The organism is uncultured Cohaesibacter sp., assembly GCF_963556055.3.
Lineage (GTDB): Bacteria > Pseudomonadota > Alphaproteobacteria > Rhizobiales > Cohaesibacteraceae > Cohaesibacter.
Genome location: NZ_CAUVYE020000030.1, coordinates 1 through 230,686 on the forward strand (window position 1 = coordinate 1; position 230,686 = coordinate 230,686).

Genomic DNA, 230,686 nt, shown 5'->3' on the forward strand with positions numbered 1-230,686 from the left:
GGGAGGGGATACCAATCTCATCGTAACCATCAAGGATCATGACGCTACGGTTCGCCTGTTCGGACAACATGACATTGTCTCGGGGCAAACGGTCCAATTGGGATTTGACTCTCAGAAACTACACTATTTCGACTGAGTGTCTTCACAGTCGAGACGCATTCAGGGAACCACCATGCACTATGTCATGTGGTTCCTTTTTTGTGTGATCTGCCGCGTTCTCGAAAATGCGCCAATCGGCGCATGCGGCATAAACGGAGGGGCTATTGATCTGCCACGGGATCAACAAGGGTGATGATGTCAACCCTTGGATTGTTCGGATCAGAACATGCACCAGCCTTGCTTCCCGACCAGACCTGAATTTTCATGGGACCGAAAAAGTCGAACTCCGAACAGCCCTGATTGGACAGCAACTGATAGTCGACATTGCTGCTCGAAACCACCTTTTGAACGGACTCGCTTGCCTCGATAAGGGAAAGCTTGTCCGATATCACCGTACAGGTTGCAGGCATGTCCGCACCTTCAGGCGGGGGAACAACCAGGACCGACTTTTCCGGCGAAGACATGATATCCGTTCCATATGCATCGCTGTGGCTGCTCACCCAGCCCAAGACTTCCAGACGGTCCGTCACGAAAAATCCGTCATTGCCAAAGTCAACACAAATCTGCACCGCCTGGGTGAAATATTCTTGAGATTGTTCTGCAAAAGCGGGAAGGCTGGCAGTGTTTGACAAGACACAGAATGCAGCCAATTGCAACAAACGCATAAATCACCTCACTTCGTATATTCAAAATCCAACGCCATCAGGCCAGAAAATGTCGGCTTTTTTCCTTTTCGCGATTTGGCGCAAAGACCTTCATTGTCAAAATTACCATAATCGAGAAAACCGGCTGAATGTCAGACTTTTCACGTTGCCTTGTTGGGTCGCCATTTCAACCTGTTTTTCACGACGACAGTTTGCATGTCGAAGCCAAGAATGTGAATTGAAAAGAACACTTAGTACACCTGTCTCTCTATGATTGGCAGGACGGGTTTGTTTTGGTCACACTGTTAGTGGCGATAGATGAGGTGGGATGATGATGACTCCGAAAAAGTCCTTCATTTTGGGCACGATGCTTTTTCTTGCTGGCCTTGCGCAGTCGGAGGCAAGCGGCCTTATTGCATGCTCTGACATCAAGGAGCAATGGCAAGGCGTGAAACAGGTCCCCGACATGGATGTCTGGTCTGAATTCTATGACAAGGCCTTCAACGACAGCGACTGCGAAGGTCCCGAAATCGACAAGCTGGGGTTACAGATCATTGACGCCTTCCTGCCAAAACTGGAAAGCCGCGTCGCAGAGGCGCATTCCGGAGACGAACTTGAGGGCCTGCGCGAGCAACTGGACGACCTCATAACCTTCGGCACCCATTGGCGCGTGCTATTCCTGATCGGCGAACTCTACCGTCAGGACCATCAGGTGGGCAAGGCATACCAGTCCTATCGCGAAGCCCTGAGCATCATTGATGACGAAGAGATCACCCCCGACCTTCCGAGCGAAGGGGAGGTGGGCTTGCTACGCTCCCGCCTTGATGAAACCGGTCTGATTTACCTGCAAGCCGCAAAAGATCCTGCCGAGGTCAAGCCCTCGGTCACCCGGTCCGGCAAGCCCGGCTCAGCCATGTCGTTCTCTACACGCGGTTACAAGCGCAAGAAAACACTGGTTCCGCTTCAATTTGTTTTTGGCAAGGCGGAGTTGACCAATGTTGGCCAAGAGAGTTTCAAAACCGTTCTTGATGCCCTGAAACGACAGGGATCTCCCAATATCGAAGTGATCGGCCATACGGATCCGGTTGGCAGCGACGCGAACAACATGGCTCTTTCGCTTCTCCGCGCTGAAGTCGTGCGCCAACAGCTCAAGGCTCAAGGCTATGAGGGACAGGTAGATATTGCTGGCAAGGGAGAAAGCGAACCTTTCCGATTTGACGATCCGGGCCTTTACACCAAAGAGCAACGCAATCAGGCGCACCGGAGGGTGGAATTCGTCTTGCGCTAAATCGTTCGCCTTCTTTTGGCTGAACGACAAGACGGAACGATTGCTTTGTGACGAGCGACCTTTCTGAGGAGGATCCAAATGAAATTGATAACTGGCTCTGCGCTGGTCGCCATGGCATCGTTGCTTTTCCTTGTTGCAACCCCGGTCGCACATGCTCGGGTCTATGCGTTGGTCATCGGCATAGATCACTATCACCACATCAATCCACTTCAGGGGGCGGTCAATGATGCCCGGGATGTCGCCGAAGCACTGGATGAGCTTGACGCCAGTGATGTATCTCTGCTCCTCGATGATGAGGCAACGCGCGATAGCATTCTTTCACATTGGCACGTTCTGACCGAAAAGGCCGGCAAGGGGGATGTTCTTATCTTTCACTTCGCAGGTCACGGAGCCCGCGCAGACGCTGTCCTCAAAGGGCATGAAGACAAGGACAACATGTTCCTTCTTGTCGGTTTCGATGAGAGTGGCCCGGCGCTTTCAGAACGTCTCATAGACAACGAAGTCGGCCACATGCTGGCGCGAGAGAAAGAAGCCACGGTCATCCTTGTGGCGGACAGTTGCTACGCCGGAGGCATGGCCCGGCAAGCAGACAAACGCGCAGCAACAGACCTGAGGGCTCCCGGGGTGGATCTGCCCCGAAGCAACGATGCACTGACCGATTACCTCCGCTCATTGGGAGAGGTAGACCCTTCGGCTCTCGATCATGTCGTCTGGCTCTATGCTCAGGATCAGAACAAGCTGACACAGGAAATCTCGATCAAGGGGCAGCGGCGCGGAGCCCTGTCCTTTGCCTTTGCCAATATTCTGCGCGGGCAGGCAGACAAAGACCATAACGGACGTCTCGATATCAGCGAGATCAAGCGTTATGTGAACAAGGTTGTCGTCAAGCTGACCGAACGTCGCCAGCGGCCCTCAGTCAATGCCGGCGACGCCTTCAAGGAGCTATCCCTTGCCTCGACTCCAATATTGCCCGCACTCGAAGCGTTCGATGAACAGCGGCTTCGTGTCTATTTCGATAGCCCCGATGCGAGGGATCATCCTCAACTGGACAAGGTGATCTGGGTGGATACGCGTGAGCAGGCCGACATCGTTTATGACGCCACGCAATCGGAGCTGATCTACAAAACCGGAGACCCAGTCGGACAATTCAAAGAATTCAGGGATGCTCGCAACCAGCGCGCGGCCCTTCAGGGTGCAATCAACAAATGGCGTCTCCTTCAATATTTGTCCGATCTTCCAGAAGGACAGGCCCCGAAGCTTGAGCTTTCCGACGGACCAAAGACCTATATCGAAGGCGAAAATGTGGGATTCTCGATCACATCGGACACGTTTGAGCATCTTGTGTTGTTGAACCTGACCTTCGATGGCCAGATCCAGCTTGTCGCGCCTACGCTCGCGTCGGGCAATGACCTTGCCTCGGGCCATCTTGCTCCAACCGTACCGACTGGTTTTACAGCACCGATCATTCCGCCTTTCGGTGCGGATCACCTGCTCGCCGTCACAAGCGCCAAGCGCGCTGACCAGATCATGGCGGCGTTGCCGGAATTGAACCAAACAAGAGATATCAGCAAATTGGCTCAGTTGCTCAAGACACAGATAGAAACACATCAAACCGGAATCGACTGGGTGGGGCTCTATACCAAACCGGAGGGAGACAAGTGATGGCACGGAAATCATTCGCCAAGGGTGCGATTTTACTCGGCATGGGTCTGTTGCTGCCAAGCCTCGGCTTCCTGGGCCCTTCCAACGCTCAGGCCGGACAAAAAGCACTCCTAGTCGGGGTCGGAACCTATCCCCACAGCCCGTCATCGAACCTCAGGGGACCTGCGATCGATCTTGCCAACATGAAGACTTTTCTCAAACAGAGTTGGGGCTTTTCCGACAGGGACATAGGCATCCTGAAAGACTCTCAGGCGACGAAGAAAGCCATCATGCATGGCTTGAAAGACTGGCTGCCGAACAACACCAAGCCCGGTGATCGTGTCGTCATTTACTATTCGGGACATGGCGGACAGGTCACAGACAGGAATGGCGACGAGCAGGACGGCAAGGACGAATTCATCAGCACCGCCGATGTCGGCAAGGGAGGCAAGCGCACTGTCGATCAGTTGGTCATCGATGATGAGTTGGGCGCAGCGCTCGGCAAGTTGGCAAATAGGGAAGTGATTTTCATCTCCGATTCCTGCCACTCTGGCACTGTCACGCGAGGTTTGACGCTGTCGGAGGGTGACGAAGCGGACATCACACCGAGATTCATGTCTTTTGAAGACGATGACGTCAAAGACGCGGCAAGCAGGCAAACGCTTCAGGCACCGGGCAGGGACGAGGAACCACTGTCGCGAGACATAAAGGCTCATCTGACAATCTCGGCAGCCATGCCCCACCAATATTCCTGGGACAGCTCCGAGGGCGGGATCTTCACCCGGTATCTTGTGGAAGCCCTTCAAAATGATCGCGCCGACACCAACCACAATGGGCGCATAACCTCTGCGGAACTCATCAACTATATCAAGCCGAGAACGGAAAGCTGGTGCGAGAAGAGAGAGAAATGCCGACAAGTGCATTTCACACCCAATATCGACCCAAAAAACGAAACCTTTGTTATGACACCATACAAGCAAGGCCCGTTGCAGACGGCTACGGTGGAAACAAACGACGAGGTTTCCGACATTCTGCCACCCTTGCAACAGGATGCGCTTGAAATCGTCATCAAGCCTCAAGCCGACCAAACGTTGGGTGACGAAGTGTCATTCGAAATCAAATCCTCTTTTGGTGGCTATCTCACCTTGCTTGACCTCAATGCAGCCAACGAAATGATTTTGCTGTTCCCTACCGCGGAAGATTTGGCACATGGCAAAACTGGCAAGATCAGAGCCAAGGCACCCTTGCGTGTTCCTGATGCAAGCTATGGCTTTGCCTTCGAGGCCGGACTGCCAACCGGAAAAGGCCAGCTTCTGGCAATTGTGACGCAAGACAAGATCGATTTCGAAGCCTTATTGAAAGCCAACCGCGATTTCGAGCCGGTGAAGGACAGAGCGGCTTTGGCCAAGAAAATTTCAGAGAAGCTCTATTCCGTCTGGACCGGTGAGGAAAATTTCAACCGGGCCGTAAAATGGGCTGTGGGCTACAAGGACTATTCGATCAGCAAATAACGCAATGTGCCAAATTCGAACGAACCCGAGAACCAGACGAGCCCACATGAGGGGGGGAAAGACAGATGAGAAAGAAACAGTCAACCGGACGGCTCGTCCGGATTTCGCGGACAATGTCAGCATCGCTTCTGCTGCTTGCGAGCATATTTGTCGTCTCTCCAGACAGCCAAGCAGCCCAGTTTGAAACCCTCACCGGCATCGACCTGCCAGGGGGTGACATGTTTGATCTCAGGGCAACCGACGGTTTCAAGAACATCACCCTAGAGGCCTGTCAGAAAGCATGTAACGACAGGGACGTCTGCAAGGCCTACACTTGGAACAGGCGAAATGGCTGGTGTTTTCTCAAGGTCTTTGTTGCCGGTCAGTCGCCGCACCAGGATGCGATCTCTGCAATCAAGCGTCAACATCTTGATGCGGCCCCACAACTCAATAGCGGCAGCTCTTCCCTGGATGCCTATGGCAACGCTCAAACAGCAGGCAACAGCTCAGACATCGTAACCGCAATCTCCTCGGGCAATGACTCCGGAAATGGCACGACTTTGAGCCCCATCCACCCCGAAGGTCGTGGCCAGTCATATCTCGTCACCAATACGCGCCTAAATGCTCGCAGCGGACCGGGCGGTGAGTTCGACATCGTAGCAAAACTTGGCTCCGGTGATCCGCTCACAGAGATCGAACGACGGGGCGACTGGAGCCACGTAACCCTTGAGAACGGAACCGAGGCCTGGGTTCATAATGGCTATATCGCGAAACCATTCGATATGGCGGTATTTCATTCGACCGCGCCGGACCTGCAAGACCCTCTTTCAGATTTCATGCCCCAGAAAGGCTATAGCATTCGCCCCCGCATCAGTCTTGAGCAAACGGCACGCCAGATCATCTTTGATGACAAGAATGACCTGATCTGGATGGAAAGCAATTACGACGTCCGGGCCTTTGCCATGAGCGGATCAACGCTTGTTGCCCAATCGATGAAACCCGCCGAGGTGAAACGCATATTTGGCGAGAATTCCAACCGAGAGCATGCTTTGCTCGTTAATACACGAATCCGCAAAAGTGATAATGGCTGGGTTGTCGAGGACCAGGGCAAGGAGATCTTCTCTTTCGACTTCAAAGGACAGGAAGTCGACAAGGCCCTGTTCGCCACATACCTCAAACTGGCCCCGGCCGCTTTGGCGTATGCATATTATGACTCCGGACTGATCAGAATCTGGGATGTCGCCAACAAGGTGCTGGTTGCTCAGATCCGACCACCCAGCAACTATTTTGCCAACAACATCGGCACGCAAGGAACAAACAATCGATTTATTCCACTGTTCGAAATTGACCAGAGCCGCAAGCTAAGCAAATCAGAAACCGCGCTCTTGCGCGACATTCTCAGAAAGACGTGGGCGGATAACAATTTCGACCGCGACGAAACCTTTAAAAAGCTTGGCATCACGAAAAGCGGTGCCGTTCGCTTGCTGGACATTCTGACCGGTGTAATCACAGTTGAAATGCATCCCGCTGAAGGCAATACCGAGTTCAGCCCCAAATATGCCGAACGTGTCGTGGTGAATGGTCAACAACTGATGCTCACCATCGAGTCCAGAAGCAAGAAGACAACCGACAAATGGATCAATCTCGAAGCGCTGGAAGTCAGGGACTACCAAACCGGAAAGCTGCATTGGTCAATTACCAACAATGCCGGTGGGCTACAAAGCTGGGGTGAAACCATCATTCACAAACTGCCGGTTTGGTATATCGATCACGACAATGATCTCATCATACTGGCAAAGCCGGTCCTTTCTTCCATGCCCGAAGATGAGCAGGAAGCAGCCAGGAAAAGTCTTCAGATCAGACAGTTGACAACAGGAACCATCATCAAGGAAATCTCGATCGATCCGTTGTTGGTGGTCGATGGAACCGGCGCTCTCAATTCCAGATTCAAGCTCGTGGACAATGGCACGAAACTGGCAATCAGCGGCATCAAGGGCGAGGCCATGCTGGTCGATCTTGAAGATGGAAAACCGCTTTGGATGGCTCAGGGTCGGGCCTTTACGGAAACGGATGTCGAATCCCAGATGGTTTTCGAACCTGATTGGGAGCTGGATAAAAGTTTTCTTCAGGATCTGATTGGCGGGGCAACACCGGACAAAATTGTCAGGGCTGGTTATCGTAGACCTCCGGATAGTCAAAAAGCCTTTCACATGCGCAATGACCGGTCTGGCTTGGAAATTGTCTACCGCCTCAAGAACGAGAGCATGATTGCGACGATCAACGTCGTCGACTTCCGGCAAGGCAAGACCCTGTTCACAGATACCCGCACAGAGAACGGCCCCATTTGGGGATATGTTCTGACGCCAGACGGCGAACATCTCTTGAGGCAATGGCACAATGGAGACACAACCCAGTTCCAGATCTTGAAGGCACGGACGGGTGAAATCATCCTCAAAAAGAGCTTCAAGGGCCGCTTTTCAACGTTCCATGGCATCCGGGACCTCTCGGAGAACTACTTCGACATGAACAAGACCGAAGGCGACGGCAGTGTCGCTTTCAGCCCCAATGGTCAATGGATCTTCATAGCGTGCGCGTCCGAGGGCGAAAAATGGTTCATGTATGATGTATTCCGCAAAAAGGCCTTCACCATGTCGCCCCGTTCATTTGAGAAGCTTTCCGGCATAGATTTTGGCCGATATGGCCGCTATCTGATGCTCCCATACGTGGATGGTCAGATGGAGCTTGTCGACATGAAGAAGCTCAAGCGTTCAACGATCAAGCCCCCCAAAGAGGGAATGGGAGACTATTACAGCCGCAACTATCTGACATCCAGTGATGGCACGCGGGCGGTCCAGTTCGCTTATCCTGATGTCTATCTCTGGGATCTGGATTCGAAAAAGGTGATCAGTCATTTCGCATTGAGTGAGAGCGAACGAACAGATGAGAACGAATGCTGGGCTTCTCTTGAAGGTGCGAGCCCGGATGGCCAGTTCGCGGCCTTCGGGGTTTGCGAGAAAAGCAAAAAGAAGGGCCAGATCAGAAATATGCAAACGGGAGAAATCGTCAGCGAAATGGCGTTTTTGCCAACCCGTTTCAGCGAGGACAACAAGCTCGTCTATGCGGCTCTCGATTTCAACCATGTTCAAATCGCACGAACAAGCGATGGTCGCAAGATGGCGGAAATCATCGTTCACGACGATGGATCATGGATTGTGCTGACGCCGGAGGGCTTTTTCAATGCCTCGGAAGGCGGCGGCAAAAAGCTTGATATCATCAACGGAACTCAATCCCTGACAATCGATCAGGCCTATGATGTACTGTTTCGTCCGGACCTTGTTAAGGAAGCACTTGCGGGCGATCCGAACAGCAATGTGTTGAACGCCGGACGCAAGCTCGATCTTGCTGCCGTCCTGGACACAGGGCTGCCACCGCAAATTATTGCGGTCACCTCCAAGGCCGGTCTTGAAACCAACAGCAAGGAAATCGAGATCGACGTCACTTTGCAAAAACGCTCCGGCGGACTTGGTCGCATCGACATACGTGTCAATGGCAGCCTTCAAAACAAGTGTGAGGGCGATAGCGGTGCTTGCCGTGGCCTTGGTGCCGCAGTTCAGACACCGTCTTCAATCGAAGGCCTTGTCAGTCGCAAGGTGGTCCTGAAACCGGGCACAAACCTCATTGAGGTGTCCGCCTATGACAAATCCAATCATATTGCATCGGACACCTATAAGCTGAAAGTGGAGGGCACCTTCGCGGAAACAGAAACGTCCGATCTCTACATTCTGGCGATCGGAGTTGACGACTATTACGATAGCGCTTTGAAACTCGATTATGCCATTGCAGACGCCAATGGCATCATTGAAGGTTTTTCGAAAGCGGGGGCAGGCTATTTTGATGAGGTGCATGTCACGCGCGTATTCAACGCCGACGCCACCAGGAAAGGCATTGCAGCCGCCTTTGAAACTCTGGCCCGTAACGCCAAGACAACGGATGTCTTTTTGTTCTACATCGCCGGTCACGGAAAAAGTCAGGAAGGCCATTACTATTTCCTGCCGCAAGACTTTGTCGATAAGGGTCAGGGATCGATTGAAGAACAGGGTGTGGGGCGTGAGCAGTGGCGTGACTGGTTCTCGCAAATCCTCGCCTCCAAGTCCGTACTGGTCTATGACACCTGCGAGAGTGGCTCGCTGGTCAGCAACCAGAGTCGGTCGCTCACCAACCGCGCCGCAGCCGACAGACTCATGCGGGCGACAGGACGCTCGACCCTTGCCGCGACCTCTGAGAAGGGCGTAGCGCTTGAAGGCATTGGCGGGCATGGTGTCTTCACCTTCACCTTGCTCGAAGGCCTGTCCGAAGCCGACAGCGACAATGACAGCTATGTCGAGCTTACAGAACTCACTGGATACGTGCAAAAACGCCTGCCAGAGCTTAGCCACGAGTATTTCGGATATCGACAATTGCCGGAAACTCAGGTCGTGAACAGCTTTCCTCTTGGCCGCAAGACGGCCAGTCTGGTGCAAAGCTCAGATCTGTTCATCCCCTCGACGTCAACTCATGTCGTCATCATGGCTGTTGACGTGCTTGAAGAGGCAAATGACGGAGCGGTGAAAGAAAAACTTAAGCCAGGAACACTGGTGCGGATGCTTGAAGACAGGAACGGCTGGGCCAAGATCGCAAGAAACGGCAAATTGCTTGGCTTCGTGCCAGCAAACAGCATCGTGGTACAACAATAGAATATGCCAACGTGAAAAGCTTTTGGTCGGGTCTTTCCATAGTGATAGGCCCGGTCTTTTCTTTCTTGCAGTCTCCAAGGGGAGACACTCGAATAATCGGATGAAATATCAGGCTCAAAGCGAGCCAGCGGCAAGTCCATAACGCCACAGACAACCGGCAGGCCTTGGACCACCACCAACATTGTTCCTTGAACCACGACCAAAAGAAAAGGGCCTTCTGAAATCAATCAGAAGGCCCTAATATGGCTCCCCAGGCCGGACTCGAACCAGCGACCCAGCGATTAACAGTCGCTTGCTCTACCAACTGAGCTACTGGGGAAAACTGTTTTCGTCTACTGCACTTTCGCGCCTCAACGTTGGTGAAGTGGTTTCTAATTGAGCGCGAACCAATTGCCAAGCCCCTTTTTTCATCTTTTCGACATCTCTTGTGGAACAGTGGAAAAGACGAGGAATTTGTTCCTCCGAGAAGAAACGAAAAAGATGGGTTAGTCTGCGATTTGACATGAAATATTGCCACAAATGACAATTATAAACCCCATGATTCCTGTTAGCTTTGCTTTCTTAGAGAAAAACAGAAAAATGATAAACCCTAGACGCAACTTCAAAATCGGGTCCTACGTCATCAAGATTCCGGATCGACCTTTCACGAGAAAAATACTCGGCGTAGCGCTTGTTATTGGTGGGATATTGGGCTTTCTTCCGATTTTGGGTTTCTGGATGATTCCCTTGGGCTTGATCATCCTGTCTATCGATTTGCCGCTTTTGCGAAAATATCGGCGCAAGCTCGAAATTCGCTCTGAAAAGAAGCGTCGCAGCAAGCTGGATCATCAGCCCGCACAAAACTGAATGCAATCGAAGCGACGCGAAGACGCAAAACGGAGCAAACGATCATGACCTCAACACTCGTAATAGGCGGTGCCCGCTCTGGCAAAAGCGCCTTTGCCGAAAAGCTCTGTGAGGACAGCGATCAGACCCTGCATTATATTGCCACATCACCACGCTTCGAAAATGACCCGGAAATGGTGGCTCGCATAGAACAGCATCGGCAACGACGCGGTGCTCGCTGGACCCTGCATGAGGAAGAAATTGAAATCGCCGGACTGGTCGAAAAATTGAACCAGACTGACAATGCCATCCTCATTGATTGCGCAACCCTGTGGCTCAACAATCTCATCTATCATCAAAAACCGTTGCAGAACTCTTTTGATGAACTGGAAATCTCGGTCAAAGCCAGCAAATCGAAACTCATCATCATTTCAAACGAAATAGGTCAGGGTGTCGTTCCGGGAACGGCAGAGGGCAGGGCCTTTCGTGATCATCAGGGGCGCCTCAATCAAATGCTGGCTCAATGCTGCAACAGAGTGATTGAAGTACGCTTCGGTCTGCCCATCCTGCTCAAGCCGACCCCGCAGCCAGAGATAAGACTTTGACCGTCTAGATCATAGCGATGTAAATCAGTGCAATGACAAGAAACTCGAGAATGCAGGCATTGCGATATAGCACAAGACTGGCGTTGATATCGTATCCGCCAATATCCCGCTCTCCCGTGTCATTGACATAGGCCTCGTCGACAAATACTCCGTCATAATAACGGGGCCCGGACAGTGCAATGCCGAGCCGTTGCGCAATCGCAGCTTCCGGCCAGCCTGCGTTGGGCGATCTGTGTCTCCGGGCATCCTTGAGCAGACTGGACCATTGCACCGCGCTCAAAGATGGCATTCTGCCAAGTGAGACCGGAGTAAACAGGAGCAACGCCATGGTTATGCGCGCAGGTGCCAGATTCAAGACATCGTCAAGACGCGCCGCCGCCCATCCGAAATGAGTGTATTTCTCGTTGCGATGGCCGATCATGCTGTCGGCCGTGTTGACGATCTTGTAGACGATCAAGCCCGGCAGTCCAAACAGGACGAACCAGAACAGAGGGGCGACAATTCCGTCAGAGAAATTCTCTGCAAGGCTCTCGATCGCAGCCCGAGCAATCCCCGCATCATCAAGCTTGCTGGTATCGCGTCCGACGATCATGGAGACGGCCTGTCTGGCCTTTTCACGATCCCCGACAATCAACGGTGTTGCGACCGCTCCAACGTGATCATAAAGGCTTTTCTGAGCGATCAGAGAAGAGGAGAGAATGCCGATCAGAACCAGACCGGGAATTCCAAGCGCCAAAAGACCGGCCTCCAGTGCCCAGCCAAGAACAGCACCACCGATGACCAGAAAAAGAAGTGAAATCACTCCCGCCAGTCGCCCTGAAGACGGCGACTGTTGCCTGAAATGATTGAAATGAGCATCAAGCCAGTCGATCAATTTGCCAAACAGCACAACCGGATGCGGAACCCGATGCCATAACCATGCGGGTTCACCGAACAGTGCATCGACCAGAATTGCGATCAGAACAGCCGCCAGAATGCCGTTGGCAATCAGCATTACCGATACATCACTTTGCCCAGAGCTTCATCGAGTCTGGTCATTGTTTTCTGATCATAGGGAATACCAAAGCGGATATAGTCGGACCGATAGTCAAAGATGCGTGTCCAAATATGCATTTCGGCAAGCTTGCGATGCAAGTCGCGAGCGTCTTCCTTTATGACCAGTCGGAAAAGCGGTGTGCCGCCAGCCATATAGAGGCCGCGCTTGTCGAGAATTTTGTCCATCTGCTCGGCCTGCGCCATCAGATACTCACGCTGCTCCTGCTGCCATTTGACATTGTTGAGCGCTTCGGTACCTACGCGCAGGGCCGGGGTTGAAACGGCCCATGGACCAAGCATGTCCCGGATTTTGCTGATCTGACTTTCATGCCCCATCAGAAAACCCAAACGGATTCCGGACAGCCCGTAAAACTTGCCGAAGGAACGCATGATGACGCAGTTCGGCATGGATCCAAGATATCCCATGGCACTCACGTCGGGATCAACATCGGCGAAGGCTTCGTCAATGATCAACAGCCCGCGCTGCTTGTGCAACTTACCGGCAAGATCAACAAGCAAATCCGCTTCCAGCCGTCGACCATCAGGGTTGTTGGGATTGCAGACCAGAAGGCAGTCGCCAGGGAAAAACTCCTTGGGCAGCTCATTGATCATTGCAACGTCAACCCCGGCACGAGCCATTGAGCGTTGATGTTCGGAATAGGTCGGACCGAGAATGAGACAGCTTTGATTCGTCCCCAGAAGCACCGGCATCGACTGAATGATCGATTGCGTTCCGGGGGAAGCAACAATCGAAACATCATCGGGCACACCATAGGCAACCCTTGCGGCGGCAAGACAATCAACGAGATCACTCTGATTGGGCAGGGGGCCGATACCGTCAAGGGCAGTTTCACGATCAAAGGGGAAGGACGTGTGATTGATCCCGGTTGAAAGATCGAGCCAACCCTCATTGGTTCCACCGAAACGTGCCATGGCCGCAGAAAGATCACCACCATGCATCATAATATTGTCGTTGCTACTAACCATCTCCAAGGCTCCTGACTTTCGAGCGAGTGATCAACGCATATCCTTTTTGACAATAGGATGCAAATGCAAAGCCGGGTTTTGACCAAGAGATGCGAGAAGTTGCATCGCATCATGAATAAAGGGTTTGTTTGCCTGTAAAACCCTCATTTGAAGGGGAGCAATACGATTCAATATTCTCACTGACCTTGCACTCTCTTGGCAGGAGTGGGATAGGAAAGGATCACAAGAAAATCTCCTCTACACGGACCACTCCCATGACAATTGCCCAGTTGATCAAACAAAACGGAGCAAGGCTCGATCCGTTGCGCACTGGCGATATATCGGCCGCCAAGCGTCACAAGGACGCATCAATATTGATTTCTTCCCACTACAACAGCTTCGAACGCATTCGAAAACGCCTGTTCAACGGCTCACTTTACAAGAATGGATTGTCTCCGTCTGCCATTCGCATCGTTGCAGCACTCGAAGATGTTGGTCTGGTCGGCAAGATGTCAGATGGTGGCTACAAGGCGCTCACCGCCGAGTCTCGACGCTTCATCACCGGGGGATGGCTCGAGGAGGTTTCGTGTCTGGCTTCCAACGAAGCGGGAGCGGATGAAGTGTTGTTCGGGCAACAGATCAAATGGCATTTCGACGACTATTTCGGAGAAAACGAGATAGACGTCATTGCCCGATTTGGCCAGAGACTGGCATTCTACTCCTGCAAGGCGTATAGCGCGACCTATCGCAACAAGAATGACCGTGGACGCAAGAAGCTGATGGAGGCGTTGCATGAGGCGGACAATCTGGTTGACCACTTTGGTAGCAAGGAAAGCTATGTCGGCCTCATCCTTTCCACTGACCTTTATGACGAATATGCCAGAAAGCCGAAATATGAGGCCTTGTTCGGCAAGGCAAAAGCCCTCAACGTCGATTTGATCACGCTTGAAGATCTTGAATGGAACAAGCTTGTCAAAGCCATGTCCCGCCCCAAAAGACAGAAACAATGAATACAGAGGATACTGACGCGTCTGATCCTGTGTGCCTCAGACCAAACGCTCATATATCACTAGTAAGTCCGCAATAACTTGGCCTCACAGCCATCACCGACTGATTGCAAGACGGTAAAACGCGAAACATTTCAAAAAGACGGGGATTTGGAGGCTCGAGCCGGAATCGAACCGGCGTACACGGATTTGCAATCCGCTGCGTCACCACTCCGCCATCGAGCCTTCCTTGCAAAAGTGGTGGAAGGTCAATAGCAAAAGGCCTCGACAGGCTCAAGTCGATTTCCACTAAAATTTGTGGTTTTTGGAAATATCACACAATTAATATATGTCTTTTGCTTTATAAAAAATTGCATTGGGCACAGATCTCTTGCAAGCAACCCATATGCGAGATATTTAGTCTAAATATAAATACTGATCCAACATCACTCACGGTTGAGCGAATGGGAATCGAATAATGAGCGCGACAAGCAAAGCCCGCAAACAGATGGTCGATACACAAATTCGTACCATGGACGTGACGTCCTATTCTGTCCTACAGGCATTTTCTGATGTTCCGAGAGAAAAGTTCGTTCCCGAGTCCTATCGTCCCTTTGCCTATACCGATGCCAGTATTCCCATTTCCGACCGTCGCACCATGACCCAGCCGATGCCCCTGTCAAGGCTGTTGCAATTGGCGGATATCAAAGCCGACAATCTGGTCATGATCATCGCTTCAGGCTCTGGCTATACGGCAGCTCTGGCATCGCGACTTGCCAATACCGTCGTCGCCGTGGAGCAGAACGAGATCCTTGCAGCGCAGGCCGAAAAGAGCATTTCCGGCCTCGGATATGACAATGTCGCGGTTGTGACGGCAGATCTCACAGAAGGCGTCCCATCACAGGGCCCCTATGATGTCATTCTGATTGATGGAACTGTGGAAGACATACCGCAATCCATTCTGGATCAGCTCAAAGACGGGGGCACACTCGTAACGGTAACGGGAAGCGACTACACCACCAAGGCAGTCAAGATCATTCGCACGGGCGACCATTTTTCCAGTGTCGCAGCCTTTGAAGCGTCCGCTCCGGTTCTCTGGCAATTCAAAAACGAGCAAGGCTTTCATTTGTCGTGAGAAATCGCATTTCTGAATATGCGTGAAACCGAATCTCCCGTTTGGGGAAATCGGTACTCGAATGCCTCGCATCCACTCAGCATCGACAATTGGAGGTTGCCTGTTGCGCAATATGTCAACATCAGCAAACTGTTATAACTGACGATTGGATAATGGCAATTTTCAGGCAATCATGTTCTCTAAGTGTTGCAAGAAAGCTGTATTCACATTTTTTTAAGATTTTCATTGCTGCTTGACCTATCAAATATGCTCTCTTCAGATTAAGGTCCTTTCAAAACGGCATTTAAAATTGCGGCTTTCTAAAAACCAGACGGGTCGCAATTGAATAATTAGGAGTATTGGTGTGGCTAGCCTTCGGACATTTTCGCTATGTGCGTTTTCTGCACTATGTTTTAACGTGACCTCTGCTAATGCAGAAAATCTCGCTCAAGCATTGTCTTTGGCATATAGCAACAACCCGACGCTAAATGCGGCAAGGGCTGGTCTTCGCTCAACCGATGAAAATGTCCCTCAGGCATTGTCTGCTTATCGCCCGACAGTGTCGGCATCAGGATCGGCGACAAGAACCTGGAGAGATTACGAGTATCTTTCCGGAACAAGCAGTCGCTACGCAGCAACCACAACAAGCCTCGGTTTGCAGGTTCAGCAGATTCTTTATCGCGGCAACCGCACCAGAAACGGCGTCAAACAGGCAGAAGCAGCCATTCAGGCAGCTCGTGAAAGCCTGAAGGCTACAGAACAGTCTGTTCTTCTGGATGTTGCCACTGCCTATATGGACATTCTGCAAAATCAGGCAATTCTTGAACTTCGCAAACAGAATGTCGCCTTTTTGAGAGAACAGGCCCGGTCAGCAAAAGACCGGTTTGCCGTGGGTGAAACCATCAATACCGATGTCAACCAGGCTGAAGCCAGTCTGGCCGCTGCAATTTCTCTGGTCTATGCGGCAGAAGCCACACTCTCCGCAAGTCAGGCAACTTATCAGCAACTCGTCGGCAAAAAGCCCGGTACTCTGGTCGCTGGTTATTCCGTCGACAACCTGTTTCCGAAATCAGTTGACGCTGCTGTAAAGCAGGGCATTTCGCAACATCCATCCGTACAAGCCGCCAAATTCAATGTTGACGCCAACGAGCTTGCAGTAAAGATTGCTGAAGGCGCATTGCTGCCCACAGTCAGCGTTACCGGCGAGACCGGCCGTAGCTGGACCAATCTTACCGGTGCAACGAATAGCGCCTCCATCACCGGCGCAGTCAGCATTCCTCTCTATTCTGGTGGCGCGAACCACTCTGCTGTCCGCCAGGCCAAGGAAACACTCGGCCAGACACGTATTCAGCTTGATCTCGCGCGCGATCAGATTCGGGCCGGCATCGTCTCAGCCTGGGGTCTCCTGCAAGCCAGCACCCAGCAGATCACGGCCGCCAAGGCTGGCGTCAAGGCCGCTCGCCTCGCAACGCGGGGTGTTGTCGAAGAACAGAAAGTCGGCCAGCGGACATTGCTCGATGTTCTGGACGCTCAGGAAGACGAAATCTCAGCGCGCATTTCTCTCATTGAGGCGCAGCATGATCGTATCGTGGCGTCCTTCTCCCTGGCATCGGCAACAGGCAACCTGTCCGCAGCAAACCTGAAGCTGAAAGTCAAACGGTATGACCCAACCGAACATTACAAAGCTGTTCGCGATAAATGGTTCGGTCTCCGCACTCCGGACGGCCGCTAAGCGAGCAAACGGGTTGAATTTCAGCCATCGTGATTCTTAATAGCCAGCTATCAGAGCTGGCTTTTTCTTTTGCTCTGCGTTTTTGAGACCATAAATTGGAGCGAAAACACCGAAAAATTCGACCACTTCCCAACAGAAAGCAACAAATTCAACCGTTAACAGATGGATAACGGGGAAATTAACGCTTAAATTCTTCACTCCACATGACAATGATGCTTTTTTTAGTAACGGATTTCAACAATTCGGCAAACAGCCTATAGTAAATGGATGAGCGAATCATGTTCGTGGCGGAGCGTGGGCCGTTCAGACCTGTTTGTCAGTAGTTTCGGGTGAGGCCATGTCGAATTCAAGCGCAGCTCAAGAACCCTCGATGGAAGAAATTTTGGCGTCGATTCGTCGAATTATCTCAGACGAGGAAGCTGCTATGGGCGATGAGAGTCCAGCACCTGAAGAAGCAGCACCGGCTGCCGACGAGCCCCTTAGCCAGGATGATCTGGATGCCCTTTTCGATGCTCCCGCAGCCCAGCCTGAAGAGCCGGTAGAAGCGGAAGAAGAGCCCGAAGAAGATGACATGGCTGCGGCCATGGCGGCAATGGCTGAAGAGGAAGCGCCCGAAGAGGAAGAAGAAGTTCTCGATTTGCCCGCCGAATGGCAGGAAGCCGATCTGGTCGAGCCGCAGGAGGACGATCTCGTCTTTGCGACTGAAGAAGAACCGCAAGAACCTGTGAAAGAGGAACCGGCGGCACCAGTTCCCTCATTCGAGCAAGCCGTCAACAAGACGCTTGAAGAGCAGGTTCCCAACATCCTCAAGTCCGCGTTCGAGACGACACCGATTGCGGATGGGCCTCTGCCGTCCATTCAGCCAGGCGCCCCCTTGGTTTCCGACGCCACGTCGCAACAGGTTACCAGCGCCTTCGGCAATCTCACGCATACAATACTCAACAACAATTCCCGCACCATCGAAAATGTTGTCGAGGACATGCTGCGCCCCATGCTCAAGGCATGGCTTGATCAGAACCTGCCGATCATGGTCGAGCGACTTGTCCGCGCCGAAATCGAACGAGTGTCCAGGGGCGAGCAGCATTATCGCTGATCGCCCGCACCAACTCATTTTTTCCGATCACTCCCATTTCCAGTGAATGGACCCGATTTCTTCGGGAAATTAACATTGAGCCGCCCAACACCGGTCGCTTGATGACGCAAATGGTTGACACCTATCTGTGAATGGGATTTACACCTAAACCGAGATTATTTTCGTTTCGCGCTTTCGCCCTGACGACTTGCCCGGGCTTGCGGCGAAACAAGACTCGAAATGACGGAAGCTGAAATCATCAGGTTTCGCTTCTGCGATATGGACGTGCAATGCTTGAAAAAACATTTGATGCGGCAACGGTTGAGCCGCGCCTCTATGATGCTTGGGAGAAAGCCGGCGCCTTCAAAGCCGGCGCAGGTAAGAAAGACGGACAGGACAGTTTTTCCATCGTCATCCCACCACCGAATGTTACCGGCTCTTTGCATATGGGCCACGCCCTGAACAACACACTTCAGGATGTCATGGTTCGCTATTACCGCATGAAGGGCAGGGACGTTCTCTGGCAGCCGGGCATGGACCATGCAGGCATCGCCACCCAGATGGTTGTAGAGCGCCAACTGGCAGCCAACAATGAGCCGGATCGCCGCTCCATGGGCCGCGAGGCCTTCGTTGAGCGCGTCTGGAAATGGAAAGGCGAGTCCGGCGGCACGATTTTCAACCAGTTGCGTCGCCTCGGAGCCACCGCAGACTGGTCTCGCGAACGCTTCACCATGGACGAGGGACTTTCCAAGGCGGTTCAGAAGGTCTTTATCGAGCTTTATAACGAAGGCCTGATCTATCGCGGCAAACGCCTTGTCAACTGGGATCCGAAATTTGAAACCGCGATTTCCGACCTCGAAGTCGAGAATAAGGAAGTCGACGGCCATATGTGGCACTTCAAATATCCGCTCGCTGGTGGAGAGACCTACACCTATATCGAGAAGGATGAAGACGGAAACGTCATTCTTGAAGAAGAGCGCGACTATATTTCAATTGCCACAACACGCCCGGAAACGATGCTCGGCGATGGTGCTGTTGCTGTTCATCCGTCTGATGAACGTTACGCACCGATTGTCGGCAAGCTCTGCGAAATCCCTGTCGGTCCGAAAGAACACCGCCGCTTGATCCCGATCATCACTGATGAATATCCGGATCCCGATTTCGGATCCGGTGCGGTCAAGATCACCGGTGCACATGATTTCAACGACTATCAGGTTGCCCGCCGCAATCGCATTCCGCTTTATCGCCTGATGAATGAACAGGCTGGAATGCGCGCCGATGGCGAGCCATATGAAATCTGTGCAGCAAAGGCAATTGCAATTGCCAAAGGTGCCGAGATCCCGAGCGAACGGGATGTTGATGCCATCAACCTTGTTCCGGACGAATATCGGGGCCTTGACCGCTTCGAAGCGCGCAAACAGATCGTTGATGCGATCACCGCTGAAGGGCTCTGCGTCTTTTCCAAGGACGAAGAAGGCAACACCGTTCCATTTGTCGAAAACAAGAAGATCATGCAGCCCTTTGGGGACCGGTCCGGTGTCGTTATCGAACCGATGCTGACCGACCAGTGGTTTGCCGACGCCAAAACACTCGCCAAACCGGCCATTGCATCGGTCAGGGAAGGGCGCACCAAATTCGTTCCGCAGAACTGGGAAAAAACCTATTTCGAGTGGATGGAAAATATCGAGCCTTGGTGCATTTCCCGCCAGCTTTGGTGGGGACATCGCATTCCGGCCTGGTTCGGCCCGGATGATCACATCTTCGTTGCCCATGACGAAGAGGAAGCATTCGCGCAGGCCAAGGCCCATTATGGCAAGGATGTTGAACTGAAGCGGGACGAAGACGTTCTTGACACCTGGTTCTCGTCTGCTCTATGGCCATTTTCCACCCTTGGCTGGCCTGACAAGACCCCGGAGTTGGAACGCTACTACCAGACCGACGTTCTGGTCACCGGCTTCGACATCATCTTCTTCTGGGTCGCCCGCATGATGATGTTCGCGATGCATTTCATGAAGGAAGAGCCGTTCCACACGGTCTATGTCCACGCCCTTGTTCGCGATGAACATGGCGCCAAGATGTCCAAATCCAAGGGCAATGTCATCGATCCTCTGAACCTCATTGACGAGTTCGGTGCGGACGCGGTTCGCTTTACCCTGACGGCCATGGCAGCACAGGGACGCGACATCAAGCTGGCCACAAGCCGCGTTGCAGGCTATCGCAACTTCGGCACCAAGCTGTGGAACGCCACCCGATTCACCCAGATGAATGGCTGCGAACGCAACGCAGATTTCGATCCGTCGGCGGTCAAGGAAACGGTCAACCAGTGGATTGTCACAGAACTGGGCAAAACACGCGATGAAGTGTCCGACGCCATTGAAACATACCGCTTCAATGACGCGGCCAATGCGCTCTATCGCTTCGTCTGGAACCTTTATTGCGACTGGTATATCGAGCTTTCCAAACCGGTTCTTCAAACCGAAGGCGACAGCGCGGCCAAAACCGAAACGCAAGGCTGTGCGGCATGGGTCCTCGATCAGATCTGCCTGCTGCTCCATCCAATCATGCCATTTATCACCGAAGAGCTTTGGGCGGAAACCGGCAAGTCGGGTCCGGCTCGCGATGGCCTTTTGATCCTTGAGCAATGGCCAACCTTTGCCATCGAAGACACCGGTGCTGCCGATGACATCAACTGGTTGGTCGATGTGATCACGGCAGTTCGCTCGATCCGCTCGGAAATGAATATCGCTCCCTCAACCCAGCTCAAACTTGAATTTGTCGGCACGTCGGACGAAACCAAGGCACGTCTCAAAGCCCATGATGCTGTCATCAAGCGTCTGGCACGGGCAGAGGATATCAAGATCTCCGATAGTGTTCCGCAAGGTTCAGCACAGGTCGTTGTTCACGAAGCGACGATTGCCCTGCCATTGGCCGGCGTCATCGACCTCGACGCTGAAAAGGCACGCCTTGAAAAAGAAATCGACAAGATTTCCAAGGTTGCCGAGAAATTCGAGAAAAAGCTTGGCAATGAAAAATTCATCGCCAACGCTCCGGCTGAAATCGTTGAAGAACAGAAAGCCAAACTGGCAGAACAGAATGAGCTGAAGGCCAAGGTGCAGGAAGCCCTTGATCGCATTCTCTCGGCACTGTAACCGCCAGGCACTTTACTGAATATAGCGCAAACCCCGGTGAAGCGATTCACTGGGGTTTTTGTTATTCGAATGAAATGGCCTTGTCATATGCATCAAGCCAAATGCTTCAGAAGATGAAGGGCTGCGCTTCATACTTCAAGTTTCATGTCTTCAGTCTCACAAAGTCAGCATGAAAATGGTTTTTTGTGAACAATAAGCCGCTTCTTTCAGTTGTATATTTATAGGCCTCAATGTTTCTGCTATCCGAAACCTTAACGAACCGTTTCATTTCCGTTACAGTCCTTTTGCAATTCTATCGCCAGCCTTCAAAGTGGTTGCGAGACGAGTAGCACCACCCATTTCGCTGACCCGAGTGTGGCTTGCAAGCCGTTTTATCACTCTGCGGTCGCACCATCGCTAGGATATAGGGAGACCTGAACATGTCCGACAGCAATCAAGACAAGAATGTCGACGTCACCCAGGCATGGCATGCTTCACAAAAACAGAAGTCATCGGCCAAGAAACTTCGGATTTTCGCTGCCATCTGTTGGTTGATTGCCATCGGCACTGAAATCGCCGGGATTGTTCTGCTCCTCAAGAACAAGTTTGACCAGGGAAACCTGCCACTGCTCATCGGCATTCTGGTTGGCATAGCGGTCTTCGCCATTGGCGGCAGCCTCTTGTGGAAAGCTGCCAACAAGCATAATCCGGCCAGCAAGTCCGAGAAATTCAAGTTTTTCATCCAGAACCAGCTCGGAGCCATTATCACGCTGATCGCGTTTCTTCCGCTGCTTGTCCTCATTCTGATGGACAAGGATATGGATCCGAAAAACAAGAAAATCGCCGGGGGTATTGGTGCCGTTCTTGTTGTTGTCGCAACGATGTTCGGCATCAGCTTCGATCCGCCTTCGATTGAGCAATATACTCAGGACATGAACGAGTGCGCCGCACAGATCAGATCAAATCAGCCCACGACTGCTTGCTCTCCGGAAGTTGCCGAACAGGCTCAGGACATAGCACGTGACACGGAAGCCGTGGTTGATGCGACCAAGGATGCTCAAAATCCCGATGGCCGCGACGTCGTTTACTGGATCACACCTCCCGAAGGCGAAACCCGCCACGATTCACCACGCGTCTTCCATCTCTGCAAGGATGTGAGCCCGCTTCGCGACAAGAATGTATCGAGCGGAACGGTAACTGAAGCCTATGCGCAAAATGCGATCCGCATTACAAAACAAATTCCCATGGAACAAAACCAGTGTGGTTTCACCACATCCAACTAGGCGGAATGCAGATCTTTAAAAAAAAGACCGCCGGACACTCTCCAGCGGTCTTTTTTCATGTCGAAATTTGGAATGGCCATGCCGCCAAAACCAGATGAGACAGGCAGGCAAACCAGCAATTTACCCTAGCTTTACGCCTTTCTCGCCGGCCAGATCCTGTATGAACTGCCAGGCAACGCGACCATTGCGAGCACCGCGTGTTGTTGACCATTCAAGCGATGAGGCACGTAATTGATCCTCATCCACATCAATGCCATAGGCTTTCACATAGCCCCGGACCATGGACAGATAATCGTCTTGAGAGCAATTGTGGAACCCGATCCACAGCCCGAACCGGTCAGAAAGCGAAACCTTTTCCTGCACTGCTTCACTCGGATTGATCGAAGTCGAACGTTCATTCTCTATCATGTCACGCGGCATCAGATGTCGTCTGTTGGAGGTGGCATACAAGACCACGTTTGACGGACGCCCCTCGATTCCGCCATCAAGCACCGCCTTGAGAGACTTGTAAGATGTCTCACCCGGATCGAAAGACAGGTCATCACAAAAGAGCAGGCATCGTTCCTCATGATCTCTCAGAATATTCATGAGGATAGGCAGGCTATTGATGTCTTCCCGCGCGATCTCGATCAGTTTCAGTGGCAATTCAGAGCCGCTCCGCGTCTGGTTCACCTCCGCATGGCATGCCTTGACCAGCGAGCTTTTCCCCATACCGCGAGCACCCCACAAAAGCGCATTATTGGCAGGCAAGCCATTGGCAAACCGTCGGGTATTTTCAAGAATGATGTCGCGATTTCGGTCGATGCCTTTAAGAAGATCCAAATCGACGCGATTGACCTTCTCCACAGGTTGCAAATGAGGCGTAGGCGATGCCTGCCAAACAAACGCATCCGCCACGCTCAAATCCACATGCTCCGCCTCGGGAGGAACCGCACGCTCGATTGAAGAGTGAATTTTTCCGAGAATTTCGGCAATTTCGGCAAGCATATCCAAGCTCATGAAAAGGCAGACTCCCTTTTAAGTCCCTTTGTTTCAAAATAGCTGCACAAAAACGGCAATTTAGCGAGGATTCACTCTTTCACTTTGAACAAAGGATGATTATGTCTAGCCTTGATTAGCAGAGTTGTACCGGATGTTGCAAACCCTCAACAGGCTATTTGCAAACGCCCTCAGGATCGTTATAGTCCGCACGAACTCAGAGGAGCCAAAAAAGGGCGGTACACGTCCACTGGCCTAAAAGGAGCAAGAAATGTTTGTAACGCCAGCATTTGCGCAAGGCGCAGGTGGAGCCGCCGCCGCACCGGAATTTTTGATTTCCGTTCTGCCATTCATTCTGATTTTCGTGATCATGTATTTCCTGATCATTCGCCCTCAGAGACAGCAGATGAAAAAGCACGCGGAATTGATCTCCAATGTTCGCCGTGGGGATACGATCGTGACCAATGGCGGTATCGTTGCCAAAGTCACGAACGCAACGGATGACCATGAAATCACCGTTGAAATTTCTGAAGGGGTCAAAATCAAGCTGATGCGCAAGTCAATTGCTGAAGTGCGCTCCAAAGGCGAGCCTGCTGGCGACGCCAATTGATCGCTTCCTGATTTTTAATCAATAGCACTCGGACAGTGTCCGGGTGCGCTGCCTATGGTGGTAGGATAGCCGCATGCTACATTTTGCCCGATGGAAGGTAGGACTTGTCTTAGTCGTTGTCCTCTTTGGCCTTCTTTTTTCTCTTCCGAATTTGTTTTCTGAACAAACAATCAATAATCTTCCCGACTGGCTGCCGAAAGGCAAGCTCGTTCTTGGCCTCGACCTTCAGGGTGGTGCCCACATCAAGCTGCAGGTAGAAAAAGAGGGGATCATCGAGGACCGGCTTGAAATTCTTCGCGGTGACGTCCGAACGGCGTTGCGCGAAGACAAGATCGGCTATACCGGGCTCGCAGCCAAGAATGGCGCGGTTCAGGTTCGCATCAGGGACCTCAGCAATCTTGCGGAAGCGGAAAAGAAAATCAAGACACTGGTACAACCGGTATCCTCTTCCCTTATGTCCGGCGGTGGCGCAACGGAGACCAGTCTTGAGGTGAGCGAAGACGGCCTCATCAAACTGGCTCTCACGGAAGAGGGCATCGGCGCACGCGTGAAGAGCGCCGTGTCGCAATCGCTGGAAGTCATCCGCCGCCGCGTGGATGAGCTGGGCACGACCGAGCCGTCCATTCAGCGTGAGGGCGACAGTCGTATTCTTGTTCAGGTTCCCGGTCTTCAGGATCCGGACCGCCTGAAGGATATTCTCGAGACAACGGCGAACCTGACTTTCCGCATGGTGGACACCTCCATGGCTGCGGAAACCGCTTTGCAGACCCGACCACCACTCGACTCAGAAGTTCTCTTTGAGGCCGAAGATCCCCAGAATCCGACAGAACAGAGCAATCGTGTTCCCTATCTCGTCAACAAACGCGTTCTGATTTCAGGCGATGAACTTGACGATGCGCAGCCCACCTTTGACAGCCGCACCAACGAACCGGTCGTTTCTTTTCGGTTCAACACGTCCGGCGCCAAGAAGTTTGCTCGTGTGACAGAACAGAATGTTGGCTTGCCTTTCGCCATCGTGCTTGATGACGAGGTGATCTCGGCACCGACAATCCGTGAACCGATTCGCGGTGGCTCTGGCATTATTTCAGGCTCCTTCACGGCCGAAAGTGCCAACGACCTTGCTGTCCTGATGCGCGCAGGTGCGCTGCCTGCAAAACTGACCATCGTTGAAGAAAGAACCGTGGGTCCCGGCCTTGGCAAGGACTCCATCGAAGCGGGTGAAATCGCTGGTATCGTCGGCGCTTTGGCCGTGGTTCTGTTCATGTTCCTCGCTTATGGCCTGTTCGGACTGTTTGCCAATGTCGCACTCGTCGTCAACATTGTGTTGCTGATCGGGGTTTTGTCATTCCTCGGAGCAACCCTGACACTGCCCGGCATCGCCGGGATCGTTCTGACGGTCGGCATGGCGGTGGACGCCAACGTGTTGATCTATGAACGTATCCGCGAAGAAAACAATTATGGCCGATCGACCATCGCCGCGATTGATGCAGGATATGCCCGCGCATTGGGAACCATTCTCGATGCCAACATCACGACATTCATTGCCGCTGTCATTCTCTTCTCGTTGGGTTCCGGCCCTGTGAGAGGTTTTGCCATTACTCTGGCAATCGGCATCATCACGACGGTCTTCTCGGCCTTTTCCTTCAACCGCTTCTTGGTGGCGACGTGGATTCGGTTCCGCCGTCCTTCCAACCTGCCAATTTGATGCAACCGAGATAAGGAAGATAAGGACATGAAACCAATTCGCATTATCCCGGATGGCACAAATATCCATTTCATGAAGCATCGATTCTGGAGCTTTCCTTTATCGGGAACTCTGGTCGTTGCCTCGATCATTATGTTTCTTGTTGCGGGCCTGAACTACGGCATCGACTTCAAGGGCGGCACGCTGATCGAGATCCAGACCGCTGAAGAGGTCGCAGACCTTGGAAACATTCGAGGCAAACTCAATGCGCTCGATTTGGGCGATGTGGAAGTGCAGGAATTTGGCGCTCCGAACGATGTTCTCATTCGCGTCGAAGCACAGGGTGGTGATGGCGAAGATGCCGAACTTGCGCAACAGCAGGTCGTTGATCTCGTCAAGGAAACGCTCGGCAACACGGTCACCTACCGCCGCGTCGAGGTTGTCGGTCCCCGCGTTTCCGGCGAGTTGGCAACCACGGGAACGATTTCCGTTCTGGCCGCTCTCTTTGCCGTGCTGGTCTATATCTGGTTCCGGTTTGAATGGCAGTTTGCCCTTGGTGCCGTCATTGCAACTGCGCATGACGTCATCCTGACCATCGGTATCTTTGCGCTGTTGCAAATAGAGTTCAACCTGACCACCATCGCGGCAATTCTGACCATCGTTGGTTACTCACTTAACGATACCGTGGTGGTTTATGACCGAATTCGTGAAGACTTGAGAAAATACAAAAAGATGCCATTGCGTCAGGTGCTTGATCAGGCGATCAACCAGACCCTGTCACGTACGACCTTGACATCCTTTACCACTTTGCTCGCCCTGGGGTCTCTCTACTTCCTGGGCGGCGAGGTGATCCGTTCCTTCACATTCGCCATGATCTGGGGTGTCTTTGTGGGCACCTATTCATCCATTTTCATCGCCGCTCCCTTGCTCATTTTCCTCAGCCTTCGGTCTGAGCAAGTTCAAAGCCCCGCTGAAACAGATGAAGCTGGCAATGTAAGTGCGCCTTAAGTGCCGATGCTTGAATGGCTATTCGGTAGGGCACGGACGTCCGTGCCACCAGAAACAAGGACAGCCGGGGAGGGTGAAGCTCTTCCCGGTAGCGAGCCAGATCAGGATGGCATTCTGGAAAACGCCGTCGCTCTCGCTTCCGGTGTCGACATCACCGATGCCCACTATCCCGGACGTGACCCGATAGACTATTACGGCAATGGGGGGTTCCGCTTTTCCAACATGTCTCATCGCGGTGCCTTGCTGGTTATACCCAGCGGCATTCACCGTTGGGACGTGGATGATTGGACAAGACTTGATCCGGAGAGTTTTTCCAAAATCTTTGCGGAAAAGGACGACATAGAAATCCTCCTGATCGGGACGGGAAACGATCCTCTCCCGCTTGATCCATCAATTGCCGATGCGCTTCGCAAGGCCGAAATTTCCTTTGACATAATGACCACAGGTGCAGCTGTCAGAACGCTCAACATTTTGCTATCCGAAGACAGGGCAGTCGCCGCAGCGCTTCTGCCGGTTGCGTGATCCGCGCAAGCGAGGGAAATGTGCCATGTCCAACAGCCAGACCGATTTCGAGTACTGCCAGACCAAATTGAAGAAAAACGCAGCTTTTCTGCATTTTTCAGCTCTCACCGTCACCGAAGAAGCAAGACCGGCCACCATGGCCCTCTATGCTTTCTATGCAGAACTCTCACGCATCTCGCGCCAGGTTACCAGTCAGGAAATGGGTGAAATCAGGCTGCAATGGTGGAATGATGTCGTTGAGGACGCAACCATCGACGGCCAAAAGGGGTGTGGCCTTGCCAATATCGGCCCTCTGGCATCGGCCCTCAAACAGATCCAGCGCCAATATAATCTGCCGCAACCGGAGCTTCTGAACATCATCAGGTCTCGAAGCTTTGATGTCGGCACGACACCCATGCCCAACCTTGAAGCCTATCAGGCCTATGTAATGGCGCTGAATGCGTCGCTGCTTCGTCTCACCATGCAGATACTCAACAATGGCGAGCCCGCAACCATCGAGAACGACCTGATCGTCCATTCCAGTCTTGCGATTGGATTGGCAAATCACCTGTTTTACTGGCCACAAGATGCCAGAAGAAACAAATTGTTCCTGCCACTGGATGCATTTGCGCGCCAGGAGGTGAGCGTTACTGGGATTTTCGACATCGAGACCTCATCAGGGCTTCACGCAGCTCTTGAGGACCTCTGCCAATTGGCACTCGCACACCATTTCAAGGCGAAGTCACATCTTGCATCCCTGAAAAAAACAGCGCAGTCCCACCTTGCTCCAGCCTTTCTGGGTCTGGCGATCTCCGAGAAGATGATCAAAATGCGCCAGAAACATCCAACGAAAGATCTCACCTTGCCGCTTTGGCGTGGCTACTGGAAAATCTGGCGCATGACGGCCTCTCTTTGACCCTGTTCAAAGTGGATTTTCCGCCAGCCAGTTTTTCGTATCACTGATCGCCCGCTTGGCCAGTGCCTTTTTCTTGGACAATTGCTTTTCAACGCCGCGCATCCTGCTGCCATCTTCCCGCTTGCGCGGAAAATCAACTGGCGGAAAGAGACCGAAATTGACATTCATTGGCTGGAATGACCGCCGACCACCATTGGAGTCGATCAAATGCCCACCGGTAATATGACCAAGAAGAGCCCCGAAAGCCGTTGTTTCTGGCGGTGGTACCGCCATTTTCCCCAGCACCTCGGCAGCAAGAAACCGACCGGCAAGAAGACCGATGGCAGAGGACTCGACATACCCCTCGCATCCGGTAATCTGCCCGGCAAACCGGACGTGAGGCAAGGATTTCAACCTCAAGGACCCATCCAACAGTTTGGGGGAGTTGAGGAAAGTATTGCGATGTATGCCCCCGAGCCGAGCAAATTGTGCGGTTTCAAGTCCCGGTATCATCCGAAAGACTTCGGCTTGTGCGCCATGTTTCATCTTGGTCTGAAACCCGACGATATTGAACAGCGTTCCGAGCTTGTTATCCTGCCGCAATTGAACAACGGCAAAGGGATCTTCATCCGGTTTATGCGGATTTGTGAGGCCCACCGGTTTCATTGGTCCGTATCGTGGCGTATCGAACCCGCGTTCAGCCATCACCTCGATCGGCAGACAGCCATCGAAATAGGCTGCCTTTTCCCACTCCTTGAACTCCGCCTTATCTGCGCCGAGCATAGCGCCTATAAAAGCGCGATATTCTTCTTCATTCATCGCACAGTTGATATAGTCCGCCCCCGTACCGCTAGGCCCTTTCTTGTCATATCGCGACTGGAACCAGGCCTTGGACATATCGATAGAATCAAAATGCACGATGGGTGCAATCGCATCATAAAAGGAAAGCGCTTCCTCGCCAGTTGCCGCAAGAATAGACTGCGAAAGCGCCTCGGATGTCAGCGGACCAGTCGCGACAAGGCACGGACCATCCTCCGCGCCAGGAATGGCGTCGATTTCATTTCGTACAATTTCGATAAGAGGATGCGCTGAGAGCTTTTCCGTTACTGCTTCTGAAAATGCCTCACGAGCAACAGCCAGGGCACCGCCTGCGGGAATCGCATTGGAATCGGCGCATGCCATAATGAGCGAGTTGGCCTCCCGCATTTCCTGATGCAGCACCCCCACGGCATTGGCTTGATGATCATCTGACCGGAACGAATTTGAACAGACCAACTCGGCACAATGATCCGAGACATGGGCATCTGTGGAACGGATAGGGCGCATCTCAACCAGCTTGACTGAAACACCGGATGACGCCAATTGCCAGGCAGCTTCCGATCCCGCAAGACCGGCACCGATAACGCAAACTGTTTTGGCTGTTTCGCTCATTCCGATAAAGGCTCCTTCAAAACGCTCCGGCATAAAAATACACCATCAAAACCGAAAATTCATGTGATTGAACCGTCGTACAGGTCAACGGTGAGCCGTTATCGATCATCAGTGTTGAAATTGCAAGCGACAATGATCTCTGCTCAAATATCTGCCTTTTGTTCTTCAGATAGCGCAGAATGTGTGAAATTCAAAAAGTTAACAAAACTTTACCGCTGGCATCGCATTTCATAAATGCATACACTGGCTGCATATTTTCAATGTCTGGATTCTCTCATTATGCTCGGTCGTTTTATATCATTTCGAAACATCACTTTCATAGCCACCGCTCTCATTCTTGCCGCATGCAACAGTCAGACGACCGGTTCTACTGATAGTTGGGTATCGAGAATGAATAACCGGGCACCGACCAAGTCGAACATCTATGTCTGTCATGCATTCGGCTGCACGCTCAAAACAACCTTCGTTCCGACGAAAAGAGACTTGTCACGCTTGCGTTCCATATTGCGGGCAGGGCGCCGCAGCCCCAAAGCGGAACGAAAAGCCATTGGTAACGCCGTGGTCTGGTTTGAAAAACGGGTCGGCCCAATTGTAGGCTCCAGCAATGACAAAGGCGGGCTCGACATGGAGAATGCCGGCGTTCCCGGACAAATGGATTGCATCGATGAGTCGAGCAACACAACATCTCTGCTTGTATTTGCACAAAGCCACGGATTTTTGAAATATCACAAGGTTCAATCCCCTGTTGCCCGCGGTTTTTTCCTTGATGGTCGATACCCTCACGCAACGGCGGTTGTTCTGGAAGAAAAAAGCGGGACGCGATATGCCATTGATAGCTGGGTTTATGACAATGGCAAATTCCCCAAAATCAAACGCCTGAAAGACTGGATGGCCGAAACGCCAAGCCGCAATTAGCCACCACTTTTCATAGGATTCGCCCCGCTTCCTTGCTGACACAATGAGCGTATGCCATGCCTTTATGGTGCATCGTCATAATAGTGCATCGGCAAGATGCAAATGGGCGGCTTTCGCTCAGACCTTGGCACACGAGCCAAGCCACAGCCTGACGGACATCTTTTCTCGCGCGGCCGAGATAGGATGCCCACCCTCCGCGTAGGGCTTCCCCGAATTCGCATTCAATTGACAGTTTTAAGGGATAGCAAATACGAAAAGCCCACCGGGGGAGGAGGTCCGGTGGGCTTCGTAAAATGTTTCAAAACGGGGAGGAGACGTTTCGAAACCACAGACTTTCGGGAGGAGGAGAAAGCCTGAATTCTTATATTTTGTTCATCTGCCGACCGACCGGCAGGCAAGCTGTGTGACGTCTGCGCGCGTAATACCCATTTCAAACAAATCGCGGTTTGAAAGACGATTCAGCTGATCGACCGTATCGCGATAGTTCATCCACTGCCTGCAATTCTGAACACCTGTATCTAGCATCTCAATGACCCTAATGTTCTGACTTGTAAGCGTAGCCCTAGTATTTCAACATCAGATCGGTGCGTCTCACTCGAGCACCTCGTCTCTGTTGATTTGATTTGTAGCAAAACTTCATCATAAGTGCACTGCACAAAAACGCATAGCTGGCTTGCCACACATGCAAATCTGTTATTCACTTTCAAACAGTCATCATAAAATTGCATGACTAAAACACGACAACAGAATTAATTGAATAAATACAGTGCGTTACTAAATTTTGACTGTAATTTGCCGATTTTACAAACCGATACGCAATTGCACGTAGTCTTTGCATTGAACAAAATTCGCCTTGGGGATTAGTGGTTTTAAAATTCCGAAAATGCGTAAATTGCAAAGAAATTTTTCGACAACAACAACAAGATTGTGCAACGCAACAACCATCATTCGCAACACAGCATGAAATGGATCAGCCAACACCCACCTTATTTGGCAAAAAGGCATAACCTCGTCAGCCAGACGAGCGGGCGCCCGGCTCATCGCAATAACGAAGCCTGCCTTGGTCGGCAGGCCCCAAACCCGTGCAACACATTTCGAAAAACGATAGAATCAGGATTTTGCGCTTCTACGTTCATTCAGCTCCTTGAGGAACCGACCCGTATAGCTTCTCTCGCAGGCCATGACATCCTCTTTGGTTCCCTCAATCACGATCTGCCCGCCGCCATCACCACCTTCGGGACCGAGATCCAGAATCCAGTCAGCGGTTTGAATGACTTCAAGATTATGCTCGATCACGACAACGGTGTTGCCTTGATTGACCAGTTCGTGAAGCACTTCGAGCAACTTTGCGACATCGTGAAAGTGAAGCCCGGTTGTCGGCTCATCCAGAATATAGAGCGTGCGACCCGTTGAACGCTTGGAAAGTTCCTTGGCGAGCTTGACCCTTTGCGCTTCCCCGCCTGACAGGGTTGTTGCCTGCTGGCCGATCTTGACATAACCGAGCCCAACCCGTTGCAGCGTGACGAGCTTGTCACGCACGGCCGGAACCGCAGAGAAGAAATCGGCGCCTTCATCAACCGTCATCTCCAGCACATCGGCAATCGATTTGCCCTTGAACTGCACCTCAAGGGTTTCTCTGTTATATCGATGGCCCTTGCAAACATCGCAGGTTACATAGACATCGGGCAGAAAATGCATTTCGATCTTGATGACGCCATCGCCCTGACAGGCTTCACAACGCCCGCCCTTCACGTTGAAGGAGAAACGCCCCGGCGCGTAGCCGCGAGCCTTGGCCTCTGGCAATCCGGCATACCAATCCCTGATCGGAGTGAAGGCACCGGTATAGGTCGCCGGGTTGGAGCGCGGCGTGCGGCCGATTGGCGACTGATCGATATCAATGATCTTGTCGATATGCTCAAGCCCTTCAATCCGGTCATGAGGCGCCGCCATGTCTCGCGCCCTGTTCAGCTTCATCGCTGCACTCTTGTAAAGCGTATCGATTAGGAAAGTCGATTTTCCACCACCCGAAACACCGGTCACGCAGGTAAAGGTTCCCAGCGGGATAGATGCCGTAACATTCTTGAGATTGTTCCCGCGCGCATTCACCACCGTGATCTTGCGGTTCTTCTTTCCCTTGCGCGGAGCATGGTCAACACTGATGACCTTGGTTCCCGAGAGATACTGACCCGTGAGCGATGCCGGATCGGCCATGATTTCCGCAGGCGTGCCCTGAGAAACGATACGCCCGCCATGAATGCCGGCCCCAGGGCCCACATCCACGACATAGTCGGCTTCAAGCACGGCATCTTCATCATGTTCCACCACGATCACGGTGTTGCCCAGATTACGCAAATGCTTGAGCGTCTCCAACAAACGCGCGTTATCGCGCTGATGCAAACCGATTGACGGTTCATCTAGCACATAGAGCACACCTGTCAGCCCGGAACCGATTTGCGATGCAAGACGAATACGCTGGCTTTCGCCACCAGAAAGAGAACCTGAACCTCGAGACAGGGTCAGATATTCAAGCCCCACATCGTTGAGGAATTTCAATCGATCACCGATTTCCTTCAAAATGCGCGCGGCGATGTCATTTTGCTTCTCGCTCAAATGCTCTGGCAATTGAGTGACCCAGTCGGCAGCCGCCCGGATCGAAAGACTGGCGACTTCCGAGATATGCTGACCATTGAGCTTGACCGCCAGAGCTTCGGGCTTCAACCGGTTTCCATCGCAGGCCGAGCAGGGGTGAGAAGACTGGAACTTTCCGATATCCTCACGCACGGCACTGCTTTCGGTTTCGCGGAACCGTCGCTCGAGATTGGGAATCACCCCCTCAAACGGCTTGGTGGTTTTATAGGACCGCGCCCCGTCATCATAGACGAACTGAAGCTTTTCCTTGCCCGTTCCGTAGAGGATGACCTCTTGCGCCTTGAAGGGCAGCTCGATCCAGGGAACAGTCAGCTTGAAATCATAATGGCGGGCAAGCGCCTCGAGCGTTTGCCGGTAAAATGGGGAATTGCTTTTCGACCATGGTGCAATCGCACCGTCCTTGATGCTGCGTGAGGTGTCCGGAATCACCAGTTCCGGACTAATCTGCAATTCACTGCCAAGCCCGTCACAGGTGGGGCAAGCACCGAAGGGATTGTTAAAGGAAAAAAGCCGTGGCTCGATTTCCGGAATGGTAAAACCGGAGACCGGGCAAGCAAATTTCTCCGAAAAGGTGATGCGCCTTGCCTCGCCCTTGTCATCCTTTTCATCGACAAGCTCCACGATTGCAAGACCGTCGGCAAGATCGAGCGCCAACTCCAGCGAATCCGCAAGACGCTTCTCGATTCCCTCCTTGACCACCATACGATGAACGACAACTTCGATATTGTGCTTGAATTTCTTGTCAAGCGTGGGCAGGTCGCCATCATCATGCATCTGCCCATCGATGCGAAACCGCGTCAAACCGCGTTTGACGAGATCGGCCAGCTCCTTTTTGAACTCTCCCTTGCGCCCGCGCACAATCGGAGCAATCAGCAAAAAACGCGTCTTTTCTGGCAGTTCCATGACCCGGTCAACCATCTGGCTGACCGTCTGGCTCTCAATGGGCAGGCCCGTTGCCGGGCTGTAGGGAATACCGACGCGAGCGAACAGAAGGCGCAAATAGTCGTAGATCTCGGTAACCGTGCCAACCGTAGACCGCGGATTGCGCGACGTGGTTTTCTGCTCGATGGAAATGGCGGGAGACAGCCCCTCGATCGAGTCGACATCCGGCTTTTGCATCATTTCCAGAAATTGTCTGGCATAGGCAGACAGAGACTCGACATATCGCCTCTGTCCTTCAGCATAAATAGTATCAAAGGCGAGCGAGCTTTTACCAGACCCAGACAAGCCGGTCATCACCACCAGTTGATCGCGCGGAATGTCCAGATCGACATTCTTGAGGTTATGCTCTCGCGCTCCGCGAATCGAAATCGATTTTTGAGAATGAGCGACCGGCTTGTTTTTGTCTTTACACATGTTGAACAATCTCTATTCGTGCCATCAATACCCGATTTGGCGATACGGCTGATCATTGTGGGAGGATCACAAACGGCCTTGGAAAAAATACAGAGCCATCAGTTCCAATAATGCCCGCCGAGAATCAAGGCAATTTTTGAAATTTCGGGCTTGCCGGGGTGGATACTAGCCGCTAGAAACGGGTTTGTACACATTTTGTTCTTTACTTCTCGAACACGTGAACAAACTTCTGGAGAATGTGATATCCTCTTCGTCGAGCCTTCAAAGAATGGGGATTGCGACAATGCATTCTGGAAGTCAGCGATCAAGCCGAATATGCTTGTTCGAAATTTTTTGCGCTCTTCAGAGTGTGTCAGCAACAAGAAAACAAAGGACGAGCAAATGGCCGGAAGTGTGAACAAAGTTATCCTGGTCGGCAATCTCGGTGCGGATCCGGATATTCGCAGAACACAGGATGGCCGCCCGATTTGCAACCTTTCCATCGCGACATCTGAAAACTGGAAAGACCGTAACAGCGGGGAACGTCGCGAGAGGACGGAGTGGCACCGTGTTGTCATTTTCAACGAAGGTCTGTGTCGCATTGCCGAACAATATCTGCGCAAGGGCTCGAAGGTTTATCTCGAAGGTCAGCTTCAGACACGGAAGTGGCAGGACCAGAACGGGCAGGATCGCTATTCCACCGAAGTCGTTTTGCAGGGCTTCAATTCCAACCTCACCATGCTGGACAACCGCGGTGAAGGCGGCGGCGGCGGTTTTGGCGGCGGCTCACAAGGCGGAGACTTCGGCGGAGCTGGCGGCGGATTCGGCGGCGGCTCATCCGGCGGCTTTGGCGGAGGGTCAGGCCCACAGGGTGGCGGTCAGCCATCGGGCGGGTTCCGCGATGAAATGGATGACGATATTCCGTTTTGATCTGCGCCAATTTTCAAACAAAACCCGGCCACGAGCCGGGTTTTTCTGTTTGGAATGACAACAGCCCTGATGGACGAAGACAATGCATCAGGCGCCAACTGGCAGACCTCTGAAGAGCAGAAACCTTGCTTGTCTTAATTGACAACAGGGTCGGCATAACGCGACTCTTCATAGTCTATTGCAAATCCCGAAATGCAGAGATCATCATATTTGGAACCGGGATAGACGGAATTTATGGTCATGCGAATGCGCGTGAAGTTTTTCCAACCGTTTGGAAAGGCGAGCACTTGCTGCCCAAACTTGTCCTGAAGACGATAGGTAATATACGTCCCGTCGTCGAACTGCAACTTCACATCCCTTGCTCTGGCATTTTCCTGAAAAGCTTTCTTGCTTTTCTGGTATCCATTCCAGAAATACACCTTCTGCGCCATGGATTCGGGTCTGTTCGAATATTCGATCCATTCTCCGGAGCCATTGCCATAGGCGCCTTCACACCAGGCCCGACCGACATTATCCTCCCAACCATCAAGATTACCGGGACGATAGGTCGCCACTTTCGAATTCGGCAGCACCGAACTTGCGCAATAGGTGATGCTGTCGACCAGATCAGTACCAACATTGAAATGGTCACAATCCGCAGCTTTTGCGACGGATCCGAAAAGACTGATAGAGAAAATAAAAACGCAAAACGAAGCCAGCGATCCCGACGCTCCTCGCGTAAAATGAACAAACATCAAAAGCCTCCCGACATGGTCATGGCAACAACAAAAGACAGGGGCACCGGCAAGCAAACGGCACCCTCTGATCTCTCATTGTCTCACATGGACCGGGACAAGCACAGCAATCAAATCAAACGTCGCCGTCTAACTTCTGTTCGACCTCCAGATGATCCTTGTGAGATTGTGCTTCTATATAGATTCGGTGAACCTGAGGCACGCGCTCCCGAATATGCTGCTCAAGATCGGCAATGACATTTTCCAGTTGTCCCACAATCATGTCATTTCTGAAATCCAGGCTGATTGCAAGCAGGATCTCGTGCGGTCCTCGATGCAGTGTTCTGAGTTCGTTAATTGTGGTAACAGCCGGATGAGTCGCGACAATTTTCGTGATTTCCACCTCGGTTTCATTCGCCGCCGCTTCACCAATCAACAGACTTTTGGTTTCAAATGCCAACAAAAAGGCCGTTACACCCAGAATGACGCCAATTACGATGGATGCGGCACCATCCATCCATGGAATCTGTGCAAAATAGGCGATACCGATCCCCACTGCGGCAACGATCAAACCAAGCATTGCAGCGGAGTCTTCGAAAAGAACCGTGAACACTGTGGGGTCTTTGGACTCAGCCACAGCCCGGAAATAGCTTCTCTGACCCTTGGTATTGCGGAATTCCTGGAGCGCAACATACCAGGCCCAGCCTTCAAAACAGAAAGCCAGTCCCAATACTATGAAGTTTATCAATGGGTTGCCAATGGGTTCGGGATGCAGAACCTTGTGAATGCCCTCATAAAGAGACAAGCCCGAGCCAACTGCAAAAATCAGCAATGCAACAACAAACGCCCAGAAATAAAGCTCGGCTCCATAACCGAAGGGATGCTTCTTGTCCGCCGGACGCCCAGACCGTCTAATACCATAGAGTAACAACCCCTGATTACCTGTATCAACCAGACTATGAATGCCTTCTGACAGCATCGCCGAGGAACCCGTATAGAAAGCCGCACCAAATTTTGTAATTGCTATCAGCGTGTTACCGGCCAATGCGGCATAGATTACCTTCTTTGATCCATGTGCAGCCAAATCAATTCTCCCGCTATTAATACCTAAGGTATGATCAAAATAGTCCTTCTAACGAATAGACCGATAGAGGAAAATACGCAAAATATTTTCACAGCCCTTTGACAATGCCTGTCTTTTCTTATATTCGTACTTACTAATATACGCATTTTGACAACAGGAGAAAGTTTCCCAATGCGCAAAGCACTTAACAAAAGAGGCGTTTCAGTTCTTTCAGCCTGTTTGTTCGCGCTGACCACCACCGCTCTTGTCAGCGGTGCTCATGGCTTCACCGTCAAACAAACGACCATCGAAGACAGAAAAGCTGTCTACGCAACAGTTCAAAGCACGGACTCGCTTTCAGCGCGTGTCAGAACATCCGGAACGATCACCGAATTGTCTGTTACCGAAGGCAGCTTTGTCGAGGCAGGCGAGACAATCGCTCTGGTTCAGGATCCCAAGCTGAAATTGCAGATTGAAGCCCTCGATGCGCAAATCAATGCGGCTGAACGGCAGGTGGACAACCTGCAAATTTCCAAGGAACGTGCAGAACAGCTCTTTGCAAAGGGGTCGACGACCAAAGCCAATCTTGATCAGATCAACACCAATTATGACGTTGCCGTCAGCAATCTGGAGGCAGCTCGCGCACAAAAGGCTGTTGTTGTCCGTCAGCAGGAAGAGGGCGCCGTCCTGGCCCCACAAGCTGGCCGTGTGCTTGACGTTCCAGTCACTGTAGGTTCAGTGGTCATGACGGGGGAAGCGGTCGCCACCATCGCCAAAGACAATTATATCTTGCGCATTTCCTTGCCTGAAAGGCATGCACAGTTTCTCAAGAAAGGCGACAAGGTCGAGCTTGCGGGCCGGGGCTTGAATTGCAACGAGACGTGCAACCGTACCGGAGAAATCGCCAAGGTCTATCCCGAAATCGCAGAAGGTCGGGTTCTGGCCGATGCAACGGTTGATGGTCTTGGCGACTATTTCGTCGGTGAACGCATTCAGGTTCGCATCGGGGCAGGGAGCCGCATGGCCTATCTGGTTCCCCATGACCTTGTTTTCACCCGCTTCGGCATCGATTTCGTCCGCGCCAAGACATCCGACGGCAAAGAGGCCGAAATCGCGGTTCAAATTGGACAGGTCTACAATCTCGACGGTCAGGACATGATCGAAATTCTCACCGGGATCATGCCTGGTGACGAACTGATACAGCCCTGAGGGACGCTGATTAACAATGGAAAAGAAATCCCGCTCTCTTGGCATCTCGGGCAACCTGGCCAAGAAATTTATTTCCTCGCCACTGACGCCGCTGATGCTGATCACCGCTTTCGCGCTGGGCATCATTGCGCTGCTGATGCTTCCGCGAGAAGAAGAGCCGCAGATCTCGGTGCCGATGGTTGACATTCAGGTTTCCGCCGATGGCCTCAAGGCTGTCGATGCGGTCAAACTGATCACCGAGCCTCTGGAAACCATCATCAAGAGCATCAATGGCATAGATCACGTCTATTCCAATACCTATGATGATATGGTCGTTGTAACGGCCCGTTTCCTCGTTGGTACCGACTCCGACGCAGCGATCTTGCGCGTCCACGACAAGGTGAACGCCAACCTCGATCAGATCCCGGTCGGTATCAGTCAGCCCCTTATAGTGGGTCGCGGCATTGACGATGTCGCCATCACGGTGCTTACGCTGTCTCCGCAGCCCAATGTGGCGAAAAACTGGACGGACTCCACCCTCTACAACATCGCCGACGAGCTTCGTGTCGAACTGGCCAAGCTCGATGATATCGGCCTCACCTATATCGTCGGTGGACAGACCGATCAGATCCGCGTCGAGCCGGACCCAGAGAAGCTGGCCCTTTATGGTGTCACCTTGCAGCAGTTGGTCGGAAAGGTTCAGGCCGCGAACAAATCCTTCATGGCCAGTTCCATCCGTGAGGCCGGCAAGTCTGTTCCCGTAGCAGTGGGGCAGACTCTGCATGGCGTCCCTGATATTGGCCTTTTGTTGCTGACTACGCTTGATGGCCGTCCGGTCTATGTGAAAGACGTGGCCACAATCGTGGTTGGAGACAGCCAGCAGGATCATCGCGTCTGGAATCTCAAACGCCAAGAGGGTGCCGAGGGCTTTGAAAAACTGCCCGCCGTTTCTCTCGCGATAGCCAAGCGCAAAGGGGCCAATGCGGTTAATATCGCTCATGCCATTCTTGAGCGCGTTGACCAGTTGAAAGGCGAGATCATTCCCGAAGGCATCAATGTCGACATCACCCGTGACTATGGAGAAACGGCCAACGAAAAAGCCAATGAACTGCTTTATCACCTCGGACTGGCTACGGTTTCCATCGTTATCCTCGTCGGACTGGCGATTGGCATTCGTGAAGGTATCGTCGTTTTCATCGTTATCCCGACGACGATTCTGCTGACGCTCGCAGCCGCCTATCTGATGGGCTATACCATCAACCGCGTGTCGCTGTTTGCCCTCATCTTCGCTATCGGCATTCTCGTCGATGACGCCATCGTGATGATTGAAAACATATCGCGACACTGGGCGATGAAAGACGACCGATCGAAGATTCAGGCTGCGATTGAAGGTGTTGCGGAAGTCGGCAACCCCACCGTTATCGCAACCCTCACCGTGGTTGCAGCTCTGCTGCCCATGATGTTCGTTTCCGGCATGATGGGCCCCTATATGAGCCCGATTCCGGCGGTTGCCTCGGCTGCGATGGTTCTGTCCTTCTTCGTGGCAGTCATGCTTACCCCATGGCTGATGAATCTCATCGGCAAACAGGGCCATAGTGAAGCCGAAGACGGCGGCATTCTTGGACGCACCTATCGCATCTTCGCCAAGCCCGTGCTTGCTGGGCGAGGCACCGCATGGACGTTCCTGTTGATCGTCGGCTTTGCAACCATAGCCTCGACATTCCTGATCTACACCAAACATGTCACCGTCAAGCTGTTGCCGTTCGACAACAAGTCAGAGCTCCAGATTGTGGCCGATCTTCCTGAAGGATCATCCATGGAGGACACGGATCGTCTGCTCAATGCTGCCGCTCACAAGCTGGATGGCATTGAGGAAATCGTCTCGATCCAGTCCCACGCGGGCACCGCAGCACCGTTTGGCTTCAATGGCCTCGTTCGGCATTATTTCTTCCGCTCGAACCCTGAACAGGGTGACTTGCAGATCAATCTGACAAGCAAGGAAGAACGTCACCGGACCAGTCATGAAATCGCCCTTGAAGTGCGTGACCTGATCTCGGATCTGGCAAAACCGGCAGGCACCGTGCTCAAGGTCGTGGAAGTGCCACCCGGACCTCCGGTTCTCTCGACCCTGCTCGCGGAAATCTATGGACCAACGCCGGAAATCCGCCGGGCCGTTGCTACCGAAGTGCGCAAGCTGTTTGAGGAAGTTCCCTTCATCGTTGACGTAGATGACAGTTTCGGCACGCCCACGACCCGCGCCCGCTTGCGCATTGACCAGGACAGCCTTGAATATCACAATGTTGATCAGGGTGATGTGTATGACACCATCTCCTACTATCTGAACGGTCAGGTTGTCGGCTACTCGCACAAGGGCGGTGGACGTCGCCCGGTCGAAATCGCCGTCAAGCCGGACAAATCCGATCTGACGATCTCCGAACGTCTGCTGACCATACCTGTGCCGCAGAATGAGATCCCGGATGAACGCGGTGTTGTCGAGTTGGGAGACGTCATTCGCGTTGATCGCGAGCAGGCCAGTTTCCCGGTCTTCCGCCACAATGGACGCTCAGCTGAAATGGTTCAGGCCGATCTTGCGGGCGACTATGAAGCTCCGATTTATGGCATGCTGGCGGTTCAGGAAAAGATCGACGCCCATGACTGGGGCGATCTGCCCAAACCGAAGATCATACTCAACGGCCAGCCCAAGGACGATTCCGAAGTCGCCTTGCTCTGGGACGGAGAGTGGGAAGTCACCTGGGTCACCTTCCGCGACATGGGAGCCGCCTTTGGCATCGCAATCCTGGCCATCTATGCGCTGGTTGTGGCTCAGTTCCACTCCTTCCGTGTGCCACTGGTGGTCTTGACACCAATCCCGCTGACGCTGATCGGCATCATGATTGGCCACTGGATATTCGGTGCTCCATTCTCGGCAACCTCGATGATTGGCTTCATTGCACTTGCCGGGATCATCGTAAGGAACTCGATCCTTCTGGTCGATTTCGTTGGTCATGAAAAAGGTTCTGGCAGACCACTCAAGGAGGTTCTTCTTGAAGCTGGCTCCATCCGCTTCAAACCCATCATGCTGACGGCTCTTGCCGCCATGATCGGCGCGGTGGTGATCCTTGCCGACCCGATCTTCCAGGGCCTGGCCATCTCGCTGCTGTTCGGTCTGGCCTCGTCAACCCTGCTGACGGTTCTCGTCATCCCGGCGATCTATATCGCACTCAAGGGAACGGACAGAAAGGTCTGAGCGACCGAGCGAGAAAATGACAAATACAAAACCCGGCACCAGTTGCCGGGTTTTTTGGTTTCGGGGAGAGGGGATGAAGCAGGCATGAAATTCCATGAGCGGCCGGCCAATGCGGCAGTAAACCTGCTACCAAAAGAAGGGATCGCGTCATGCAAACGTCAACCAGCCCGTTGATTTGGACCCCAAAAAAATCAGTCACATTGAAGACGATAAGCGCTTCAGACAGCCGTCTGCATGCACCTCACGAATCCCAAGATATCAACAATTTTGTGCATGGCTGACATTACTTCATAATAATTCTAAACTTTTACCTTTAAATCCGTGTCCAAAAAAGTAGACTTGCGCCAACGGTTTTTAGGACCATTTCGTTCAAAAAAGAATTAGGAGACCATCATGAACGGTAAAAAAGTTCCGAGCGTTACATTTCACACGCGTGTCCGCGATGAAGCCATCGGCGGCGACAATCCGTTCCGTTGGCAGGACATGACTTCCGACGATTATTTCAAGGGCAAACGCGTTATCCTGTTCTCTCTTCCAGGAGCCTTCACACCGACCTGTTCTACCTTCCAACTGCCTGATTTTGAAAAGCTCGCTGACAAATTCAAAGAACTCGGCATCGATGAAATCTACTGCATGGCAGTCAACGACTCTTTCGTCATGAACGCCTGGGCAAAAGGCCAGAAGCTTGAAAATGTCAAGGTCATCCCGGACGGCTCCGGTGAGTTTACCCGCAAGATGGGCATGCTCGTAAACAAGGACAATATCGGCTTTGGCATGCGCTCATGGCGCTATGCCGCAGTCATCAAGGACGGTGTCGTCGAGAAATGGTTCGAAGAAGAAGGCTTCTCCGACCTTTGCGAATCCGACCCGTATGGCGTTTCCGCTCCACAGAATATTCTCAAAGCTCTCGCAAGCTGATACGCCTTGCACCCTACACAGCTTTGATCATTTTAAAAACGGCAGCTCACAATGGGCTGCCGTTTTTGCGTCGGGATTTGAAACAATCTCACCCCCCGGCAATCACGGCCTTCACTCCATCTGCAATAAACTGCACAGAAAGCGCAGCCAGCAGAACGCCGAGAAGGCGGGTGAGGATGTTGCGGCCATTGTCTCCAAGCATCTTGTCGACCCAACCGGAAATCACGAAGGTAACAAGAACCAGCAGCAGGACAACGGCAACAATCGCCAAAATGGAGATATGACCGATCCATCCCGTGCTTTGCGAGGTAAGCAGCAACACCGCAGAAATGGCTCCCGGACCTGAAATGAGCGGAATGGCGAGGGGAAATATGGCGATGTCATGCATCTCGTCATCACTCATGACCTGCTCTGCCGACTGTGACTTGCGCTTCTCACGCTTCTCGAACACCATTTCAAAGGCAATGGCAAACAGCAGCAAACCGCCAGCGATACGAAAGGCCGGGATCGAAATTCCCAGAATCTGCAAGATCGACTGACCAATCAGGCCAAACGTCAACAGGATGCCCGTTGCCGCAATGACAGCACGAATACCGATCTTGATCCGCTCCTGCTTGGATGCACCCGCGGTAATCGCAAGGAAAATTGGCGCCAGTCCTATTGGATCAATGGTAACGAAAAGAGTTGCGAAAGCATTCAGCAGCACATCGATCGGCAACATAAACAAAACCCTTCCTAAAAAATGCAGAATGCGATATTACACGCATTCCGACGCAATCAAGCCGTCATCCGACACAAAATCCGATCTTTCACAAAAAAGCTTTGTCAGATGCATGATTTTGCGCACAGGCCCATAGCAAAACTTTGCTGCGAGCCGTTAAATCCGCTATACAGAATTACCTTTTGACAGGGATTCGAGATACTCCTTTGACAGACAATCAAGATACAATTCCAGGCGCAAGCCCGAGTGACATAAAACCCGTTTCCATCACGGAAGAAATGAAGCGCAGCTACCTCGATTACGCCATGAGCGTGATCGTAAGCCGTGCGCTGCCTGATGTTCGAGACGGGCTCAAACCGGTCCATCGCCGCATTCTCTATTCGATGCACGAGAATGGCTACGAGTGGAACAAGCCCTATCGCAAGTCAGCCCGCGTCGTCGGTGACGTCATGGGTAAATATCACCCTCATGGTGACAGCGCGATCTATGATGCCTTGGTGCGCATGACGCAGGATTTCTCGCTGCGCTTGCCGCTCATCGAGGGGCAGGGGAACTTTGGTTCGGTCGATGGCGACAGCGCCGCGGCCATGCGTTATACGGAATGTCGCCTTGAGAAAGTTGCCAACACGCTGTTGGACGACCTCGACAAGGACACCGTCGACTTCCTCGACAACTATGACGGCTCCGAGCGGGAACCTGCCGTTCTGCCTGCAAAATTCCCTGACTTGCTGGTGAACGGTGCTGGCGGCATTGCCGTCGGCATGGCCACCAACATTCCACCGCACAATCTGGGCGAAGTCATCGATGCCTCTGTTGCTCTTATCGAAAATCCGACCTTGAGCCCTGAGGAACTGATGGAAATCGTTCCTGGTCCAGACTTCCCGACCGGCGGCATCATTCTGGGTCGGGCTGGCATTCGCAGCGCCTATGCGACGGGCCGTGGCTCGGTCATGATGCGAAGCCGGGTCGATGTGGAAGAGATCCGCAAGGACCGCATGGCGCTCATCGTCACCGAGATTCCCTATCAGGTGAACAAGGCCAACATGATCGAGAAGATTGCCGAGGCAGTACGGGACAAACGTATTGAAGGCATTTCCGATATCCGCGACGAGTCCGACCGTCAGGGAATGCGCGTTGTCATCGAGCTGAAACGGGATGCAGTGCCCGATGTGGTGCTCAATCAGCTTTATCGGTTCAGTCAGTTGCAAACGTCCTTCGGCTGCAACATGGTGGCGCTGAACGGTGGCAAGCCGGAGCTGATGAACCTGCGCGACATTCTTGTCGCCTTCAACGCATTTCGCGAAGAAGTTGTTAGCCGTCGCACCAAGTTCCTGCTCAACAAGGCCCGTGACCGGGCTCATGTGCTGGTTGGTCTGGCCATCGCTGTTGCCAATATCGACGAAGTCATCCGGACCATCCGTCAGGCACCCGATCCGGCAACAGCCCGCAACGAATTGATGGAACGACGCTGGCCAGCTGAAGACATCGCCCCTCTGATCAGCCTGATCGACGACCCTCGCCACAAGCTCAATGACGATGGTACCTATAATCTGTCTGAAGAGCAGGCCCGTGCCATTCTCGATCTGCGACTGCAACGCCTCACGGCCCTTGGTCGCGATGAGGTCAGCGATGAGCTCAACAGCTTGGGCGAAAAGATAGCAGACTATCTCGATATTCTGCGGTCGCGTGAGCGGATCTATGCGATCGTCAAGGAAGAAATGCTCGCCTTGAAGGAAGAGTTCGCGACTCCGCGCAAGACCGAGATTGTCGAAGGTGGAGCCGATTTCGATGACGAGGATCTGATCCAGCGTGAAGACATGGTCGTTACCTTCTCTCACGCCGGTTATATCAAGCGCGTTCCGCTTTCCACCTATCGCGCCCAGCGCCGCGGTGGCAAGGGCAGGGCAGGCATGGCGACCAAGGACGAGGATTTCGTCACGCGTCTCTTCGTCGGCAACACCCATACTCCAGTGCTCTTCTTCTCGTCGCGCGGCATAGCCTACAAGATGAAAGTCTGGCGGCTGCCTCTTTCTGCACCGCACGGCAAGGGCAAAGCCCTCATCAATCTTCTGCCATTGCAGCAGGGGGAGATCATCACGTCCATTCTGCCACTTCCTGAAGACGAGGAAAGCTGGGATACGCTGGATTTGATGTTTGCAACGGTTTCCGGCTCGGTTCGCCGCAACAAGCTTTCGGACTTCAAACTGGTCAACCGCAACGGCAAGATCGCCATGAAATTCGAGGAAGGTCCCGATGGGGATCCAACCGACGGTATCATTGGCGTTGAGACCTGTAGCGCAACCGATGACGTGATGTTGACCACCGCCAAGGGCCAGTGCATCCGCTTCCCTGTTGAAGACGTGCGCGTCTTCCAGTCCCGTGGCTCCACGGGCGTTCGCGGTATTCGCCTCGAAGAAGACGACAAGGTTATCTCCATGTCGATCCTGCATCATTTCGAAGCGACACCGGATGAGAGAAGCGAATATCTGCGTCAGGCCAATGCCGCACGCCGTGCCCTCAATGGCGAGGCCATGGAGGAAAGCAGTGAACTGGCCGCCGATATCCCCGTCACCGCTCTGCCGGTTGAACGCTACGCCGAAATGGGCGGCGCCGAACAGTTCGTTCTCACCATTTCAGAAAATGGCTATGGCAAACGGACATCATCCTTCGAATATCGCACATCGGGCAGGGGCGGCAAAGGCATTGCTGCCATGGCTGTCAATGAGCGAAACGGTCGCCTCATTGCAAGTTTCCCGGCTGAGGAAACGGATCAGATCATGCTGGTAACCGATGGTGGCCAGCTCATCCGTTGCCCGATCGATGGCATCCGCATTGCCGGTCGCTCGACACAAGGGGTTACGGTCTTCAAAACCCGTGAAGCCGAGCATGTCGTCTCGGTCGAACGCATCCCTGAAGAAGATCAGGACGAGGAGGATGAAACCGGAGAAAGCCCATCTGAGGATGGTGCACCGGATCAGCCTATCCCGGACAGTTCGTCTGACAGCGACGAGTAGAATTGGCTTTCAAACGCGCTTTGAAAGACCATTCCACACATAAAAAAAGCAAGAGCCCCAAACCGGGGCTCTTGCTTTTTTGCTAGTGATCAGACCATCTCGATGCTGTCGCAATCCGGACCTAAATCCCGTTTATCGAGAAAACATCAAAATCCTTCGATCCTGCTCCCTATCAGTTCACACAGGAGTGAGAGCCTTTGTAGGCGATGCATTGACCGGAATCATTATCCCAGAAATTCAAACTTGAAATAGCCAGATCCGTGCCATAACCACTTGAGAGGGCGGAGGATCCGCTCATCGCAATGATTGCAAGTCCCAGGACGCAAACAAGAATACCCGTCGCCACCATGATCTTTGTCAGTCTGAAATAGGCCATCATCATTTTCCCCATCACTCGCCAGCAGCGCTTTCCGATTAAGCTTCTTTTAATCATCTTGAGATGAAAGAGCTCTGAGCGTGTCATTCATTTTCCATTCATTTTCACTTCTCCAACATCCTGTGTGAACTTGCGCCCACATCACGAAGACGCGCCAACCCGTAAAATGGTTCAAAAAATTCTCATTCCGCCCCGTGTTAGACCAATTCGGTCTTGTGATTGAGAGACAACAAAGCTAGGACTTTGAGCATGTCAGACAAAATCGCCATATATCCCGGATCATTTGACCCCATTACACTGGGGCATCTGGACATCGTTCATCGCGCCTGCCACCTCGTGGACAAGCTGGTACTGGCTATTGGCGTGCATCATGGCAAGAAGCCCTTTTTCTCTGCCGATGAAAGATTTCGCCTTATCAATGAGGTGATTGCTCCAATCGCCGAGAAAACAGACACCAGGCTTGAGGTCGTCGCCTTTGATGATCTGGTGATTGACGTTGCAAACCGCACCGGTTCAACCATTCTGATCCGAGGCCTGCGGGACGGGACCGACTTCGACTATGAAATGCAGATGGCAGGGATGAACGAAACGATCGCACCCCAGATCCAGACCATTTATTTGCCATCGAGCGGCGCTGTTCGCCACATTGCTGCCAGTTTGGTGCGTCAAGTCGCAATGCTGGGTGGTGACATCTCTGCATTTGTTCCAGAGGCCGTCAAAATCGCCTTCGATGAAAAACTAGTACGCTGACAGGATTAATCATGCCGTCTATCAGAAGCATAGCTGCCTATGCCATTCTTTTGCTTACCCTGATTGCAACACCTTTGTTATCCGCACAGGCTCAGGACAAAGACAATCTCCTTTATCTGGACACCCAATATGGCCGCGTGGTGATTCAGATGCTACCGGACCTCGCTCCCAATCATGTGGAGCGCATCAAGACCCTCACCAAGCAGGGTTTTTACGATGGAATTAAATTCCACCGTGTCATCAAGGGCTTCATGGCTCAGACCGGCGACCCCCTTGGCAACGGCACGGGCGGATCCGATCTGCCTGATTTGAAAGCCGAATTCTCCAGCCAGCCCTATGTTCGCGGTATCGTGGGAATGGCACGGGTGGCAAATCCCAACAGTGCCAATAGCCAGTTTTTCATCATGTATGCCGATGCGCACGGGCTTGATGGTCAATACACAGCTTGGGGCAAGGTCATTTCCGGAATGGAATATGTCGATCAGTTGCACGCGGGCGAACCGCCGCTCAATCCCGACATCATCGTCAAGATGCAACTCGCCACAGATGCGAAATAAGCAGCGAGTTTAGCTTCCGTTAAACCCTGAACTCTAAAGATCACGATCAAGAAATCTTGCTATCAACTTGTGAGGAACAGACCATTGGCAGATATCAAAGACCCTGAAAACACCCTCGTCATGGAAACCACCAAAGGCAAAATCGTTATTGCTCTGCGCCCTGACCTGGCACCAGCTCATTGCGAACGCCTCAAAGAGCTGTCCCGAGAAGGATTTTACGATGGCATTGTCTTCCATCGCGTCATTGATGGCTTCATGGCCCAGGTTGGCTGCCCTCATGGAACCGGAACCGGCGGCTCGGACAAGCCGAACCTGAAGGCCGAATTCTCGACAACCAAGCATGTTCGCGGATCCTGCTCCATGGCCCGTGCGATGGACCCCAACTCTGCCAACAGTCAGTTTTTCATCTGCTTTGACACCGCTCCTTGGCTCGACAATCAATACACCTATTGGGGCGATGTCATCGAGGGCATGGAAAATGTCGACCAAATCAAACGCGGCGAACCCGTGAAAGACCCCGACAGCATCGTTTCCATGAAAGTGGCAGCAGACCTCTAAGCTCAGTTGCCTTACGCAAGGCAATTGTTCAACGCATTTTCTTGCGACACGCATTCCTCGGTGGTGCGTGTCGCTTTCTTTTTTGCCGCTCGCATTCGCCCTGACTCCGGAAACGACTAACGCCATTTATGCAATTGCGAGCCGCCAAACATGGCCGAATGACACAAAACGGGTTGAACTCACCGCAGATGCGGGATAAGAAGCCGTTCAATCCGACACCGGCCCTTGAGTTTTATTTCGAGATCAAACGGCAAGATCCCGAGCAATCTGATATTGCCAGGCACTTACGCACCTTGATGATCGAGCGGACCGGATGCGCCCTCAAACGCCCACAAAGAATCGACTTGTACCATGCGCGTCGACAGTTTCGACTTTGATCTTCCCCAACACTGTATCGCCTTGCGACCTCACAATCCCCGTGACGAGGCAAAGCTTCTCTTTGTTCCCGGAGAAGAGCCATTTCAAGATCATTCTGTTCTCGACCTGCCAGCTTTTCTTGAGCCTGGCGACGCGCTTGTATTCAACGACACCAAGGTTATTCCCGCCGAACTGTCCGGTGATCGCGTGCGTGGTGACATCCGTGCAGGCATTCACTTCAATCTGCACAAGCGGGAAGATCTGTCCACCTGGCGCGCTTTTGCCCGTCCGGCAAAGAAGATTCAACTTGGCGATGTTATCGAGTTCGGCCCCGATTTTTCAGCCGATGTAACAGAAAAAGGCGATGCCGGAGAGGTTTGCCTTCGCTTCAATTGCGACGGCCCGGCACTTGACCGAGCGATTGCCACCGTCGGCCATATTCCTTTGCCGCCCTACATCGCGTCAAAACGCGCTGAGGATGAAAAGGACAAAGCCGACTACCAGACGATCTATGCCCGCGAAGAAGGCGCTGTTGCAGCTCCTACGGCTGGATTGCACTTCACCGACCGGTTGTTTGAAAAACTGGACGCGCACGGCATCGAACGTCATTTCGCAACGCTGCATGTCGGGGCAGGGACCTTCCTGCCGGTAAAGGCTGACGACACCGATGACCACAAGATGCATTCCGAATGGGGCGAGATCTCACCTGAGTTGGCAACCAGTCTGAACGCGGTACACGAGCGAGGCAACAGGATCATCGCGGTCGGGACCACGTCCCTGCGCCTTCTTGAAAGCGCAACCGGCAAAGATGGGATAATCCGCCCCTTTTGTGGTGACACGGACATTTTCATCACCCCCGGCTATACTTTTCGGGCAATCGATGGCCTGATGACCAACTTTCACCTGCCCAAATCTACGCTCTTCATGCTCGTCTCAGCCCTGATGGGGCGGGAACGCATGCAGGCGGCTTATGCCCATGCCATAGAAGGGGGCTACCGATTCTACTCCTACGGAGATTCCTCACTGCTGCTGCCAAACCGAGATTGAGCGCGCCGGAGACAAGAAGATATGACCGAACTGTCACAGACTGATATGTCCACACCACCCGCAAACAGCGATCGCATGGGGCTCGGCCAGCCTTTGCCGAATCCGGCACATACCGAGTTCGGCTTCAACTTGCTGGCAACCGATGGCAAGGCACGACGAGGCGAGGTCCATATGCCGCGCGGCGTCATTCGCACACCCGCCTTCATGCCTGTCGGCACGGCGGCAACAGTCAAATTCATGTATCCCGGCCAAGTGCGGGACCTCGGGGCAGATGTCATTCTGGGCAATACCTATCACCTGATGCTGCGTCCCGGAGCCGAACGTGTGGCAGACCTTGGGGGCTTGCACAAATTTGCAAACTGGCCCTATCCAATCCTGACGGACTCTGGCGGATTTCAGGTCATGTCTCTGGCGCAACTTCGAAAAATGAGTGAAGAGGGCGTCGAGTTCAAATCCCACATCGATGGCGCCAAATTCATGATGTCGCCGGAACGCTCGATCGAAATCCAGTGTCTGCTGGGGTCCGACATCCAAATGCAGCTTGATGAATGCACCCGATTGCCTGCCGAGGAAGCCGAGATCGAAAAAGCAATGCAGCTTTCCCTGCGCTGGGCAGAGCGCTGCAAAACACAGTTTGGCAATCGGCCGGGCCAAGCCATGTTCGGCATTGTGCAGGGTGGGGACGTTCCGCGTTTGCGTGAGGAATCAGCACTTGCCCTCAAGGCCATGGACCTCAAGGGCTATTCCATTGGCGGCCTGGCGGTGGGTGAACCGCAAGCCGTCATGCTCGACATTCTGGATATTACCTGCCCCTTGTTGCCGGAGAACAAGCCTCGCTACCTGATGGGCGTTGGCACACCGGACGATCTGATAGAAGCCGTTAGCCGCGGCGTGGACATGTTTGACTGCGTGATGCCGACCCGCGCCGGGCGCCACGGGCTCGCCTATACGAGATTTGGCAAGATCAATCTCAAGAATGCCCGTCACAAGGACGACCCACGTCCGTTGGACCCGGAAAGCCCTTGTCCGGCAGCCCGCGACTATTCCCGCGCCTATCTCTATCACCTCATCAAGTCAAACGAGGCATTGGGATCCATGCTGCTGACATGGAACAATCTCGCCTATTATCAAGCCCTTATGCAGGGCATGCGAGACGCCATTGAGCTTGGCCGGTTTGAAAATCACAAGCATGAAGTCAAGATGGGGTGGCAGCGCGGAGACATGCCCGCCTTATAGTGGTCTTTTGACCTGGAAACCTGTTTCTCGGCCTTTTAAATTCAAGTCAGGTCGAAAGCCCCGGCACGCGCTCGATGAGAGTGGAGGTTATGCGCCATTCGCTCTTTCCAATCCTTTGCATGCCAAACATGACATTCCAAGCCACGCCATCCTTGTCGACGAGATAGCCATGCTGTACCGGCACCGGACCATCAAGGCTCATCCCTGTGAAGCGAAATGAATAGGCATTCAGCAACGGGATATTGTGTGCGGCGAAAAAGGCCAGGAGGTCTTGCGGGCTATCAAAGGCACCTTGTGTCATTTGTGTCAGCGTCTGGGAAAAGAGGTCGGCCCGCAACTGGTTCAGACTGACAACATGCATCTTGACGACAGCCTGGATCGCGTCCCGGTCTTCCAGCGTCACAACAAGCTCGGCCTTATTCCCCGCCTCGACACTCAATGAGGGATTGGAAACCTGAGATGCAGGCTCAGCCAGTCCAGAGCCGGACAAGCCTATCAAGGCGACTGCTGCCGAGATGGCAACACAGAATTGTTTCATGGCGAATTTCTCCGTGTGATGGTTTCTCGTTCTCCTTTTTTCATCCCCGCAAATAGAGGACCATGGTTCTTGCCCACCACAACAGAATAACGCAATTTGTGCGCCAAGTGATAATAATGTGAACTATATAAGTCGGTTAACACTCCTCGAAATATGTCGAAATCGACCAAAATAGTGCAATATGTGCGTCACATATCAATATATTCAAGTCACTAAACTGTCATATTGGAAAGATCGGCTTGTTGGCCAGCACTGTGAATAACTTGTGTTTCACGGACAATCCGGTTCGTGAAGGAGGATCTAAATGGGCAAGACATCCGTAGTCTTGAGCCCGTTACAAGACTCGCAATATCGGCAAGACCCTCTTTTCGCGACAAGACAGCTTAGGCCACAAATAGGCGTCGAACTGCCAGACAGACCAGGTAAGTTTTATGAAGGTACAGGAAGGGGGAATGGTATGCCCGGAAGGATTCGAACCTTCGACCGTCCGATTAAAAGTCGGATGCTCTACCAACTGAGCTACGGGCACTCAAAGCGCGTGGGCCAATAAAGCTGACCCTTCGCATATATCTTTCAGGCTCAAAACCTGCCAACTGACTTCCCCGTTGGAAAGGGAACATGTCATCTCCCATAATCGCTCTTCGACAATGAGCCAAGAAGCCATCAACCGTGAACAAACGCACAAGCAAGATCGCAATAACGAACCAGACCCTTGCAGCGAATGTCGGGGAAAATGGTATGCCCGGAAGGATTCGAACCTTCGACCGTCCGATTAAAAGTCGGATGCTCTACCAACTGAGCTACGGGCACATCACGTTGGTGAGCGCCTTTTTAACGCATTTTTCGGCTCAGTCAACACCCGCAACCAATTCTATCTATTTTCCGTGGGAAAACTCAATCAAGGTCATAAATCAGTGATTTGGTAAGCGAAAGACAAATTTGGAAAAGAGATTTGACTTCAAACCATTCTCAAAATGAATTTATCGTCATACTTGCGTTCTTGACTAGCCAATTCGACAAATTAATGTTTAGAAAGCGTATTAAGAGACCGACCGCATACGTTTGCCAACACAAAGGTAAGACAAAATCTCTGTCTATACTTTGTTCCCGGAGAAAAAAATGAATTTTGACATTACCTTGACCGGTGCCTTGATCGCGGGTCTCATTTCATTCGTCTCCCCCTGTGTGCTGCCGTTGGTCCCGCCCTATCTCTGCTTCATCGCTGGTGTTTCGATGGACGAATTTGTCGGAACCCGCGACAAACGTCGGGCAGCCTGGCGCATCTTTTTCGCCGCACTTGCCTTTGTTCTTGGCTTCACGACGATTTTTGTTCTTCTTGGAGCCGGTGCCTCGGCAATCGGGCAATATCTGCAACGCCATTCAGGAACGCTTTCCTACGTTGCCGGTGCCATCATCATCATCATGGGCCTGCATTTCCTCGGCCTGTTCCGCATTTCCTTCCTCTATCGCGAGGCAAGGCTCAATGTCAGGAACAAACCGGCAGGGCTCATCGGGTCTTATCTCATCGGGCTCGCCTTTGCCTTTGGCTGGACCCCATGCATCGGCCCGGTTCTGGCCACCATTCTCGCGATTGCAAGCACCGAAGACAATGTGCAACACGGCATGATTCTGCTGGCAACATATAGCCTCGGTCTGGGTATTCCTTTCCTTCTGGCTGCCATTTTCGCGGCTCAGTTTATGGGCTTGATGCAGAAATTCCGCAAGCATATGGGCACCGTTGAGAAGATCATGGGCATACTTCTGATCATCTCAGGCATCCTGTTTCTCACCGGACAGGTACAAAATGCGGCATTCTGGCTCCAGGAAATGCTGCCCGGCCTCAGCGCAATCGGATAGGCCGCGGCGGCTCGCATCCAATCCTCAGGCGGCGTGCGAGCCTGTCCGACCTCTTTTCAAAAGGTTGGCCGGAAAAGTTGCCAACAACACGCCCGCCATGACCAGAATGAGACCGATAAGGTGGAATGACCTGAAGGCTTCATCAAGAAACAGAACAGCCATGATCACTCCGGCAAGCGGCTGCAAATACATCACCAGACCAGCGGTCGCCGGACCAAGCTTCCTGATAAGATACTGATAGGCAAGGAAAGCGCCTACCGATGAAAACAGCACCAGTGCCGCAAGGCTGAACCATTGGCTGCCATGGGTGGTGATCGTCACATATTGGGTATTTTCCCAAATCACGAACGGAATCTGAATGACAGCTCCTGTCAGGCCGACAATGGTGAACATGCCAACTGTCGGCACGGCATTGAAAACAGAGTTTTTCGACAGAACGGTATAAACGGCCCAACTGGACGCAGCGATCACGAACAGCAGATCGCCAAAGGAAAACTCGATGGAGAGCAGGGTTTCCAGATGTCCCTTGCTGACAATGAACAGAATTCCGGCCAACCCGAGCACGATGCCGATTGCCTCTCTTGATGAGATCTTGCGGCCACGGAAGGCCCACTCAAGCACGACGATGAGCAGGGGAGGTGTTGCATAGATCAATGTCCCGTTGGTCGCAGACGAGTGTCTGAGCGCCATATAAACGCCAGATCCGCAGATCCCCATCCCCAAAAAAGCGATAAGCAGAATAAGCTTCCATTGCTGCAAGAAGAGCTTGCGGTGCCTGACCAGAGAGGTCCAGGCAAAGGGAAGAATGACCAAGGATGCAAGCCCCCAGCGCAGGAAGGCCAACGTAAAAGGCGTAATGGTCCCGACGGCAACGGCACCAAAAATGAGGTTGGACGCCAGCAATATGGGACAAACGGCAAAAAGCAAATAGGCAAAGACGCGTGGAGACAAAACAGGATCCAGAAACAGGAAAAAAAGGAAAAGGCAAGTTATCGGACCATGAATCCATTTTGAAGATGGCAAATACGAACCGGTCCAGATCGAAGCAAACCATGCCCGAAAAGAGTTGCGCGCACAATCCAAAAAATAATCCGTAGAAACGCAGATTGCCCTAGTTCATGGCCAGCACTTCACCCCGGTAGGGCGACAGCTTGCAATCGTAATTGGCAAATTTGAGTTTGGCGCAGAGCGTTGCCGCTTGGGCCGCATTCTGAATGGGGCCCAAAATGAGGTTGATCGCAAGCCGTTTGTCCGGCCGTTGTGACACGCGGCTCAATGGCTTGAGATCGCCAACAAGGTCACGTTGTGAGCCGGATATCTCTCTCCAGGCCATCCGAATGTCCGTGAGCGATATGAAGGGCCCCATATCCAATCCGAACGCGGTCTGGCTTGTTGCAACTGGTGGCATCAAGGGAGCTGCGACTTGCTCGCTTGGAGGATTCACCACCCCACCATTGGCATCGACGGCAACGGCCCCCATGTCCTTGAGATCTTCCGGTTTGCTTCTGGGCAACATGACACTCTGGGAAAGCTCTGCAACAGTGACATCCTGAACGAAGGGTTGCTCTTCGGTCCGCATCACCGGGTTGTCGGTCTTTTTGAAAGGATCAAAGCCCTGTTGCGATGAACTGATTTCAGGTGTTGGCGCAATAGATCCCGTTGACTGCGGATCGACAAGCTGCCCGGATCCATCGGAGTTGAGAATAAACGGACTACGGCTGTCATTCTGTCGCGGCAGCGCGACCACGCGAACGCCAGATCCATCTCCGGGACCCCCAAGCTCTATCTTTGCCAGCCGCTGCTTGAGGCGATCATTCTCGTCTCTCAACCTCTTTGTCGTGACGTGAAATGCGTCAACCTCCCGCTTCAGACTCTTCAACTCGGTGACAAGCTCTTGCAATTGCTGAGCATTCTGTTCCGATCTTTTTGCAAAGGGGTCATAGGTCTGGTTCTGCTCGGCCAACAGCTTGCTTGTCGAACCCGCCGGGAGAGTGGCTCCATTACCGGAAGCATTGTTGGCATCGATTGACCCGGTGACCAGACGTGTGTCAGCCTTGTCCGACATGGCGACCATGCCGGAGCCTTTGGGGCTGTCTTCCTTGTCATCAACCATCGTCAAGGCAACCAGACCAATGAGCACTGCCGCAAGCGCCCACCCGGCCATCATGGTTGCATCAAAGATGGTCTTGCCTGGCCTGGCCATGCAATGCCTCCTTATTGCGCGAATCTTTTTTTCACGCATTGTTAAGCAAAGTATTTTTTTACTTCTCCCGCAAGATCACATCGTATATCTGTCGCAATTGTTCCTTAGGAAAATTGCTACAAAAGACATTTTACAAGAAATGCCAGGGTTCAGGAGGCTCTCAATGGCACAACGCAGCTGTCAGGCAATCATCATAGCTGCGGGGCACGGCACCCGCATGAAATCTCAAAAACCCAAGGTGCTTCACAAGATCGCCGGACTTTCCATGGTTGGGCATGTGGCTCGCAACGCTCAAAAGGCGGGTGTTGACCATGTGTCAGTTGTGATCGGCCCCGACATGGACATTGTTCATAAGGAAGCGGCAAGCATGCACCCGGCGGTCACCGCGCACGTTCAAACCGAACGACTCGGAACGGGCCACGCAGTTCTTGCTGCCAGAAGTGATCTGATCGACGCCAAGGATGACGTGATCGTTCTGTTCGGCGATACACCTTTGTTGCGCCCGGAAACGCTCACAGCTATGCGCGAGAAACTGGCCGAGGGCAACGACGTTGTCGTGTTGGGCTTCTACTCCAATGAACCAGACCCCTATGGACGCCTGCTTGAAGAAAACGGAAATCTGATCGCCATTCGCGAGGCCAAAGACTGCACCCCGGAAGAGTTCAAGGTCAATTTCTGCAACGGCGGCATCATGGGCTTCTCTGGTCCCAAACTGCTCGATCTGCTTGGTGCCATCGACAATAACAATGCACAGGGAGAATATTATCTCACCGATACGGTGGAAATTGCCATACAGCAAGGCCTAAAGGTCACGGCAATCGAAGCCCCTGAAGCCGAATTGCAGGGCGTCAACAACCGCCAGCATCTGGCCAAAGTCGAAAGCACCTTCCAGTCACAGGCCCGCGCCGAAGCCATGACGAATGGCGCCACACTCATAGCACCCGAAACCGTGTTCTTCGCCTATGACACCGAACTTGGCCAGGACGTCATCATCGAACCCAATGTGTTTTTCGCACCCGGGGTGAAAATCTCCGACAATGTCGAAATCCGTGCCAACTCCTATCTGGAATCAGCAACCGTTGCGGAAGGATGCGTCGTCGGTCCTTACGCTCGATTGCGCCCCGGAGCCATCATCGACAAAGGAGCCAAAATCGGCAACTTTGTGGAAATCAAGAAAGCCCATATCGAAGAAGGGGCCAAGGTCAACCATCTCTCCTATATCGGGGATGCGCGTGTCGGTGCCAAAGCCAATATTGGCGCAGGAACCATCACCTGCAATTATGACGGTTTTGACAAGTTCAAAACGGACATCGGCGCCGGGGCCTTTATCGGCTCGAACACTGCGCTGGTCGCTCCTGCAAGTATTGGAGACGGAGCCATCATTGGCGCTGGCAGCGTGATCACAAAACCAGTTGGCAAGGATGACCTGGCAGTAACGCGATCGAAAACTTTTGTAAAAGTAGGTTGGGCTGCACTTTTCCGCGAAAAAAAGAAAAAGAAGAAATAGCCGCAAGAAGTCAAATTAATAACGACGTTTCTTAAACCATCAGTTTAAGTATGTCCAAAGCGTTAGAAACTGCAATCTGATTTGATTTCACGAATCCGGACCTGTGGGTTAGTCAATAGTTAATTCGAAACAGATTGCTTTGGGAAAGAAATATTATGTGTGGCATTGTTGGAATTCTTGGAAATAGTGAAGTTGCGCCCCAATTGGTTGACGCCCTGAAGCGTCTTGAATATCGCGGTTACGATTCAGCAGGTATCGCAACCATTTTCAACTCGAAACTGGACCGCAGACGCGCCCCCGGAAAACTCCGCAATCTGGAACGATTGCTCGGCAGTAACCCGCTTTCCGGTACGATCGGAATCGGTCACACCCGCTGGGCAACACACGGCATTCCAAACGAAACCAACGCACATCCGCATCAGGCAGGCAATGTTGCAGCCGTGCATAACGGCATTATCGAGAATTTTCGCGAGTTGCGCGAGGAACTGACCGCAAAGGGCCATGTTTTCGATACCGAGACAGACACCGAAACGGTCGTTCATCTCATCCATGACGAAATGCAGACTGGCAAGAAGCCGGTCGAGGCCGTTGCTGCTGTTCTGGGCCGCCTGGAAGGGGCCTTTTCGCTCGCAATCATCTTTGGCGGTGAAGAAGACCTGATGATCGGTGCCCGCCGCGGTTCACCTCTTGCCATTGGTCACGGCGATGGGGAAATGTTCCTTGGCTCCGACTCCTTCGCGCTTGCTCCCTTTACCGATGAAGTGACCTATCTTGAAGAAGGCGACTGGGTCGTCCTGACAAGACAGTCAGCCATGTTCTTTGACGAGAACAACAATCAGGTCGAGCGCAAGTCCATCACGGCTCAGGCCTCTGCCAATATCGTCGAGAAGGGCAACTACAAGCATTTCATGGAAAAGGAAATCCATGAACAACCAGAAGTCATTCAGCATACGCTGGCCCGTTATGTCGACTTTGCCAATGGCACGGTCCGTCTTGACGGGACCCTGCCATTCGACTTTGCCAAACTGACCCATATTTCATTGAGTGCTTGCGGCACGGCCTATTATGCCGGTTTGGTCGCTCGTTACTGGTTTGAGAAGCTGGCCCGCATTCCCGTTGATATCGACGTTGCATCCGAGTTCCGGTATCGCGAAATTCCGATGCAACCCAATGGCCTGGCCCTGTTCATTTCCCAATCCGGGGAAACTGCCGACACGCTCGCATCCTTGCGTTACTGCAAGGAAAACGGCCAGCATGTTGCAGCCATCGTCAATGTGTCGGAGAGCACCATTGCACGCGAAAGCGACGTGATTTTCCCAACTCTTGCCGGCCCTGAAATCGGTGTCGCCTCGACAAAGGCCTTTACCTGTCAGCTTTCTGTTTTGCTGTCACTTGCAATCATCGCCGGTCGCGCCCGTGGCACCATCACCGCAGAAGAAGAACAGAGATACACCAAGGCGTTGAGCGAACTGCCCAAATTCATTCGTCAGGCCCTCAGGGAGACAAACAAGATCTCCGATCTCGCGCATGATCTCTCCAAGGTCAAGCATGTGCTGTATCTTGGCCGCGGCACCAACTATCCACTGGCAATGGAAGGGGCCCTCAAGCTCAAGGAGATCTCCTATATCCATGCAGAAGGCTATGCCGCAGGCGAATTGAAGCACGGCCCGATTGCCTTGATCGACGAAACCATGCCCGTCGTCGTCATTGCTCCCGATGATGCCTATTACGACAAGACCGTCTCGAACATGCAGGAAGTGGCGGCCCGTGACGGACGCATCATTCTCATCACGGACGAGTCTGGCGCAAAAAAGAACGCTCTGGAGAATTGCGAGCAAATCGTCATGCCCACGGTGCCGGAGATCATTGCCCCAATCGTCTTCTCCATGCCGGTTCAATTGCTGGCCTATCACACCGCAAACTTCATGGGGACCGATGTCGACCAGCCTCGGAACCTTGCAAAATCCGTGACGGTAGAATAAATCTTCGGCAGATTTAACAAGAAGCAGCTCACCTGTGAAACGCAGGTGGGCTTTATGATTATGGTTCATGCTATAAAATTGCGTCGCCTCGAATTTGCGGACCTTACCAACTATCGCACGCTCATTTCTCCGTCGCGCGCCTTTCATCGTTTGAACGGCCCCTATATGGGCATGCCAACAGAAGCGGACCAGAACAAGAAGATCATGGATTTCGGGTTCGAACTCACCAAGCCAGACCCAGGATTTAACTTTGAGCTCATTGTCGATGCAAAAAGCGATCAGTTGCTAGGCGAGGTTTCCTTCTATTGGAAAGATCAGCGAACCAACTGGCTTGAGATTGGCATCGTCATCTTCGACCATAACAATTGGGGCAGGGGAATAGGCAGAGCAGCTCTGCCGCTATGGATCGACAAGCAGCTCGCTCAAAAGCCAGAACTCGTTCGGATTGGCCTCAGTACCTGGTCGGGTAACAAGGCAATGATGGCCCTTGCACAGAAGATCGGTCTAAGGCAGGAAGCCTGCTTCAGAAAAGCTCGCTTGTTTGAGGGGCACCACTATGACTCCATCAGCTATGGCATTCTTCGCGAAGAGTGGCAGGCTTTGAGGGACAAGACCGAAGGTCACTGACGGACCTCGCCATCCGGACGCGTTCCCACATAAATGGCGCAGGATAGAAAAAACAGAGCAACAAGCAAAAACAGCCAGATCTCCGGTTTTGCCATCAACACGAATGAAACGAACCCGAACATCATGCCCGCAAAGGCAAGATATTTTGCCTTTCTGGGAATCGCCCTGTGTTCTTTCCATGCAACAACGGGTGGACCGAAAATCCGGTGCTCCAAAACCCATCGCTCAAGCCGCGGCGACGATCGGGCAAAGCAATAAGCTGCCAGAATGAAAAAGATGGTGGAGGGAAGCAAGGGCAAAAATGCCCCCACGATACCGACACCAACCAATAGCAGTCCCCACAAGAGATACAGTGATTTCTTCAAGACAAGCATGATCTTTTCCCTGGAGGCCCGATCCTTCCATCATTTAAATTGAGTAATTTACTCATATTTATTGCAGCATTTCAATCCTGCAATAAATGCCGCCTAATATTCGTGCAAAAATTGCGTTTCTTCTCCTTTTAAGTGCCAGACCAAAGCATTATCTTTAATAATAAAAATAGCAGAGCAAAACTGACAGGAGACACGCGGAATTCCTCGAATTTATCACACATGTGAAAAGAAAGTATTTAATATGAGGATCGGGCTGGCAGGCGACCTCTGTGACGCAAAGTCATGGGGCGCAGTGTTCAAACGCGTGATGGATTATCGATAATGGCAAACAAGAACGAGAAAAAAGAAGGGCCCATCGACCGCGGTCGGTTGAAGTTTGGCGCACGCATGCGCAACTACTTCCTTACAGGCCTGGTCATCGCGGCCCCGATCGGGATCACGCTTTACATCACATGGGCCTTTATCGGCTGGGTAGATTCCAACGTCAAACCCTACATCCCGAAGGTTTATAATCCCGACAACTATCTGCCCTTTTCCGTACCTGGCGTCGGGCTGGTCTTTTCCATCATCATTCTTACGATCCTGGGCTTTATAACCGCCAACTATGTTGGCCGCTCCATGCTGACATTCGGTGAGGTTCTGGTCGGCCGCATGCCGCTGATACGCAACCTCTACAAGGCTCTCAAGCAGATCTTCGAGACGGCCCTCTCCCAAAAGGGACAAACCTTCCGCAAAGCGGCGGTCATTGAATATCCAAGGCGCGGACTTTGGGCATTGGCCTTCGTCGCGACAGAAACGACAGGAGAGGTGGCGCACCGCATTGAGGAGCACGACGAGCACAGCGACAACAATGAGGGTTATGTCTCCGTTTTCCTGCCCACGACACCAAACCCGACATCCGGTTTTCTTCTCTTTGTACCGCGCAATGATGTCATCATGCTCAAGATGGGAGTTGAGGACGCGGCCAAACTCGTCATTTCCGCCGGGCTTGTATCTCCTGATTTCATTACTGAAAATGCCTCAGAAGAGGACAAGCAGAAAGCAATCGAGAAGCTAGAGCCCACCAAAGCGCAAAGACGCAGGAAAAAGCCTGCAAGCGAGCCCCAGAAATCGGTTCAGGAAGAAAAGGTCGACTGACATCGCCCCCCGATTGTCGTCACCCGGCTTTTAGCAACCGTATCGCTTCGTCGCGACCAAACAGATAAAGCAAGTCTCTCAGCGAAGCCCCGCGAGAGCCTTGCAAATCAGGATCCATTTCAACGATCAGGCGCGCTTCCTTGCGCGCCATTTCCATCAGATCCGAATGGGCTTCGGCATCGGTTACGCGAAAGCCTGGCATACCGGATTGTTTCGTTCCCAACAGATCGCCTTCGCCTCGCAATTTCAAATCAGCTTCGGCAATCAGAAACCCGTCTTCGGTTTCCCGCATCATTGCCAGTCTTTCACGTGCAATGGCCCCCAGCGGCCCCTGGAACAACAAGATACAGGAAGATGGCTTGTCACCGCGCCCGACGCGACCACGTAACTGGTGCAGCTGTGCCAGTCCGAAGCGTTCCGCATGCTCGATCACCATGATCGTTGCGGCAGGCACATCAACGCCCACTTCGATGACAGTCGTTGCAACAAGGATTTGAGCCTCGCCATCCTTGAAATGCTCCATAGCCTGCCTTTTTTCGTCAGCCCCCATCCGACCATGGACAAGCGCCACCCTGTGCCCGAACCGCTGCTTAAGGCTTTCAAAGCGGTCTTCTGCTGCGGTGACTTCCAACACCTCGGATTCCTCGACCAACGGGCAAACCCAATAGCATTTGGCCCCGTTTGCGAGCGCCGCATCAAGACGCGACACCAATTCATCCAGCCGATCAAGGCTCATGGTGCGTGTCTCGATTGGTTTGCGTCCGGCAGGTTTCTCGGTCAAAAGCGAAACATCCATGTCGCCATAATGGGTCAGCACCAAGGTGCGCGGAATGGGAGTTGCTGTCATTACCAGCAAATCGGTTGCTGCCCCTTTCTCGGATAGCATCAGGCGCTGGTGCACACCAAACCGGTGCTGCTCATCGACAATCGCCAACCCAAGGTCAGCAAAGGCCACCGACTGTTGGAAAAGGGCGTGGGTACCAATCAGGAAATCGATATCCCCCAATTCCAACGCCTTGAGCGTATCGCGTTTGGTCGCTGCACCATCCTTGCCGGTGAGCACGGCAACCCTGATTCCGACCTGATCACACAGTGGCTTCACCGAAGCAAAATGCTGCCTTGCAAGAAGATCCGTCGGCGCCATCATCGCGGCCTGACTACCTGCCTCGATCACATCAGCCGCAGCCATCAGTGCCACCATGGTTTTGCCACTCCCCACATCCCCTTGCACGAGACGCAGCATGCGTTCCGGCAATGCGAGATCTGCCTCGATGTCAGCGATGGATTGCTGTTGGCTTTTTGTCAGCGTAAAGGGCAGGGCATTGATCAGCTTCTGCTTGAGATCTCCCTTCCAGCGGCGGGCAATCCCCTTGGTCTTTTTCACCTTGCTGCGCACGAGCGCGAGAGCCAACTGGCTGGCCAGACATTCATCATAGGCTAACCGCCTGCGCGCCACCGAATGCGGATCAAGATCTGAAAGCCCGAGTGGCGCATGAATGCGCCTGAGTGCTTCAAGGAAAGGAGGCCAGCTTTCACGATCAAGCAGGCTTTGTTGCTGCCAGTCCGGCAGTTCCACAAGATCGTCAAGGCAAGCATGAACCGTCTTGAGAAGCACTTTGCCAGACAGGCCTGCGGTCAAGGGATAAACCGGCTCGATTAATGGCAACGAGGCGAAGTCATCCTCGTCGACCATATAGTCTGGATGTGTGATCTGGGCCGTGCCATGATACCGTTCCAGACGCCCCGAAACATAGCGCACGGACCCCACTGGCAACTGTCGCTCCAGATAGCCCCCCTTGGCATGGAAATAGGTGAGGGTAAGCTCATCAGTCTCATCATGGGCCAGAATACGATAGGGGAGCTGTTTCTTGTTTCTGGGTGGCGGCAGATGCTTGTCTATCGTCAGGCGCACGGTCACGATCACCCCTTCCGGAGCATCGACCAGCGATGGCTGAAGACTACGATCAATGACAGCAACGGGAAGATGCAGCAACAAGTCGATTCGTCTGGCTTCCAGCAACACATCCCCCCGCAACAGGCGCGCAAAGGCCTGCCCGAGCTTTGGGCCAACGCCCTTCAGCGAGGTCAATGACGAGAAATAGACATTCAGACGGTTCGGGCGCATCTCATATCCGCAGCGATTCAAAAATCTTCATTGCATTTGTGTCGAGCATGGACAAGTCCCGCCACAAGGTCAATAGATGTTCTCTTTTTGTTTTGTGACAGTTTGACGATCAATGGCTGACAAGCAGGTCAACAGTCGCTATACAGGGACAATCCTTCAAAGGCCCAAAAGGAGTGCCCCATGTCCCACGGTTCAACACGCAGCAGCGATGGCCTGGATGTAAGACAAAAAAAGATTCTGATGCGCGCATGGCATCGTGGCATCAAGGAAATGGACCTCATCTTCGGTCGTTTCGTTGATCTGGAACTGGACAATCTCAGCGATCAGGAGCTTTCGGAACTGGAAATGCTTTTGGACCAGCATGACCGGGATCTGATGCAGTGGCTAACCAACGAACTGCCCGTACCCGAAGCATTTGACTGCCCTCTCTTCCACAAGATCAAGAACTACCACAAGAGTTTTGATTCCGGCCTGCTGTGAGAAGAATGATTAATTATGGCGGAGGGGGCGCTTTCCTGTTATAGAGCCTGTCTCTGAAGCCGAGCCTCCGACATAATCTCCCATGACGACGATAGACAAAACCCTTTTCAGTTCGATGATGCTCCATGTCAGCCATGTCCCTGACGGGCTGGAGGGCTATGTCGTCTCTGAGGTTGCCAAGGCGTCCCTCAAAGCCCCTCGGGACAGCAAGCTGGCTGCCGTCTATGTTGCACGGGACGACAGGCGCATGAATGCGATGGAGCAGGCGCTGAAATTCTTTGCGCCCAAACTGCAATGCCTGTCTTTGCCCGCATGGGATTGCGTACCCTATGATCGTGTCTCACCGAACGCAGAGATTTCATCGCGCCGGATGACCGCACTCTCCCGCCTTGCCTATAAGAGCTTCACCGAGCCGACAATCCTTCTCACCTCTGTCAATGCCATCTTGCAGCGAGTGCCAAGTCGTGCCTCGGTAAAGAAACAGAGCTGGTCTGCCAAGCCCGGCAACACCGTTGACATGGACGCCTTGATCGAATGGCTCGAGACAAACGGCTTCCTGCGCACCCCCACAGTCCGTGAGCATGGTGAATATGCGGTGCGCGGCGGCATCATCGATCTGTTCGTGCCCGGCTCGGAAGAGCCTGTCCGACTCGATTTCTTTGGCGACACCCTGGAAAGCATTCGCAAATTCGATCAGCAGACCCAGCGTACAGTGGGGCAGTTGAAGGGCATCGATCTGGTCTCCGCCTCGGAGGTGGTGCTGACCAGCCAAACGATTTCCAATTTCAGACGCCGCTATACTGCCAGTTTCGGCGCATCAACCCGCGATGATCTGCTCTATCAGGCCATTTCCAACGGCCATCGTTATCAGGGCATTGAGCATTGGCTGCCCTTTTTCACCGAAGATCTTGAAAGCCTTTTCGAATTTGCCGAGGATATTCCCTTCATTCTCGATCCCTTGAGCGATGACGCCATTGCCGAGCGGCAGGACCTGATTGCCGACCATTATGCCGCACGCAGGGAGGCTCTGGAATCTGGTCTGGATCACGGCATTCCCTATAAGCCTGTCGAACCGGACCTGCTATATCTGAACAAGGAAGACTGGTCCGGGCTTCTTGGCTCGCAACGCAGGGTTCGTCTTTCCCCCTTCGATATTCCGGACAGCTCTCTTGAGACGATTGTCAATATTGGAGGCAAACACGGCAAGACCTTTGCCGCTGAGCGCAACGCGGACAATGTCAATGTTTTTGATGCCGTAATCGACCATATCAAGCATCTCAAGGACCAGAAGAAACGTGTAACCATCGCATGCTGGTCGCCCGGTTCTGCCGAGCGCATGCATCAGGTTCTCACAGATCACAGCCTTACCGGTCTCGTGCCCTATGAAAGCTGGCAGGCCCGTCAGGTCATCAAGCCAACGCAGGTTGGCCTCACGGTTCTGGAGCTTGAAAGCGGCTTTGAAACCGAAAAGGATGCCGTCATCGGCGAACAGGACATTTTGGGAGACCGTCTGGTTCGCTCCAAGCGCCGACGCAAGAAAAGCTCTGATGTCCTGACCGAAGCCTCCAGCTTGAGCGAAGGCGACATTGTCGTCCATATCGAGCATGGCATAGGGCGTTTCATGGGGCTGCAAACAGTCGATGCCGCTGGCGCCCCTCACGATTGCCTTGAAATCCATTATGCAGGTGGCGACAAACTCTTCCTGCCGGTTGAGAATATCGAACTCCTCTCCCGTTATGGCTCGGAAGATACCGAAGCCCAGCTCGACAAGCTCGGCGGCGTTGCCTGGCAGGCGCGCAAATCGAAAATGAAAGAACGGATCCGCATGATGGCGGATCAGCTCATCAAGGTTGCAGCTGAGCGCGAACTCAGACAGGCAGAACGCATCACCCCGCCAGAGGGGCTTTATGACGAGTTTGTCGCGCGATTCCCCTTCGATGAAACAGAAGACCAGTTTAACGCCATTGAACAGGTCTTTGACGATATGGGAGCAGGTCGCCCCATGGATCGGCTTGTTTGCGGCGATGTCGGATTCGGCAAAACGGAGGTTGCGCTGCGTGCCGCCTTCATCGCGGCGATGAATGGCAAACAGGTGGCCGTTGTCGTACCAACCACCTTGCTCGCCCGTCAGCATTACAAGAATTTTGCCGACCGTTTTGTCGGCTTCCCACTCAATGTCGCCCAAGCCTCGCGGCTGGTCTCATCCAAGCTGCTGTCCGAAACCAAGAAAGGGCTCAAGGACGGATCGGTCGATATTGTCATCGGAACCCATGCATTGCTCGGAAAAGCAATAGAATTCCGGGATCTTGGCCTGTTGATCATCGATGAGGAACAGCATTTCGGCGTCAAACACAAGGAGCGGCTGAAAGAGCTGCGCGCCGATGTCCACGTCCTGACCCTCTCTGCAACGCCCATCCCGCGCACCTTGCAACTGGCGCTAACGGGTGTACGTGAATTGTCTCTGATTGCAACGCCACCGGTCGACCGTCTGGCCGTGCGTACTTTCATCTCTCCCTTTGATGCACTCACCATCCGCGAAGCGCTGTTGCGCGAGCGCTATCGAGGTGGCCAGAGCTTCTATGTCTGCCCCCGCGTGTCCGATATTGCCGAAATCCACGCTTTTCTTGAAGAACAGGTTCCAGAGGTCAAGGTCGCGGTTGCCCATGGTCAGATGCCCGCCGGTCAGCTCGATGACATCATGACCGCATTCTACGACGGCAAGTTCGATGTGCTTCTTTCAACGACCATCGTTGAATCCGGGATCGACGTACCAACAGCCAATACCTTGATTGTCCATCGGGCCGACATGTTTGGCCTCAGCCAGCTTTACCAGTTGCGCGGTCGGGTAGGGCGCTCCAAGACGCGAGCCTATGCGCTGTTTACCGTCCCGGCCAAGAAACAATTAACCCCGACCGCAGAACGCCGCCTCAAGGTTCTGCAAAGCCTGGATACACTGGGCGCGGGCTTCCAACTGGCGAGTCATGACCTCGACATCCGCGGCGCGGGCAATCTTCTGGGAGAAGAGCAGTCCGGCCATGTCAAGGAAGTGGGCTATGAGCTTTACCAGCAAATGCTGGAAGAAGCTGTCGCCTCCCTGCGCTCCGGCGACCTTACGATCATGGAAGACAAATGGTCACCACAGATTTCCATCGGCACACCGGTGCTCATTCCAGACAATTATGTCCATGACCTGCAACTCCGCCTCAGTCTCTATCGGCGACTGGCAGATCTGGTCGAAGCAAACGAGATCGACGAATTCGGTGCAGAACTGATAGACCGTTTCGGACCGCAGCCCGATGAGGTCAAACATCTTCTGAAAATTGTCTATATCAAGGGCCTGTGCCGCAAGGCCAATGTCGAGAAGATCGATGCCGGACCGAAAGGTGTCGTCATTGCCTTCCGCAATAATGAATTTGCAAACCCTGCCGCGCTTGTTCACTATATCACCGAGCAGGGATCCCTCGCCAAGATCCGACCGGATCAGAAAATCTTTCTCTCCCGCGACTGGAAATCCGCAGGTGCGCGCCTCAAGGGTGCAGCAGTCATCATGACGCAACTGGCCAAACTGGCAAAGGCCTGAGCATGCACAGGTGCATCGACGCACCAAAACGGCGGCCCTTTGAAAACGCCCCGATAATTCAAATAGATGGAAAGCCTAAAACCGCACGACCGGATTTTCAAACAGATCCTTCAGGATCTGCTCTGCGTCATAATCCGGACATCGCGTATCCGCAAAATGGAGCGAAAAGTCGAGGGTCACATAAACCCCTTTGGAAGTATGCTGATCGATGAAGGGGCTGAGCTGAACAATGGAGCGTATCCGTTGCAAGGCCATCCGGGCTTCAAACAGATCTGTATCGGGAAAGAAACCAACCACAAGACCATTATCAAGCCGCGCCACCATATCCTCTGCTCGCATGAGCGATGATATGAGGCGTCCAACCTTTGCCAAAAGGGCGGGGCTGGGCTCCTCGCACTTGTCTGAATCGAGAGGCTGATCAAACGATATGTCGATACCGACAAAGGTCATCCCGACGCCGGCTTCTTCCTTGCTCAAAACCTCAAGATGTTCCTTGAGAAAGGCTTCAGAGTAAAGCCGCGTTACCTCATCTGTTGGCATGAGCAGGCGAGCTTCATTGAAAATATTGCGCAACTGTTGCCGATAGCGCTCCTCGCGTACCAGAAGATCAATCCGGTTTTCGAAGAACCGTTCGGAGAAGGGGAAAGACACGATGTCATTTGCCCCCGCAGCCAACCCTGCAAGCCCGTCCTCGGTTGCTCTCTTGTGACAGACCAGAATGATCGGAAACGAGAAATAGCTTGGATTGCGCCTGAGATCTGAAATGAACTGAATAAGATGCTCGTTATAGTCACTCAACTCGACAATGGCAGCATCGAAAGACTTTGCTTCCAGATAATGCTGCGCCATTGAAGGCGTCAACGCGGCGATTGTTTCAACGCTTTCTGGCAGGGCCACTTGAATCGGCAAAAAGGCGGCTCCCGCCCCGATATAAAGCAGGCTCTGCTCATCAAGATTATGCGGAGGAGGGACAACCGGCAGCCCGACACCGAACCGCTTGAAGGTTAGAGCCCTGCGCTCAGCTTCCCGACGCATCGTTGCCAGCCGCATCAGCGAGGTCAGTCTGTTGGCAATAAGATCCTGCGTCAGGGGAGGTTTCAGGACATCCGTGAAGGAGCGCATGTGGGCTTCACTCAGCGCGATGGACGCATCGGCAATCGCGACCATGGGAACCCGAGCATCCGCAAAACCGAAACTCTGCCTGAGCATTTCCGCCCTTGAAACGGCCTTGGCCACATCCTCTTTGGAGATGCCGAGCAGATCAACCAGAATGATACCGGATGCGCGGGACATGGGATCCAGATCATCATCAGAAAACAACCAATGGGACCAAACCGCGAAGTCTGCATTGATCAGCATATCCGCCCACTCTGGAGCATCCAGTCCGCGATCTTCTGTAGAAAGAATCAGAGCATGTTTGGCCATACGAGATCCCTATGCCCGAAAAACAAAAACAACCGCACAAAAAGGATCAAGCAACATTGGAAACATCGCTGGCGGCAATCAGACTGTCGCGCATAACCTTGCCATTGGTATGGCGCGGAATGGCTTCCACGAAAATGACCTCGCGCGGCCATTTCATTTTCGAAACCCCCATGTCCTTGAGGGATCCATAGAAAAGCTCTCGGCCGATATCCCGATCATCGACCACCAGCGCCGCCATCAGTTGCCCCGGCCCTCCATCGTTGCAGGGAGCAAGAAAAGCGGCAGCATCGGAAACGCCGGAACACTGCCGATAAAGATCGTCAAGGTCCCGACCCCGTTCGGCAAAGCCGCCGATTGTCAAAACATCTGCGAGGTCGCCCAGCGGCTGGAACATCGCTTTTTGTTCATCGACCTCATTTTGCACGACACGGCAACCGATCTCGGTATGAATGAAACCTTCTTCAGTTCTGGGAAGTGCTTCTCCTTCAACCATGCCGACCAGAGGATAGGCGCAATCAGGCAACATCGGCCCCTTGAGACACAATTCGCCACCAAGAACCTTGTCCTCACCGCGCGCACGTGCCTCTTCCATGCCAAACAGGAATGTTTCCATCCAGATCATCTCGGGGTCTTTGATCGATGCAATCTCTCCCACGGACACCGGACCGATTTCAGAAGGATCGCGCCTTATCTGGCTGAAGAGCACAAGTTCATGAAAGTCTGTCAGGTCAACAATCCGTGCGGCGGTTTCATTTTCACCAAAACTTGTTTGCCCGACGTGAGACTTGTTCCAGACGAGCGTCACGCTCTTGAGCTGCTCCCTTACAGGCATCGGAAGCAGATCATGGATGGCCTGCCATTGGCCTCCGGGCAGCGAAACATGCTGACCGCCGAATTCGGCCAAGGTCTGACAAAGCCTTGCATTGCTCTTGAACGCATGGAACTGCACTCGCGCGCCCACATCAAGGGCGGAGACAAGCCCGGAAACAAACCCCACCAAACCTGACAGGTGATGGGTTACGAAAATGCAATCCTCGGACACAAGATCTGTCTGCTCACTGACATAACGCGCCTGAGCCAGCAAATGATTATGACTGCGTCCTATGGGACGTCCGCGTTCGCTGCCTGCCGCACTCCAGTGCAGAGCAAGAACACTATTCGCACTAATCTGATAGGAATGCTCGAACAGGGCCTCTTCCGAAACACTGTCTTCCTCCTCCAGAACAGGAGCCAGATCAATCAACCCTTCCGGGGCGCCATCGCCAAGACAGAAGACAAAACGGATCGAAAACATGTCCGCCGCCACATTGCGCACGCGTTCGGCAACAGGCTCATCTTCGTAATGGGAGCAGCAAACGATCGCCTTCGCGCCGACCTGTTCAAGTTTTTCCTTGATGTCGGCTTCACCGCTTATCAGCGGCAGTGGGGCCAGAATCAGGCCGAGCCGACTAGCCACCAACGTAATAACCGCAGCATCACTTCCGGGCGGCAGAAGCATCGCGACGACCGTGTCTGATTTCATTCCGATACCGGTCAGAAACTCTGACAGAGCAACAACCCTGCGCCAGGTGCGAATGAAGGAAAGACATTGCGGTTTGCGTCCACTGATCGCGTGCAAATCCTGATCATCAACGAGCGCCAAGTCATCTTCTCGATCTTTTGCCTGACGGGCAAAGAGAACGTCAAGACGATCCTCACCCCAATGGCCTGATGAAGAATATTGCTCAATTTGTTCAGGTGTGGAGAGAAGCATATTGGTCCTCTTGAGAGTAACACTATCGGTTCTTCTTGCAGCAAGCTTAGCTGATTCCGCAGGAAACAAGACAGTCCCCTTGGGGAACTATCTTGGAAATTTCAGCTATTACAACAGGAAAACGCCCGATTTGGTTACTCATTTCCCTCCATACCAGAAGGTTATAGGCCGATAACCTGACAACGGACGTCCCTTTGCTTCCTTATCCGGATATCGAATCCGATTCCACAAACCGACCCATTGCTCTCCCTTGTGAAACAACGGGACGACATAATATCCATTGATCAGTGTCCTGTCGAAGGCTCTGACCGCAGCAATGAAATCTTCCTGACTGCGCGCGGCAAGCAAGGCTTCAATCATGGCATCGACGGCTGGATCATCGGCTCCAGCCTGATTGAACCAGCCATCAACGTCACGCTTTGACGAGTGCCAGCGCGAGCGCTGTTCATTGCCCGGCGACAGCGAAGCACTCCAGGACATTTTCATCATGTCGAAGTCCATGGTCTTGCGCCGCTCCCAATATTGGGCCGAGTCGACCGTTCGGATGCTCATCTTGATCCCGATCCGTTCAAGAATACGCGAGTAGACCAGCGCCAGACGCTCTTCCTCATTCGTGGTGGCAAGGAACTCGAAGGCAAGCGGAGTGCCACTTGCCGTTTCAACCATGGTGCCATCTTTCAAACCGTATCCTGCTATCGAAAGAGCTTTCAGGGCATCGGCTAGAAGCGCCCGCATCGCGCGAGTATCAGCAGCAGAAGCAGGCTCATAGGAACCGTCAAGGATCGAAGGATCGATAGTCTCGAGATAAGCGCCGAGCAATTGCTTTTCCCTCTCGCTCGCCGGCACCCCAAGGGCAGACAATTGAGAATTCTGAAAATAGCTGCCTGAGCGTTTGAACAGCCCGTGATAGAGGTTCTTGTTCACCCAATCGAAGTCGAACAGGGTGGCAAGGGCCCGCCGCACCTCTCGTTTCTGAAATACCGGCTTGCGCGTATTGAACACAAAGGCCGACATCCCGGTGGGCAATCGGGACTGGAAGGTCTTCTGCTCGACAAGCCCTTCCTTGACCGCATTGAAATCATATTGATCGGCCCAACGGGCCGGATCCGATTCCGGCTGAATGTCAAACGCACCTTTCTTGAAGGCTTCGAACATGGCGGTTCCGTCACGGAAATATTCGATTCGAATTTCATCGAAATTGTCCTGACCGACCTTGATTGGCAGGTCTTTTCCCCAATAGTTCGGATCGCGCTTCAAAACCAGCTTGGCCCCGGCGTCAACCTTGTCGAGCAGATAGGGTCCCGAGCCGATAAACTGATACATGCCTGACTTGGAGAACTGTTCCGGATCAATCGCATGCTTGGGCAAGACCGGCAGCATTCCGATCAGCAAAGGCAGTTCCCTGTCTGAACCGTCCTCAAAAACAAAGCGGATCTGCTTCTCGCCCGGTTCCTCGATCGACACGATCCGTTTGATGAGATTCTTGTAATTGGGGCGACCATGCTCTTTGAGCAGATCCATGGTAAATCTGATGTCGTCGACACCGATCGGATGTCCATCGGAGAAATGGGCCTCGTCCCGGATTTTGAAAGTGATCGAAGTCCGGTCTTCTGGCATGTCCACCCATTCGGCGATCAATCCATAAAGCGAGAAGGCCTCATCGGCGCTGCGGCTCAGAAGAGTTTCATAAACATTGTATCCGTAATCCTGATCCCACAGCCCGCGAGGCGCGACACCCTTGAGGATGAAGGGGTTGAGGCTGTCATAGCTGCCCTGAGCACCATATGTGATCATTCCACCCTTGGGTGCATTGGGATTGACGTAATCAAAATACTTGAAATCTGCCGGATATTTCGGGCTGCCATGCATGGCAATTCCGTGCGAAGGGGCTGCCTGAAGCGGGCTTGACGACAGCAGGGGACCTGACAACCCGACAAGCAGGGCACATGATACAAAGAAACTTTTTGATAAATTCCTGCGCAATCCATGCAAAGGGCGAGCGAACAACTGCGACATGAATAGGCTCCTTATGAATGAAAATTGACAGAAAAACCGGGTCTGACTCTTGATTCTACGCAATATTGGTAGCTTAACACAGACAAGAAAACATCTCCCAGTACAATTCTGACACTGGAATTTTGACACAACAGCTTGTAGAAGAAATCCGCATAGTCACTATTCTGCCCAATTCATTGTGAATGAAGAGGCAACCTTGGATTTTTCGGCTGTTGCCGGATTGCCACATTCTGGTTATGACTCGGGATGAGTAAAAATCAGACGTTCGACAAACCAACGCAATTATCTGGCATTGGTCGACCAAACTTTATCAAACGGGAATTCAGCCTTCCTGCGGAACAAAACTAAATCGGGATCCTTATTTATGGTCATGTTTGACAAGGCTTCGAAATTCATCAAGCCATTTGCGACAGCCACAGCTCTTATCGCTTCAGTCGCAATCTTCACTCCGATCACAAATGCGCAGGCGCAAACCGCTGAAACAGAACAGAATGCAGCCCCCCAATGGCTGAAATTTTGTAGCGAAGACGCCAAAACCAAAAAGCAGCTTTGTGCGATCACCCAGGAACTGAAAGCGGAAACAGGTCAGTTTCTTGCTTCCATCTCGGTGCGTGAACTGGAAGGCGCCAAACGCAAGGCTCTGGTTATTGCCATTACGCCGGGCATGCTTCTTCGCCACGGTCTGACAATTCAGATTGACAAAGGCAAACAGATAAAGGGGACTTTCTCCATCTGTTTCCCGAATGCCTGCTTCTCCGATGTTGCTGTGGATGAAACTTTCATCGAACAGATGAAAAAGGGAGCTGTGGTTTCCGTCACGGCTCTGAACCAGCAAGCACAACCGGTTCGTTTTGATCTGTCCCTGAACGGCTTTACCGCAAGTTATGATGGCGATCCGATCGATTTGCAGAAAACGGCAGAAGAACAGAAAAAGCTTCAGGACCTGCTTCGCAAACGTGCTGAAGAACAGCGCCAGAAGCTTCTTGAACAGCGCGAAAAAGCTGGCAAATAATCCGCTTTTTCAAATGTCACAGACAAAAAAAGACCGCGATCCATGTCCGATCGCGGTCTTTTCTTTTTTTACTTTGAGAAGCCTTCCTAATTCACAAGATCATCTTCTGGCAAATAGACACCTTCCTTCATTCCCTTGAAGAGCTGACGCACCTGCGGATGGCGAATAGGTTCACCCGATGTGTCCAGAAGCAAATTCTGCTCAGACACATAAGCCACATATTCCGTATCGTCATTTTCAGCAAAGAGATGATAGAAGGGTTGATCACGCCGAGGTCTGACATCTTCGGGAATGGAATCATACCATTCCTCGGAATTTGCAAATTCAGCATCGACATCGAACACGACACCGCGAAAAGAGTAGACCCGATGGCGCACAATCTGACCGATTTGAAACTTCGCTGTTTTCGTTTCTGTCATGAGTCCAGGCTCCATTATCCCTAATATCTGCCCTTCTTTCAGGCCTTGATAAAAAAGCCTATCATAGAAACACCGCCTCGCGCTATGACGTTTCCATATCTCAACCTTGCACCAATCGACCATCGGTTCCCGCCGACAAAAGGCCACTTCGCCTGTATGAGCCTTCACAATTGAAAAGTGGCAGACGTCATTTTGTTCAAATGACGCCGCCTTCATTCCAAAAATTTCCAACAGATACCGACTTGGGTATGTTGAGAGGTCACCAGCTCTGTCACGGCTGAGCGGGCGCTCTAGGCATCGAACCCATAAAGCTGCCCCATGTCAGGATCTTTCTGAGCCACCTGTTTTGCAAGATCAACAATCACCTTGGCCTGTTTCCAGGTCGCATCATCCTGCATCTTGCCATCGATCATGACGGCCCCGGTTCCATCGGGCATGGCCTCCAGAATGCGCATCGCCATCCTGACCTCATCCGGCTCGGGACTGAAGACCCGTTTCGCGATCTCGATCTGGGTCGGGTGCAACGACCACGCCCCCATGCAGCCAAGCAGGAAACTGTTCCGGAACTGCGCTTCACAGGCTTCGGGATCAGAGAAATCACCGAACGGACCATAATAGGCCTTCAATCCATACATTTTGCAGGCATCAACCATTTTGGCCATCGTATAGTGCCAAAGATCCTGCTGATAGAAGGCGCGGGACTCGAGCGGCTCTGCGTCACCAAGAACCCGATAGCCTGGATGACCACCACCAACCCTGGTTGTCTTCATGCCGCGCGACGCCGCCAGATCTGCCGGTCCCAACGAAATTCCGTGCATGCGAGGAGAGGCGCCGCATATTGCCTCGACATTGGCAACCCCTTCGGCTGTTTCGAGAATGGCATGAACGAGGATCGGTTTCTCAACCTGATGCTTGGCCTCAAGCTGTGCAAGCAACTGGTCCACATAGAAAATGTCCCAAGGCCCTTCGACCTTTGGCAACATGATAACGTCAAGCTTGTTGCCAACAGAGGAAACAATCTCGATCACATCATCCAGAAACCAAGGTGAGTTCAGGCAGTTGACCCGCGTCCAAAGCCCAGTTGCTCCAAAGTCATTCTCGCTCGCCATCTTGATGAAGCCGCGCCTTGCTTCTTCCTTCATGTCGGCCGGAATGGCATCCTCCAAATTCCCGAGTATGACATCAACCTGATTGACGAGGGCAGGGATCTTGGCCCGCATTTTCTCGATATGTGGTGGCACGAAATGGATCATGCGTTCCACCCGCACAGGCAACTCGCGATAAGGATCCGGAGCGCCAATTGCCAGCGGCTTGTAAAATGCACTCGGTGTTTTCATTTCTCTCTCCCCTTGAAAGGCACAAATCTGCCGGATCGTGCCAAGGCTCCTCGACCGCCCGGCACCTCACCGCAAAGAGTGCGAAAATCTTTGCTCCATTTGCAGCGGAAAATTGCTGCAATGCAATAAGACTGATGGGCAAGAGACTTTTTGATGGGAAGAGGGCGGAAAGAGGACGGGAAGAGGATAGAGAGAATGAGGGGAGAGCAAAGCAGCACAAACGGAAACGTGTCATGGAGAAACCGGCAGCTCCGGATCAGCCCCAACGTTTATGGGCCCACATCCATTGCTCGGGCACGTCGCGGATCCAGCGTTCGAACACGGCCTGAATTGCGGCGGTTCCCTCATAAACGTCAGCCTCGGCATCATCGGTGTGGGGGACTTTGATTTCCTCTACAAGGATCTCGAAATGCACCCCGCCCTTGCGCAGGATCCGTATCGCAACAAGCGGAGCCCCACTTTGCCTGGCAAGACGTGCAGGAAAGCTGTTGGTTGGTGCCGGACGTCCGAAAAAGGGGACCTTCACCCCCCTGATATCCCGCAAATCGGCCATGATCGCCGCAACGGTGCCCCCTTTGAGGCTCGACATGATCCGCAGCCCCGCACGATCCCCTTTGGAGAAGACACCACCACGAAACGTTGCGGCTCTCTTGCCGATCATATAGTCATGGACGAGCGGGTTTTTCAGCCGCTGGATGACAACGGACGCATCGAACCCGTAATTCATCGAAACGACGCCTCCAAGCTCCCAGTTGCCCGAATGCAGAGACACGATGATGCCCCCCACTTCATTGATCCGTGCGACCAGATCGTCATAACCTTCAGGTTGCTCGAAAAAGGAGGACGCATGCCCCAGAAACTCGTCCGCCAAAAGCCCTTCGGCAAAGGTCCGGCCCAGATTTTCCCACATGCCAAGCGTTATAGCATAGAGCTCTTGCTCGCTTTTCTCGGGAAAAGAAGCCCGCAAATGGGCCATCGCCCGCTTTTGTCGCGAGAGTTTGGGAGCCACAACCTTCCATGCCCATCCCATCATAGAGGAGGAAACTTTGAGCGGCAAAAGCCTCAAAATAGAAATCACAGCCCGGAGAACAGCATATTCGATACGGTGAGAAAACGTGACTTTCCTCATATTTATTCCCCTTGACGTCATGGTGATCACTACGATTTCTTTTAATGAATTGGCGAAAAAGTGCAAACAGGCATGTGGACAGAAGCATCACACGCATTGCGGTTTCAATCCCGCTCCAGCCACGTCACTTTTCCCGGAGCATCAAGACCGGCTCTCATCATGGCCCTGCGCAATTGTGGAACCATATTGGCAAGAGCAAGTCCGGCCATTCTTGCGCCCTGACCGAAAGGCAACGATGAGATCAGCGACATGTTCAACATGTGAACGCCTGCGGTTCTCGACCAGACATCGGAACGCCGCTCGCGCTCATACTGATCCAGAACGCCAACAGAGCCGGGATCCTTGCCATCCGAATCCTCCAGAACCTCGGCCAGAGACGCGATGTCTCTGAGCGACAGATTCAAGCCCTGCGCTCCGATTGGCGGGAAAATATGGGCGCTCTGCGCGATCAGGGCGACACGCGGACCACTAAACCGCCTGGCCACCATGCCGGAAAGCGGATAGGTTTGCGCCTCGCTGATAACCTCAAAGGCTCCATAGATGGAATGTGCGCGATCCTCCAGCGCTCTTGCAAGCACCTCCCTGTCCATCGCCTTTAACCGTTTGGCCTCTTCATCTGTCACCACACAGACGAGACTGGAACAATAACCATCCTTGAAAGGCACTAATGTGAAAGGACCAGTGCGCGTGTGAAACTCCGTCGAAGCATTGTTGTGAGAAACCGAAGCATGATGCAGATTGACCACCAGAGCCGTTTGCGGATAGGCCCATTTTCGCATGTCTATGCCGACGGTTTCCCGAACGAGGGAATTGACACCGTCGGCAGCAATGACGAGCCTTGACTGCCACAAAGACCCGTCCTCCGTTTCGATGCGAACAGCGCCTTCAACAAGGCTTACCGACTTTGCCAATCGGGGTTCACGGATCAGCAATCCATCCTCCATGCCTTGGGCAACATCACGCAAAATTCTCAGGAGGCTGGCATTGTCGATATTGCTACCGAAAGCATCAAGCCCGATCTCGGCGCTGTTGAACTCGGTTGTCGGAGCCCTGAACAGACGACCGGTATCATCAATGAGACGCATCACCCGCAAGGCCTGACCTTCCTTGCTGATAGCCTCCCAAAGCCCCAGTTTTTCAAGATAGCTGACAGAACTGCCAAGAAGCGCGGTGGTGCGTCCGTCATGCACGCTTGGCTCCGGACCAATCAGGACCGTTGAAAAACCGAGTTTTGCCATTTGCATCGCAGCAACAAATCCGGCAGGCCCTGTTCCGACAACAGCAATATCGGCCTTCTTGCATTCCGTCATAAACGCTTCCTCATTCTCTCATACGCGCCCCGGTCTTGCCCCATGGATCCAGGAAACAAGAAATCGAAGGCAAGAGCTTGTGCCATAGTCACATTCTCCATCATGGCACGGCGAAAGATTCAAGCTATATCAACATGAATAGCTTGCATTGGCCAGACAGACAGTTTCAAATACTATGCAAATTTCCATAGGTGAGGGGACCTATTGTCAATGAATATCCTTGGAGCATTTTTCGACACCAGCAGCGCAACACAATTGCGCGAGCAGATGGCCCGATTTCGCAAGGAGCATCCAGACCTGGCAAAGGCGGAAGCCAAACCGCGAATCATGCTGTTCCTTGCCATAGCCTTCGTCTCTCTGTTTGCTTGGTTTTATCTGTTTGCCATGGTGGTCGACATGGCTCCGGACATGGACATGCGCGCTCTTGGTCCGGGGATGTCGGCATTCAATGTCTTCAACGGGTTTGAGTCTCTGGATGCAACGACCAGAGCCTTTATCGCAGCGGTGTGCGCTCCTTCCGCTGCGGTTGGTCATTTCGGCATGCCCAGCCTCGATGCGTGGGGATTTGAAGACCTGACAATCGTCTTTGCCATGTGGGTGATGATGGCGGTAGCGATGATGTTGCCGACCGCCGCGCCGATCCTGAAAAGCTACGCAGCCACGCGAGAAGCCAATGGCCAGAAAAACGGGGCCTTTTCAATCCTTCTTCTGGCGCTCGGCTATATAACCATCTGGGTTCTGTTCGCGCTGCTCGCCACTCTTTTGCAATGGGGCCTTACGGAAATCCAGACCATGTCGCCCGTCATGGCTCCGGCGTCGATGGTTTTTTCCGCCTCCACCTTGCTCCTTGCCGGCATCTATCAATTCACGGCCGCAAAACAGGCCTGCCTGTTGCGTTGCCAATTGCCGTTTCCCTATTTCAACCGGCGCACCAAGCAGAGCTTTTTCCGCTCGCTCGGCGGCATTTACGTCATGGGACTGGAGCAGGGGCTTTTCTGCACCGGCTGCACCTGGGCCCTGATGGCGGTGATGTTCGCGGTTGGGGTGATGAATGTCATATGGATGGCAATCCTTGGTTTTCTCATGGCAATCGAGAAAGTCGTCCCCAATCCGTGGGTTACCCGCGGCATCGGTCTTTTTCTCATTCTCTGGGGCCTGCTTGTCTTGTCGATTTCCCCGGCCGGGCGGGCGATCCTCGGAATCTGACTGTGTCGATCAGCCCACTCCCGTTGGCCTTGTATTCATGTCGACTATGCTTGAATATCCTTACCGGATTTCAGCACCATCAACGGATGCCGTATTGATTATCACCAAACCGAAAAGAGCACGCCATGCTTCCCAACTTTCTTGAACCGACTATTCTGGCCAGTCTGCTGACCCTGACAGCCATGGAAATCGTGCTGGGCATTGACAATGTTGTTTTCATTTCCGTTTTGGTGAGCAAGCTGCCCGAGCACATGGCAAAAAAAGCGCGGGCCCTGGGCATTCTGCTTGCTCTGGTGTTCCGCATTGCCTTCTTGTTTGCACTCTCATGGCTCATCGGCATGACAACGCCGCTCTTCACGATGTTCGGTCTCGATTTCTCCTGGCGCGACCTGATCATGATCGTCGGCGGGCTGTTTCTGATCTACAAAGCGATGTCGGAAATCCATCTCGAACTTGAATTCAGCCAGGAAGACGAAGCAAAGATCAGGGCAGGCAAGACCGAGTTCGTTTTTGGAGCGGCCATCCTTCAGATTGTCGTGATCGACCTTGTCTTCTCGATCGATTCCATCGTCACGGCAATAGGCATGGCCGAACATATCGAAGTCATGATTGCGGCCATGATCATCGCCATGATCGTCATGTATGCCGCCTCTGGCCCGATCTCGCACTTCATTGAAGAACATCAGACAACGAAAATGCTGGCGCTTAGCTTCCTGATGCTCATCGGCTTTGCGCTTGTGGGCGATGGAATCGGCTTCCACATTCCACGCGGCTACATTTATGCCATGATCGGCTTTTCCGTTCTTGTCGAGTTCCTCAATATCCTCGCCCTTGATGCAAGAAGACGCCAAAAACTCTCAGAGCTTAAGGCCAGCGAAGCAAAGAATCCGGGCTAATGAAGGGGCTCGAAAAGCTGTATTAAGCAAGAAGCATGGATGCTTTTGAAAAGTCACAGAATCATGCCGAAGCGACAGCAACAGGCAGGTCTATGATCTTGTTTTGCGGACGTAAATGTGACAAAACAAGATCATGACCACTCAATTAGGGAGCAACACCCTGGACCGCGCTCGTCTTCTTTATTCTCCGGCTCTTCGTTACTTCGCAGCGGTTGCTGAACATGGTGCCATCCGTGCTGCCAGCAGAGAGCTCAATGTCGCATCCTCAGCCGTCAACAGACAAATCCTGTGGCTGGAGGAAAGCCTTGGCGTACCCCTGTTTGAGCGGGTTGGCAGACGATTGCAACTGTCCCCAGCGGGCGAAATCCTGCTGCGGCATGTCACATCAGTCTTGCGCGATTTCGAACAGACATCATCAGAACTGGACGCCTTGCGCGGCCTCAAGCGCGGCATCGTGCGCATTGCCAGTGTTGAAAGCGTTGCGACCGAATTGCTGGCAGATCTTGCAGCGTCCTTTGGCAAAAGCTACCCGGACATCCAGCTCCGAATCACCGTGACCCATTCTGACAATATTGCCCGTCAGGTGCTCGATTCCGATGCAGATATCGGCTTTTCCTTCGACCCACCCGATGAGGATCTTCTGGCGGTCAACTATTCCCATGACTTTGAAATCGGTGCCGTGGTGATCAAGGACCATCCTCTGGCGCAGAAAAGCACCTGTAGCTTTGAGGACTGTCTTGACTATCCGATCATTCTGCCTTCGCGTGGACTGTCCCTGCGTTCGGTGATTGATCGCCTGCTTGCAAAGATCGAAATGGAACCCTCGGTTTTTGCCGAAGTCAGCACCTTGCAGATGATGCGGCGACTGGCAGCGCGAGATCTGGGTATCTGTTTCCAGACCCGCATCGGGCTGCATGACAGTCTCGACCACGCCGAACTCTGCTTCTTGCCGTTGAGCGATGAACAGCTGCAATGCAACAAGCTCTCCATCGTGACTCACCATCAAAGAAAGCTGAAACTGGCCCCGGCCATGTTCCTCTCCCACGCGCAACAGTTTTTCAAACAGCGCTATCCCTGACAGCAGGCTCAAGCCCGTTGGATCACATTACGGAAACGTTACCAACGGCACTGATGACAAATTGAGCACAGACAAATTCAGTGATCATTTTACCGGCAAAAAAATCGGTAAAAGACCAAAATTTTTGCGCCATAATTCAACTTCCGTATGGATTGTCAACGAATTGTCACTTAAACAGAAGCTGAACCTTGCCGGGGTAAAAACCGGCCACATTTCCAGCCTGTCATCTGGCTGCTGAAAAGAGCAATCAGTGTTTCGTTTTGTTGGAAATGATCGATTTTGTCAAAGCTCTGATAACAGGTTGAGATGACATCAGTTCCCCTACTAGAGGCCAAAGGGATTTGCAAATCCTTTGGCAAATTGTTGGCCAATGACGCCGTGGATCTCGTCGTGCAAACGGGAGAGATCCATGCACTTCTGGGCGAAAATGGCGCTGGCAAATCCACCCTCGTAAAAATTCTCTATGGTTCGCTTGAACCGACATCCGGCGAAATTTTCTGGAAGGGCAAGCGGGTAAACCTGTCCGATCCCGCCCACGCAAGAAAGCTGGGCATTGGCATGGTATTCCAGCACTTTTCCTTGTTCGACAGCCTCAATGTCGTGGAAAACATCGCTCTTGCCCTTCCCAAAGGGCAGAATATGAAGGAGCTGGCATCGCGGATCGAGAGCGTCAGTCACGACTATGGCCTGCCTTTGAAGGCGACAAGTCTGGTTGCCGACCTTTCGGTTGGTGAACGCCAGCGCATTGAGATTGTCAGATGTCTTTTGCAAGACCCGCAATTGATCATCATGGATGAACCGACATCGGTATTGACGCCTCAGGAAGCTGAACTTCTGTTCAAGACCCTGAAACGGCTGGCCGGTGAGGGGCGTTCCATCCTCTATATCAGTCATCGCCTTGAGGAGGTCCAGCGCCTTTGCGACAAGGCAACCATCCTGCGCCATGGCAAACTCGTTGCCCATTGCGTCCCGTCAAGGGAAACGGCATCCTCTCTCGCAAGCCTGATGGTGGGCGAGAATGTCAAGGAGGTGAAGAGGCAAAAGGCGGATCTCACCGATGCGCCGATCCGGCTGCGTCTTGATCATCTGGACCTGTTGCCAGAAACACCCTTTGCCGTTGAGCTCAAGGATATCTCGCTTGAGCTGCGCGGTGGCGAACTTGTTGCCATAGCCGGTGTTGCGGGCAACGGCCAGTCTGAATTGTTTGACGCCATCTCTGGCGAACGCCAGACTCTTGCCGATTGCATCATCATCAATGACCAGCCTGTCGGAGCAAAGGGAATTACCGCTCGCCGCCGCCTGGGAGCAGCCTTCGTACCAGAGGAGCGTCTCACCCACGCGGTCGTGCCATCCCTCCCTCTTTCCCAGAATGTGCTGTTGACCCGTCACGGCTCGGACACGCCTCCGATGACCCGCAAGGGCGTTTTCATCAAGAAGACCCAAACCGGCAAGATCGGACAACGCATCTCCGTAGCCTTTGACATCAGGAAGGGAGAACCGGATCCTCATGCTGGGAGCCTTTCGGGTGGCAACCTTCAGAAATTTGTCGTTGGCAGGGAAATTGACCGGGCACCGAGTGTGCTCGTGGTATCCCAACCGACCTGGGGCGTTGACGCAGGTGCCGCCGCTCTCATTCGTCAGGCCCTCATCAATCTTGCCAGACAAGGCACTGCGGTTCTGGTCATCTCGCAGGACCTTGACGAGATTTTCGAGATTGCTGACCGCATCGCGGTGATCAACAAGGGAACCCTGTCGCGAGCCGAGCCGGTCGAGAAGATGACCGCTGAAAAAATCGGTCTCCTTATGGGCGGTGTTCACGGTGATATCGCTGATCACCATACGCCAGATACGGATCCCACCCCGGATAACAGTGCTGTCAAGGGAGGCATTCATGCGGCTTGAGCTTCAAAAGCGCAATGCACCCTCCAAGAGAATGGCCCTGCTGTCACCGGTCATGGCGATCATCCTTACGCTGATAACCGGTGCGATCATGTTCAAGCTTCTCGGCTTTGACGCATCCAAAGCGCTTTTCGTCTATTTCGTTGAGCCATTGCTGGATAGCTGGAGCCTTCAGGAGCTTGTCGTCAAGGCATCGCCTCTCATCCTGATCGCGGTTGGGCTAACCATCTGTTATCGCTCCAACAACTGGAATATCGGCGCAGAAGGCCAGTTCACCATCGGGGCCATTTGCGGATCCATTCTGCCGATCATGTTCCCAGAGTGGCAAAATTATGCGGTTTTCCCGATCATGCTGGCTATGGGCGCACTGGGGGGAGCCTTGTTTGCCTATATCCCCGCATTGCTCAAGAATCGCTTCGCAACCAACGAAATCCTGACCAGCCTCATGCTCACCTATGTGGGGCTGTTGTTGCTGGACTATCTGGTGCGTGGTCCCTGGAAAGATCCCGAAGGGTACAACTTCCCCGAAAGTCGCCTCTTTCACGACTATGCCCTGGCGCCAAGCATCATCGAGGGCGGACGCATGCATATCGGCGCCATCTTCGCGCTCGTGGCTGCAATTGTCGTTTTCATTCTCTTCATCCGCACTCTCAAGGGCTTCGAGATCAAGGTGATTGGCGAAACCCCAAGAGCCGGGAATTTTGCAGGCTTCTCCCAGCAGAAGATGACCATTTTCGCATTTCTTGTTTCTGGTGCCTTGACAGGGCTTGCCGGCATACTGGAAGTGTCGGGCCCGATTGGCCAGCTCCGTCCGACCATTTCGCCAGGTTATGGCTTTACCGCGATCATCGTCGCCTTTCTGGGACGGCTCAACCCTATCGGGGCTGTTTTTGCTGGCCTTCTTCTCGCGCTATCCTATCTGGGTGGCGAGGCTGCACAGGTTGATCTGGGCGTATCGGAGAAGACTGCCAAGGCCTTTCAGGGAATTCTTCTTTTCTATGTGCTCGCCTGCGACACACTCATCAATTACCGCATTCGCGTCATCTGGACAAAGAAAAATGCGCAGATCAAAGAGGCTGCCTGATGGAATTTGCTGACGCTCTGCTGGTCTCGATCGTAACCGCTTCAACCCCTCTGCTGCTTGCCGCCATTGGTGAATTGATTGTCGAGCGCTCAGGGGTGCTCAATCTCGGTGTCGAGGGCATGATGATCATCGGAGCCGTATGCTCCTTTGCAGCGTCCCTGACATCCGGCAATCCCTATATTGGCATCCTCGCCGGGATGTTAGGTGGCTTGCTGATGAGCCTGCTCTTTGCCTTTCTCACATTGGGGCTGGCTGCCAACCAATATGCCACCGGGCTTGCGCTCAGTCTGCTTGGCCTCGGTCTTTCCGGCATGATCGGCGAGGCTTTTGTCGGCACGCCCGGCATCAAGCTTCCGACGCTGGATATTCCTCTGTTGTCCGACATTCCCGTTATCGGCAATGCCATATTCAATCAGGATATCCTTTTCTACATTGCCATCCTTCTTGTCGTCGGAGTGAGCTGGTTCCTGTTCAAGACCCGTTGGGGTCTGATCTTGCGAGCCGTAGGCGAGAACCACAATTCAGCCCATGCACTGGGATATAATGTCAATCGTGTGCGGCTCTTTGCGGTGTTGTTTGGCGGCGTCTGTGCTGGCCTTTCCGGCTCTTATCTGTCCATGGTCTACACCAATCTCTGGATCGAGAACATGACCGCGGGACGCGGCTGGATCGCGTTAGCCCTTGTGGTCTTCTCTTCCTGGTTGCCGGGCAGGGCAGCCGTCGGAGCCTATCTCTTCGGGTCTGTTCTGATTCTCCAGTTCCACGCTCAGGGTGCAGGCTGGGCAGTACCATCACAGCTCTTGTCAGCCTTGCCATATATCGCAACGATCATCGCGCTCATCTTCATCTCGCGCAATCGCAATGTGACCCGGGTCAATACACCTTCCTGTCTGGGACAAGCCTTTGTCCCGGATCGCTGATCCATTTCGATCAGCCCCATTCTGCCAAGTCAACGGCAGCAAAACAAACGATGCCCGCATCATTTCGAAACGAGGGCATGAAAGAAACGAGAAACTTCACAAGATCCGGAATCGGATCGAGCAATGAAAGAGGGAAGCATCCAATGCGGAAACTTTTTGCAGCGGCAGCAGCCGTCGCACTCGGCCTCTCAGCCACCATGGCTATGGCTGCGGACAAAACCAAAGTCGGCTTCGTCTATGTAGGCCCTGTTGGCGACATGGGCTGGTCCTATCAGCATGACCAGGGCCGTCAGGCAGTCCAGAAATATTTCGGCGACAAGGTTGAAACAACCTACGTGGAAAACGTTTCTGAAGGCCCTGACTCCGAACGCGTCATCGAGAAACTGGCCCGTGCAGGCAACGATATCATCTTCACGACCTCCTTCGGTTTCATGAACCCGACCGTGAAAGTTGCCAAAAAATATCCAAACGTGAAATTCGAGCATGCAACCGGATACAAACGTGACCCCAACGTTTCCACCTATGCAGCCCGTTTCTACGAAGGCCGCTATGTGATCGGCCAGATCGCTGCCAAAATGACCAAGTCCAAAACCATTGGCTATATTGGCGCAACTCCGATCCCGGAAGTCATCCGTGGCATCAACTCATTCATGCTCGGCGCACAGTCCATTGATCCTGACATCAAGGTCAAAATCATCTGGATCAACAGCTGGTTCGATCCAGGCAAGGAAGCCGATGCAGCAAAAGCTCTGATCGACCAGGGTGCCGACATCCTTGTTCAGCATACCGACTCCGCAGCACCGCTTCAGATCGCAGCAGAGCGTGGCGTTTATGGTTTTGGTCAGGCCTCTGACATGATCAAATTCGCTCCGAAAAACCAGCTGACCGCCATCGTTGACCATTGGGACGAATATTACATCTCCCGTGTTCAGGCTGTCATGGACGGTACCTGGAAATCCGAAGACACCTGGGGCGGTTTCGACAAGGAAATGGTCCATATGGCAGATTTCACCAACCTGCCTGAAGATGTCGTCGCCATGGCAAAAGAAACCGAAGCCAAAATCAAATCCGGCGAACTGAAACCGTTCCAGGGTCCGATCTTCAAACAGGACGGCACACAGGTCATCGGTGAAGGCGAAGTTCTTGACGATGGCACGCTGCTTGGCATGAACTGGTATGTCAAAGGCGTGGACGGCAAAGTCCCACAATGAGGCTAGCCTCAGGGCAAAGCTGAATTCCCGAATTTCGACACCCCCTGAAACCTGTTTTCAGGGGGTGTTTTCTTGCTAAATGTCAACCCGTCTGCTTCGGACACCAGATCGACGGCCGTGATGCCAGAAGGCGACCCTCGGCATCGACCCAAACCGGTTCCGCCAGCAACTTCATTTCCCTGATGCGAAGATCTGGAATGTCAAACCCCATCGAGTGGGATACCGCATGACGAAAGCCCGGCTTTGGGTTGAGGCCCGGTTCGATATCTTTGCGGCCCATTTTTAAATGATGAGCGATGTCCCATTCATGGCAAACCCCGTCATGACGTGTCACGACCCAGCAATGCATGTCATCACAGCGATCTATCTTTTCCTTCGGGAAAAAATAACCGGCAACATAACCTGCCTCGAACCCGGCAGCCCTCAAGGACGCGATGAAATAGGTATTGATATCGACGCAGGATCCTTCCGCAATGCCGCATCCAAGCGCGGGAATCTCGTCGCATCCATCATAATATTTTCGGGCCGGATGACCATAGCTGAAGCGCTCGGCAGTCGCGCAGGCAATCGCAGCGATACGATCCCGCCCACAAAGGTCAACCCCTATAGACTGCGCTTCACTGATCAAGGCGTCTGCGGATCGCGTGAACCTGCTATCATGTGGAGTAAAAAGAGCATCGGGATAACGATCCCCGTTCTCCTCGAACTCATACATGATTGTAATTTCGTCATTTTCCGGCTCAAGCAAAGCAAAATTCTGACCCGTATTGGCCTCACGAACCAATTTCATGTCCGCACCTTGAACCGCAAATCCCGCCGCTCGTTCATGGGACGTATCAAGACCAAGAGGAGCAAGCAGCATTCCCCTGGGCTGGCTTGCATCCACTGTTACCAGAACAACATCATTCATAATCTAAACCACCAATTGAAACAGGAGACCGGACAGAACAGCACCGACGATCCCAAAACCAAGATAGGCGAAAAACACCCCGCGCTTGACCAGAGACCAAACGGCGGCCATTGCGGGGAGGGAACTGACAGCTCCCGCCACCATGAAGGACATGGCAGCACCCGCACTCATCCCCTGTTCCATCAAACCGGCAAGCAGCGGCGGAGCAATATAACTGTTGAGATAGGCAGGAATTCCCACCACCGCAGCGACTGCTATCGGAACGATCCCCGTTCCGCCAACAAGTCTGGCAATGACAACAGCCGGAACATAAGTGACGAGCACGCCCTCAAGCATATAGGCCAATGCCAGCCATTGTACGAGGAAAGTGCCATTCGTCATGACTTCAGAGCGGAATAGGACAATCCGCTTTTCCTCTTTCCAGAACGCCCAAACGGGTCGGCCTGAGAAAGGAGAGGGGCCACAGCCGCATGACGAGCATCCGACCGTATTCTTTTTCAAGGGATCCCTGAACAAACCCATCTTCATCGCATAGGACGTGGCATAACCACCCAATAACCCCAGGGCGATTGCGGAGATGGCCTTTCCCACTGCAAAAGGCCAGCCCAGCGCGGATGCCGTGATCAACAATGTCGGCGGATCAATGAGCGGAGAGGAGAGCCAGAATGCCATCACCGCAGAGAGCGGAGCCCCCAGCGCCAAAAGCCCAGCAATGAAGGGAATGACCTCGCATGAACAAAAGGGAGCCAGCCCGCCAAACAGGGCCGCAAGAAATATCATCCGAGTTTCTTTGCCCTTGAAGGCTTGTGCAACAAGCGTTTCTGCTCCGGCTGCCTTGAGAAAGGCAATGAGCAGCACTGCAAAGACAATAAACGGGATTGTACCTGCAAAGGCCCGTACCGCAATGCCCAAAACACTCACAAGATTGTCAGGATCCAGAAGCGCAATAACAACCGGTACGAAAACAAGGATGGTCAGGGGCGATTGCAACAACAAAAGCAGCACTCTTTGCAAGGGCAAGGCTTGCCGGGTCGTCTCACTCATCGTTCATATCGTCCCTTTGACACTGGCCAACGCCCGCATCAGCACAGCACTCGCTCAGAATGAACTGGGCAAGTTGCTCCAGCCGATCATAATTGGCGTGATTGCTGACAATCCGGCCGCTCTTTTCCTGAAGGACAAGATCAGCGGCCACAAGAAATTTCAGATGATGGGCCAATGTCGATGGCGCTATGCCTGTCCGCGCCTGAATATCACCGACACAAAGGCCATCCTTTCCCGCACGAATGAGACATCGAAGCACTGCAAGACGAGCTTCCGACCCCATGGCAGCGAATCCTTGTGCGGCAAGTTCATACATCATTTCCCCTCCATTATTCTATAAAACTAGTTATATAGAAATGTGGAGGGAAACGCAACAACAACCGTGATGACGACTGGTACATCTTAGACCCTTGAAATTTTTACTTACTTGGAGCAAAATAGAGAGTGTTGATGTTTCAATCACCAGACATTTCCAGGGCAGTATTCCAGGAGCCGATTATTTTTGGGGGACCGTTCTAAAGAATGCTGTCTATGAGGTCTAGCCTTTACGGTCGGGCCTCATTTTTATTGGGCGAATGTTTCTCTCCTTGCGCGCCCGTTTTACCCATTTTTTCCCTCTTCCAATTCGACATCCCGATTTCTTCTCGAAAATCCGAAACCGGACCTAATCAATGGTCTAAGGAACAAGCGCTAAAAATCTGCCAAATGAAGCGCGCGTAACAGCTTCGTGTCAGACAAGCCTCTTATCATGGCCGCGCGGTTACCCCCGGAATCGAAGAAGGGGAAACCCGAAGTGGAGGAGAAAAAATGATTTCCAATATTCTACGCGCAGCTGTTGCTGTCGCAACTATCTCGCTTGTCCCCGTTGCTGCTCAGGCTTTTCAGCCAGAAAATCCAGAATGCATTGCGCCTGCCAACCCTGGTGGTGGTTGGGATTTCACATGCCGTCAAGTTGGCAAGTCCCTTCAGGATCTGGGCCTTATTTCATCCACCATGCAGGTCGTCAACCTTGCAGGTGGCGGCGGTGGTGTTGCATATGCAGCTGTCGTGAACAAACGCGGTGACGACAATGATTTGATTGTCGCAGCTTCATCTGCAACCGCAACCCGTTTGGCTCAGGGTGCCTATCCGGGCAACACCATGGATCAGGTTCGCTGGGTTGGTGCAATCGGTGCTGACTATGGCGTGATTGCCGTGGCAGCCAAAAGTCCAATCCAGAATCTGGGTGAATTGATTGATCAACTGAAAGCCAATCCGGCCAAAGTCTCCATCGCTGGCGGTTCTGCTGTTGGTGGCTGGGATCATCTCAAAGTCCTGATCGCTGCCAATGCCGCTGGCATCGAAGATGTTCGCAAAGTCAAATATATTGCCTTCAATGGTGGCGGTGAAGCCGTAACCCAGTTGCTGGCAGGCTCCGTTCAGGCTTTTTCCGGCGACATCTCAGAAGCAAAAGGCTTTGTCGATTCAGGTGATATCCGCGTGATTGCCGTTCTTTCTCCTGACCGCCTTGAAGGCGACTATGCAGTCTTCCCGACCGCAAAAGAACAGGGCATCGATGCAATCGGCGCGAACTGGCGTGGTTTCTACGCTCCGAAAAACATGAGCGACGAAGCTTATGACTTCTGGGTATCGAAAATCGACGAACTCTACAGCACCGATCTCTGGAAACAGGTAAGAGCCAACAATGGCCTTGCCCCTCTTGATCTGCAAGGGGCCGAATTCGAAGAATTCGTCGCAAACTCAGTCGCTCAGATTCAGAAAATCTCCCGTGACATTGGCATTATCAAATAACAACACATTGCTGTGGCGGCTCATTTTGGGTCGCCACAGGCACGCTGTCAAAAGAGGGGATCATGAGTGACCGAATCTTTGGAGTCGTCGGGCTCCTTCTGGCTTTGCTCTTTGCATATTCTGCCCTGCTAATCGAGGAAAGCTTTCTCTCCGATGTCGTTGGACCCAAAACCTTCCCGCTGATCATTGCAGCAATTCTGGGCCTGTCTTCCATCGCAATTATCATGAAACCGGATGCCGAGCCAAGCTGGCCGCGCCTTGTTCAGTTCGCTGAAATCATCGCAGCGGTTGTCGCAATGGTGCTCTACGCCATTTTCCTGCCCGAAGTCGGTTTTGTGATCGCAACCGCCATCGTTTCCGCCTATTTGACATGGCGTCTTGGCACGACCCCGATTGGCTCAATCATCGTGGGTATCTCAATATCGCTTGGCATCTATGTCATATTCCATCTCGCATTTGGCCTGTCGCTGGCCAAAGGCCCACTCGGTTTCTAAGGGGGACGAACAATGGAAACTCTTTCGTCTCTTGTAGACGGTTTTGCCATCGCGCTGACTTTTCAGAACCTCATTCTGGCGCTGCTTGGCTGCTTCCTTGGCACCGTCATGGGCGCTTTGCCCGGACTTGGCCCGTCAAACGGGGTCGCGATCCTCATTCCTCTGGCCTTTTCTCTGGGGCTGGGCGCAACACCATCCCTGATCCTGCTGACATCTGTCTATTATGGAGCCATGTATGGTGGCCGCATTTCCTCAATCCTGCTCAACATCCCCGGAGATGCCCCAGCCCTGATGACCTGCCTTGACGGCTACCCCATGGCCTTGAAGGGACGAGGCGGGGAGGCTCTGGCCCTATCCGGTTTTGCGTCTTTCATCGGCTCATTCCTTGCCACCTGGGGCCTGGTTCTTCTGGCACCACAATTGGTCAAGATTGCCCTGATGTTTGGCCCGGCCGAATATTTCGCCCTCTTCGTCATGGCCTTTGCCACCCTTGGCGGTGTCTCATCCACCAACCAGTCGAAATCTGCCTTTGCCGCCATGCTTGGCCTTGGCCTGGCAACCGTTGGCGTCGATACACAGACCGGCGTTCCGCGCTTTTCCTTCGGTATCGTCCATTTCTATGATGGCATAGACTTCCTTGTCGCCATCGTTGGCCTGTTCGCACTCTCGGAAGTTTTCATCTTCATCGAAAACCGCCATGGCAGCGCCGACGCATCGGGCAAGAAGGTCGAGCTTGGCCGCTTGACCCCGTCATGGAAAACCTTCATGGGCAGTGTGCCTTCGATCCTGCGCACCAGTGTCGTAGGCTTCATCGCCGGTGTCCTTCCGGGTGCAGGAGCGTCTCTTGGCTCGTTCCTCTCCTATTCGATGGAAAAACGTTTGCTCGACAAGAACGGCACATTCGGCAAGGGCGATCCGCGCGGGGTTGCAGCCCCGGAAGCGGGCAACAATGCTGCTGCTGGCGGCGCTCTGGTCCCGATGCTGGCGTTGGGCGTACCAGGCTCAGGCACAACAGCCGTTTTGCTGGCTGTTCTGCTCGCACTCAACATCACGCCCGGCCCACTGCTGTTTGCCAACAATCCCGATGTTGTCTGGGGTCTCATCGCGGCCTTGTTCATCGGCAACTTCCTGTTGCTGTTGCTGAACATTCCCTTTGTCGGCATTTTCATCCGGGTGCTTCTGGTCCCACCACGCATCCTGATGCCCTTGGTCGCCATGGTCAGCTTTGTTGGCATTTACGGTATTGCGGGGTCGAGTTTCGACCTGATCGTGATGGTCGCGTTCGGTATCGGCGGCTGGGTCTTGCGCAAGCTTGATGTTCCGCTTGTACCGGTCATCCTTGGCATTCTGCTGGGCGACAATATGGAAAACAATCTGCGCCGCGCCATCACCATTTCCGACGGTGACTGGACAGTGCTCTTCCACAGCCCGCTTGCAATTGCTCTATGGACCATTTCCATTGTCGGTTTCATTCTTCCGATCTTTGTCGGCCGCTTGATGCCGAAACGGGTGAAGAAAGTCAATAAAACCGCGCAAGAAGAAACCGCCAACTAAAAGGCGGATATGGTCGGGGTGCAAATCCCGGCCACAACAAAAATGAAAAAGACAGGAAATCGGGAAATATTTCCGATTTCCGGTTCGTTCCCCGCAATGAATCATTCACACTAGCGATCGAACCAAACTGAAAACATGACCGGAATATGCTACAAGGCCTCCTTGTCGCTTCATTTCGGCATCAAAAAGAACGGGTTCAAGGATTTTCATCCCTGTATCCAGAATGCCTGATCGTCAGGCCAACTTATTACTAGAACACCATGGGGCAGCTTCTCCGAGAAACCTCGCGGTCAAGACGATACAACACCGATGGGCTTGCCTGTCTGGTGTCTGGAGGACGGCGCTTGTGAGCGACGAACTGGACTTTTACACGGTCGATCCGGACCGGGAGCCTGAAGAACGAGCAGAGATCGTCAAGCTCCTCGCCGAATGTGGTCTCGATTATGAGCAACATATCGAGGCGTTTATCGTCTGCCGAGAAGCTGGCAAACTGGTCGCCTGTGCCGGTTTTCAAAAAGGCATCATCAAGGATGTCGCCATCACCTCGAGCATGCGGGGCGGGGCATTGAGCCTCCGTTTGGTGAGTGAGATCACCTATCTGGCCCACAGCCGAGGCTATTCCACGCTCTTTGTCTATACCGAGCCCCACAATGCCGAGTTTTTCATGGGCTGCGGTTTCTATCCGCTCGTCGAGGTCCCAAAGCAGACGACCCTGCTTGAGAACACTCCGGTCGGCATCAAATACTACTGCAAGACCCTGACACGGCAGCGTGTCGAGGGCAAAAAGATCGGTTGCGTCGTTGCCAACGCCAACCCCTTTACCCTCGGACACCTCTATCTCATCACAGAAGCGGCCAAACGATGCGAATGGCTGCATCTGTTCATCGTCCGCGAAGACGCATCGCTGTTTTCCTATAGCGACCGGTTCGAACTGGCCAGAAAGATGACGGCAGACATTCCGAACCTGACCTTGCATGAGGGATCCATGTATATGGTATCGCGGGCAACGTTCCCCGCCTATTTCTTCAAGGACAAGGGAATGGTCGGACAGTGCCGCACTGCGGTCGACCTGCTTCTGTTCCGCAAATATATCGGGCCGTCCCTTGGGATCACACACCGTTTCGTCGGAACCGAACCATTCTGCGACACCACCAGAAAATACAACAACGACATGAAATACTGGCTTCAGGAACCCAGTTCCGTCGCCTGGCCGGTCAAGGTCGTTGAGCTTGAACGAACGAAAAGGGATGGCATAGCCGTTTCCGCTTCAGAAGTGCGCCGACTGCTCGCCAAAGGCAATCTTGAGCGCATCAAAAAGCTGGTACCTGCGCCAACCTACGATCTGATTATCAATAAATATGTCGACAAGCTACATCGGTCCGATCCTTGAAGACCCCATTAGCAGCCTGTCTCGACCAGCAGAAATGAGAGGATTGCACAATGCAAATCACAAAGGAGGCGCTGGCAGGAACGCTTGAATCGAGCGATCTCTTTGTCAGAATTTCTCCCACAGACGGACCGTTGGAACTGATCGTGAAAAGCGAAGTGGAACATCAGTTCGGCGACCAGATCAGACATGTCGCGATGCAGACCCTTGCCCGCTTCGAGGTTTCAGACGGGGCAACGGTCATAATCGAGGACAAGGGAGCGCTCGATTGCGTCATCGAAGCCAGACTTGAAGCGGCCATCATGCGCGCATCCGACGAAGAAACGATAAAATGGGGGACACGCCTGTGACACTCCGCAGATCCATGCTGTTCATGCCCGGCTCGAACGCAGCAATGCTGTCGACGGCCTTTGTCTTCAAGCCGGACTCGGTCATGTTTGACCTTGAGGATGCAGTCTCCTTGCGCGAGAAGGACGCGGCTCGCTTCCTTGTCTATCACACGCTCAAATCCTCGCTCTATGACGGGATTGAACGGGTTGTCCGCATCAATCCACTTTCCACGCCCTTTGGTCGTGACGATCTTGAAGCGGCGGTGAGGGGTGGGGCCGATGTCATTCGCCTACCCAAAACAGAAACCGCTGCCGACGTCGAAGAGCTGGAAGCCTGCGTCAAGGAAATTGAATTGTCCTGTGGCCGTGAGGTTGGCTCAACCATGCTGATGGCGGCCATTGAATCCGCTTCCGGTGTGGTCAATGCTCTTTCGATTGCACAATCCTCATCTCGCATGATGGGTATTGCACTGGCAGGGTTCGACTATGTCACCGACATGCAGACCGAACGCGGTGATGGCACAGAGCTTTTCTATGCCCGCTGTGCCGTACTTCACGCAGCCCGCGCAGCCAAGATTGACGCCTTTGATGTGGTCTTCTCCGACCTCAATGACGAAGCAGGTTTCTTGCGGGAAGTCGATATCATCAAGCGACTGGGCTTCAACGGCAAATCCCTCATCAATCCGCGCCAGATCGAATTGCTGCATCGCGCCTATGCTCCGACACAGGAGGATGTCGACTATGCCAATCGCGTTGTCGCCGCAGCCGAGAAAGCGGAAAAGGAAGGGCTTGGCGTGATTTCCCTCAACGGCAAGATGATCGATGCACCAATCGTTGAAAACGCAAAACGCGTCATAAGCCGGGCAAAGGCTTCAGGGGTGAGATGGTAAGATGATGAACACCAAGAACCAGACAAATGGCACACGAAGCCAGGGCCAGACCACCGCTCATGGTGAGTTGGAACCCTTCACCACCTTCAGCGCCTACTCGCCTTATCTTGCTGATCCCAAAGCCAAACTTGACAGAAAGATCGTCGAGAGCATCGAAGAAGCGGTCAAAAGAAGCGGCCTCAAGGACGGTATGACGATTTCCTTTCATCATGCCTTCAGAGAAGGGGACAAGTCGATCAATCTGGTTGTCGACATTCTCGCCCAGATGGGTTTTCGCGACCTGACACTTGCCTCCTCATCGCTGGTATCGGCCAATGCGCCACTCATCGAGCATATCAAGAATGGCGTGATCCGGAAGATCTATACCTCCGGCATGCGTGGCAAGCTTGCAGATGCCATCTCGCACGGCCTGATGGATGAGCCGATCACCGTCCATTCCCATGGCGGACGCTGCGCCCTGATCTATCGCGGCGAAATCAAGATTGATGTCGCCTTTCTTGGCGTCTCGGCCTGTGATGCCTTTGGCAATGCCAACGGCTTTTCCGGACGATCCATGTGCGGCGCTCTCGGCTATGCCATGGTAGACGCGCATTTCGCTGACAAGGTCATCATGTTGACTGAGGAAATCGTCACCTATCCGAATGCTCCGGCCAGCATCCGGCAGGATCAGGTTGACTGGATCGTCCAGATTGACGAAGTGGGCGATCCGGCCAAGATCAGCGTCGGAGCAGCAAGGGCAACCACCAACCCGCGCGAACTGCTCATCGCCCGGCTCTGTGCCGAAGTCATGGAACATGGCGGCTATTTCGAAGACGGTTTCTCGATGCAGACCGGAACCGGCGGCTCATCCACGGCAACGGTCCGCTTTCTCGAAGATCGTATGAATCACAAGGGCATCAAGGCAGCCTGGGCTCTTGGCGGACAAACCGGTGGCATGGTCGATCTGCACAAGAAAGGTCTCATCGACACGCTTCTGGACACCCAGAGCTTTGATGCCGTTGCGGCCAGATCTCTTGCCGAGTCGCCAAAGCATGTCGAGATCTCGGCCCACTATTACGCCAACCCACTTTCCAAGGCTGCGGTGGTTGACCGGCTCGATATGGTCATCCTGTCAGCACTGGAAATCGATCTTGGCTTCAACGTCAATGTTCTGACCGGATCCGATGGCGTCATGCGTGGGGCATCAGGTGGCCACTGCGATACCGCAGCCGGGGCAAAATTGTCCATCGTGGCAGCTCCTTTGATCCGTTCACGCATTCCAACGGTCGTCAACAAGGTAACCACCCGCGTCACACCCGGCGAGACTGTCGGGGTTCTTGTGACCGATCATGGCGTGGCCGTTAACCCGAACCGACCGGAGGTGGCAGAACGTCTGAAAGGGGCTGGTTTGCCGGTTCTGTCGATTGAAGAGCTCTACGAGCGGGCCATTGCCATCACCGGCAAGCCCAAACCGATCGAGTTTCTCGACAAAGTGGTGGGCATCGTCCGCTATCGAGACGGAACCGTGATCGACATCGTTCGGCAGGTCGCAGAATGAGTTCAGACGCTCGATGCCAGTCAACCCAGAAGCCTGACAGGACAGATCAACAGCAACCGGCAGCCCATGAGGTTGCCGGTCCGTTGACTGTTCCAACTGATCAACTTCCTGATTTTCTTGGCAATCTGGCCTATCAGGCCCTGATAACAGAAGCGACTCTGACACCGAAGCCGGGCCTTGTGGACATGCGCAACAATGGCGCCCACAAGGATATGACCCTGGCAACATTCATCGCCAGTGCGAATGCATTGCAACCGCTTTTCGCCGAATTCGTGCGTCTTGGAATATCAAGCCATAGCAAAGCATCCAACGAAAGCTTCGCACGGCTCCGCTTGCATGGGATACGCTGCGAAAAGACCATGAATGCCACGACAGCGGGCATTAACACCCACAAGGGGGCGATCTTTGCCTTTGGCCTTTTGCTGGGAGCGGCCGGGCGTTGTATTGGGCGCGATGAAACGCCAGGCCCCGCAAAGCTTTGCGAAGAAGTCAAGTTTCTGGCCCAGGGACTTGTAGAAGTGGAACTTGATAGCCGCAGTGAAACCGCATCCACGGCAGGCGAATATATCTATCAGCGCTATGGCCTTAGCGGTGCACGCGGCGAGGCTCAATCCGGTTTCGAAACCGTCCTCAAGCATTCGTTACCGGTCTATCTCAAACTTCGACAAAACAAAACCGACTATGAGGCGGCACTGCTTGCCGCCTTGCTGGAGCTCTTTGCCTATAACCGGGATACGAATCTCGTGGCACGAGGAGGCATTGAGGGCATGTTTTTTGTCCGCCATCAAGCCCGTGCTCTGAAAGAAAAGGGCGGTATCTTTGCGCCCGACTTCGAACAATGCTGGTGTGCACTCGACGACACGCTCATCGAACGCAACCTCAGCCCGGGTGGCAGCGCCGACCTTGTCGCCGTGACATGGTTTCTTGGCGAACTCGACAAACTTGCCCCAAATGACCATGGGCATAGCACATGAAACAAGATGAGTGGACAAAAGGCGACCCTGTCACCATCGACCAGATGCTTTTGGCCAAGGACAGGAGGGTGGCAAGACGCCATAAGGCTCTTTCAGACTTTGACCAGCCAACGATTACTCTTTCCGTCGTCATGCCCGGCCCCATAAAGGACTGCCCGCTGTCGCGAACCATTGCGACAGAGGCCCGCAACGCGCTAGGAACCCTGTTCGAAGAAAAGAATATTCGCTACCGCCTGCTCATTTCCGAGGAACCGCCTACCGGACCTGAGGCCCTCTATTCCGTGCAGATCGAGGCGAAACGACTCAAGCACTTTGTCATCGAGCTTGAAGAAAATCACGCTTTGGGACGTTTATGGGATCTCGACATACATCGCCCCGATGGCACAGCAATTTCTCGCAAGGACCTGGGATTTCCAGCCCGCAAATGCCTGATTTGCAACCAGAATGCCCACGCCTGTGCCCGCTCTCGTGCGCATGGCCTGTCGGACACGATCATGGTTATCGAACAGACATATCTCAATTGGGCAACACATTCCAAAATATGAACTTGTTTGCCCGTGTAATTCCCGAAATTGTTGTAGAATTATAATGAACTGAATAGACTATGCGTGAACAATAAGACGTGAAATTGAAAGGGGGGACATATTGGTAAGACAATTGACAGATCCGGAGGTTCTGGCAGAGCTTGAACGTCTCTCGAAAAGCTACAATTTCATTCTCGTTCCCGGTTTCAAGAATAGCGGTCCAGAACATTGGCAAAGCTTTTGGGAAAGAGATGTTGGTATATTCCAGCGCATTTCCCAGCGTCGTTGGGATCAGAAGGACATCGAGCTATGGATTGATGCCATAAGGCGCCATACCGACGAACTCAAACATCCCGCCATTCTGATCGGCCATTCACTGGGCGCTCTGGCGTCGGCATGTGCAATCGCGGCGGAAACCCCAAAGGTGGCTGGCGCCATGTTTGTTGCTCCGGCAGAGCCACTCCGTTTCGAAGTCGAAAACCGCATTCCCATGTCCAGGCTTTCTGTTCCCACCACACTGGTCGCAAGCCACAATGACAAGCTCCTGACCTTCGCTCGGGCACAATGGCTCGCTGACATGTGGGGCTCTGATTTCATCGATGTGGGAGAGGCGGGGCATATCAACTCGGAAGCAGGCTTTGGTCGCTGGCCCTACGGCCTGACCATTTTGCGCGATCTGGTCAATAAAATCGAAGAAGCCGCCTAAGAGCCTCTTCCAAGCAGCTCTCTCCCTGTTCCGGTTGTCCCAGCCCAAGACATTAATCCTGTCTCCCAAGAGTTGAGTCATTCTGGAAAATACTGTTCCACACTTCGAGAAAATTCTGTCGTTTCAGCTTGTCGAGATAGGTCAGAAGTGCGATGTCAAGTTTGATCGGCAAGTCGGCATTGGTACCACTTGCGGGAAACTTCTCCTTGCGCAGCCGGGCATTGATGGGAATGAGATAAGAATTCTCGGCAATCGCCATCTGCCCCGCATCTGAGAGCAAAAACTCGACAAACCGCTCTGACGCAGCCCTTTGGGTCGTGTGTTTGTAAACAAATGCAGTCCGCGACATGACAATCGTATAATCGGAAAATTCCAGAACGCCCAGATTGTCGTCTTGTCGGCTCCTTTGCAACGCGTATGTGCCAATCACGTTATAGCCCAGAATCAACTCATTGGAGGCAACTGCATCAAGAATGGCGGACGTGAACTCATAGGTTCGCATCTTGGCCCGGCTGAGGGCTTCGATCACCCGAAAAACGCGGTCACTCTGAATGGCATCCTGTGTGATGAAGAGATAGCCTGCACCTGAACTGTTGGCGTTGTAGGTTCCCACCTTGCCCTCGAATGTATCAAGATTGTCAATCAGGAGATCGGCAAGCTCGGAATGTGTCCTGGGCAGAGGAAAGTGGGAGAGGGCATTCTTGTTGTAGAACAACACGATCGGCTCATAGGTAAAGCCGAACAGCTCATTGCGCCAACGCGCCCAATTGGGAAGCTCTTTTGCTGCATCCGAGTGAACGGGCAAAGCCAGTCCCTCATTGACCAGCTTGACTTGCAAATCCATCGCCGAACTGATGACCACGTCAATGGAGCGATCCCCTCGATCCCGAGCCGAATAGACCAGATCAAACAACTCGTTGGAGCTGACCTCGTGATAAATGGTCTCGATTTCGGGAAAAACGCGCTCAAACGCGACGAGAACGGACTGAAAGGCAGCCGTGTCCGTGCTACCCCAGATATTGATCCTGGTTTCCGCCAATGCCAAATGCGACGAGAAAATGAACAACACCGTCATCCAGATGCGGACAAACGCAAACCGTGGAAGCAACCGCAAGCGATCAATCATGCAGCAAGCCCGCTCAGACATTGGAAATCCTCCTGCGAAAATGCAAAGCCACCTCAGCGCCACCAAGCGAGGATTGTGACAGGCGTAAACGAGCCCCATGGCTCTTTGCGACTTCCTGAACGATACTGAGCCCCAGACCCGACCCTTCGCCATTGCGTGCCGTGGTGTAGAAACGCTCCAGAACACTTGCTCGTTCGTTTGCAGGAATACCAGGCCCCGCGTCTTCCACCGTCAGGACCAACTGCCTGCCTTTCGCCTTGAGGGAAATGACGATCTGATTGTTCGCAGGACCATGCTTGATGGCATTGTCGATAATATTCCGGATCGCCTCGCGCACCGAAATGCTGTCACCCACGATCAGATCCGCATCAGGCTTACCACTTTCAAGAGCCGGATCGATAAACAGGGAAAACTCGATATCCGATTTCAAATGCTCCCGCAGAATTGTCTCAAGAGTGGACTTCACGACCTGCGCGAGATGAAACGCATCCTTAATCTTCTGATCAGCCCGATGAATGACCATTGCGTGAGCGAGCAGCTGATTGGTGAGATGGATGGTCTGCTTGCTCTGAAGAGCGGCACGGTCCAGCCGATTTCTGAACTGGCTTTCATCCGTCTCCCTGGCGGCCAGCTCGAGATGGCCCTGCAAGGAAGACAGTGCGGTTCTGATTTGATGTGTCACATCGGCTATGAAGGCCTGAGAATGATCAAGGTTATCCTGAAGGCGCGAGATGAAGCTGTTGATGGACCGGATGAGACTGGCGACTTCTCTTGGGGGGGAAATGGCCAGCGGCGTAAAATCCGAGATGTCCCGATGCCGCAAGTTTTTCTCGATATCGATCAGGGGATGAAGAACCCGATTGATACCGATCCAGACGAACAAAAGCCCCAGAATGGTAATGAACAGGGCAACAGCAAACCCGCGCCAGAACAGGTCCGCAATCATTTCATGTCTAGCGATACAAGTTTGTCCGATCTGGGTAATGACCCATAGAGATTGATCATCCCCGGTCAGGAGTCGTGCCTGCTGCATGAAGCGAACGGGCTCTCCGCTATAGGCATCATCCCAGTAAACGGGCCGTTCGCTGGGCTTGTAATTGCTGGCAGAGCGAAGGTCATGAGAGGAGGTAATCGTCCGGCCATCTTGCGTAAAGATCCGATAGAAGATGCGGTCATCCGGAGCAAGACTCAAAATCTCGAAGGAAGAGTAGGGGATGTCAACTGTAATTTCATTGGAAATGATATTTACACGCTCAAGAACCGCCAGGCCTGCTCCATGCAACAACCGATCATAGGACCGATTGGCGGCCTGCTGCGCATACCCCCACAGAGCGATCGAGAAAACCGTCAGAATGGCAAGAAAGACGCCGCCCATGCTCAAGAGCAGCCTCTGCCGCATGGATCTTTGTGTCAATCGCCGTCTTGATCTTACCATCTTTGACAAAGAGCCCTTTGATACCGCACCTTAACTCTCATCCATATGCCCGATATATCCGAGCCCACGAATGGTCTTGATCAGAAATGGCGACCCATCGAGCTTCTTTCGCAAGCGTGTCATCGTCTGCTCAATGGCATTGAGGCTGGGCGGCCCATCAAAATTATAGATCTTGTCGGCAATTTCCTCCTTGGTGAGGACACGATCAAGCCTTGTCAGAAACAGCTCGAGAAGCTGGACTTCCTTGTTGCGCAATTCCACTTGCTTGCCGTCGATGCTGGCGAGCTTTGAGTTCCAATCGAAAGTGAAGTTTCCGGCCCTGAAGACATTCTGCGCAAGGCCTGACTTGCGGCGAGCCAGAACCCGGCAACGGGCCAGAAGCTCGCGAAAGTCAAAGGGTTTGGTCAGATAATCATCAGCACCGATCTCAAGCCCGATAACGCGATCATCAATTTCAGATCGGGCAGACAAAACCAGCACCGGCGTATCAAGGTCCCTTGCCCGCACCGATTTCAGTATATCAAACCCACTCCGGCCCGGCAGGTTGATATCGAGCAGAATGAGATCAAACTCTTTGTGGCGAAGAATATAGTCGGCATCATTGCCATCACTCTCGTGATCGATCACATGCCCATCTTTTCGGAAGCGCTCTACCACCGCCTCTGCGAGCGTCTGATTGTCTTCCACCAATAAAACTCTCATGAATACCGGTCGCCTCTTAAGCCCTCATGGGCTGATCCTCTCCACGCACGATAAGGATCACATGGTATCAGCCTCGAACTTTCGTGTCAGTGGTCAATAAGGGTAGATCATTACGTCCTTAGCCTAAGCAAAAGGCGAAGATCGCAGCCATTTTGAACGCATTCGTGGGAAACGGGGAAACACCTGTGCAATGAGACCTTCAAGCCCGAAGAACCACTTGGGTCAAAGGGCAGGGCAACAAGCCATGTCGCGTCTTGCGCGTTGCAGCCAGCCCGGCAACTTATGTGTGAATCGCCCGATTGTCAGGCTGCTTTCATATTGCCGGAGACCCTGAAGCCGTTATTGTGATATCTAGCAATGCGTGCGTGGGTGCGACTCGCTCGTCAACTTTCGGAAGTCAATTCATTTCATATGAAATCGACAATCAAACAAAGGAGAGACTTATGTCCATTTTGAAAAAGGGCCTCAAAGGCGCACCTGTCAAACGTCTACAGGAAGCACTCGGCATCGATGCGGATGGCGACTTCGGACCTGCAACCGACAAGGCGGTTCGCGAGTTCCAGAAAGCCAATGGCCTTGCCGTTGACGGCATCGCAGGGCCCGACACATTCACGGCAATGGGACTGCATGAACTGGTCCTGCTGCGAGTCGGATCGCGCGGCGCGACAGTTAAGGCGATGCAGGAAGATCTGGGCATTGGCGCAGATGGTATTTTCGGGCAGGGCACGAAAAAGGCCGTCATGGCCTTTCAGGAAGAAAATGGTCTGGTGGTCGACGGCATGGCCGGTCCTGCTACGCTTGCCAAAATGAAATCCTTCGAAGCGGTTGTGACCAAGGACGTCGTTGCAAAAGCCGAAGTCACGCCAGAAGAGGAAGAATTTGAGAGTGAAGATCTGCCAGAGATCAAAGGGGCCGATTTCGTAAAAGGCTCGGCAGCTGAAGCAGCTCCGAAAAAGTCGGTTTGGGGCCGCGTCAAAGGCTGGTTCAGCTAATCGCCCCGTCAGGATCAAATGATATCATCGACAACAAATGGCCTCATCCGAAGGGTAGGGCCAATTTCTTTCTTGGCGGCCGCTCTTGGACACCTGAAATTCAGACCACCCATCAGACAGCAACCACACCAGTCCTACCAACCCACCCAGTAAAGGATCGCTTTTTCAATCCTCACCTTATCCAGATCATGTGATGTGAATGAAAAGCCTTTTCCGCACGAATACTTCCCTTCATCTTCTTCTTTTGAAAAACCAAGATCCTCAAGGCAAAATTCCGATCTGCTTTGCGCATCCAAAGATCCAGATAGACCGTGACGCAATTTGATGCTTTCTCTTTTTCCTGAAGCGATCGTTACGCTGAATTTCCTTTTCTTGGTGGCCCCGCTTTTCTCGTCCGTAACCCAAAGCACTCCGCGAGCGAGCAGAGAAAAGGGGCAGATGTTTTTAAACTTAAGAACGACAACGTGATCGTCACCGACAAAACCAATGTCTCTTTCTGCACATCTGGCAGACCTTTCCGCTCCCCCACCTATGAAATCATCCTTGGTCCAAGAGCCAAATTGCCAATCGCTAAACGGCCTTTCCTTGGTATATTGCTCAGCCAGTTCGATATTATTATTCTTCCATTTCACGACCAGATCTTCCACAAAGCTCTCATCTTCGTATGGAAACTGATCTGGAAAGGCTTTACTTCGATCCTTGAGCGCAGAAATCATTTTTACGTAAAGGGTATCCAGAACGACCCGTGCCTTATGGTGCTCGGATGACAAACTGGCAGGATCGAACCTTGAGAGAATATCGTCGACCAAATTGTATATTTCCTGAATATAAACAATATGGGTTCCGACCTCCGCATTGTCTCGCGCGTCTTCCTCGAGCTTGAGCAAAGCATAGTAAGGACTGTCAAAATCAAGCAGGAGATCGTGTCTGATTTTCGCATGTTTCGTTTTATTGGTTGAATTCGCCATTGCAGATCTGATCTCAGACTTATAGATGTTCCGCAAATAGTCGCGGGCGAATTGATGCCATTCGCCAAAACTGCTTTTTAGTGTCTTAAGGAAGTAGGATTTGGCCTTATCCTTATCGTGCTCTACTCCTTCGCCGTCATACCAAATCGCTCCAAGCTTAGGATAAGCAAGCTCCACCCCTCCGGCTTCAGCTTGTTCCAGAAGAGATTTTGCCTTGAAATGATTTTTGGGAAGACCTACATCGCCCTCCCAATACATATTGCCTGCGTCGAGAGCACTCTCAGGGTGACCGCGCGCGGCATTTTGTTCGTATAATTTCAGGCTGTTGGCAACGTCTTTGGTTACGCCATAGGATCCTCTACTCATATATTTCGCGCGAAAATATGAAGCAAGCATATGACCGCGTTTGGATGCAACTCCGTAGATTCTTATGGCTTCAGCATTTTTCCCATTCGCGAGCAGAGCTCTCCCGAGCTGGAAAAGCAATCTGGGATCACCATTCTCGGCGGCTAGGCGGCATGCCTTCACTGCTTCCTCGGCATGATCTTGTAGCTTATTCCACGGAACTCCCGCCAAGGAGTGGGTTCGGTCAGCCGAATGAGCAGCCAGTTCATCGCATCGTCTGGCAGCCTCGACACTCTCCCGATCGGCATCGAGTTCCTTGACTTTCATTTTCGCCAATTCGGCGAAAGTCCCTTGAGGATATTTGTCGAGATAAAGCTGGATCTGATCAACAGACTGGCTTTGCGCGACAGCATTCCAGAAGGCAATCTCTGCCGCTGACTGCGCCAGCGCGTGGTTTGAAAACATGGAAAGGGCAAAACAAGCCGAAAGGGCCAACATGCACTTGCGAACAGATCGTCTGAGCCAGACAAGTTGCAACATTTCGAAAACCAATTAGCGCAAAAGAGAAACAAAAATATGAAATATTAGACTTCGACATCATGAAAATGTCTACATGCCAAAAAGTCTCGACAATTGTCTTCAAACGTCTTGTTGTCAAATCGAAATGGTTTTTATCATCAATATGCTTGCCATCGGGCAGAATAGTCTTGCTACTGTTTTCGCATGCGAAACAAGCACTTCCCCGCCAACATTTTCTACAGCAAAGCTCAGGCTATAGGCCGATCAGCGTCACCGATATTTTGGCAACTGTCGGAACGAACGCCTGCGCGGATTTTTCCCGCAGGCGCGTTGAACAACCCTTCCATGTTCCCTCACTCCGGATTTCCCGGAGCAAAGGGATGATTAAGAGATTTGTAGTAATCGAGCGTATGACCCGGTTTTTCATGCCCTTCAGGAAGGGGAAGGCCCGAGACTTCCATGAAATAGGCGATGCAGGCATCTCTCCACCATTTCGCCTCCCTCAACTGGATCGCAAGATAGGCTTCAATCTGCGCAAAGCGCCGACAGTCGACATATCCCTTCAACTCTTGCCAAGTTGACTGCATGACCTCGACATTCGAAATCCCGGTGTCGTAACGGATCACCAGACTGTCCCAAAGGCTTTTGCCAGACTTCATTTTGAAATCCCAGGCGACATGGTGAAACCACAGAAGATATTTCTCATCGAATCCGTGCTTGTCGCCGAAAAGCCCCCACAATTCCGGAGCATATTGCCTGATCGCACCGCTTCCCCTGTCAGTCCTGTCAAACCCGATACCGGCTTCATCTGCCTGATTATAGTATGAGGGGTTCCACTCCGGTCTTTTCAGATCATCAATCCACGGTCCGGGACCATAATGGTGGCCGGTCGCCATCTGATGGTGCAGACCGAACGGCGTCATATAGTCGACAAGCGTTTCGTGAGAAGACATCATCATCTCGACCACAGGCTCGACAAAGGCCTCGTCACTGCAAAAGGTAAGCCTGACCCACTCCCGCGCGATATCCTCGGAGTTGAGTTCAGGATTCCATGCCAACCGGCCAAAGGCATACCAGTTGGCCTGATTGAAAATACCACCGGTCCAATCGCGTCCATTGCCGATATTGGAAACAGCCGCCATGCCGGTGAAACGCTGCGGAAATATCTCACCCTGGATGATGCGCGCAACGGTAGAGCCTTCGCCGTCGGCATAGGTATCGAAGCGAAGAACCTCTTCGAAAGCCTTCCCCAAATAGACCAGATGCGTGGCCTGACCGAGATATTCCTTTGTCACCTGAAACTCCAGAACAACAGGTGTTTCCGTAATCTGCCCGAATATCGGAGAGAATGGCTCCCGTGGCTGAAAATCGATAGGACCGTTTTTGACCTGCAACATGATATTGGGCAGGAAAGCCCCATCCAGTGGCTTGAACTCATCATAGGCCTCGGTCGCCCGATCCGTGCCCGGATCAGAAGCGTAGACAAATGCACGCCAAATGAGAATTCCATCATGCGGTGCCAGAGCCTCTGCAATCATGTTGGCGCCATCCGCATGACTTCGGTCATAGTCACCGGGCCCCGGTTGCCCTTCGGAATTGGCCTTGACCAGAAATCCGCCGAAGTCTGGGATCAACTTGTATATCTCGGCAACCTTGTCCTTCCACCATTGCCGGACAAGCGCGTCCATGGGATCGGCGGTCTCCAGACCATCGAGCACGCAAGGCGTTGCAAAATTGACAGCCAGAAACACCTTGATTCCGAAAGGACGAAAGATGTCGGCCAGCTTCGCTGCCTTTTTCAGATAATCGCCATTGAGGATCATCGGCGAGGCATTGACGTTATTCAGAACCGTCCCATTGATACCGATGGAGGCATTGGCACGCGCATAGTCGGCATATCGCGGATCCTGATAATCGGGGAGGGTCCACCAGTCCCAGATGGAACTCCCCGCGTAACCTCGCTCGACACTTCCATCAAGATTGTCCCAATGGTTGAGCATTCGCAGATCAAGCTTTGGAACGGACGCCAAATGGAGTTGCGAGATGTCCATGCCGCTTTGCACCATGCGCAGAAAGGCAAAGCATCCATAGAGCACACCCATATCATCATTGCCGACAATCAGGGTTACGCTGGCATCATCAATCTCGACAGATTTGATCAGATAGCCTTCCTTGCCCAAAGGCTCCAGCAAGAGCCTCTGCTCTGCGATCAGAGGATGATCTTTTGCCGTGCCAAAAAGAATGGCTCCATCGAAGGGAACCGTCGTTGACACACAGGCGAACTCATCAAGCAACATGGATGACAAGCCACGCTCAAGCTCCGTACAGGCAATAGAAAGCGTTTGGCTCATCGCACCCGACATGAGCCCTCTTATGCGCGGCTTGAGTGCGTCGATTGTCTCCAGTGGCAACGGCGCATAACGGAGCCACAATTTATAACCATCCTCAGCGGGTTTGTTTGCAAAGCACTCGTCGATGCAGTTGCACAAAAGGGATTTTGGTATGTTTATCAGTTGCTTATTCATTCAATCTCAACCGTTGAACCCGTTTTCGAACATACAAGTTTGCAAAGAGGAATACTGTAACCCGGCTGGTTGTCGGGAACTTGAGTGCAAATGCCTTGCATGGACGTCTCGACCCGCTCATGGGCGGGCGCATCATTGCTCAAATAAAAAGGCTGGCTGTTGGTTTGCTTTAGGGGTGTGTGGGGGGGACCAACAGCCAGCAAGTTTACACGATAGCCAGCTCATCGCTGTCAAACAGATGCCAGGCGTTTTCGTCTGGCATAACTTTCAGCATATCTCCCCGTTTCGCTGCAAATTGACCGGGCTGATGCACCAGAATCTCTGTCCCGTCAGCAAGAAGCCCATGCAGGTAGGTATCCCGTCCATGTTGCTCCGACACCGAAACAGAGAAATCCCAGCCTTCTCCTTCGTCACCAACAACCTTCAAATCTTCAGGGCGGATACCAAAGCTGACAGGTTGATTGTCCTCAACCGGCCTTTGGCCTCTCGGCAAGGCAAGATCGCCCAATCCTTCGGCGGAAAAGTTGAACCCGTCTGCCGTGACAGACGTTGCCTTGCCATCAACAAAATTCATGCGAGGAGAACCGATAAATCCCGCAACAAACTTGTTGTCCGGCTTGTTGTAAAGCTCGAGCGGCGCGCCAACCTGTTCAATGACCCCTTTGCGCAACACGACAATCTTGTCAGCCATGGTCATGGCTTCGATCTGATCATGAGTCACATAGATCATGGTGTTGCCAAGCCGCTCGTGCAGGGACGAGATTTCGAACCGCATGACCACACGCAATTCGGCGTCAAGGTTTGACAAGGGTTCGTCAAACAGGAAAATTTTCGGCTCACGCACGATGGACCGGCCAATGGCAACGCGTTGACGCTGACCGCCGGACAATTGTGTTGGCCGCCGTTTGAGCAGTTCATTGATCTGCAACAGCTTGGATGCATCCTGAATGCGCCGTTCGATCTCGGCCTTGTCCATGCCGATATTCTCGAGCCCGAAGCTGAGATTCTGGCGCACGGTCATGTGCGGATAAAGGGCATAGGACTGGAAGACCATCGAGACCCCGCGATCTGCGGCCGGGGTTCTGACAACGCTTTCCCCGTCGATCAGAATATCGCCGGAAGAGGCGGTTTCCAGCCCTGCAATCATGCGCAGAAGAGTTGACTTGCCGCAGCCTGACGGGCCGACGAAGACAACGAACTCACCGTCTTCGATATCCAGATTGACATTTGGAATGACCTCGACGGTGCCGAATGTCTTATTGAGATTTTCGAGTTTCAGATTTGCCATGATACTGATCTCACTTATTTAACGCCCGTCGAGGCAATGCCGGCGGTGATATAGCGTTGCAGGAACAGGAATGCGAAGGCGAGAGGCAGGGCCGTGAGCGTGGTCATGGCCAACAGCAAATGCCAAACGATCCCGTTTTCATTCTGGAAACCGGCAAGCGCCAATTGAAGGGTGTGAACTTCCGGACGGTTAAGCACGATCAACGGCAACAGGAAATCGTTCCAGCGGCTCATGACCGAGAAGACCGCAACCACTGCAAGGGCAGGGGTGGAGAGCGGCAGAACGATCCGGTAATAGATCTGCCATTCCGAAGCATGGTCCATGCGCGCAGCTTCGAGCAATTCGTCCGGAATTGTCAGCATATATTGCCGCAACAGAAAGACCCCGGTCGGCGTTGCCACTGCGGGCAGAATGACGCCCCAGAGGCTATTGACCAGCCCAACTTGCGAAACGATCAGATAGGTTGGCACCAGAATGACCGTAGGCGGCACCATCAGCGTTGCAATGATCGCAATAAGAGCAACCGTCGACCCCTTGAACTGATATTTGGACAGGGCAAAGGCAGCCATTGAGTTCATCACCAGAGTGATCAGAGTGGCAACAATGGTGATAAAGGCCGAGTTATAGATATTGAGCCAGATATTGCCGCCAGAACTGTCCAGTAGCTCCTCGTAATTCTCGATAGCCAAATGGAATTTTCTGACAGGAGTGGCTTTCTTGACATCAATCGTAACGCGCCCGGCACCCGGATTTTCGGGATCCACCATCTGGGCCCGAATGCCCACCCGGCGGATCTGTGCCATCACTTTGACAGACCCGTCTTCCTGAACAACCTCGAACAGGGGCAGGGGGGTCTTGTATCCCTCGACCTCAACCTTTTCCATGGTGACAGGCATCAGGGTCGGCGGATATTCAGACAAGTTCGCCGGTTCCTTGAAGCTGGAAATGAATACCCAAAGGACGGGCAAGAGCATGACAAACACGCCAAGAAGCAAGTAGCCATAGGTCACCCGGTCGGCCCATGTCATTTTGATCCCGCCCTGCTTTCTGGTCAGAAAGCGAACAAGGTTCGGACCGTTTGTCTGGGATGCTGTGTCAGTCATTTCTTGCCTCCCGAAATTTTCATCTGGATCATCGTGAAGATCAGCAAAGCAGCACCAAGAAGCAGAGATGCAGCAGCAGCAAGACCATAGTTGCGCGGCTGCGCAGCAAAGCCGGTTTCATAGATATATTGAACCAGAAGCATGGTAGCCGAACCCGGTCCACCACCGGTCAAAACGTAGATTTCGTCAAAGGTCTGGACAGAGCGGATAACGGCAAGAATGAACACCACCAGCAGCACAGGCCGCAACATTGGCACGGTGATCTTTGAAAAGACCCGCCAGGCAGAGGCCTTGTCCATTTTCGCCGCTTCATAGACATCGCCCGGAATGGATTGCAGCCCGGCCAGCAGAATGATCATGAAGAAGCCCGAGTGAGCCCAGACGGTCACGAAAATCACCCAGAAAAATGCCCAATTGCTATCGGCAAGCCAGCTGAATTTTTCTGCACCGAAAAACCCGAGAATACCATTTAACAGGCCATTGCGCTGAAGGATCCACTGCCATGTCATGGCAACCACGACCGGCGACAGCATCACGGGAAAGAAGAATACGCCGCGGAAGAAACCGCGCGCCTTGATCTTGCCATTGAGCGCGACGGCAGTAACCAGCGCAATGCCCATCATGAAGATCACCTGCAAGGGCACAAACATCAGCAGGTTGCCCAAGGAACGCCAGAACAGATCGCGCGAACAGCTGGACGCGTCTAGATAGTTTTGGCAATCCATCAGGGTTGAGTAATTGTCTGAACCGATAAATCTGCGGTCCTGAAGATAAAGATTGTCGCTTCCCGTAACGGAATAGATAATGTTGATGATTACGGGGAGTAGAGAAAAACAGATGACGCTGAGCAGGTTAGGGGTCAGAAACAGCCAGGGCAGTTTTTTCAATCCCAAACGCCGCTGAGCCCATTTCCAGAATGGTCCAACCGCGCGGGCAGGTAAGCTGGCCACCGTACCGAGCGTTCTTGAAATCGCTTCACTTGCCACGATATCACCTCCCTCAAAGTTGGGCGGCACCACAATTCGAGCCTCGTGCCGCCCTTTGGTTGTCGCAATGCCCTATTTTGCGGCCTCAATGGCGAGACGAACGTCCTGATCGATGCGCTCAAGGGCGGTATCAACATCCATTTCGTTATTGAGCACCTGGCTGATCCGCGTTGTGAGGGCATTCATCATCGCCCGTTCGAACGCCCAGCCCTGGAAATTGTAGGCCGCCGGTGCCATTTTCGGGATCTGACGGATAAAGGTGGAAAGACCTTCCTGAACCTTCGCGGAAACACCGGGATATTCGATGCCGCTATCGATCATGGACTTGGCGGTCGGAATATTGACAGCCGAGGCGATCAGACGGCGCAGATTGACGTCTTCCGCTGCAAAGGCGAGGAACTTGCCGACAAGCTCAGGTTCTTTGGTGTGTTTGAACCCTGCATATGCGCCGCCACCCGGCATGACCGTGCAGGAAGACCCGCCGCAAGGCGCATCAACAACCTTGAATTCGAAGAAGTCGCCAACTTCACTGTCGAGGCGACGCAGCTGCCAGGACCCGCCAAAATAGAAGACCGCAGCCGCATTGACGAAATCGTCAAACTGATCCCGCATGGTCGACCCACCGACTGCGCCCCAAAGATCCATAGGCATGGTGCCATCGCGATGCCATTCTACAAATTGCTCGATCGCTTTGCGCAGACCATCATCAATTACCGGCATTCCCTCGTCATCGACAAGCTTAGCCCCATAAGAGATAGCCATGGACGCAAAACGATGACCGGACCGGTCCATTTCCATCGGGAAGTCGGTGTTGGTTGCCTTGGCCACTGCCTTGGCGGCTTTGCCCCATTCTTCCCAGGTTGCTCCTTCTTTCGGCAGGTCGATCCCTGCCTGCTCGAACAGGGTCACATTGACGAAGCCACCATTAACCGTGATGGAGTCCGGCAAACCATAAATTGCCTTCGGATCTCCGTCCTTGCCACGAAGCCAGTTGAGAACTTGCCCGAACTGCGTTTCAAAATAGGCGTTGTCAACATAAGGCCGAATATCGAGATAATATTTAGACAACCCACCCAGATCCGTTACCAGCGAAATGTCAGGCCCTTCACCCGAGGCGAGCTGAACGGGGAGACTCTCCGCTATGGATTGATAACTCACGACCTCGAGATTCACTTTGGTGCCCGGATTGGCAGCCATGAAATCATCGACAATCGGCTGAAAATTCTTATCGAGGGCTTGAATGGTAATTTCCTGAGCGCTTGCCAGCGAACTGAAAGCGCAAACACCAACAGCAAATATAGCTGCACTCAGTTTAAAACTGCTGTGCTTCATGTTCATCCTCCCATGAAAACGGAATTGAATTGAAAAATAATCTACCATACTAATTAATGGTGTCAACGACCTGTTGGTTACTAGATTCTCTGAAGTGCACAGAACAAAGCCAAATCGAGATGAACAAAATTTTTTCATATCGCAACATTTGGATATTTATAAATGGAATCAGGTCCTTGGAACCGGACAAAAGATAAATGCCGAGAATCGAAATTTTCTGTGATTTGCGCCATGAACGACAAATCTACCACCAAGGGAAGAGACGTCAGACGGAATACACGCATCGTCAGGATCGTTCTGAAATCGGAAAAATCAGCAAATTTTAGGGAGTTAAAGGCTCAAATTGGCCCGATACCATGGTTTCGAGAATCAGGACAGAACGCATCAACGGCTCCCGAACAATACACTCTACCCTCAATCTCTATACGCTTTTCAGAACAAACGGGCTCCTTTGACATGCGTTTCCACGCTCAATCCTCCCCGGTTTCAAGCGTCAATACTGTAACGTTACAAGACTTGAACCATGAATTGCATGCCATCGATTAAGTCAAAAAACTGACAGGAACTCTCTTCTCATTCCAAATCTATCGTGGTATGGTAATATAGTTTCAAAATTCTATGGGTGCATTTGTTCGCATGCCGACAGGCCTCATAGTCGAACAAAGGCACGTCGGATGACCGAAAACAATCTTGATTTCTTGGGTCCTGTAGATTTCTCTAGACCGATCGGTCCACAAATCCTCAGAAAGCTGAGGAATGCCATTATCCGAACATACCTGAAGCCGGGAAGACGCGTCTCAGAGGCTGGCGTAGCCGAAGCCCTCAATGTTTCTCGCCAGCCGGTGAGGGAAACCTTCATTCGCCTGTCAGATCAGGGCATGCTCGAAGTCCGCCCCAAGAGTGGCAGCTGCGTGCCGCAAATCTCGATCTCCAAGGTCATCCAGATTCAGGCGGTTCGAGAAGCGATAGAGGCTGATGTCGTGCGCAACGCCGCTCGTTTGCTGAGCGCAGGCCAGATCGAAGACCTGAACGCAATCCTCAAGAAGCAGGAAAGTGAAGACGCCGAAGAGTCGTCCGTTTTCATGGAGCTGGACGATCAGTTCCACAAGGCTTTGGCAATTGGCGCAAAAATGCCCCATGCATGGAATGTCATTGAATCGCAGAAGGCGCTGATGGACAGAGTGAGCTTTTTGTCATTGAGCGAGTTGCCGTCTTCCGCCCTGGGTATTCAGCACAAGACAATCGTTGCGGCCATCGCCAATCACGATCCCGACCGGGCCGAGTCCGAAATGCGCACCCATCTACGCGCTGTTTTGAACGATCTGCCAATGATCGTTCAAAAATACGGATCCTATTTCATCGAATAGAAGCGAGCAAAAATACAGCCTTCCCCTTGCAGCAAACAGTCGACATGCTTCAAAAGCCGGGTTTGATGCCCATTGCACATTATCCACCCCTCAAGCCCTCAAGGCACCAATTGAGGAAAAACAGGCAAATGAGCATCTGAATGTGGCCTTTTATACCAGCCTTTGAGCCCCGGACGTTAACATGCTTGTTTTCCCACTGTTTCCATAACCAATTTGCTGTTCCATTTATTGGTTTTTTCCGCTTCAAGTCTTTGTGATGAAACGTCCATATGTTATTGGATTTCCGTTGACCAGATACTATCTTGGGAAGCAGGAAACGATTTATTTGGCAAAGGCCATTAAGCTGTGATTAGCTAACTGAGCCAAAAAATGTGATCGAGTTTGGAGTTTGTCATTTTGCTGTCTTGGCTGCCATATCAAATCAGACATTTGCCTCGCGCCGAGGATCGCGATGCGCGGCGGCGTTGTGCGCTGGCAATCATGGGGCTGGCAGTCTCCTGCATCTTTTTCACACTTTCCTCCGAGGCCAATGCCTTTGATCTGTTCGGTTATTCTTTCAGTTCCGATGGCATCAAGAAAGTGTCAGAGACCAAGCCAACCGCAGACATACCCGATCCCATCAGTTACAAGGTCAATCTGAGCAGTTCGGATGAAGAGCTCACCGAGACATTTGAGGCCGCTTCCTTGCTGATTGAAAAGCAGGAAGAGCCAGCCTCAGGCACTTCAGGCCTGTTGCTCCGCGCAAATAGTGACCAGAAGCGACTGATTGCGGCCCTCTATCAGCAGGGTTTTTATGGCGGCACGGTTGACATCATGGTCAATGGCGTCCGCTACGACAAAATTGCGCTCGACAAAAATCTCAGGGGTTCCGAGCCGGTAACGATCGATATTGCAGTCACCGCCGGTGATATATTCACCTTCTCCAAGCCCGATGCTTCCCTTGCTGACGGGACAGCACTCGACTTGAACCAATATGGCATCGAGCCCGGCAAGCCGGCCTATTCCCAACTCATTCTCGACGCCGAAACCGAGATTCTGGCGGACTATCACGAAAAGGGCTATGCGCTCGCCCAAATCGACAAGCGCGCCCTGGAAGCAGACCACAAGACCGGAACACTGGATGTCACAATGCGGGTTAGTCAGGGCCCCATCGCAAGATTTGGACAGGTGACAGTCACCGGCAACAAAAATGTCGATTCCGATTTCATCATTCAGCAGGCCAACATCCCACAAGGCGAAATCTATCATCCACAAGCCATTGCCAAAGCCAACCGTAATCTCAGGGTCCTTAACGTTTTCGATAGCGTGATCATCAAACCGGCAAGCGCGATAGTTGCAGATGGCAGCCTTCCCATCGAGATTTCTGTGAAGGAACGCAAGTTCCGGACCATCGGTGCAGGCGTTACCATGGGCAACCTCGATGGTGTCGGCATTGAAGGCTATTGGGTACACCGAAATCTGTTTGGTGGCGCAGAAAGCCTGAGGGTTGAAGGCTCTGTTGGCAACATCGGGCAGGACGACATCAAGGACCTCGACTATAATGCCGCCATCATCTTCGCCAAACCTGGCATCATTGGGCCTGCCAGCAAATTCACGTCCAAGCTTGCGACCGAGTCGACCAATTCCGATGCATTCGAAAAACGCTCTGTCAGTGGCCAGATTGGCCTGAGCTATCAGTGGACGGACGCCCTTTCGACAAGCACCAGTTTCAAAGCCGAATTTGCCCGCATCACGGACAGTTCGGGGACAGACTCCAATTTGCTATTCTCAACCCCGATCGAGCTTGAATATGACAAGCGTGACAGCAAACTGGACCCGACCAAAGGCTTCTATCTGCTTCTTGCTACCGAGCCGACAATCAACTCCGATGCTTCCGTAAGCTTCGTCAAGACAAGCGCAACCCTGTCTGCCTATCAGGCCCTCGACAAGGCAAAACGCTTCGTGCTGGCAGGCAAGCTCTCCGCTGGCTCCATTCTCGGCGCATCAAAAAGCGACATTCCAACCGACCGCCGTTTCTTCACTGGAGGCGGGGGAAGCATTCGCGGCTACTCCTACCAGATGGTTGGCCCCAGAGATTCAGACAATGCCCCGACAGGTGGCCGCTCTTACGTCACGGCTTCGCTTGAAGGGCGTATCAAGATCACAGACACCATCGGCCTTGCAGCCTTTGTTGATACCGGCAACACATTCAACAGTGCAGCACCGAAATTCAATCAAGAATGGTACACCGGCGTTGGGGCAGGAATTCGCTACCTGACGCCAATCGGACCCTTGCGTCTTGATGTTGCCATTCCGCTCAAGGAAATCAAGGATCAGCCCGGCTATGGTGTCTATATCGGTCTGGGGCAGGCATTCTGACAGAGCGGATTATTTCTGGCGCGAAAAAAACATGTTTCAATCTGTGATCCTGCCTTATTCCGGGAGCACGATAGCGCAGCAGAATCATCTGCCCGTCGCATGCAGTCCATTTGCCCGCTCATGAGGCCTCGATGAAGTCCATTCCTTCCCTGTTTGCCAAAAGCCTTTATGGCCTGTTCTTCGTCATTCTGGTGCTTCTCTTGCTTGGGGGCGCCATGCTCTCGACTGGCACCGGGCTGTCCATGCTGGCCAACCTGGTCAATTCCGTCGCCAGCAGCAAGGAACAGAAAATCGAGATCTCGGGACTGGAAAGCGTTCTCGGCGACATTCGGATCAGTGCAATCACGCTGGCGGACAAGGACGGAATTTGGCTGGAAGCCAAGGGGGTGGATGGCCATTACTCGCTCACGGATCTATTCAGCCTCAATCTGTCCGTTGATCATTTTCATCTTTCCGAACTCAATATCATCCGTGCACCACGCACCAGCGCCGCAGCAACCGAAAACACCGATACGACGAGTTCCGGCAGTCTCGTCCCGAACCTTCCGGCCCTTGGCGCACGCATCGGATCCCTTTCCGTCAAAAAGATTTTCCTGGGCCAGACCCTGCTCGGCAAAGAAGCCACCCTGTCCCTTTCAGGGCAGATGACACTGACCGGACGCCCGCTTTCAGCCACGGGAACACTCAGTCTGCTGCATCTGGAGCAAGACAAAGGCAGCCTGTCTGCGAGTTGGAATATCGCGCCAGAGCAGAACCGCCAGAAACTGAACCTGTCCTTTTCCGAACCCCGCGGCGGCCTTCTGGCACGCCTCATCGACATTGCCGATCTGCCAGCCATCGACATCACACTCAATGGTGATGGCCCGGCAAGCAACTGGCGCTCGGACCTCGCAATCAAGCTTGATGCCAAGCCCACAGTTGAAGGGCAAGTCGTCGTCGCCCTCAGCGACAAGACCTCCCGTGTTGAAGCCAAACTGCTAGGCAGGCTGTCGCCGTTTCTGCCGCAATCCGTTCTCCCGCTTGTTGCTGGCACCAGCAATCTTGATCTGCTGGTCGAACAATCCGCCAAGGACGTTATCGAGCTGAAGCAGGTTTCCTTCGTCTCGGGCCTTGCCAAATTGACGGGCAATGGCTTTATCGACAATCGAAACAGCAGCCTTGATATGGCAATGACTTTCGATTTGGGGGAGAAGGGAACCGAAATTGAAATTCAGCAGCAGGAATCTGCATCCTTGCGGCTGGGCCATGTGGCTTTGAACGGTCATCTGGCAGGACAGCTGAACAAGGCAGCCTTAACGCTCAACGGCTCGATTGACAGTCTGGCACAAGACGCGTTGGTCGTTGAAAGGACAGCTCTGTCGGTCACCGCACCCGCCCTTGATCTCATGTCTCGGAAAGGCAGGATCAACACCTCAGTTTCCATCACCAACCTGTCAACGGGATCGGACCCAATTGACGCAATTCTCAAGGGCGACAAGTTCGCCGAGATTGATAGCGTCCTTGAAGGCAGCAGCATCGAGCTTGCCGATGCGAAGATTATCATGGGGCTCGCAAGCCTTAAGGCCAAGGGCAGCTACACCCCCAGATCCATGGAGATAAACGGCTCCCTCGCGCTATCGGATCTGCAACCGGTCAACCCGGAGCTTACCGGGTCGCTGAATGGCACATTCAAACTTGAGGGACCAGCAACCGCCCCCCAAATCACTCTCGCTCTGGGTGGTGCCTCTCTATCCGTCTACCAAAAGGCAATCGAAAACCTCAAGCTGGATATTGTCGCAAGCACAGCTCCCGAGGCGAGCCTTACCATGTCTGCCCTCTATGATGGAGCAGAGATAAGCAGTTCCATCAGGCTGGTCAGCAACGAGGACGGCAGCTATTCGATCAAGACCCTCGACCTGACGGCCCCCGGAGCGCTCATCACCGGAGCTGTCACACTCGCCCCGGATGGGTTGGCGGCAGGCCAGCTAAACGCTTCCGTCAAAGACTTTGGCGCTTTCGGGCCACTGCTGTTGCAACCGGATCTCAAAGGCTCTCTCAACGCAGATATCAATCTTTCCCATGACAATGGCAATCAGTCGGTTCTGATCAATGCCACAATCCACGAGCTGTCGACAAATGGGATGTCTCTATCGTCTCTCAAGCTTCTGACCCGGATCGATGATGCACTGGGTGCGATGGACATGAACAGCAGCCTTGCACTTGATCGATTGTCGGCATCAGGCGAAACCGTCCGCACTCTCAAGGCTGAGATAAAAGGTAAAAATGGCAACCTGCCATTCTCAGTCACCGCAAACCTTGCCCGTCAGCCCTTGAAACTTACAGGCCGTCTTGTCCAGTCAGAAAGCAAGACCCTGTTGACCCTTGATCATTTTGCCGCCAACTGGCGCGCCATTGATCTTGCATTGCTGGCCCCGGCAGAACTGGATTTGACAAATGGTGCAAATTTTGACACGCCTCTTCGCCTCTCTCTGGACAGGGGAACGGTCACCCTGTCGGGATCGGCCGGAGACGCCATTGATCTCAGGGTCGGGATCAAAGACTTGCCGATATCCATAGCCGAAAAGATCGCTCCGAGCGGAGAGGCACCCTTGGGTCAGTTGAACCTGAATGCCCACATAACCGGCTCATCCTCCAGCCCTGTCGCCAATTGGGAGGGTGCGCTTGATGGGCTTTCAGCCAAATCAACACGTGACGCAGGCCTGCCCAATCTCGCCATCAAGACATCTGGCCAATATCAAAAAGATGCGCTCACCATGAAAAACCATCTCTCGGGTGGCGGGTCGAATCTTGTTATTGATGGCTCCATTGCTCTGGCCACACAGAGACTGAACATCGCTGCCAACGGTACGGTGCCATTCTCACTGGCGGCAAGAACCCTTGCAGATGCCGGTCTTCAGTTGGCTGGCGACGCCGATCTTTCTGCCAACATCACCGGAACATTTTCCGCTCCCTTGATTAACGGAAAGATCACGACCAAAGGAGCACGCTTTTCAGAAATCTCATCGGGTATCATATTGCGGGATCTCGGCGGCACTGTTGAACTGACGGGCCAGCAGGCGTCCATCCAGAATATCACCGGCAAGCTCGGAAAGGACGGAACACTCGCAGTCAACGGCACGATCGGGCTTGATGCCAATGCCGGCATGCCCGCAGACATAAGCGTCAATATCAAGAATGCAGACTTCAAATATGAAGAGATCCTGACAAGCCTGTTTGATGCAACCATGTCGCTGAAAGGCCCACTGACAGGCGACTCGGTGATCACGGGACGCGTCGATGTGGCAACGACTGAAATCATGATCCCGGAAAAACTGCCAGCCTCCCTCACTCCGATAGAAGTCTCGCACAAGAATGCGGAAGGACGCGTCGCCGAGTTGGCCAAAAAATACGCCCCGAAGGAGACCAGTGACAAAAGCGCCGGACCGGCAATGGATCTTCAGCTCGTTATCAATGCACCACGCAGTATCTATGTACGCGGGCGCGGAATCGATGCCGAGCTTGGCGGAACCATCAGGGTAGGGGGCACGACCGCAGATCCCAGACCCCTGGGCAACATCTCCATGCAAAGAGGCCGAATGGAAATCCTGACCAAGCGGCTCGACTTTGACAATGGCACCGTTTCCTTTGCCGGAACACTTGATCCGAGCCTCAATTTTGAAGCCACCTCCACAAATAGCGGCACAACATACACGGTTACAGTCAGTGGCTACGCCTCGGCACCCGAAATTGCTCTTTCTTCTTCACCGAGCATGCCGGAAGACGAAATTCTTGCCAATCTGTTCTTTGACAAGAGCCTATCGGACCTGTCGCCGCTCCAGCTAGCCCAACTGGCAAATGCTGTAGCCACCTTGAGCGGAGCCAATTCCGGCCCCGGAGTCCTGGACCGATTGCGCAATATGGCGGGCATCGACAATATCGATATCAAGTCGGACGACAAGACCAACGAAACAACCGTCGGTGTCGGGCGCTATATCAACAATCGGACTTACATCAATATCGAAAAAAGCACAGCAAGTGACGCGGGCAAGATCAGCATAGACATCGATATTACCGACCAGATTAAGGCCCACGGAGAAACCGCAACTGACGGAGACTCAAAAGCCGGGATCTTCTTTGAAAGAGACTATTGAGCGGCAAGGCCCCAATCCATCTGCTTGAAGCTTCAAGAGCTGCCTTTGATCTGGATGAAACCTGAAGAAACTCCAGTCCCATGCCGCATGAATCCCCCCCCCATTCCCAACGCAGCCATCCTTGCCCGACCCAAACCGCCTTGGATCAGCCAATAGAAAATCCCCCCCCAAATACCCAGCGCGGAAGCTGGCGAGAAATATGGGAAATTCTTTCAAAACCATTTGGTTTCAACAAATTACAATAGGAAATGGCGGAGGGGGAGGCTGCCATAACAGTTTCCGTTGAAATTCGTCGACGTCCATTTTTATCATTGATTTCATTGCTTTAATTTTCTTCTTAGCTCCATAACCTTCCACCAAGATACTGTCCCATACGCGTCTAATTGGGGGAAGGATTGTGGGGAAAAATGTTAGGATCCAAACTTTCAGCGGTGTTTGTTCGTTCGGTCAAAGAGCCCGGAAAATACCACGACAAGTCCGGTACAGGCCTCTTTCTTCGCGATGATAAAAGCGGAGCCAAATTCTGGATCCAGCGGATTACCATTCACGGCAAAAGGCGTGAATTAGGGCTCGGCAGCTTTCCCATCGTCACATTGGCGGAAGCGCGGGACAAAGCCTTCGAGAACAAGCGCAGCGTCTATAATGGCGGCGATCCTCTCACTGACAAACAGGCCAAGAAAGGCACCATCACCTTCTCTGATGCCGTAGACAAATATCTCGCAGCCAAAGAGAAAGAATTCCGCAACGACAAACACAAAAAGCAATGGCGCTCGACGCTGGAGAGTTATGCTGTTCCGGTTCTGGGCAAGATGGATGTCAAATCCATACGCTTGCCCGATGTCCTTCGCGTGCTTGAGCCAATTTGGGAAGAAAAGACTGAAACTGCCTCTCGGCTGCGCGGACGCATCGAAAGCGTTTTGTCTTGGGCGACTGTTGCCGGATATCGCGAGGGGGAAAATCCTGCGCGATGGAAAGGCAATCTATCCGAGATCCTGCCCAAGCCATCCAAGGTGGCAAAGACAGGAAACCAACCTGCTATCGCTTTGGCTGACATTCCCGCTTGGTGGGACGCGCTCAATCAACGGCAAGGCATGGCAGCTTCAGCGCTTCAGTTTCTCTCTCTTACGCTCGCACGATCTGGAGAAGTCAGAGGTGCAACATGGGACGAGATTGATCTCAAAGCCAAAGATGGTCCTGTCTGGATCATTCCAGCAACCCGAATGAAGGCAGCCAAGGAACATCGCGTTCCGCTTCCCAACGCAGCAGTAAAGCTTCTCAAGAGTCTACCGACGATGGAGAATTCCCCTTACGTCTTTTTCGCGCCGAAGGGTGGGCAAATGTCCGACATGTCACTTTCAGCCGTCATGCGCCGCATGCATCAGGCAGAAACCGAGAAGGGCAACACTGGCTGGCTAGATCCACGTTCAAAGCGCCCAGCAGTGCCCCATGGTCTGCGCTCCAGCTTCAGAGACTGGGCGGCAGAAAGAGGCTATGAACGTGACCTGGCAGAGATTAGCCTTGCCCACAAAGTTGGCTCGGAAGTCGAACGCGCTTATCGCCGATCCGACATGTTGCAAAGACGTCGCGCCGTGCTGGATGCTTGGTCGCAGTTCCTAATGGGCAAAGAAGTTTCAGGCTCTGTCGTGCCCCGTAGAAGCCCAACCAGTTCGCATTGATTTCATGAAGACCACAAGGCTGGAAAACCGCAAAACAGCAAATAGTGCTGTGCTTGCAGCCTTTTGATAATTTTAGAATTTTCAACACGAATCGATTTTTGAACACAAAGTCAGCTAGTTAGATAAATTTCATTGCAAATGATATTTACAGCCTCTCTCAAAATCAAAAATTTTCGAGAACTTATCAACCAACTCAAATCGTCCACTACCGTTTTCCCCGTTACATCACAAACCAAGGAGAAACGGTTATGACCGAAAAGTTCCTACGCCTTCCAGATGTTGAAATCAGGGTTGGTCTGCGCAGAAGCGCAATCTATGAAGCGATGAAAGAGAACCGATTCCCCAAGCCGATTAAACTAGGCATCCGAGCCGTTGCTTGGGCTGAAAGTGAGATCCTTTGCTGGCAACAAGCGCAAAACGCGATGAAACCACCCTTAGCAGGAAGGGGTGATCAAATGCCGAAACCGGGAAAAGAAACCAAGTCCGAGCATTGGACAAAACTGATCCGCTCGATGATGGAGGAACCCGCTTGGCGGGCTCTTTCTCCCACGGCACAAGCGCTCTATCCCTGGCTCAAGCTCGAATGGCGCGGGCCCAACAACAATAACAACGGGCGCATTTGCCTAAGCGTCCGGCAGGCCGCGCAGAGACTAGGCGTTAGCGACAACACGGCAGCGAAAGCCTTCCATGATCTGCAAGCCAAAGGCTTTATCGTCCAAACAGAAACACCATGTCTTGGCGTCAACGGAGCGGCTCGCGGTGCCATGTATGAACTGACAGAGCTCGCTTGCAACAAGCTGGATAACCCAGCAGGGCGAAAACTCTACAAGACCTGGACAGTGGGCTCTGACTTCCCCGTCAAGATTGCCAGAGCCAACAACCCGCACGGCAGAAACGGGAAACCAAAACCCCATCGCAAAAAGCAAGACGTCACATCTTCAGATTTATGACGTCGATAAATTCCACGTCTTCAAAACGAAGACAGGCAATCATAAAAATGATGAGGTTTAGGGCATAATCTATGGCTCGGACGTCATCATTTTCGAGACATCCTTAATTACCATATCCAGAACGGCAAAAATCAACGCCCCAATAGGAAGGGGGCATCAAATCTCTGGAACCATTCACATCGCAGACCGGCGGGGTAGTCGCATTTTTAGAAAGGCGGAATTCAAAAGGAAAAACCCATGCAGTTTATCCATCCCTCTCAGCAGACCAATCGAATCAAGGTCCGCGGCAACAAACAATCCAAACGTCATCCCGAAAAGAATAATCTCAGGATTCCAATTGAATTAGCATCCCTTAACGCAGAAAGGAGCGCGCGCACGGCTATCCGGCGATAGCGGTCAAATAACACAAGTGAGGCCTATCGCGGCAGGAGCCTGATGGTCCAAACTGCCGGTTCCCTCCCAAAATGTCAGTCCAGAGAAGATGCAACTATTTTTTTGCATCAGAGTCCATCGAAGCGATTATGGACTCGATCGAGGAAAATTGGTGTTGCTCTCAGACAACAACCCCTGGTGAGCTATTCTTACAATCCACTTTCCCCAAGAAAATTCTATCTAAAATTGAACTGGTTAGACGATTGAGCTTGCCATTCAAAATTAAACCTATCTGAAATTGTAATTTTAGTCATGACACGCTGATCGAAATTGTCCAAACTGAAACAAATTGAAATTGGCAGAAAGATGCTAAGTTTCAAACATATCAGATAATTAGCAACAATTCTACATCAGATTTTATCCTAACTGGCCTTAGTAATGACTGCAATCCACGATCAAAGCGATACTCAACCAGAAATTATGAAAATTGAAAAGAGAGAAGCACCTTCCCCGCAGATGCTCCTTGCCACAATTCACGCCAGTGTCGGTGAAGCAGTTATGTTATTGGCATGGGACCCAAAATGGCTCCACGCCAGCCTCGGAGATCTGGAATGGTTGGTAGCGCCTGCGATTATGGCAAATCAGTTCATGACCTTGCGGGGTAAGGTGAAGAACAAAGACGGTGAGGAAACAGGAGCGACCATACCGCTAGGGTTAGCTCTTTGGGCCAAGGTATCTGAAGAAGTCGACGCAAAACTGAAAGCTCAAAAGGAAGCAGGTGCCCCTCTGAGACTGGCTCCGCAAGACTGGACAAGTGGCGACATACCTTGGCTTGTGCTGACCGTGGGACCGGAAGCGGTTCGGAAATCTCTCATTGATAAGGCCCGTGAAGCACAGGGCGGCAAAAGGGTGGAGTTTGAGGTTTAGTATAATCTTCATGTCCAGAGCTAGATAGAAAGCACAAGTATGTCTTATCGCACAAGAAAATGGCTTCTCCGCATTGGGTTAGTGCTTGTTGTTCTCTACGTCGGAATACAGTTCTTCGCAGATTTTTATATTCCGAGGCGTGAGATTTACTATCGCCTCGAAGTGACCTTTGAAGTGAATGGAGTGCCAATATCTGGCCACGGAGTGCAGAAGCTAGTCGTCCGTCGAATACCTCCAATTCTAGAAAGTGCGCAGATGATTTGGCGCGTTTATGGAGAGGCAATTTCTATTAACCTCCCCGAACGTGGTTCAATTTACATCCTTATGGCAAGTCCAACTGATGAAGGCATTTTTACGCATTCTGTAAAAGGAGGATTTGACATGCTACTGAAGGAAGCGTGCGACCTTTATCAGATGCAACAGCGGCTTTCGTGGGCAGAATACGTGCGTGCCATTGGTGAGATTAAAGGCACTTGCGTAATAGCACTCAAGGATTTGCCCCTGATGGTTCACTTCAAAGATAGAGCAGACCCGGCCTCTGTAGAGCGGGTATTTCCTAGGCACCCAGAAAGCGTTTTCGGACAAGGAGTTCGTTTTCTTTCTGCTCAGGCAACCATCACCACAGCTCCAATTTCGTCAGGAATAAAAAAGCAATTGAAATGGCTGACCGACGATACTGAACATAGCTTGATAAAAGAAGCTCCTTCGACAACCCCCTCCTTTCCCGCGATAGTTTTATATGGATATTTCCGGAGAATTCAAAAATGACAAACTCTAGTATCTCGTATGCTCTTTTAGTTTTTGACGCGTACTATAGAGGAAGCAATCCTAAATTGAACGAACTTGACGCGGTTGTAACCGAAATTGCAATAGATCTGCCACAAGGATTTCAAGAAGCAAATTTCGAGGCCACTGTCTATGACACAGGAAACGAAATTGTAATATCTTATCGTGAAACGGATGAGGTGCTAACTGATGATTCTGGAGCTGATGCATTCTTCAATGGAGATATTTGGAACGGATGGGGTGTTGGAAAAGGCTCTGTTCGAGGCCAACAAGCGACTATGGCAATCCAACTATATCAAACCATAAAAAACGATCCTGCATATGCTGGAAAAGAAATTGTCCTAACCGGCCACTCTCTCGGAGGGGGTTGGCAGGATTAGTAGCGTCGATTTACGGAGAAAAGGCATATTGCTTCGATCATATGCCGTTTGAGAACGCAGCCCAAAATGCGTATGTGGCTTGCACTTCAGGAATGGGCTATCAAAATTTACCTAATTTCGGTTTGCGAGAATTCATTTACGGAAGCGATTGGACACCACCACGGCCTAATTTTACTGGAATCCACACGGCAGCTGTAACTGATGAGGTTCTACAATATGTCCGTCAATTGGTCGGTGAAAGCGAAGTTGACAGCGAAATTGAACTCTCCGATCAAGTCAATATTGGCGAGGGTGACCGCCACAGCATGCCGCTTCTGGTTCTACTGCAATATGCTAGAAGCGGGAATGGAGTTGACGAAGCATATTGGAAAGCTGCAGAGAAATATATCATTGAAAGCATCTTTGATGACGAGGTTGCTTCCAAAGCTGGTGACAAAGCCCTTATCATTCAGCTACCTGATGGGGGAACAATTAAGCTAATCGATCAGCTCTCGCGGATTTCCAATGGTGTTGAAGAGATCGAGTTTGATGATGGAACAATCTGGACGTCAGATGAGATTTTTGCACGCTATTTCTCAGATGTGACATCAGATACCAATGATAATGTCTCAGGTTCTTATCGGGATGACACCATCACCGCAGGGCTAGGCGATGACGTTGTTGATGGATTGAAGGGATCTGATACTTACATCTACAATTTGGGTGATGGCAACGACATCATCATTGATGAAGTCAACAGCTCTTCCGACATGGATATACTTGAGTTGCGTGGCGTTTCCGCGAATGAAGTCACCCTTCAGCATGGCAGCGATTATGCCTTGCTCATAACTATGCCCGATGGGGTCACCATCACAATCACCAAGCAGTTCAGTGACGCTACCGGATATGGTATTGAGCAGATTGCCTTTGATGATGGAACGACCTTGGATCGCTTTGACATCAACGAAATGGTCAATACAGGTTCGGGTATAACACTTCCGGGCACTGATGGCATTGATACTCTCACCGGAACGAGTGACGATGATGGCATTTCTGGAGAACTTGGTGACGATACGCTGATCGGTAAATCCGGTAATGATATCTACTTCTATGCCAAGGGCGACGGATCAGATCTGATTGACGATCAAAACGGGTCCAGTTCCTACAAAGACATTCTCCAATTCATCGACATCAATCCAGATGAAATCGAACTGAGCCGTTCAAGCGGGCAGCTTCAGATCTTAATTATCGAGACAGGTGAAATAATCACTGTTGACGATCAGTTCTCGTCGACCAGCAGCCACTACGGCATCGAAGAAATCCGCTTTGCCAACGGAAGCAAGTGGGATCGAGACAAAATCCAGTCCGAGGCCTTTACCCTCGAAGGTGACGATGGGGCCAATAGCCTTGCCGGGGCATCTGGAAACTGGAGCGACACACTCATTGGTAATGGAGGTGATGACGCTCTCAATGGAGGAGACGGAGCTGACAGTTATGTCTACACCCTTGGAGATGGCAATGACGTTATCACGGACAAGGACTATAGCTCCGGTGTCATCGATCAGATCATTCTTCATGGCATGACCGCGGAAGAAATTGCTCTTTCTCGCGGTAACAGCAACTCTCTTGTCATCACCATGTCTGATGGAGGCACCATTACGGTCTATAGGCAGCTCTATGGTAGCCAATATGGCGTGGAGCAGATCACCTTTGATGACGGTACGATCTGGGATCGCACAGACATCCTCAACCGTTATCTCTCTGATATATCAACTGATGGTGACGACGCGATTGAAGGATCCTATGACAAGGATGTAATCACTGGGGGTCTTGGCGATGACAGTCTTGATGGCGGCACCGGCTCGGACACCTATGTCTATTCTCTGGGCGATGGTCATGATGTGATCGAGGACCGCGATTCTAGCTCCAGCTACTCCGACACCATCACCTTGCATGGTGTAACACCTGGCGAAGTTAGCTTGTTCCACAGAAGCGACGATGCACTTGTCATTACCATGCCAGATGGTGGGTCAATCGCCGTCACCAAACAGTATTACAATAATTATTACGGCGTCGAACAGATCGTCTTTGATGATGGCACGATCTGGACACGAAGTGGTACTGAGTTCCAGGGTGCAACTCCACTGGAAATTCTAGCAGGCACCTCTGCTGGCGAAGAACTGGTCGGAACGTCTGGGGCCGATGAGATTAGCGCCCTTGGCGGGGATGATTGGCTCGTTGGTGGCCTTGGTGCCGATGTGCTGAATGGCGGCGAGGGTTGGGATACGGCTGGCTACTGGAATGCGACAGAAGCCGTGACCGTCGATCTATCCGATCCTGCCAACAATACAGGTGAGGCCGCTGGCGACAGTTATGTCGATATCGAGGTGATTGTAGGTTCCGACTATAATGACACGCTCGTTGCCAACGATGACTGGAATGGCCTTTCCGGCGGGGCTGGTGATGACATCCTCAACGGCAAGGGTGGTGATGACTATCTCTATGGCGATGCTGGCAATGACACGTTTGTCTTTGCCGATGGAGATGGCAATGACTCTATTGAGGACTTTATTGCCGGTGCCGGTACAGATGATGTGATTGATCTTAGCAATGTTGTGAGCCTCAGTGACTATGCGTCGGTTTTGGCTGTAGCAGCCGATCAGGGGTCGGACGTGTTGCTCACGATTGACGCGGACAATTCGATCCTTCTTAGGGATGTGTCTGTAGCTGACCTTCATCAGGATGACTTCCGCTTTGCGTGAGGAAGAGGGTGTCTCCTGTGTTGAGTGCAAATAACAATAACCGGCGGTCCGGCCCTCGTGGCGGGGCCGTCGGCTTCTTTCGTCAGACCGGCGGTATCTGGCTGGGCGTGGCCGGGATCAGCACCATTCTCAATCTGCTGATGCTGACCGGGCCAATATTCATGCTGCAGGTCTATGACCGGGTACTGTCCAGTGGTTCGGTGCCGACGCTGGTTGTGCTGGCGGTGCTGGCCTTCTCGCTCTATTGCTTCTATGGCCTGCTGGATCTCTTGCGTAGCCGGATCCTGCTACGCACAGGGCAATATGTTGACACAAAGCTCTCCGATGATGTCTTCAGGATCTCAACGGCGGCGCCGGTGCTGATCGGCCCCAAGGCTGCGAAGCTTCGCCCGGTGCATGATCTTGATACGGTCCGTCAGTTCCTGTCCGGCCCGGGGCCATCGGCCTTGTGTGATACCCCTTGGATGCCCTTCTATCTGCTGATCGTCTATCTGTTCCATCCGATCCTTGGGCTCGTAGGCTTGTGCGGTGGGCTTTTGATCTGCCTGCTGATCGGGCTTAATGAATGGACGTCAAAGGGGCCAACAAGGGAAGCAACCGCCGAGGCGTCAACCAGACAGATGATGGTTGATGCGGCACGGAACAATAGTGAGGCGGTCAAGGCCATGGGCATGGTCGGTGCCCTGCAGATGCGCTGGAAAGAGAAAAATAGCGGCTATTTGAGCAAACAGAGATATGCGGCGGACCGGACGACCCTCTTTTCTGTTCTCACCAAAACCATTCGCTTCATCCTGCAGTCGGCCATGCTCGGCTTTGGCGCCTGGCTGACCATTCGTCAGGAAGTCAGCGGCGGGGTAATGATTGCGGGCTCCATCATGATCTCCCGGGCCTTGTCACCGATCGAGATCGCCGTCAGCCAGTGGCGCGGCTTTGTCTCCGCAAGACAGGCCTATGCTCGCCTGAGTGACATACTGGGCAAGATGCCTAATCATATGGTTCAGATGGAACTGCCTCTGCCGGAAAAGGCTCTGAGCGTAGAGCAGATGAGCTGTGCGCCGGTTGGTGTCAGAAAGCCGGTCGTGCAAGGGGTCTCGCTCGATCTTGAAGCCGGGCAGGGGCTTGGCATCATCGGCCCCTCTGGATCGGGCAAGTCAACCCTCGCAAAGACCCTCGTCGGAGTGAACCCGGCCCTTGCTGGCTCTGTCCGGCTGGATGGCTCGGAGCTTGCCCACTGGTCGGAGGATCAACATAGCCGCATCATCGGCTTCCTGCCGCAGGATGTTCAGATCTTCGATGGCACGGTGGCGGAGAATATCTCCCGATTCAGCAAAGATGCCGACCCGAATACCATTATCGAGGCGGCGCAACTGGCAGACCTTCATGACATGATCAGTCATTTGCCAGAAGGCTACAACACACAGATCGGAGCCTCAGGCTTTGCCCTCTCTGGCGGCCAGAAGCAGCGGATCGCTCTCGCCCGGGCCCTTTATGGCAATCCTTTCCTCATCGTGCTGGATGAACCCAACTCCAACCTTGACAGTCAAGGGGAAGCGGCCCTCGGCCGGGCTCTTATCGCCATGAAGGAAAAGGGCTCCATCGTTATCGTCATTGCCCATCGGCCCAGTGCTCTGGTAGCAGTCGATATGGTGCTGTGCCTCGATGAGGGGAAGATGAAGGCTTTCGGTCCCAAGAATGAGGTCCTGTCTAAGGTCCTGGCTCCGGTAAAGACACAGGGCGTTGCGTGAGGGCGGGAGTGGCATAAAGAATGACAATCGCAGAGACAACGGACCTCTCATTACGCGGCGAACTGAGAAAGCACTTCCTCATCGCCCTCATCCTTGGCCTTGGCATCATTGGTGGCTTGTTCATCTGGGCCAGCCTTGCAGAAATCTCCAGCGCCGTGGTGGCCAGTGGCTCGATCGTGGTGGAAGGCAATACCAAGCGGGTACAGCATCACGAAGGTGGGATTGTGAAGGACATATTGGTCAAGGAAGGGGATCACGTCGAAGCGGGAGATATTCTCATTCGTCTTGATGACACCCTGACCCAGGCTAATCTGGCGATTGTCACCAAGCAGCTGGCCGAACTGCGCGTGCAAGCCGCGCGTCTTTTGGCAGAACGCGACGGCAAGCCGAAGATCAAATTCCCCACCATCGAAGATGTCGCTTTTGGTAGTTCCGAATTGATTGAAATCCGTCAGGGGCACGCCCGTTTGATGGCCTCGCGGCAGAAATCTCTCATGGGACGGAAAAGTCAGCTGGAGGAGCAGATCAAACAACTCAGGAGCCAGATTGATGGATTGATCGTGCAACGGGATGCCAAGGCCGATGAGATCTCCTTAATCCAGGAGGATATTACTGCCTATGAGACCCTGAGAGAAAAGGATCTAGTGACCAAGTCGTCCCTCAATAGGCTCAAACGCGAGAAAGCGGAAATGGAGGGAGAATATGGGGAATTTGTCTCTTCCATCGCCCAGGTCCGACAGGCGGTAAGCGAAAAGCAGTTCTCCATTCTGCAGCTCAAGGAAGATAGCCAGGCCGATATTCTGGAACAATAACGCGAAGTCCATTCGAAAATCGCCCAACTGGAAGAACAAGAAATCTCCGCTCGCGATCAACTGAAACATATGCTCATTCGCTCACCACAAAGCGGCATCGTGCATCAGTTGGCGGTGCATACCATCGGTGCGGTCATCACGCCGAGCGAAACGGCGATGACCATAGTGCCATGCGGTGACAAGTTGATTGTGGAGGCGCAGGTCAGCCCCGCACATATCGACAGGTTATCGCCCAATCAGGAGGCTCGCTTGAAGTTCCCGGCCTTTGACAGCAGCACCACTCCGGAAATCGTGGCCAATCTCAATGTAATCTCGGCAGACAAGATCACAGATGAGTCAACAAGACAGTCCTATTATCTGGTGCGCCTATCTTTCAAAGGGGAAGAGCTCAAAAAGCTCGGCGATAAAACCCTCATCCCCGGCATGCCCGTCGAAACCTATCTACAAACCGGCTACAGAAGCGTCCTCTCATACCTGATCAAACCAATGAAAGACCAGATCGAACATGTGCTCAAGGAAAGGCAAAATATAGCATCAAAGCTACAGAAAAGCTAAACGGCCTCAGATTTGGTGGCATCGCGGAATTATAAAAAAGGGGGGGGTAGTTGGAGGAAGAGTTTCTTCTTGTTGTTGAAAATCGTTTATTTTCAACAACATACAAGAAGAAATGGCGGAGGGGGAGGGATTCGAACCCCCGGGACCGTGAAGCCCAACGGTTTTCAAGACCGCCGCAATCGACCACTCTGCCACCCCTCCGGCGTCATGTGGTTGGACGCCCTTTTGACGCTATTTCCATTGAATTGCAAGACTTCTTGCACCAGTTCGTTCGCCGTCTGTTGAAAACCGAAATCTCAAGGAATTTGAGGAATCAGTTTTTGATGTAACCCTTGCGCGACCATCTGGCGCAAATTGAGCCACTCAACCCTCTTCCAAACGAGGCATTTAACCTTTCATTCACCAACCAACACAGAAATGACGCATTTTTCCGATTAAAAAGTTACATTTCATCAATATTGAAATAATGTCCTCTAGAGTGTAAGGACTTCTGCTCGTCGGGCGTCGGTAACCTTGACTTTTCAGGTTAACACTCGCTCAAACACTGTCTTTGAAGACTTATCGCGAATTCGGGGCCGCATTCCCGGTTCGGATTAGCCAGTCATGGGTTTAGATGTGCGAATAACAATGTCCAGAGTAAAAAGAGGCGGGGCGATCATCGCGGTGGTCGGCGTGGCAGGTCTGGCCCTCGCAGGCTGCTCGCAAACCTCAAAAAAATCATCTGGTAAATATGATCCCAAATATGGTGTATCCGCAAGCTCACGGGTAGCAACCAAAACGAGCGAATTCCGAAAAGGCGGTGGCGTATACAAGGTCGGCAAACCCTACAAGGTCGCAGGTCGAACCTACGTGCCTAAGCACGAGCCATCCTATAACAAGGTGGGCAAAGCATCCTGGTATGGTGAAGATTTTCATGGCCGTCTGACGGCTAATGGCGAGATTTTCAACATGAACACCCTGACGGCAGCCCATCCGACTCTGCCGTTGCCCTCCTATGCCCGCGTAACCAACTTGAAGAATGGCCGCTCCGTCATTGTTCGCATCAATGACAGAGGACCATTTGCTCACAGCCGAATTATCGACTTGTCAAAACGCGTGGCGGTTAAACTTGGCTTTATCAATGATGGCATTGCAAATGTCCGCGTAAAATATGTTGGCAAGGCTCGCATGGATGGACATGACGCGGAATATCTGGAAGCGTCCTATAGGGAGAAAGGCCAGCCGATTGGCAATGATCGTCAGTCTTTGCCAGGGGAGGAAACTCCAGCCAGCGCAGCCCCAACCATCATGATGGCTTCCGCAAAACCGGCGCGCAAACCCTCATCCAATTATCTGCTTGCCAATCTTCCGCAAATGGGAAGCACTCCTTCAAAGCAGACAACAGCTCGCCCAATAGATCTGGCGGGTTCCGGCCCAATGATCTTGGCACCCATTGATCTGGTTGGAAGCGGATATGATCAGACAACCGCGATCGGCTCAACCAAATCGGCCCCCGTCCATCTGGCAGGATATATGGCACCGGTCCAGCTCAATTACGCATCGACCACCAGCCAGCAGTCCTCTCTGGGTCAGACCGCAATCTCTTCCATGTTTGCAAAAAGCCAGAACTTGCGCCCCCAGAACGCGGATGGCAGCGACATGATTGGAACCTTCCAGCCAGCATATGCGAAACGCATTGCGATAGAGTTCGCAATGATCGCGGCGCTTAACGTTACGGATAATCCTGACGGGACTCAGACGCTGACAATTCACAAACTCAAGCAAGGGGTGAGTTGGGAAGATGTCACCAGCCTTAGGCAAACACTGGGCATTCCCAGAGGTTAAGCACCGATCATCTTGTAATTTTTACTGATTTTTGAAGGAGAGTTAACAAGCTCTCCTTTTTCTTTGCGATCAGTTACGTTAAGCTACCTAATTGTTGACCGGCGCATCAGGGACGCTTCCTATCTCCCTTTCCTTTGCAAGCGCCACACTTCTTGGGCCTTAAGGGGCCTTATTATTTTTGCGTAAGGTTGGAGAGAGGGATGCTCACCACCATGTTTAAGAAAATTTCTTACCTTTTGCGTTTATTGATTCTGGTGACAGCCACACTAGCAACATATCAATCAGCAAACGCTCAGGTTTACCAAACCGCAGCCAAAAATGCCTATTTGATTGACGGCAATTCGGGCGCTGTTCTTTTTTCAAAAGGCGAAGACGATCCTATTCCTCCCGCTTCACTTGCCAAATTGATGACGGTCGAAGTCGTATTTCACGCTCTCAAGAATGGCGAGCTATCACTGGATGAGGAATTCTATATTTCAGAACATGCCTGGCGCGATGGTGGAGCCAATTCTGGCGGCTCAACCATGTTTGCCAAGCTTGGATCGCTGGTACCACTTGACGCATTGCTCCATGGCATCATTGTACAATCAGGCAATGATGCCTGTATCGCAGTTGCTGAAGGCATGGCCGGCAACGAGGCCACTTTCGCGCAGTTGATGAACAAACGGGCCAAGGAGATCGGCCTGACCAACTCCAATTTTGTCAATTCGACGGGCCTGCCAGCCGATGATCAACATGTGACGGCCAAGGACCTAGCGATCCTTGCGCGCCACATCATCACCGAATACCCTGATTTCTATCACTATTTTGCCATTCCAGAATATACTTGGAACGGTATCACACAGCAGAACCGCAACCCCATTCTAGGCTTCACCGAAGGAGCGGACGGCCTCAAGACCGGACACACACAGGCAGCTGGCTATTGCCTGGTTGCGTCTGCCAAACGAGACGACCAGAGACTTATTTCTGTCCTCACGGGCATGACATCCAAAAAGCAACGGCGAGAAGAAGCCCGCAAGATCATGAACTGGGGTTTCAGAGCTTTCACCTCGAAACGCATCTTCGATCCGGGTGAGGAAATCGCACAAGCCAGCGTCTATGGCGGCGCGCAACCGCAAGTCACTCTGGTCAGCGCAAAACCTGTCGTTCTGTTCATGCCACGCGCTCAGCAAGGTCTCATGAAAGCACGTGTCTATTATCAGGGCCCGCTCATGGCACCGCTCAAGGAAGGGCAGGAGGTCGCAACCCTCAAGGTGTGGAGCGATGACAAGATCGTCTATGAAGCCCCCTTGATTACGGCCGATGCTGTGGATGAAGGAACCATGACACAGCGTGCCATTGATGCGCTCAAGGAACTTCTTCTCGGTTGGCTCTAGATGTGAACGGCAAGGGATCGACAAGGGATCGCCAAGCGCTCCTGGCCTTCCGAAGAATGGAAATTCCTGTTCTGTTTGATCGCAAAAGCAGGTAACAGTCAGATAGTTTCCGATCAGAATCGAGTCGATCATGTCACGAGGTAAATTCATCACATTTGAAGGCGGAGAGGGGGTTGGCAAATCGACTCAAATTCGCCTTCTCAAAGAGAAACTCGAACACAAAGGCATAGACTGCATACAATCCCGCGAACCGGGGGGATCTCCACACGCCGAGGAAGTGAGGGACGTGCTCCTGTCAGGGTTTGCGGAAGGTATGGGCATCTCTCCGGCTGGCGAAGCGGTTCTTTTTGCTGCCGCACGTGCTGACCATGTTGATACGATCATAAAGCCGGCACTCGAAACAGGACAGTGGGTCCTCTGTGATCGGTTCATGGACTCGACCCGCATCTATCAGGGCGAAAGCCAGGAGGTGACCGAAGATCTGGTCGACATTCTCGAACGCCTTGCTATCAATGGTGTTTCGCCGGATATCACCTTTATCCTCGATCTCAGAGCAGATGTCGGAATGGCTCGCGCCAACAAAAGACGTAACGAAAATGAAGCAGCCGACCGTTTCGAGCGAGAAGCCATGCATATCCATGAGAATCGCCGCAATGCCTTTCTCAAGCTTGCCCGGAAAAATCCCAAGCGTTGCAAGGTGATCGACGCTTCTCAAACCATCGAGGAAATTGCTACAGACATTTGGAAAATCGTTGAAACCGACTTATTGTCCACGCATATGGCCAGAGTCAACAAATCCGCCCCAACCACAACCGACGAGACAGGCAAAGACTAGATGGCACAGAGTGATCAGGACATCCAGATCTTTGATTCAATTGAAAATCTGGCACCGCCACACATGCAGCGCCTTTTTTTCGGCCACAAAGCCGAAGAGAAGCGGCTATTGTCGTCATGGAACTCGGGCAAAATGCATCATGCGTGGCTGTTGACAGGTCCCAAAGGCATCGGCAAAGCCACTTTTGCTTTTCGGGCCGCTCGCTTCATTTTCAATGAAGGAGGAAAGAAGGATGCCATTTCCTTGCTTGAAGATGCTGCGCCGACATCCCTCGATTGCCCCGAAGACAGCCATTCAAACCATCTCATCAACAATCTGGCGCATCCGAACCTTCTGGTCATCGATCGCCCCTATGACGAGAAAGCAAAGAAATTCAAAACCGAGATTACCGTCGATGAGGTGCGTAAGACCGTCAAATTCTTTGGCTCTACGGCCGGAGAGGGGACATGGCGGGTTTGCATCGTTGACCCTGCCGATGATCTCAACAGCAATGCAGCAAACGCTCTGCTGAAAATCCTTGAAGAACCGCCCAAGCGGACCGTTTTCTTTCTGATATCGCACGCTCCGGGTCGCCTTCTGCCGACGATCCGCTCTCGGTGTCGTCGCCTCAGTTTCTCGCCTCTTGCCGGTAAGGACCTCAGTGACGCCATTCAGGGGCTGGAGATTGCAGACGGAGAGACCCTCACACATTTGAGCAAGAGCTGCGCCGGTTCCATCCGCAAGGCCGCCGAACTGCAATCCAACGAAGGTCTCGTACTCATTCACACTTTCGAGAGGCTGCTGGCACCGCCCCATAATCCCGATTATGACAGCCTCAACAATTTTGCTGATCTGGTTGCGCAACGTGGCAAAGAAGAGCGCATCGACAATTTCTCAGATCTTGTACATGGCTACCTTTCCCACCAACTGCATCAGCAGAGCCGCAAAGCGAATGCAGACGTAAAGAACCTCAACGCCCTTGCTGATGCCTGGGAAGAAGCAAGAGAGATGCTCCAGCAAACCCGTATTTTCAATCTCGACAAGAAGCAGACAGTAATCGAAATTGTGCGCATGCTGGCCAAAGCATCCAAGGCGAGCTGAAAAACCCCTTTAAAACCCGCTTTCCACCAGCATTCGACAAAATGACTTGACGACACACGTCCCTTCGCCCACAAACCTGTTTGAAGAATTCATTCCTCCCTTTGCCTCGGCTGTTGGACCAATCATCCAATCGCCGTCTGATTGGGAGAAAATCCACCCAAAGCTAGAAAACGACCATCGGCATGACTGACAAAACTCCGTTTTTCATCTCCACCGCTATCTCCTATCCCAACGGCGCCCCTCATATCGGGCATGCCTATGAAATGATGGCAACGGACTCGATGGCACGCTTCAAGCGGCTCGACGGGCATGAGGTTTTCTTCTGCACCGGCACAGACGAGCATGGACAGAAAATGCAGCAGACGGCCGAGAAAATCGGCCTGACCGCAGCAGAGCTTGCGGATCGTAACGCACCGGTCTTTGAAAGAATGACCAAGGCGCTCAACTTGTCCAACGACGATTTCATTCGCACCACCCAGGCTCGCCACTATGAAGCGTCCAAAGCCATCTGGAAGGCCATGGAAGCCAACGGCGACATCTATCTGGATAGTTATGCGGGCTGGTATTCTGTGCGCGATGAGGCCTATTATGCCGAAAGCGAAACCGAGCTGCGCGAGGATGGCGTCCGCTATGGCCCGCAGGGATCTCCGGTCGAATGGACCGAAGAGGAAAGCTATTTCTTCCGTCTCTCTGCCTATCAGGACAAATTGCTGGCGCTTTATGAAAACCAGCCCGACTTCATGGGGCCTTCCGAGCGCCGCAACGAAATCATCAGCTTTGTGAAAAGCGGCCTGCGCGATCTTTCCATTTCACGCACGACCTTTGACTGGGGCATTCCTGTTCCCGGAAATGACAAGCATGTGATGTATGTCTGGGTTGATGCGTTGACCAACTATATCACCGCACTGGGCTACCCCAACATCGACGCTGAGAAATTCAAGACTTTCTGGGGCAATGGCACCCATATTATCGGCAAGGACATCATTCGCTTTCATGCGGTCTACTGGCCTGCATTCCTGATGTCGGCAGGTGTTCCGCTTCCGAAACGGGTTTTCGCACACGGTTTCCTGTTCAACCGCGGTGAGAAAATGTCCAAATCGATCGGTAATGTGATCGATCCCTTTGGCCTCATCGAGGAATATGGCCTCGACCAGACACGCTTCTTCTTCCTGCGTGAAGTGCCATTCGGTCAGGACGGCAACTATAGTCACGAAGCCATCGTCAACCGCACCAATGCAGATCTTGCCAACGACCTTGGCAACCTTGCCAGCCGCTCACTTTCGATGATCGCCAAGAACTGCGATAAGGCACTGCCGGAACCCGGTGACTACAGCGCCGAAGACAAGGCAATGCTGGATCAGGCAGATGCGATGCTCGACAAATGTCGGGACGCGATGGACAAGCAGCTGATCCACAAGGCACTGGAGACCATTTGGGATACGGTCGGCGAGGCCAACAAATATTTCGCGTCCCAAGAACCCTGGGCCTTGCGCAAAACCGATCCGGATCGCATGAAGACGGTTCTCTATGTCACCGCCGAAATCATCCGTCAGGTCGGCATTCTGGCGCAACCCTTCATTCCGGATTCAGCCAACAAATTGCTTGATCTGTTTGCATTGAGCCAGGATCAGCGCCTCTTTACGGCTCTGGGCGGTGAGGGGCGCCTAAAAAGCGGCACCCCAATCGACAAGCCGAGCCCGGTTTTCCCTCGCTATGTTGAGAAGACAGAAGAAGACGAGGCATAGAAAAGCCAATGCTGGTCGATAGTCACTGCCATCTGGATTTCCCCGATTTCCAGAACGAACTTGATGATGTCGTAAAAAGAGCCGAGACGTCCGGTGTCGGGCATATGGTGACCATATGCACACGGATCACCGAGTTCGATGCCATCAAGGCTATCGCCGAACGCTATGACAATGTCTTCTGCTCTGTTGGCACCCATCCGCATAACGCTGATGAGGAACTCGACTTTTCCGCCGAAGACATAGCAAAGCTTGCCGAACATCCAAAATGCGTAGCCATCGGCGAAGTCGGCCTTGACTATTTCTATGACAATGCACCACGGGACGCGCAGGCTCAAGGCCTGCGGACCCATATCAAGGCTGCGAGACTGACCGGCTTGCCTCTGGTCATCCATTCCCGCGATGCCGATGACGACATGATCCGTATTCTGGAGGAAGGTATGGAGGAGGGCGCTTATAAAGCCATCTTGCACTGCTTCTCCTCGGGTCGAAACCTTGCAATGCGGGCTTTGAAGATGGGGCACCATATCTCTCTGTCAGGCATTCTTACATTCAAGCGCAGCCAGGACATACGCGATATCGTGGCCGATGTTCCGCTTGATCGGTTGCTGGTTGAGACCGACGCACCTTATCTTGCGCCCATGCCGTTTCGCGGCAAGCGCAATGAACCATCTTATGTGGTCAATACAGCGCAGGTCCTTGCGGACGTGAAAGGCACAACCCTTGAAGAAATGACAGAGATAACGACGGAAAACTTCTTCCGTCTCTTCTCAAAAGCGGTAAGATAGCCCGTCCGAACAAGTAACAACAATCGGTTTGAAAAATGAAACCTCAGGACGGATACAGGCTACAAATCTTGGGATGCGGATCCTCTCCGGGCGTTCCACGGGTCGGCAATGACTGGGGCAAATGCGACCCCAAAAATCCGAAGAACCGTAGAACCCGATGCTCAGCACTCGTAGAGAGATGGCAAGGCAACAAGGTTACACGCATGCTGATCGATACCGGTCCGGATTTCCGTGAGCAGATGCTGCGTGCCGAAGTCGACTGGGTCGATGGCGTTGTCTACACCCATCCTCATGCGGACCATACTCATGGCATTGATGACCTGCGCGCATTCGTCTTCAACAGGCGCGAGCGTGTGAAGGTCTATGCCAACGAGTTGACTCTCGAACGCACCAGGAATGCCTTCCGATATTGTTTTGAAACACCCAAGGGCAGCAGCTACCCACCGATCCTGGAAGCCACTCTGATTGATCACGGTCAGCCACTGACCATTGATGGACCAGCCGGGCCGATCGAGACGATGCCCTTCAATCAGGTTCACGGCGATATTTTCTCGCTCGGATTCCGGGTCGGCAATCTCGCATACTCGTCCGATGTGAACGACATCCCGGAAGAGAGCATGCAATATCTTCAGGATCTCGATATCTGGATTGTCGACGCCTTACGCTATTCGCCCCATCCAAGCCACTTTTGCCTTGATCAAGTCATCGAGTGGTCTGAACGCATCAAGCCGAAGAAAACAGTCCTCACGCACATGCATGTCGACATGGACTACGATACGCTGCTGCGAAATCTGCCTGGCAATTTCATCCCGGCCTTTGACGGCTTGATACTGCAATTCTAGACCACGCTCGATTGGCAAAGACGCAAGGCATCATCTGTGCATCATGCATCAAAGGATGCCATCACAGAGCCCATCATGCGCATTGAGCCAGTCGTGAAACGCTTTATAAAAGCATCGCAAGCCCATGTTTTATTGAGGTTATTTCCGAAACTCAAACAGTCACCCAATATGACACGAAATTTAAATTCCATAATATAGATTATGCGAAACACTCTTGTAAGGAACAGAACCAGATTTTGAACGCGCAACACATCCATTCTATCACACGAATTTATCTAAAATTTTATGCAATCGCCCGCTGTGCTCCCCTATTTCAGGCAGCGTTATAATCCTTCATCCCGCGACCAAGAACCGTCGCCAGAATAATTCTTATATCGAGCAACACTGTGCGACGCGCGACGTAATCTGCATCAACATGAGCCAGCTTCTGCGGATCGCTCATGTCGATATTCTGGATCTGTGCGAACCCCGTGATTCCTGGCAGACTGTCGAGCACGCCCAGATCCCGGCGCCAGTTCACAAGCTCTTCCTGCTTGGGCAAACATGGCCTCGGGCCAACAAGGCTCATTTCACGGCAAAGGATATTCCAGATTTGCGGCAGTTCATCGATGCGCGAGCGGCGCAAGAAACCACCAATTCGGGTCACGGAACTCCGGCTCACCTCATGAGTGGCTGCGACTTTGGTGTCTTCCTTCATGGTCCTGAACTTGTAGCAGGTGAAAACGCGACCGCCCTTTCCGACACGCGCCTGCCTGAAAATCACAGGCCCCGGACTATCAAACCGAATGAGAACAAACATCAAGGGAAAAAGCCACCAAAGCAGACAGACAACCGCCAGCACGAATGACATATCAATGCACCAGTGCAAGGCGTGATAAAACCCGTTCCCCATTTGCCGATTGCTGAGCGGGATCATCTGACGCCTTGGATCAAGATCCTCGACCAGAACCCTGTCGATAGCATTCTCAAGCGCGGGATAATCGACAACCGGCTTCAAGGCAGCAATGAGACCAAAGAGCCCGTCCGCCAAAAAACCGGGCAAGGCGTTCAACCATGAAAGACGATCACGATAGGGCTTCGCATGAGGATAGGCAGGCCGCAAGATTATCGGAGTGCAGGCCCCCTGCTCGCTGCAAATGCTTTTCAGGGTTTGTTCTGCCAGCCACTTGCTACGGCCATACGGAGCGGAATCATGCTCATCTGCGCGGATAGTGGAGAGATAGACTTGCCGCTTTACTCCGGCCTTCACCAGTTTGCGGCATAAGGCAGCAAAAAGCTCGACATTATCGCGCACATAATCAGCGTCTTCACCTGTGCCGTCGCTATCGCGTCGCGTCAAATGAAGGCAGCAGTCGTAACCGGCCAGACGCTCCTTGTCGACACAGTCATAATCAGCAACCGCAAGATCCATGTCTGAAAACAGTGTCTTGATAGCAGCAGGATCATGGTCGAGAAGCAACAATTCATGCCCCTCTTCAGCCAAATGCCTCACGAGCCTTGAGCCGACAAAATCATGCGCTTCGGTTACGATGAGTTTCATTTCAAGTCAGCCCGCTTTCTGCTCTTCCGATGCGGCCTCACCCCTAGAGGTGGTCTTGAATTGCCCGGCAAGATAAAGAGCCCAGGCGATATTGAGCCAGGTGAAAAAGTTTTTGTGCTGCCCGAAAGCATGCGAATAGGTTGAAATCGGCCATAGAATCGCAATCAGAATGCAAAGCGCTGCAATCACCTCACGTGACATTTCATGCCGGCGTTTTGCACCATTGAGCACTTGCGCAAAAATGGCCACGACCATGGCAAGAAAGAGCAGAAGCCCGATTGCACCGGTTTCGGCGAAAATCTGGATATAGAGATTATGCGGGTGCGGGTAGCAAACCGTTTTGCTGAGACCACGCAAGGCCTCCGTTGAAGTGCAGAATAGCTGATGATTTTTCGGACCGATCCCGAAGACGGGATGCATTTCGCCAGCCATGAACCCGCGCATCCATGGCACATAATAGTCGCTTGTCGACATCCATGGCAAACGCTTGACGATCGAGACCTGAAATCTGCGCACCAGCTCAGGATCAAGCACAAACACCAATACAACCAAGGCAAAGCAAATCACAAGAACCGAAATCAGAACGTTACGCCGCATGCCACTGGCGAGAAGAAACAGAGCAAGACCGAATATGAATTCTATCGACACATAGACTTCGCCGGTCAGAATTGCGCTTGAAAGAAGCATCGCAACCAGCGGCAATGCCCAGAAAGCAGAACGGGTATTTTCGAGAACCTTCTTGAGCGCCCAAAAGGAAACAGGCAGCCCGAAGCCAAGCATCAACCAGCCCGCCTTGGTATTCTGGTTCCAGGTTCCGTAAAGCCTGACCTTGCTTGGATCGAGAATTTTCTCGTGCAGCATGGACCCCAACATGACGGCAAGGCCAACACACAAAGCGACCAAAACATATCTGCGAGCGCCGGGCACATATTCAAGAAAATAGGACAATGCCAAGGCAAAGAGCGGAAACCGTATCCAACCGGCAGAGTCTTCAAGAGAATGAACAGGCCAGCTGGACAGAAGCGAGGCAACAATGATCCAGATCCAGAAAATCAAGGCGATCTGAAACCACCGGAATGAAAGCCATTGAGTATTTCCATGCATCACAGAATGGCCGATGAACAACACAACGGTCCCCGTCAGCCATATATCGGACGCGGCATTGCCAATCAGTGTGAAAATACAAATGGAGAAAAGCCAAAGTCGGAGAAGTGTTTCGATCCTTCTTGTCATCATGCCTTGGTCGCCCCATTCTCGGCGACATCTTCCCCGGCTTGTTGATCTGATTGATCGGGTTTTTCACCCACTTCCTTGTAAACCGGGATGGCGGACACTTCAGCGATCATGGGTTTGCGCAAGATCTTCCCTGCCGTTTCCTCGTCGCATTGCTCCAGCGCCGTCTTGAGCGACCTCAACAGCTCTTGCAAATGCTCCCTAACGGGAAGTGGATCCATTGCCACCAGAATATGCGGATGTGCGGTACCAGACAGGTTATTGTCATAGGCAAGCTCCTCGGTCATCTTTTCGCCTGCCCGCAAGCCAATATATTTGATCTCGATATCCCCGGTCGGATTGTCTTCACTTTTGACCGTGTGTCCTGACAATTCGATCATCCGCTGGGCGAGATCGGAAATCTTGACCTCACGCCCCATATCCAGAACGAAAACCTCTCCACCTTTCGAAAGACTCCCGGCCTGAATGACCAATAGGGCAGCTTCCGGGATGGTCATGAAATAGCGTGTTACGTCGGGATGAGTAACGGTCACCGGACCACCATTTCGAATCTGCTCGGAAAATAGCGGAACCACAGATCCTGAAGACCCAAGCACATTGCCAAAACGAACCATGGTGAAAATCGTTTTTTCCGACCTGTCTGCCATATCCTTGACAATAAGCTCGGAAACGCGCTTCGAGATGCCCATGATATTGGCTGGGCGCACGGCCTTGTCGGTCGAAATGAGAATGAACCGCTCGGCCCCATGGCGCAGCACGCATTCGCACAAGGTCTTTGTGCCCAGAATGTTATTTTTGACAGCCGCCAGAATATTGCTCTCAACCAGCGGCACATGTTTGTAAGCGGCCGCGTGGTAAACCGTCTGGACCGGACAATCCGTCAGAATTCTGTCCAGATGCTCAGCGTCGCAAATGCTTCCCAAAATCGGAACGATCTCGCATTGGCCATCGAGCACAGGACGTGAGTCCCCCAGTTCCTGATCGATACGGTAAAGATTGAACTCGCAGGCATCCAGCATGACCAGCTTCTTGGCGCCATTATGCACGACCTGACGGCAGATTTCCGAACCGATGGACCCGCCCGCACCAGTGACAAGAACCACTTTGTCAACAAGGCTTTTTGCGATCAACGCTTCCTCGGGAACCACGGTGTCCCTGTTCAGAAGGTCTTCGATCTCAACCTTCCTGAGAGTGTCGATCGAGGCGGCACCCATAACGATTTCCGGCATCGAGGGAACCGTCATCACCTTGATGCCATCCTTGGTCAACTCCCGAATGAGTTCGTTCTTCTTCTCGTCGCTAACGGACGGCATCGCGAGCAGAACATGCTTGATTTCCAAGCTGCCGACCAGATCTTTCAGCTCACGACGCGCATAAACACGCAAACCGTGAACCGAGGTGTGATAGAGGCTCTTGTCGTCATCAACAAAGGCAACCGGCTTCAGCTCCATGCTGTTTTCCAGCGCCAACGCCAACTGCACCCCTGCCCCGCCAGCACCGTAAATCGCGACATGCTGCTTGTTGAGCAAATGAGAGATGACCCAATGATAGTAATAGCGGATCGAATAGCGGCTCGCGGCGGCATAAAAGGTCACGAGCAACGCAAAAATAAACGGAACAGATCTCGGCATGATCGGCTCGGCAGCGAAGAAGCCGAGCACCATGATGCTCAGACTGAGCAGAAAAACCGATTTGACGATCTGAAACAGGATGTCGGAACCGACATACCGCATGACCGAACGATAGAAATGGTTGTATGTGAAAATTCCGATTGCCGCAAAAGCGGAGAAAAGAAAGATCCACCAATGGTGGTAAAGATATCGTTCCGGCCAGACATCGGACAAACGCATGACATAGGCAAGCCAGAGAAAGAATGGTGTTGCCAGGAAATCGATTGCCATCATCAGCAATCTTTTCCAGCTCCTGGGAATGCCAATAATGACCTCATTAAATTTTTTCAGATGTCTATGCATATGTCAGCCTATACCTGCTGCTATCCCTATAGCAACCAAACGGTAATGTCTTCAATTCAAAAAAAAGTATTCTGATTTCGTGTTCGGTAAAAATAAGTATGTCATAATGACCTAAGGTGTGGCTGTCTACAACCCTTCACATACATTTTCTAAAACACTGGGGAAACAATCACAATCCACAAAATATCGTTAAATTACACAAGGGTTTAACGGGTCCTTTGATCTGCCGAACCCGTCGCCCCTGCCTTCAGGGCACCATGATAGCAATAAAGCTATTACTTGGAGCCCCATGCCTTGCCATCAAGATGATAGTCAATTTCGAAATTGTGCGGCAAGGAAATCGTCGGCGTGATTCCTGCAATCCGTTCCATGCAAACCTGAGCAATAGCATGGGCAAGACCGAATCCGATCTTGAAGCCACCCGTTGCCACGAAAACACTTGTTGAGCCGGGAATGAATCCGATCATCGGATCGCGCTTTGCCGCTTTCGGTCTGATTCCCGCCCACCGTTGCAGGATCTCGGCACCTTCAAGCATGGGACACAGGTTTTTTGCCCGAGCCCAGATCTCATCGCAGCGCTCATCTGTGCTATTCTCATCGTCCCATTCTTCCTCTGTGGTGCTGCCAATGGCGCAAATGCCATCATCATGAGGAACAACGTAAATTGTGCGGTCATACAGGATAGGCACATGAGGTTTTTGCCCAACCTTGGCAATAAGCGCCTGTCCCTTGACCCCCTTACCCAGATCATCCATCCCGGTTAACGTCTCGACCATCGGGAAACTCGAATATCCGGCAGCAACCACAACGATCCCCGCCGAAAGGACTTCGCCAGTTGAAAGGGTGACTTCCGCCCCCTCTCCCAGATCCTTGATCGCAACCACTTCATTCTTTTCAAGTAGACGACCACCTCTCTTGATGACAGACGCCTTGGCAGCCTCACAATAGGCCCTCGGGTTCGCTCGCGCTGAGAAATTGTCAAAAGCATATCCTTCGGCACAAAGCGCGGGATTGAGCCAGCCATCAGGGCCATCTTGCGGATAAACCCGATGAAAATAACCGGTCTCCGCACCGTGCCATAAGTGCTCGGCTTCTTTTGACCGAACCTCGTGCCGCTCACGCAAATTGGCCGTATCAAGTGGCACGACACGCCCACAGCGATCATAGCCGATTGAGATCCCGACTTCGCTCTCCAATTCATCCCTTACATTAGAAAGCTCTTTCAATGCATTGAATTGAAACTCTTTCTTTTCATTCCACCTCTCGGACATATGAGGCAATAGCGCACCCAAAAGCCCATAACTCGCCCCATGCCCGATCTCCTGTTTATCAACCAGCAGAACACGAAGGCCTTGCCCCAGGCAGGCACGTGCAATCGAGAGACCGAAAACGCCCCCTCCAATTATGAGACAATCATGAGAAGACGAATGAGCGGGAGAAAGAGCACTTGGCATGGCAGGAATTTCTTTTTATGAATGAGAAATGCGTCGCTGGAAACTGACCCAATCAAAACGTCAGAAGAATCGAAAGGTCATGGACAGCCGCACCCTAATCGATCCTTCGGAAAAATGATATGGCCAACCCTCCCGAACTTGTCTGGCTGGACAACTTGACCCCAAAATCCACACTCTTTAACGATACCTACTATTCTCGTGACAGCGGTCTTGAGGAAACCAGATACGTTTTCATAAACGGAAACAACCTCACAGAACGCTGGCAGGAAGCCAAAGATCCGGTTATTGGAGAGCTTGGTTTCGGAACCGGTTTGAACTTTCTTGCCACATGGCAGGCTTGGCAAAATACCGTTGCCTTTGCGGAAAAGGATTCAGCTCCAAAGGTCGAGGTCGAACGCAGCCTCACTTTTATTTCATTTGAAAAATACCCGATGGCAAAAGACAATCTGTTCAAGGCGCTTTCTCCCTGGCCTGAATTGTCCAACGAAAGAGACCTGCTTCTGCAAGTCTGGTCTCCTGATGCTTCTGGCTGGCAAACCCATCATTTCGGAAACGTAACCCTTGAGCTTTTCATTGGCGAGGCTGCCGACGGACTGGAGACAATTCCTGACCTTGTCGATGCATGGTATCTGGATGGCTTCAACCCGAAAACAAACCCGGACCTTTGGTCACTCAATCTTCTGAGAGCGGTCAGCGAGAAGTCGAACAGTCAAGCAACATTGGCCAGCTACACAGCCGCAGGATGGGTGCGCCGCAATCTCAATTCAGCAGGTTTTTCCATTGCAAAGCGCAAGGGCTTTGGGCATAAACGGGATATGATCACCGGCGAACTGGTGAGTCATCCTCTGCGCTGAAGCGCTCCCTTCATGCTTGGCATTTCCGCGACTATAGAAGCCCCGAGAATGCTTCAGACCAATCCAATACGGCGTTATCCCGCCCCCTCTCCTCGACGGGGCAAAGGGAAGCGCAGCAGATCACTTGAGTTCTATTATGACGATTACGCCCTCTCGCGATATTTCGGTTCTTGTTGAAATCATGAAACGTCTTCGGGACAAGGAAACAGGATGTCCCTGGGATGTTGAACAGAATTTTGCGTCCATCATTCCCTACACCATCGAAGAAGCATATGAGGTGCAGGATGCAATCGAACGCAACGACCTATATGATATGCGAGATGAACTAGGCGATTTGCTGTTGCAGGTTATCTTCCACGCCCAGATGGCAAGCGAGCTGACCGAAGAAAAGGCCCGATTCGATTTTGGCGATGTCGTTCACGCAGTCACCAAGAAAATGATCCGCCGGCATCCTCACGTGTTTGGAGATTCAGAAGCCCGCGACAAGGGCATGGTTCGCAGCGCCTGGGAAGCCATCAAACAGGAAGAAAAGTCAGAACGTGCACAAGAACGCCTCGCGTTGGGCTTGGTTGACAAGGAACAGGCCTTTCTTGACCAGGTTCCCCGCGGCATGCCCGCGATGAAAGCCGCGGTCAAGCTGCAAAAACAGGCGAGCAAGGTTGGCTTCGATTGGCATGATACATTGCTGGTGCTTGACAAGATTGCCGAAGAAATCGAGGAAGTGCGCGTCGAACTCATCCATAACGAAATGGACGAACCTGCTGTCCGAAACGAAGTTGGCGATCTACTCTTTGCAGTGGCAAACCTTGCCCGTCATCTTAATGTGGATCCGGATGAAGCCCTTGCCTATACCAACCAGAAATTCCGGGACCGGTTTGGTCATATCGAAACCGAATTGACCGCTCGCGGCGACACTCTGGCCAATGCGACCCTTGAAGAAATGGAAGAGCTTTGGCAGGAAGCAAAACAGGAACGTGAAGAATAGGATCTTTAGAGCAGCTTGCAAGGCTCCGCTGTGAGCGTGCTCAAACCAGTCCGACAAATCCGGCTTTCTGGCAACCAGACCAGAAAGCCGTTTATTGCTCGATCACGAACCGGCTGCGTAATTCGGACTGCACCTTGTCCGGAGCCCTGATGTTAAGATCAATACCAGTCTCTCCATCCACCCTCTCCAGCACATCGCAATGACGATAGATCCAGGCAAGGCCTTCCCCGTCTTCAAACCCAAGATGAACCGACAGCAGATTGTCATCCTGCGCCAGCTTCTCTTCGATTTCGGCCAGAAGAACAGTCGTCCCCTCACCCGATATGGCAGAAAGCGCGACGGGTTGCATCTGACCAGTAGACCGGGACGGCTTCTGGCTTGAGGCCCGCTCAAGAACCGTTTGCCGTTCGGCCTCTGGCAACAGATCGATCTTGTTCCAAACCTCGATCACCCGAGGATCTTCGTAAATCTCAACACCAAGATCATGCAACACACTGGCCACATCCTCGGCTTGTGCGCCTGTATCCTCATGCACGATATCGCGAACATGAAGAATGACGTCAGCCTCAAGCACTTCCTCGAGCGTGGCGCGGAAGGCGGCAACGAGATGAGTTGGAAGATCGGAAATGAACCCCACCGTGTCGGAAAGAATCACCTGCCGTCCATGCGGCAGCACCATGGTGCGCAATGTCGGGTCGAGCGTTGCAAACAGCAAATCCTTGGCAAAAATTCCAGCTCCGGTAAGCTGATTGAACAGCGTCGACTTGCCCGCGTTGGTGTAGCCAACGAGCGCAACGATCGGATGCGGAACCTTCTGTCGGTTTGTCCGCTGCAAGCCTCGGGTACGGCGAACCTGTTCAAGGTCCTTCTCCAGCCGGTTGATCTTTTCCTGCAATGCGCGCCGGTCGGCCTCGATCTGTGTTTCTCCGGGCCCGCCCATGAATCCGATGCCACCGCGCTGGCGCTCAAGGTGGGTCCAGCTTCTTACAAGCCGCCCTTTCTGATAATTCAGATGTGCAAGCTCGACTTGCAGGCGCCCTTCCCTTGTTTGCGCGCGACGTCCGAAGATTTCCAGAATGAGCCCGGTCCGGTCAAGAACCTTGGTATCCCATTCATGTTCCAGATTGCGCTGCTGAACCGGAGTCAACGGATGATCCATGATGATCAGATCCACTTTCTCGCGATCAATGACATCCCAAATGTCTTCGAGCTTGCCCTTACCGATCAGCGTGGATGGTCGAATGGCATTGAGCGGCACGCGCATGACATCAACGACGTCCAGCTCAATCGCAGCGGCAAGGCCCGCAGCCTCTTCGAGGCGAGCATCATCGGTGCGCCGGACAAGGCGCGCCTCACCCGCAACCCGATTTTGCAAATTTTGTGAAAGGATCGGCACCAGAACCAAGGCACGTGTCGGCACGGCCTCGCGATCAATCATTTTTCGCGGACCTTTGGCCTGGTCATCCAGATCTGAATCAATTTCGTCTGACAATCAGTCGTCTGCCTTCTCGCCGTTTTCACCGGCTTCAAACAGTGTCAACGGCCCATTTGGCATGATTGTTGAGATTGCATGCTTATAAACCAACTGAGAGTGTCCATCACGTCTCAGCAACACACAAAAATTGTCAAACCAAGTCACAACACCTTGGAGTTTCACACCATTGACCAAAAAAATCGTCAAAGGAGTCTTAGTTTTTCTGACATGATTGAGAAAAGTATCCTGGAGGTTCTGGGCCCGCTCTGCCATGTGTCCTGCCTTATCTTCTTTTAATTCATCACTCGGTATCGACTGACCTGATCTGCACATTATGGCGCAGGACAGTATATTTAACCAGCCTACCAGCCACCCTTTTCCGCAAGGGAAAAGCATAAAGGCCTGGATTGTCCACAAATCTTGGGGAAACACTTTGCTAAGATTGTTTGCTGTCCCCCAAAATTTCAGCAGCAACAACCAGGAAATACTTGCATTGAGAATTGTCCCACCGATTCTCAACTTAGTAGTTTAACGAAAAGATAGTGCATGCCAAGTCGCAATCGCAACCATTTTTTGTATTCGGACAAAAAACTAACGCAAAACGTTACTTCGTTTGAGCTTATCTATTCCAGAATCTGAAATTGAGGGCACCAAGTAAAACGATAACCTCTATCCGGCCAATAATCATTGTAATGGCGAGAGACATTTTGGTTACCATCGACATTTCAAAATAGCTTGGCCACTCCCCCGCAGGCCCCCAACCGGTATTGTAGAGCGGCCCGATATTGGAAAAGCTGGATACCGCAGCGATGATCCCGCCATCCAATTGTCCGATGTCAAATGTCACGATTCCTGCGACCACTGCGATCAGGATGATCGTCAGAATGAGCGAACTCCAGATGCCATTCAACAGCTGCATGGAAGGACGCGGACGCCCCAGACGGCCAGCCCGGATCCGGTTTGGATAAACGAGGCGGGCCACTTCGTCTGCCACCTGTATCACCAACACACCGAACCGGTATATTTTTATCCCGCCAGCCGTCGAGAAATGCGTCGCTCCGATGAATGCCAAAGAGAAAACCAGCAAGCCAGGCAAAACCGTAACATCTGCATATCTGAGTTCGAAGCCGGTCGTCGAAATCAGGGAAACCGCGGTGAAGAAACCCTGACGCAAGGCCGACGTGGCAGGCAAAACGGAGGCATTGCCGGCAAGCTGGAACAGCGTAATCGAATAGAGCAAGCCTGTTGCCAGTACGAGAAAAATGAAAATGTAGCTTTCCCGGTGCTCCACCAGGAATTGCCATTTGCCGCGCACGACCATGCGGTGCCATAGCAGACTGCTTGCTCCCATGAGCATACCGAAGGCGACCACCAGATCGGCAAGCGAATTGTCATAGACGCCAAGCGTTCCATCAACGGGAAGGAAACCGCCGGTCGAAATGGTTGAGAATGCCAGACACATTGAGTCGAACGGCGGCAAACCGGTCAAAATGAGCAGCCACGCCAGAACCAATGTCACAAGACTATACGCCGCCGCGATCTGACGGATGATGGAGAAGGAACGCCAGATGTCATCCCCCAAACTCTGCTCCATCAAACGGCTGTGAACCTCTCGCATACCGCCAACACCGGCTGGTGCCAGCACCATGAGAAAACTGACCAATGTCAGCAATCCACCATACCATTGCAAGATTGCCCGCCAGAATATGATGGCTTTCGGTGTTTCAGCCAAACTCAAAAACACACTTGCTCCGGTCGTGCTCAACCCCGACGCAGCTTCAAAAAAGCCATCCCCCCAGGACAACTGATCGGAAAGGACAAACGGGAATGCCCCGGCCACAGACAATCCGAACCACGCTATGACGCACAGAAGAAAGGTCTGATGATTGACCATCTCCCTCTCCTGCCCGCGCAACGCAAAATAGATGCCGCCAGACAAGAACCCAATCAAGCCGGACATGAGCAAAAAGCTTTCGGCAAGCTCAAGATTGCCAGCACTCAGCGCCACGAGCGCTGTCGGCAGCATCAAACTCCCCAAGAATCCGAGCAAAATTGAAAAATAATAGAGAATAGCGGTCATCCGCAGCCTAGCCCCTATCCTGCATCAGAAGAATTCAAAGCTGACTCGGAACAGAAGTTCGACCTGCTTGACCCGATCTGCCAGAGCAAACAAGATGACCCTGTCTCCCGCCTGAATGGTCGTTTCGCCATCCGGCATCAGAACCTCGCCTTCACGATAGATCGCACCGACACGCACGCCTTCGGGAAATTCAAAACTTCTCAATGGTCGACCGACCAGAGGAGATGTTTCGAGCGCTTCGGCCTCGATCCCTTCTGCTGCCCCATCCTCGACCGCATGCACCCCTCGAATTCGACCGCGTCTTACATGTTGCAAGATCTTTGATATGGTGACAGATCTGGGATTGACGTTGGAATCGATGCCCAGGTCATGAACCAGATCCGAATAATGTGCATCATTGAGAAGCGCCATCGTGCGTGAACAGCCCAAACGCTTTGCCATGGCGCAGGAAAGGATATTCACCTGATCGTTGTTGGTCAGCGCGATCATGGTATCCGCTTCCCGAATATCCGCTTCCTTCAAAATCTCCTGATCAAGGGCATTGCCTTGCAATACGATGGTATCTCTGAAATCGTTGGCAATCTTGATCGCCCTGTCGCGATCAAGCTCGATCACCTTGGCACGGGTTCGGTTGCGTCTTTCCTCGATTGCCAGTGCAACATAGCGCCCGATATTACCGCCACCAGCGATAACGACACGGTTAGCCTGATCTTCATCATGCCCGAAGATGCTGAGCGTCCGCCAAACCTGCTCACGATCAACCACTACATAGGCAAGATCACCGGCCTGCATCTGGTCTTCGGCGTGAGGCACAAACAATTTGCCCTCGCGGCGAATACCAACGACCACTGCGCGCAGGTCAGGGAACAGTTCCGTCAACTGCCTGAGCGGCGTATCAACAACGGGGCAGTCCTCCTCGCACTCAAGCGCAACCATCAGAACCTGACCGTCGGCAAAGCGAACCGTATCCTCTGCACCGGGCATTGCCATCCGGGACAGCACCATCTCACCGACTTCCACTTCTGGAGAAATGATGACATCGATGGGCAGATGCTCGCGGGAAAACAGATCCGCATAATGCTTTTCAAGATAGGATTGAGCCCGAACCCTCGCTACCTTGGTGGGAACATTGAAGATTGAATGAGCCACCTGACAGGCGATCATGTTGACTTCATCATAGAGAGTGACGGCGATGATCATGTCTGCTTCATTCGCACCCGCTCTGGCCAGAATGTCAGGATGGGCACCGTGGCCGACATAACCGCGCACATCGAGCGTATCCCTTATGGCGGAAACAAGCTTGGGAGAGCTGTCAATAACGGTCACATCATTCTGCTCGGAAGACAAATGTCTGGCTATGCCAAACCCCACTTGCCCGGCGCCGCAAATCACTACTTTCATAATCGACCGCTTTCATCTTCTTGGATGGACACACTGTTGCCCTACCACATCTCTTGGCCCGAACAAACCAGTTTCATCACATGGCTGTTCGCCCTGTTCAGGGACCACACCTGAACAATGAAACATCAAAGAGAGAAACACAATGTTGGCCGGGAATGGAGATAGACTAAAGAACGCTTCAGAAAAAGCTGAAATTAGACAACCCCGAGGCTTTTTAACTTGCGATGCAAGGCTGAGCGCTCCATCCCGACAAACTCGGCCGTGCGCGAAACATTCCCGCCAAACCGTGCAATCTGCGCCTTGAGATATTCCCGCTCGAACACTTCCCGAGCTTTCTTGAGCGGCAGAGACATGATTTGCTCACCGGCCTCGCCCCCGCCCGGAATGCTGGGAACGGTTTCCCCCACCTCGCTCGGGAGCAAGTCTGCGGTAATCACCGCCCCTTCGTCTCCTTTTGTCAGAATGAGCAGGCGCTCGATATTGTTCTTGAGCTGACGAATATTTCCCGGCCAATTGTGAGCCTGCAAGATTGCCATCGCATCCTCACCAATCTTGCGAGCGGGCAACCCTGAGGTAGCCGACAACTGTTCCATGAAATGCAGAACAAGTTCGGGAATATCCTCGCGCCGTTCAGCAAGAGGCGGCACAGACAGAGGCACCACATTGAGACGATGGAACAGATCCTCGCGAAAACTGCCCTCCTCAATCAGGATATTCATGTCCCGCGATGTCGAGGAAATGACCCTCACATCGACCTGCACAGGCTTGTTTCCACCCACCCGGACAAATTTGTTTGTTGTCAGAACCCGCGTGATCTTGCTTTGCAGATCAATTGGCAGATCGGAAATCTCTTCAATATAGAGCGTGCCGCCATGGGCCTCTTCCAACGAGCCGACCTTGCGCTGGCTGGTCCCGTCGGCCTCCGTTCCGAACAGATGGACTTCCAGATCTTCAAGAGGGAACTGAATCGAGGAAAACGTGACAAAGGGCAATTCTGAACGTGGCGATTGCTGATGAATACAGCGCGCAACCAGCTCCTTGCCAGAGCCTGACTGTCCACTGACCAGAACCCGGCTGTTGGTCTGCGCGACACGCTGGATCATCTGCCGCAAATTGTTCATGGCACTCGAAGAGCCAACCAGCTTGACCTCTCCGCCACTGCGGGATCGCAAGTCCTTGACCTGACGTTTGAGACTGGATGCTTCCAGCGCCCTCTCGGCGACAAGAATCAGTCGATCCGCCTTGAACGGTTTTTCGATAAAGTCATAGGCTCCGCGCTTGATTGCAGCAACAGCGGTTTCGACACCACCATGGCCTGAAATCATCACCACCGGCAGTTCGGGATGTTTCTGTTTGATAACGGCCAACAGCGCCAGCCCGTCCAGCCGAGACCCCTGAAGCCAGATATCCAGAAAAATCAGCGAGGGGCGTCTCTGCTCGATCAACTCGAGCGCTTCATCGCTATGTGAAGCCATTCGAGCATCATAACCTTCATCGTCCAACAGTCCGGCAACAAGCTCCCGGATGTCCTCTTCATCATCGACTACAAGAATATCAGCCGCCATTATCAGCCCTCTGCCTCTTCATCACTCACACTCGTCAGAGCCAAACCGGAATTATAATCGTCTATCAAATCGTCCTTGGTAGAATCCTCATCATTCAAGGCTTCTTTTGGAATACGCATTTCAATACAGGCTCCCCGCTCAAACTCTGACACCTCCTTGGCATCCAGCAGACGAATAGCACCGCCATGCTCCTTGAGAATCTTCCTGACAATCGCCAGGCCAAGGCCGGTTCCCTTCTCACGCGTCGTCATATAGGGTTCCAGCAGTCTTTGACGGTTGCTTGCAGGCAACCCGATGCCGTTGTCGATAACACGAACACAATAATGCTCGCTGCCGACTTCAGCCATCACATGAACATGCCCCTCAACCTCATGTCGATTTTCAAGGCCGGCAATGGCCTCGGTTGCATTCTTGACGATATTTGCCATGGCTTGCGAAATCAGACGATGATCGAAAGATCCCGGCATTGTTTCCGGTATGTCCGTGGTAAAGGTAATGTCGTGATTGGCAACTTCAATCAGGAAAACTGACTGTCTGATGACTTCGGACAGGTTGCCCGGCTCGAAAACCGGCTTGGGCATACGCGCAAAGGACGAGAATTCGTCGATCATCCGACCAATATCGCCGACTTGCCGCACGATGGTGTCAACGCATTGATCAAATACCCTTTGATCATCTTCGGCAACCTTCTTGCCATATCGGCGCCGCAGACGCTCGGCCGACAACTGAATTGGCGTCAGGGGATTCTTGATCTCGTGGGCAATACGACGCGCAACATCTGCCCAGGCCGCAGATCTTTGGGCACTGACCAGATTGGTGATGTCATCAAGGGTGACCACATAGGAATGGCTTTCTTCTTCCCCGCGCTCGGATGTGACCCGCACCCTCAGGACATATTCAATACCGTTGCGAACGAGCGATACCTGTTCTTCCCCATGCGTGCCAATTTCATGTTCGGCATTTTCAACAAGAGGGGCAATTTCAGGCAAAATGGTAGCAAAGTCCTCACCGAGCAAATCGCGTTCCCGCAAACCGAGAAGCTTCTGAACCGATGGGTTGGCGAGCGTTATTTCCCCGGTCGCATCAACGCCCAGAATACCTGCACTGACGCCTTGTAGCATGGCCTCCGTAAACCGCCGGCGGGCATCAATGGCGTCACGCGCCAGTATGAGTTCATCTCGCTGCGAGCGAAGATCGGTCGTCATCGTGTTGAAAGTTTCATTCAGATTGGCAAAATCCGTCGACCCTTTCTCGACTGGCAAGCGGACATAAAGATCCCCATGGCGCACGCGTTCAGCAGCTCCGATCAGGCGCCGTATCGGAGCAACCAACCGGTTTGCGAAGCCGATCGCAAGCCACGTCGTCGACAACAGGACAATAAGCCCGGCGCCGATATAGAGCATGGCAAAAGCGGCCTGAATATTCGACCGGCTATCAAAGAAGGCTCGATATTCCTGCGCATTTTCGGACGTCATTCGCAGGAAGTTGGAAACCACCGGATCAATCACCCGCAACACGAACAAATAGGCGTCACTAAACTCCTCAAGGCGCATGATGCCTGCCACAAGGTTGGAATCACCCAGCGCGATGAAAACCGGTTGACTGTGAGCCTGTTCCAGCAGATCCGGTCCCGGCATATTCGGGATCGGCTGATCAAGCCGACTTGGCGACGCCACGAGCTGCTCGCCTTCGCCACTGACGACAAAGGCCGCGGGAATACCACGAATACGTGTCTGTCTTGCAAAAATGGCGCGGAACCGATCCGAATCCAGCAGAAAATACGGCTCTGCATCATTGAGGGCCTGCGCAATTCCCAACAGTTCATTTCGCAAAACCCTCGCATGTTCCTTGGTGTAGGCACTGGCAACAGTTTGCGAACTGTTGATGATCGCCTGGGTTCGGGAAGAAAACCAGCGGTCAAGGCCTCTATCAAGCGTGATAGAGGCAAAGATGGCCACCAGCACCGTCGGCACGGTTGCCACCAGCGCGAACAATCCCATCACGCGAATATGCAGCCGGGCCCCCGCCTTGCCCTTTTGGCGCGCGCGCAGAACCGAGCTTGTTTCCCAGAAGATCACAAGCGCAAGCACAACGAGCAGCGTTCCGTTGACGATCATCGCCAACTGGATCACTTCCTCGCTCGGATCAATGGAAGTAAGACCAAGCAGAATGACAAAGGACGTTACCCCGGACAGAACCGAAAGAATGACACTGATGAGACCAAGCTGGCGAACCAGACTTCTTTTCTCAGGCTTTTCGGCAATGGCAGCTGCTTGCAAGGCCTCTTTGGTTCGGCTCTGCTCAACACTGGTCTGTCTGACAACGGATTTTTCTAATTCTGAAAGGTATGGCACGCAACATATCCTAAGGGAAGGAAACCACCGGCCGGTGGAATCACCCTCTCTATTCAATGAAAATGTTGCCTAAATGTGACAGCTTGTGCAGTTTCTGTCCATGTCAAACCCATGACCTGTGTCAAAAAAAGCACAGACCGGCCCGAACAGGTAGAAATCTAGCCATTTCTGGCCAGATCTCTTAAGCGCCACGAACGACTTGAATGTCCAGATCCTTGATCTTTTTCCTCAGTGTATTTCGGTTCAGTCCGAGCAATTCAGCCGTCTTGATCTGGTTGCCCTTTGTTGCGGCAAGGGACGCGCAGATCAATGGATACTCGATCTCGCGCAACAAGCGATGATAAAGCCCCGGAGGCGGCAGGCTGTCACCAAATTCCTTGAACAGCTGTTCCAGATAGGATTCCATCGCCCCGGCCAGATTCTGAACCTTCTGCTCAGGCTGCACATCGGTAGTCAGGCTGATCTGGTTAAGCTCATTTTCGATCTGGTTGGCCGTAATCGTATCCTGCGGATAAAGCGCAGCCAATCGCCGCACCAGATTCTCTAGCTCGCGCACGTTGCCCGGCCAGCGATAGCGCAGCATGACGTCGAGCGCATCGGGCTGGATCTGCTTGACCGGCAAGCCTTCCCGCTCCCCAAGAGCAAAGAAATGCCGCACCAGGTCCTTGATGTCTTCGGCACGCTCCCGCAAAGGCGGCAAGCGCATCGGCACGACATTCAAACGGAAGAACAGATCTTCGCGGAAGAGCCCCTGATGAATGAGAGACTGAAGGTCCTTGTTCGTTGCAGCAACGATGCGGACATTGGTCTTGATCGGGGTACGCCCGCCTACAGTTGTATATTCCCCCTGTTGCAGCACACGCAGCAAGCGCGTCTGGGCTTCCATCGGCATATCGCCAATTTCATCAAGGAAGAGAGTGCCACCTTCCGCCATTTCAAACTTGCCAGCCGAACGACCGTGAGCACCGGTGAAGGACCCCTTTTCGTGACCGAACAACTCGGATTCGATCAGATCTTTTGGGATCGCCGCCATGTTGATCGCCACAAACGGACCCTTGCGGCGCTTGCCATAATCATGCAGCGCCCGTGCAACCAACTCCTTGCCGGTGCCGCTTTCGCCGGTGATCATGACCGTGAGGTCATTCTGCATCAGACGGGCCAGCATCCTGTAAATGTCCTGCATGGCAGCAGAGCGACCAATAAGGGGAATATCGGTGCTGTCATCTTCGTGAGGCTGAAGGCTCGGCCGTGGTTCGGAAAGCGCACGCCCGGCGATATTGATCAGCTCCTTGAGATCAAACGGTTTCGGCAGATACTCATAGGCCCCCCGCTCAGACGCCTTGATGGCGGTCATGAAGGTATTCTGCGCGCTCATGACAATGACGGGAAGATGGGGCCGGGCCTTTTTGATCCGAGGCAGAACGTCAAAGATATTCTCGTCCGGCATCACAACATCGGTAATGACAAGATCGCCCTCGCCCTGACTGATCCAGCTCCAGAGCGTTGTGGCATTGGATGTCAAACGGACCGTATAACCCGCACGTGAAAGCGCCTGGTTCAGCACCGTGCGGATAGCGGTATCATCATCGGCAAGAAGAATTGTCCCCTTGGGCATGGTCTGAACTCCTATGTTTGATCCGCGTCGCTTGTTGGCAACATGACCCGGAAAATGGTCTGACGTCCCGAACCGTCTAACTCAATAACACCACCATGGTCGCCAATCAGTTTGGCAACCAGCGCAAGACCAAGACCAGATCCATTGGTCTTGGACGTAACGAATGGATCGAACAGACAGTCTTCCAATTCCTTAGGGATGCCCGGTCCATTGTCCTTTACGCAAATTTCAAGTGGCAGAGAGGTTTTCTCCGAAGAGCCCGGAACCTGAATGCGAATGCCTGGCCGGAAGGCCGTAGTAAGAACGATTTCCGGATCCGGAACCTCGATGACGGCTTCGGACGCATTTTTGACCAGATTGAGAAAGACCTGAACCAACTGGTCCTGATTGGCAAAAACAGATGGCAGCGACGGATCATATTGTTCAAGAATACGGATCTTGTCGCCAAATTCTGCATGCGCCAACTGTTTGACCCGATCCAGAACGACATGAATATTGACCGCTTCACGCTCCACGGGGCGCTGATCGGAAAAGACTTCCATCCTGTCGATCAACCGCACGATCCGATCCGTTTCCTGCGTGATCAATTGCGTCAGGGCCCTGTCTTCATCAGAAACGGAGCTTTCCAGCAACTGCGCCGCTCCCCTGATCCCGGACAGCGGATTCTTGACCTCATGGCCAAGCATGGACGCAAGACCTGTCACCGACCGGGCTGCATCACGATGGGTCAACTGCCTGTCCATCTTGTCGGCAATTGACCGTTCATGAAGCATGACCGTCACAGCACCCGGCATATCCGGAACCGGTGCCGCATAAACATCCACGACCTTTTCAACACCAATGCGCGGATTGGAAATGTCTATCCGGTATTCATTGACCGGCGCCAGTCGTTCGCGGGCCTGCTCGACAAGGGCGAGCACCGGACTGCCAAAGGGCAAGAGCGATGAAAGTTGCTGCTTGGCCAGCAGAGCCGAACTCGACTGGAAGAAAAACTGGGCCATATCATTGGCCGCACCGACAAACCCCTCGCTGTCCACCATCACAACAGGATGCGGCAAAGAATTCATCATCGCCTGATAAGGTGCCGCCGTAATGCGCGATCGTTTATTCTGGCTCATGCTACCTGCCTTTCCGCAGCAAAAGAGAAATAGTCGCGCATACTGGTACGCACAATCTCCGCGCTGTCTGCGGTCATCATTACTTGTCTCAATCGGGATAGATCGGGCGAACCAGCGCCTGAAATGCCGACCAAATTATCCAAATACCAGCCCAAATGCTTGCGCGCGCATTTTACGCCCACACCTTCGGGGTAATACTCGATCATAGTGTCATAATGGTCCAAAATCAGCCTGAGCAAGGCATCGCCCTCAGGCTCGTCACGCTGCTCACCAGTCTCTAGATAGTGGGCCACAAAACCCGGCAACCACGGACGGCCATAGGCCCCGCGCCCAACCATCACGCCATCCGCGCCCGACTGCTCAAGGCACTGAACGGCATCCTCTTCACAAAGAATATCGCCATTGGCAATAACCGGTATCGACACCGCATCGACCACGGGCCGGATCGCTCGCCAGTCTGCCGCACCTTTATAGAACTGGTTGCGCGTCCTGCCGTGAATGGTGACCATTGCAGCACCACTCTCCTCGGCCCTTCGAGCCAATTCAGCCGCGTTCAAGCTTTTGTCGTCCCAACCAAGACGCATCTTGACGGTCACGGGTACAGAAACTGCTCCGATCACCGCATCAATCAGCCGACAGGCCTTGTCAAGATCCTGCATCAGCGCCGAACCCGAATAACCGGAAATTACCCTTTTTGCCGGACAACCCATGTTGATATCGATAAGCGTTGCCCCTGCCCCTTCACAAAGGCTTGCAGCTTCTGCCATCCAGTCTTCCTGATTGCCCGCAATTTGCACGGCATGCACACCGACACCCTCGCCTTCGGCGCGCAGGCGCATTTCTTCCTGCCCAACGGCAAAGGCCTTGCTCGCGACCATCTCGGAAACCACCAGACCGGCACCAAAACGCGCAGCCAAAGACCGGAACGGCAAATCGGTAATGCCGGACATGGGAGCCAGCAAAACACCATTTGGCAAATCGAGGGGACCGACGGCAAGGCCCGTTCCTGCATTGTGAAGAGGAGGTGTTGGCATAAAAGGATCAGCTTCGTTCACACAATATTATGAACCAGTATAGCCGTGCCTAATTAATGTGCAAGGATTTTCGGTGATCACTTTTTGATCATTCACATCCTTGGTGGAAATGTTTCGGAATTGTCACAGGATATATGACTGGGAAAAAGGCTGCATAATGCAGTAAGAATGTTCGACTGGAGGCATAAACTGTCGCCATTCACCAAAATAGCCGTTACCATTCAATATATAATGGCTAATTTTGCTTCAATTGTACAGATTGAACAAAAAACGAATGTATAAGGACCATGACGGTATGACTTGCGCCGCCATAATCGTCGCAGCAGGATCAGGCAGTCGCGCCAGACGTGATACTGACAAGGTTGCCAAACAATATCTGTCCATCGGTGGCAAGGCCGTTTTGAATCGAACACTCGAGACCTTTCTCAAAAGCGACTTGATCGATCTCGTACAAGTCGTCATCTCCCCACAGGATGAAATGCTCTATCAGGAAACGATTGCCAAACTGGATCCTGACCTTTCTGGCAATGAAAACCGTTGCAAGCTGCTCCCACCGGCTTCCGGTGGCGACACGCGCCAGTCTTCTGTCTTGAACGGGCTAATGGCGCTAAAAGCCAGCAAACCGGATTTTGTCCTGATCCACGACGCCGCTCGCCCTTTCGTCACACAAGACATCGTGCTGCGATGCCTTGACACGCTCAAGAGCTGCAAGGCCTGCCTCGTGGCAAGCCCCCTCACGGATACGATCAAAAGAGCAAGCTCAGACGGCACGATCGAAGAAACCCTTGATCGCAACCAGCTCTGGGCAGCCCAGACACCGCAAGGCTTCAACTTTGACTTCATTTTCGATGCGCATGAAAAAGCTGCGCTTGAAACACGAATGCCGTTTACCGACGATGCCGCCATAGCAGAGTGGGCCGGCGAACCGGTCAAGATCGTTATGGGTGAAGCCTTCAACACCAAATTGACAAACCAGCAAGACCTCGACATGGCGGAGATCCTTTTGAAGAACCCAACCAGTGACACACCGATTCTGAGCGATATCCGCATTGGCACAGGATATGACGTCCACGCCTTCGAAGAAGGCGACGCCGTTATCATTGGCGGAATATCCATTCCCCACGACAAGAAGCTCAAGGGGCATTCCGACGCCGATGTCGCGCTTCACGCCATAACCGATGCCATCCTCGGGGCAATCGCCGAGGGTGATATAGGCACCCATTTTCCTCCTTCCGATCCTCAATGGAAAGGTGCATCGTCTGACCTTTTCCTCAAGGATGCTGTAAGGCGCGTTTCCGAAAAAGGCGGCAAGATCTCCAACATCGATTTGACCATTGTCTGCGAAAAACCCAAGATCGGACCACATCGGGATGCGATGAGATCAGCGATTGCAGAAATCTGCGACTTGCAAAAAGAACGGATCTCCGTCAAGGCGACAACAAGCGAGCAGCTTGGCTTCACCGGTCGCAAGGAAGGCATCGCGGCACTGGCAACCACTTGCCTCCGCCTGCCCGAATAGCGAAACCGAATGAAAGCCCCTTGGTTCGCAAACAGGCGGACAGGAAGGAACTGACATGTATGTAACCCATGACGCCATTGAGCTATCAAATCAGGTTCTCGAAATTGCACGGGAGAAAAAATATCTGATTGCAACCGCCGAATCCTGCACCGCAGGCATGATCTCCGCAGCACTTACGGAAATTCCCGGCTCATCCTCTTTTTTCGATCGCGGATTTGCAACCTACTCCAATGAGGCCAAGACCGAGGTTCTGGACGTACCTGCCGAAATGATCACCCGATATGGAGCCGTTAGTGAAGAGGTTGCAAGAGCGATGGCAACCGGAGCCCTCAAACATTCCAATGCAGATTTTGCAGTCGCCGTTACCGGCATCGCAGGCCCCGCCGGAGGAGGCCCGGACAAGCCGGTTGGCCTTGTCCATTTCGCAGTATCTTCAAAGCAGTTTGAACAAATCCACGAAAAACGCATATTTGCCGCCATGGACAGGGAAAATGTTCGCGCAGCGACTGTCGAGCATGCCCTGATAATGCTCATTAATTCCATGACGCAGAAGCCATTTGTCCCAATGGGATAAAACGCCCCATCTTACCAAACAAAACAAAAAAGCCGCCAAGCAATCTTGACGGCTTCAAAGAAAGACAAGTCTTTTCTAGCTTGTAGCCAGATATGGCACCGGATCGACCGGATCACCCTGAATTCGCAATTCGAAATGAAGCTGCGGGCTGTTGACGCTACCCGATTTGCCAGACTGGGCAATGATCTGCCCGCGGCGAATATGCTGCCCTTTCGCCACAAGAACCTTGTCATTATGCGCGTAAGCGGTCACCCAGCCATTGGAGTGCTGTACGAGCACAAGATTTCCATACCCCTTCAGCTTGTTACCTGCATAAATAACGGTTCCGCTTTCAGCCGCACGAACCGAAGTCCCAATTGGCACAGAAAGGTTGATGCCATCATTCTGCGTACCATTGCTACCACGACCGAAGCTGGTAATGATCCGGCCACGGACCGGCCAACGGAACTTTGCAGTATTGCCCTGCTGAACAGAATTTGCTTTGGCAGCAGGTTCAGACGCAGAAGAACCGGGCTGAGCCACCTGACTCACGGGCAACCGACCTGAGCCACTGGAACTGCTTGCAACGTTATTCTCGATGCTGCCGGTCACGATTGACGAAGACTGATCGCGCGAGCCATTTGACGAAAGCTGAGCGATCCACCTTGGTTTCGACTTTGGAATTTTATGAACTGGCGCAGCGGGAATGGAGGCTCCGGCATTGACCTGTGAAGGGCCAATCGACGCGGTTGACGTATAGTCGACCATCTGCTGACCAGGCATAGGAATACGAAGTCTCTGCCCCATGCGGATTGGCGAAGAGACGGCAAGCCCATTGGCTGACGCCAATTCCTGCGTGGACACGTCATACCGGGACGCAATACCGCTCAGAGTTTCGCCTGGCATGACCATATGCCTGTTCTGTGCGTTGGCATTCTGCTGCAAACGGACGATCTGCTGCCCATAAGGGGAGCGGCTCTGTTGACGCAGTGGATTTGCTTTTGGTACCCGCAACGAAAATGGCAAAGGCGACGCTTCTTCATAAGCAGCCTGCTGAACCGTATTGGTTGGATAATTTGACTGATATGACACGGTCTCCTGCTGGTAGACAGGAATCAGAATACTCTGGCCGGGAGCAACAAAGCTTTGATCCGCAAGCCCATTGACCTCCGCAATCGCCTTGGCCGGAACACCATACCGCCGCGAAAGGGTCTGAATATCCTCACCATATCCCACAGTGACCATAGTTCCGCCGGAGCTGACCCACTGGCCGCTTTTACGCACACCAACAGCCTGAGATGGCAAGACAGACCGGTTGTTCACAGCTTGCGCGACATACCCGGAGCCACCCTGATTGGAAATGGCAGCTGGCGGGGTGATCGAAGCGGTTGAACTGTAATCAAGTTCCTTGGTGCGAGGTGCTTTTTTGGGCAAGGAGAACAGCTTCGCAATACTGAAGCGAGAAAGGTTCAGGCTCCTTTTGCTTGTAGGCTGTTCTGCAACTGGCACGGCAACAGGGGCATTGCTCGAATAATTGGCCGGAGCATAGCCAGCCATTTGCATCTTCGCTCTTGGCGCAGCCTTAGGCAAGGACGTGAAGCGCGACACAACAATTGGCGGACTATTCAGGACACTCTGCTCAACCGAAGCCTGATAGCTGCGACTGGGCACAGTATTCCGAACAGGGACGGATACATAGGTCGGACCAGACGCAGCCTGGCTACTGGCTGACGGCAACTCGGGCATGGAATAGCCCTGAACAGGACCTTGCACGCCCGATCTTGAAATCGAACCCGTCGCCAGGGTATCCGGAGGATACTGCCCTGACAGATTTGTTTTGGGAGTCGTATAGACAGGCGTCCGATAGGTTGGCGTCTGATAGCTAGGCACCGGTTTGACCGAAGCCTGATAGCGGGGTGCACTATAGGTCGGAGCAGACGCCTTGTAATTTGGAACCTGATAAACCGGAGCCGACTTCGAAACCGTCGATGTAGCAGGAATTGCTGCTGGCATCGGCTGATTGACAGCTGTTCCCACAGGGCCAGACCCAACAGAATTTGTGAAAATCTCATTCTGATTGGAAGTGAATCCAGATCCCGGAGTTCCGAAACGATCCATCTCGCTGCTACAAGCCGCCAAAGACGTAGCAATTGCAAACATCGACGTTCTTGATAGAAGCTTACGCAATACTAAATTGTTCATACCAACACCGGTTAAACGCACCACACCCCAAATGTTAGTATTATTAGAGCTCAGTAACCTTTCCAAAACTTTAAAAAAGACATAAAAATCTGAGACATGACCTCGTCTTCACGCCCATGTACAAAAATGCGCAAGACCGGCCCAAAAGGCACCAAATCAGATAAATTCAAACTGAAAAAGCACAGCAAATCAGAAGCTTATTGAAACCCTCAGAGCTCACGACTCTTTCAGCATTTTCAGGCATCCATGATCTGTCATGTCGAGATTGAGAGGCGTGACCGAAATTTTCTTGTGCATCACAGCATATAGATCCGTTCCCTCGGAAGGGTGAGAGGTACGATCTTCGAATCCGAGCCAAAAATAAGATTGGCCACGTGTATCCACACGTGGCTGAACATTCAAATGGGCCTGATCCCGCTTGCCTTGCTCGGTAAATTCCATACCCTCGACTTCATCGGCAGAACAGGCCGGAAAGTTTACATTGAGCAAGGTCTGCCGCGGCAACTCATAATCAAGCAGATCCTGAACGACCTTGGCACCATGCGTTTCGGCACAGCTCCAGTCAAATGTATTATGCGCCGACCAGTCATAGGTCTGACTGAGCGCGATGGAACGAATGCCGATCAACACGCCCTCCATGGCACCGGCAACAGTACCTGAATAGGTCACGTCTTCAGCGATATTCTGCCCGCGATTGACTCCGGAAAGCACCAGATCCGGCATGCGATCAAGAACATGCGTTGCACCCATGATAACGCAATCGGTAGGCGTCCCATGCACTGCGAAGCGTTTGTCACCAAGTTTGCGCAGCCGCAACGGATCATGCAACGTAAGAGAGTGGGACATGCCTGATTGCTCGGTCTCGGGCGCAACAATCCAGACATCATCGGACAGAGTGCGTGCAATCTTCTCGAGTACCGCCAAACCTGGCGCGTTGATACCATCATCATTGGTTAGAAGAATACGCATCTCATCCCCTCACATCTTTCACGGTTAAAAACTGATCACGCACCCGATAGCGCGTGATGAATATCAATAGAAGGACCAAGTCCGAAAAACGCAAAGCTTCCGGACTTCGTCGCTAAACGATCAGGCTGAAATCTTTTCCAGACCGCCCATATAAGGCCGCAGGACATCCGGAATGACAATCGATCCGTCAGCGGTCTGATAATTTTCCATTACGGCAATCAGGCAGCGCCCTACAGCAACCCCCGAGCCATTCAATGTATGCACATATTTCAAGGACTTGTCGTCTGCGCGATACCGGGCATTCATCCGCCGGGCCTGGAAATCACCGCAGGTCGAAACAGAAGAGATTTCGCGATAGGTATCCTGACCGGGCAGCCACACCTCTATGTCGAAAGTCCGGCGTGCGGAGAAGCCCATATCACCAATACACAAGGTGACAACACGATAGGACAGCCCCAGTTTCTGAAGAATTGTTTCTGCACACTGAAGCATCCGTTCCTGCTCTGAAACCGAAGTCAGCTCATCTGTGATCGAAACCATTTCAACCTTGGTAAACTGGTGCTGGCGCAACATGCCACGCGTGTCACGCCCCGCAGATCCGGCTTCGGACCGATAGCAATGGGAAAGCGCGGTAAAACGCATCGGCAACTGATCGGCATCAACGATGCTTTCCCTGACAAGATTGGTCAGAGGGACTTCAGAGGTTGGAATGAGCCAACGATCATCGTCGGTATGGAAGGCGTCTTCGGCAAATTTCGGCAACTGTCCCGTGCCATACATGACGTCCGAACGAACCAGCGTCGGAACAGACACTTCCTCGCAGCCATGCTCATTGACATGAACATCGACCATGAATTGTCCGATTGCCCGTTCAAGTCGCGCCAATTGTCCCTTGAGCACGACAAAGCGCGATCCGGACAGTTTTGCTGCGGCTTCGAAATCCATCATCTTCAACGCTTCGCCCAGCTCGAAATGCTCCTTTGGCTCGAAACCGAGCTGTGGCTTCTCACCCCAAACGTGATGCAGAACATTGTCCGCTTCATCCTTACCCGGAGGAACATCATCAAGCGGAATGTTGGGCAGGCCCGACAAGACATCGCCGAGAGCGGCTTCAATCTCGCGCGTCTTGGCTTCGCCATCCTGAATCGCGCTCTTGAGAGAACCGACCTCAGCCATCAAGGCCTGAGCCTTTTCCTCATCGCCCGCCCCCTTGGCCTTGCCGATCTCTTTGGAAGCAGCATTGCGACGCTGTTGCGCATCCTGCAATTTCTGAACCTCGGCAACCCGCTCATCATCCATCGCGATCAGTCGGGATGACGATGCTTCGGCTCCGCGTGCGATTTGAGCCTTGTCGAATGCCTCTGCATTCTCGCGAATCCATTTAATATCAAACATGTCATTAATCCCGAATCTAGCTTTGGTGGGAGGGTGGAAAGATTAAGTCGAAGGGAAAATAGGCAAGGGCTTCACACGAAGCAAGCACAATGCCTTCCTGCCGCGGCAAAGACGCAAATAACCCACAAACTATGACATCTGCGCGACAGGCAGAAGAGACAAGAAGGCCGCCTCTTGCGCATTTTCCGCAAGAAGTGGCCTTAAGAGCAAAGAATGGCACGCGCTTAAGCGGACGTTTCCTCTTCTTCCTGTTCTTGCTCGCGCGCTGCGCGCTTTTTCTCGGTCATGCGAACCGAGTAAATCGAAATCTCGTATAGAAGCAGCGTCGGCAAGGCCAAACCCAACTGGCTGATCGGATCGGGAGGCGTCAGAATGGCGGCCATGATAAAGGCAACAACAATCGCATATTTGCGTTTTGTTTTCAGAAAATCGCTATCCACCAGTCCCGTCTTGGCAAGAAGGGTCAGCGCGACAGGCAATTGGAAAACAAGACCAAATGCGAAGATCAACGTCATGATCAGGCCGAGATATTCACTCACCTTTGGCAGATGGCGAATTTCAACGGCCCCTTCCCCAACCTGCTCCATCGAGAGGAAAAACTGCATCGCCAGTGGCATCACGACAAAGAAGACCAGACAGGCACCGAGCGCGAACAGGATGGGCGTCGCGATCAAGAATGGCCGAAACGCCTCCCGTTCATGTTTGTAGAGACCGGGAGCCATGAACATGTAGATCTGGCTGGCAATGACCGGAAACGCGATAAACAAGGCCCCGAACAGAGCCAGTTTGAGCTGGGTGAAGAAATATTCCTGCGGTGCGGTGAAGATCATTTCGACCTGATGCGTCCCCCCGACAGCCCGCTCATAAGGGATGACAAGCAGATTAAAAATATCGCTCGCGAAATAGAAACAGATCAGAAATGCAATCCCGATAGCGATCACTGTTTTCAGCAATCGGCTGCGCAATTCGATCAAATGCTCGATCAGCGGCGCTTTTGAGCTTTCAATCTGCTCTCGTTCACTCTCACTCATTTCTCGGCCTTTTGTGTCTCATCTTCTGAAGGCTCTTCACCCTCTACAGGCTTCTTGTTTTCATCTGTGCCTATCGCTGTGTCTTCCGCATGCCCGGTATCGAGTACGGGTTCAACGGCCTCAGGCTCGGCATTTTCATTAAGAGACGAATTGATCTCATCCGTGCTTTGCTGGATGCTTTTCGAGACATCATCCGTGGCAGATGTAATATCGGTCAATTGCTTGCTGACAGCATCCTTGACCGCAACGCGCGGATCGAGCGACTTGATGTCTCCGATTGTCGTCTTGACATCTTCAAGCTCAGCCTCGCGAAGAGCTTCGTTGAACTGATTTTGAAAATCACCCGCCAAACGCCTCAGGTTGCCAACGGTTTTGCCAACGGTTCTGAGCAAACCGGGCAACTCTTTCGGGCCAACCACCAAAATGGCAACCACGGCAACAATCAGGATTTCACTCCAACCGATATCAAACATCGAGCAGTACCAGACCAACTATTCATGAGGAACGAAGAACGAAACGGATCGACAAGTAGTTCTTAGACCACCTTGTCCTTTTCCTCGCTTTCAGAAGACACTTTTTCTGCCGGCTTGTTTTCAAGCACAGCAGTGCTGTCGTCGTCCTTAAGGCCTTTCTTGAAGCTGTTGATGCCTTTTGCAACATCACCCATCAAATCAGAGATTTTGCCTCTACCGAACAACAGAACAACCACAACTGCGATAATCGCAACCTGCCAAATACCAATCTGCATCAGAAAAACCCTTCGAATTCTGTCTAGTGCCATCACCATCCTGGCACACACCATTTGTATATGCCTTTTGCAGGCTTTCACCTACCTTGTCAAAGAAATAAGCACTTTAGAATGAATTAGCAAATATCAGGATGTCTGTTTTTCGAAATGATACACCGATCATTTCCCCTTTCCGAAAGCTCTGCCCCGAAGAGATCTTTGCAAAAATGGGTTGGTCACAGCCCTTGATAGAAATCTCGTAAAGATCAACTTCGCCCAGAAACATCCGGCTTTTGACCCGAGCAGTAAGCGCCGTTACGTAGTCTTCGCTGATAGCCTTGTGCAATCGAACGCCAGTTCGGCGGATACAGACTCTTACCTTCTGCCGAGGTGAGAAGCCGTCGGCAGAAAAACTGCCGATCGGTGTTCTTGCCAATCCGCCCGAAATGACCCCCTCAACGGCATTGAGATCGGCAAAAAAGCGGGCCGCCCAATAATCGACGGGACTGCGATAGAGCACTTCAGGACGGTCATACTGGACAATGCGCCCATCCCGCAGAAGAAGGATGCGATCACTGATCCGAAGAGCCTCTTCCGGATCATGTGTCACCAACACACAGGTGGTGCCGATTTCACGGAGCAGACTGATGGTTTCGTTTCTCACCTGATCCCGCAGTCGATTATCAAGGCCGGAAAAAGGTTCGTCCATCAACAGCACGCTTGGTCTGGGGGCAATGGCCCGAGCAAGTGCAACCCTTTGCTGCTGCCCACCAGAAAGCATATGCGGAAAATGTTCTGCCCGGTCTTCCAGCCCCACTCGACAAAGGGCCGCCCTGGCCTCCACTTCTGCGGCTTTTTCCGGCAGGCCCTTCAGCCCGAACATGACATTGCGCAAAACGGTAAGATGGGGAAAAAGGGCATAATCCTGAAACATCAGGCCGACATTACGCTTCTCGGGAGGCACAAACTGGGCATCATCCGAAACGACCCGTTCATTGATGGCAAGCGTGCCGCTGGTTTGCCTTTCGATCCCGGCCGCTATCCTGAGCAGGGTTGTTTTTCCTGCACCGGACTGACCAAGCAGCGAGACCACCTCACCCGGCTCGATCCGGAAAGAAATATCGCGCAGCACATCCTTTTCTGCAAAGGAGCAATTGATCCCTTCGAAGCTGATCCCCGCCGCGATCGAGGCGCCCACTGTCCCCTTGCAACCCCACGCATCAAGTGCTTCTCGAGTGTTCATTCCATCATCCTGCCATTTCATCTGGCCATGTTACAAATGCTTTCGACAAAAATACAACTATCATATTCATATTTACGCGTCACGCGGTCAATTTTGAAAAAAGTCGAAGATGTCATGCCCTGAAATGGATTGTAAGCCACACAACAATAAGCAGGAATCAATTCCGATGGATACGAATTGCCCCGAAAACAGTATCGATAATAATGCATATGAGACATTCCAAATGGAAGTGCGATAGCAAATTGACTTCGAAAACCCGATTTGTTTTAAACGCCATGAACCCCGCCGGCCCGCAATGCAACAATGCCTTGGCGCATGAGCATTTTTTTCAAGTTTGCGGATGACCGGTCCTGCAACACGTTCAAATGCAATCCCAATGAAAAAAATCAATACGCTGACCATGGCGGTCGGGCTGGGCTCCATTACAGCTCTGGCACCGCTGGCAATCGACATGTATTTGCCCGCCCTGTCTGTCATCGCAAATGACTTTCAGGCAACAGCCGGCGATACCTCTCTAACGCTCATGACCTTCTTTGCAGGTTTCACTCTGGGGCAACTCTTTTACGGTCCGGTTTCTGACCGGGTGGGCCGAAAGCCGGTGATTTACGGTGCGATTTCTTTATTCATCATAGCCTCGATCGGCATCATGCTATCCCGGACGATCGGACAGATGATTGGCTGGCGACTCGTCCAGGGTTTAGGCGGCTCGGTCGGCATGGTCATAGCCATGGCCATGGTGCGCGATCTCTATACCGGCCAGACTGCGGCAAAATTGCTGGCCATGATCATGATGATCACCGGCCTTGCCCCCATTGTCGCCCCGATTGTTGGTGGCGGTATCCTGACCTTCAGCGGCTGGAAAACAATTTTCATGTTTTTTGCCGTTTTCGGACTCTTCGGAATTCTCTGGATAAAGCTCCACGTACCAGAAACCCGTATGGAAGAATTGCGCTCTATCTCCAATCCTGCAAAGGCATTCCGCCATTATGGACATTTGCTTGCAAGCAGGAGTTTCATTCCTTACGCTCTGACGCTGGCCTTTGGACAAGGGGCTTATTTCGCCTATATCGGAGGATCTTCCGCAGTCCTTGTCGATGTCATGGGCCTATCGCCCCAAATGTATTCCGTTGCCTTCGGAATCTCGGCGATTGGCATGGCGATTGGTGCGCCCATCAGTGCAAGACTGATCGGCCTGCTTGGAGCACATCGGATCGTCAAAATCGCAACAGCCATTTACGCCCTTGCAGCCTTCTGCCTCTTGGCAATTGAATGCAAATTCGGCACGAGCCCGGTGGTAATGGTTGCTTTTTTCTTTGTCGAAATGGCGATGATGGGAGCACTCTTCACCAATTGCAACATGCTTGCTATGGAGGCCCATGGCCAGATCTCGGGCATTGCCGCAGCTCTGATCGGAGCGCTGGGCTATGGCTTTGGCGCAATCGGCAATGCGTTGGTTGGTGCCTTTGACAATGGTACGGCGATGCCGATGCTGCTGATTATGAGTGCCTTCACCATGGCCTGTGTCATTCACACCTGGGTGACCTATCGGGAGCCGGACATCGAAGCCGTTCCGAATCCCCAGCACTCATGATGCCGGAACATGCGCGCCTGTACCGGTCGGACAACGACCCGGTGCAGGCATCATCCCTCGTCTTCTTCCTCATCAAACTGACCAGTCTCCAAAGCCAGTTCCAGCAAATCCGCTTCGTCCAGAGGATCCTCGTCCTCGGCCAGATCGTCATTATCGTCAGGCGACGGCATGGAAAATGCTGGTGGCAAGGCCGAGTCCAGCATGCCTGCTCCCTTGAGTTCCTCAAGACCGGGCAAATCCTGAATCGAGGCAAGATCAAAATGAACGAGAAACTGTTCGCTGGTACCATACGTTACCGGACGCCCCGGCACGCGGCGCCTGCCCCTGATGCGGACCCATTCGGTCTGTAGCAGGACATCAAGCGTCCCTCTCACTGTGGAAACACCCCTGATCTGTTCTATCTCGGCCCGAGTAACCGGTTGATGATAGGCGATGATGGCAAGGGTCTCGAGGGCTGCCCGAGACAGCTTACGTGGCTGCAAAGCTTCCGCCTGCATCATGAAAGACAAGTCTTTTGCCGTACGAAACAGCCATTTTCCATCGACCTCAACCAGATTGACACCACGTGTCGAATAGTCTTTCTTCACCTGTTCAATCAGCGCCTTGATGTCAACCGAGTCAGGCATGCGAATGGCGATGTCCTCAAGGCTCAAGGGTTCGGCACTTGCGAACAGCAATGCTTCAACCATCCGCTTGAGCTGTTGACGCGCCTCCTGCGCAAGCGCGAAAAATTCATCCTCCGCGCCAAGTACGCCCAGTCCCGATTTCTTGTCCAACTCACTCATCGCACTTTCCTGTCTTGCTGCGAATATAGATCGGTCCGAAACTCTCGGTTTGTTTGACCTCCAGATAACCCTCCCTGACCATTTCCAGCGAAGCGGCGAAGGAACTCGCAAGAGCCGTCGGACGTATGTCGGAGAGCTTGAGATAGGTCCGCAAAAGCTCATCCATCGGCGTCCAGTCCGATATCCCCCCGACAAGGCGATTGAGCACGTCCCTCGCTTCGGCCAGAGACCAGACCTGACGTTTGCGAACATGCACGAGCGACACGGACTTGCGCTGTCGCAGCGCCGCATATCCGGTCAAAAGATCATACAGACTCGCGGCAAAACGTGGTTTCTGAATGAGTGACATATCTTCCGGCTGGCCACGAACGAAGAAATCCTGACCAAGACAATCCCGCTCCATCAGCCTGCTGGCAACCGCACGCATGGCCTCCAGCTTGCGCAGTCGAAAGGCCAGCATAGCCGCCAGTTCTTCACCACTCGGCTCGTCCTCATCAGGCAATTCGGGAATGAGCAACCGGGACTTGAGATAAGCAAGCCACGCCGCCATGACCAGATAGTCGGCAGCCAGTTCAAGCCGCAGTTTTCGAGCCCGCTCAATGAAAACGAGATATTGCTCGGCCAGAGCGAGAATAGATATCTTGGTAAGATCGAGCTTCTGCTTCCTCGCAAGTGCGAGTAAAAAATCAAGAGGACCTTCGAACCCCTCGACATCGACGATCAGAGCCGGTTCGCCAACCCCCGCCTTCTGGACAAGACCGATGTCCCCCATATCGCCCCAGCCAGTGTCAACAGATCTGTCACCTGACGCAGAAGGCGTTGCATCTGTCTGCGGGTCGGCGTGCGCAATATCCAACAGCGACGGAGACCGGCGATCCGGCCCGTTGCCATTCTCATTCTGCCCGCCATTTGCGACCATGGTTCGCGTCAATCCACTCTTGCGAATTGAGCGATGCAAATCGCCCATTTCTGAGGAAAACTGAGAAAAGGGTAGCGTTCTTTGGCGCTCAAACCAAGGAAATAAAACAAAAAATCCGGCAATAATGCCGGATTTTTCAAATCATAAAAATGCCCTGCTATTTGCGAGCGACCAGACAATCACCGCCTGCGGCCTTGATCTGGTTACAGAAGTTGCTGGCGCCGGACTGATCGGCAAAAGATCCGACCCGAACGCGATAGTAAGTCCCGCGTGCGCCAAGATCTGCCATCTTGATATCTGGCTCATAGCCACCCAGAACCGAACTCAGCTGGGACTGAATGTTACGATAACTTGCCTGTGCCTGCTCCGGGGTCCGTTGTGAAGTGACCTGCACCGTATAGCCACCGTCCCCGCTATCAACAGGTGCCGCATAGGTCTGCGTGGCAGGTGCCGGTGTCTGGCTCGAAGGAGGAGCAAGGAGCAAAGGCCCTTGCCGTGGCTGCGATGTCTGTGTGGCAATTGCAGAAGGAACAGCAGTATTCGCTGCCGGATCAGATATCGGGCTGCTGCTGCGTGCGGCAGCTTGCAACGCCTGCAACTCTGCCGGTTTCTCTTTCGGAAGAGGCATGCCAGACGGATTGGCACCAGTGCCAAGCTGAATGACATTCTGGTCAGACCCCTCTCGAATAGACCCATCTACATTCGTATTGTAGGTCTGCATCATTGCCTGCTCGGAAGGAGTTCCCGTGGCTTGCACCGGCTCGTCAGGCGCTGGCGCAGGTTGCTGGGCAGCACCCGCCTGCTCATTGCTGGTCACGATGGACCCATCAGGACGAACCACAACAGTTCGAACCCTTTTCGGAGCCACCGCATTGGCATTGGTCGGATCGACACCCGCCGTCTGGGAGACCGTCGACTCACCACCGGACAGGGAAATAACACGGGTTGCCCGACCATCATTTGCGACCGTATAGGGTTTTTCGGTCGCAGGCATCAGATTGGTCGCCCCTTCATCATTTTCCGATCCATCAATATGCCGATAGACTTCCTGATCCTGATGCGGCACGACTTTCCCACCCGGATCTTCAGGCGTTTCCTTTACCGGACCTGTCTCGGCCTTGACCACCGGAGTTTCGGTGCTATCGCCACCACTACCTTGACCAAACGTCCAGGCAAGTGCTCCGCCGACAATGATCACACAGGCAGCAGCAATCGCGGCAAACAGCCCCTTGCGAGACTTGCGTGCAGGCTGCGGCGCGGCCATGGCGGCTGCGGTATCGAGCGTCGTATAATCCTCATCCTGGAAATAGGGTGTCCCTTCCCCTGCGGCCTGCGCAAAATTAGGGTCTCCGTAATTTCCATATTGAGCGGCGTCGGTCGAAAAACTCTCTTCGCCATACGCTTCCGCGCCCTGCGGCTGCTGCATGCCATATTCGTTGGCATACCCGCTCTGGCTTGCATCCTGATAACCGGGATCGGCTGGATAATCCGCATAATCGCCCTGGCTCTGGGAAGCGACATCCGGCGCTTGATTGAAGGCCGCATAGGGATCGCTTTCACGCTCATCATATGACGTCGCGCTCACATCGGGAGCATCTTGCCTATAGCCATAGCCTTGGCTAAAAGCCTCTTGTCCCGTTTTGTGTGCTGGCTGGGAATATTGGGCCCCCCCACGTGTATGCGAATAGTCGGAACTGACATCATACCGCTCTTGGCCAGGAACCTCACCAGAATAATCCTGATAAACCTCAGGCGCAGCCGGAGCAGACCGCTCATAGGCTGGTGCAGAAGTCGGGGCCTGCGGTTCTTCCTTATATCTGTGACCAAAGCTGGACCTTGCATCCTCATCGATCTGCGCCGTCCAGCTGGCCGAAGACGGAATATCCGGTGTATGGCGTGGTTCATCGCGTTCATAGCGAGATACATGCTCAACCGGACTGTAAGCAGCCGGCGCCGGTCGCGCAGTTTCCTTGTTCAAAGACGACTGAGACCTTTCCCGAGGCGCTGATACGGAAGGCTCGGCAACCGATGGTTCGACATATGTCTGCTCGTGGCGCTGTTCTTGGCGCTGTGGCTGTGAAACTTCAGGTGCTTCCGTCTTTTTCGACAAGGCCGCAGCCTCTGCCTCGGCGCGCAGGCGGTCTTCAGCCATACGCCGCAACTGGCCATAGCTGCCACTTGTCGCTACACTTTCAGCCTCAGGAGCTGGAGCTCTTTCCACTGGAGCCCTTTCAGCTGGGACCCTTTCAGCAGGGGCCCTTTCAGCGGCAGCAGGCGTTGGAGCACTTGGAGCCGGAGAGGCAGAAGGGGTCGACGGAGCAGAATTCTCGAAAAGCGAACTCCAGTCATCAAGCGCTGATGACGACTTGTCTGAAGACGGCAGCGTAGCACGCGGCAAATCCTTTGGCTCAGACGACATGACCGGATCTCGCCGGGGTCGTTGTGGCTCTGAATACCGTGGCTCATAAGGCCGCTCTTGAGAAACGACAACATCCGGAGCGCTCGCAGGAGCCGAATAGTCTCGCCTCATGGCACTTTGCGACAAGGGATGAGGTCGATCCGCAGGATTTGCGGCAGAAACTTGCGGAGCTTCTCCAAGTCCGCCTTTCTGGCCACCCAAGCCCCCATGCTGGCCACGCAATTCACGAAATAATTCTTGTTCAAGAACTCGCAAATCATCATCAGAAACAGCAGCACTGCTGTCTTTGGCACTTGATGCCTGCCCATAATCACCGCTGACGATTCGATCCAGCTCGGCAAGCGGATCCTCTATCGCAGAACCCGGGCCTTGTGGCGCAGTCCTGTTATACCGCTCATAATCAGACCGATCTTTCTCAGGGACGGGTGGCTTCTTGTCATTGTAATCAGACATGACGATTTGCCTTTTCATTCATACACTTAACTCGTACAGCCTGGCAAAGCCTTGTCTTGAACGTGACTAGAGTTTCTTCTATCGCATTTCTTCTGGTGCTGTCACACCAAGCAGACCGAGTCCGGATCCGATGACCGTGGCTACAGCCTGAACAAGAGCCAAGCGCGCTGATGTCAATTTTTCATCATTAGCATTAATAAAGCGTAATTGCGGCATTTCCTTGCCCTTGTTCCACACGAAATGGAAATAACCGGCAAGATCATAAAGGTAAAACGCAACCCTGTGAGGCTCAAGTGTTTCGGCTGCACCTTCTACAATCCGGGGATATTCAGATAACTTTCTGATTAACGCCAGTTCTACCTCGTCTTTAATGACGCTCAAATCTGCTTTAGCAAGCTCTTTGGGGTCGAGATCAAGATTAGGCACTTCATTTTGCGCCTGACGGAAAATAGAAGCCGTCCGGGCATGGGCATATTGTACGTAAAAGACCGGATTGTCTTTGGTCTGTTCCGTTACCTTAGCAAAATCGAAATCAATCGTGACCTCGGATTTGCGATACATCATCATGAAACGCACCGCGTCCACGCCAACCTCTTCGACCACATCGCGCAAGGTTACGAAATTGCCGGAACGTTTCGACATTTTTACCGGCTCACCGTTGCGCATCAGATTCACGAGCTGACAGATCTTGATGTCAAGACCGCCCTCGCCCTGGGTTATCGCGGAAACGGCAGCTTTCAAACGTTTGACATACCCGCCGTGATCGGCACCTAGAATATCGACCTGCTGCGAGTAGCCACGCTTGAACTTGTCGAAATGATAGGCGATGTCGTTGGCGAAATAAGTGTTGCTGCCATCGGATTTTTTCAAAGGCCGGTCGATGTCATCACCAAATTCGGTAGACCGGAACAGCGTCTGCTCGCGATCTTCCCAGTCATCAGGCAACTGCCCTTTCGGTGGTGGCAAGGTGCCAACATAGACCTGCCCCTTGTCGGTCAACCACTCGATAGCCTCCTTGACCCGATCCTTCTCGCCGTGAATGAGGCTCCGTTCGGAGAAAAAGACATCATGCTTGACATTGAGCGCAGCGAGATCACCGCGGATCATGTCCATCATGGCATCAACCGCGAAGCCACGGACGATTGGCAACCATTCCTCTTCACTTGCCTCTTTCAGCTTGCTGCCATGTTCCTTTGCCAGCGCTTCACCAACGGGCACCAGATAGTCACCGGGATAAAGCCCTTCGGGGATTGTGCCAATGTCATCGCCCAATGCCTCGCAATAACGCAGATAGGCGGAACGTGCCAGCACATCAACCTGCGCCCCGGCGTCATTGATGTAATATTCACGGCAAACGTCGTAACCGGCTGCATCAAGCAGATTGGCAATACAGTCGCCCAGAACGGCACCACGCGTATGGCCCACATGCATCGGCCCGGTCGGGTTGGCAGAAACATATTCGACATTGATCTTCGCGCCACGTCCCAGATCACAGCGACCGAAATCCGCTCCCGTTTCGATGACGGTCTTGACAAGACCACGCCAGAAATCGTCAGAAAGGGTAAGATTGATAAAACCTGGACCGGCCACATCTGCCTTTGCAATATCTGCATCTTCGGCAAGCGCTGCGACGATCTTCTCGGCAACATCTCTCGGCTTGGCACCCACCTGCTTGGCCAGAACCATCGCGGCGTTGGTTGCAAGATCCCCATGCGCCGGATCGCGTGGCGGCTCGACATTCACTCGGGACAAATCAAGCTCGGAACCATCGCGAGCAGCTAGATCGGTTTTGCTGACAGCATCCGCAACTCTCGAAACAAAAAGAGTAAAGACGTTCATCCTGTTTCCTGTCTGATCGTCGGCCAGTGGATAAAGCGGTCCACATGCATGTCCCTGCACGTGAGGAACAAGACTGGCGCGAAATAGGTTGGCATCAAAAATGCGGACAAGACCGATTTCAATGCAAGGGACAATACCAATAGGCAGCGGCGTCCACGCGCCCTGCCCTACATGGCAATCAATTATTCGAAATACGCTCTATCCCAAATCAGGAGTGAGGTCAAACAGTCGCCGATGTTCCAGAATGGCAAATCGATCCGTCATGCCAGCCACATAATCTGCCACACGTCTCGCAACCGTCTTTTCCGGAGCGCCATCAAGATCAAACTGCCACTCAAAGGGCATCAGATCAGGCTCCTCGAAGTGACGAACAAACAAGTCTTTCAACACCTGCTCGGCATTGCGCATGACACGCATGACCCGCTCGTCGCGATAGACATTGTCGAACAGAAAGCGCTTTATGCCCTTTACCGCCTTTTCCATATCGGTTGAAAAACAGACGATGGTCTGGTTTGCATTTCGCACATCGTCGATGCTTTGCGGAGAAAGGCGAGCAAGATTGGCCATCGAGGTTTTTATGACATCTTCAACCATGCGGGTAATCAGGCGACGCACGATTTCATGAACGACTCTCACGTCCGTAAGGCCCGGATAGCGTTGATCAACCTCTTCAAGCAAACCGCCAACCATTGGAACCGACCGCAATTGCTCAAGCGAAATCAGCCCTGCGCGCAAGCCATCATCGATGTCATGAGCATTGTAGGCGATGTCATCGGCAATGGCCGCCGCCTGCGCCTCAATGCCAGCATAGGACCACAGCATCAGATCCTGATGCTCTGCATAGGCACGGATTGCATAGGGCAGTCCGTTGGAGTAATGCCCGATTCCCTTGCCGTCCTTATCGGTTAGAGGACCATTGTGCTTGACGAGCCCTTCCAGGGTTTCCCATGACAGATTGAGCCCATCATGTTCGGCATAACGCTGCTCAAGCGCGGTGACCGCACGCAAAGACTGGGCATTGTGATCAAAACCGCCGAAGGGCTGCATGACAAGGTCAAGCGCCCGCTCCCCTGCGTGACCAAAGGGCGTGTGACCAAGATCATGAGACAGGGCGAGCGCCTCGGCCAGATCCTCATCAACTGAAAGCGCGCGAGCAATCGAGCGTGCAACCTGAGAAACTTCAAGGCTGTGCGTCAGCCGCGTGCGATAAAGATCGCCCTCATGATAGAGAAAGACCTGCGTCTTGGCCTGAAGTCTGCGGAAAGCCGAAGAATGGATAATCCGGTCACGGTCCCGTTGATAGGGCGTTCTCGTCGGACTTGCGCTTTCGACAAACAGTCGTCCCCTGCTTTGCTCCGGATGAGCGGCATATACGGCACGGGCTTGCGCTCCAAATCCGATTTCAGGCATAATCTTGTTCCATTTCATATTCAACTTTTCATGTACCCCCAACCAAAATGGTTGACAGGGCAAACTGCGACCCTAACTATCAAGACAAAGAAAAGGCTTTGTGAAGGCTGAAGGAATAGTCACACAGAGCCGACAAATTGACCCCTGTTGGCAACAGGGCCATCAAATTTTGCACAAAAAATGCATGATTATCCGGGCCAAAACGGATTAGTAAACGGGAAGCGCGCAAATGTCGAACCCAATCACAGTGACTGACAACGCGATCAAACGAATCGCAACCATCCTTTCCAAGGAAGAGGGCGGCGCCATGCTGCGAATATCTGTCAGCGGAGGTGGTTGCTCGGGATTTCAGTATAACTACGAAATCGTCACCAGTCAGGAACAGGACGACCTGGTTATCAGGAAAGATGGGGCTACGATCTTGTTCGACCCGATGTCCTTGCAATATATGGAGGGCTCGGAAGTGGATTTTGTGACCGACCTGATGGGACAGTCCTTTCAGATCACCAACCCTCAGGCAACAGCCTCATGCGGTTGCGGAACAAGCTTTTCGATCTGATACTAAAATCCGAAGTCGACCGACAAGACGTCCCCTCAAGAGCAAAAGGCAAATGACATGCGCATAGCGACTTGGAACATCAACGGCATCAAGGCCCGCCACGATAATCTGGTGCGCTGGCTCGAACAGGAAAAGCCCGACATCGCCTGCTTGCAGGAAATCAAGTCGGTCGACGAAGCCTTCCCGCGCGGTGCGATCGAGGATCTGGGCTACAATGTCGAAACCCATGGACAGAAAGGGTTCAATGGCGTTGCGCTTCTGTCGCGTCTTCCCATCGAAGAAGTAAACCGCGGTCTGCCGGGCAATGACAATGATGAACAGGCCCGCTTCATTGAAGGCCTTTTTGCAACCGACAGGGGCCCCTTGCGCGTCATCAGCCTCTATTTGCCAAACGGCAACCCGGTCGACAGCGACAAATATCCCTACAAACTCGAGTGGATGGATCGGCTGATAGCATTCGCCAAAGACAGGCTAAGCCTTGAGGAGCCCTTTATCCTGTCAGGCGACTATAACGTCATCCCGACCGCAGACGATGTGCATGATCATGATGCCTGGTGGGGCGATGCCCTCTATCGTGCAGAAACGCTTGAGAAATTCCGTGAACTCAAGGCATTGGGACTGACCGAAGCCTTCAGGGCCTGTAACGCGACACCACATCTCTATTCTTTCTGGGATTATCAGGCAGGAGCCTGGCAGAAGAATAACGGCATCCGCATCGACCATCACCTGATGTCACCCGAAGCGGCCGATCTTCTGGCAAGCTGTAGCATCAACAAGGACACGCGCGGTTGGGAAAAACCCTCCGATCATGTGCCTGTGACCGTGACGCTCAAATGCAAAGCGGCCTGATCAGGCCGCTCTATTTCTCACATAGAATTTTCTGCCGATAGCCTGAAAATGCACAGCCAACCAGCCATTGGCCTAGCGGCCTGTGCCATTCACCCATTGATCGGCAAGAGACACCGCCTTTTGCCGGGTTTCCTGATCCGCAAGAGCAAAGGCCGCTTCCTGCCGATCGGAGGCTTCAGGGTTGCCACTGTCCAGCATTCTGGCAATCGTCAGCCATTTGAGCCCATTGACTGGCTGGGGAGGGAAAAACTGACCATCAAGAAGCATTTCACCAAGCTTCAACTGAGCACCGACATGGTTTTTTCGCGCAGCTTTCACCAGCCAGCGCGATGCCATCCTCGGTTCAACCTCGCCCACAGACTTGTCCAGATAACTCAGCGCCAGATGATACTGGGCTTCGGGATCGCGAAAATAGGACGCGGCATAAAGCAAAAGCTCCTGGGATTCCTTTGGATTCGAGACAACCTTGCCAGGGATACCGGATCTGACGAACTCGCTCAGCATGACAATGGCATCCGCAACATAACGCGCTTCGACAGACCCGGGACGGGCATTGCCATAGCGTTTTGCAATATCATTGAAAAGATCGAATGCCTGCGCGGGATCCTTGTGAACTCCGTCACCTTCCTCATACATGCGACCCAATTTCCATTGGGATGGCATATGCCCTTTCTTTGCAGCATATTTGAGGGCTTCGACCGCTGTCGACGTATCCCCAAGTTTGTATGCCTGGAAACCGAAGACAAAAGCGTCGCTGGCTTTCGCACCGCCTTCCTGCATGGTGCGCGGATCAAAAGCTTGCGAGGCCGTAACACCTGCCAAGCTCACAGCAAAGGCGAGGGACAAGCCCCGCGCTAACGTGAGAGCAAACCTCTTTTGACGCTTCATAACTCACCGCTCGCCTGCTTGGCCTGATCGTTCTTGAGCGACCCTGTTTACCAGCAGATCTTATCTATTCAGCCTTCGACGCTATGCGACATCGCGTCGGTCTGAAGACTGAGATGCATTTCCTCGGAGCAATCGGTCACACGTACCGGATGGATTTGTCACCGGGATGACAACTTCAAACAAAAGGTCATGCGTTAATTGCTTCATTAGCTCACAATCTGTCAGGATAATGTGGCCGAACACGGGCAAAAACTATAAACATGCCAAAGAGCAAATCTACTTTTTGCCGGGGCGTTGCCATATTGCAACAGATCACTCATCCCACCATAAATTCTTCATTAACCCTGCCAACAGATTGAGGCAGGGCCATGACCGGCGGTTAAACTATTTCATCTATCCTGAATATAGTTTGCCAATGATGTGGGAGGAAGGACAATGCCATCGGCCGCCAAAAAACTCGTCAAAGAGGACATCAAAGTCCCGCCGGTAGCGCAACAGAGCAATGTCGATCTCGAAAGAATTTACGAGATTGCAGACCAGAGCACGGCTTCACAGAAGCCCGAGGCAGCACAAGGCTCGGCAGGCGAAGCGCTCCATCGGCTGGCCGAGATGCGCCACGATCCAAGCGAAATCCGCCGGGTGTTCGAACAGGGTGTCTACCCCTACAAGAACAAGATGAAAAGTGCGGCCTATGAGAAACAGAAAAACCTGCTTCAGGTTGAACTGCTCAAGGTGCAGAAATGGGTCGAGGAGTCTGGCGAGAAGGTCGTCATTCTGTTCGAAGGCCGGGACGCCGCAGGCAAGGGCGGAACCATCAAACGGTTCATGGAACATCTCAACCCTCGCGCAGCTCGTGTCGTTGCCCTCAACAAGCCGACAGAACGCGAAAAGACGCAATGGTATTATCAGCGCTATGTCGAGCATCTGCCCGCCGCAGGCGAAATTGTGCTCTTTGACCGCTCCTGGTACAACAGGGCTGGCGTTGAACGCGTGATGGGCTTTTGCTCACCGTCCGAATATCTCGAATTCATGCGCCAGACCCCGGAATTCGAGCGCATGATCCGGCGCTCCGGTGTTCGCCTTTTCAAATACTGGTTCTCTGTCACACAGGATGAACAGCGCAAGCGCTTTGCATCGCGCGAACATGATCCCCTCAAACAATGGAAACTGTCGCCTGTAGACAAGGCCTCGCTGAACAAGTGGGACGACTATACCGAAGCCAAGGAAGCGATGTTCTTCTATACAGACACCGCTGATGCTCCCTGGACCATCATCAAATCCAACGACAAGAAACGGGCAAGACTGAACTGCATGCAGCATTTCCTCAGTTCCCTGCCCTATCCGAACAAGGATCACCACATAGTCAATGGCCCGGACCCGTTGATCGTTGGAGACTCGATGCATGTCATAGGTCAGGATTCCCACATTCTGGGGAAAGCCATCCATCCGAACAAATAGTCTTGAGCGATTTTGTCACCAGACCATTTTGAATGCGCACAAAAAAGGTCACCAAAATCTGGTGACCTTTTCTTGTTGGAAGCAACTAAGAGCGGCCCTCTCATCAGCCATAGATCAAATCGGCTCTCTGCTCAAAGGCTGTCGAGAATTTCCTGAAAGCCTTGTCGAACATGGAGCCCATCAATCCCGCCAACACACGGTTCTTGAATTCGTAATCAATGAAGAAGCTGACATGACAGGCATCGGGCTCACCATCAACAGCCTCGAATGTCCAGCGATTTTCCAGATGCTTGAACGGCCCATCGAGATATTCGGCAAGGATCTCGTTCCTTTTCGGTGACAAGGTCACCTTCGACGTGAAGCTTTCCCGTACCACCTTGTAGGCGACAACCATGTCCGCCACCATGATGCTGCCGTCCTGACGATCTTGCCGTCCCCTGATCGTCAAAGCCTCGCACAGGGGCACAAATTCGGGATATCGCTCAATATCGGCAACGAGACCATACATTTGCGAAACCGAATGGCGCGCCTTGTGTCGTGTCTGGAATTTGGGCATTGCTTGCAAGACTCCACAAAGTCAACGGCCGAATTTGGCCCGACGCGCGGCCTTCAGCTTTTCAAAATCATCGCCTGCATGATGGGAAGAGCGCGTCAGCGGATTGGCTGAAACCATAAGGAATCCCTTGCTGTAGGCAATTGTCTCATAACCCTTGAACTCTTGCGGCGTGACGAATTTCATCACCGCATGATGCTTCTTGCTGGGCTGCAAATATTGACCAATTGTCAGGAAGTCAACGTCAGCGACACGCAAATCATCCATCAATTGAAGCACTTCATTGCGCTCCTCACCGAGCCCGACCATGATGCCCGATTTCGTGAACATGCTCGGATCCAGCTCCTTGACGCGCTGCAAAAGCCGGATCGAGTGGAAATAGCGCGCACCGGGGCGAACCTTGAGATAGTTGGAAGGCACCGTTTCAAGATTGTGGTTGAAGACATCCGGCTTTGCGGCCACGACGATTTCAAGAGCCCCTTCCTTACGCAGAAAGTCAGGTGTCAGAACCTCGATTGTCGTCTCAGGAGAAGCCTCGCGAATGGCGCGAATGACGTCTGCGAAATGCTGCGCCCCGCCATCGTCCAGATCATCCCTGTCAACGGACGTGATCACCACATGCTTGAGCCCCATTTGCGCGACGGCACGACCGGTATTTTCAGGCTCTTCAGGATCGAGCGCAGAAGGGATACCGGTTGACACATTGCAAAAGGCGCAGGCGCGTGTGCAAATCTCGCCCATAATCATAAAGCTGGCATGTTTATGCTGCCAGCACTCGCCCATATTAGGGCATCCAGCTTCCTCACACACTGTTACCAGCTTGTTGCTGCGAACAATTTCGAGGGTTTCCTTATATCCAGCCGAGCCGGGAGCCTTGACGCGGATCCAGTCCGGTTTTCGCTGAATGGGATTGTCCGGGCGATGCGCCTTTTCCGGATGGCGCAGCTTCGCAGCTGCCGACTTTTCCTCAGATGCCTTTTTGGCAAGTGTGTCTACGATCGTGACCATTCAAAATCCTTGTCATCCGCGGTGATCGATCAGCCATATCCGAACAGCCCCCGAAGGGTCAAGGCGATCATTTTAGAACTTTTTGATAGAAAAACAGAACCAGAATGGCACCAAGCGTTGCAACAATCGTCGTATCGATGATCATTGGCCCGGCGAAGCGTATTCCAAGCATTCCGGCGAGATAACCGCCAACAAATGCACCGATGAGACCAACCACGAGATTGGTCAGCAGACTATGGTGCGAATTGGTGACTTTGGCGGCAATATATCCGGCAACAATGCCGATGACGATCCAAAGAATAAGACCCATTTTTCGATCCCTCTCAGTTGATGTGAAACAATGACACTCTCTTAAGATAACAACTGAATATCAGGCTGCAAGCTTTACCAAGCAGGGCAGACAGCCAAAGCCGCCTGCCCTGCAACGCTCACCACGAGTCTTCATGCCTTGACTGAAACGCCCGCCCCAATCAGGTCTGGATCACTTTGCCATAGGCATCGCGCACGGATTCCGGCATCATTTCCGACAAGGTCGGATGCGGGAAGATGGTTTCCATCAGTTCTTCTTCGGTGGTTTCCAGCCCCATAGCGACACAGAAGCCCTGAATAAGCTCGGTCACTTCGGCGCCGATCATATGCGCACCCAGCAACTGGCCGGTCTTCTTGTCAAAAATGGTTTTGATCATGCCTTCAGGCTCTCCAAGCGCAATGGCCTTGCCGTTGGCGATGAACGGAAAACGACCAACGCGCACGTCGAGACCTTTTTCCTTGCAAGCCTGCTCTGTAAGTCCGACGGAAGAGACCTGTGGATGGCAATAGGTGCAACCCGGAATCTTGCTCTTGTCCATCGGATGCGGATTGCCACCGGCAATCTTCTCGACGCAGATGACGCCTTCATGCTCGGCTTTGTGCGCCAGCATCGGAGGTCCGGCCACATCGCCAATCGCATAGATGCCTTCAACATTGGTGCGGCCAAATTCATCGATCACGATACAGCCACGATCCGTTTTGACACCGAGCTTCTCAAGACCGAGATTCTCGATATTGCCCTGCACGCCGACGGCGGAAATGATGCGATCAGCCTTGATCACGTCCACCTTGCCACCTTTTTTCTCGACACTTGCCTCAACGCTATCGCCGTCTTTCTTGACGCTTGTGACCTTGGCTTCCGTGAGGATCTTGATACCCTGCTTTTCAAGCGACTTGCGCGCCATCGCAGAGATTTCATCATCTTCCACGGGAAGAATTTTCGGCATCAACTCGACAACGGTCACATCAGCACCGAGCGTGCTGTAGAAACTTGCAAACTCGATCCCGATAGCGCCCGACCCGACAACCAGCAAAGACTTCGGCATGATGTCCGGCTTCAGGGCGTTAAAGTAGGTCCAGATCAGTTTCTTGTCCGGCTCAAGGCCCGGCAGAACACGAGGGCGCGCACCTGTTGCAAGGATGATATGCTTGGCCTTGTAGGTGCCCGCATCATCGCCACTGACTTTCAGTACGCCCTTGCCTTCAAGAATACCCTCGCCCTTGATGACGGTAACCTTGTTCTTCTTCATCAGGAAGCCGACACCGGTATTGAGCTGTTTGGAAACACCGCGAGACCGCTCCACGACCTTCTGAAGATCAAAGCTGACACCTTCAGCTGAAAGACCATAGTCTTTCGCGTTCTTCATGAAATGATAGATTTCCGCAGAACGAAGCAAAGCCTTGGTCGGGATGCAACCCCAGTTGAGGCAGATGCCGCCCAGTTCGTTTTTCTCGACGATCGCTGTTTTCAGACCAAGCTGGGCTGAACGGATAGCGGTCACATAACCGCCGGGGCCGGAGCCGACAACGATGACGTCAAATTCTGTCTGTGCCATTTAGAAATTTCCTCATAATCGCCGATCTGAAAGCCTCCCCGTCGCCGTAAATGGCGCAATCGGGGGCAATGGTCGCGCCAAACGCAACGCCCAGGCGCGACTGATGCTTTCAGAGTTTCGGCTCTAGACCAGCATGCCCATTGGATTTTCGATATAGCCCTTGAACGCGGCCAGAAGCTCGGCACCCAGAGCACCATCGACAGTACGGTGATCGGTGGAAAGGGTAACGGTCATGACGGTCGCGACCGTAAGCTCATCCCCTTTGACAACCGGACGTTTTTCACCGGCACCAACCGCCAGAATGGTCGAATGCGGCGGGTTCACCACAGCCGAGAAGCTCTTCACGCCCATCATGCCCATGTTGGACACAGCGGTCGTACCGCCCTGATATTCCTCAGGCTTGAGCTTGCGTTCCTTGGCGCGCTTGCCCATATCTTTCATTTCATTGGAAATGGTCGACAAGGATTTCTCTTCAGCCTTGCGAATAATCGGAGTGATGAGACCACCCTCGATGGACACGGCCACACCAACATCGACATGCTTGTGCTTGACCATATTGTCAGATGTCCAGGAGACGTTGGCATCAGGCACATCACGCAAGGACAGAGCCAGTGCCTTGATCACCATGTCATTGACTGACAGTTTGAAGACAGGCTTGTCATCTCTGACGGGAGCCGAGGCATTCAATTGCGAACGCAGGGCAAGCAGTGCATCAAGTTCACAGTCAACCGACACATAGAAATGCGGAATGGTCTGTTTCGCTTCAGTAAGGCGTTTGGCAATGGTTTTGCGCATGCCGTCATGCGGGACAAGCTCATAAGACCCTTCAGCGAAATTCTTCAGAACCTGATCATCGGACGGACCGGCCGGAGCCGCCGAACCAGCAGCCGAAACGGCAGCTTCAGCCTTCACCGCAGGAGCCTCGGCAGCCGGAGCACCGGCTTTTGCAGTCCCGGAAACAAGAGCCGCATCCACATCGCGTTTCACGATACGGCCATGCGGACCAGTGCCGGAAATCTTGGCAAGATCAAGATCATTGAGCTTGGCAAGACGACGAGCAAGCGGCGAGGAGAAAATACGGCTACCATCACCAGACGACGGAGCCGGACCGGCAGCAACATTGGCAGCAGGAGCAGGAGCAGCAGCGGCAGCAGGTGCGGCTTCAGCAGCAGGAGCCGGTGCTGCGGCAGGTGCCCCGGCATCAAAGCCGTCCAGTGCGGATGCGTCTTCACCCTCTTCCAGAAGAAGGGCAATCGGCGCATTCACGGCAACATCTGCGGTTCCGGCATCTACCAGAATTTTGCCGATCTTGCCTTCATCAACGGCTTCCACTTCCATGGTTGCCTTGTCGGTTTCAATCTCGGCGATAACATCACCGGCCGAGATTTCATCGCCTTCCTGAACCAGCCATTTGGCAAGCGTCCCGCTTTCCATGGTAGGAGAAAGCGCAGGCATCGTAATTGTTACGGGCATAATCTCTCTCCTTTAGGCGGTATAGGTCACAGCTTTGACGGCGGCCACCACTTCGGCGACATTCGGCAAAGCCAGTTTTTCAAGATTGGCAGCATAAGGCATCGGAACGTCTTTGCCGCAAACACGAGCGACAGGCGCGTCCAGATAATCAAACGCTTCATCCATAATGCGGAAAGCAACTTCGGAAGAAATGGAGGCTTGCGGCCATCCTTCTTCAACACAGACGCAGCGACCGGTCTTGATGACGGAACGCAGAACGGTGTCCATATCAAGCGGACGCAGGGTGCGAAGATCGATGACTTCGGCTTCAATGCCTTCTTTGGCCAGCTCTTCAGCTGCATGGAGTGAATGCTGCATGCCCATACCGAAGGAAACGATGGTCACATCATTGCCCTTGCGCGCCACTTTCGCTTTTCCGAGAGGAACGGTGAAATCATCCATATCAGGCACGTCGAAGCTCTGGCCGTAGAGGATTTCATTCTCAAGGAAGACAACAGGGTTGTCAGACCGGATTGCAGACTTGATCAGGCCTTTATAGTCCGAAGCGCTGTAAGGATGCACAACAACCAGTCCAGGAACCTGGCTGTACCAGGCGGAATAATCCTGCGAGTGCTGGGCTGCAACGCGGGCAGCCGCACCGTTTGGACCGCGGAAAACGATCGGGTTGGTGATCTGGCCACCGGACATATACAACGTCTTGGCAGACGAGTTGATGATGTGGTCAATCGCCTGCATGGCGAAGTTGAAGGTCATGAACTCGACGATCGGACGCAAACCGGCCATAGCGGCACCGGCAGCAAGACCGGTAAAGCCATGCTCGGTAATCGGTGTATCAATCACGCGACGTTCGCCGAACTCGTCCAGCATACCCTGCGAAATTTTGTAGGCACCCTGATACTGGGCCACTTCCTCACCCATAAGGAAAACGTTTTCATCGCGGCGCATTTCTTCAGCCATACCGTCACGCAGAGCTTCGCGCACGGTCTGGGTTTTCATTGCAGTGCCTTCGGGAACTTCCGGTTCGCCATCCGCATCGGGCACGGTAACGGGTGCCGCGGATTTGGCTTCTGCCGGAACCGCTACCGGCGCTTCCGCCACAGCGGGAGCCGCAGCAGGCGCTGCGTCGTCCGAAACGCCATCGAGAGCCGAGGCGTCCTCGCCCTCTTCCAGAATAACGGCAATCAGCGCATTGACCTTGACGCCTTGAGCGCCTTCATCAACGACGATCTTGCCGAGCGTTCCTTCGTCGACGGCTTCCACTTCCATGGTTGCCTTGTCGGTTTCAATTTCAGCGATCACATCACCGATAGCAATGGCGTCGCCTTCTTTTTTGACCCATTTGGCCAGAGTGCCTTCTTCCATGGTAGGAGACAGGGCTGGCATCAAAACTTTGATTGGCATAATACGATCCCTTCGCCTTAAAGAGGCATGTAAATATCGGTCCAGAGTTCAGATTCATCCGGCTCGGGGTTGGACTGGGCAAACTCGGCCGAGTCAGAAACAACCGCGCGGATATCCTTGTCGATTGCCTTGAGCTCGTCTTCTGTTGCCAAGCCACCCTCGATCAGACGCTGACGGACCTGTTCGATAGGATCATGTTCATTGCGCATTTTCTGCACTTCTTCCTTGGAACGATATTTCGCAGGGTCAGACATCGAGTGACCACGATAGCGATAGGTAATCATTTCAAGAATATAGGGGCCCTTGCCCTCACGCGCCCACTCGATGGCACGTTCAGCCGCAGCCATCACGGCGCGGACATCCATACCATCGACCTGTTCGCCCGGAATACCGAACGACATGCCGCGCTGGGAAAGATCGGTGTTGGAAGACGACCGCTCGACCGAGGTCCCCATGCCGTATTTGTTATTCTCGATCACATAGATCGCTGGCAGGCTCCAGAGCTTGGCCATATTGAAGCTCTCATAGACCTGGCCCTGGTTGGACGCACCATCGCCCATGTAAACCATCGACACATTATCATTGCCGCGATATTTGTTGGCAAAGGCAAGACCGGTACCAATAGAGACCTGAGCCCCTACAATGCCATGACCGCCGAAGAAATTCTTCTCGCGGCTGAACATATGCATGGAGCCGCCCTTGCCCTTGGAATAGCCGTCCTTGCGACCAGTCAATTCGGCCATGACGCCCTTGGGATCCATATCACATGCCAGCATGTGGCCGTGATCCCGGTAAGAGGTAACAACCTGATCACCTTCCTTGGAAGCCATTTGCATGCCGACCACGACAGCTTCCTGACCAATATAAAGGTGACAGAAGCCGCCGATCAGGCCCATGCCATATAGCTGGCCGGCCTTTTCCTCAAAACGTCGGATGAGGAGCATTTCACGATAGGCGTGAAGTTCCTGATCCTTATCAAATTCAACAATTGTACGATTAATCTGGGTACGATCTGACCCTTTAGCCGCCGACTTTTTGGCGGTATTTGCCGCGGATGCTGCCATGTTGCTGCTCCATATAGCGTTTCCATGGCTAGAAGATACTTTAGAACCATCTAATCTGCAATTACTGAAAAAGCAGAAATTTCGGGTAAATTTCGGTATTAAACAACTGAAAACAATACAAATTCTATCATTAACTGAATTCTGGTTAAAAAAAATCCATAAACCTGATTCGAGTTAAGATTTGAATATATCTCAATTATTGAAAATTACGATTTCATCCGGGTCGGCAACATTGAGATAAACTCTCGCCCGCTCATCCATCATGTCAGGATCGAGCGTTTCCTTTCGGAAAAGGGCGATACGATGTTCAGCCGCCTCGCGCTCGTACCGCAGAGCCAGAAGATCAGCTTCAAGGCTATCCACCTGCCCATTCATGCCGGCAAGTGCATAAACTCCATAGCTTCCATGCAACGTATGGAAGATGAAATAACCCAACAACAAGAGGAGAAATGATGGCAGCACCAAATGGCGCAATACTGAATTTTTCCGCTGGCGCGTCGCCATACCGTACACCCTACACACTCGGTAATCAGGCAGTACGCAAAACCCTTTCTGCCCGATACAAGATCTATTTAGCCCGGTCAGCGTTAACAAACGCTTTCCGAAAAGACAGTTCACACAAAAATCAGGTATTTTTTTGGTATATAAAAAGTTAACAATTTCAATCGGTTAATATTTGATTTACCTTACCACCAAATCTGTGCCGTTACAAAATGTCTAAAATTGGGCAAGCGTCCATTTTTCCCGCTACAAAGCGTCGCCGCTCACTTTGATCCTGATCATGGGAATTCACAGGGCCGTCAGTCACAAAGACGGATCAGCTACAAAAAGGCCCTTGCCCAGAGGGGTTGACTTGCAAAGCATGAAGAACGAGGCCATCTGATGAAAATCCATTCGCGCTCCCTGCCTGTTTTTTCGGATCTCCGCGCGTTTATGCGCTATTGCGAAGAGCATGGCCAACTGCTTCGTATTTCCGAGCCAGTGAATATGCATCTTGAGGCAACGGAATTGCAAAGGCGCGTGATGGCGAAGAACGGCCCTGCTCTTCTGCTGGAAAAGCCAATTCGCGCCGATGGACAGCCAAGCACAATGCCCGTTCTGATCAATCTGTTTGGCACGGTGGAACGGGTCGCCTGGGCTCTTGGCTGCAAGGCAGATGAGCTTATTCCCTTTGGCGAATTCCTGTGCTTTCTGCGTCAGCCCCAGCCGCCAGAGCGCTCCGAACTGCTTGGTGCAATCGGACCGCTCCTGAAAGCGGCAACGAGCCTCAGGGGCAAAGTGCAAAACAAGGCGCCCTGTCAGGAAATTGTCGAGACCGATGAGGACATCAATCTCGATCTGCTTCCCATTCAGGGGTGCTGGCCGGGCGAGCCTGCACCACTCGTCACCTGGCCGATTGTCATCACCAGACCACCCCGGACTGACGATATCAAATCCTACAATTGGGGCGTCTACCGCATGCAACAGGCATCAAAAAACAGCCTGATCATGCGCTGGCTCGAGAATCGGGGCGGAGCCGCACACTTCAGAGACTGGCAGGCTTACGGAGAAGACATGCCGGTGGCAATTGCAATCGGCAGCGATCCGGCAACGATTCTGGGCGCTGTTACTCCGATTCCCGAAACCCTGAGTGAAGCACAGTTTTCTGGTCTCTTCCGCGGCAAGCCGACTCAACTTGTCAAAGCCAAGACGCAGGATATTCTGGTGCCGGCCAATGCAGAGATCGTCATAGAAGGCACGATTTCAACAACAGAAACCTTGCCCGAGGGCCCATATGGCGACCATACCGGCTATTACAACTCTGTTGATTTCTTTCCTAAAATGACCGTGACCGCAATAACCCGACGCAGCGACCCCATTTATCTGTCGACCTATACGGGGCGCGCACCGGATGAGCCGTCTGTCATCTCGGAGGCGCTCAACGATGTTTTCATGCCGTTGGTCCGGCAAGCCTTCCCCGAGGTTGTCGATGTCTGGCTCCCCCCGGAGGCTGCTTCCTATCGCATCGCGGTGATTTCCATCCGCAAACGCTATGCCGGGCAAGCCCGTCGTGTCATGATGGGCATGTGGTCGATGTTGCCCCAATTCAATTTCACAAAACTGATCATCATCGTCGATGAGCATATCAATGCCAGAAAATGGGACGACGTCATGTGGGCAGTTGCCACCAAGACAGATCCGGGCCGGGACCTGCTGCTGGTTGACAACACACCGATTGACTATCTCGATTTTGCGTCCCCTCTTGAAGGGCTTGGCGGCAAAATGGGAATTGATGCGACAGACAAGATCGGGTCTGAAACAAGCCGCGAATGGGGACGAGAATTAAAAATGAGCGCAGAAGTGATCGACAAGGTCGACAATCTTGTTAAAAAGCTGGATCTTTAGCTCTCAGGAGAGGTTCACGCATGGCTCAAATCAAAAAGATCGGCGTTGTCATATCGGGAGCCTCCGGCTCCATGCTCGGACTGGAGGTTCTCAAGGGCCTCAGGGCGCTGAATGACGCTGGCGACCAGTTGGAGATCCATTTGATCGTGACCGATGGTGGCAAACGCACCGCCGCCCTGGAATTGGACCCCGAGCGGGTGTCAACGCTATATGAACTGGCGCACCTCGTGCACGACGACAAGGATCTTGCCGCCTCCATCGCGTCAGGTTCCAACGCACTTGATGGCCTCGTTATTGCCCCCTGCTCCATTCGCAGCCTGGCAAGCGTTGCCTATTGCCAAACGGATCGCCTCTCCATTCGCTGTGCCGATGTCATGCTCAAGGAGCGCCGCAAGCTTGTTCTGGCCGTAAGAGAGACCCCGCTTCATCTCGGCCATATCGAGGCCATGACCAGGGTGACGCAAATGGGAGGCATCATTGCCCCCCCTGTTCCAGCCTTTTACCTGGCTCCCCAATCGATTGGGGAAATGCTACAGCAAACAGCCGCCCGGCTTCTCTCGCTGCTTGATCTGGACGTGAACCCACTCATCAAACGCTGGCAACCACCCGAGCACGAGTGAAAATCTGAACAACCTTCACAAACAACCTGACAGAAGCGACCAGTTTCTATAAAGTCGCTTGCGCAGTTGGCGAGAAATTCAGGGGACGGTTATGCTGCTTTTGCGCGCGCTCGGAATAACAATTGTGGGATTTTGGCGATTGGCAATCGGCATTGCTCTCGGGACAATGCTCTATATTTATTGCTTTCTGTTTCAGGACCAAATCTATACTCAAGTGCATGAATTTTCTCGGATAGCGATTGACTGGATCGATCATCAGCCACTCATCGTAGACTATGCCAAATGGTTCGAGCTTCTGAAAATCGACGACAAGCTCTCCTTTGCTCTTTATGTCCTGTTTGGCCGCCTTGCATGGATGATATTCGAGGAGGGTGCGAAGTCCACATACCGCACAACGAAGCATGTAATGGGATTTGGCAGAAATAGAGATAGAAGAAATATTTAGAAACATTTTTTAAACTATTACTTCAACCACTTTTTCTCTCTCCCACAAGTCAGCGAAGCCGCAATTCTCAGCGGCTGGCGTCATTCTTTCCAATATCGATGACGGATACCCAAGCAACTCTTCTGTTCGGGACTGATCTCTGTTCAACTCAAGAGCGGCAGTTGCTTTTTACCGCGTTTCAGGATAGAAAGTCCGCGGTCGGCAGTTCACCAAGGCGTCACTGCTTCATTGAAGAGCTAAACCTGCCATCCGATCCAACTGACACTTATCCCGTGCCATGTTGCAAGAGTGACCACGACTGAAATTCATCGGCACAAGTCGAGGATAAGTCATGTCCAGAAAGCAGTTGCCCTATCAGGCAAAAGATATTTCCGCACTCGCCAGATCTCTCTCAAAAGCAGTCGAAGCGCCGGAAAAAACCCCCAGCCATGTTGAATGGCTCAACATCCTGTGTCGATCTGCCGGTTACAAGAACTATCAGCATTTCAAGGCCGATCACGAAGCCCAGCAGCGTCTGATAACACCGGCACCTCAAGCGGAGACCGTCGATCATCTTCTCATCGAACGGACCTTGCGTCATTTTGACGGTTCCACATCACTCAAACGCTGGCCAGCCAAGGCGTCGCAGAGAACTCTGTGTCTTTGGTGGCTCTGGTCGCTCTTCCCCTCAAGAGCCGAACTCCCTGAGCAAGAGGTCAACAGGTTGCTGAAAAGCCATATCGCTTTTGAAGATCACGCAATCCTGCGAAGGGCACTCGTCGATCATCAGCTTGTAAGCAGAACAGCCGACGGATCCGCCTATAGACGCGCGGAAACACCCCCCTCTGCAACGGCGGCGACTTTCATTCATTTTCTCAAGAAAGCGCAACAGTCTCAGCAGTCCTGACAAGTCGAAAGATGTCATCAGCCGAAACACGCCACCACGCACAACCATGCGAGTGCCAAGCGCGGACTTCGCCTCTGGGCCCGTTGTGTTTTGCGCCGGTGAGGCAAATTTAATGGATCATTTTCATGTCACAGTCCTTTGCAAACTCTCAAGGTTCCCCCAAGACCATACATACCAAAGCCGGCCCCGTTGAAACTCTCATGGAGGGGACCGGGACCGAATGCCTTTTCCTTCATGGCGGAATGGGCGGATATGACCAAGGCGGATTACTCGCCGCGGCCGCTTTGCAAAAAACACAAAAGACGACCCGGATCTCCCTCTCGCGACCGGGCTATCTCGGCACGCCACTTGGCAGGACCAAAACACCCGCCGCACAAGCCGATCTCTACGCCAGTCTTCTTGACGCACTCGAAATCGACACCGTCTCCTGCTTCGCCATATCGGCGGGCGGCCCCTCTGCAATCGAGTTCGCAGCGCGCCACAAGGATCGGGTCAAGAAGCTGATCCTGATCTCCTGTTGCACAACATGCCTGCCAGTTAGCAACCAAATTCACGTTCGATTGCTGATGCTGCGATTGTTTGCCCGCATGGGCTTCATGACCAGAAAAATGGAACAAAAGGCCAAAGCCGATCCTGTTGCCATGGCAAAGCGTTCCATTCCGGATGAAAACTTGCTCAAGAAAACCATGGAGAACGAGGAAGCCTGGTCCCTGATGCAAAAGCAACAGCTCAGCATTTTCAATCACATGAGAAAAAGGCTGCCCGGAACGATCAACGATACCAAGCTGTTTGCACAGGACCGCGAAGCATCCTTTTCGGGGATCGAATGTCCAACGCTCATACTTCACGGCACGGCAGACAGGATTGTACCCCATTCCCATGCGGAATTGGCTCACGAAAGGATCGAGAACGCAAAACTCGTAAGCCTCAAGGATGCCGATCACGTCGCCCTTTTCACGCATATGAAAGAGGTACGCAACACAATCTCAGACCTCTTGAGCAAAAGAGATATAGCCTCCCACGCATGATCAATCATTAACACCGGCTTGTGTGCCCGGCCCACGTGATCAGACGTCGACGATCAGGCCGGGCGCGCGAACAGGATGATCGCTTTAAGACGCTCAGGGCTTCTCGATCCGAACCTGCACATCAGCAGGTTTGGCATAGTAGGGATAGGACGTCACAAGGATCTCCACTCCCGTTCGCGCATAATCCCCGACATTGCCAGGATTGATCCCACCCGCCGCCGCGATCTTTGGCCTTCCTTTCCCTCCCAATTTTTCCAGAAGCAAGGAAATGTCAGATGGTGAAAACTTTTCAAGCTGCAAGACATCTGCACCGGCGGCGGCAACATCAAGAGCTTCCTCGATCGATTTGACCTCGACCACCACATTGCGTTCAGGGTTGGCCTGCTTGAGACTCGCGATCTGCTCGGGCAGCGACATGAGAGGCTCGGCCAAAGAACGATGCTCGGGGAACAGCAAGATCGTGTCGGAGAGCCCGGTTCTGTGCAGTGCTGCCCCACCCGACATGATCGCTTTGGCCGACAAGGCCCGCGTGCCGGGAACCGCCTTACGGGTGCAGGCAATCACGGCATTATCCCTGACCTCTCTTGCCGCAACAACGAGCGCCGCGCTTGCACTCGCCACCCCAGACGCCCATTCGACCATGACCTGAGAGACTTTCCAGCCCATCAAGATCACATCTGCCCGGCCCTGAGCCCGCAACAGCAAATGCCCGGAGGCAACACTATCCCCGCTATGGACATAAAGAACTACAGTACAGCCAATCAGTTCCAGAAGCCGCCCAGCCTCTTCAATCGCACAGACTGTCATGTCGCCCCTTGCTGAAAAGGTCATGACAGCCTCTTCCCCATCAAGCTGCAAAGGCCGCGTTGTCATGTCCCCATAAGGAACATCCTCTCTGAGATAGGACATCAATGTTGCGTCATCGAGAGAGATCATGAAATTTGCTCCTTCCAGAAATCACCAGCTTTCAAATGCTGCCCAAGCCAACACGGCTCCAATATAACAAGCAATTTATATACCACATTATAGGAATTGAACATGGCCCGGCCCTGTCATTCCCCCCCATCAGTCGTGATGACGAGGCAGGCAGGCACCGATGAAAAATGCAGCAGACTTCGGATTTGAGCAAAGCTGGACACAAAAAAGAGCGGCAAGTTCAACGAACTCACCGCTCTTGATGTTTAATGGTCGGCTATCAAGAAGCCGACAGACAACCGATTAGCCTTTGAGGATAGAACGGCCAGCGAATTTCGCCATTGGGCCAAGCTCTTCTTCGATGCGGATCAGCTGGTTGTATTTTGCCAGACGGTCGGAACGGGAAAGAGAACCGGTTTTGATCTGACCACAGTTGGTAGCAACAGCCAGGTCTGCAATGGTTGCATCTTCGGTTTCGCCGGAACGGTGCGACATAACAGCGGTGTAAGCTGCTTTATGAGCCATTTCAACAGCTTCCAGAGTCTCGGTCAGGGAACCGATCTGGTTCACTTTAACGAGGATGGAGTTGCCAACGCCCATTTTGATGCCGTCTTTGAGGCGAGCGGTGTTGGTTACGAACAGGTCGTCGCCAACCAGCTGGCATTTGTTGCCGATTTTCTCGGTCAGCAGTTTCCAACCTTCCCAGTCATCTTCAGACATGCCGTCTTCGATTGAAATGATTGGGTAGTTGGAAACAAGATCGTCGAGATAGTCAGCCATGCCAGCTGCATCAAGAACGGTGCCTTCGCCTTTGAGGTTATATTTGCCATCTTCGTAGAATTCGGAAGATGCGCAGTCCAGAGCGAGATAGATGTCTTCGCCTGGTTTGTACCCTGCATCAACGATGGACTGCATGATGAAGTCCAGAGCAGCTTTGGTGGATTCAAGGTTAGGAGCAAAACCGCCTTCGTCGCCAACAGCAGTGTTGTGACCAGCTTTGCTGAGACCTTTTTTCAGAGCATGGAAAACTTCAGCACCCATGCGAACAGCTTCTGCGATGCTTTCAGCACCAACAGGCATGATCATGAATTCCTGAATATCGATCGGGTTGTCAGCATGCTCGCCACCGTTGATGATGTTCATCATTGGAACTGGCAGGGTGCAGGCATTTGCGCCACCAACATAGCGGTAGAGCGGAAGACCGGCAGCAGCAGCAGCAGCTTTTGCAACGGCCATGGATGTGCCAAGGATCGCGTTCGCGCCGATGCGGCCTTTGTTTTCGGTGCCGTCCAGCTCGATCATAACCTTGTCCAGCTGGATCTGGTTTTCAGCGTCCAGACCAACCAGTGCGTCAAAGATTTCATCATTGACGGCTTCAACGGCTTTGGTAACACCTTTGCCACCATAACGCTCTTCGCCGTCACGCAGTTCATGTGCTTCGTGAACGCCGGTTGATGCGCCAGACGGGACAGCTGCGCGACCCATGGAGCCGTCTTCAAGAATAACGTCTACTTCGACGGTCGGGTTGCCGCGGCTATCAAGGATCTCGCGACCCACGATGTCAATAATTGCGGTCATGATCGTACCTCAATTCATAGGAATGGTTTAAGTTGGATGCCAGACTTCTAGCGAATATCGAAAGAGAATCATAGAGCATTCGACGGTTTTTCTGCACAAATGAACCCTACGGGGTCATTTTGTCAGTCCGATTACAACCATTTGCCTTTGGCCGCTTTGATCTGTGTAAAATTAGGCTTTAGTATTACGCGATAGTGCGCAAAATTTTTCATATACGAATCGAGATCCAAAAGGCTTTTCGCCGGCTTCTCCTGAGGCGAGACAACGCGGCCAAAGTCAGCATAATGCTCGTCAGGGGATGCAATCGGTCATGGGCATAAGCCCGCAATCAGTCCGCGCTCATTGACCCTGTTGGGAAAAGCTGCTTGAAATGTCGTGACAGCACATTAACTGTCTCGCATGGTTCCCTCAAACTTTCAGAGGCGCACAGTGACTACCCTGATCATCACCAATGGCGATAAAGCGGCCCATCTTCTGGAAGAAGCCAATATTGGCGACCGGATTCTGCCCTGGCGAGATGTTTTGCATGAAGGCCCGGTTCCTGACGCGGATGATGGCCTTTTTGCCACTATCCGCGCCCAGACACTGGCCGATGGAAATGTGATCACCACAGAAATGGTCGAGAGCGATTTCAGAGAACGCCTCGACCTGATCCGCAGCCACCAGCAATTTGACAGGATAGAGCTCTGGTTCGAACATGATCTCTATGATCAGCTTCAGATCTTGCAGTGTCTGGATATGCTCAACCGCTTCGGCCGGATCAACAATGTCATCATCGTCCAAACCCAGACCTATCTGGGCATGCAGTCTGCCGATACGATCGGACGGTTTCAGGATCTGGCCTTGCCGGTTCTCGACCGCATGTTTGCCTTCGCATCCAGGGCGTGGAAAGCCTATGTGTCCGAAGGGCCAGAAGCGATCAACCAGTTACGAAGTGAACCGATCCCCGGATTTCCTTTCCTGAAGCAGGCCTTGTTGCGCCTGTTGCAGGAGCTTCCCGGACCTGATGGGCTGTCGCGCACGGAAAGACAGATCATTTATACCCTTGATCGCGGCGTGTCCCGCCCCGGAATGCTATTCGCGCAGGTTCTCAATATGGAAGAAGCGGCCTTTCTTGGCGATTGGGCCTTCTTCAACATCCTGTCCAGCCTGCAATTCTGCAACCGCCCGGTTTTGACCGGACTGCCGCAGGCCTTCAAGCCGAGCATTTTTCAGGATGACGATCAGCGCAAGGAATTCATCACCTCTCCGCTGCACCTCACGGAATTCGGCAAAGGCATTCTAGCAACAAAAGCCGATTTTCTGTCGGAAAATGGTCTTCACCGCTGGTGGGGCGGCACAGAGCTGACCACCACTGACCATTGGCGCTGGCACGATGTCGACAATTCACTCAGCCGTCATCGCGCCGCCTGAAGCCATCAGAAAAGCGAACCGGATCCAGTATGTCATGGCCATCACCATGATGCACAAACCGTCATCCTCGCGTGACGAAAACGAGCGCTATCAAAGAGGAAAAGGAGAGGAAAACCGCTGGCACAATGATCGCAGGATAGCCCCAGGAGGCAATCGCCACCCCCCAGACGGCCAACAAGCAAACCAGTCCGAGCAAAATCAGGTTGCTGCGCAGCGTTTCCTTGGAATCAAACCCACTCATGTCTCTCTCCCTCTTATTCTTGCATGTTTGTTTCTCAGCACGGTTTTAGCGCAAAATACGCGTAATTACTTAATATGCTATATATGAAATATAACTAAGACAAATTGACGCACTTTGAGTATGCGAGCCGCATGCAACTCAGCAAGAGATACTGCGATAAACGAAAAGACCGGACGCATCGCACCCGGTCTTTTCCAAATCGAACAAATAGTTGAAGGCCCTTTAGCCGCGCGCCCGCAACCCCGTTCAGGACTTCGCTATTTCGTCAAAACGCTGCAATTGCGCAAGTAACCCTTCCAAATCATGCAGATGGATCATGTTCGGACCATCACATGGAGCATTGTCCGGATCCTGATGGGTTTCAAGAAACACACCTGCAACCCCGACAGCGACAGCGGCGCGGGCCAGGACGGAAACAAACTCGCGCTGTCCCCCCGATGTGCTGCCCTGCCCGCCCGGTTGCTGAACCGAATGGGTGGCATCAAAAATCACAGGTGCACCGGTCTGCGCCATGATCGGCAAACCACGCATATCAGAGACCAGCGTATTATAGCCAAAGGAGGCGCCGCGTTCGGTCAGCATGACGTTGGGATTGCCACTGTCAATAATCTTGGCGGCGACATTTTTCATGTCCCAAGGCGCAAGAAATTGTCCTTTCTTGACATTGATCACCGCGCCGGTCTTGGCCGCGGCAATAAGCAGATCCGTTTGGCGACAGAGGAAAGCGGGAATCTGTAAAATGTCGACGACTTCGGCAACCGCGGCGCATTGGTCTGCATCATGAATGTCTGTCACCACCGGCAGACCGTAGGTTTCCTTGATTTCGGCAAAAATCGGCAGCGCCTTCTCAATCCCGATCCCGCGGGAGGAAGAGAGACTGGTGCGATTGGCCTTGTCGAACGACGACTTGTATACAATGCCGATCTTCAGCTTGTCTGATATTGCCTTGAGGGCAGCAGCCATTTCCATGGCATGGTCACGGCTTTCCATCTGGCATGGTCCGGCCATGATCGAGAGCGGCAAATGATTGCCGAATGTTACGGACCCTGCCGAGATGACACGATTGGGTGCAGTCATACGAAAACTCTCTCTTTTTCTGGAACGCGCTTACTCAGGGCTATTCGAAACGATCAAACCCACACCGCACAACGCGTCCGGTTGAATAACAATGTCGCCATGATGAACGGACCAAGCGATGCCAGACCGTTCAAGAATAGAGGTGAAGGCCTCAAGATCCGCGCCCAGTTTCAGCGCAAGAATCCCCCCCTCTTCCGCCATATCCCCTGGCACATCAAGGTTGAAAAAAGCCTTTGCCGCGGCGGGCGTAAGAATGTCCACCGTCCCATTCCTGATCGCCATCTCAACACCGGCACTGGTGGAACGCATTTCTCTCTGGCCCGTAAAACCACCTAGGAACTCATGATGATCAGAAGGATTTTCTGCAACAAAAACAATGGAAAGAAGGTCTTTGACACCATTCACATGCTGCTGATAGATCGCGTGCCAGAAGCTCGCCGGATCATGCTTGTGCTGACAGACAAAAAAGCCGGTCTCTTTCATCAGCGGATGCGACAAAAAGCCGTTGGAGAAACTCAATCGCTTGCTGGATCCGTCAGGCTGCCTGGCGTCCCGCTCGAAATCAAACTGAGGGTATGTCTCAAGCCCCAGCGCTTTGAAATCCGCAATGTCGCCAACGGCATCCTCGGATCGCAACACCATCATCGAGGCCCCTTGACGCCGCGTCAGAAAATTCAGATTGAAACGCGGAAAAGAAAAGCATCCCTTTGTTGCCACAGGAATCTGATTTTCATCGTCCACCGCAAGCAGTTCCAAATAGGCCCCATCGAGTTGCACAAGGGCATTCTTGGTGCCGAAAGGGTGAAAGGCGGTCGGGGTAACCGTAAAGCCGAGAGACGTGAACAGGTCCCGTGCCATATCCAGATCTGCAACCGCCAACACAATATGGTCCACGCCGCGTACCATGGTTACCCTCCCGCTAGAAATTCAATCCTGGAAATGTTTGTTGCAGCAAAATGGCGCGACCGCAAGATCGCGCCATGCTTTTCACCGTCAAACCAGACGGCTTTGTTCAACCGCCGCTGCGATAAAGGATTTGAAAAGAGGATGCGGCGCGAAAGGACGTGACTTGAGTTCAGGATGATATTGCACGGCAATGAACCATGGATGATCCGGAATCTCGACCGTTTCAGGCAATACGCCATCCGGAGAAAGCCCCGCAAAATTGAGACCACAAGCCTCGAGCCTTTCCTTATAGTCGATATTGACCTCGTACCGATGGCGATGCCGTTCGTGAATGACCGTCTCGCCATAGATCTCGGCAATCTTCGAGCCCGGAGCCAAATGGGCCTCGTAAGCACCAAGTCGCATGGTGCCGCCCAGATCGCCATCTTGCTGACGCACCTCGCGCGCATTGCCCTTGGTCCATTCGGTCATCAGACCGACAACATGGGCACCGTCCTCACTGAATTCGGAGGACGTTGCATCCTTGATGCCAGCCAGACTGCGAGCGGCTTCGATAACCGCCATCTGCATGCCGAAACAAATGCCGAAATATGGGATCTTGTTCTCGCGGGCATATTTTGCGGCTGCAATTTTACCCTCAGACCCACGTTCGCCAAAGCCGCCGGGCACCAGAATGCCATCAACGCCTTCAAGCCGTGCAGTCGGATCATTGCCTTCCTCGAATATGTCGGACTCGATCCAGTCGATTTTGACTTTGACCTTGTTGGCAATACCACCGTGGGTCAGGGCTTCCATGAGCGACTTGTAGGCATCAAGCAAAGAGGTATATTTGCCAACGACGGCAATCGTGACCTCCCCTTCAGGGTTACTGACCCGATCAAGAATCGTCTTCCAGACATCGAAATTCGGCTTCGGAGCCCCATCAATGCCAAAGGCTGCCAGCACTTCGGCATCAAGCCCCTCTTTGTGATAGGCAAGAGGCACTTCATAGATATTGCCCACATCAAGCGCCTGAATGACGGCCTCGGGCCGAACATTGCAGAAGAGCGAGAGTTTGCGGCGCTCGGCTTCCGGAATCGGGCGGTCGCAACGAACCATCAGAATGTTTGGCTGAATGCCGATCGAACGCAGCTCTTTGACCGAGTGCTGGGTTGGCTTGGTTTTCAGCTCGCCCGCGCTTGGGATATAGGGCACAAGCGTCAGGTGGATATAGATTGCCTGCCTGCGCGGCAACTCATTGCCAAGCTGGCGAATTGCTTCGAAGAACGGAGTCGCTTCAATATCACCGACCGTACCGCCAATTTCGCACAGCACGAAATCATAGTCGTCATTTCCATCGAGAATGAAGGCCTTGATTTCATCGGTCACATGCGGAATGACCTGGACAGTACCGCCCAGATAGTCCCCACGCCGTTCTTTCGTGATGATATTCTGATAGATCTGACCGGTCGTGATATTGTCCTGTTTATTGGAAGGACGACCGGTAAATCGTTCATAATGCCCAAGATCCAGGTCCGTTTCCGCACCATCATCGGTCACGAAGCATTCCCCATGCTGATAGGGAGACATCGTGCCGGGATCGACATTGAGGTAAGGATCAAGTTTGCGCAGTCTAACTGAATAGCCGCGCGCCTGTAGAGCTGCCCCAAGAGCCGCAGACGCAAGCCCTTTGCCGAGCGAAGACACCACACCGCCAGTAATAAAAATATATCGCGCCATGGAACTTTAGAGTACTTCCCTTTGCAGCGATTCGCCAAGCAAATCGTCATATTCTAACAACTAAAGCGTCACCTACGGTTAAAGAACAATAAGCATCGCCTTTGATTCTGTTCGCAACGCCTTGCGATAATTGATCTATCACCACCGTAAGGCATCTGTTTTTCATGAGCTTGCTTTCAGCCAAAAGGAAAGCATGAAGAGTGTTACAAAACAAACCGGCCCTTGCAATCACGGCAAGGGCCGGTGTTGTATTCTTTTCTTGCACCATAGATGGGCAGTGCAGCGCAGACTTACTGAGAAGTCGGAACCTGAGGCCCACTGTTGGTTGGGACTTGCGGACTGGCAGGAGCATCGCTCTGGGTACCGCCATCCTGCGTTGACGCATCCGCGTCGCTGTCCGCAGGCTGAGGAACGCTCAGTGTCGGCGCCCCGGTTGTAACCGGCACCTGATCAAGAACATCGGACGGCCGGGACTTCATCCCAGCCAGGATCGTCAGACCAAGCGACGTAACGAAAAAGCCGGCAGCAAGAATTGCAGTTGTCCGGGTCAGAAGGTTCGCCGCACTGCGTCCGGTGAGAAAGCCACCACCGCCACCGCCGCCAATTCCGAGCGCACCACCCTCAGAGCGCTGCAACAGAACTACAACAACAAGCGCAGCAACAATCAACAAGTGAATGACAATTAAAACTGATTCCATCGTCTGGGCCGTCTCTAAAACAGTCAATCGGGCCAACAGATTTGCGGCCCGACGCTAAAGGTTCACATTTTTCTTGGACGTCTTCTACAACAAGACTTGTCCCAATTCCAGTGCTGCGGGAAGATTTTTCTACCACCTCAGGCCAATTTGGTTATCAAGCCGGAGAAAAGCAAGCCCCTCGGCCAATTTCTGCGCCGGATTGAGGGGGCCTGCTCGACTGGAATGGTCAGGTCTCTTATTTGTAGGCTGCCAGAATTCCGAGGAAATCAGCTGCCTTGAGGCTGGCACCGCCAACAAGGGCACCATCGACATTGGCAACGGCCATCAGTTCAGACGCATTGCCCGGCTTGACAGATCCACCATAAAGAATGCGCATGCCAGCGCCTTCGTCCCCAAATTTCTTGACAAGAACTTCCCGGATATAGGCGTGAACTTCAGCGACATCATCGGCGGTTGGCGTCAGGCCCGTGCCAATTGCCCAGACTGGTTCATAAGCAATGACGGTGTTGGCTGCGGTTGCACCTGTGGGCACAGACCCTTCAAGCTGGAAGCCGACGACATTAAGGGTTTCGCCGGATTTGCGCTCGGCTTCGGTCTCGCCAACACAAATGATTGCCACCAGATCCTGATCCCAGGCAGCTTTGGCTTTTTCATTGATCACTTCGTTGCTTTCGCCATGATCGGCGCGGCGTTCCGAATGACCAACGATGATGGCGGACGCACCGGCATCGGCAAACATCTGAGCGGACAGATCGCCGGTATGGGCACCGGACACGTTGAAATGACAATCCTGAGCCCCGATCGCGACGGCACTGCCAGAAGCTTTTTCAGCAAATGAAGCGACAAGAGTGGCTGGCGGGCAGATCATTGTATCGGCTTTTGCAGCCAGATCCGCATCAAAGCCTGCAATCAGAGCCTCGAGTTCAGCGACAGAAGCCTTGAGGCCATTCATTTTCCAGTTACCGGCAACAAGCGGTTTGATGCTCATAAATCTGCTCCTTCCAATCATTCAGATAACAGCGATTGTTTTCCATATATCAGGACTGCGAGAGGTGAAGAAGAATTCCTCACCACGAGATACCCGACTTTAGACTATATGTCATAGCGCATATATGGCGTAATTTGCACGACAAGGCCGACTTAAAAGTGGATTTCCCCCTATTTTCTCCATTTGTCTGGGCTTCTGGACGGTTTAGCTGTTTTTTTGCCACCTTTTTTGCCACCATCCCCATTTGTATTTCCTTTTCTGGACCGTTTGGCTTGCAGCAAAGGGATGACCTTTCTATGATCCGGCAAACATTTCAAAAAAGACGGTTGGAAGTCTGAGAAGCGTTTTGTACAAGCTGACAGCATTCTGATCTGTACGATAGAAGGACAAACCATCCCATGATGGAATTAATGCGTTCGATGGCCTCGGGATTTGTCGCCAAAATTCTGATGGGCCTTTTGGTTTTGAGTTTTGCCGTCTGGGGCATCGCAGATGTCTTCAACCGTTTCGGGAGCAGCGCGATCGCAACCGTGGGAGACACCGAAATCGACGCCCGGGACTATCAGAGCGAACTTCTGCTTGAAGTCAACGCGCTATCCTCCCAGTTCGGCCAGCGCTTGACCGTAGCCCAGACAGCAGCCTTTGGGCTGCCGAACCAGATTCTTGGCCGCATGATCAATGAGGCGACTCTCAATGATCTGGCCAATGACTTCAATCTCGGTCTGTCGTCTGAACAGCTCGCCAAAAGCATTGCGAACGAGCCAGCCTTCCAGACCTCTGGTCAATTCAACCGCAACCAGATGGCTCTTGTCTTGCGCAATTCCGGCACGACCGAAGACCGTTATGTTATGACACGTGAAGCACTGGAAGTGCGTCGCCAGCTCGCCGCAGGCCTGACTGGCAACACGACCATTCCCAATGCGGCGCTCAAGCTTGTCAACGATTTCAGCTTTGAAAAGCGCGATGTGACCTATCTGGCACTCAAGGAAGCCGATCTTGGCGAAATTGCAGACCCGACAGACGAGCAGTTGTCCGCCTATTTCGAACAACAGAAGATAGCATTCCGCGCACCGGAATATCGTTCCTTCGTTATGCTGAAGCTGGAACCGGGTGATATTCTCGACCCTTCTGCGGTCACCGACGAAGACGCCAAAGTCTATTACGAGACGGTATCGAACCGTTTCATTCAAACTGAAAAGCGTCAGATGCAGCAGATCCTATTCCCCACAAGGGAAGAAGCAGAAGCGGCGCTTGCAAAGATCAAGGCTGGAAGCAGCTATGAAGACATCATGGCAGAGCGCAACCTTACCGAAAGCGATATTGATTTCGGTCTGCTTCCCAAAGACGAGATCACCGATCCCATCGCGGCGGAGACGATCTACTCACTGGATGAGGGTGAGGTCTCCGATGTTGTAGATGGTGAATTCGGCTTCCTTCTTCTAAAGAACGCGAAGACACAACCGGAAATCTCAAAGCCGTTCGAAGAGGTCAAGGATCTGCTGAAAACGGAAATTGCAGCAGACCGCGCCAATGACGAAGTACTCAACATGTTCGACAATGTCGAGGATGATCGCGCCGGTGGCTCCACACTCGAAGAAGTAGGCAGCAAACTCGATTTGCCGCTTCGTACAATCACCAAAATCTCCAAGGCTGGAGAGCTGGACACGGGCGAGAAGATCACCGATCTTCCCGAGCAGGAAAATCTTCTGACATCCGTGTTTGAAACCGACATCGATTACGAAGCCGATCCGGTCGACATCAGCAAGTCCGGCTTTGCCTGGTTCCGTGTGACCGATATCGTTCCGAGCAGAGATCGCACGCTTGACGAAGTACGCGACGATGTTGTCGCTGCCTGGAAAAAGGAAGAACGGACCAGACGGAATGCCGAGCTTGCAGGCAATCTTGTCAAGCAATTGCAAGAGGGCAAGGCTCTGGCTGACATCGCTTCGGAAAATGGCCTCACGGTTCAGACAGCGACCGATATCACGCGTCAGAATGGTGGCGAGCTTCCAGCCGCGGCCATAGATCAGGTCTTTGGTGGTCCGCTCGAACACAAGTCAAGCGCAGTGGACGGAGAAACACAGTATGTGCTTGAAGTGGTCAAGGTCACCGATCCGGACTTTGATCCCGATGCCTTGCAGCTTCAGTCCATTCGTCAAAGCCTCAATCAAAATGCAGGCAATGACATGCTGTCTCAGCTAAGCGCAACCGTTCTGCAAAAACTTGGCTATACCGTAAACGATGCCCTCATGCAGCAGGTCGTCAACGGCACGCGCTAGTCGTATAAAAACAAAAGAACGCATCCGGGGCATGTACCTGAATGACAAGAGCCGAAAAGGCCGTCAAATGCCCCGGATACAAACCCTGCAATGACACCCAATGCCATTGCAGCGACCCTGCCATATCGACCGGGCCGAAATACAGTCGGGAGCATTCCAATGGATGAAATGAAACCTTTTCTAGCAAAGGTGGCCGATGGCGCACGCCTGTCTCGCAAAGAGGCCGGTGAAGCCTTCGACATTCTCATGAGTGGTCGGGCCACCCCCACCCAGATCGGCGCCTTTCTCATGGCCCTGCGTTTGCGCGGCGAAACCGTTGACGAAATCACCGGTGCCGTGTCCCAGATGCGCGATAAGATGACGCGAGTGACGGCGCCCGCCGAAGCCATCGATATCGTCGGAACCGGCGGGACCGGAACACGCAAATACAATATCTCAACCTGTTCCTCGCTCATTGTTGCCGCCGCGGGCATTCCGGTTGCCAAACATGGCAACAAGGCTCTGACTTCAAAATCCGGTGCAGGTGATGTACTTGCAAGCCTCGGCGTCAATCTGGCGCAGGATCCGGATGGTGTCGCCCGCTGCATCTCGGAGACTGGCATCGGTTTCATGTTTGCTCCCAATCATCATTCTGCCATGCGCTTCGTGGGGCCGTCCCGTGTCGAGATGGGGACGCGCACCATCTTCAACCTGCTCGGCCCGCTTTCAAATCCGGCAGGTGTGAAACGCCAATTGATCGGCGTTTATGATTCCCACTGGCTGATCCCGTTTGCTGAAGTGCTCAAGAATCTGGGATCAAAATTCGTCTGGGTCGTCTATGGCGCTGGCGGGCTTGACGAAATATCGACCCTCGGCGAGACCAATGTGGTAGAACTCAAGGACGGCAAGATCTCCGAATTCACGCTTAAACCAGAAGACTACGGATTTGAGCGCGTCACGATCGATGACGTGCGCGGCGGATCCGGCGACGAGAATGCCAAGGCTCTGACAGCACTTCTGAAAGGTGAAGAGGGCCCCTATCGCGACATCGTACTGATGAATGCGGCAGCAGGACTGCTCATCGGGGAAAAGGCCCTCACCTATGAAGACGGCATTGCTCTTGCCGCCGACATCATCGACAATGGCAATGCTCTGGCGACCCTCAACAAGCTCGTTGAAATTTCGAACGAAAGCTAGGAAAGGCAGCGGATCGACAATGGCTGACATTCTCAAGAAGATCGAGGCATACAAGCGCGAAGAAATCGCAGCCGCGAAGCTGCACACCTCGCTCGCCGATCTCAAGGCCCGCATCGCCGAACAGGGCTCGGTACGCCCTTTTCACAAGGCGCTGAAGGCCAAGATTGACCATGGTCACTATGCTCTGATTGCGGAAGTCAAGAAGGCGAGCCCATCAAAGGGTCTCATCCGAGCCGATTTCGATCCGCCAAGCCTTGCAAAGGCCTATGAGGATGGGGGGGCTGCCTGCCTTTCTGTGCTGACAGATACCCCATCCTTTCAGGGCCATCCCGAATTCATGATTGCAGCGCGCAACGCTGTCTCCCTGCCCGTCTTGCGCAAGGACTTCCTGTTCGAGCCCTATCAGGTTTTCGAAGCCCGTTCCTGGGGGGCGGACTGTATCCTGATCATCATGGCCGCAGTCTCGGATGACGAAGCCAAGGCACTGGAAGAATCGGCGCTGGAACTGGGAATGGACATATTGGTTGAAGTGCACAATGAACCTGAGCTGGAGCGTGCCCTTTCTCACCTCACCTCCCCGCTCATCGGCATCAACAACCGCAATCTGAAAACCTTTGAAACCACATTGCAGACCTCTATCGATCTGGCTCCTCTTGTGCCCGATGACAAACTGCTTGTCGGCGAAAGTGGCATTTTCACCCCTCAGGACCTGGCCCTGCTGTCGAGCAAGGCCGATATTCATGCCTTCCTGATAGGCGAAAGCCTGATGCGACAAGACGACGTCATGGCGGCAACCAGAGATTTGCTGACGCGTTAAGGTCCTTCACCACAAGACCAAGAAAGGGCGAACAGATGAGCAATACCAAGCTGACACATCTGGACGACGCAGGCGCCGCCAATATGGTCGACGTATCTGAAAAGGCCGCAACCACAAGACAGGCGACGGCGTCCGGCCAGATCCAGATGAAACAGGAAACCCTGGACCTCATTCTGTCGGAGAAGGCGAAAAAGGGAGATGTGATCGCAACCGCGCGTATCGCCGGCATCATGGCCGCAAAACGGACCCATGAGCTAATCCCGCTTTGCCATCCCCTCGCCCTTTCAAAAATATCCCTGGACTTTGAAACCGACAGGGAGCTGCCGGGGCTCAGGATCACGGCAACGGCCAAGCTGAAGGGCCAGACCGGAGTTGAAATGGAAGCTCTGACGGCAGTCTCCGTAGCGTGCCTCACAATTTATGACATGGCCAAAGCCGTCGATAAGGGCATGATCATCTCGGAAATCCGCCTTCTCGAGAAGTCCGGCGGCAAATCGGGACACTGGCAAGCGGACAAGTCGTAACAACACCGCCACTCCGAACCCTTGATACGCTTTGAAGAAAAACGCTTCAGGGACTGTCCTCGCCATTGCTCTGCATTCGAGCAATGAATGGTTCGGGTAAAGTGCTGGACTTCAGGCAAAATGCGCCGACGCGACTGTTCAGAGCCGCTCGGGAACATCGCGACAAAAGAAATGGCCACCCGGCTCAAGGCAGGATGACCATCACAGAAGCAACGGCATTGACCGCAAATCAATCCACGAAAGCACGCTCGACAACATAGCTTGCCGGACGGGCATTTGATCCCTCCACAAGACCGAATGTCTCAAGCAAATCCTTCGTGTCGTTCAACATGGCCATCGAGCCGCAGATCATGCCGCGATCCTCTTCGGGATTGATCGGCGGCACACCGAGATCACTGAACAACTTGCCGGTTTCCATGAGGTCCGTGATCCGGCCGGTGCGAGGGAAATCTTCCCGCGTGACAGAGGTATAGTGAATGAGCCGCCCCTTGGCGAACTCGCCCACGAGCGGATCATTGTTGCAAAGCTCGACCAGATCCTCACCATATTTGAGCTCATTCACTTCACGGCAAGTATGCGTGAGAATAACCTGATCAAATTTCTCGTAAGTCTCGGGGTCGCGAATGAGCGAAGCAAAAGGCGCAATCCCCGTCCCGGTCGAAAACATGTAAAGACGCTTGCCCGGAATGAGCGCGTCATTGACCAACGTCCCCGTAGGCTTCTTGCGCATGAGGATGGTATCGCCAACCTTGATCTTCTGCAAATGCTCGGTCAGCGGGCCATCAGGAACCTTGATCGAATAAAACTCGACCTCTTCATCCCATGATGGGCTTGCGACCGAATAAGCACGAAAAACGGGGCGCTCGGCATTGGGAAGACCGATCATGACGAACTCGCCGGAACGGAACCGGAAACTGGCAGGACGCGTAATCCGAAACTTGAACAGGCGATCTGTATAGTGCTGCACTTCGGTCACCGTTTCCGCAAAGACATTTGCCGGAATGGGAAATGCGGATTTGCTGGCTGCACTGGCGCTGGAATGCGTAACATCGCCTTGCTGCGTCATAGAATACTCCTTCAAATTCCATCAAACGACTTGGTAAAACAGGATTGATCTGATCCTTGCAATTCGTTTGTTCTGATATCCTCGGCAATGAAGCCAAAAGCGAAAAATCCGAATTTTATAAGACTCGCTCCGGGATATCGTAATGCTTGCATTTATGTCCAATTCTTGCACGGTCCCGCAACCGTGAACGAAACCTACCACCAGTTTTTGCTGCTGGATAGAAAAAGTTCTCCCAAAACTCCCATTTAACAACATGCCCTCAAACCAACGGTGTGACAGGGTCACATTCTTGCCTCGACAGTTGCTTCAGAAGGAGCCGCAGTCTTGTTAGAAGGGCGTGCCAAAAAGATCAAGATCATTTGAATGAATATTGCACCCCAGCAGGTGCAAAACGAGTGGAACCAGCGCAGAAGTCTGACCAGAAGACCCCCGCTCTCATCACGAGATTTCAGGGGCCATATCTCACATCCCGCGCGGTTCAGAATGCAGAAATCGAGCAATTTTGGTATTTTCTGGGCAGTTTCCACCAAAGAAACGCGTTGGAACAAAATAAAACCACAGATGTTGCAATTTGATCACACACCCCTGTGTTGTGCAGAGCTGTTTCCAGGGACAATGTCTCAAAATCCCTCCCTCAAACCAATAACTAATTGTTAACAATGAGAAATTCTGCCAGAGCCAATCAATTGACCCAACAGGAACATCGGTTCCGAGTGGGGTCGAGCAGATGCGCAGAACAAGAGTGACAAATCGAATTCGCCGTCACCGACTCCCGTCAGGAGCAAAACAGACTCATCCCGATTTCTGACAATAACTCGTTCAGCTGATCTCTCAAGAAAGCTTGCCAACAAAAATAACTCAGTTATTTCAACATATTAATCAACAGAACACCACCCTCTCGAGTCCCTACGCACCGACGACGACCACCCCACACTACAATTAAACACTATTTTTGGTTGTAAATTTGACATACACAATTCAAGTCTGTTACACGATCATAGTTGCAAATGCAATTTTCCGCACCCTTGGTTGCAACCTGTTTGCAGAATAGCTTTTGATCACCGGGCCGTCATTTTGGCCGAGTTTGAGCAAACCGATCCAGTTTGTAGGTGGCTCAGGAGGAATTGAATTGAAGAGACTGATCTTACTTGCCGGGCTGCTACTCGCCTCGGAAACGGCTTTGTCATCGGAACTGATTTACACGCCGGTAAACCCGACATTTGGGGGCAACGCGAACAACTCCTCCCATCTTCTCTCGATTGCCAGTGCGCAGCGAACAGCCACAGCAAGCGATGCCGAGGACGACAGCTCCAGCTCAAGCACGAGCGACAGCGATAGCGACAGCACAACGGCAGATCTCTTCGTCAGCCAGTTGCAGAGCCGCCTTCTGTCCGCGTTGGCCAGCCAGGTAACTGAAGCCATCTTCGGCGACAATCCTCAGGAAAGCGGCACCATAACCTTTGGCGATACCGAAATTTCCTTCAACCAGAGTTCCAGTTCGATTTCCCTGACGATTACTGATTTCACTTCCGGCACCGTGACCAACATCGAAGTGCCTCAACTGGTAACCAACTGATTTAGGCTTTTCACGATGCTGAGTTTCAAGCAAAATCAATCCGCACCAAAGCTCCGCGTCAAGCGAGCGATTGCTGCCCCATCGCTTCTGCTTTTATTGGCACTGGCAGGCTGCGCGAACAACCACACATTGTTGACAGAGAAGCCTCGCGTCGCCGAAGCCAGCGAAGTCAATATGAAACTTCGCAACATACCGCCTCCCAAACACCGGATTCCGGTTGCTGTTTATGAATTCAAAGATGAAACAGGCCAGTATAGAGAGGCAAAATCCTATCAGCAGCTTTCACGCGCAGTTACCCAAGGCGGCGTTTCCATCCTGATCAAGGCCCTTCAGGACGCAGGCAATCGCCGCTGGTTCACGGTCATGGAACGTAACAAGCTCGCCAACCTGCTCAAGGAACGCCAGATTGTAACGGAAATGCGCCGCCTCTATCGTGGCGAAACCCAGGTCAATTCCAAGGCGTTGCCTCCGCTCAAACATGCTGCGATTATCATCGAAGGCGGCGTTATCGGCTTCAATTCCAATGTCCAGACCGGTGGTATCGGGGCAGCCTATCTTGGCATCTCCGGCGACACCGATTACACCAAGGATGAAATCACCGTCGCCCTCCGTGCCATCTCAACCAAAACCGGCGAAGTGCTGGCCACGGTCAGTGCCCGCAAAACGGTTGTCTCGGTCGGCATGCAGGCCTCTGTTTTCCGCTACGTGAAACTGGACGAGTTGTTGGAGGCCGAAGCCGGCTTCACGCATAACGAACCGGGACAGGTCGCGATGGAAGCGGCCATCGAAAAGGCCGTCGAGGCTCTTATTGTTGAAGGCGTTCAGCTCAAGATCTGGAACTTTGCAGATCCGTCCAGTGGCACAAGCTATGTCAAGGACATCCGGAACGAAACTTTCGGCAAGGCAAAAAGCAGCTATCCGGTTACAGGCCCCGGCCCTGAAACAAGCAATGCCACGACCATCACGCCGACAATCCCGCGCCTGATCGTGACGCCCAAGAAAACCGTAGCCAAACCAGTTGTCAAAGAAACAACCAGAAGGTTACCTCCGCCATATACAAGCAATGAAGAACCGGCAGGATAATAATCCTATCAACCCTTGATTGAGTATAATTGTATTAGGCCGTCACAGTGCTTGCTGTGTCGGCCTTTTTACTTTCGTTGATCTGAAACAACGAAGTTTAACCATAAACACCAAATTTCATTCAAGTTTTATTAAATTTCCTTTCTATCATATTGACAATAACGATTAACAGGACGTAAATGGTTGCAATGTCACTAAGTCATAATCATTAGTTGCAACCGATACCTATTTTAAGGTTGTGGGGGCGGAAAAACAGGTGGTGGCATGGCTAAAAACACATATTCAATTCAGATTTTGGAGACATGAAATGACTAAACTTCGTTTGGCTCTTCTCGCCGCGACCGCTGCTGGCGTCATCTCTGCCGGATACGCATATGCCGCAAGCAACGAGGCCTTTATCATACAGTCCGGGAGTACCAACACCGCTGCAATTGATCAGTCCGGTGGCTCATACAACAAAGTAGGCAAATCAACGGATCCCGCCGCACAAACAGGTAGCGACAACAGCCTGACAATTACGCAGGAAGGAAATAACAACGTAATTGGTCTTGAAGGCGATGGCCTTGATCAGTTCGGCGACAACAACTCATTTCTTGCCAATCAGCTCACCAATGACAACACGGTCGGCGAAGTTCAGCAGATCGAGAGCGGCGCCACCGGAGCAAACGGCACCAACGAACTCCGCGTCAATCAGCTCATCGGTAATGGCAACACGGTCGGCACAGTGTCTCAGACAACCACCGCAAGCGGCAAGAACCGTGCGATCATTCGTCAGGAAGGATCTGGCAACGTTGTAAAATCCGTCAGCCAGACCAACAATGCCAATTCAGTCGCTGATCAGAACAATATCGTTGTCAAAGTCACAGGCAACGACAACGGTACCGCAAGTGCGCTGACCAACTACGCAGCAAACAGTGGCGTCAATTCCAGTGAAATCATCCAGAATGGCAGCAACAACGAATTCAAACTCTTTGTCACTGGAGATAACAACCAGTTCGGCGCGATCCAAACAAACGAAAATGGCGGCTCCAACACTGTCAATACGCTCAAGATCGAAGGCAACAGCAACGAACTTGGCGTGAACCAAGCGGCACATTCCAATTCCGACAGCAACACGCTCGTCATCGAAAAAATCGTTGGTGACAATAACAGCGTAGGCGTCAGTCAGAACGGTTTTGGCACAAACACCGGTACCATTTCTCTTGGCGGTAGCAGTGACAACAACTGGGCGCGCTTGACGCAGGAAAATGGCGCAGAAGCAAAACTCACCATCACCACAGGTGACTACAACAGACTCTCTGTTGACCAGCTTGCCGCCTCTACCACAGACAACTACGCAGAAGTTACCGTCACTTCCGATGATGCGACCGGACCAAACAACTGGGTCTATATCCGCCAGTATGGCGACGCCGAATATGCGACAACCACGATCGTCGGTAACAACAACTATTCCAACATCAGCCAGACGGCAAAAGGCAACATCGCGAACAGCAGCTTCACTGGTGACAGCAACAATTCCATCGTCCGCCAGAACTACTACAGCTCTGACAACACGGCTAATACAACCGTTACCGGCGACCAGAACGGTGTAAACATCAATCAGCAATACTGGAGCGATGGAAACACCGTAACCACGACCATCACCGGCAATCAGAACGAAGTAAGCAGTGATCAGCAAGCGTCTAGCAATAGAAACACCGCAACCATTGGCATTTCCGGTAACGGCAACCAGGTCGAAAACTACACATATGCGGCATCTGACAATGAACTGATCGTCGACATCTCAGGGGCGTACAACTATATCGGCTCTTTGCAAGGTCTCGTTTCAAACAGCTCTGTCAATATCGCTGCCACCGGCGATAGTAACAATATTTCTGCAACTCAGGCCTTTGGCTCCGACAACGACCTCGACGCCGTCATTTTTGGTAACTTCAACGGCGCAGGCACCTTCAGCACCAGAACGGCAACCACTCTGAACGCTGGCTATCTGACGCAAGTCGGATCAGGCAACACCGCAAGCTGGAATGTTGGCACGACAACCGCCGACAGTTCAAACAACCTGTTTGCAATGATCCAAAATGGTGACGACAACAATGTTGACGTCACCATCTTCGGCGGCGACTACAACGAAGTTGCCATCTCTCAGAAAGGCAACGCAAACACCTCTGTTGTAACGCAGAACGGTTCCAACAACGTTGTTGGCATTAGCCAGTAATCATCGCAGCTTTGCGACAACACGACTGGGTCGGGCGAAAATCGCCCGACCTCTTGGCACATTTCCAAAATACATTTGATCGATCGACATTGGTGACATCATGAAACAGTACAACACACCTTTCATCGGAACGGCTCTCGTCCTGATCCTTGCATCACACCCGGTAAAGGCAGATGAAAACCAGGTCTATGTTGGCCAGACCGGGGTAACCAACACGATCTCGATTGATCAATATGGCACGTCAAACAAGGTCGGAGCCGACGAAACAACCATCAACGTCTATCAGGACGGAACCAGCAACACGCTGACCGTCAACCAGGAGGGCTACGCCAACGAAGCGGGCGCGACGAGCGCAAACGGCACCCTCGGACTTGAAGGCATCGCCCAGATTGGGGCCAACAACACAATCGATCTCACTCAGCAGAATTCAAATTCCGCCGGTAACAACCGGGTCGGTGCGATTTATCAAAGCGCACCTGACAATTTCGGCTCGGTGACCAGCAACAGCCTGACGATCACCCAGACCAATACCGCGCTGAACAACGCCCTTGGTGAAGGGGATGGTCAGTCCGGACACTCAATCGGCGAGATACAGCAGATCCAGACAGGCGAAACCAGCGAGATGAACATTGCCACCATCAGGCAATATGATGGAGCATCCGGCTCCGAGGGTGGCAATGTCATCAACCAGCTGGTCCAGAATGGGAGCGGCAACCTTGCCGACATTACCCAGCAATATCGCGGCAACCTCATCAACGTCATGCGACAACTGGGCACCGCCAACGAGGCAACCATCATTCAGCGCGCCGGTACGGATAACGAGATCAACTCATTCTTGCAGGCAGGAGCAGCCAACCGGTCCCGCATAGAGATGACCGGCTCACGCAATCTCCTGCTATCCGCCATTCAGAATAACGAACTTGTCCCCGTTGCAGGCAACATCATGACCCTGATCCTGGGCGGCGATGACAATGGTGGCGATGGGCTCGGCGGGCTCGGGCAATTTGTCTTCAACGTCACCAAGGACATTCAGGTCGCTCAGGCGGAAATCAAACAGCTGGGTGACGACAACAGCCTCAACTATGTCACCTCGGGTCGATCCTTCATGAACCAATACGGGTTTGTGCAGGACGGCGATGGCAACTGGCTGAGCGGTACCGTTGACGGCGAGGAAAACGAGACCGCGGTGTCCCAGGTCGGCGATGGCAACCGTCTGAATTTCAGCCAAAGTGGCGAGAAAAACGCTCTCGCAGTCTTGTATCGCGGCAAGGACAACGAGCTTTATACCGCCCAGACAGGCAACGAGAACACGATCAATATCAGCTTTGACGGTGGCATCGCTCCGGTTTCACGCAGCAATCAGAATAATGATGCTGCTCTTGGGGGCTTCAGCGAAACAGCCCTCGCCTACTCAAATGGGCTGACACCGGGGCAAGTTCTTCAAAATGGCAATTTGAACCTGGCAACCCTCGCCATTCATACGGGCAGCTTCAACAAGTTTGCCTACTCACAGAACGGCGATGAAAACGAAATCGATGCAATCATTGAAGGGAACTCAAACCAGTCGGTTGTGGTCCAGGGCAGCTCAAGCAATTACGCTTACTACCGCCAGTATGGAAATAACAACCAACTTATCATCCTACAGTAGAATCGAGTTGTAATTTGCAATCTCTCTACTTATGAGTTAAATTTTGATTCACCGTGATAATAACAATCCGCCCGACTAAGCAACGTTCGAGCGGATTGTAAATCTTGATTAAAGAACTCCCTGTTTCAATAGCTCCATGCAAAAGCATAGGGAACAGGGATATGATCAAACAACTCGCAACTCTTGCCGCAGTTCTGTTAACGAGCGTAGCAGCTGAGGCCAATTCTGAAAGTAACGTTATTTCGTTGCTTGAAGGCGCAAATATAGAAGGAAATGTTATCGAGCTTTCCGTGATCGGCAGCAGCAACAGTCTGGCGCTCTCCCAGACCCTGACCAGTGGCTCCCTTGAAGGCAACTCGATGACCATTTCGATTGAAGGCAACAACAATGGTGGCGCCGGCCTTGCAACATTCACCGGTGTCGCGTTGGAGAGCGGTCTGCTCCCCGGAGAACTGATTCAGGAAGGCTACGGCAACAGCATGGTGGTTGATGTGAAAGGAACGAGCAACCTTTTCTCCTTCCTTCAGAGCGGTGACCACAACTCGTTGAACGCTTCCATTCAGGGAACCAGCAATCAGGCAGCCGTGCAGCAATATGGACAGAATAACCATGTCAGCTTCAGCCAGGTGGGCAACAACAACAGCATCAGCATCTCGCAGAGGTCTTTCTGAACGGTATTCTGTGCCACCACATAAGGAAATGGGCACATGAAATGGCAAACACTACTCGGCGCAATGGCGGTCTGCTGGACTATTCTGCCAGTTTCAACCGCCTCGGCAGGCGATAACAACATTCTCATCCTGAAACAGCAGGGCCTGGGCAATACGATCTCAGTTGACCAGTTTGAGGCAACGGGCAGCCAGGTCGGCGGCGTTTCCTTCAATGAGAACACACTCAACCTGACGACAACAGATACCGCCTACCCGCAAAATCCCGAGTTCGAGATTTTCGATTATTCCAATTCCATTGAAATGACCAGCGCCCTGGCCAATCCCGTCCTCCAGATTGGCAACGACAATGAAGCAACCATCACAATCGAAGGTGATGGCGATGTCGTGCAACTGGAACAGGATAGTCAGGGCTTTGCTGAGGGCAATGAAGCCAATATCTATGTCAATTCCGGCAATGAAACGCCATCCTTTGGCGCAGTCTTGCAAACCGGCGGCAACAATACGGCCAACCTTACGGTGAACGGCGGGCTCAATAGCGGTGTCATATTCCAAAGAGGCATCGACAATATCGGCAATGTCGAAGTGAACGGCACCGATGTCGATGCCATTCTGGTTCAGAACGGGTCCAACAACAACTCAACAGTTGAAGCATCAGGCACGAGTTCGAACTACAGCTACACCCTCAATGCCAGCAACACGACTGGCACAGTGGCGGTCAGTTCGAACGGAGCCAGTGTCAGCATTACGCAAAGCCGATTCTGACTGAGCAAAATACTCCCTGAATGTCACGATAAAGGAGTGGTGTTTTGCCCATCTCGAAACGCATCTGGTCGCTATTGCTCGGCCTGTGCCTGCCCATCCTATCGGGAGCCCATTCCATGGCTCAAGACTTGAAGGCGGATATCATTTTCCAACAGACTGGAGAAATGGTGTCCGTCTCGGACAGAATTGAAGTGTCCGAGCCCCAGAAAATTGACATCAAACTCGAGATCATGAAAACGGGAAAGTCGGGCAAAGCCTCAACCGTTCAAGGCAATTCGATCACGGCAGAGCCCGGAAAAAGCTATCAAAGCAATCACTTGGCTCTGGCGCTACAAACCGGCGACAAAATCTCTGCCCTTCTCAATCTCTACATCAATGGCAAGCTTGTGCTTACCAAAGAACGCACATTCACTTTCGATCCAACCACATCGAAAGACCAAGGAAAATTGTAACCTAATTATCATCCGGTGGCTTCAATGACAAAATTCCTCACTTTCACGGTCTCATCCCTTCTCTGCGGCCTTTCTCTTCTTGCCAGCCCGGCAATGGCTCAATCATCGAATGCGGTGGCCAAAGCCTTTGCGGGGCGCTGGGTCACATATGACAGCCATTTTGCAGAAAAAAACGAATGCATTTTCGACTTTTCAGCAAACCAGAAAAATGAGATTTTCCCTATCCAGCAAAGCAACTGCGCAGGCGAGCTGAAAGACGTCACCGGTTGGAAGATCCTCAACAATCAGTTGGTCTTCGTCGCAGCAAACAACGCCCCGGTCGCTCTTGTGGGCGGCAATCAGGAACGCCTGAGCGGTGCCACGACAAAGAACAAGCTTCCCGTCATTCTTGAGCGACTGGAGATTGCCCAAAAGATACAGGAAGCACGCAAATCGATTGCATGCTCCTATGTCGGCTACAGCCAGCTTTGCGCCAAACCACAGGATTTCACGCCGCCGAACGCATCACCTCAGAGCCCGGCACTTGTCAAAGTTCTGGTCAATCTCAATGCCCGCATGGAACCACGCAACAGTGCTAAAGTGGTGACGGTCCTCAAACCCAACGCCTGCCTGAAAGCGGAAACCTGCACCGTCGCATCCGATGGCCTCTGGTGTCGGGTAAATCTTGGCCAATCAACAGCCTGGATCAAGAAGCAGGCCGTCCGACAGAAAAGATGGCCTATCATCACCTTCAAAAACGGCTGCTGACAATCGACGCCCCACGTCTGATACCGAAAAAAAGCGGCTGACATGGCATTGGCAAGGGTGGGAACAGAACAGGTCCCACCCTTTCTGTTGCTGATACCCGGCAAGCAGCAAAGCTGCCCGGATTCAGCTTGCAAACAGTCCGCCCCAATCATCGCGGCACAGCCAGAAATCTCTAGTAGGATGTCGAAGCGGAGCCTTGAATACGATAGGGCTCAAGGCTTTTGAGAAAGAGATCGATAAACTCCATCGTAATCACCGAGCGCGGAGTATGCGTGGGATAGAGAATGCTGAGCTTGTGGGGAACAACCGGCTTGAACGGCTTCAGGATCAGCCCTTCGTCGACATATTCCAAAGCGTCGATGATACTGACAACACTCACACCGACCCCACCGGCGACAATGCGGCAAGCCAGACCGAACTGCCTCGACTCGATTAAGGGATTGAGTCGAGCCCCACTTGCATCAAAGGCCGCCTTCACCAAACTGAAATAATCACTGTCACGTCTCGCATGGATGAAAGGTTCATTATCCAGATCCATCGGCGTTATATGCTCCCGGTCCTTGAGACGATGATTGGGCGGCAAAACGCAAACGCTTTTCATCATCAGTGGAATGGTTTCAAGTGCCGGATGTTTCAGATGGTCTGAAGAAATGCCAACGTCATATTGATGGGAAATGATCCAGTCCAGAATGCGTTCCGGGCGGTCCGGCTCAATCGCCATGGTAACACCGGGCCTTTCCTTCATGAATTCCGCAATAACCTTGGGCAAGTGCGTTGTGGCAAACCCCGGCAGACAGGTGATGCGCAGATGCCCGACCTTAAGTTCATGAATTTCTTCAACAAGCTTCTCGATATTGCTGAGACCAGCCAGAACGCGATCCACCTCCCCCAACAGAAAGCGCGCCTCCTGCGTAGGAACCAGCCGTCCCCCATCGCGCATGAAAACATCAAAGCCGACGCGTTTTGAAAGGCTGGAAATGAGTCGGGAGACCGCAGGCTGGGAAACGCCAAGCTGGCGCGCCGCCGCCGTCACATTCCCCGCAACAGCCACTGCTCTGAAAGCCTCCAATTGCCTTAAATGAAGCATCGTTCTCTCCACCTGCGAGCATTCAGTTCCGTGAGAATATCAAACGGTACAACGCTACAGCGCGTCCGCACTCTGGTGATCCATCGCAAAACCGATGGTAACCGCACCCCATGGCACTCCCCCCCCAACAAGATGGAACAGAGTGAACAGGATGACCGCCAGAATTTCATAACATGATGTTATGACATTTAAGAAAAAAGTTCATTTGAATTATTTCGGCCCTCCCCGCATTTTTGAGATCGTCCGAACTGGCAAGCTCATATGCACTCTGCCTAACCATATGAGCAACCCAAGGTGCCTTCCTTCCTCCAGACAGAGAAAAGGAAGCCTCTTCCATATTTCGGAAGGACAGGACTTTGGAGGAACGAATTTATTGTCTCGATATTGAGCAAGGGAAAACTCAAATGAAACTGTCTCGCAAAGCTCTTTTGGCTGCAACCATGATTGCAAGCCTCGCTGCCCCAGCTATGGCGGCAACTGAAATCCAGTTCTGGCACGCTATGGGCGGTGTCAACGGGGAACTGGTCAACGAAATGACCGAGAAATTCAACGCCTCTCAGTCTGACTACAAGGTCGTTCCTGTCTATAAAGGCGGTTACGCAGACACCATGACCGCCGCAATTGCCGCTTTCCGCGCCAAGGAACAGCCTGCAATCGTTCAGGTTTTCGAAGTCGGCACCGCCACCATGATGGCAGCCAAAGGCGCCATCTATCCAGTGTCCCAACTGATGAAAGACACCGGTGAGGATTTCGACCAGTCTGCATATCTTCCAGCTGTTATCTCTTACTACCAGTCTCCAGAAGGCGATCTGCTTTCCATGCCATTCAACAGCTCCACGCCTGTTCTGTGGTACAACAAGGACGCTCTGGACAAAGCTGGTGCCAAAGTTCCGACCACTTGGGACGAACTGGAAGACGCAGCCCAGAAACTGGTCGATAGCGGTATGGAATGCGGCTACTCCTTCGGTTGGCAGTCCTGGGTCATGATCGAGAACTACTCTGCATGGCACAACATGCCTTCTGGAACCAAAGAAAACGGCTTTGCCGGTTTTGACACTGAATTCACCTTCAACAACGACGCCGTCATCAACCGTCTGCAAAAAATCGCTGACGATGGCAAAAAAGGCCTGTTCAAATATGGCGGCCGTACAGGGTCTTCCCGTCCAATGTTCGTCAACGGCGAATGCGGCATGTGGATGAACTCTTCCGCTTACTATGGTGGTTTTGCCAAAGACATCAAATTCAACTTCGGCCAGACCATGCTTCCTCTGGACACCGCAGTTGCCGAGAAACCTCAGAACTCCATCATCGGCGGAGCAACTCTGTGGGTTTTGCAGGGTCGTGAAAAAGAAGAATATAAAGGTGCTGCCAAGTTCTTGAAATTCATCTCCACACCGGAAATTCAGGCAAAATGGCATCAGGTCACCGGGTATGTGCCAATCACTACGGCTGCTTATGAGCTGTCCAAAGAGCAGGGTTACTACAAAGAGAATCCAGGCACCGACACCGCCATCAAACAGCTGTCTCTGAATACTCCAACGCCAAACTCCCGCGGCATCCGTTATGGCAACATGGTCCAGATCCGTGATGTCATCAACGAGGAAATGGAAGCTCTCTGGGCTGGCAAGAAAAACGCCAAGGAAGCAATGGACGCTGCTGTAGAACGCGGCAACGCTCTGCTTCGCAAATTCGAACGTACCGCCAAATAATCGGCTTGCTCCGGAATTGAACACAGCCATGCCGCTAAACTGGCGGCATGGTTTTCTGCCCTTGATGGGCAGACCGGCTTTTGCCGTCCTTCACGCAAAAGCCCGGATTACAAGCATTTGGATTTGGTTCGAAGGACCTCTCTATCATGATCAAGCGCGTGCATTTCCCCACGTCTCCTCTGCCCTACCTATTGGTTGCACCGCAGATTGCCATTACGATTGTCTTTTTCATATGGCCCGCCGGACAAGCGCTTTACCAGTCATTTCTCATAGAAGACGCCTTTGGTTTCGGAAGCGAATTTGTCTGGTTCGAAAATTTTCAGCTGCTGTTTGAAGACCCGCTCTATATCGACACTTTTGGCCGCACACTTTTCTTCTCGGTCATGGTGGCACTGCTTTCCATGTCCCTCTCACTCCTCCTTGCCGGATTTGCTGACAGGGTGGTCAAGGGCGCAACCATCTACCGAACCCTGCTGATATGGCCCTACGCCGTCGCCCCGGTCCTGGCCGGTGCCTTATGGGTTTTCATGTTCAACCCATCTGTTGGCATCATAGCCTACTGGCTGAAGCAGGTTGGCGTTGAATGGAACCATTTTCTCAATGGTGGGCAGGCGATGGCGCTTGTCATTTTTGCCGCGGCCTGGAAGCAGATCGCCTACAATTTCCTGTTCTATCTCGCCGCCATGCAGGCCATTCCGAAATCGATGATAGAAGCCGCCGCGATTGACGGCGCCGGACCTGCACGACGCTTCTGGACAATCATCTTCCCGCTGATTTCTCCAACCACATTTTTCCTTTTGATCATCAACATCATCTACGCCTTCTTTGACACCTTCGGCATTATCCACGCTGTCACCGAGGGTGGCCCGGCCAATTCCACCGTCACGCTCGTCTACAAGGTTTACAGCGATGGTTTCATCGGCCTCGATCTCGGCGGTTCGTCCGCCCAGTCCGTCATCCTGATGATCATGGTGATTGCCCTCACCGTCATTCAGTTCCGTTATGTTGAAAGAAGGGTTGAATATTGATGATCGAGAACCGTCCCTTTTTCGATACGCTGACACATGTTGTCCTGATCCTTGGAATTGCGCTGGTTGCCTTCCCGATCTGGATCACCTTTGTCGCCGCCACCCATGATCTCGCTCGCATGGCACAGGCCCCGATCCCAGTCCTGCCCGGCACACATTTCTGGGAAAATCTCAAACTGGCTCTTGCGGGCAAGATCATCTCGGGCATCGATACAATCCCGGTATGGAAAATGATGCTCAATTCACTGACCATGGCCCTGATGATTGCCACTGGCAAGATCTTCATTTCCATTCTGTCGGCCTATGCCATTGTCTATTTCAGATTCCCCTTCCGCATGACCTTTTTCTGGATGATCTTCATCACATTGATGCTACCCGTCGAGGTTCGCATTCTGCCGACCTTCGAAGTCGTGGCAAATCTAGGCATGCTCAACAGCATATGGGGCCTCACGGTACCGCTGATTGCGTCCGCAACAGCCACCTTCATGTTCCGGCAGGTCTTTCTCACAATCCCCGATGAAATGCTTGAAAGCGCCCGTATCGACGGCGCAGGACCGATCCGTTTCTTTGTCGACATGTTGTTGCCGCTGTCGCGCACCAACATTGCCGCTTTGTTTGTGATGCTGTTCATCTATGGCTGGAACCAATATATGTGGCCGCTCCTGATCACCACGGATTCCTCCCTGACCACAGTTGTGGTCAGCATCAAGGAAATGCTCGACAGCGGCGAACGCATTCCCGAATGGAACACCATCATGATGACCGCTCTATTGGCCATGTTGCCGCCAATTCTGGTGATTGTTTCGATGCAGAAACTTTTTGTCAAAGGCCTGACAGAAACCGAAAAGTGACGGACCACAGGAAACTCTCATGTCAAAAATCAAACTAGAAAATATCCGCAAATCCTATGGTCCCAACGAAGTCATTCACGGGATCAATGGCACCATCGAAGAAGGTGAGTTTGTCGTCATCGTCGGTCCATCAGGCTGCGGCAAGTCTACCCTGCTGCGCATGATCGCTGGCCTTGAAGGCATTAGCGACGGCGAGATCAGGATCGGTGATCGCGTGGTCAACAAGCTGGAACCGGCACAGCGCAACATCGCGATGGTCTTTCAGAATTATGCGCTTTATCCTCATATGAGCGTCTATGACAACATGTCCTATGGCCTCAAGATCCGCAAGGTTCCCCGTGACGAAATCCGTCGAAGGGTCGAGGCAACCGCCGAGATTCTGGAACTGACACCCTATCTCAAGCGCTCCCCGCGTCAACTGTCAGGCGGCCAGCGTCAGCGTGTTGCCATGGGGCGCGCCATCGTCCGAGAGCCGAGCGTCTTCCTGTTTGACGAACCCCTGTCCAACCTTGATGCCAAACTGCGGGTTCAGATGCGCCTTGAAATCAAGAAATTGCAGGAACGCCTCGGCATCACCTCGGTCTATGTGACACATGATCAGGTCGAAGCCATGACCCTGGGCCACCGCCTCATGGTTCTGAGCGCGGGCAATGTCGAGCAATATGGCACGCCAATCGACCTTTACGACAAACCCGCCACTCTGTTTGTCGCCACATTTATCGGCTCTCCGGCCATGAATATACTTGAGGGGAAACTGTCTGATGATGGCAGCTTGGTTCTGCTTCATCAGGGGGAGAAAATTCCCCTTGAAAGCCCACTGGCTGAGCATGGCGGCAAAAAGGTAAAGCTGGGAATGCGACCGGAACATATTCGCTTGGCAGAAGAAAGCAATACACTCTTTTCCGTGGTTACGGATGTCGTTGAAGAGCTTGGAGCTGACACGATCATTCACGCCAATTTCGGCAAGGAGGATGAAAGCATCACGGTTCGCCTCGATGGTGTACATCGTGTCCAGAGCGGTACCCGTTTTGACTTGACAATCGACAAGAGCAATCTACATGTTTTCGATCCCGAAAGCGGATTGCGCATCAACTGATCAACAAGGCCCAAATATGACGAATCCCAAATTGAATGCTCAGCGACGCGTGATCGAAATCCATGGTCATCGCGGTGCCCGAGGCCTTATGCCCGAGAATAGCCTTGAAGGTTTTCTGTATGCCTTGTCCATCGGAACGCGCACGCTCGAAATAGATATTCAGATGACCGCCGACAATATCCTTGTCGCGACGCACGACTTTCTTCTTTCCAAAGCGCAGACCAGAATGATTGACGGCTCATGGCTGGAGGGCGACAGCCCGGAGACGATTTCCCTCTCCCTTGAGGAACTGAAGCAGTTTGACATAGGCGGCCTTAGAAGTGGCACAGACTATGCGGCCAGTTTCCCCGATCAGGCTTTTCTTGAAAATGTGCGAATTCCCTCGCTTGATGAGGTCTTTGCAACATGCAAGTGGTATGAAGAGCAAAACAACGCGCCAATCACCGAGCTTAATATCGAGATCAAGTCAGACCCGAGACAATCTGTTCATAAGGCACGATCGGAAAGAGTCGTTGACGAGCTGATAGAGACCATTTCAGAACATCGGATGGAGGACCATGTCATCATTCAGTCATTTGACTGGTCGCTGCTCGATCTGGTCAAAGACAAGGCTGAAGTCCTCAAGCGGTCCTATCTCACGATCTCGGGCAACCATACAGCCCATGCAACCTGTTATCCGGGATCTCCATGGCTTGGAAAAACCGAGTTTGGCGATGTTATCGACAGCATTCCAAAAGCGGTTCACGCAGCAGGTGGCAAGTCCTGGTCGAGTCATTTCAAGGATCTTGACGAGCACCTTGTGAAGGAAGCGAGAAACCTTGATCTCAGAATTCTGGCCTGGACGGTTAATGAGCCGGACGATATTTCCCGAATGATTGACCTCGGGATCGACGTCATCATCTCCGACTATCCCTCACGCGTCCAGCGCAAGCTCCTTGATCATGGCATGCACTGGGTCAAATCCTGATATGGAAACAGACCCCTGGCTGCCAACGGATTTCCCGGCCATCCAGCCACAGTCTCCTGAATGGCGTCGCCATAGTACAAAGAATATCTTGCAACAAAAAGGCTGCCAGAGATCGCTCCGGCAGCCTTTTTCATTGAACCATGCAAGACTGTTTTAAGTCAGGCATCCCTTTCCATGATCCATTTGTGATCAGGGTCCGGCTCAAAACGCCATTTGCGCAATGGGCCAGCCATCACATTGAGATAATACATCTCATAGCCATAGGGCGCACCACATGGATGATGTCCTTTGGGCACGCAAACCACGTCACCATCTTCCACCGCCATGGTTTCGTCAAGCGTGCGATCATCGGTATAAACCCGCTGAATGCCGAAGCCTTGCGCCGGATTGAGACGGTGATAATATGTCTCTTCAAGATAGGTCATGTTCGGGAAGTCATCCTCATCATGGCGATGACTTGGATAGGATGACCAGTTACCATCCGGTGTGAAGACTTCCGTGACCAGAAGGCTGTCAGCGACATCCTCGGCCTCCATGGCAATATTGTTGATATAGCGCGTGTTGGCCCCCTTGCCTCTGGCAGTCAGTTCGATACTATCCGGCCCCAATCGTCGAGCCGGGTAGTTCCCCTTGCCGGGGGCAGAACAAACCGCGATTTTGCAATTGGTCGTCGCGACAGCCTTCCATTGAGACCCATTTGGAACATAGAGGCAGTGGGGAGGCGTGCGCTCGAACACCGACATCCGATCTCCCAACTCGCCCCAATCCTGCCCACAAGCTTCAAACTGCGCCTTGCCTTCGATCATGACGAGAATGACCTCGCGATCACCGGTTGCCTCAGCCGCACTCTCACCCGGAGCAAGATCATACAAGCCGAAACCGACATAGCCCCAATTGGCGCTCTCCGGCGTGATATCATGGACTTTGCCATGCTTGGCCACCGGCTTTTTCAATAGATTGGACATAAGTATCCTTTCCGTATTTTCTATCAGACGAGACCCGCCTCGGCTGCCAGCTCCTTGAGGGCTTCAAGACCCATTGACTGGTATTTGTAAGGGTTCCGGACATCCGGATCCTGCTCGGCTTCGATCACCAGCCAGCCCTCATAATCATTCTCGGCAGCACTTTTGAGCACAGGCAGGAAATCGACGGCACCGTCCGGATCACCCGGTACGGTAAAGACGCCCCGGCGCACACCTTCAAGGAAAGAAAGCCCCTCTTCGCGGACCTGTTTCATGATATCGGGACGCACATTCTTGGCATGAATATGGGCAACCCGGTCCATGTATTTCTTCGCAATCTCGGCAACATCGCCACCACCGAAATAGCAGTGACCAGTATCGAACAGAAGCTTTGTCGCAGGGCCCGTTGTCGCCATCAGCAGATCAATCTCACGCGGAGATTCGACAACCGTGCCCATATGGTGGTGATAAACGAGGCTGATGCCCTGCTCCGCCGCAAACTGGGCCAATGCTTCAACACCTTGACCGAAGACTTGCCATTGTTCATCACTCAGAACCGGCTTGTTGTTGACCGGCAGGGAGTCCTCGCCATGAATGGCGTTGGAGGTCTCGCACGTGATGATCACCTTGGAGCCCACCGCCTTGAGCAGATCCAGGAAGGGCTGCATCGCCGCCTTTTCTTCCTCGATCGTGTTGGTGAGCAGGTTGAGCGAGTGCCAACCCGAGACATATTTCAGTCCACGGCCACCGAGCTCTTTTTCAATACCTGCCACCGTCGTTGGCAATTTGTGGCCTTTCTCGATGCCATCAAAACCGATCTTTGCGGTTTCATCCAGACATTGTTCCAGGCTGATAGCTGCGCCAAGGGTCTGATCATCATCGTTAGACCAGGCAATTGGGTTTGTGCCAAAAAGAATCATCGACTTACTCCTCCACACGAGAGTCTCGTTTTTCCTTGATCCGATTTCTCTGGCCAGACGTCAGTTTCGCGTCGCCAGATGTTTCAAATAGTCCGCCCGTGCCTTGTTGACTTCCTCGCGTTCACTGATCTCGGGCACAGCCACATCCCACCAATGCCCACCATCGGGTGTGGAAGGATAAGGGTCCGTATCGATGACGACGACAAACGGCCCCTCACATGACTTGGCATCTTCCAGTGCAGTCTCAAGCTCTGCGATGGTGCCGACCTTGCGCGATGTCGCTCCCATTGCGGCACTATGCATGGCAAAATCGATATGAGCCTCATTCACATGATGAGCATGGTCGAGCAGGTTGTTGAACTCGGCCCCCCCTGTCCCCATCTGCAACCGGTTGATGCAGCCAAAACCTCGGTTATCAGTGAGCACGATTGTGATCTTCACACCCATCATGACAGCCGTTGCCAGCTCGGAATTCATCATCATGTAGGAGCCATCCCCCAGCATGCAGACGACATCCCTCTCGGGCTCAGCCAGCTTGATACCCATCGCTCCGGCAATCTCGTAACCCATGCAGGAATAGCCATATTCCATGTGATAGGCTCCGGGACGCGGCGACTTCCAAAGCTTGTGCAATTCGCCCGGCATGGTGCCCGCTGCGCACATGACAACACTATCGGGCCCAGAGGCTCTCTGAACCGCACCGATCACCTGTTGATCGGTCGGCAATGCGTTGGCTGCCAGCTCCGCCTCTGCGGGTGCAGCGGTAAGCGGATCAACGGCAGCAAACCAGTTTGTCTTGAGCATCGGGTCCGGTGCCGCAAAGCTTACTCCCTCAAGAGCTACGCCCAATGCCTTCAGCCCCACAAGAGCATCGCACTGAACAGGCAATGCACCATGTTTGAGAGCATCATAGGCGGCGACATTCAGGCTGATGAGCGTCTTGTCAGGGTTCTTGAACAGAGCCCATGACCCGGTCGTGAAATCCTGAAACCGGGTACCGACACCGAGCACCAGATCCGCTTCCTCGCAGACCTTGTTGGCGCTCCCTGTTCCTGTCACTCCGACGGCTCCCAAATTCATGGGATGGTCCCATGGCAGGGCCGACTTGCCAGCCTGACTTTCAACAACGGGGATCTGATGCGCTTCAGCAAAATCCTTCAAGGCCTCGCATGCACCGGAATAGTGCGTGCCGCCTCCTGCGATAATCACCGGCTTGCTGGCCGCCTTGATTGCCTCAACCGCTCGCACGAGTTCACCCTCGTCGGGTTTGATGCGGCGTTGATGCCATATACGTGGCTCAAAGAAGCTTTCCGGATACTCATAGGCCTCGGCTTGAACATCCTGACAAAAGGCAAGCGTCACCGGTCCGCAATCTGCCGGATCCGTCATGGTGGCAAAGGCACGCGGCAACGCCGTCAGCAAATGCTCCGGACGACTGATGCGATCAAAATAGCGCGAAACCGGACGGAAACAGTCATTGGCGCTTATCGTACCGTCGCCAAAGCTTTCCACCTGCTGCAAGACAGGGTCTGGCCCACGATTGGCAAAGACATCTCCGGGAATGAGCAGGACCGGCAGGCGATTGACATGGGCAAGAGCCGCAGCGGTCACCATATTGGTCGCACCCGGACCGATGGAAGAGGTCACGGCCATGGCGCGTTTGCGGCAACTTTGCTTGGCGTAGGCAATGGCCGCATGGGCCATGCCTTGCTCATTGTGGCCACGATACGTCGGCAGCTTGTCTTTGGCGTGGTAGAGCGCTTCGCCAAGACCTGCCACATTGCCATGCCCAAAGATAGCCCAGACACCGGAAATGAAGGGAACGCCGTCCTCATTCATTTGCGCACTTACATAGCGGACCAATGCCTGTGCAGCGGTCAATCGAATGGTTTTCATGCTGTCCTCCCCTTATCCCTGACCTTTGGCCCTTGCGCGCGCGTCATCCCAGATGGTGCACAGAGCACGATATGTTTCGCGCATCTCCATCACGGCAGTCTCGTCGCCAATAGCTCCGGTCATCCAGCGCCTTGCAACATCGCCGAAAATGGTCCGTCCGACAGCAAAGCCTTTCACCAGATCGAATTGGGCCGCCTGCTCAAAAGACGCCTTGAGCTCCTCTGTTGG

General features: G+C 52.7%; 186 protein-coding genes, 5 tRNA genes and 2 pseudogenes (1 of these 193 cut by a window edge). 105 read left to right on the plus strand and 88 right to left on the minus strand.

Annotation, left to right across the window (positions count from 1 at the left end; translation table 11 throughout):
* Positions 1-260: 260 nt before the first annotated feature.
* Positions 261-764 carry a hypothetical protein gene (locus ACHZB8_RS17945; RefSeq protein WP_316862336.1) on the minus strand — a complete coding sequence of 168 codons (504 nt, stop codon included), beginning with the start codon at positions 762-764 and terminating at the stop codon, positions 261-263.
* Positions 765-1,071: 307 nt separating this feature from the next.
* On the opposite strand from ACHZB8_RS17945, the gene ACHZB8_RS17950 reads away from it, so the two are divergent.
* The 4 genes from ACHZB8_RS17950 to ACHZB8_RS17965 all read left to right on the plus strand — a co-directional run bounded on the left by ACHZB8_RS17950 (position 1,072) and on the right by ACHZB8_RS17965 (position 9,895).
* Positions 1,072-2,031, plus strand: coding sequence for an OmpA family protein (locus ACHZB8_RS17950; RefSeq protein ID WP_316862338.1), 960 nt, complete (start codon positions 1,072-1,074; stop codon positions 2,029-2,031).
* 78 nt (positions 2,032-2,109) lie between these two features.
* Positions 2,110-3,693 carry a caspase family protein gene (locus ACHZB8_RS17955; RefSeq protein ID WP_316862340.1) on the plus strand — a complete coding sequence of 528 codons (1,584 nt, stop codon included), beginning with the start codon at positions 2,110-2,112 and terminating at the stop codon, positions 3,691-3,693.
* Entirely contained in the window at positions 3,693-5,183 is a 1,491-nt protein-coding gene (locus ACHZB8_RS17960; protein WP_316862342.1) for a caspase family protein, read from the plus strand. Before ACHZB8_RS17955 ends, ACHZB8_RS17960 begins: the two co-directional genes overlap by 1 nt.
* Before the next feature lie 65 nt (positions 5,184-5,248).
* Positions 5,249-9,895 (plus strand): SH3 domain-containing protein, encoded by a 4,647-nt coding sequence (locus ACHZB8_RS17965; RefSeq protein ID WP_316862344.1) that lies wholly within the window; start codon positions 5,249-5,251, stop codon positions 9,893-9,895.
* Between the two features lie 243 nt (positions 9,896-10,138).
* Here the strand turns inward: ACHZB8_RS17965 and ACHZB8_RS17970 are convergent.
* Positions 10,139-10,214, minus strand: a tRNA-Asn gene (locus tag ACHZB8_RS17970).
* Between the two features lie 260 nt (positions 10,215-10,474).
* On the opposite strand from ACHZB8_RS17970, the gene ACHZB8_RS17975 reads away from it, so the two are divergent.
* Together ACHZB8_RS17975 and cobU are read left to right on the plus strand one after the other, a co-directional pair.
* The gene (locus ACHZB8_RS17975; RefSeq protein WP_316862787.1) at positions 10,475-10,741 is read left to right on the plus strand and encodes a hypothetical protein; all 267 of its coding nucleotides are present in this window, start codon (positions 10,475-10,477) and stop codon (positions 10,739-10,741) included.
* Between the two features lie 44 nt (positions 10,742-10,785).
* The gene (cobU, locus tag ACHZB8_RS17980) at positions 10,786-11,325 is read left to right on the plus strand and encodes a bifunctional adenosylcobinamide kinase/adenosylcobinamide-phosphate guanylyltransferase (RefSeq protein ID WP_316862345.1); all 540 of its coding nucleotides are present in this window, start codon (positions 10,786-10,788) and stop codon (positions 11,323-11,325) included.
* A 4-nt stretch (positions 11,326-11,329) separates the two neighbouring features.
* Here cobU and cbiB read toward each other — a convergent pair whose 3' ends face one another.
* On the minus strand, positions 11,330-12,319 hold the full coding sequence (gene cbiB / locus ACHZB8_RS17985) for an adenosylcobinamide-phosphate synthase CbiB (protein ID WP_316862346.1): 990 nt from the start codon (positions 12,317-12,319) through the stop codon (positions 11,330-11,332).
* On the minus strand, positions 12,319-13,347 hold the full coding sequence (gene cobD / locus ACHZB8_RS17990; RefSeq protein ID WP_316862347.1) for a threonine-phosphate decarboxylase CobD: 1,029 nt from the start codon (positions 13,345-13,347) through the stop codon (positions 12,319-12,321). The genes cbiB and cobD overlap by 1 nt, the downstream gene beginning before the upstream one ends.
* 254 nt (positions 13,348-13,601) lie before the next feature.
* On the opposite strand from cobD, the gene ACHZB8_RS17995 reads away from it, so the two are divergent.
* Positions 13,602-14,336, plus strand: coding sequence for a Card1-like endonuclease domain-containing protein (locus tag ACHZB8_RS17995; protein ID WP_316862348.1), 735 nt, complete (start codon positions 13,602-13,604; stop codon positions 14,334-14,336).
* Positions 14,337-14,484: 148 nt separating this feature from the next.
* Here the strand turns inward: ACHZB8_RS17995 and ACHZB8_RS18000 are convergent.
* Positions 14,485-14,558, minus strand: a tRNA-Cys gene (locus ACHZB8_RS18000).
* Between the two features lie 232 nt (positions 14,559-14,790).
* Between ACHZB8_RS18000 and ACHZB8_RS18005 the strand changes: the two genes are divergently transcribed.
* The 5 genes from ACHZB8_RS18005 to ACHZB8_RS18025 all read left to right on the plus strand — a co-directional run bounded on the left by ACHZB8_RS18005 (position 14,791) and on the right by ACHZB8_RS18025 (position 22,641).
* Entirely contained in the window at positions 14,791-15,447 is a 657-nt protein-coding gene (locus tag ACHZB8_RS18005) for a protein-L-isoaspartate O-methyltransferase (protein ID WP_316862349.1), read from the plus strand.
* A 397-nt stretch (positions 15,448-15,844) separates the two neighbouring features.
* Positions 15,845-17,158 (plus strand): TolC family outer membrane protein, encoded by a 1,314-nt coding sequence (locus ACHZB8_RS18010; protein ID WP_316862351.1) that lies wholly within the window; start codon positions 15,845-15,847, stop codon positions 17,156-17,158.
* 424 nt (positions 17,159-17,582) lie between these two features.
* The gene (locus ACHZB8_RS18015; protein WP_316862352.1) at positions 17,583-18,251 is read left to right on the plus strand and encodes a DUF2497 domain-containing protein; all 669 of its coding nucleotides are present in this window, start codon (positions 17,583-17,585) and stop codon (positions 18,249-18,251) included.
* 269 nt (positions 18,252-18,520) lie between these two features.
* The gene (locus ACHZB8_RS18020; protein WP_316862353.1) at positions 18,521-21,379 is read left to right on the plus strand and encodes a valine--tRNA ligase; all 2,859 of its coding nucleotides are present in this window, start codon (positions 18,521-18,523) and stop codon (positions 21,377-21,379) included.
* A gap of 419 nt (positions 21,380-21,798) precedes the next feature.
* Complete coding sequence (locus tag ACHZB8_RS18025) at positions 21,799-22,641, plus strand: hypothetical protein (protein ID WP_316862355.1); 843 nt, start codon at positions 21,799-21,801, stop codon at positions 22,639-22,641.
* 120 nt (positions 22,642-22,761) lie between these two features.
* On the opposite strand, the gene ACHZB8_RS18030 is transcribed toward ACHZB8_RS18025, so the two are convergent.
* Entirely contained in the window at positions 22,762-23,640 is an 879-nt protein-coding gene (locus tag ACHZB8_RS18030) for an ATP-binding protein (RefSeq protein WP_316862357.1), read from the minus strand.
* A gap of 250 nt (positions 23,641-23,890) precedes the next feature.
* On the opposite strand from ACHZB8_RS18030, the gene yajC reads away from it, so the two are divergent.
* From yajC to ACHZB8_RS18055, 5 genes are all read left to right on the plus strand, one after another.
* On the plus strand, positions 23,891-24,229 hold the full coding sequence (gene yajC / locus ACHZB8_RS18035; protein WP_316862359.1) for a preprotein translocase subunit YajC: 339 nt from the start codon (positions 23,891-23,893) through the stop codon (positions 24,227-24,229).
* 73 nt (positions 24,230-24,302) lie between these two features.
* On the plus strand, positions 24,303-25,934 hold the full coding sequence (secD, locus tag ACHZB8_RS18040) for a protein translocase subunit SecD (RefSeq protein WP_316862360.1): 1,632 nt from the start codon (positions 24,303-24,305) through the stop codon (positions 25,932-25,934).
* A 27-nt stretch (positions 25,935-25,961) separates the two neighbouring features.
* Positions 25,962-26,921, plus strand: coding sequence for a protein translocase subunit SecF (gene secF / locus ACHZB8_RS18045; protein ID WP_316862361.1), 960 nt, complete (start codon positions 25,962-25,964; stop codon positions 26,919-26,921).
* A gap of 114 nt (positions 26,922-27,035) precedes the next feature.
* Entirely contained in the window at positions 27,036-27,443 is a 408-nt protein-coding gene (locus ACHZB8_RS18050) for an MTH938/NDUFAF3 family protein (RefSeq protein ID WP_316862788.1), read from the plus strand.
* Between the two features lie 25 nt (positions 27,444-27,468).
* On the plus strand, positions 27,469-28,338 hold the full coding sequence (locus ACHZB8_RS18055) for a squalene/phytoene synthase family protein (protein ID WP_316862362.1): 870 nt from the start codon (positions 27,469-27,471) through the stop codon (positions 28,336-28,338).
* Between the two features lie 6 nt (positions 28,339-28,344).
* Here the strand turns inward: ACHZB8_RS18055 and trmFO are convergent, their stop codons facing one another.
* Entirely contained in the window at positions 28,345-29,748 is a 1,404-nt protein-coding gene (trmFO, locus tag ACHZB8_RS18060) for a methylenetetrahydrofolate--tRNA-(uracil(54)-C(5))-methyltransferase (FADH(2)-oxidizing) TrmFO (protein WP_316862363.1), read from the minus strand.
* A 390-nt stretch (positions 29,749-30,138) separates the two neighbouring features.
* Here trmFO and ACHZB8_RS18065 point away from each other — a divergent pair, with 390 nt between their 5' ends.
* On the plus strand, positions 30,139-30,663 hold the full coding sequence (locus ACHZB8_RS18065; protein WP_316862365.1) for a hypothetical protein: 525 nt from the start codon (positions 30,139-30,141) through the stop codon (positions 30,661-30,663).
* A 372-nt stretch (positions 30,664-31,035) separates the two neighbouring features.
* Here ACHZB8_RS18065 and ACHZB8_RS18070 read toward each other — a convergent pair whose 3' ends face one another.
* Positions 31,036-31,188, minus strand: coding sequence for a DUF1127 domain-containing protein (locus tag ACHZB8_RS18070; protein WP_316862367.1), 153 nt, complete (start codon positions 31,186-31,188; stop codon positions 31,036-31,038).
* A gap of 585 nt (positions 31,189-31,773) precedes the next feature.
* Positions 31,774-34,668: an excinuclease ABC subunit UvrA gene (uvrA, locus tag ACHZB8_RS18075; protein WP_316862369.1), complete on the minus strand. Its 2,895-nt coding sequence runs from the start codon at positions 34,666-34,668 to the stop codon at positions 31,774-31,776.
* A 381-nt stretch (positions 34,669-35,049) separates the two neighbouring features.
* Between uvrA and ACHZB8_RS18080 the strand changes: the two genes are divergently transcribed.
* Positions 35,050-35,577: a single-stranded DNA-binding protein gene (locus ACHZB8_RS18080; RefSeq protein WP_316862370.1), complete on the plus strand. Its 528-nt coding sequence runs from the start codon at positions 35,050-35,052 to the stop codon at positions 35,575-35,577.
* A gap of 134 nt (positions 35,578-35,711) precedes the next feature.
* Here the strand turns inward: ACHZB8_RS18080 and ACHZB8_RS18085 are convergent, their stop codons facing one another.
* Together ACHZB8_RS18085 and ACHZB8_RS18090 are read right to left on the minus strand one after the other, a co-directional pair.
* A complete protein-coding gene (locus ACHZB8_RS18085) occupies positions 35,712-36,311 on the minus strand; it encodes an NADase-type glycan-binding domain-containing protein (protein ID WP_316862372.1) in 600 nt (199 codons plus the stop codon).
* A gap of 115 nt (positions 36,312-36,426) precedes the next feature.
* Positions 36,427-37,374, minus strand: a complete 948-nt coding sequence (locus tag ACHZB8_RS18090) for a cation diffusion facilitator family transporter (protein WP_316862373.1) — start codon at positions 37,372-37,374, stop codon at positions 36,427-36,429.
* 171 nt (positions 37,375-37,545) lie between these two features.
* Between ACHZB8_RS18090 and ACHZB8_RS18095 the strand changes: the two genes are divergently transcribed.
* The 3 genes from ACHZB8_RS18095 to ACHZB8_RS18105 all read left to right on the plus strand — a co-directional run bounded on the left by ACHZB8_RS18095 (position 37,546) and on the right by ACHZB8_RS18105 (position 42,706).
* Positions 37,546-38,562, plus strand: a complete 1,017-nt coding sequence (locus ACHZB8_RS18095; protein WP_316862375.1) for an efflux RND transporter periplasmic adaptor subunit — start codon at positions 37,546-37,548, stop codon at positions 38,560-38,562.
* A 16-nt stretch (positions 38,563-38,578) separates the two neighbouring features.
* Positions 38,579-41,788, plus strand: a complete 3,210-nt coding sequence (locus ACHZB8_RS18100) for an efflux RND transporter permease subunit (protein WP_316862376.1) — start codon at positions 38,579-38,581, stop codon at positions 41,786-41,788.
* Positions 41,789-42,181: 393 nt separating this feature from the next.
* Positions 42,182-42,706, plus strand: a complete 525-nt coding sequence (locus ACHZB8_RS18105; protein WP_316862377.1) for a peroxiredoxin — start codon at positions 42,182-42,184, stop codon at positions 42,704-42,706.
* Positions 42,707-42,794: 88 nt separating this feature from the next.
* Here ACHZB8_RS18105 and ACHZB8_RS18110 read toward each other — a convergent pair whose 3' ends face one another.
* The gene (locus ACHZB8_RS18110; protein WP_316862378.1) at positions 42,795-43,427 is read right to left on the minus strand and encodes a MarC family protein; all 633 of its coding nucleotides are present in this window, start codon (positions 43,425-43,427) and stop codon (positions 42,795-42,797) included.
* A 278-nt stretch (positions 43,428-43,705) separates the two neighbouring features.
* On the opposite strand from ACHZB8_RS18110, the gene gyrA reads away from it, so the two are divergent.
* A complete protein-coding gene (gyrA, locus tag ACHZB8_RS18115; RefSeq protein ID WP_394706226.1) occupies positions 43,706-46,441 on the plus strand; it encodes a DNA gyrase subunit A in 2,736 nt (911 codons plus the stop codon).
* A 172-nt stretch (positions 46,442-46,613) separates the two neighbouring features.
* On the opposite strand, the gene ACHZB8_RS18120 is transcribed toward gyrA, so the two are convergent.
* A complete protein-coding gene (locus ACHZB8_RS18120; protein ID WP_316862381.1) occupies positions 46,614-46,904 on the minus strand; it encodes a hypothetical protein in 291 nt (96 codons plus the stop codon).
* Positions 46,905-47,066: 162 nt separating this feature from the next.
* On the opposite strand from ACHZB8_RS18120, the gene coaD reads away from it, so the two are divergent.
* The 5 genes from coaD to tgt all read left to right on the plus strand — a co-directional run bounded on the left by coaD (position 47,067) and on the right by tgt (position 51,322).
* On the plus strand, positions 47,067-47,567 hold the full coding sequence (coaD, locus tag ACHZB8_RS18125; RefSeq protein WP_316862383.1) for a pantetheine-phosphate adenylyltransferase: 501 nt from the start codon (positions 47,067-47,069) through the stop codon (positions 47,565-47,567).
* A gap of 11 nt (positions 47,568-47,578) precedes the next feature.
* Positions 47,579-48,124 carry a peptidylprolyl isomerase gene (locus ACHZB8_RS18130; RefSeq protein WP_316862385.1) on the plus strand — a complete coding sequence of 182 codons (546 nt, stop codon included), beginning with the start codon at positions 47,579-47,581 and terminating at the stop codon, positions 48,122-48,124.
* A gap of 84 nt (positions 48,125-48,208) precedes the next feature.
* Entirely contained in the window at positions 48,209-48,682 is a 474-nt protein-coding gene (locus tag ACHZB8_RS18135) for a peptidylprolyl isomerase (RefSeq protein WP_316862386.1), read from the plus strand.
* A gap of 351 nt (positions 48,683-49,033) precedes the next feature.
* Positions 49,034-50,086: a tRNA preQ1(34) S-adenosylmethionine ribosyltransferase-isomerase QueA gene (gene queA / locus ACHZB8_RS18140; RefSeq protein ID WP_316862388.1), complete on the plus strand. Its 1,053-nt coding sequence runs from the start codon at positions 49,034-49,036 to the stop codon at positions 50,084-50,086.
* A gap of 75 nt (positions 50,087-50,161) precedes the next feature.
* On the plus strand, positions 50,162-51,322 hold the full coding sequence (gene tgt / locus ACHZB8_RS18145) for a tRNA guanosine(34) transglycosylase Tgt (protein WP_316862789.1): 1,161 nt from the start codon (positions 50,162-50,164) through the stop codon (positions 51,320-51,322).
* A 46-nt stretch (positions 51,323-51,368) separates the two neighbouring features.
* On the opposite strand, the gene ACHZB8_RS18150 is transcribed toward tgt, so the two are convergent.
* From ACHZB8_RS18150 to ACHZB8_RS18160, 3 genes are all read right to left on the minus strand, one after another.
* Entirely contained in the window at positions 51,369-51,860 is a 492-nt protein-coding gene (locus ACHZB8_RS18150; protein ID WP_316862390.1) for a DUF4864 domain-containing protein, read from the minus strand.
* A gap of 453 nt (positions 51,861-52,313) precedes the next feature.
* Positions 52,314-52,389: transfer RNA gene (locus ACHZB8_RS18155), tRNA-Lys, on the minus strand.
* 205 nt (positions 52,390-52,594) lie between these two features.
* A tRNA-Lys gene (locus ACHZB8_RS18160) sits at positions 52,595-52,670 on the minus strand.
* Positions 52,671-52,979: 309 nt separating this feature from the next.
* Between ACHZB8_RS18160 and ACHZB8_RS18165 the strand changes: the two genes are divergently transcribed.
* On the plus strand, positions 52,980-53,717 hold the full coding sequence (locus ACHZB8_RS18165) for a cytochrome c biogenesis protein CcdA (RefSeq protein WP_316862392.1): 738 nt from the start codon (positions 52,980-52,982) through the stop codon (positions 53,715-53,717).
* A gap of 24 nt (positions 53,718-53,741) precedes the next feature.
* On the opposite strand, the gene ACHZB8_RS18170 is transcribed toward ACHZB8_RS18165, so the two are convergent.
* Complete coding sequence (locus ACHZB8_RS18170; RefSeq protein WP_316862394.1) at positions 53,742-54,668, minus strand: DMT family transporter; 927 nt, start codon at positions 54,666-54,668, stop codon at positions 53,742-53,744.
* Between the two features lie 160 nt (positions 54,669-54,828).
* Positions 54,829-55,920, minus strand: coding sequence for a hypothetical protein (locus ACHZB8_RS18175; RefSeq protein WP_316862396.1), 1,092 nt, complete (start codon positions 55,918-55,920; stop codon positions 54,829-54,831).
* Between the two features lie 163 nt (positions 55,921-56,083).
* On the opposite strand from ACHZB8_RS18175, the gene glmU reads away from it, so the two are divergent.
* From glmU to ACHZB8_RS18190, 3 genes are all read left to right on the plus strand, one after another.
* Positions 56,084-57,427, plus strand: coding sequence for a bifunctional UDP-N-acetylglucosamine diphosphorylase/glucosamine-1-phosphate N-acetyltransferase GlmU (gene glmU, locus ACHZB8_RS18180; RefSeq protein ID WP_316862398.1), 1,344 nt, complete (start codon positions 56,084-56,086; stop codon positions 57,425-57,427).
* A gap of 155 nt (positions 57,428-57,582) precedes the next feature.
* Entirely contained in the window at positions 57,583-59,409 is a 1,827-nt protein-coding gene (glmS, locus tag ACHZB8_RS18185; RefSeq protein ID WP_316862399.1) for a glutamine--fructose-6-phosphate transaminase (isomerizing), read from the plus strand.
* Between the two features lie 54 nt (positions 59,410-59,463).
* Positions 59,464-60,036 carry a GNAT family protein gene (locus tag ACHZB8_RS18190; protein ID WP_316862400.1) on the plus strand — a complete coding sequence of 191 codons (573 nt, stop codon included), beginning with the start codon at positions 59,464-59,466 and terminating at the stop codon, positions 60,034-60,036.
* Here ACHZB8_RS18190 and ACHZB8_RS18195 read toward each other — a convergent pair.
* Positions 60,030-60,410 (minus strand): YbaN family protein, encoded by a 381-nt coding sequence (locus ACHZB8_RS18195; protein WP_316862402.1) that lies wholly within the window; start codon positions 60,408-60,410, stop codon positions 60,030-60,032. The two genes, ACHZB8_RS18190 and ACHZB8_RS18195, sit on opposite strands and share 7 nt — an antisense overlap.
* A gap of 321 nt (positions 60,411-60,731) precedes the next feature.
* On the opposite strand from ACHZB8_RS18195, the gene ACHZB8_RS18200 reads away from it, so the two are divergent.
* Positions 60,732-61,547: a DUF502 domain-containing protein gene (locus tag ACHZB8_RS18200; protein WP_316862404.1), complete on the plus strand. Its 816-nt coding sequence runs from the start codon at positions 60,732-60,734 to the stop codon at positions 61,545-61,547.
* A gap of 19 nt (positions 61,548-61,566) precedes the next feature.
* On the opposite strand, the gene recG is transcribed toward ACHZB8_RS18200, so the two are convergent.
* Positions 61,567-63,672, minus strand: a complete 2,106-nt coding sequence (recG, locus tag ACHZB8_RS18205; RefSeq protein ID WP_316862405.1) for an ATP-dependent DNA helicase RecG — start codon at positions 63,670-63,672, stop codon at positions 61,567-61,569.
* 180 nt (positions 63,673-63,852) lie between these two features.
* On the opposite strand from recG, the gene ACHZB8_RS18210 reads away from it, so the two are divergent.
* Complete coding sequence (locus tag ACHZB8_RS18210; RefSeq protein ID WP_316862406.1) at positions 63,853-64,152, plus strand: succinate dehydrogenase assembly factor 2; 300 nt, start codon at positions 63,853-63,855, stop codon at positions 64,150-64,152.
* 82 nt (positions 64,153-64,234) lie between these two features.
* Complete coding sequence (gene mfd, locus ACHZB8_RS18215; RefSeq protein WP_394706221.1) at positions 64,235-67,732, plus strand: transcription-repair coupling factor; 3,498 nt, start codon at positions 64,235-64,237, stop codon at positions 67,730-67,732.
* A gap of 75 nt (positions 67,733-67,807) precedes the next feature.
* Here mfd and ACHZB8_RS18220 read toward each other — a convergent pair whose 3' ends face one another.
* The 3 genes from ACHZB8_RS18220 to ACHZB8_RS18230 form a co-directional block, all read right to left on the minus strand.
* Positions 67,808-69,157 (minus strand): diguanylate cyclase domain-containing protein, encoded by a 1,350-nt coding sequence (locus ACHZB8_RS18220; RefSeq protein ID WP_316862408.1) that lies wholly within the window; start codon positions 69,155-69,157, stop codon positions 67,808-67,810.
* Positions 69,158-69,203: 46 nt separating this feature from the next.
* Entirely contained in the window at positions 69,204-70,910 is a 1,707-nt protein-coding gene (locus ACHZB8_RS18225) for a class I adenylate-forming enzyme family protein (RefSeq protein ID WP_316862410.1), read from the minus strand.
* A 138-nt stretch (positions 70,911-71,048) separates the two neighbouring features.
* Positions 71,049-72,926, minus strand: coding sequence for an extracellular solute-binding protein (locus ACHZB8_RS18230; RefSeq protein ID WP_316862412.1), 1,878 nt, complete (start codon positions 72,924-72,926; stop codon positions 71,049-71,051).
* 364 nt (positions 72,927-73,290) lie between these two features.
* Here ACHZB8_RS18230 and ACHZB8_RS18235 point away from each other — a divergent pair, with 364 nt between their 5' ends.
* Positions 73,291-73,938 (plus strand): invasion associated locus B family protein, encoded by a 648-nt coding sequence (locus ACHZB8_RS18235; RefSeq protein ID WP_316862413.1) that lies wholly within the window; start codon positions 73,291-73,293, stop codon positions 73,936-73,938.
* An 86-nt stretch (positions 73,939-74,024) separates the two neighbouring features.
* On the opposite strand, the gene hspQ is transcribed toward ACHZB8_RS18235, so the two are convergent.
* From hspQ to ACHZB8_RS18255, 4 genes are all read right to left on the minus strand, one after another.
* Positions 74,025-74,357 carry a heat shock protein HspQ gene (hspQ, locus tag ACHZB8_RS18240; RefSeq protein ID WP_316862414.1) on the minus strand — a complete coding sequence of 111 codons (333 nt, stop codon included), beginning with the start codon at positions 74,355-74,357 and terminating at the stop codon, positions 74,025-74,027.
* A gap of 290 nt (positions 74,358-74,647) precedes the next feature.
* The gene (locus ACHZB8_RS18245; protein ID WP_316862416.1) at positions 74,648-75,694 is read right to left on the minus strand and encodes a CoA ester lyase; all 1,047 of its coding nucleotides are present in this window, start codon (positions 75,692-75,694) and stop codon (positions 74,648-74,650) included.
* A 256-nt stretch (positions 75,695-75,950) separates the two neighbouring features.
* Positions 75,951-76,823 carry a lauroyl acyltransferase gene (locus tag ACHZB8_RS18250; RefSeq protein ID WP_316862417.1) on the minus strand — a complete coding sequence of 291 codons (873 nt, stop codon included), beginning with the start codon at positions 76,821-76,823 and terminating at the stop codon, positions 75,951-75,953.
* A 104-nt stretch (positions 76,824-76,927) separates the two neighbouring features.
* Positions 76,928-78,133, minus strand: a complete 1,206-nt coding sequence (locus tag ACHZB8_RS18255; RefSeq protein ID WP_316862419.1) for an FAD-dependent monooxygenase — start codon at positions 78,131-78,133, stop codon at positions 76,928-76,930.
* A 210-nt stretch (positions 78,134-78,343) separates the two neighbouring features.
* Between ACHZB8_RS18255 and ACHZB8_RS18260 the strand changes: the two genes are divergently transcribed.
* The 7 genes from ACHZB8_RS18260 (at position 78,344) to ACHZB8_RS18290 (ending at position 86,427) form a co-directional block, all read left to right on the plus strand.
* Positions 78,344-79,339, plus strand: a complete 996-nt coding sequence (locus ACHZB8_RS18260; RefSeq protein WP_316862420.1) for a DUF2182 domain-containing protein — start codon at positions 78,344-78,346, stop codon at positions 79,337-79,339.
* Between the two features lie 125 nt (positions 79,340-79,464).
* The gene (locus ACHZB8_RS18265) at positions 79,465-80,235 is read left to right on the plus strand and encodes a TerC family protein (RefSeq protein WP_316862421.1); all 771 of its coding nucleotides are present in this window, start codon (positions 79,465-79,467) and stop codon (positions 80,233-80,235) included.
* A 133-nt stretch (positions 80,236-80,368) separates the two neighbouring features.
* On the plus strand, positions 80,369-81,313 hold the full coding sequence (locus ACHZB8_RS18270; protein ID WP_316862423.1) for a LysR family transcriptional regulator: 945 nt from the start codon (positions 80,369-80,371) through the stop codon (positions 81,311-81,313).
* Between the two features lie 306 nt (positions 81,314-81,619).
* The gene (locus ACHZB8_RS18275) at positions 81,620-83,215 is read left to right on the plus strand and encodes an ABC transporter ATP-binding protein (RefSeq protein WP_316862424.1); all 1,596 of its coding nucleotides are present in this window, start codon (positions 81,620-81,622) and stop codon (positions 83,213-83,215) included.
* A complete protein-coding gene (locus ACHZB8_RS18280) occupies positions 83,205-84,296 on the plus strand; it encodes an ABC transporter permease (protein ID WP_316862425.1) in 1,092 nt (363 codons plus the stop codon). The genes ACHZB8_RS18275 and ACHZB8_RS18280 overlap by 11 nt, the downstream gene beginning before the upstream one ends.
* Positions 84,296-85,216, plus strand: a complete 921-nt coding sequence (locus ACHZB8_RS18285; RefSeq protein ID WP_316862426.1) for an ABC transporter permease — start codon at positions 84,296-84,298, stop codon at positions 85,214-85,216. Before ACHZB8_RS18280 ends, ACHZB8_RS18285 begins: the two co-directional genes overlap by 1 nt.
* Positions 85,217-85,359: 143 nt before the next feature.
* Positions 85,360-86,427, plus strand: a complete 1,068-nt coding sequence (locus ACHZB8_RS18290; protein ID WP_316862428.1) for a BMP family ABC transporter substrate-binding protein — start codon at positions 85,360-85,362, stop codon at positions 86,425-86,427.
* A gap of 82 nt (positions 86,428-86,509) precedes the next feature.
* Here the strand turns inward: ACHZB8_RS18290 and ACHZB8_RS18295 are convergent, their stop codons facing one another.
* From ACHZB8_RS18295 to ACHZB8_RS18305, 3 genes are read right to left on the minus strand one after another with little or no spacing between them, the layout of a single operon-like run.
* A complete protein-coding gene (locus tag ACHZB8_RS18295) occupies positions 86,510-87,337 on the minus strand; it encodes a transglutaminase-like domain-containing protein (RefSeq protein WP_316862429.1) in 828 nt (275 codons plus the stop codon).
* 3 nt (positions 87,338-87,340) lie between these two features.
* Entirely contained in the window at positions 87,341-88,381 is a 1,041-nt protein-coding gene (locus tag ACHZB8_RS18300; RefSeq protein WP_316862431.1) for a permease, read from the minus strand.
* Positions 88,374-88,700, minus strand: coding sequence for a metalloregulator ArsR/SmtB family transcription factor (locus tag ACHZB8_RS18305; protein ID WP_316862433.1), 327 nt, complete (start codon positions 88,698-88,700; stop codon positions 88,374-88,376). Before ACHZB8_RS18305 ends, ACHZB8_RS18300 begins: the two co-directional genes overlap by 8 nt.
* 488 nt (positions 88,701-89,188) lie before the next feature.
* On the opposite strand from ACHZB8_RS18305, the gene ACHZB8_RS18310 reads away from it, so the two are divergent.
* From ACHZB8_RS18310 to ACHZB8_RS18355, 10 genes are all read left to right on the plus strand, one after another.
* Complete coding sequence (locus ACHZB8_RS18310) at positions 89,189-90,172, plus strand: tripartite tricarboxylate transporter substrate-binding protein (RefSeq protein ID WP_316862435.1); 984 nt, start codon at positions 89,189-89,191, stop codon at positions 90,170-90,172.
* 62 nt (positions 90,173-90,234) lie between these two features.
* On the plus strand, positions 90,235-90,666 hold the full coding sequence (locus ACHZB8_RS18315) for a tripartite tricarboxylate transporter TctB family protein (protein WP_316862437.1): 432 nt from the start codon (positions 90,235-90,237) through the stop codon (positions 90,664-90,666).
* A gap of 12 nt (positions 90,667-90,678) precedes the next feature.
* Complete coding sequence (locus ACHZB8_RS18320) at positions 90,679-92,220, plus strand: tripartite tricarboxylate transporter permease (protein ID WP_316862439.1); 1,542 nt, start codon at positions 90,679-90,681, stop codon at positions 92,218-92,220.
* A 346-nt stretch (positions 92,221-92,566) separates the two neighbouring features.
* A complete protein-coding gene (citC, locus tag ACHZB8_RS18325) occupies positions 92,567-93,610 on the plus strand; it encodes a [citrate (pro-3S)-lyase] ligase (protein WP_316862441.1) in 1,044 nt (347 codons plus the stop codon).
* 50 nt (positions 93,611-93,660) lie between these two features.
* Positions 93,661-93,957: a citrate lyase acyl carrier protein gene (gene citD / locus ACHZB8_RS18330; protein WP_316862443.1), complete on the plus strand. Its 297-nt coding sequence runs from the start codon at positions 93,661-93,663 to the stop codon at positions 93,955-93,957.
* Entirely contained in the window at positions 93,939-94,826 is an 888-nt protein-coding gene (citE, locus tag ACHZB8_RS18335; protein ID WP_316862445.1) for a citrate (pro-3S)-lyase subunit beta, read from the plus strand. Before citD ends, citE begins: the two co-directional genes overlap by 19 nt.
* Before the next feature lies 1 nt (position 94,827).
* On the plus strand, positions 94,828-96,363 hold the full coding sequence (gene citF / locus ACHZB8_RS18340; RefSeq protein WP_316862447.1) for a citrate lyase subunit alpha: 1,536 nt from the start codon (positions 94,828-94,830) through the stop codon (positions 96,361-96,363).
* A complete protein-coding gene (gene citG / locus ACHZB8_RS18345) occupies positions 96,360-97,337 on the plus strand; it encodes a triphosphoribosyl-dephospho-CoA synthase CitG (RefSeq protein WP_316862449.1) in 978 nt (325 codons plus the stop codon). Before citF ends, citG begins: the two co-directional genes overlap by 4 nt.
* The gene (gene citX, locus ACHZB8_RS18350; RefSeq protein ID WP_316862451.1) at positions 97,334-97,882 is read left to right on the plus strand and encodes a citrate lyase holo-[acyl-carrier protein] synthase; all 549 of its coding nucleotides are present in this window, start codon (positions 97,334-97,336) and stop codon (positions 97,880-97,882) included. The genes citG and citX overlap by 4 nt, the downstream gene beginning before the upstream one ends.
* Positions 97,883-97,982: 100 nt before the next feature.
* Entirely contained in the window at positions 97,983-98,567 is a 585-nt protein-coding gene (locus tag ACHZB8_RS18355; RefSeq protein ID WP_316862452.1) for an alpha/beta hydrolase, read from the plus strand.
* Between the two features lie 52 nt (positions 98,568-98,619).
* Here ACHZB8_RS18355 and ACHZB8_RS18360 read toward each other — a convergent pair whose 3' ends face one another.
* From ACHZB8_RS18360 to ACHZB8_RS18370, 3 genes are read right to left on the minus strand one after another with little or no spacing between them, the layout of a single operon-like run.
* The gene (locus tag ACHZB8_RS18360) at positions 98,620-99,714 is read right to left on the minus strand and encodes an ABC transporter substrate-binding protein (protein WP_316862453.1); all 1,095 of its coding nucleotides are present in this window, start codon (positions 99,712-99,714) and stop codon (positions 98,620-98,622) included.
* Positions 99,707-101,107 carry a sensor histidine kinase gene (locus tag ACHZB8_RS18365; protein WP_316862455.1) on the minus strand — a complete coding sequence of 467 codons (1,401 nt, stop codon included), beginning with the start codon at positions 101,105-101,107 and terminating at the stop codon, positions 99,707-99,709. Before ACHZB8_RS18365 ends, ACHZB8_RS18360 begins: the two co-directional genes overlap by 8 nt.
* A gap of 51 nt (positions 101,108-101,158) precedes the next feature.
* Positions 101,159-101,830, minus strand: a complete 672-nt coding sequence (locus tag ACHZB8_RS18370; protein ID WP_316862457.1) for a response regulator transcription factor — start codon at positions 101,828-101,830, stop codon at positions 101,159-101,161.
* A gap of 443 nt (positions 101,831-102,273) precedes the next feature.
* On the opposite strand from ACHZB8_RS18370, the gene ACHZB8_RS18375 reads away from it, so the two are divergent.
* Complete coding sequence (locus tag ACHZB8_RS18375; RefSeq protein ID WP_316862458.1) at positions 102,274-102,822, plus strand: peptidoglycan-binding protein; 549 nt, start codon at positions 102,274-102,276, stop codon at positions 102,820-102,822.
* Between the two features lie 134 nt (positions 102,823-102,956).
* On the opposite strand, the gene ACHZB8_RS18380 is transcribed toward ACHZB8_RS18375, so the two are convergent.
* The 6 genes from ACHZB8_RS18380 to ACHZB8_RS18405 all read right to left on the minus strand — a co-directional run bounded on the left by ACHZB8_RS18380 (position 102,957) and on the right by ACHZB8_RS18405 (position 111,888).
* A complete protein-coding gene (locus ACHZB8_RS18380; protein WP_316862460.1) occupies positions 102,957-104,675 on the minus strand; it encodes a tetratricopeptide repeat protein in 1,719 nt (572 codons plus the stop codon).
* A gap of 332 nt (positions 104,676-105,007) precedes the next feature.
* Complete coding sequence (locus tag ACHZB8_RS18385) at positions 105,008-107,179, minus strand: alpha-glucuronidase family glycosyl hydrolase (protein WP_316862462.1); 2,172 nt, start codon at positions 107,177-107,179, stop codon at positions 105,008-105,010.
* A gap of 205 nt (positions 107,180-107,384) precedes the next feature.
* Entirely contained in the window at positions 107,385-108,467 is a 1,083-nt protein-coding gene (locus tag ACHZB8_RS18390) for a sn-glycerol-3-phosphate ABC transporter ATP-binding protein UgpC (RefSeq protein ID WP_316862463.1), read from the minus strand.
* Between the two features lie 14 nt (positions 108,468-108,481).
* Positions 108,482-109,570, minus strand: coding sequence for a carbohydrate ABC transporter permease (locus tag ACHZB8_RS18395; protein ID WP_316862464.1), 1,089 nt, complete (start codon positions 109,568-109,570; stop codon positions 108,482-108,484).
* Positions 109,567-110,520 (minus strand): carbohydrate ABC transporter permease, encoded by a 954-nt coding sequence (locus tag ACHZB8_RS18400; RefSeq protein WP_394706227.1) that lies wholly within the window; start codon positions 110,518-110,520, stop codon positions 109,567-109,569. The genes ACHZB8_RS18395 and ACHZB8_RS18400 overlap by 4 nt, the downstream gene beginning before the upstream one ends.
* Before the next feature lie 108 nt (positions 110,521-110,628).
* Positions 110,629-111,888 carry an ABC transporter substrate-binding protein gene (locus tag ACHZB8_RS18405; RefSeq protein ID WP_316862467.1) on the minus strand — a complete coding sequence of 420 codons (1,260 nt, stop codon included), beginning with the start codon at positions 111,886-111,888 and terminating at the stop codon, positions 110,629-110,631.
* A gap of 674 nt (positions 111,889-112,562) precedes the next feature.
* Between ACHZB8_RS18405 and ACHZB8_RS18410 the strand changes: the two genes are divergently transcribed.
* The 13 genes and pseudogenes from ACHZB8_RS18410 (at position 112,563) to ACHZB8_RS18470 (ending at position 130,687) form a co-directional block, all read left to right on the plus strand.
* Entirely contained in the window at positions 112,563-113,255 is a 693-nt protein-coding gene (locus ACHZB8_RS18410) for a GntR family transcriptional regulator (RefSeq protein WP_316862468.1), read from the plus strand.
* 396 nt (positions 113,256-113,651) lie between these two features.
* Entirely contained in the window at positions 113,652-115,613 is a 1,962-nt protein-coding gene (locus tag ACHZB8_RS18415; protein ID WP_316862469.1) for an autotransporter assembly complex family protein, read from the plus strand.
* A 131-nt stretch (positions 115,614-115,744) separates the two neighbouring features.
* Positions 115,745-119,743: a translocation/assembly module TamB domain-containing protein gene (locus ACHZB8_RS18420; RefSeq protein WP_316862470.1), complete on the plus strand. Its 3,999-nt coding sequence runs from the start codon at positions 115,745-115,747 to the stop codon at positions 119,741-119,743.
* Between the two features lie 407 nt (positions 119,744-120,150).
* Complete coding sequence (locus ACHZB8_RS18425; protein ID WP_316862471.1) at positions 120,151-121,419, plus strand: integrase arm-type DNA-binding domain-containing protein; 1,269 nt, start codon at positions 120,151-120,153, stop codon at positions 121,417-121,419.
* Between the two features lie 248 nt (positions 121,420-121,667).
* Positions 121,668-121,814 (plus strand): annotated as a pseudogene (locus tag ACHZB8_RS18430) (AlpA family phage regulatory protein); the annotation flags it as partial.
* Positions 121,815-121,874: 60 nt separating this feature from the next.
* Entirely contained in the window at positions 121,875-122,369 is a 495-nt protein-coding gene (locus ACHZB8_RS18435; protein ID WP_316862811.1) for a hypothetical protein, read from the plus strand.
* Positions 122,370-123,179: 810 nt separating this feature from the next.
* On the plus strand, positions 123,180-123,668 hold the full coding sequence (locus tag ACHZB8_RS18440; RefSeq protein WP_316862473.1) for a toxin-activating lysine-acyltransferase: 489 nt from the start codon (positions 123,180-123,182) through the stop codon (positions 123,666-123,668).
* A gap of 39 nt (positions 123,669-123,707) precedes the next feature.
* Positions 123,708-124,436 (plus strand): hypothetical protein, encoded by a 729-nt coding sequence (locus tag ACHZB8_RS18445; RefSeq protein WP_316862475.1) that lies wholly within the window; start codon positions 123,708-123,710, stop codon positions 124,434-124,436.
* Positions 124,433-124,834: a hypothetical protein gene (locus tag ACHZB8_RS18450; RefSeq protein WP_316862477.1), complete on the plus strand. Its 402-nt coding sequence runs from the start codon at positions 124,433-124,435 to the stop codon at positions 124,832-124,834. Before ACHZB8_RS18445 ends, ACHZB8_RS18450 begins: the two co-directional genes overlap by 4 nt.
* A gap of 227 nt (positions 124,835-125,061) precedes the next feature.
* A complete protein-coding gene (locus ACHZB8_RS18455) occupies positions 125,062-127,575 on the plus strand; it encodes a calcium-binding protein (protein ID WP_316862479.1) in 2,514 nt (837 codons plus the stop codon).
* A 17-nt stretch (positions 127,576-127,592) separates the two neighbouring features.
* A complete protein-coding gene (locus ACHZB8_RS18460) occupies positions 127,593-129,320 on the plus strand; it encodes a type I secretion system permease/ATPase (protein ID WP_316862480.1) in 1,728 nt (575 codons plus the stop codon).
* Between the two features lie 20 nt (positions 129,321-129,340).
* Positions 129,341-130,132 (plus strand): biotin/lipoyl-binding protein, encoded by a 792-nt coding sequence (locus ACHZB8_RS18465; protein WP_316862481.1) that lies wholly within the window; start codon positions 129,341-129,343, stop codon positions 130,130-130,132.
* A 69-nt stretch (positions 130,133-130,201) separates the two neighbouring features.
* Positions 130,202-130,687 carry an HlyD family efflux transporter periplasmic adaptor subunit gene (locus ACHZB8_RS18470; RefSeq protein WP_316862482.1) on the plus strand — a complete coding sequence of 162 codons (486 nt, stop codon included), beginning with the start codon at positions 130,202-130,204 and terminating at the stop codon, positions 130,685-130,687.
* 113 nt (positions 130,688-130,800) lie between these two features.
* Here the strand turns inward: ACHZB8_RS18470 and ACHZB8_RS18475 are convergent.
* A tRNA-Ser gene (locus ACHZB8_RS18475) sits at positions 130,801-130,888 on the minus strand.
* A gap of 426 nt (positions 130,889-131,314) precedes the next feature.
* Here ACHZB8_RS18475 and ACHZB8_RS18480 point away from each other — a divergent pair.
* From ACHZB8_RS18480 to ACHZB8_RS18510, 7 genes are all read left to right on the plus strand, one after another.
* Complete coding sequence (locus tag ACHZB8_RS18480) at positions 131,315-132,511, plus strand: septal ring lytic transglycosylase RlpA family protein (protein WP_316862483.1); 1,197 nt, start codon at positions 131,315-131,317, stop codon at positions 132,509-132,511.
* A 212-nt stretch (positions 132,512-132,723) separates the two neighbouring features.
* Positions 132,724-133,887 (plus strand): D-alanyl-D-alanine carboxypeptidase family protein, encoded by a 1,164-nt coding sequence (locus tag ACHZB8_RS18485; protein WP_316862484.1) that lies wholly within the window; start codon positions 132,724-132,726, stop codon positions 133,885-133,887.
* A 130-nt stretch (positions 133,888-134,017) separates the two neighbouring features.
* On the plus strand, positions 134,018-134,722 hold the full coding sequence (gene tmk, locus ACHZB8_RS18490) for a dTMP kinase (RefSeq protein WP_316862486.1): 705 nt from the start codon (positions 134,018-134,020) through the stop codon (positions 134,720-134,722).
* Complete coding sequence (locus ACHZB8_RS18495) at positions 134,723-135,802, plus strand: DNA polymerase III subunit delta' (RefSeq protein WP_316862488.1); 1,080 nt, start codon at positions 134,723-134,725, stop codon at positions 135,800-135,802.
* 182 nt (positions 135,803-135,984) lie between these two features.
* Positions 135,985-137,547, plus strand: coding sequence for a methionine--tRNA ligase (gene metG / locus ACHZB8_RS18500; protein ID WP_316862490.1), 1,563 nt, complete (start codon positions 135,985-135,987; stop codon positions 137,545-137,547).
* An 8-nt stretch (positions 137,548-137,555) separates the two neighbouring features.
* Positions 137,556-138,332, plus strand: a complete 777-nt coding sequence (locus ACHZB8_RS18505; protein WP_316862491.1) for a TatD family hydrolase — start codon at positions 137,556-137,558, stop codon at positions 138,330-138,332.
* 35 nt (positions 138,333-138,367) lie between these two features.
* On the plus strand, positions 138,368-139,174 hold the full coding sequence (locus tag ACHZB8_RS18510) for an MBL fold metallo-hydrolase (RefSeq protein WP_316862492.1): 807 nt from the start codon (positions 138,368-138,370) through the stop codon (positions 139,172-139,174).
* A gap of 313 nt (positions 139,175-139,487) precedes the next feature.
* Here ACHZB8_RS18510 and ACHZB8_RS18515 read toward each other — a convergent pair whose 3' ends face one another.
* The 4 genes from ACHZB8_RS18515 to ACHZB8_RS18530 all read right to left on the minus strand — a co-directional run bounded on the left by ACHZB8_RS18515 (position 139,488) and on the right by ACHZB8_RS18530 (position 145,374).
* Entirely contained in the window at positions 139,488-140,714 is a 1,227-nt protein-coding gene (locus ACHZB8_RS18515) for a sugar transferase (protein ID WP_316862493.1), read from the minus strand.
* A gap of 6 nt (positions 140,715-140,720) precedes the next feature.
* Positions 140,721-141,950, minus strand: a complete 1,230-nt coding sequence (locus ACHZB8_RS18520) for an O-antigen ligase family protein (protein WP_316862494.1) — start codon at positions 141,948-141,950, stop codon at positions 140,721-140,723.
* Complete coding sequence (locus ACHZB8_RS18525; protein WP_316862495.1) at positions 141,947-143,851, minus strand: nucleoside-diphosphate sugar epimerase/dehydratase; 1,905 nt, start codon at positions 143,849-143,851, stop codon at positions 141,947-141,949. Before ACHZB8_RS18525 ends, ACHZB8_RS18520 begins: the two co-directional genes overlap by 4 nt.
* A gap of 344 nt (positions 143,852-144,195) precedes the next feature.
* Positions 144,196-145,374, minus strand: coding sequence for an FAD-dependent oxidoreductase (locus ACHZB8_RS18530; RefSeq protein WP_316862496.1), 1,179 nt, complete (start codon positions 145,372-145,374; stop codon positions 144,196-144,198).
* A 119-nt stretch (positions 145,375-145,493) separates the two neighbouring features.
* On the opposite strand from ACHZB8_RS18530, the gene mnmD reads away from it, so the two are divergent.
* A complete protein-coding gene (gene mnmD, locus ACHZB8_RS18535) occupies positions 145,494-146,228 on the plus strand; it encodes a tRNA (5-methylaminomethyl-2-thiouridine)(34)-methyltransferase MnmD (protein ID WP_316862497.1) in 735 nt (244 codons plus the stop codon).
* A gap of 142 nt (positions 146,229-146,370) precedes the next feature.
* A complete protein-coding gene (gene mazG / locus ACHZB8_RS18540; protein WP_316862792.1) occupies positions 146,371-147,213 on the plus strand; it encodes a nucleoside triphosphate pyrophosphohydrolase in 843 nt (280 codons plus the stop codon).
* Positions 147,214-147,304: 91 nt separating this feature from the next.
* Here the strand turns inward: mazG and hflX are convergent, their stop codons facing one another.
* The 9 genes from hflX to dusB form a co-directional block, all read right to left on the minus strand.
* Positions 147,305-148,651: a GTPase HflX gene (gene hflX, locus ACHZB8_RS18545; protein WP_316862793.1), complete on the minus strand. Its 1,347-nt coding sequence runs from the start codon at positions 148,649-148,651 to the stop codon at positions 147,305-147,307.
* Between the two features lie 54 nt (positions 148,652-148,705).
* The gene (hfq, locus tag ACHZB8_RS18550; RefSeq protein ID WP_316862498.1) at positions 148,706-148,960 is read right to left on the minus strand and encodes an RNA chaperone Hfq; all 255 of its coding nucleotides are present in this window, start codon (positions 148,958-148,960) and stop codon (positions 148,706-148,708) included.
* Positions 148,961-149,306: 346 nt separating this feature from the next.
* Positions 149,307-150,713, minus strand: coding sequence for a potassium transporter TrkG (locus tag ACHZB8_RS18555; protein WP_316862500.1), 1,407 nt, complete (start codon positions 150,711-150,713; stop codon positions 149,307-149,309).
* A gap of 78 nt (positions 150,714-150,791) precedes the next feature.
* Positions 150,792-152,168 (minus strand): Trk system potassium transporter TrkA, encoded by a 1,377-nt coding sequence (trkA, locus tag ACHZB8_RS18560; RefSeq protein WP_316862501.1) that lies wholly within the window; start codon positions 152,166-152,168, stop codon positions 150,792-150,794.
* Positions 152,169-152,362: 194 nt separating this feature from the next.
* Complete coding sequence (locus ACHZB8_RS18565) at positions 152,363-153,733, minus strand: sigma-54 dependent transcriptional regulator (RefSeq protein ID WP_316862502.1); 1,371 nt, start codon at positions 153,731-153,733, stop codon at positions 152,363-152,365.
* Positions 153,734-153,735: 2 nt separating this feature from the next.
* A complete protein-coding gene (locus ACHZB8_RS18570) occupies positions 153,736-156,087 on the minus strand; it encodes a PAS domain-containing sensor histidine kinase (RefSeq protein ID WP_316862503.1) in 2,352 nt (783 codons plus the stop codon).
* A gap of 181 nt (positions 156,088-156,268) precedes the next feature.
* Positions 156,269-157,702 carry a nitrogen regulation protein NR(I) gene (gene ntrC, locus ACHZB8_RS18575; RefSeq protein ID WP_316862504.1) on the minus strand — a complete coding sequence of 478 codons (1,434 nt, stop codon included), beginning with the start codon at positions 157,700-157,702 and terminating at the stop codon, positions 156,269-156,271.
* Between the two features lie 11 nt (positions 157,703-157,713).
* Entirely contained in the window at positions 157,714-158,820 is a 1,107-nt protein-coding gene (locus ACHZB8_RS18580) for a nitrogen regulation protein NR(II) (protein WP_316862506.1), read from the minus strand.
* Positions 158,817-159,854, minus strand: a complete 1,038-nt coding sequence (gene dusB, locus ACHZB8_RS18585) for a tRNA dihydrouridine synthase DusB (RefSeq protein ID WP_316862508.1) — start codon at positions 159,852-159,854, stop codon at positions 158,817-158,819. The genes ACHZB8_RS18580 and dusB overlap by 4 nt, the downstream gene beginning before the upstream one ends.
* A 295-nt stretch (positions 159,855-160,149) precedes the next feature.
* Here dusB and ACHZB8_RS18590 point away from each other — a divergent pair, with 295 nt between their 5' ends.
* Both ACHZB8_RS18590 and ACHZB8_RS18595 read left to right on the plus strand, forming a co-directional pair.
* Positions 160,150-161,373: a bifunctional 2-C-methyl-D-erythritol 4-phosphate cytidylyltransferase/2-C-methyl-D-erythritol 2,4-cyclodiphosphate synthase gene (locus ACHZB8_RS18590; RefSeq protein ID WP_316862510.1), complete on the plus strand. Its 1,224-nt coding sequence runs from the start codon at positions 160,150-160,152 to the stop codon at positions 161,371-161,373.
* A 55-nt stretch (positions 161,374-161,428) separates the two neighbouring features.
* Positions 161,429-161,947 (plus strand): CinA family protein, encoded by a 519-nt coding sequence (locus ACHZB8_RS18595; protein ID WP_316862511.1) that lies wholly within the window; start codon positions 161,429-161,431, stop codon positions 161,945-161,947.
* 75 nt (positions 161,948-162,022) lie between these two features.
* On the opposite strand, the gene ACHZB8_RS18600 is transcribed toward ACHZB8_RS18595, so the two are convergent.
* The 7 genes from ACHZB8_RS18600 to ACHZB8_RS18630 form a co-directional block, all read right to left on the minus strand.
* A complete protein-coding gene (locus tag ACHZB8_RS18600) occupies positions 162,023-164,086 on the minus strand; it encodes a peptidoglycan DD-metalloendopeptidase family protein (protein WP_316862512.1) in 2,064 nt (687 codons plus the stop codon).
* Positions 164,087-164,344: 258 nt separating this feature from the next.
* On the minus strand, positions 164,345-165,097 hold the full coding sequence (gene surE, locus ACHZB8_RS18605; RefSeq protein ID WP_316862514.1) for a 5'/3'-nucleotidase SurE: 753 nt from the start codon (positions 165,095-165,097) through the stop codon (positions 164,345-164,347).
* A gap of 120 nt (positions 165,098-165,217) precedes the next feature.
* The gene (serS, locus tag ACHZB8_RS18610) at positions 165,218-166,492 is read right to left on the minus strand and encodes a serine--tRNA ligase (RefSeq protein WP_316862517.1); all 1,275 of its coding nucleotides are present in this window, start codon (positions 166,490-166,492) and stop codon (positions 165,218-165,220) included.
* A 224-nt stretch (positions 166,493-166,716) separates the two neighbouring features.
* Positions 166,717-167,523, minus strand: coding sequence for a twin-arginine translocase subunit TatC (gene tatC, locus ACHZB8_RS18615; RefSeq protein ID WP_316862519.1), 807 nt, complete (start codon positions 167,521-167,523; stop codon positions 166,717-166,719).
* Positions 167,520-167,996: a Sec-independent protein translocase protein TatB gene (gene tatB, locus ACHZB8_RS18620; RefSeq protein ID WP_316862520.1), complete on the minus strand. Its 477-nt coding sequence runs from the start codon at positions 167,994-167,996 to the stop codon at positions 167,520-167,522. Before tatB ends, tatC begins: the two co-directional genes overlap by 4 nt.
* A 62-nt stretch (positions 167,997-168,058) precedes the next feature.
* Positions 168,059-168,274 carry a twin-arginine translocase TatA/TatE family subunit gene (locus ACHZB8_RS18625; protein ID WP_394706228.1) on the minus strand — a complete coding sequence of 72 codons (216 nt, stop codon included), beginning with the start codon at positions 168,272-168,274 and terminating at the stop codon, positions 168,059-168,061.
* A gap of 103 nt (positions 168,275-168,377) precedes the next feature.
* A complete protein-coding gene (locus ACHZB8_RS18630) occupies positions 168,378-169,493 on the minus strand; it encodes an ABC transporter ATP-binding protein (protein WP_316862523.1) in 1,116 nt (371 codons plus the stop codon).
* 376 nt (positions 169,494-169,869) lie between these two features.
* On the opposite strand from ACHZB8_RS18630, the gene ACHZB8_RS18635 reads away from it, so the two are divergent.
* A complete protein-coding gene (locus ACHZB8_RS18635; protein WP_316862524.1) occupies positions 169,870-171,084 on the plus strand; it encodes a multidrug effflux MFS transporter in 1,215 nt (404 codons plus the stop codon).
* Positions 171,085-171,134: 50 nt separating this feature from the next.
* On the opposite strand, the gene scpB is transcribed toward ACHZB8_RS18635, so the two are convergent.
* The 5 genes from scpB to ACHZB8_RS18660 form a co-directional block, all read right to left on the minus strand.
* Positions 171,135-171,869, minus strand: coding sequence for an SMC-Scp complex subunit ScpB (scpB, locus tag ACHZB8_RS18640; RefSeq protein WP_394706222.1), 735 nt, complete (start codon positions 171,867-171,869; stop codon positions 171,135-171,137).
* A complete protein-coding gene (locus tag ACHZB8_RS18645; RefSeq protein ID WP_316862795.1) occupies positions 171,862-172,641 on the minus strand; it encodes a ScpA family protein in 780 nt (259 codons plus the stop codon). Before ACHZB8_RS18645 ends, scpB begins: the two co-directional genes overlap by 8 nt.
* Before the next feature lie 304 nt (positions 172,642-172,945).
* Positions 172,946-175,660: an SPOR domain-containing protein gene (locus tag ACHZB8_RS18650; RefSeq protein WP_316862526.1), complete on the minus strand. Its 2,715-nt coding sequence runs from the start codon at positions 175,658-175,660 to the stop codon at positions 172,946-172,948.
* Positions 175,661-175,738: 78 nt separating this feature from the next.
* Entirely contained in the window at positions 175,739-177,499 is a 1,761-nt protein-coding gene (argS, locus tag ACHZB8_RS18655) for an arginine--tRNA ligase (RefSeq protein ID WP_316862528.1), read from the minus strand.
* A 198-nt stretch (positions 177,500-177,697) separates the two neighbouring features.
* Positions 177,698-178,927, minus strand: coding sequence for a deoxyguanosinetriphosphate triphosphohydrolase (locus tag ACHZB8_RS18660; RefSeq protein ID WP_316862530.1), 1,230 nt, complete (start codon positions 178,925-178,927; stop codon positions 177,698-177,700).
* A 211-nt stretch (positions 178,928-179,138) separates the two neighbouring features.
* Between ACHZB8_RS18660 and erpA the strand changes: the two genes are divergently transcribed.
* Both erpA and xth read left to right on the plus strand, forming a co-directional pair.
* Positions 179,139-179,468, plus strand: a complete 330-nt coding sequence (gene erpA / locus ACHZB8_RS18665; protein WP_316862531.1) for an iron-sulfur cluster insertion protein ErpA — start codon at positions 179,139-179,141, stop codon at positions 179,466-179,468.
* 57 nt (positions 179,469-179,525) lie between these two features.
* Positions 179,526-180,317 carry an exodeoxyribonuclease III gene (gene xth / locus ACHZB8_RS18670; RefSeq protein WP_316862533.1) on the plus strand — a complete coding sequence of 264 codons (792 nt, stop codon included), beginning with the start codon at positions 179,526-179,528 and terminating at the stop codon, positions 180,315-180,317.
* A gap of 72 nt (positions 180,318-180,389) precedes the next feature.
* Here xth and ACHZB8_RS18675 read toward each other — a convergent pair whose 3' ends face one another.
* Entirely contained in the window at positions 180,390-181,205 is an 816-nt protein-coding gene (locus ACHZB8_RS18675; protein WP_316862535.1) for a tetratricopeptide repeat protein, read from the minus strand.
* A 435-nt stretch (positions 181,206-181,640) separates the two neighbouring features.
* Between ACHZB8_RS18675 and ppk2 the strand changes: the two genes are divergently transcribed.
* Complete coding sequence (gene ppk2 / locus ACHZB8_RS18680; protein ID WP_316862536.1) at positions 181,641-182,663, plus strand: polyphosphate kinase 2; 1,023 nt, start codon at positions 181,641-181,643, stop codon at positions 182,661-182,663.
* Positions 182,664-182,766: 103 nt separating this feature from the next.
* Here ppk2 and ACHZB8_RS18685 read toward each other — a convergent pair whose 3' ends face one another.
* From ACHZB8_RS18685 to ACHZB8_RS18720, 8 genes are all read right to left on the minus strand, one after another.
* Positions 182,767-183,219 (minus strand): type II toxin-antitoxin system RatA family toxin, encoded by a 453-nt coding sequence (locus ACHZB8_RS18685; protein ID WP_316862538.1) that lies wholly within the window; start codon positions 183,217-183,219, stop codon positions 182,767-182,769.
* Positions 183,220-183,240: 21 nt separating this feature from the next.
* Entirely contained in the window at positions 183,241-184,224 is a 984-nt protein-coding gene (lipA, locus tag ACHZB8_RS18690) for a lipoyl synthase (protein ID WP_316862540.1), read from the minus strand.
* Positions 184,225-184,291: 67 nt separating this feature from the next.
* Complete coding sequence (locus ACHZB8_RS18695; RefSeq protein ID WP_316862542.1) at positions 184,292-184,534, minus strand: GlsB/YeaQ/YmgE family stress response membrane protein; 243 nt, start codon at positions 184,532-184,534, stop codon at positions 184,292-184,294.
* Between the two features lie 160 nt (positions 184,535-184,694).
* Positions 184,695-186,089 (minus strand): dihydrolipoyl dehydrogenase, encoded by a 1,395-nt coding sequence (gene lpdA / locus ACHZB8_RS18700; RefSeq protein WP_316862544.1) that lies wholly within the window; start codon positions 186,087-186,089, stop codon positions 184,695-184,697.
* A 123-nt stretch (positions 186,090-186,212) separates the two neighbouring features.
* Entirely contained in the window at positions 186,213-187,562 is a 1,350-nt protein-coding gene (locus ACHZB8_RS18705) for a pyruvate dehydrogenase complex dihydrolipoamide acetyltransferase (protein ID WP_316862545.1), read from the minus strand.
* A gap of 12 nt (positions 187,563-187,574) precedes the next feature.
* Positions 187,575-188,963, minus strand: coding sequence for a pyruvate dehydrogenase complex E1 component subunit beta (locus tag ACHZB8_RS18710; protein ID WP_316862547.1), 1,389 nt, complete (start codon positions 188,961-188,963; stop codon positions 187,575-187,577).
* 17 nt (positions 188,964-188,980) lie between these two features.
* Positions 188,981-190,027 (minus strand): pyruvate dehydrogenase (acetyl-transferring) E1 component subunit alpha, encoded by a 1,047-nt coding sequence (pdhA, locus tag ACHZB8_RS18715; RefSeq protein ID WP_316862549.1) that lies wholly within the window; start codon positions 190,025-190,027, stop codon positions 188,981-188,983.
* A gap of 192 nt (positions 190,028-190,219) precedes the next feature.
* Positions 190,220-190,531 (minus strand): septum formation initiator family protein, encoded by a 312-nt coding sequence (locus ACHZB8_RS18720; RefSeq protein ID WP_316862550.1) that lies wholly within the window; start codon positions 190,529-190,531, stop codon positions 190,220-190,222.
* Between the two features lie 378 nt (positions 190,532-190,909).
* Here ACHZB8_RS18720 and ACHZB8_RS18725 point away from each other — a divergent pair, with 378 nt between their 5' ends.
* The 5 genes from ACHZB8_RS18725 to ACHZB8_RS18745 all read left to right on the plus strand — a co-directional run bounded on the left by ACHZB8_RS18725 (position 190,910) and on the right by ACHZB8_RS18745 (position 195,391).
* Positions 190,910-192,412, plus strand: a complete 1,503-nt coding sequence (locus ACHZB8_RS18725; protein WP_316862551.1) for a UbiD family decarboxylase — start codon at positions 190,910-190,912, stop codon at positions 192,410-192,412.
* Positions 192,413-192,432: 20 nt separating this feature from the next.
* Positions 192,433-193,032, plus strand: coding sequence for a UbiX family flavin prenyltransferase (locus ACHZB8_RS18730; protein ID WP_316862553.1), 600 nt, complete (start codon positions 192,433-192,435; stop codon positions 193,030-193,032).
* 91 nt (positions 193,033-193,123) lie between these two features.
* Positions 193,124-193,477, plus strand: a complete 354-nt coding sequence (locus tag ACHZB8_RS18735; RefSeq protein WP_316862555.1) for a hypothetical protein — start codon at positions 193,124-193,126, stop codon at positions 193,475-193,477.
* 331 nt (positions 193,478-193,808) lie between these two features.
* Positions 193,809-194,363: a DUF2087 domain-containing protein gene (locus ACHZB8_RS18740; protein ID WP_316862557.1), complete on the plus strand. Its 555-nt coding sequence runs from the start codon at positions 193,809-193,811 to the stop codon at positions 194,361-194,363.
* Positions 194,364-194,488: 125 nt separating this feature from the next.
* A complete protein-coding gene (locus ACHZB8_RS18745) occupies positions 194,489-195,391 on the plus strand; it encodes an alpha/beta hydrolase (protein WP_316862558.1) in 903 nt (300 codons plus the stop codon).
* A 93-nt stretch (positions 195,392-195,484) separates the two neighbouring features.
* Here ACHZB8_RS18745 and modD read toward each other — a convergent pair whose 3' ends face one another.
* Both modD and eno read right to left on the minus strand, forming a co-directional pair.
* Entirely contained in the window at positions 195,485-196,327 is an 843-nt protein-coding gene (gene modD, locus ACHZB8_RS18750; protein ID WP_316862561.1) for a ModD protein, read from the minus strand.
* Positions 196,328-196,609: 282 nt separating this feature from the next.
* Positions 196,610-197,884, minus strand: coding sequence for a phosphopyruvate hydratase (eno, locus tag ACHZB8_RS18755; protein WP_316862563.1), 1,275 nt, complete (start codon positions 197,882-197,884; stop codon positions 196,610-196,612).
* Between the two features lie 429 nt (positions 197,885-198,313).
* On the opposite strand from eno, the gene ACHZB8_RS18760 reads away from it, so the two are divergent.
* Complete coding sequence (locus ACHZB8_RS18760; protein WP_316862565.1) at positions 198,314-199,297, plus strand: DUF1835 domain-containing protein; 984 nt, start codon at positions 198,314-198,316, stop codon at positions 199,295-199,297.
* Positions 199,298-199,358: 61 nt separating this feature from the next.
* Here the strand turns inward: ACHZB8_RS18760 and ACHZB8_RS18765 are convergent, their stop codons facing one another.
* The 6 genes from ACHZB8_RS18765 to tpiA form a co-directional block, all read right to left on the minus strand.
* Entirely contained in the window at positions 199,359-199,538 is a 180-nt protein-coding gene (locus tag ACHZB8_RS18765; RefSeq protein WP_316862566.1) for a hypothetical protein, read from the minus strand.
* Positions 199,539-199,784: 246 nt separating this feature from the next.
* Positions 199,785-200,615 (minus strand): 3-deoxy-8-phosphooctulonate synthase, encoded by an 831-nt coding sequence (gene kdsA, locus ACHZB8_RS18770; RefSeq protein ID WP_316862568.1) that lies wholly within the window; start codon positions 200,613-200,615, stop codon positions 199,785-199,787.
* Between the two features lie 30 nt (positions 200,616-200,645).
* Positions 200,646-201,521 (minus strand): VOC family protein, encoded by an 876-nt coding sequence (locus tag ACHZB8_RS18775; protein ID WP_316862569.1) that lies wholly within the window; start codon positions 201,519-201,521, stop codon positions 200,646-200,648.
* Between the two features lie 87 nt (positions 201,522-201,608).
* Complete coding sequence (locus ACHZB8_RS18780; protein WP_316862571.1) at positions 201,609-203,240, minus strand: CTP synthase; 1,632 nt, start codon at positions 203,238-203,240, stop codon at positions 201,609-201,611.
* A gap of 290 nt (positions 203,241-203,530) precedes the next feature.
* Positions 203,531-203,938, minus strand: a complete 408-nt coding sequence (gene secG / locus ACHZB8_RS18785) for a preprotein translocase subunit SecG (RefSeq protein ID WP_316862572.1) — start codon at positions 203,936-203,938, stop codon at positions 203,531-203,533.
* Positions 203,939-204,173: 235 nt separating this feature from the next.
* Complete coding sequence (gene tpiA, locus ACHZB8_RS18790) at positions 204,174-204,926, minus strand: triose-phosphate isomerase (protein ID WP_316862573.1); 753 nt, start codon at positions 204,924-204,926, stop codon at positions 204,174-204,176.
* A gap of 398 nt (positions 204,927-205,324) precedes the next feature.
* Here tpiA and ACHZB8_RS18795 point away from each other — a divergent pair, with 398 nt between their 5' ends.
* From ACHZB8_RS18795 to moaC, 4 genes are all read left to right on the plus strand, one after another.
* Positions 205,325-207,205, plus strand: coding sequence for a SurA N-terminal domain-containing protein (locus ACHZB8_RS18795; protein ID WP_316862574.1), 1,881 nt, complete (start codon positions 205,325-205,327; stop codon positions 207,203-207,205).
* A gap of 159 nt (positions 207,206-207,364) precedes the next feature.
* On the plus strand, positions 207,365-208,381 hold the full coding sequence (trpD, locus tag ACHZB8_RS18800; RefSeq protein ID WP_316862576.1) for an anthranilate phosphoribosyltransferase: 1,017 nt from the start codon (positions 207,365-207,367) through the stop codon (positions 208,379-208,381).
* A gap of 19 nt (positions 208,382-208,400) precedes the next feature.
* Positions 208,401-209,198, plus strand: a complete 798-nt coding sequence (trpC, locus tag ACHZB8_RS18805; protein WP_316862578.1) for an indole-3-glycerol phosphate synthase TrpC — start codon at positions 208,401-208,403, stop codon at positions 209,196-209,198.
* A gap of 35 nt (positions 209,199-209,233) precedes the next feature.
* Positions 209,234-209,722, plus strand: a complete 489-nt coding sequence (gene moaC / locus ACHZB8_RS18810) for a cyclic pyranopterin monophosphate synthase MoaC (RefSeq protein ID WP_316862580.1) — start codon at positions 209,234-209,236, stop codon at positions 209,720-209,722.
* A gap of 229 nt (positions 209,723-209,951) precedes the next feature.
* On the opposite strand, the gene ACHZB8_RS18815 is transcribed toward moaC, so the two are convergent.
* Complete coding sequence (locus ACHZB8_RS18815) at positions 209,952-210,788, minus strand: ferredoxin--NADP reductase (RefSeq protein ID WP_316862581.1); 837 nt, start codon at positions 210,786-210,788, stop codon at positions 209,952-209,954.
* Between the two features lie 1,129 nt (positions 210,789-211,917).
* Here ACHZB8_RS18815 and ACHZB8_RS18820 point away from each other — a divergent pair.
* The 8 genes from ACHZB8_RS18820 (at position 211,918) to ACHZB8_RS18855 (ending at position 219,942) form a co-directional block, all read left to right on the plus strand.
* Positions 211,918-212,364: a curli assembly protein CsgF gene (locus ACHZB8_RS18820; protein ID WP_316862582.1), complete on the plus strand. Its 447-nt coding sequence runs from the start codon at positions 211,918-211,920 to the stop codon at positions 212,362-212,364.
* A 15-nt stretch (positions 212,365-212,379) separates the two neighbouring features.
* Complete coding sequence (locus ACHZB8_RS18825) at positions 212,380-213,447, plus strand: CsgG/HfaB family protein (RefSeq protein WP_316862584.1); 1,068 nt, start codon at positions 212,380-212,382, stop codon at positions 213,445-213,447.
* 307 nt (positions 213,448-213,754) lie between these two features.
* On the plus strand, positions 213,755-215,662 hold the full coding sequence (locus ACHZB8_RS18830) for a hypothetical protein (protein ID WP_316862586.1): 1,908 nt from the start codon (positions 213,755-213,757) through the stop codon (positions 215,660-215,662).
* 100 nt (positions 215,663-215,762) lie between these two features.
* Positions 215,763-217,310, plus strand: a complete 1,548-nt coding sequence (locus tag ACHZB8_RS18835) for a hypothetical protein (protein WP_316862587.1) — start codon at positions 215,763-215,765, stop codon at positions 217,308-217,310.
* Between the two features lie 161 nt (positions 217,311-217,471).
* Positions 217,472-217,981: a curlin repeat-containing protein gene (locus ACHZB8_RS18840; protein ID WP_316862589.1), complete on the plus strand. Its 510-nt coding sequence runs from the start codon at positions 217,472-217,474 to the stop codon at positions 217,979-217,981.
* Between the two features lie 36 nt (positions 217,982-218,017).
* Entirely contained in the window at positions 218,018-218,743 is a 726-nt protein-coding gene (locus tag ACHZB8_RS18845; protein WP_316862590.1) for a hypothetical protein, read from the plus strand.
* A gap of 116 nt (positions 218,744-218,859) precedes the next feature.
* Positions 218,860-219,195 carry a curli-like amyloid fiber formation chaperone CsgH gene (gene csgH / locus ACHZB8_RS18850; RefSeq protein WP_316862592.1) on the plus strand — a complete coding sequence of 112 codons (336 nt, stop codon included), beginning with the start codon at positions 218,860-218,862 and terminating at the stop codon, positions 219,193-219,195.
* Between the two features lie 24 nt (positions 219,196-219,219).
* Positions 219,220-219,942 carry a hypothetical protein gene (locus ACHZB8_RS18855; RefSeq protein WP_316862594.1) on the plus strand — a complete coding sequence of 241 codons (723 nt, stop codon included), beginning with the start codon at positions 219,220-219,222 and terminating at the stop codon, positions 219,940-219,942.
* Positions 219,943-220,114: 172 nt separating this feature from the next.
* Here ACHZB8_RS18855 and ACHZB8_RS18860 read toward each other — a convergent pair whose 3' ends face one another.
* Complete coding sequence (locus ACHZB8_RS18860; protein ID WP_316862596.1) at positions 220,115-221,029, minus strand: LysR substrate-binding domain-containing protein; 915 nt, start codon at positions 221,027-221,029, stop codon at positions 220,115-220,117.
* Between the two features lie 404 nt (positions 221,030-221,433).
* Between ACHZB8_RS18860 and ugpB the strand changes: the two genes are divergently transcribed.
* The 5 genes from ugpB to ACHZB8_RS18885 all read left to right on the plus strand — a co-directional run bounded on the left by ugpB (position 221,434) and on the right by ACHZB8_RS18885 (position 226,680).
* Positions 221,434-222,738 carry a sn-glycerol-3-phosphate ABC transporter substrate-binding protein UgpB gene (gene ugpB / locus ACHZB8_RS18865; RefSeq protein WP_316862598.1) on the plus strand — a complete coding sequence of 435 codons (1,305 nt, stop codon included), beginning with the start codon at positions 221,434-221,436 and terminating at the stop codon, positions 222,736-222,738.
* 143 nt (positions 222,739-222,881) lie between these two features.
* On the plus strand, positions 222,882-223,766 hold the full coding sequence (gene ugpA / locus ACHZB8_RS18870; protein ID WP_394706229.1) for a sn-glycerol-3-phosphate ABC transporter permease UgpA: 885 nt from the start codon (positions 222,882-222,884) through the stop codon (positions 223,764-223,766).
* Positions 223,766-224,617, plus strand: coding sequence for a sn-glycerol-3-phosphate ABC transporter permease UgpE (gene ugpE, locus ACHZB8_RS18875; RefSeq protein WP_316862602.1), 852 nt, complete (start codon positions 223,766-223,768; stop codon positions 224,615-224,617). Before ugpA ends, ugpE begins: the two co-directional genes overlap by 1 nt.
* 19 nt (positions 224,618-224,636) lie before the next feature.
* Positions 224,637-225,713 carry a sn-glycerol-3-phosphate import ATP-binding protein UgpC gene (locus ACHZB8_RS18880; protein WP_316862604.1) on the plus strand — a complete coding sequence of 359 codons (1,077 nt, stop codon included), beginning with the start codon at positions 224,637-224,639 and terminating at the stop codon, positions 225,711-225,713.
* Positions 225,714-225,729: 16 nt separating this feature from the next.
* Positions 225,730-226,680 carry a glycerophosphodiester phosphodiesterase family protein gene (locus ACHZB8_RS18885; RefSeq protein WP_316862606.1) on the plus strand — a complete coding sequence of 317 codons (951 nt, stop codon included), beginning with the start codon at positions 225,730-225,732 and terminating at the stop codon, positions 226,678-226,680.
* Between the two features lie 158 nt (positions 226,681-226,838).
* Here the strand turns inward: ACHZB8_RS18885 and iolB are convergent, their stop codons facing one another.
* From iolB to iolC, 4 genes and pseudogenes are all read right to left on the minus strand, one after another.
* On the minus strand, positions 226,839-227,645 hold the full coding sequence (gene iolB, locus ACHZB8_RS18890; protein ID WP_316862607.1) for a 5-deoxy-glucuronate isomerase: 807 nt from the start codon (positions 227,643-227,645) through the stop codon (positions 226,839-226,841).
* A gap of 23 nt (positions 227,646-227,668) precedes the next feature.
* Positions 227,669-228,562: a myo-inosose-2 dehydratase gene (gene iolE / locus ACHZB8_RS18895; protein WP_316862608.1), complete on the minus strand. Its 894-nt coding sequence runs from the start codon at positions 228,560-228,562 to the stop codon at positions 227,669-227,671.
* 60 nt (positions 228,563-228,622) lie between these two features.
* Positions 228,623-230,458 (minus strand): 3D-(3,5/4)-trihydroxycyclohexane-1,2-dione acylhydrolase (decyclizing), encoded by a 1,836-nt coding sequence (gene iolD / locus ACHZB8_RS18900; RefSeq protein WP_316862610.1) that lies wholly within the window; start codon positions 230,456-230,458, stop codon positions 228,623-228,625.
* A 12-nt stretch (positions 230,459-230,470) separates the two neighbouring features.
* A pseudogene (gene iolC / locus ACHZB8_RS18905) lies at positions 230,471-230,686 on the minus strand (5-dehydro-2-deoxygluconokinase); it runs 1,720 nt beyond the window's last position.

What these genes read in the sequence shown, in the direction of transcription:
- iolE (WP_316862608.1), bottom strand. Translation starts at nt 228,562, where the DNA reads ATGATTCTTTTTGGCACAAACCCAATTGCCTGGTCTAACGATGATGAT.
- ACHZB8_RS18110 (WP_316862378.1), bottom strand. Translation starts at nt 43,427, where the DNA reads ATGTTGCCGATCGATGTGCTGCTGAATGCTTTCGCAACTCTTTTCGTT.
- citD (WP_316862443.1), top strand. Translation starts at nt 93,661, where the DNA reads ATGCAAATCACAAAGGAGGCGCTGGCAGGAACGCTTGAATCGAGCGAT.
- pdhA (WP_316862549.1), bottom strand. Translation starts at nt 190,027, where the DNA reads ATGGCAGCATCCGCGGCAAATACCGCCAAAAAGTCGGCGGCTAAAGGG.
- ACHZB8_RS18880 (WP_316862604.1), top strand. Translation starts at nt 224,637, where the DNA reads ATGTCAAAAATCAAACTAGAAAATATCCGCAAATCCTATGGTCCCAAC.
- tgt (WP_316862789.1), top strand. Translation starts at nt 50,162, where the DNA reads ATGGGGCTCGGCCAGCCTTTGCCGAATCCGGCACATACCGAGTTCGGC.
- tpiA (WP_316862573.1), bottom strand. Translation starts at nt 204,926, where the DNA reads ATGAGCATCAAACCGCTTGTTGCCGGTAACTGGAAAATGAATGGCCTC.
- lpdA (WP_316862544.1), bottom strand. Translation starts at nt 186,089, where the DNA reads ATGGCACAGACAGAATTTGACGTCATCGTTGTCGGCTCCGGCCCCGGC.
- ACHZB8_RS18775 (WP_316862569.1), bottom strand. Translation starts at nt 201,521, where the DNA reads ATGGTACGCGGCGTGGACCATATTGTGTTGGCGGTTGCAGATCTGGAT.
- ACHZB8_RS18435 (WP_316862811.1), top strand. Translation starts at nt 121,875, where the DNA reads ATGCCGAAACCGGGAAAAGAAACCAAGTCCGAGCATTGGACAAAACTG.
- ACHZB8_RS18405 (WP_316862467.1), bottom strand. Translation starts at nt 111,888, where the DNA reads ATGAAGCACAGCAGTTTTAAACTGAGTGCAGCTATATTTGCTGTTGGT.
- cobU (WP_316862345.1), top strand. Translation starts at nt 10,786, where the DNA reads ATGACCTCAACACTCGTAATAGGCGGTGCCCGCTCTGGCAAAAGCGCC.
- trpD (WP_316862576.1), top strand. Translation starts at nt 207,365, where the DNA reads ATGGATGAAATGAAACCTTTTCTAGCAAAGGTGGCCGATGGCGCACGC.
- trmFO (WP_316862363.1), bottom strand. Translation starts at nt 29,748, where the DNA reads ATGAGCGAAACAGCCAAAACAGTTTGCGTTATCGGTGCCGGTCTTGCG.
- ACHZB8_RS18780 (WP_316862571.1), bottom strand. Translation starts at nt 203,240, where the DNA reads ATGGCGCGATATATTTTTATTACTGGCGGTGTGGTGTCTTCGCTCGGC.
- uvrA (WP_316862369.1), bottom strand. Translation starts at nt 34,668, where the DNA reads ATGTGTAAAGACAAAAACAAGCCGGTCGCTCATTCTCAAAAATCGATT.
- ACHZB8_RS18300 (WP_316862431.1), bottom strand. Translation starts at nt 88,381, where the DNA reads ATGAGTGAGACGACCCGGCAAGCCTTGCCCTTGCAAAGAGTGCTGCTT.
- ACHZB8_RS17975 (WP_316862787.1), top strand. Translation starts at nt 10,475, where the DNA reads ATGATAAACCCTAGACGCAACTTCAAAATCGGGTCCTACGTCATCAAG.
- mnmD (WP_316862497.1), top strand. Translation starts at nt 145,494, where the DNA reads ATGGCCAACCCTCCCGAACTTGTCTGGCTGGACAACTTGACCCCAAAA.
- ACHZB8_RS18255 (WP_316862419.1), bottom strand. Translation starts at nt 78,133, where the DNA reads ATGACGGAATGCAAGAAGGCCGATATTGCTGTTGTCGGAACAGGGCCT.
- ACHZB8_RS18815 (WP_316862581.1), bottom strand. Translation starts at nt 210,788, where the DNA reads ATGACGCAGCAAGGCGATGTTACGCATTCCAGCGCCAGTGCAGCCAGC.
- ACHZB8_RS18520 (WP_316862494.1), bottom strand. Translation starts at nt 141,950, where the DNA reads ATGATGACAAGAAGGATCGAAACACTTCTCCGACTTTGGCTTTTCTCC.
- secG (WP_316862572.1), bottom strand. Translation starts at nt 203,938, where the DNA reads ATGGAATCAGTTTTAATTGTCATTCACTTGTTGATTGTTGCTGCGCTT.
- yajC (WP_316862359.1), top strand. Translation starts at nt 23,891, where the DNA reads ATGTTTGTAACGCCAGCATTTGCGCAAGGCGCAGGTGGAGCCGCCGCC.
- ACHZB8_RS18025 (WP_316862355.1), top strand. Translation starts at nt 21,799, where the DNA reads ATGTCCGACAGCAATCAAGACAAGAATGTCGACGTCACCCAGGCATGG.
- ACHZB8_RS18450 (WP_316862477.1), top strand. Translation starts at nt 124,433, where the DNA reads ATGACAAACTCTAGTATCTCGTATGCTCTTTTAGTTTTTGACGCGTAC.
- ACHZB8_RS18485 (WP_316862484.1), top strand. Translation starts at nt 132,724, where the DNA reads ATGTTTAAGAAAATTTCTTACCTTTTGCGTTTATTGATTCTGGTGACA.
- ugpB (WP_316862598.1), top strand. Translation starts at nt 221,434, where the DNA reads ATGAAACTGTCTCGCAAAGCTCTTTTGGCTGCAACCATGATTGCAAGC.
- ACHZB8_RS18005 (WP_316862349.1), top strand. Translation starts at nt 14,791, where the DNA reads ATGAGCGCGACAAGCAAAGCCCGCAAACAGATGGTCGATACACAAATT.
- glmU (WP_316862398.1), top strand. Translation starts at nt 56,084, where the DNA reads ATGGCACAACGCAGCTGTCAGGCAATCATCATAGCTGCGGGGCACGGC.
- tatB (WP_316862520.1), bottom strand. Translation starts at nt 167,996, where the DNA reads ATGTTTGATATCGGTTGGAGTGAAATCCTGATTGTTGCCGTGGTTGCC.
- ACHZB8_RS17960 (WP_316862342.1), top strand. Translation starts at nt 3,693, where the DNA reads ATGGCACGGAAATCATTCGCCAAGGGTGCGATTTTACTCGGCATGGGT.
- ACHZB8_RS17945 (WP_316862336.1), bottom strand. Translation starts at nt 764, where the DNA reads ATGCGTTTGTTGCAATTGGCTGCATTCTGTGTCTTGTCAAACACTGCC.
- ACHZB8_RS18720 (WP_316862550.1), bottom strand. Translation starts at nt 190,531, where the DNA reads ATGGCGACGCGCCAGCGGAAAAATTCAGTATTGCGCCATTTGGTGCTG.
- serS (WP_316862517.1), bottom strand. Translation starts at nt 166,492, where the DNA reads ATGTTTGATATTAAATGGATTCGCGAGAATGCAGAGGCATTCGACAAG.
- hspQ (WP_316862414.1), bottom strand. Translation starts at nt 74,357, where the DNA reads ATGACAGAAACGAAAACAGCGAAGTTTCAAATCGGTCAGATTGTGCGC.
- ACHZB8_RS17965 (WP_316862344.1), top strand. Translation starts at nt 5,249, where the DNA reads ATGAGAAAGAAACAGTCAACCGGACGGCTCGTCCGGATTTCGCGGACA.
- ACHZB8_RS18425 (WP_316862471.1), top strand. Translation starts at nt 120,151, where the DNA reads ATGTTAGGATCCAAACTTTCAGCGGTGTTTGTTCGTTCGGTCAAAGAG.
- secD (WP_316862360.1), top strand. Translation starts at nt 24,303, where the DNA reads ATGCTACATTTTGCCCGATGGAAGGTAGGACTTGTCTTAGTCGTTGTC.
- lipA (WP_316862540.1), bottom strand. Translation starts at nt 184,224, where the DNA reads ATGGTCACGATCGTAGACACACTTGCCAAAAAGGCATCTGAGGAAAAG.
- kdsA (WP_316862568.1), bottom strand. Translation starts at nt 200,615, where the DNA reads ATGACTGCACCCAATCGTGTCATCTCGGCAGGGTCCGTAACATTCGGC.
- ACHZB8_RS18710 (WP_316862547.1), bottom strand. Translation starts at nt 188,963, where the DNA reads ATGCCAATCAAAGTTTTGATGCCAGCCCTGTCTCCTACCATGGAAGAA.
- ACHZB8_RS18645 (WP_316862795.1), bottom strand. Translation starts at nt 172,641, where the DNA reads ATGGGGGACATCGGTCTTGTCCAGAAGGCGGGGGTTGGCGAACCGGCT.
- tatC (WP_316862519.1), bottom strand. Translation starts at nt 167,523, where the DNA reads ATGAGTGAGAGTGAACGAGAGCAGATTGAAAGCTCAAAAGCGCCGCTG.
- ACHZB8_RS18765 (WP_316862566.1), bottom strand. Translation starts at nt 199,538, where the DNA reads ATGAGTGGGTTTGATTCCAAGGAAACGCTGCGCAGCAACCTGATTTTG.
- ACHZB8_RS18295 (WP_316862429.1), bottom strand. Translation starts at nt 87,337, where the DNA reads ATGAATGATGTTGTTCTGGTAACAGTGGATGCAAGCCAGCCCAGGGGA.
- csgH (WP_316862592.1), top strand. Translation starts at nt 218,860, where the DNA reads ATGGCTCAAGACTTGAAGGCGGATATCATTTTCCAACAGACTGGAGAA.
- ppk2 (WP_316862536.1), top strand. Translation starts at nt 181,641, where the DNA reads ATGCCATCGGCCGCCAAAAAACTCGTCAAAGAGGACATCAAAGTCCCG.
- coaD (WP_316862383.1), top strand. Translation starts at nt 47,067, where the DNA reads ATGTCAGACAAAATCGCCATATATCCCGGATCATTTGACCCCATTACA.
- ACHZB8_RS18290 (WP_316862428.1), top strand. Translation starts at nt 85,360, where the DNA reads ATGCGGAAACTTTTTGCAGCGGCAGCAGCCGTCGCACTCGGCCTCTCA.
- ACHZB8_RS18360 (WP_316862453.1), bottom strand. Translation starts at nt 99,714, where the DNA reads ATGTCTGAGCGGGCTTGCTGCATGATTGATCGCTTGCGGTTGCTTCCA.
- ACHZB8_RS18725 (WP_316862551.1), top strand. Translation starts at nt 190,910, where the DNA reads ATGAAAATCCATTCGCGCTCCCTGCCTGTTTTTTCGGATCTCCGCGCG.
- ACHZB8_RS18380 (WP_316862460.1), bottom strand. Translation starts at nt 104,675, where the DNA reads ATGTTGCAACTTGTCTGGCTCAGACGATCTGTTCGCAAGTGCATGTTG.
- argS (WP_316862528.1), bottom strand. Translation starts at nt 177,499, where the DNA reads ATGAACGTCTTTACTCTTTTTGTTTCGAGAGTTGCGGATGCTGTCAGC.
- trpC (WP_316862578.1), top strand. Translation starts at nt 208,401, where the DNA reads ATGGCTGACATTCTCAAGAAGATCGAGGCATACAAGCGCGAAGAAATC.
- ACHZB8_RS18515 (WP_316862493.1), bottom strand. Translation starts at nt 140,714, where the DNA reads ATGAAACTCATCGTAACCGAAGCGCATGATTTTGTCGGCTCAAGGCTC.
- ACHZB8_RS18020 (WP_316862353.1), top strand. Translation starts at nt 18,521, where the DNA reads ATGCTTGAAAAAACATTTGATGCGGCAACGGTTGAGCCGCGCCTCTAT.
- ACHZB8_RS18275 (WP_316862424.1), top strand. Translation starts at nt 81,620, where the DNA reads ATGACATCAGTTCCCCTACTAGAGGCCAAAGGGATTTGCAAATCCTTT.
- ACHZB8_RS18555 (WP_316862500.1), bottom strand. Translation starts at nt 150,713, where the DNA reads ATGCTGCCGACAGCGCTCGTGGCGCTGAGTGCTGGCAATCTTGAGCTT.
- ACHZB8_RS18390 (WP_316862463.1), bottom strand. Translation starts at nt 108,467, where the DNA reads ATGGCAAATCTGAAACTCGAAAATCTCAATAAGACATTCGGCACCGTC.
- ACHZB8_RS18410 (WP_316862468.1), top strand. Translation starts at nt 112,563, where the DNA reads ATGACCGAAAACAATCTTGATTTCTTGGGTCCTGTAGATTTCTCTAGA.
- ACHZB8_RS18055 (WP_316862362.1), top strand. Translation starts at nt 27,469, where the DNA reads ATGTCCAACAGCCAGACCGATTTCGAGTACTGCCAGACCAAATTGAAG.
- erpA (WP_316862531.1), top strand. Translation starts at nt 179,139, where the DNA reads ATGTCGAACCCAATCACAGTGACTGACAACGCGATCAAACGAATCGCA.
- ACHZB8_RS18565 (WP_316862502.1), bottom strand. Translation starts at nt 153,733, where the DNA reads ATGGCGGCTGATATTCTTGTAGTCGATGATGAAGAGGACATCCGGGAG.
- ACHZB8_RS18695 (WP_316862542.1), bottom strand. Translation starts at nt 184,534, where the DNA reads ATGGGTCTTATTCTTTGGATCGTCATCGGCATTGTTGCCGGATATATT.
- ACHZB8_RS18580 (WP_316862506.1), bottom strand. Translation starts at nt 158,820, where the DNA reads ATGAGCCAGAATAAACGATCGCGCATTACGGCGGCACCTTATCAGGCG.
- ACHZB8_RS18885 (WP_316862606.1), top strand. Translation starts at nt 225,730, where the DNA reads ATGACGAATCCCAAATTGAATGCTCAGCGACGCGTGATCGAAATCCAT.
- metG (WP_316862490.1), top strand. Translation starts at nt 135,985, where the DNA reads ATGACTGACAAAACTCCGTTTTTCATCTCCACCGCTATCTCCTATCCC.
- ACHZB8_RS18595 (WP_316862511.1), top strand. Translation starts at nt 161,429, where the DNA reads ATGTATGTAACCCATGACGCCATTGAGCTATCAAATCAGGTTCTCGAA.
- ACHZB8_RS18825 (WP_316862584.1), top strand. Translation starts at nt 212,380, where the DNA reads ATGCTGAGTTTCAAGCAAAATCAATCCGCACCAAAGCTCCGCGTCAAG.
- ACHZB8_RS18745 (WP_316862558.1), top strand. Translation starts at nt 194,489, where the DNA reads ATGTCACAGTCCTTTGCAAACTCTCAAGGTTCCCCCAAGACCATACAT.
- ACHZB8_RS18370 (WP_316862457.1), bottom strand. Translation starts at nt 101,830, where the DNA reads ATGAGAGTTTTATTGGTGGAAGACAATCAGACGCTCGCAGAGGCGGTG.
- ACHZB8_RS18590 (WP_316862510.1), top strand. Translation starts at nt 160,150, where the DNA reads ATGACTTGCGCCGCCATAATCGTCGCAGCAGGATCAGGCAGTCGCGCC.
- hflX (WP_316862793.1), bottom strand. Translation starts at nt 148,651, where the DNA reads ATGATTGATCGCGAGGCCGTGCCGACACGTGCCTTGGTTCTGGTGCCG.
- citX (WP_316862451.1), top strand. Translation starts at nt 97,334, where the DNA reads ATGAAACAAGATGAGTGGACAAAAGGCGACCCTGTCACCATCGACCAG.
- ACHZB8_RS18795 (WP_316862574.1), top strand. Translation starts at nt 205,325, where the DNA reads ATGATGGAATTAATGCGTTCGATGGCCTCGGGATTTGTCGCCAAAATT.
- trkA (WP_316862501.1), bottom strand. Translation starts at nt 152,168, where the DNA reads ATGAAAGTAGTGATTTGCGGCGCCGGGCAAGTGGGGTTTGGCATAGCC.
- citG (WP_316862449.1), top strand. Translation starts at nt 96,360, where the DNA reads ATGAGTTCAGACGCTCGATGCCAGTCAACCCAGAAGCCTGACAGGACA.
- ACHZB8_RS17995 (WP_316862348.1), top strand. Translation starts at nt 13,602, where the DNA reads ATGACAATTGCCCAGTTGATCAAACAAAACGGAGCAAGGCTCGATCCG.
- ACHZB8_RS18095 (WP_316862375.1), top strand. Translation starts at nt 37,546, where the DNA reads ATGCGCAAAGCACTTAACAAAAGAGGCGTTTCAGTTCTTTCAGCCTGT.
- moaC (WP_316862580.1), top strand. Translation starts at nt 209,234, where the DNA reads ATGAGCAATACCAAGCTGACACATCTGGACGACGCAGGCGCCGCCAAT.
- ACHZB8_RS18740 (WP_316862557.1), top strand. Translation starts at nt 193,809, where the DNA reads ATGTCCAGAAAGCAGTTGCCCTATCAGGCAAAAGATATTTCCGCACTC.
- ACHZB8_RS18120 (WP_316862381.1), bottom strand. Translation starts at nt 46,904, where the DNA reads ATGACACGCTCAGAGCTCTTTCATCTCAAGATGATTAAAAGAAGCTTA.
- hfq (WP_316862498.1), bottom strand. Translation starts at nt 148,960, where the DNA reads ATGGCAGAGCGGGCCCAGAACCTCCAGGATACTTTTCTCAATCATGTC.
- modD (WP_316862561.1), bottom strand. Translation starts at nt 196,327, where the DNA reads ATGATCTCTCTCGATGACGCAACATTGATGTCCTATCTCAGAGAGGAT.
- ACHZB8_RS18270 (WP_316862423.1), top strand. Translation starts at nt 80,369, where the DNA reads ATGACCACTCAATTAGGGAGCAACACCCTGGACCGCGCTCGTCTTCTT.
- ACHZB8_RS18250 (WP_316862417.1), bottom strand. Translation starts at nt 76,823, where the DNA reads ATGAGGAAAGTCACGTTTTCTCACCGTATCGAATATGCTGTTCTCCGG.
- ACHZB8_RS18190 (WP_316862400.1), top strand. Translation starts at nt 59,464, where the DNA reads ATGATTATGGTTCATGCTATAAAATTGCGTCGCCTCGAATTTGCGGAC.
- ACHZB8_RS18200 (WP_316862404.1), top strand. Translation starts at nt 60,732, where the DNA reads ATGGCAAACAAGAACGAGAAAAAAGAAGGGCCCATCGACCGCGGTCGG.
- ACHZB8_RS18245 (WP_316862416.1), bottom strand. Translation starts at nt 75,694, where the DNA reads ATGAAAACACCGAGTGCATTTTACAAGCCGCTGGCAATTGGCGCTCCG.
- ACHZB8_RS18445 (WP_316862475.1), top strand. Translation starts at nt 123,708, where the DNA reads ATGTCTTATCGCACAAGAAAATGGCTTCTCCGCATTGGGTTAGTGCTT.
- ACHZB8_RS18105 (WP_316862377.1), top strand. Translation starts at nt 42,182, where the DNA reads ATGAACGGTAAAAAAGTTCCGAGCGTTACATTTCACACGCGTGTCCGC.
- ACHZB8_RS18470 (WP_316862482.1), top strand. Translation starts at nt 130,202, where the DNA reads ATGCTCATTCGCTCACCACAAAGCGGCATCGTGCATCAGTTGGCGGTG.
- iolB (WP_316862607.1), bottom strand. Translation starts at nt 227,645, where the DNA reads ATGTCCAATCTATTGAAAAAGCCGGTGGCCAAGCATGGCAAAGTCCAT.
- ACHZB8_RS18130 (WP_316862385.1), top strand. Translation starts at nt 47,579, where the DNA reads ATGCCGTCTATCAGAAGCATAGCTGCCTATGCCATTCTTTTGCTTACC.
- ACHZB8_RS18235 (WP_316862413.1), top strand. Translation starts at nt 73,291, where the DNA reads ATGGTCATGTTTGACAAGGCTTCGAAATTCATCAAGCCATTTGCGACA.
- ACHZB8_RS18230 (WP_316862412.1), bottom strand. Translation starts at nt 72,926, where the DNA reads ATGTCGCAGTTGTTCGCTCGCCCTTTGCATGGATTGCGCAGGAATTTA.
- ACHZB8_RS18735 (WP_316862555.1), top strand. Translation starts at nt 193,124, where the DNA reads ATGCTGCTTTTGCGCGCGCTCGGAATAACAATTGTGGGATTTTGGCGA.
- ACHZB8_RS18505 (WP_316862491.1), top strand. Translation starts at nt 137,556, where the DNA reads ATGCTGGTCGATAGTCACTGCCATCTGGATTTCCCCGATTTCCAGAAC.
- ACHZB8_RS18315 (WP_316862437.1), top strand. Translation starts at nt 90,235, where the DNA reads ATGAGTGACCGAATCTTTGGAGTCGTCGGGCTCCTTCTGGCTTTGCTC.
- ACHZB8_RS18510 (WP_316862492.1), top strand. Translation starts at nt 138,368, where the DNA reads ATGAAACCTCAGGACGGATACAGGCTACAAATCTTGGGATGCGGATCC.
- ACHZB8_RS18685 (WP_316862538.1), bottom strand. Translation starts at nt 183,219, where the DNA reads ATGCCCAAATTCCAGACACGACACAAGGCGCGCCATTCGGTTTCGCAA.
- surE (WP_316862514.1), bottom strand. Translation starts at nt 165,097, where the DNA reads ATGCGTATTCTTCTAACCAATGATGATGGTATCAACGCGCCAGGTTTG.
- ACHZB8_RS18305 (WP_316862433.1), bottom strand. Translation starts at nt 88,700, where the DNA reads ATGATGTATGAACTTGCCGCACAAGGATTCGCTGCCATGGGGTCGGAA.
- ACHZB8_RS18085 (WP_316862372.1), bottom strand. Translation starts at nt 36,311, where the DNA reads ATGTTTGTTCATTTTACGCGAGGAGCGTCGGGATCGCTGGCTTCGTTT.
- ACHZB8_RS18070 (WP_316862367.1), bottom strand. Translation starts at nt 31,188, where the DNA reads ATGCTAGATACAGGTGTTCAGAATTGCAGGCAGTGGATGAACTATCGC.
- ACHZB8_RS18220 (WP_316862408.1), bottom strand. Translation starts at nt 69,157, where the DNA reads ATGGCCAAACATGCTCTGATTCTTTCTACAGAAGATCGCGGACTGGAT.
- ugpE (WP_316862602.1), top strand. Translation starts at nt 223,766, where the DNA reads ATGATCGAGAACCGTCCCTTTTTCGATACGCTGACACATGTTGTCCTG.
- dusB (WP_316862508.1), bottom strand. Translation starts at nt 159,854, where the DNA reads ATGCCAACACCTCCTCTTCACAATGCAGGAACGGGCCTTGCCGTCGGT.
- queA (WP_316862388.1), top strand. Translation starts at nt 49,034, where the DNA reads ATGCGCGTCGACAGTTTCGACTTTGATCTTCCCCAACACTGTATCGCC.
- ACHZB8_RS18195 (WP_316862402.1), bottom strand. Translation starts at nt 60,410, where the DNA reads ATGCTTGTCTTGAAGAAATCACTGTATCTCTTGTGGGGACTGCTATTG.
- ACHZB8_RS18320 (WP_316862439.1), top strand. Translation starts at nt 90,679, where the DNA reads ATGGAAACTCTTTCGTCTCTTGTAGACGGTTTTGCCATCGCGCTGACT.
- ACHZB8_RS18080 (WP_316862370.1), top strand. Translation starts at nt 35,050, where the DNA reads ATGGCCGGAAGTGTGAACAAAGTTATCCTGGTCGGCAATCTCGGTGCG.
- ACHZB8_RS18100 (WP_316862376.1), top strand. Translation starts at nt 38,579, where the DNA reads ATGGAAAAGAAATCCCGCTCTCTTGGCATCTCGGGCAACCTGGCCAAG.
- ACHZB8_RS18385 (WP_316862462.1), bottom strand. Translation starts at nt 107,179, where the DNA reads ATGAATAAGCAACTGATAAACATACCAAAATCCCTTTTGTGCAACTGC.
- ACHZB8_RS18835 (WP_316862587.1), top strand. Translation starts at nt 215,763, where the DNA reads ATGAAACAGTACAACACACCTTTCATCGGAACGGCTCTCGTCCTGATC.
- mfd (WP_394706221.1), top strand. Translation starts at nt 64,235, where the DNA reads ATGACGACGATAGACAAAACCCTTTTCAGTTCGATGATGCTCCATGTC.
- ACHZB8_RS18650 (WP_316862526.1), bottom strand. Translation starts at nt 175,660, where the DNA reads ATGTCTGATTACAATGACAAGAAGCCACCCGTCCCTGAGAAAGATCGG.
- ACHZB8_RS18175 (WP_316862396.1), bottom strand. Translation starts at nt 55,920, where the DNA reads ATGGCCAGGCCAGGCAAGACCATCTTTGATGCAACCATGATGGCCGGG.
- eno (WP_316862563.1), bottom strand. Translation starts at nt 197,884, where the DNA reads ATGACCGCAATTATTGACATCGTGGGTCGCGAGATCCTTGATAGCCGC.
- ACHZB8_RS17950 (WP_316862338.1), top strand. Translation starts at nt 1,072, where the DNA reads ATGATGATGACTCCGAAAAAGTCCTTCATTTTGGGCACGATGCTTTTT.
- ACHZB8_RS18630 (WP_316862523.1), bottom strand. Translation starts at nt 169,493, where the DNA reads ATGAACACTCGAGAAGCACTTGATGCGTGGGGTTGCAAGGGGACAGTG.
- scpB (WP_394706222.1), bottom strand. Translation starts at nt 171,869, where the DNA reads ATGAGTGAGTTGGACAAGAAATCGGGACTGGGCGTACTTGGCGCGGAG.
- ACHZB8_RS18730 (WP_316862553.1), top strand. Translation starts at nt 192,433, where the DNA reads ATGGCTCAAATCAAAAAGATCGGCGTTGTCATATCGGGAGCCTCCGGC.
- ACHZB8_RS18840 (WP_316862589.1), top strand. Translation starts at nt 217,472, where the DNA reads ATGATCAAACAACTCGCAACTCTTGCCGCAGTTCTGTTAACGAGCGTA.
- gyrA (WP_394706226.1), top strand. Translation starts at nt 43,706, where the DNA reads ATGAAGCGCAGCTACCTCGATTACGCCATGAGCGTGATCGTAAGCCGT.
- ACHZB8_RS18375 (WP_316862458.1), top strand. Translation starts at nt 102,274, where the DNA reads ATGTCCATTTTGAAAAAGGGCCTCAAAGGCGCACCTGTCAAACGTCTA.
- iolD (WP_316862610.1), bottom strand. Translation starts at nt 230,458, where the DNA reads ATGAAAACCATTCGATTGACCGCTGCACAGGCATTGGTCCGCTATGTA.
- ACHZB8_RS18860 (WP_316862596.1), bottom strand. Translation starts at nt 221,029, where the DNA reads ATGCTTCATTTAAGGCAATTGGAGGCTTTCAGAGCAGTGGCTGTTGCG.
- citE (WP_316862445.1), top strand. Translation starts at nt 93,939, where the DNA reads ATGGGGGACACGCCTGTGACACTCCGCAGATCCATGCTGTTCATGCCC.
- ACHZB8_RS17955 (WP_316862340.1), top strand. Translation starts at nt 2,110, where the DNA reads ATGAAATTGATAACTGGCTCTGCGCTGGTCGCCATGGCATCGTTGCTT.
- ACHZB8_RS18285 (WP_316862426.1), top strand. Translation starts at nt 84,296, where the DNA reads ATGGAATTTGCTGACGCTCTGCTGGTCTCGATCGTAACCGCTTCAACC.
- ACHZB8_RS18420 (WP_316862470.1), top strand. Translation starts at nt 115,745, where the DNA reads ATGAAGTCCATTCCTTCCCTGTTTGCCAAAAGCCTTTATGGCCTGTTC.
- cbiB (WP_316862346.1), bottom strand. Translation starts at nt 12,319, where the DNA reads ATGCTGATTGCCAACGGCATTCTGGCGGCTGTTCTGATCGCAATTCTG.
- glmS (WP_316862399.1), top strand. Translation starts at nt 57,583, where the DNA reads ATGTGTGGCATTGTTGGAATTCTTGGAAATAGTGAAGTTGCGCCCCAA.
- ACHZB8_RS18845 (WP_316862590.1), top strand. Translation starts at nt 218,018, where the DNA reads ATGAAATGGCAAACACTACTCGGCGCAATGGCGGTCTGCTGGACTATT.
- recG (WP_316862405.1), bottom strand. Translation starts at nt 63,672, where the DNA reads ATGCGCCCGAACCGTCTGAATGTCTATTTCTCGTCATTGACCTCGCTG.
- ACHZB8_RS18265 (WP_316862421.1), top strand. Translation starts at nt 79,465, where the DNA reads ATGCTTCCCAACTTTCTTGAACCGACTATTCTGGCCAGTCTGCTGACC.
- ACHZB8_RS18830 (WP_316862586.1), top strand. Translation starts at nt 213,755, where the DNA reads ATGACTAAACTTCGTTTGGCTCTTCTCGCCGCGACCGCTGCTGGCGTC.
- ACHZB8_RS18465 (WP_316862481.1), top strand. Translation starts at nt 129,341, where the DNA reads ATGACAATCGCAGAGACAACGGACCTCTCATTACGCGGCGAACTGAGA.
- tmk (WP_316862486.1), top strand. Translation starts at nt 134,018, where the DNA reads ATGTCACGAGGTAAATTCATCACATTTGAAGGCGGAGAGGGGGTTGGC.
- ACHZB8_RS18280 (WP_316862425.1), top strand. Translation starts at nt 83,205, where the DNA reads ATGCGGCTTGAGCTTCAAAAGCGCAATGCACCCTCCAAGAGAATGGCC.
- ACHZB8_RS18065 (WP_316862365.1), top strand. Translation starts at nt 30,139, where the DNA reads ATGAATAACCGGGCACCGACCAAGTCGAACATCTATGTCTGTCATGCA.
- ACHZB8_RS18210 (WP_316862406.1), top strand. Translation starts at nt 63,853, where the DNA reads ATGTCCCACGGTTCAACACGCAGCAGCGATGGCCTGGATGTAAGACAA.
- citF (WP_316862447.1), top strand. Translation starts at nt 94,828, where the DNA reads ATGATGAACACCAAGAACCAGACAAATGGCACACGAAGCCAGGGCCAG.
- ACHZB8_RS18675 (WP_316862535.1), bottom strand. Translation starts at nt 181,205, where the DNA reads ATGAAGCGTCAAAAGAGGTTTGCTCTCACGTTAGCGCGGGGCTTGTCC.
- ACHZB8_RS18395 (WP_316862464.1), bottom strand. Translation starts at nt 109,570, where the DNA reads ATGACTGACACAGCATCCCAGACAAACGGTCCGAACCTTGTTCGCTTT.
- ACHZB8_RS18855 (WP_316862594.1), top strand. Translation starts at nt 219,220, where the DNA reads ATGACAAAATTCCTCACTTTCACGGTCTCATCCCTTCTCTGCGGCCTT.
- ACHZB8_RS18660 (WP_316862530.1), bottom strand. Translation starts at nt 178,927, where the DNA reads ATGAAATGGAACAAGATTATGCCTGAAATCGGATTTGGAGCGCAAGCC.
- ACHZB8_RS18015 (WP_316862352.1), top strand. Translation starts at nt 17,583, where the DNA reads ATGGGCGATGAGAGTCCAGCACCTGAAGAAGCAGCACCGGCTGCCGAC.
- ACHZB8_RS18600 (WP_316862512.1), bottom strand. Translation starts at nt 164,086, where the DNA reads ATGTTTGCAATTGCTACGTCTTTGGCGGCTTGTAGCAGCGAGATGGAT.
- ACHZB8_RS18705 (WP_316862545.1), bottom strand. Translation starts at nt 187,562, where the DNA reads ATGCCCGTAACAATTACGATGCCTGCGCTTTCTCCTACCATGGAAAGC.
- ACHZB8_RS18030 (WP_316862357.1), bottom strand. Translation starts at nt 23,640, where the DNA reads ATGAGCTTGGATATGCTTGCCGAAATTGCCGAAATTCTCGGAAAAATT.
- ACHZB8_RS18480 (WP_316862483.1), top strand. Translation starts at nt 131,315, where the DNA reads ATGTCCAGAGTAAAAAGAGGCGGGGCGATCATCGCGGTGGTCGGCGTG.
- ACHZB8_RS18525 (WP_316862495.1), bottom strand. Translation starts at nt 143,851, where the DNA reads ATGATGGCAATCGATTTCCTGGCAACACCATTCTTTCTCTGGCTTGCC.
- xth (WP_316862533.1), top strand. Translation starts at nt 179,526, where the DNA reads ATGCGCATAGCGACTTGGAACATCAACGGCATCAAGGCCCGCCACGAT.
- ACHZB8_RS18310 (WP_316862435.1), top strand. Translation starts at nt 89,189, where the DNA reads ATGATTTCCAATATTCTACGCGCAGCTGTTGCTGTCGCAACTATCTCG.
- ACHZB8_RS18165 (WP_316862392.1), top strand. Translation starts at nt 52,980, where the DNA reads ATGAATTTTGACATTACCTTGACCGGTGCCTTGATCGCGGGTCTCATT.
- ACHZB8_RS18260 (WP_316862420.1), top strand. Translation starts at nt 78,344, where the DNA reads ATGAATATCCTTGGAGCATTTTTCGACACCAGCAGCGCAACACAATTG.
- ACHZB8_RS18225 (WP_316862410.1), bottom strand. Translation starts at nt 70,910, where the DNA reads ATGCTTCTCTCCACACCTGAACAAATTGAGCAATATTCTTCATCAGGC.
- ACHZB8_RS18495 (WP_316862488.1), top strand. Translation starts at nt 134,723, where the DNA reads ATGGCACAGAGTGATCAGGACATCCAGATCTTTGATTCAATTGAAAAT.
- ACHZB8_RS18635 (WP_316862524.1), top strand. Translation starts at nt 169,870, where the DNA reads ATGAAAAAAATCAATACGCTGACCATGGCGGTCGGGCTGGGCTCCATT.
- ACHZB8_RS18440 (WP_316862473.1), top strand. Translation starts at nt 123,180, where the DNA reads ATGACTGCAATCCACGATCAAAGCGATACTCAACCAGAAATTATGAAA.
- cobD (WP_316862347.1), bottom strand. Translation starts at nt 13,347, where the DNA reads ATGGTTAGTAGCAACGACAATATTATGATGCATGGTGGTGATCTTTCT.
- ntrC (WP_316862504.1), bottom strand. Translation starts at nt 157,702, where the DNA reads ATGCCCAAGGGGACAATTCTTCTTGCCGATGATGATACCGCTATCCGC.
- secF (WP_316862361.1), top strand. Translation starts at nt 25,962, where the DNA reads ATGAAACCAATTCGCATTATCCCGGATGGCACAAATATCCATTTCATG.
- ACHZB8_RS18150 (WP_316862390.1), bottom strand. Translation starts at nt 51,860, where the DNA reads ATGAAACAATTCTGTGTTGCCATCTCGGCAGCAGTCGCCTTGATAGGC.
- ACHZB8_RS18530 (WP_316862496.1), bottom strand. Translation starts at nt 145,374, where the DNA reads ATGCCAAGTGCTCTTTCTCCCGCTCATTCGTCTTCTCATGATTGTCTC.